The sequence below is a fragment of the Salinisphaera sp. T31B1 genome, assembly GCF_040361275.1.
Lineage (GTDB): Bacteria > Pseudomonadota > Gammaproteobacteria > Nevskiales > Salinisphaeraceae > Salinisphaera.
Window position 1 is genome coordinate 336886 of the sequence record NZ_APNH01000003.1, and the last position, 228318, is coordinate 565203.

The window sequence follows — 228318 nt, forward strand, 5'->3', positions numbered from 1 at the left end:
GCCGACGTCGGCGCCGCAGGTCGGACTCAAACACAGCAGTACGATCGACAGGACCGGCCAGGCGGCACGACCTGCGACAGAGCGCGTCCGGGACATTGGGGCGGCTTCCGGCCAGGGGGTGATGACACGATAGTGCCCGTGGCCCGGATGCCGGGCAACGGACAGCGCCCGAGCGGTCGCCGGACTGGCTGCGCGCTAGACGATGGTCGTAGATGCCGTCGCCTCTTCCGTCGAACCATGTATGCGACACTTATCGGCTGATTTGCCCGGGCCGGATCGCTCCATCGACGGCCCAACCTAACGAGGCGCCATGAACGCTACATCGCTCGATCGCGACCGGCTCGACCGGCTGGTCGAATTCCGCCACGACCTGCATCGCCACCCCGAACTGGGTTTCGAGGAGCGCGAGACCGCGCGCAAGGTCGCCGCGGAACTGGACGCGCTGGGCGTGGAATACGTCGACGGGCTCGGCGGCACCGGCATCGTGGCCTGGATCACCGGCCGCGGTGGCGATAGCGACGCCAGCGTCGGCCTGCGTGCGGATATGGACGCCCTGCCCATCGAGGAGAAAAGCGGCGTCGAGCATGCCTCGACACAGCCCGGGCGCATGCACGCCTGTGGCCACGACGGCCATACCAGCATGCTGCTGGGCGCGGTCGAATCGCTGAAGACGAACGACGATTTCGCCGGCACGGTGTATTTCGTCTTCCAGCCGGCCGAGGAGGGCGTGGGCGGCGCCAAGGCGATGATCGAGGACGGCGTGTTCGAGCGTTTCGACGTGCGCGAGATCTATGCCCTGCACAACTGGCCGGCCCTGCCCATCGGCCAGTACGGGCTGATCGCTGGCCCGATCATGGCCGGCGGCGACCGGGTGGATATCACGATTCACGGCCGCGGCGGCCACGGCGGGCTGAACCCGCACGGCTGTATCGACCCGATCCGGATCGCGGCCGAACTGGTGCACAAGGCGCATACCATCGTCTCGCGCGAGGTCGATCCGCTGCGCCCCGCGGTGTTGAGCATCTGTGCCATGCAGGGCGGCGACCTGAACGGGTTTGCCGTGATTCCCGATGCCGCCCGGCTCTGCGGCACGATCCGCGCGCTGGACGACGCCACCCGCGAGGTTGTGCGCTCGGGCCTGCGCCGGCTGTGCGCGAGCCTGGAGCAGTACTACGACGCGACCATCGAGCTGTCCATCGAGGACAAGTTCGGCGTGACCTACAACGACCCCGGCGCGACCGAAACCGCGCGCGAGGCGATCGCCCGGTGTTTCGGCGCCGATACGCTGGCCGCCGACTACCCGCCGTGCATGGGCGGCGAGGACTTTTCCTACATGCTCGCCGAGCGCCCGGGCGCTTATATCCATGTCGGCTCGGGCGACGGTGAGCACAGCCGCGGTCTGCACCATCCGGAATACGACTTCAACGACCGGATCATGGCCGACGGTATCCGTCTGCTGGCCGAACTGGCACAGGATTCGCTGGCCAAACAGGCCTCAGGCGACACGGAGCGGCGCTCGGCCTGAGCGGCCCGCCGCCATGACATCGGTTTCCAACCCGGGAGAACGCCCATGACCGCCGGACGTACGAGACACGTCACTCGCGCATATGTTCTGTTCGTAGTGGCGATGTTCCTGCTCATGCTCTTTCCGCTCTACGGCATCGCCAATCGCGTGTTTCCGCTCGTGCTCGGCCTGCCGTTCGGGCTGTTCTGGGTCGTGCTGCTGGAAGTGATCGCCTTCGTCGTTCTGTGCGGCTTCTATCGCTATGAATACGGTCAGCGGGGTCGCTCATGAGCAACTGGGAATTCGCACTCGGCGCGATGCTGGTCTATCTCGTGCTCGCCTTCGTGATCGGCCTGATGGCCGGGCGCAAGCGCTCGTTCTGGTCGGTATCCGAATACGCGGTAGCCGACCGCGGGCTCGGGCTGATCGTGATCTGGTTCATGATGGGCGGCACCGTGTTCAGCGCCTTTTCCTTCCTCGGCGGGCCGGGGATGGCGTTTTCCAAGGGCGCGGCGTCGTATTTCGTGCCGGCCTATATCGCTCTCGGCATCCTGCCCTGGTATGTGCTCGGGCCGAAGGTCGGGCGCATCGGGGCACGCAAGAACTTCTTCACCCTCGGCGATTTCCTGGGCGATCGCTACCAGTCGCGCGCGTTGACCGTGCTGGTGGGCGTGATTTCGGTGCTGGCCTTCATCCAGTACCTCACGCTCCAGATCAAGGGCATGGCGTTCATCTTCAATATCCTCACCGACGGCGCGATCCCGTACTGGTTCGGCGCACTGCTGGCCTACGGCATCGTGGTCACCTACGTGGCGACCTCGGGCGTACGCGGCGCGGCCTGGAGTGATGTGCTGCAGGGTGCGCTGATGCTGATCGTGGCCTGGACCGTGGGCTACTACCTGGTCTACACGCTGCAGGGCAGTCCCACCGAAATGTTCACCGCCATCGCCGAGGCCAAACCCGGCTTTCTGACCATCGGCGGCGAGGGCTCGCAGATGTCGGCGATGGCCTATTCGAGCGTGATTCTGGTTTCGGCGCTGGGTTTTCTGATGTGGCCGCATCTGTTCACCAAGTCCTATACGACCACCGAAAAACGCATCAAGATCACCACCATGGCGTTTCCGCTGTTCGGCATCTTTCTGGTGCCGGTACTGTTCGTGGGCTTTGCCGCCATCGGCGTGGTTGCCCCGGACGCGCTGGAAAGCTCCGATCAGATCCTGCCGTATCTGGTGACCCACAATCTGGGCGCGAACGGCTGGCTGTACGGGCTGATCGGCGCAGGCGCGCTGGCCGCGGCGATGTCGTCGTCGGATGCGATCACCCACGGCGGCTCGGTGTCGCTCGGGCGCGACGTGATCCTGCCGTTCAAGCCGGACATGAGCGAACGCAGCCAGGTCTGGATCATGCGGATCGCCGTGGTCGCGATCGGGGCCGCAGCCTACTGGCTGTCGATCTTCGGGGCTGCCGGCATCATCGCGCTGCTGGTCGGTGCCTATGGCTCGATCGCGCAGTTCGTGCCGGCGGTCTATGGCGCGCTGATCTGGCGTCGCGGCACCAAGAGCGGCGCGATCGCCGGCCTGATCGTGGGCATCGGCGTGAACTACTACTACCAGATCGTCGCGTCTTCGACGCCGCTGGATATCAACGCCGGGATCATGGGCCTGCTGTGCAATATCGTGGTGTTCGTGGCGGTCAGCCTGGCGACCCGGCCGGTATCCACTGAACTGGCCGAGGAGTACGCCAACGCCTGAGCCGGCCTCAGAGCCGGCGCAGCGCCGCGACCAACTTGTCCAGCGCAGGGCCCGGGTAGCCGATCAGCACGAGCGCCCGGGTGCTGCGGGCGCGGGCCGCGATCACCCGCAGCCGGCCGCCGGCGACCTGGACCACATGAGAGCCGCCGGGCCGCCCGGCGGCCTCGACCAGGCCCTTGGCCCGGACCAGCGTGGCGGACGCGTTGGTGAGCAGCTCTTCGAGTGCGGCGAGATCCACCGGTCCGGTCAGTTCCACACTTTCGGTGACCAGCCGCCCGCGGGCCGGCCCGGCGGCCGGGGCGGACAGCGCCGGTGAGTCCGGCGCTTCGCCGGGCTCGATCGTTCGGGTGGCGGTGGCATTGAGCCGTTCCAGATGCTGCAGGACCTCGGCACGCGCGGCGTCGTCGAGCCATTCGAGCCGGTTGATCCGCAGATGCCCGACCTCGCGGATCTGGGCACGCACGATATCGGCGATCGCATCGTCGCCGATATGGCGTTCGAAGCCGGCGGCGTCGACCAGCGTCTCCGCGTGTTCGAGCCGGTAGCCGCGTGCCGCGCCGAACAGCTGTATGAGCGGGCGCGGCCGGGCCACGCCGCTGGCTTCCAGCACCAGATGTTCGGGCGGCTGCGGCCAGTCTCGAATCTCGCGCAGCTGGGCGGACAGATCGCCCGCGATGCCGCAACAGGCACAGCCGTTGGACAGCCGCAGGATATGGTCTTCGCGCGATTCGATCAGCTCGGCGTCGATATTGATACGGCCGAAATCGTTGACCAGGAACAGGGCGTTGACGAGTTCGCCGGCGGCGATCAGCGTGTTGATCCGGGTGGTCTTGCCCGCCCCCAGAAACCCGCAGAGCAGGGTGGTGGGAATCATCGTGTCCACGTCCCCGCCCGGATCAGCTGCCGCCGGTGGGCCGGCCGGAGAGCAGCGTGTCGTGGACGCCGATGTCCTTGAGCGGCCTGTCGCTTGTCAGCGGGTCGTCGTCGAGCACGGTGATGTCGGCGAGCTTGCCCGGCTCGAGGCTGCCGATCCGGTCGTCCATGCGCAGGGTATAGGCCGCGCCCAGGGTGATGGCTTCCAGCGCGCGCGCCCGGCTGATCTGTTCGGCCTCGCCCAGCGTCACGCCGCCGGCGGTCTGGCGCGTGGTCGCACACCAGGCGGTGAACAGCGGCGAGATCGGTGTGACCGGCGCATCGCAGTGGATGCCGAAGACGATGCCCAGGCGCTCGGCGCTGGCCGCCGGTTCCAGGCGCTGACAACGATCGAAGCCGAGTGTCTTGGTCAGATGGATATCGCCCCAGTAATAGATATGGTTGGCGAAGATGTTCAGACAGGCGCCCAGGCGTTCTACACGGCGAAGCTGGTCCTGGCGGATGAGCTGGACGTGCTGCAGCGTGTGGCGATGATCCGGGCGTGGCCACATCGCCAGGGCCTCGTCGAGCGCATCCAGGATCACGTTCACGGCTTCGTCGCCGTTGGTATGCACGTGCAGGTGCAGCCCGGCCTGATGATAGTGGCCGACCATGTCGTGAAACGTCTCCGGCGGGGCGTTCCAGACGCCGTTGTCCGGGCCGGTGAGATAGCCTGGCCACTGCAGGCGCGCGGTGAAGTTCTGGATCGCACCGTCGGTGACGAGCTTGACCAGGCCGAACTGCAGGCGCTCGTGATTGTAGGCGAGCGCCTGTTGCACCCGTTCGCTGCCGGCCTGCGGCTCCCAGGCCAGGGCATTCAGCGCCGGCACCAGCCGGACCGGAAAATCCTCGGCGGCGGTGGCTTCGCGCAGGGCCGCGATGGCGGCATCGCTCATCGGGTTGAGCAGGTCGGTGATCGTGGTCACCCCCTCGCGGCGGGCGGCCTGAGCATAGCGATTGAGCGCGCCGGTATCGGACGCACCCTCGAAGATGTCGAATTCGAGTGCATCGAATACCGGATGCATGGCCGCGAATTCCTCGACCACGCCGCTGGGCCGGCCGTCGTCGCCGCGCTTGATGCCTTCCATGTCCAGGTCGTGGAGGTTCGCTCGGGCGATGGTCGCGCTGTTGACGAACATCACGTGCAGGCTGGCATGGATGACGACGATGGGGCGGGTCTCGCTGACCGCATCCAGCAGCCGGCGGTCGATGATCGCGTCATCGAAATAGACCGGGTCCAGCCCCCAGGCGACGAGCGGGGCCTCGCTATCGCCCTGGGAGACGTGTTCTGCAAGCCGGTCCTGGACCGCCTCGGGCGATTTCAGCCCCGGCCATAGCCGGCCTTCCGGGTCGCGGCGATCGAAATAACCCAGATAGAGATGGTTCCAGACCGAGCCTTCCAGCGCATGGCTATGGCCCTCGACGAAACCGGGTACGAGCACCTTGTCGGCATAGCGGTCGTCGATCCGAACGTCGCCGAACCGGCGTATCTCGTCGATCGGTCCCACGCCGAGCACGCGACCGTCGCGCACCGCCACGCATTCGCCGGCCGGCTGCGAGGGGTTCATCGTATGCACGGTACGGGCGGTATAGACGGTGATGGTCATCGCGATCGGACTCTCGGGTCGACGAGTTGGAACATGCCAACATAGTGAGCCGGCGCCGATCGGACAAGCAGGAGTCGCGGTGCACCCGATCGCCTGACCGGGCGGGCGCGATGCCTCGGGTCGGCCGGGTCAGACGTTCAGGCGCGCATCGTCCCAGACCGGGGCTACGCCCGAGGGCAGATCGCGCAGCCGCCCGAGGCCCAGCCAGAATTGTTCGGGGGCATGAAAATCCGAGCCGACCGAGCCGAGCAAGCCATGCTCGCGGGCATGGGCGGCGGCGGTGATTTCCTGGCTGCGTTCGGTGGTGCCGGTACAGATCTCGAGCGCGTGGCCGCCGGCGTCCGCGAAGGCGGCGACCGCGCGCCGGCGCCAGGCTGCGGAAAAGCCATAGCCGAACGGATGGGCCAGCACCGCGATGCCGCCCGCGCCGTGGATCCAGCCGATCGCGTCGTCCAGCCCGGCCCACTGGATGCTGCGATGGCCGGGTTTGCCCGGCCTGAGATAACGCTTGAACGCCTGATTCATATCCTTGCACAAGCCGTCCTCGACCAGCAGGCGTGCGAAATGCGGGCGGGCGATCTGGCCGCCGTCGGCCAGCCGGCAGGCACGCTCGTACCCGTCGTCGAGGCCGAGGCGTGACAGCTTCTGCGCGATCGCGCGGGCGCGATGGTCGCGGGCCTGCTGCAGCTCGGCCAGCCCTGCCGACAGGCCCGGGTCGTCGGCATCGAAACCCAGGCCGACGACATGCAGGGTGCGCTTTTGCCAGGTCACCGAGATCTCGACGCCGGCGATCAGGCGGACGTCCACACGGTCGGCGACGTCGCGGGCCTCGGCCAGGCCGGCCGTGGTGTCGTGGTCGGTCAGCGCCAGGCGTCGTACACCGGCCTGCGCGGCGCGTGCCACGACCTCGCCCGGGCGCAAGCGGCCGTCCGAGGCGGTCGAATGACAGTGCAGGTCGATCACGGTTGCAGGCGCACCGGGCCGCGGGACGATATGCTGTGCTTCATCACGACAGGGTAACGATTTTCCGGGTATGTCGATGGCTCATTTCGGTTTTCTGCCCGCCTGGCTGCTGGGCGCGCACCTCATCGTCGAACTGTTGCTGATTGGGCGCGTGCTGTTGCGCCCGTATCGCGATCCGTCGGCACGGGTGGCGTGGCTGGTGGTGCTGGTCGCTCTGCCGGTGGTAGGGATCGCGCTGTATCTGCTGTTCGGCGAGACGAGCATCGGCCGTCGTTATATCGCCCGCCGGCGCGAGATCCTGTCGCGTCTGCCGGCGCCCGATACGCTCACGCCCACGGTGCGAACCGCGCCGCGCGTGTCCCATCTGTTCGACATGGGAGCCTCGATCAACGGCTATCGGCCCTGTGGCGGCAATGCGTTCGTCTTTCCCGACGGCGCCGATGCCACGATCGATGCGCTGGTCGCCGATATCGATGCCGCGACCGAGCATGTGCATCTGCTGTTCTATATCTGGCTGACCGACCACAACGGCCTGCGCGTGGTCGAGGCGATATGCCGGGCCGCCACACGGGGCGTGACCTGCCGCGTGCTGGTCGATGCGGTCGGCTCGCGCGGGTTGATCAAGTCGCCGCATTGGCAGGCAATGACGCAGGCCGGGGCCCACACCGTGGTCGCGCTGCCGGTGGGCAACCCGGCGTTTCACGTGTTCTTCGGCCGGCTGGACCTGCGCAACCATCGCAAGATCGTGGTCATCGATCACGGCATTACCTACACGGGCAGCCAGAACTGTGCCGACGCCGCGTTCGCGATCAAGGCGCGTTTCGCGCCCTGGGTGGACACCATGATGCGTTTCGAGGGGCCGATCGCGCGGCAGAACCAGCATCTGTTCGTCACCGACTGGATGACCTATTCGGATGAAGATTGTGCCGAACTGCTCGTCGCCCCACCCATACCGACCCCCGGCGGGGTGGTGGCCCAGGCCATCGGCACGGGCCCGACCGAGCGTTATTCGGCGGCACCGGAGCTGATCTGCTGTCCGCTCCATGCGGCACGCCGCCAGCTGATCGTGACCACGCCGTACTTCGTGCCCGACGACGCGCTGCTGCAGTCGCTGTGTTCGGCGGCCTATCGCGGCATCGATATACGCATCGTGTTTCCGGCGCGCAATGATTCCCGCATCGTGGCCGCGGCCAGCCGCAGCTATTACCACGACCTGCTGGTCGCGGGTGTGCGCATATTCGAATACCGCCCCGGGCTGCTGCATGCCAAGACGCTGACCGTCGACGACGACATTACGCTCATCGGCTCGACCAACCTGGACCGCCGCAGCTTCGATCTGAACTATGAGAACAACCTCTTGCTGCACTCGGTACAGGTCACCGCGGCGGTCCGTGAACGCCAGCTGCGATTCATCGCCGATTCGCAGCCGGTGACGCTGGCCGAGGTTGAGTCGGTCGGTCGCGGACGCCGAGCCTGGCGCAACGCACTGGCGATGCTGGGGCCGGTACTCTGAATCGACGGGCCGCGTCTGCGGCCCGTAGAAGCCGGGCGTAGCGGCCGGCTTCGCCGATCAGTCGTCGTGCCAGGCGTGCAGTACGCGATCCGCCTCACCGAAACGATCGCTGGCGTTGTCGTGCTGATGCCAGTACGGGTAGATCAGCTCCGGCCGGCTGACCTTCTCGATCGCCGCGATCTCGTCGGTGCTCAGCGTCAGTTCCGCCGAGGCCAGGTTGTCGGCCAGCTGATCGGCCTTGCGCGCGCCGATCACCGCCGTCGATACGCCCGGGCGATGCGTGATCCAAGCCAGGGCGACCTGGGCGGCGGATACGCCGTGGGCCTCGCCGACCTCCACCAGCGTTTCGATGATGTCGAACAGCCGGGTTTCGTTCGAGATCGGCGGTTCGTTCCAGCCGTCGGCGAACCGGGTGCCTTCGGGCTGCTCCCGATCACGCCGGTACTTGCCCGACAGCAGGCCGCCGGCCAACGGGCTCCAGATCATCGTGCCCAGGCCGGCGTCCACGGCCGCGGGCATGAGTTCGTACTCGGCTTCGCGTGCCTGCGGCGTGTAGTGGATCTGCTGGCTGATCGGCTTGATGAAGCCCTCGCGCTCGCACACCGCCATGACCTTCATCGCATGCCAGGCCGAGAAGTTGGAGATGCCGTAATAGCGGATCTTGCCGTGCCGCACCAGCGTATCGAAGGTCTCGAGCGTCTCCTCGAGCGGCGTCATGCCATCCCACATGTGCATCTGGTAGAGATCGATGTAGTCGGTATCCAGCCGCTTGAGGCTGGCCTCGACCTGCTGGCGGATATGGGCACGCGACAGCCCGCCGTCATTGGCCCCGTCGCCCATGGGGAAACGCACCTTGGTGGCGACCAGCACGTCCCGGCGCTTCTTGCCCAGCGCCTTGCCGAGGATCTTCTCGGAGGCGCCGGCCGAATACATGTTGGCGGTATCGAAGATGTTGACGCCGGCATCGATCGCCTGATCGACCAGCCGGGCGGCGCCCTTGATATCGGTGTTGCCCACCTTCGACATCGCGCCTTCGCCGCCGAAGGTCATGGTGCCGAGCGTGAGTTGCGAGATTCTGAGGCCGGAGCGGCCAAGCGGACGGTACTGCATGGAAGTCGTTCCGTGGTTCGATAGTGACCGAACGATTGGTGCGTTGGCCCGATTGTTCAAACCGTGGATCGGTGACGGCAAACACCCTGGCGCCGTGAATCCATCGACTCGTCTATACTGTCAGTGTTCAATGTCAGAGTCAGGGGAGTTCGAATCGTGTCCGTACCGCTTGCCGAGGCGCGTGTCCAGTTGGGCAGCCATATCGATCGTGCCCGCCGACAGGCCGAGCATGCCCGTCGCCATCTGTTCGATCGCGCGTCGTTGAGCCAGGCCGGTCAGACGCCGTTCGAAACGGTGTGGTCCGATGGCGCCATGCATCTGCGCTACTACCCGCCGCTGGGTGAGGTGACACAGCCGCCGCGCACGCCGCTGGTGCTGGTGCCGCCGCTCGCGGTGAACATGCTCGTCTACGATCTCTTTCCCCACCGCAGCCTGGTGCGCTATCTGCGCACGCGCGGATTCGAACTCTATCTGATCGACTGGGGCCGGCCATCGCGTGCCCAGAACGCACGCAATCTGGCGGGTTATTTTGCTCAGCTGTTGCCGCAGATGCTCGACCGCGTACGGGCGCGCACGGGCTGCAAGCGGTTGAACCTGCATGGCTGGAGCCTGGGCGGGCTGTTCGTGCTGTGCCAGGCCGCACTCGCGGCCGACGATGAAATCGCCAATCTGGTCGTCGTCGGTGCGCCGGTGGATTACCACGACAATGGGGTGCTGGGCGAGCGCTATCGCTGGCTCAGCCGGCATGCCGGACGTCTTCACGAGCTCACGGGCCTGAGCGCAGCGCAGTTGCCGTCCGCCGTGCTGCGTTCACCCGGCTGGGTCAATTCGCTGGCGTTCAAGCTGACCACTCCCATGGCCAGCCTGCGCAGCTATGGGCGGCTGTTGCGCAACCTGCATGACGACGAGTACGTGCGGTCGCATGCCACCCATGCCGCCTTTCTGAACGGTATGGTCGCCTATCCGGGCGGCGTTGTGGCCGACTTCATCGACTATCTGTGGGTGGATAACGTAATGGCCGACGGTCGTCTGCCCATGGCGGATACCCAGGCGACCCTGGCCGACGTGCGGGCGCCGATTCTCAATATCACCGGTCAAGACGATCTCATCGTCACCCCCCGGTGCAGTCAGGCAATGGCCGATCTGGTCGGTGCTGCGGATATCACCTGCAAGGTCGAGCCAGGCGGACATGTGAGTATCGTCTCCGGCGAGCAGGCCGCGCGCCAAAGCTGGCCCGCGATCGCCGACTGGCTGATCGCCCGCGATTGATGCCGGCTCACAGCAGTCCGGCGATGCGTCCAGCCAGGAAATCGAGGAACAGTTCGATCCGCAGCGACAGCGCCGTGTTGCGGTAATAGACGGCATGGATCGCCTGCCGCCGATCTTCGATACGGTCGCTCAGTACCGGCTGCAGCCGGCCGTCGGCGACCAGCTCGCGGGTCACATAGTCGGCCATGCTGGCGATGCCTTCGCCGGCCAGCGCCAGCGCGATCAGGGTGCTCGCACTGGAGGCGGAAACGCTCGGCGTGATCCGCAGATCGCGCCCCTGCGCACCGCGTAGCGGCCAGGCGTTGAGATGCGGCATCTGATTGAAGCCGAGCAGTGAATGCTCGTCCAGATCGGCCGCCGACTGCGGGATGCCGTGGCGGGCCAGGTAGGCCGGGCTCGCGACCAAGCGCAGACGGGTATGACCGAGTGGGCGCGCGTGCAGCGTGGAATCCTCAAGCGTGCCGATCCGGATCGCGACATCGGTATGTTGTTCTAGCAGATCGATGAACCGGTCGTGGGTATCCAGCGCCAAGGTGATCTGCGGGTAGCGGGCACGAAACGCCCCGATCTGCGGCACGATCACCGACTGCATGAACGTCGGCGCCGCGTTGATACGCAGCGTGCCGGCTGGCTGTGCGCGGCGTAGCGCCATGGCCTGTTCGGCATCGTCTGCGGCGTCGAGCAGGGCGCGCGCATGCGGCAGCAGTTCGCGGCCTTCTTCGGTGAGTTTCACCCGGCGGGTCGTGCGGGCGAGCAGGGTGGTGCCCAGCTTGTCTTCCAGCCGGGCGAGCCCTCGGCTGACACCGGATACGGTCTGGCCGAGCCGTTCGGCTGCTGCGGTGATCGAGCCACTGTCGACGACCGCGACGAAGACCTGATGTTCTGCCAGCGTCGTTTTCATTGTTGATTGCCAGTCAATAATGATTTGCAGTTTATCCCGTTTCGAGCAGGGCGCGGACGCGCCAGACTGCGTGTCGTTTCATCCTTCGCACTGTTTTCGAGACCTCTGCCATGAATATCCTTCTGCTCAACGGGCAGCGCCCGTTCGCCCATTCCAGCGGCCGGCTCAACACCACGCTGCACGACACTGCGATCGAGGCACTCACGACCCTCGACCACGATCTGCGTACCACCGATATCGACGCCGGCTACGACGTGGCGGCGGAAGTGGAAAAATTCCTCTGGGCCGATGCAATCGTCTACCAGATGCCCGGCTGGTGGATGGGCACGCCCTGGATCGTCAAGCGTTATCTTGACGAAGTGCTTACCGAAGGCCATGGCAGCCTGTATGCCAGCGACGGCCGCAGCAGCCGCGATCCGGACCGTCATTACGGCACCGGCGGCCTGCTGCAGGGGCGTCGCTACATGCTGTCGCTGACCTGGAACGCGCCTCAGGCCGCCTTCGACCGGCCGGATGAATTCTTCGAGGGCCGCGGCGTGGACGGCGTCTATTTCCCGTTCCACAAGTCGCAGGAATTTCTCGGCCTCGAAGCGATGCCGACCTTTCTGGCCACGGACGTGATGAAGGCGCCGTCGGTCGATGCCCAACGGGCGCGCTATCGCGAGCATCTGGTCAGCGTCTTCGGCCAGGCCGAGACCAACGCCGCCATGTCGGCCTAGCCCAGCCGCTTGTGCTGCACAACGCGCGGTTTTCGGTAGTCGCCCGCAAGTAGCCGCCGCTACACTCGGGCAAACGAAAACAACGCGTGTCGATAGCGCGATGAGGGGCAGGGCATGGTGGAAAAAGCGGACAGTATCGTTGTAGGCGCGGGCCTGGCAGGGTTGGTTGCCGCCGCGGAACTGGCCGATGCGGGCAAGTCGGTGATCATCGTCGAACAGGAAGGCGAGAACTCGGTCGGCGGCCAGGCGTTCTGGTCGCTCGGCGGGTTGTTCATGATCGATACGCCCGAGCAGCGGCGTATGCGTATCAAGGACAGTCCGGAGCTGGCGCTCTCCGACTGGCTCGGTTCGGCCGGTTTCGACCGGCCCGAGGATTACTGGCCGCGCAAGGTCGCCGAGGCCTTCATCGAGTTCTCCGCCGGCGAGATGCGGCCCTGGTTGTACGAGCAGGGCATGCGCTGGTTTCCGGTCGTGGGCTGGGCCGAACGCGGCGGCTCGCTGGCCAGCGGCCACGGCAATTCGGTGCCGCGTTTTCATCTGACCTGGGGCACCGGCCCGGGCACGGTCGCGCCCTTCGAGCGGCGCGTACGCAAGCATATGGACGCCGGGCGGATCACCCTCAAATGCCGGCACCAGGTCAGCCGCCTGGTCATGACCGACGGGGCGGCCACCGGCGTGGCCGGCGAGGTGCTGGCGCCGAGCACGGTCGAACGCGGCCAGCAATCCAGCCGCGATGTGGACGGCGAATTCGAGTTCGCGGCCGGGGCGGTGCTGGTCACGGCCGGCGGCATCGGCGGCAACCACGAGCGCGTGCGTGCGAACTGGCCGTCCGAGCGTCTGGGCGCCGCACCCGCGCACATGATCTCGGGCGTGCCGCATCACGTGGACGGGCGCATGCTCGATATCAGCCATGAGGCCGGTGCTGCGATCATCAACAGCGATCGCATGTGGCACTACACCGAAGGCATCAAGAACTGGCACCCGATCTGGCCGATGCACGGCATCCGCATCATTCCAGGCCCGTCGTCGCTGTGGTTCGATGCCACCGGCCGGCGTCTGCCCGCGCCGTGTCTGCCCGGTTTCGACACGCTCTCGACGCTGCGCGAGATTCTGGCCACGGGCCATGACTACTCCTGGTTCGTGCTCACCCAGAAGATCATCGAAAAGGAATTCGCGCTGTCCGGCTCCGAGCAGAATCCGGACATGACGTCGCAGCAATGGCGGAAGGTGCTCAAGAGCCGGCTGTCCAAGGGCGCACCGCCGCCGGTCGAGGCGTTCAAGCAGCACGGCGAGGATTTCATCGTGGCCGACGATATCGGCGAACTGGTGGCGGGCATGAACCGGCTGGCCGGCAACGAGCTGATCGACCGCGCCGCGCTGGAGACCCAGATCGTGGCCCGCGATGCCCAGATCGACAACGCCTATTCCAAGGACGCCCAAGTCACGGCCATCCACGGTGCGCGGCGCTATATCGGCGACAAGCTGTTCCGCACGGCGTCCCCGCACAAGATGCTCGACCCGGCCAACGGGCCGCTGATCGCGGTCCGGCTGCATATCCTCACCCGCAAGACGCTGGGCGGGCTGCATACCAATCTGGACGGGCAGGTGCTCGACGCCGCCGGCGAGCCCATTGCCGGGCTCTATGCAGCGGGCGAGGTGGCCGGCTTCGGCGGCGGCGGCTACCACGGCTATAACGCGCTGGAAGGCACGTTTCTGGGCGGCTGCATCTTCTCGGGGCGTTGCGCGGGCCGGCACGCGGCCGCCCATCTCTAGCGCGAGCGGATACGCAACTCCACCGGTGCGACGCCGTCGGCCACCATGCCCAGGCGTTCGGCCGCCGCGCGAGACAGATCGATGATCCGGCCGCGGGTATAGGGACCGCGATCGTTGATACGCACGGTCACCCTGCGATCGTTGTCGAGGTTGGTCACCTGCACCCGCGTGCCCAGTGGCAGGGTGCGATGGGCAGCCGTCAGCGCGCGCGAATCGAAGCGTTCGCCGCTGGCCGTGCGGCGGCCATCGAACGAGGCGGCATAGTAGGCCGCCTCGCCGCGCTGATAGACCCGCTCGCCTGACGATGCCGGTCCACCGCTGCCGGGGGCCGCGGCACAGCCGGCGAGAGTCAGTATTAGCAACCACAGGATCAACAAGCGGAAATCGACAGGCATACGAAAGGTCTCGTGAATCGGCGCCGGGCAAAGGCGATGCGTGCCGTCGAATAATCTAAGGCTTTTTCCTGCGACGGCGCGAGCATGGCCTGCACGGGATGGGCCCGGCCGGACGCGCGTACTGATACGGGTCATGGCGGACGCGGTATATCATCCGCACATCACCCCCGGTGGCTGCCCCGGGGTCCAAACCGACGATGCGCGTCCGGCGCTGCGGCGGCCGGCCGCGCCCTGCCGATGGCGAGCGTGCACGATTTTTGCTGTGGTATGCGCAACCGGCCGGGTTCTTGCTTGTCAGGGCTCTGGCAGCAGGCAGCGTCGAAATGCCGCGACAGAACGGCAGGGTTTTCTCCCCGCGCGGGAGATGGTGCAAGGTGCGTATGAGATACAAGGTTCTTCTTTTCGATCTGGATGGCACGCTGACCGATCCGCGTGAGGGCATCACGCGTTGTGTGCAACATGCTTTGGCCTGTCAGCAGATCGATGAGCCGGATCGCTCGAAACTCGACTGCTTCATTGGACCACCGCTCAAGCAGTCGTTCATCGACTGGTATGGCATGGAGGGCAACGCCGCCGATCGGGCGGTGGCGGACTATCGAGAACGTTTCGGGGAGATCGGCATGTTCGAGAACACCCTCTATGCCGGCATCGTCGAACTGCTGACCGGGCTCAAGCGAAGCGGACGCCAGCTGTTCGTGGCGACCTCCAAGCCATGGTTCTACGCCCGCCAGATCATCACTCATTTCGGACTGGACGAGTTCTTCGGCCGGGTCTACGGCAGCGAGCTCGACGGCACACGCGTGGAAAAACACGCACTGATCGCCCATATCCTGCGCGAAGAGCGCATCGAAGCCGGGCATGCGCTGATGATCGGCGATCGCCGCTATGATCTGATCGGCGCGCGCCACAACGGCGTGGCCGCGGCAGCGGTCGGCTACGGCTACGGCAGCCGCGACGAACTGATGGCCGAACAGCCGGATCATTATTTCGCCACTCTGGCCGAACTGGACGAAGCACTACGCGCCTGTCGCGTCTGAGACACTGGTGCCATACGCGGGCGTACTGCGGTAATCTCTATCGCCATCACCCGCCGGCCCGTTATTCGCCATGACCGATTCCGATTCGCGTACACCCCTGTCCGAGCTGCTGGCCTCGATGAGCGCCGACGGCGATGCCGTTCGTGTACATATTCCCGATGACTGGCTGCAGGGCCGTGCGGTCTACGGAGGGCTGTCGGCCGCGTTATGCCTGCAGGCCACGCTCGAGGGGCTCGGCGACGATCTGCCGCCGCTGCGCTCGGTGCAGTTGAGCTTCATCGGCCCGGCCGGCAGCGATGTTCGGCTGTCGCCCGAGATCGTGCGTCAGGGCAAGTCGACCACGTTCGTGACCGTGGACATGAGTAGCGACGACAAGCTCGCCGTACGCGCCACGCTCTGCTTCGCCCGGGCGCGGTCGTCGCATCTGTCGATCGTGGATTGTCCGGCGCCCGTGGTGGCGGGCGTGGCCGACTGTGCCGACTTCTTCCGCGACGCCGAGGGCCGCAACCAGGGCCCGAATTTCGCCCAGCACTTCAACAGCCGGTTTGCCGGCGGCGCGTTGCCTGCCAGCGGCGCGCAAGACCCGTCGTTCACGGTGTGGATGCAGCACAAGGACAGTGCATCACGAGCGTCGCTGGTCGGGCTCGTGGCTTTGGCGGATGCGCTGCCGCCAGCCGCCATGGCCTGTTTCGCCGAACGGGCGCCGATCAGCACCATGACCTGGATGTTCGACGTGCTCGACGACACGCCGCACACCGACGATGGCTGGTGGCTGAGCCGGAGCGTCGCCGAATCGACCGCCGACGGCTATTCCTCGCAGGCGATGACGGTATGGAATAGCGCGGGACAACCGGTCATCGTCGGTCGTCAGAACGTCGCGATCTTCTACTAGAACCCGCCGATATCGGGCGAGAGACGGCCGCAGGGATGCGGCCGGCCGCGCCCGCGGCCCTCGACGCGCGCCGCCGGGGCGTGACGGTGGACAGCGGTGACGACGCCGACCGGCGCACTTGTGGTTGGCGCTGTGCCATGAAATCGAACCGGCCCCGGGCCGGTAGGCCACCACCGCCCGTTGGAACGCGGGTCAGCCCTGCCCAGGCTGACCCACAGGACCGGATGAATCCCCCAGCGGCCGCAGGCAGCCTCTTGTCCGGGGTAAGTCGTCGGCCCGCCGCAACCGAGGTTCAGCCCCACGACCGCTCGCCGTGTTGACGTGCCTGAATATCTAAATGATAATCGTTCGTATTAGCAAAACGATATCGTCTGTGCGTCGGTCGGTTCACCGGCGGCAGACGATGCAACACCAAAAGGGGGCACAGTGGATAGACGGGTTTCTGGGGATGCGCAAACCGAGCGAGCCACCGGCCGGGTGGGCGGCGCGTGGGTGACCGGGCTACTGGTCGCCGCGGGCCTCGGTCATGCAGGGCAGACGCTGGCCCAGGCGGATCAACCCGCGCAGCGTCTGGCGCCGCTGGTAGTCAGCGGCTCTGGTATCGCCGGCGCCGACGAGCCCACCCAGGGCTACGTCGTGGATTCCAGTCAGGGGGCTACCAAGACCGATACCCCACTGATCCGCACGCCGCAGACCGTCGATGTGGTCACGCGCGACCAGATCGAGGACCAGGGCGCGCTGACCGTCAACAACGCGCTGCGGTATACGCCGGGCGTGTTCACGGGGCTCGCCGGATCGTCGTCCCGTCAGACCACGGTGTCGTTGCGCGGCTTTCCCGGTGGCGATGTCAACAACACGTTCCTCGACGGTCTGCGTCTGGCCAACGACGCCGGGGCCTATTCCAATATTCAGATCGATCCCTTCTTTCTTGAACGCATCGACGTCGTCAAGGGCCCCAGCTCCGTGCTTTACGGTCGTGCCCAGCCGGGCGGTCTCGTGAACTTCGTCACCAAGAAACCGCAGGCCGAGCAGCAGGGGCTCGTCCGCTTCTACGGGGGCAGTTTCGATACCTTCGGCGGCGGCTTCGATGTCACCGGCGCGCTGCCCGACGCCGCGCTCGGCAGCTATCGCGTGGTGGCCAGCGCCGAGACCTCCGACACCCAGTACGACGTGGTCAAAAGCGAACGCTATACGATCATGCCCGAGGTCAGCCTCAATCTGGCCGAAGACACGACGCTGCTGCTGCAGGCCTACATACAGCGCGAGCCCGACGGCGGCTTCCACGGCTCGGTGCCCTATGACCTGAGCGTCAGCAGCTCGCGTTTCGGACGGACGGTCGATGATGAATGGGTCGATACCTCGGAAGACTTCGAAAAGTTCGACCGCGATACCGAGATCTTCTCCTATCAGCTCACCCACCAGGTCAGCGACGACGTCACGCTGCGCTCGAAGGCCCAGTACACCGAGGTCGACGTGGACCTGGAGCAGGTCTATCAGAATGGTTTCACCGGCAATGGCGCCGAGCTGCTGCGCTATGCCACGGCGGCCAGAGAACATCTGAAGGGTTTTGCCGTCGACAACAACGCCCGGTTCGATTTCGCGACCGGCGCGATCGACCATACGGTGCTGACAGGCTTCGATTTCCAACGGCGTGAGAACCGTGTCCGCTATGGCGGCGCAGCCGCCACGAACCTGGACCCGTTCAACCCCGATTACGACAACGCGGTCAGCGGTGATGCCGTGTTCGCTCCGGCCGATATCCGCCAGACGCGCCAGATCGGGCTTTATCTGCAGGACCAGCTGGAATGGAATCGCTGGAATCTGGTGCTTGGCGGGCGTCAGGACTATCTCAAGCGTGAATACACCATCGGCGGCAACCAGTCACGGGTACAGCGCAGCGACGATGCCTTCTCCGGCCGTGCGGCATTGCTCTACCAGTCGGCGTTCGGGCTGTCGCCGTATATCTCCTACAGCGAGGCCTTCAATCCGAGCGCGTATTCGCCGGCATCGGGCACCGGGCAGATCTCGGAGCCGGTGGATAGCGATCAGGTCGAGGTCGGTCTCAAGTACCAGCCGCCCGGCCTGGATGCGCTGTTCACGCTCGCGCTCTACGACCTGAACCAGAATAACGTCCAGCAGCGTACCGGCGTCACCCCGGTCGTATTCACCAGCATCGGCGATGTCCAGTCGCAGGGCGTGGAACTCTCCGGCCGGGCCAATCTCACCGACAGGCTGCACGTGATCGCCTCCTACAGCCATAGCGAGGTCGAGTACCAGGACGATGTCACCAGCGACGGGCTGGACGTGCGGGCAGGCAACACCTTCGTGCGCACACCGGACGATCTCGCCTCGGCGTGGGTGTCCTACGACCTGCCACGCGGTATCAACGCCGGCGCGGGCGTGCGCTATGTCGGCAGCAGCTATGCCGACAGCGCCAACACCCGGGAGGTACCCGATTACACCCTCGCCGATGCATCGGTGAGCTTCGAACTCGGCGAATTCGTGAGCGCGCTCGACGACACCACGCTGCGGATCAACGCCAACAATCTGTTCGACAAGGAGTATGTCGAAGCCTGCTTCAGCGAGATCAACTGCTATTACGGCCAGGCGCGCACGATCACCGCGACGGTCGACTACCGCTTCTAGCCGCCGATAGCGGTCCGGTCGCCGGCCGGGCCGGTCACGAGGGGACAGCGCCCGGGCACCTGCGGCACGGGTTCAATCACGCACGCCGACTCGAAGGAGAACACGCGCATGCACGACACCCTCGACCCGCGACCGACCCCATCGGCCGAGCCCGGCGCTCGGCCGGGCCTGTTGTTCGATAGCGCAAGCCTGAATGACTACCGCGCCGCGATGGAGTCGGCCGTTGCCACGGCGAGCCAGGCGATGGCCGCCGCCGAGCGCGTGTTCAGCGGCGTCGCCCCACAGAAGCTGGCACCCACGTTCGCCGGGATCGATCTCGATGACGGCGGCCAGGGCTTAACGGCTGCACTCGCCGAGCTCGGGCCGCTGTATCTCGACCACGCGGTGTATTTCCACCACCGGCGCTATGTTGCGCACCTGAACTGTCCGATCACCACGAGTTCGCTGGCTGCCGAGGCCGTGGCGTCGGCGCTGAACACCTCGATGGATACCTGGGATCAGAGCGGCGGGGCGACGTTCATCGAGCAGACGCTCATCGCCTGGACGGCCACGCGTGCCGGCCTGGGCGAGCGCGCTGACGGCATCTTCACCAGCGGTGGCACGCAATCCAATCTGATGGCCATGCTGCTGGCCCGTGAGCATTGCTGCGCCGCGCGCCATGGCCCCGGTTGGGTACAGCGTCACGGGTTGCCGCCCGAGGCCTCGCGATTCCGAATATTCGCGTCCGAAGTCGGTCACTTCAGCATTCGCAAGGCAGCCGCACTGCTGGGTCTGGGCCACGAAGCCGTGGTCCCGGTGTCCGTCGACGCCGGCTGGCGGATGGATAGCGACGCGCTGGCGGCGGCGATCGACGCCTCACGGGCAGCGGGTGAGTGCCCGATTGCTGTGGTGGCCACCTTCGGCAGTACCGATTTCGGCAGCCTCGATGATGTCCGCGCGACCGCGGCGATCTGTCGGGCCCATGGGTTATGGTTGCATGTCGATGCCGCCTATGGCGGCGGATTGCTGGTCTCACCGAGCCGACGGCATGAATGCCGCGCACTGTCGGAAGCCGACTCGGTCACCGTCGATTACCACAAATCGTTCTTCCAGCCGGTGGCGTGTAGCGCGCTGATCGTGGCCGATGGGCGCGGGCTGGCACATGTGACGCACCATTCGGATTATCTCAACCCGCGCGAAGCCGCCGAGGCCGGTACGCCGGATCAGGTGAACAAGAGCCTGCAGACCACCCGCCGCTTCGATGCGCTCAAGCTCTGGCTGACCCTGCGCGCGGATGGCGCAGACGCGATCGGCCGTGCGTTCGACCAGACCCTGTCGCTGGCGCGGGCGACTTATCGCCTCATGCTCGCCGAGCCGCGCTTCGAGCTGCTGCATCGGCCCGCGCTCGGCACGATCGTGTTTCGTTTCCGGCCGTGGATGACCGTGGCCAGCGAACGGCTGGACGCACTCAACGATGCGATCCGCACCGAGTTGGCCCGTCGGGGCGAAGTGATGATAGCCGCCACCCGTGTCTACGGACGCCGCTATCTGAAATTCACGCTGCTCAACCCGGCCACCGGGCTCGACGACATGGCCGAGATCCTGGCTCTCATCGTCGCGGCCGGCGAGCGCCTGGCCGAGGGCCTGCACGGGCAGACGCCGGCAGGGACATGCCACTCGCCCGTGCTCGCCCAGCCGCCGCAGTCCACCACGGCGCATGGAGAGGGTGGGCGTCGTCATGGCTGAGCCTATCCACGACCTGCTCGGCGTGGGCATCGGCCCGTTCAATCTAGGCCTGGCCTGTCTGGCCGAGCCGCTGGACGATCTGGACACGATCTTCGTCGACGAGAACCCCGCTTTCGATTGGCATCCTGGGCTGCTGATCGAAGGCGCGACATTGCAGACCCCGTTTCTGGCCGATCTCGTGACCTTGGCCGACCCGACCAGCCCCTACAGCTTTCTCAACTATCTCAAGCAGACGGGGCGGCTGTATGCCTTCTATATTCGGGAAAGTTTTTCCATGCTGCGGGCCGAATACAATCGTTATTGCCGCTGGGTCTGCGAGCGATTGCCGTCGTTGGTGTTCGATGCCCGTGTGACCGATATCGAATACGACGGCCGCTTCGGCTGCTACCGGGTGCGCGTCGAACACCCGGTCGGCGGTGGGCGATCACTGTACCGCGCGCGCCGCCTGGTGCTGGGCAGCGGCCCGGCGCGGTCCGTGCCCGAGTGCTGTCGTGGTCTTGACGGGCCGGTATTTCACGCCGCGGATTATCTGTCCCACCGCGACGCGCTCGCCGAGGTGGAATCGATCACCCTCGTCGGCAGCGGCCAGAGTGCCGCCGAGATCTTCCACGACCGGTTGAATCTGGCCGGGCCAGACCAGCGTCTGGACTGGTTCACGCGCTCGCCCCGGTTTTTCGCCATGGCCTACGACAAGCTCACGCTGGAGCTGACCTCGCCGGAGTACATCGATTATTTCCACGGGCTGGACGAACACTCCCGTCGTCGGCTGCGCGACTCTCACAAGTCCCTCTACAAGGGCATTTCCGAGGATCTGTCGAACGCCATCTTCGATCGGCTGTATGAAAAGGATGTCCACGGCACCGCCAACGTTGGCCTGCAGGCCAACGCCGAACTGAGTGCGGCCACGCGTGACCCGGTCAGCGGCTGCTACGAACTGTCGTTCGAGCAGACAGAGCAGCGCCTGCGATTCCGGCATCGCAGCCAGGCGCTGATTCTGGCAACCGGCTTTGCCCAACGCGTGCCCGACTATCTGCGATCGATCGTGGATCGGATCTGCTGGGACGACCGCGGCCGATTCGCGGTCAGCCGCGATTATCGGATCGATCATGGCGCGGCGGCCGTGTTCGTTCAGAACGCTGAACTGCACACGCACGGCTTTTCGGCGTCTGATCTGGGCATGGCCTGCTATCGAAACGCCGTGATCCTGCAGGCCGTGACCGGCGTGGCGCATTACCCGATCGAACGCCGTATCGCCTTTCAGCATTTCGATGCCCATGCACACGTGGCACAACCTGCCAACGGTCGCAGCCGCGCCTGACTGCGGCAGCCGGTACGTTTCATTTCGGAGTTTCAATGACCGAGACGACCCTGCGTTTTCGCCGCGATGTACCAGCGGTCGGCGAATTGTGTATCCGTCCGTTGTGTCTCGCCGCACATGCGGCCTGCGTGCATCACTGGCTTGCGAGCGATCACGCGCGTTTCTGGGGCATGCAAAGCCTGAACGCGGCTGCGGTGGCGTCTTATCTCGCCGATATCGAGACATCGGCCACCCGCGCCGGACTGGTCGGGCTGCACCAGGGCTCGCCCGCGTTTTATATCGAGACCTACGACCCGGCCGCCGAGCCACCGCTGGCCCGTGTTCATGAGGCTGCGCGCGGCGATCGCGGCATGCATATCCTGATTGCGCCGCCGTCACGGCCGATCCACGGCTTCACCTGGGCCGTGTTCGCGCTGACCATGGACTATCTGTTTGCCGATCCCCGCGTCGAGCGTGTGGTCGTGGAGCCGGATATCGCCAACCGCGGCATCCATGCGCTCAATCGACGGGCAGGCTTTGTCTACCATCGGCAGATCGAGCTGCCCGACAAGACGGCATGGCTGGCGACCTGTACGCGCGAGGCCCACGCACGCGCCATGAAGCAACTCGACCCCGCAATGGCACGGCTGGCCGCGCGCCATGAGGCCAGCGCATGACCGGCCTGGCGCAGACTCCGAGCGAACGCGCAGTCGACAGGCTCGATGGCCCGAACTGGGCAGCAGCCAACGCCGCGCTGATCGCCAAGACGCTGTCGGAATTCGCCCACGAACGGCTGATCGTACCCGTACCCGACAGCCACGAAGAGTGTCTCGACGACAACCGATCGCACGCCTGGCGAGTCGTGGCCGACGACCCGGCCGTGGTCTACCGGTTCGTGGCGCGACGCTTCTGGCTGGACCATTGGCATATCGAGCCGGCCACCATCGGCAAGGTGGTCGCCGGCGCACCCGCGCCGCTGGACGCGGCAGCACTGTTCATCGAATGCCGGGCACAGTTGGGGCTGTCCGAGACGGTGCTGGCGCTGTATCTGGAAGAGATCGCCAGCACGCTGTATTCAGCCTGCTACAAGCGCCGCGCCGGGCCGCTCGCGGCCGCGGCGTTCGTGGATGCGGACTTCCAGCAAATCGAGGCCGCGATGACCGAGGGCCATCCGGCGTTCGTGGCCAACAATGGCCGTATCGGCTTCGACAGCATGGACTATCGCGCCTATGCCCCCGAAGCGGCTGCGCCGATCCGGCTGATCTGGATTGCGGTACACACCAGCCGTGCGGCGTTCTCGGTCGGGGCCGGACGCACGGTCGAGAGCCATCTCGACAGCGAGCTCGATGCCGAGACACGGGCCGAGTTCCGCCGCCGCCTGGTCGAGGCGAACCTGGCGCCAGACGATTACCACTTCATGCCGGTGCATCCCTGGCAATGGCACAACAAGCTGGTGTTCGCCTTTGCCGGCGAGATCGCGAGCCGGTATCTGGTGTATCTGGGCTTTGCCCCGGACGGCTATCAGGCCCAGCAATCGATCCGCACGCTGTTCAATCGCGATACGCCGACGCGCTGCTACGTGAAGATGAGCCTGTCGATTCTCAACATGGGCTTCACCCGCGGCTTGTCGCCGTACTACATGGCGGGTACGCCGGCGATCTGCGACTGGGTGGACGGTCTCGTGCGTGGCGATGCCTATCTGTGCCAAACCGGCTTTTCGATCCTGCGGGAAGTCGCGGCCATCGGCTACCGGCATCCGCTGTTCGAGGCCGCCGCCGCCCGCACCGACGGCGCCAACAAGATGCTGTCCGCGCTCTGGCGCGAGTCGCCGCTGGCTGGCCTGGGCAAGGGCGAGCGCCTGATGACCATGGCCGCGCTGCTGCATAGCGACTACGACGGCCGATCGGTGGTCGGTGCGCTCATCGACGCATCGGGCCGCTCGATCGACGACTGGCTGTCGGCCTATCTCGACGCCTATCTGCGCCCGATCCTGCATTGTTTCTATGCGCACGAGCTGGTGTTCATGCCGCACGGGGAGAACCTCATCCTCGTGCTCGACGCTCACGTGCCCGTACGGGCGATCATGAAGGACATCGCCGAGGAGATCGCGGTCATGAACCCGGCGGCGGATCTGCCGCCCGAAGTGGCGCGCATCGCGGTCGAGGTGCCCGAAGAGCTGAAGATACTGAGTCTGTTCACCGATCTGTTCGATCTGATCTTCCGATATCTGGCCGCGATCCTGGCAATCGAGCGCGATTATCCGCAGAACGCTTTCTGGCAACGGGTCGCCGATTGTGTCCATGCCTACCAGGCGGCGCATCCGCAATACGCCGACCGTTTTGCACGCTACGATCTGTTCGCCGAGGATTTCGCTCGCTCCTGTGTGAACCGGCTGCAACTGCGCGACAACCGTCAGATGATCGACCTGTCCGATCCGGCCGGTCATCTTCAGCTGGCCGGACGTCTGATCAACCCGATCGCCGGGCGCTGAGTCGGCTCAGCCAGGCCGGTCGTGCCGGGCTCGGTGCGGGGCAGTGCGCCGCGGCGCCGCCCGCTTGTCTTGTTGGAGCGCGCGGCCCATACGGTTAAGCTTTAGCGTTGTTCGCGCGGCGACGGGCTGCCCCGGTGCCGGTCGAATCCGCAGTCTGCCCATTGAAAATGTGCACACGCCGGTCGGTCGGCGTCAGGATGAAAGCTCATGACACAGCAAGGCCTCGAATATCGTCTGCGCCAGCAATCGCTGGTCTCCGAACTCGGCCTGTATGCCCTCAATAACCGCGACTTCGCCGATCTGGCCCAACAGGCGACGCGGATCGCCGCCGAAGGCGTCTGTTCGGGCATGGCCAAGGTATTGCGCTATCGACCGGACAAGCACGATTTTCTGGTCTTTGCCGGTGTGGGCTGGCGCCAGGGCGTGGTCGGCCATGCCACGGTGGGGGCCGCGCTGGATTCGCCGGCTGGATATGCACTGCAAACCGGCGAGCCGGTGATCAGCAACCATCTGGACGACGAGACACGTTTTCGTACCCCGGATCTGCTCGCCGAACACGGCGTGACGCGTGCCATCAACGTGGTCATTCAGGCCACCGGCGAGCCGTTCGGTGTACTCGAAGCCGACGCGCCATCCGACGGAACCTTCGACAAAGACGACGTCGACTTCCTGCAATCGCTGGCGCATGTGCTTGCCTCCGGCATCGAGCGTGGCCGCGTGGAAGTCGAACTCGAGACCGCCCTCCAGGAGAAAGACCAGCTCATCGGCGAGAAGGAAACACTGCTCGACGAGCTCAATCATCGGGTCAAGAACAACCTGCAGGTGGTCAGCAATCTGCTCGCCATGGAAATCTCGCGCCTCGACGACGTCGAAGCCAAGGCCCGATTCCGTTCCGTGGGTAACCGTGTAGCCACGCTCGGTCGGATCTACAACCACCTTTATCAGGCCGGCGAAGCGCGTGATATCGAGTTCGGTGGCTATCTGCGCGAACTGTGCGCCAATCTGGATATCTTTTATCGCAACGACGACCAGCCGGTGCGCGTGTATGCGGAAGTCGAACCGGTGTTCGTCGATCTCGACCGTGCCATCCCGCTGGCACTCATGATCAACGAGCTCATTGCCAACAGCGCCCGGCACGCATTCCCCGCGCATCGACAGGGCAAGGTTCAGGTCACGCTCGCCAGCGCCGGCGACGATATCGTGGTGACCGTCGCCGACCGCGGGCAGGGGATCGGCCACGATACGGCGCCCGGGGTTGGCCGCGAACTCGTCGATACGCTGGCCGAACAGCTGGGCGCGCGTATCGAAGTCCGCGAGACGGCCGGCACCACATTCGTCATTCGAATTTCCGAACAGGCATTGCAGGCCGAGGCGAGAAAGACGGCCTGAGAGGGGACGCTGCACGGCGCCAGCGCGCGTTGCCGCGCTACGCGGTACGGCGTGTAGGCCGTCGTGGATCGCCCGAACCTCATTCTGTTGCGCCGTAGCGCGGGTCAAAGACCAACGGGCAGCGTCACGCCTGACGCGCGCGGCGGAATTATGACGTCCGACGAGAGTCTAAGTCCAGGTTACCGGCATCGGGCGCGCGAACAGAAACCGCCGCAGTCGCCACCGCTGAACGGTCGATCCCGGTGCAGATCACGGGCTCTTTCGCATTCGGGGCAGCGCGTGTAACGATCGTTTCGAGTTCGTCCACCGCAGGCCTCGCCTGTCTGTGATACACGATGGATAGCGAGGAAGGCGTGCGATGAAGTATCTCTTCGTGGTGGGCTGCCCGCGTAGCGGCACGACCTGGCTGCAGATGTTGCTCGCCCAGCATCCGGCGATCGCCACGGCACAGGAAACCCATTTGTTCAACGGCTATCTGTCGGAGCTGCGTACGCTGTGGGCACGCCATGCCGACGATCCACGCGGTATCGGCCTGCAGGCGGTCTACACCGAGTCGGCTTTCGATGCGCTGTGTGCCGATATCGCCGCACGCGCACTCGACCAGATTGCCGGAATGCGTCCTGAAGCCCAATGCGTACTCGAGAAAACGCCGGCGCATGTACGCCATGTAGGGACCATCGCACAGCTGCTGCCGGGTGCGTACTTCGTTCACCTCGTACGCGATCCACGCGCGGTCACTGCTTCGCTGACCACGGTGGGCCGCTCGTGGGGCGCCCACTGGGCCGCGCCCGACTGTGCCGAGAACGCTCGACGATGGGTGGCCGATGTGGCTGCCGGCCGCGCGATTGCCGGACTGACCGACCGGTGTCTGGAACTGCGCTACGAGGATCTCGCCGGCGCCGACGGCCCACAGGCGCTGGGCCGTATCGTTGATTGGCTCGGGCTCGACCGACCGCCTGGGTTCGAGGCCGACGCATTCGACCGGTGCCGGATCGACCGGCTGCGGGAGGGCAGCGCCGACGTACGTGCACCCCAGGTGATCGCCAACGATCCCGCAGGCTTCTATGGCCCGGGCGCGTCGACCGACGCGGCCAGTCGTCTGACACGGCGCGAACTGCGATCGGTGGAATATATCTGTGGCCCGCTCATGGACGCCCTCGGCTATACGCGCTCCAGCGGAGTGAGCCCCCGCAAGCCGGCGACGCTGCGTCTACAGCGTTATGTCGACGGTCTGGAATGGCGTCTCCAGCATTGGCAGAAGCGGCTTTTCCGATCTTTGCGCCATCGCATACGTCACTAATCGGCCGTTCGTCGTCGCCGTGTCCCTGCGTGTACAGGTATTGGCCGCACAGGGCGGGTTGTATGGCCAAGCCGTGGCGAAAGAGCGGTTCCAGCCGTGCTGGGCGGAACCGCCCGACGCCATCTGATTTCACGATTCCGGCTGGCCAGCACGCCGGTCGAAGGTCATGCCAGATGCCGGCGCCGTTTCATTGCGAGCCGAATCGCCACCAGCCCCGCGCCGAACAGTATGAAGCCGGACGGTTCGGGCACGCCGGTCGACGGCGGTTCCGGATTGGTCACCGAGCCGCCCCCGGAACCAATGCCGACCGCGTTGCCGTTCGAGTTGGTGAACAGGGTCGTCAGCCCGCCAAGGCCGCCGGTCCACGTACCGTGGAACGGGCCGGCGCTCAGATCGCTGTTGGTCAGCCCCGGGAACGCGGATTGGCCGTCCGCAGTCAGGAACAAGCCCTGATCCTGGAAGGTGTTGAAGGTAAGACCCGGTAGCAGGGTGCCGAGCCAGCCGTATTGGCCGCCGGTATCTTCGGCCAAGCTGTGCAGGGCACCGCCGTTGCCCAGGAAGTTGTCGAGAACTGTTGCGTTGGTGTTCACCACCGCCAGTTCGTCGGTCGAAATGCCTCCAGTGACGTTGCTACTGCCGGAATCGATCTGGATGATGCCGGTGTTATTGATGTTATAGGTGCCGGTGCCGTCGAAAAACGCGGCGATGTCTATCGCGCCGTTTATGTTCACCCAGTTCCATCCCATACCTGACAGCCCCGACAGGCTGAAAGATGAGAAGGCCGCGTTATAGGCCTGGGTCGATTGATTGCTACCCAGATTGACTACCGTCATCTGGCTGTTGGTCACGCCCGGTGCCAGAGTTTCCAGCACGCGCTGCATGTAAAGCCAGCCGTCCTGATTCGCCGTGCCGTCGCTGAAGCCGTGATCGTCCGCGTCGGTCAGGTCGAGAATGAAAGGGCCGGCGATGGCCGATTGCGATAGCGCCGCGGCAGCGATGCCCGTGAGAAGAAGCCCTGCCAGATATCTTTTTCTGAGCGACTCGAATTTGAGACTGGTCATGGTCGTTTCCTCGTATCGATGCTTGCATTGTGAAGCCCAAACGCCGTGCTTCGTGATGCGCGGGCGGCGTCGAGGCCTTTCTCAACAAGAAACGGGCCAGCAGAAACCAAGGTGATGAAACAGGTCGATTTTAGCGGTCGCAGTACCATCCAAGGCCGAAAGATTTTAATAAAGTGTAATAAGACTCGACAAATCGTGATTTGTCGACTTCAATGTGGGAAAATTCTACCAAATAGAGGATATCCGTGGCATTTTGGTCGATGCAATCATGTGTTGACTAAATAAATGGGTCGCAGCGTATTTAATGCACAAATTAAGTTCGCGGCATTTATATGGATAACGTAATATCGGGCCGCATTTAATAAACCCCGCGCGGTTCGGATCATTCGCAGCAAACGGTCGGATCGGCCGGCCAACTCTTTGAAGCGCGGAGAAATACCGGGCGTCTGTTTGCGTCGTGATCGCGCGCGTCCAGGTTCGTCTGCCGGGGCCCTGAATACGGTCGGTCGGCCGATGCATCCGGCCGGACGCCTGCCGAGCGTGCGGCGATCGGCAAGCGCGAACATCAGTTATCCGCGCCACCCGGCGCAAATCGAGCGATCCAGGGCTTTGGATGGTCCCGTCCGGGCCGACGCGGACAGTGTTCATTTATCCGACATCCGGTACTGGTTTCTCGACGCCAGGCGGCAGTGCACATGGTCGATGAAACCGAGGTCGCGGCTGTCCAGGGCAAAGGCGTCGTATCGAATCGGCCCGGTCGTTGTGCGGGCCGGTGCTTCCGCTGCCCGTGGTGGCCGCCTCGGCCAGTTTGCCGTGCCGAGAAGCTGTCGGACTCTACGCGCGCGAACCGGCGGTGGCCGTGGCGACCCCCAGCGCAGCCACCACCATGCCGGTTATCTGTAGTGCGTCGAGCGTTTCGTCGAAAAGCAGATATGCGAAAACAGCCACCACCGGCGGCACGAGGTAGAACAGCGAGGCAACACTCGCCACTGAGCCGCGCCGGATCATGAACAGTAGCAGCGAGATCGCGCCAACCGAGAGGCCAAAGACCGACCACAGCAGGCCGACCCACGATTGCCAGACCATCTCGAACCGGCCGGCTTCGGTGGATAGCGCGATGGGAATGGTGATCGCGGCCGCGCCGATGAACTGGGTGGCAGCGCCGGTGCGGATATCGGCGGCGGCGCCAATATGTTTCTGCCAGATGGTGCCCAGGGTGATACCGAGCATCGCCGCGACGCTGGCGACCAGCGGGCCGGCCGACACGGCCAGTGTGCCCATTTGCAGCTGGGGCCCGAGTACCATCAGGGCGCCGGCAAAGCCCAGCACGATGCCGACCCATTTGCGCGATCCCACGGTTTCGCCGAGCAACGGAAAAGCGAGCAGGGCCGTGAGCAGCGGCTGCAGACCCACGATTAGTGCCGCGATACCCGCGGGCAGGCCGTGGCGCACGGACCAGAACACGCCGCCGAGATAGACGCCCTGGAGCAGCACCCCGGCGAGCAGCGCGTTGGCCCAGGCACGAGCGCCCTGCGGCCAGGGTGCACCTTGGCTGATCGCGATCACCATGAACGCGGCCGCGCTCAGAACGTAGCGATAAGACAGGAACGTCAGCGGATCGGCATAGGGCGCGACCAGGCGGGCCGCAATGAAGCCGGTCGACCATAGGCCGACGAAGACCAGCGGGAGCATGCGTTCGAAGTTCATCGCCGCCTCATTGTGCGCGCGCACCGCGCGCGCAGGGGCCGTGTACGAATCAATGAGCGTCTGCGCTGGTGGCCCAGTTGGCCATGAGATCGTTGCTGGGCTGTTCCTTGTCCAGCAGCTTGCGGGCCGTCTCGATACCGGCGATCGGCAGATCGGCGGGGTCGAGCTTGCCAATCTGGACCAGTAGCGAGGCCTGATCCCAATAGATGTGTTCGTTATAGAGCTTGTCGCCGCGAAAGGTCACGATCGCCACGAACGGAATCTCCACGTATCGGCCGGTGGGTTCGATCCCCGGGAGCAGCCAGTCGATCTCGCAGTCGTGGGTGAAACAGAGCACGAATTCGTCGACCATGCGGTCGACGCCGACCGTGCGCGAGATCGGCTTCATCTGAAGATCGGCCGGGTTCTTCGGAATGAAGTGGTGCTTGTAGAAGCGCTTGAGCGCGGTGTAGCCCGTGCCGCCTGTCATGGTCGGCACGTGGTTCACGTAAGGCTCGGCGACCATGGTCTGCATGGTCGCATCCACGTCGCGGGCGGCGAACTCGAGCTCGAAATGGTGATCGGCCAGACCGGCCAGGTCATAGTGCGGGCCAAGCGCGGCGCGCAGCACGGCCAGCGTGCGAGTATGCGCCAGACGGGCTGCGCCCGGGTTGTAATGATCGTTGCCCCAGCGGTTGAAGGCATGATCGGCGTTGTCGTAGACGAACACTTGGACATCGTTGCGATCGGCAAAAACCGACCGGATGCTGTCGATCGTCGCGGGCGGTGAGAATCGATCGAGCCCACCGAAATGAAGCGCCATCGGGCAGCGAACCTGTCCGGCCAGGTCGAGCGCCTCGTCGATGCTCACCCCGTAATAGCCGACGACGGCATCGACGTCGCAACGCGCGGCCGCCAGGTAGGCGAGCTTGCCGCCGAGACAGAAACCGACCACGCCCACGTCGCCTTTGCCTGGCGCGCTGGCGACCTCGGGCAGGGCACGTGCGGCGCGCACGGTTGCGCCGATATCGGCGACCGCTCGCTCGATGTCGAGGCGCTCGAAGTAATCGTAAGCCTGTTCGAAATCCGCCGGCTCGTAGCCCAGTTCGATGCCAGGACCGAACGGATGAAACAGATCCGGCGCGATCGCGACATAGCCTTCCTCGGCATAGAAGTCGCAGACCTCGCGGATATGCCGATTCACGCCGAAGATTTCCTGGAGCACGATCACCGCCGGGCCCGTGCCGGCTGCGGGCAGGGCGCAGTAAGCCGAAAAACGAACGCCGTCGTCGGTCTCGATGGTGATCATGTCGGCGCTCATGTGCAGTCTCTTGGCTTATACAACGGCGTCGCATTATCGGGGGGCGAGCAAGACGGTGCAAAGACGTTTCGCCGGTTGCCCTACGTGCGCGCCCGGTCGATAGAGACAAAATGCTATCATTTGATCGATAAAAATAATAATATGATCATATGAGCAAAACCAACGCGTCTTGTCATGGCCCCACAGACCGCTGAGCAACTGAATCCGCGTCCGGATATTCACGATGCGCAGCTGCGCCAGCGCATGAGCCCCGGCGCGTTGCGGACGTGGTTCGCGATTGCGGTTCAGTGGGGGTTGACCGATATCCAGGCCGCACGGCTGCTCGGCACGCCCACGAGTACCTATCGCCGCTGGAAGCGCGCGCCCGACGTTACTCTCGATGTCGGCCAGATCGAGCGCCTGTCGCTGCTGCTCGGGATCTACAAGAGCCTGGAGATGCTGCTGACGCGCGCGGACGCGGCGGATGGCTGGATCAAGCAGCCGAATTCGAATCCGTTGTTCGGCGGCGCCCGCCCGCTGGATCGCATGCTGGCCGGGCATACCGAGGATCTGGCCGTGGTGCGCCGGCATCTGGACGCCGAGCGCGGCGGCTGGGCGTGAGCGCGCCCGGTGACGCCGTGTTTCCCTTGGCCCGGGTGCGTTGGCGGCCGTCCTATCGCATCGTGCCATCGCGTTTTCCGCCGCGCGGATTGTTCGACCGCGTCGCCGACCCGGCCGATCTGGATGCGGCGCTGGCGGTTGAGTCGTTGACCAACGACCGGTTGCGCGACGAGGCGGGCGATCTGTCGCTGGTGGCGGCCGAAGACCGCATGGCCGGGCCGGGGGCAACGCCGGTGATGGCGGCTTTCACCCATCTCAACCCGGCGGGTTCGCGTTTTTCCGACGGCACGTACGGGGTGTTCTATGCGGCGGCCAGCCAGGCCACGGCAGTACGGGAGACGGTCTATCATCGTGAACGGTTCATGGCCGACAGCGCCCAGCCGCCGATGACGCTGGAGATGCGGGTCTATCACGTGGACGTTGCCGGTGACCTCCGGGATCTGCGCGGCCAGCCCGCGGCAGCCGCGCCCCTGCTGGCCGCCGACAACTATCGCGCCGCGCAGGCTTTCGGTGGTGCCGAACGCGCTGCCGGCGGCAACGGTATCGTCTATCCGAGCGTGCGGGATATCGCCGGCGAATGCGTGGCGGTGTTCCGTCCGCGCGTGCTGTCGCCGGCGCTGCAGGGCCGGCATTTCGGCTACGTGTGGGACGGCGCCCAGATCACCGACGTGGTCACCCTCGGCGAGAGCGGAATCACGCCGCACGCCTGAGACAACGACGAACGCCGCAAGCCTGCGACAATTTGCCCTATCGGCGTAAATACCGGACGCGACTAGAATTTCGGGCACCGCTTGCTTGCCCGTCGTTCGCATGTCCGTTCGTTCGTCCTGCTGCGCGCTGCGCCGCCTCTTGCCGGCCGCTGCCGCGGCCCTGTTCACGGTCGCCGATATGGCGGCCGCCCAGACGGCGCTGGAGCCATCACGCGCTTCGGTTGGCACGCTCGAAGCGCTAACGGTCGAAGGCACGGCGGTCGTGCCCGCGATCGCCGGCGAGACCGAAGTCAGCAACCGGCTGAATCTCGCGCCCGAGGAATCGCCCGCGACCGTGGATACGATCACCCGCGAGACCATCGAACGACGTGGCTTGCGTACGTTCACCGAAGCTGCGCGTACGTTGCCCGGCGTGACTGCGGGCAATATTCCGGGTTCGCCGGCATCGCTGTCGATGCGGGGCTTTCCGCGCGGCAACGTCAGTTATCTGTTCGACGGCATGCGCGCCGCGGATTCGGAGCTGGTCGCCCGCGATTTCGACACCTTCAACTTCGAACGGATCGAAATACTCAAAGGCCCGGCGTCCGTGCTGCACGGCGACGGCGGGCTGGCGGGCTCGGTCAATTTCGTGACCAAAAAGCCGTCGCTGGCGGCCAACAGCGCCGAGGGTCTGGCGAGTATCGGGCGTTTCAACACGCTGCGAGCCGGCATCGGCGGCAACCGTGTGCTCTCGGACCGGGTAGCCGTTCGAGCGGACCTGTCGCACAGCCGCTCCGACGGCTTCATCGACGACAACGATTCGCGCACCACGCAGCTGACCACCGGCGTGCTGTTCGAGGCCAGCGACCGGCTGTCGCTGTCGGCGTCCTACGATTATTTCCGCGACAACTATGCGGCGTCCTATTACGGCGCGCCGCTGGTGGCCCGCGCCGCGGCGCGCGATCCGTCGGGGATTGTGAACGCGCCGGGCGATCGGGTCATCGACGCCGCCGAGCGCCACACCAACTACAACCCGCTGAATGCGGTGATGGAATCGGAAAGCCACTGGCTGCGCACGCGCGCGGCCTACACCATCAGCGACGCCTGGGAGGCGATCAACGAGCTGTCCTACTACACCGCCGATCGCAACTGGGTGGAGACCGACAGCTATACCTACAACGACGCGACCGGTCTGCTGGACCGCTCGACCGGGCGTATCGCTCACAATCAGGACTTCGTCAGCGAACGGGCCTATGCGCATTTCGACGGCGACCTGCTCGGGCTGCGCAATCGTTTCACGGTGGGCGGCGAGTACAAGCACACGACGTTCAGCACGCCGCGGCGTTTCGGCACGGCCACGTCGGTCGCCGTGCACGACCCGGACCGCGGTCATGTGCCAGGCGACAGCGCGGCGAATTTCGCTACCCGGGTCGATTACGACAGTCGGGTCGATACCGTCGGCGCGTTTGTCGAGAACGCGCTCAATCTTACCGATGACGTCATCCTGGTCGCCGGTCTGCGCTACGAGCATATCGATCTGGATCGGCGCATCGACGATCTGGCCGCCGATACCAGCGAGCGCTTTGGCCGCTCGTTCGATCCGGTGTCGTGGCGCGTCGGCGCGGTCTATGAGCTGTCCGACGACGACCAGCTCTATGCGCAGTTCAACCACGCCGTCTCGCCGGTGACCAACTTCGTGCTGTCGAACATGGCGCGTGCGCAATTCGATCTGTCCGAGGGCGACGCAATCGAGATCGGTATGCGCAATCGCTTCTGGGCCAACCGCGCCACGCTGACCACGTCGCTCTATCAGATCAAGCAGAACGATATTTTGACCCGCGACCCGAACGACCCGCAGCAGACCTTGCAGGGCGGGCGCCTGCAATCGCGAGGCGTGGAAGTCGCCCTCGGACTCGATGTCACCGATCGCTGGCGCGTGGATGCCAACCTGGCCGTGCTCGACGCCGAGTACGCCGATCTGGTCGATGGCAACGGGCAGAATCTGTCCGGCAACACGCCGATCAACGTGCCCGAACGGGTGGCGAACCTGGCCACCTACTACACGCTGGCACGGCTGCCGTTCACCCTCGGTGCGGACGTCCAGCACGCCGGCGCGTTCTATACCGACCAGACCAATACCATCGAGGTGGACGGGCATACGATCTTCGGCGCCTCGGTGAGCACACCGGTGGCCGGCGGCACGCTGACCCTGCGCGGGCGCAACCTAGCCAACGAACTTTACGGCGAGTGGTCCGGCTACAGTTCGAGCCAGATCTATATCGGGGCACCGCGCAGCGTGGAGCTGGCCTGGACGGGCGAGTTTTGAGCACGGCCGCCACGCCGGCTCCTGCGCTATCGGCGTCGCCGGCGGCGCGCCCGGCCGGGCGCTGGTATGCCACGGTCTGGCGCTGGCATTTCTATGCCGGCCTTGCGGTCGCGCCGTTTCTGCTGATCCTGGCGGTGACCGGGGCGATTTATCTGTTCAACACCGAGCTCAACGACGCGATCTACCCGGATCTGATGTTCGTCGACAACGCCGGTACCCAGGCGGTGGCGGCCAGCCGCTGGGTGGCCAGCGCCGAAGCCGCCTATCCCGGCGGTCGGGTCACCCGGGTCAACATGCCGAGCGCGCCCGGGCGCAGTGCCATGTTGTTCGTCACCCCGGCCGAGGGCGCACCGCGGCGGGTATTCGTGGATCCGGCGAGCGCCACCGTGCTGGGCTCGTTCGTTTACGAGCGCACGCTGGTTGGCCTGGCCGATACGATCCATGGCTCGCTCATGCTCGGCTGGGTCGGCGATGCCATTGTCGAGATCGCGGCCTGCTGGGCGGTGATTCTGATCGTGACCGGGCTGTATCTGTGGTGGCCGCGCCGTAACGGCCGCGGCGGCGTGTGGTATCCGCGGCTGCGCCTGCGTGGGCGACGCCTGTGGCGCGATATGCACGCGGTGACCGGCCTCTATGTCGCCGCATTCGTGCTGTTTCTGGTGTTCACCGGCCTGCCCTGGGCCGGCGTCTGGGGCGGCCAGCTGCTCGATCCGGCCATCCGTACGTTGGGGCTGGGCTACTCCGGCGCGCGCACGCCGCCGGTCTCGGCGCCGGCCGCGCAGCCCGAAGCCGACCCGCCGGCCACCGCCGCCGAACAGGGCCGGGGCAGCCCCTGGGCACTGGAGAGCGTCGCCCCGCCGGCCTCCGGCGGGCATGCCCATCACGGCATGAGCGCAGGCGCCGCCGATACCGTATTGCCCGCGCCGGATATCGGCGTGGACCGGGCCCGCCGCGTCGTCGCCGAACAGGGCCTGGCGGCCGACTACTGGCTGATGCTGCCGGCCGGCGCACGCGGCGTCTATACCGCCCAGACCTATCCGGACCGACCGCAGGGCCAGCGCACGTTGTATATCGATCGATACAGCGGCGCGGTACTGCGCGATGTGGGTTTTGCCCAGTACGGGCCGGTCGGCCAGGTCGTCGAGCTCGGCGTGGCGCTGCACATGGGCAACTATTTCGGGCTGATCAATCAGCTGGTGATGCTGGCGACCTGTCTGGCGATCGTGATGCTCGTGATCACCGGCATCGTGATGTGGTGGCGCCGACGGCCGGCCGGCGGGCTCGGCGCACCGCCGCGCAAAGCGCCACTGCGTACGCGGTATCTCGGTGCGATCGTGATCGCGATGATCGGGCTGTTTCCGCTGGCCGGCGCCAGCCTGGTATTGGTGTTGATCGCCGATCGGGCGCTATTGCGCTGGCAGGCCTCCTAGGCGGGCCATGCGGATCGCGCCCGGGCCAGCTCCGGGCTATCGGCACCGCGGCCCGCTTCGGCCTGGCGGGCCACGCGATCCATGGCTGCTTGCGCGAGGCTCTGATCGGCGGCTCGGTCGGTTCAGGCCAACGCGGGTCCGAACACGGCAGGTGCCGCAGGCCTTGGCCTAGGACCGGCCGGCGCGTCGGCGTTCGGCAAGCGCGATACCGCCCAGCACGAGGGTCAGCGCCGCGACGTGGAACAGATGCAGTGTTTCGCCCAGCAGGGCGACCGACAGCAGCGTGCCGAAGATCGGGATCAGGTTGATGAACACGCCGGCGCGATTGGCGCCGATGAGCTCGTTGCTGCGGATGAAACAGGTCTGTGCGATCAGCCCCGGCACGAGCGCGGCGAACAGCACGACCGCCCAGCCGCGGATGTCCGGGACGATGGCGGTGCCGGCAGTGAACTCCCAGGCCGCGAGCGGCAGCGAGCCGAGCCAGGCGGCCAGGGAGATCACGGTGATGAAGCTCAGCCAGTGCAGCCGGGGCTTGGCGCGCAACGCTGCCGTATAACCGCCGTAGCACAGGATCGCCACCAGCATGAGCGCATCGCCCCGGTTCAGATCCAGGGCCAGCAGGCGTGCCGGCTGGCCGGCAGAGACGATCAACGCCACGCCGGCCACGGTCAGCAGGAAGCCGAGCATCTGACGGGTGGTCACGCGCTGGCGCAGGACCAGAAAATTGAGCGCGAAGATCACGCCCGGCATGCCGGCCTGTTCAATGACCACGTTGATCGCGCTGGTGTGATTGAGTGCGCTGTAGAGTGCGCCGTTGAACCCGGCGAAACCGATCGCGCCGTAGGCGATCAGCAGCGGGGCGTGACGACGGATCATCGCCGCATCGGCTTTCAGGTGCGGCCAGGCGAACGGCAGCACGGCAAGCCCCGCGATACCCCAGCGCAGATTCGTGAGCAGCAGCGGGCTGATATGGCCGACCGCGAACTTGCCGGCCACCGCGTTCGCACCCCAGGCCAGCGTGGTGGCCAGCAGCAGAACGTAGGCCAGCCAGGCCTTGCCCTGAACCGCCGGCATCACGCGCTCGCCCGCGTGTCGATGTCTTCGGCGAGAAAGCCGCCCGACTGCATGCGCCAGAGACGCGCATATAATCCGTCGGCGGCCAGCAGCGTCTCGTGGCGGCCGGTTTCGACGATGGCTCCGCCATCGATCACCACCAGCCGGTCGAGCGCCGCGATGGTCGACAGCCGGTGCGCGACCGCGATGACCGTCTTGCCGGCCATCAACCGATGCAGGTTTTCGGTGATCGCGGCCTCCACTTCGGAATCCAGCGCGGCCGTCGCCTCGTCCAGCAGCAGGATGGGCGCGTTCTTCAGCATCACCCGTGCCAGCGCGATACGCTGACGCTGGCCACCCGACAACTTGACCCCGCGCTCGCCGACCATGGCCTCGAGACCGCGCCGGCCCTGGGCGTCGACCAGTTCGCTGATGAAGCCGTCGGCATGAGCGGCGGCCAGCGCGGTGCGTACCTCGGCATCGCTCGCATCGGGCCGGCCGTAGCGTACGTTGTCGCCCACCGAGCGGTGCAGCAATGCGCTGTCCTGGGTGACCATGCCGATCGCCGCTCGCAACGACGCCTGGGTGACATCCGCCACGTTCTGGCCGTCGATGACGATACGGCCTGTCTCTAGATCGTGAAAACGCAGCAGCAGGGAAAGCAGGGTCGACTTGCCCGCGCCGGACCGGCCGACGAGTCCGATCTTCTCGCCGGGTTCGATGGTCAGGGAGAAGTCGTCGATCACCCCGTGGCCGCGACCGTAGTGAAAGCCGACCCGCTCGAAAGCGATGGCGCCGGCCGAGACCGCCAGCGGCGCGGCGTGCTCGGCATCGACCAGCGACTGGGTGCGGGCGAACGTGGCCATGCCGTCCCGCAGCGTACCGATGTTCTCGAATAGCTGGGAGACTTCCCACATGATCCATTGCGCCATGCCGTTGATCCGCAGCACGAGGCCGATCGCAGCCGCAATCGCGCCGGCGCTGATCAACGCCGACTGCCATAGCGCGATGCCCAGGCCGGCGACCGCGAGCAGCAGCAGCGAGTTGATCAGATACAGACTGGCGTAGAACGCGTTGATTCGGCGCATCTGGGCATAAACAGTCTTCAGAAAGCTGCGCATGCTCGCGCGGGCATAGTCGCCCTCGCGTTCTGTGTGGGCGAACAGCTTGACCGTGGCGATATGGGTATAGGCATCGACCACACGCCCGGTCATCTCCGCCCGGGCATCGGCCTGGCGCTCGGCGATATGCCCCAGCCGCGGCACGAAGTAGCGCAGCAGGCTGACGTAGGCAGCTAGCCAGGCGATGAACGGCGTCGCCAGGCGCCAGTCCGCGCCGGCGACCAGGACCACGATGCCGGTGAAGTAGACCACCACATAGAGCATGACATCGAGAAACTTCATTACCGTCTCGCGCACGGCCAGCGCGGTCTGCATCAGCTTGGTGGCCACCCGACCGGCGAATTCGTCGGCGAAGAAATCCAGCGACTGGCCGAGCAGCCAGCGATGCGTCGTCCAGCGAAAGCGCATCGGGAAATTGCCCGACAGCGCCTGGAACGTCACCAGCCCCTCGATGAAAACCAGCAGCGGCAGTATCACCAGGACCACCAGCGCCATGCCCGACAGCGCCCAGGCGTTGTCGCTGACGAATGTCTGGCGCGGGCTGTGGGCGAACCAGTCGACGATATGCCCGAGAAAGGCGAACAGGGAGACCTCGATGATCGAGATCGCCGCGGTGAGAATCGCCATGGCCAGCAGCAGTGGCCAGACCGGGCGCGCGTAAAAGACGATGAACCGCCACAGGTTGCCGCGCGGGGGCTCGCGTGGGTCGTCGGGAAACGGCGCAATCAGGCGCTCGAAAAAAGAAAACATCCGGCTTCGGTACGCGTGGGCGAGGCTGTGACGATCAGCGCGCCAGTCTACCGCGATCGCGCCGTGACGACCCATCGGCGACCGACAATGATTACGGTAGCGCCGACCCGACGACGATCTTCAAGCGGGGACGCAGCCTGTGTCTGCAATAGGCCAAGGCCGCGCCCGGCACTGGGGCACGCGTCGTCGTTCGTTGCTGCGTGGGACGTCGGTCGGGCGCCTGCCCGCCACGCGAGCGCGTGTTCAGAAGTCGAAGGCCACCGCGCGCAGCGTATCCAGATATACCCTCGTCGCGGTCGGGCGGGCCCGGACAGCGTCGTACATGCGCACGCCAGCCAGGATGTTCAGCTGGGCCGGACGCCCTGCGGGCAATCCGTGGCCATCGGCATCGGGCGCATCGCCGCGCGTCGCCGACGGCTCGGTGGGGCGGATGGACGCAATGCGAGCGCCGAAGATCGATCGTGAACCGGCCGTCGCGATCCGGCAGGCGCGTATCGACGATCTGCAGGCCGATACGGTCAGCGCGTCGAGGCCGCGGCGCGTCGTTCGCCGGCCTGTCCAAAAGCATAACTGGCGGTCAGGTACACGACGAATGCGGCTACCACCGCATTGATCGGCGGTATGCCGGGCAACAGGTTGGCCGCGGCAAAACCGGCCGCCCAGGCGGCTACGGCGGTCCAGTTGACGTCGCGGAGATCGATCTGATCGAGCGCGCGATAGCGGCCGCGGGCCAGGACGAAGAAATCCGCGATCAGGATCGCGCCGATCGGCGGCAGCGCTGAGCTGAGAAAGCTCAGCCAGCCGACGAAATTGTTGTACAGCCATAACGCGGCCAGGGTGCCGATCGCCCCATTGGCGAGCACGATCCAGTGCTTGGGCCAGCCCGTGATATTGGAAAATCCCAACGACGCGGCATAGAGCGCATTGTCGTTGGTCGTCCAGATGTTGAGCCCGAGCACGACGATTGCGGGAATGATCAATCCCTGGGCGAACATCACCTGGGAAATGTCGGACTCGCTATAGACCAGCGCGCCCACTGCACCAAAAGTGAACATCAGCGAATTGCCCAGAAAAAAGGCGATCAGCGTGGTGGCGACGCCGATCGCGGGTGTCTTGGCAAAACGCACGAAGTCCGGCGTCAGCGTAGCGCCGCTGATGAACGAGCCGATGCAGGTCGTCAGCGCGACCGCCAGCGTGATCGGGTCCGACGGCTGGATCGCCGCGAGTGCGTCGAGCCCGCCGACCTCGCCCACAGCCAGGCCGACCGACAGATTGCCCAGCACGAGGATGGCGGGCACGGCGATGAAGCTCAATACGGCCAGTGCCTTGAAACCGAGATAGGCCGTGGCCGTCATGAGCACGCCGCCGATGCCGATCAGCAGGTAGGTATCGATGCCCGTGGCCACCTGTACGGGCAGGGCGAACATCACCACACCCACGCCGAACCAGCCCACCTGGGTCGCCCCCAACAGGAAAGAGGGCAACCAGGAGCCGCGGACGCCAAAGGCATAGCGGCTGATGAGATGGGTGGACAGCCCCGTGCGGCTGGCGGCCAGGGCCAGACAGGCGGCATACAGGCCCAGCACGAGGTTGCCCGCCAGCACGACCCACACGAATCGGGCCAGCGTCAGCCCTTCGCCGAGCGTGCCGCCGCCCCACATACTGGCCGAAAAGAAGGTGAAGCCCAGCATCACTGCGAACATGGTCCAGAAGCCGCGCCTGGCGTGCGCCGGTACGGCGGTCAATTCGTAATCGTCGGACGTCGTGTGGGTTTCGGACATGGCTCTGCTGTCAGCTGGAAAGCGCGGGCGGTTGCCGCACGGCGGTAAACGGTTTCATGTACAAGGCAATGGGCGTGCCAGACAGGAAACGATCAGCCTTGCACTGGTTCCACGCACGCTGTCGGGAATTCGAGTACGAGCGAATCGATGGCCAGAACGCATAGCCGACGCTGGCCGCTGATATCCGGAAACCCGCTGCCGGGCGGGTTATGATAGCCGCACAGGCGCGCGGCTCGCAGCCGCCCACTTGCGGTCGGTGTTGTGGCATAGCGCTGGCTTTGTGCAGTCTGTAACAGGGTGCGCCAGGCGCGCGGCACCAGCGCCGTACCGATTGGCAACCGCGGCCCCGTCGGTCGGAAGTCGAAGGTGACCGCGGGCCGGCTGGTTCGCTGCACCCGGATGATTTCGCGCCCGCCGATGCACCGGTTATCGAATTCCGCGAGCTTCTTGGGCAGCCCCCAGTGGTGGCGGCCGTTGACGACGCTTTCGCGGGTGGATACCCAGATATGGGTGATCGCCGGCCTTCGGCGTCCGCCCGAAGCGAACCGGCCAGGGCACAGCAGCAGTTCGCGGTACGGGCCGATATCGCTCGCGTGATAATCGACGACCATCAACACACCGAGCCCGCCCAGTGCGCGGCCCGGTGTGCCGGATGCCTCTGTCTGGCAGGCCTGTGCGAACGCACGGCTGCAGTAGAGCCCGATCACATAAGCGTGTCCGGTCAGACGCCATGGTGGGGGCACCAGCCGTGGTCGTGATTGCGCTGTCGTCATCCGGGCTCGGGCCGGTACATGCTCAGGCTATGCCCGATCCGCACCGGCGCCGACTGCAGGTCACGTCCGGCAGCGTGCGGCTTGCGAACGGCCACCGGCGTTGGACCCCGCCCGCGGCCGGTACGGGGACACGGGGCTATTTCTGGACAGCACCGCTCCGTTCGTTCTGCTGGTTATAGCGGTCGATACGGTGACCCAAGCCTTCGGCCTCGGGGTTGCCATAGTCGCCGCTGTTGTCGGCCGCGCCCGGTGGCTGTTGCTCGGGCAATGCCGCGCCACTGCGATCGGGCTCGCTCGACTGGTTGTAGCGATCCACACGTTGTCCCATCGAGGACGCCTGGGACGGATCGGTCATGCCCGTATCAGCGCCGTCGTCGCGCTGCGCGTGGTCGCGATCGTGGGCGATGGCGGGAGACTCATTGTGGCGTTCGTTGTACTTGTTGATCTTGTCGGCCAGCGGTTCAGTCTGATCCGAAGACCGGTCGGCCATTGCCTCGCCCGCGGCCCAGGCCGGTGCAAGCGGACTCAGCGCGGTGACGGCGGCGATAACGGCGGCCGCAACGAAACGATCGAAATGGTGGTCTGTCATGGTCTCCCTCCGGCGCTCATGACGGCGCCTTTATTGTTGTGATCCCCAGCGTAGCTTTTTTTTGTGTCTTGCGCCGCATAAAAAAGCCCCGGCGCCTGTGAGCGACCAGGGCTGCCGGCAGATCGCCTGTTCGCCTAGCGCAGGTTGGACGCCTGACCGTCGAGGATATTGCTGTGCCCGCCGGTCGCGTTGTAGCGCGTGATCTCGCGGCCGAGATCAAGCGCCTCGCGGTGCGGGCCGGACGTGCTCGCTACCGGATGGGTGTCACGGGCGGCGATCGCGCCGGCGACGTCGCGCTGGTTATAGGCATCGACGGCGGCTGCCAGTCGGCCGGCCGCGGGGGCCGGGGCGTCGCCGATAGCCGTCGGCGCGGCATGGCCGTCGGCAATGGCCCCGGGTACGGCACGTGCGTTATACGCATCCAGGGAGGCGGCCAGACGATCGGCGGCGGCATGACCGTTGTCTGCGGCCGGCGCCGGTGTCGCCACAGGATCGGGCTGCAAGGCCTGAAGGGCACCCTGTTGGGCCGAGGCAGTACTTGCGGCACCCAGGGCGAGTAGGGTCGAGACGGCGAGCAACCGGCCGGTCTGCAATATTGAAGACTTCATGAGAACTCCGGAGTCTGGACAAACATCGAAAGCTGTATGCCGAAGATGTTTGGGGCCGTCTCGAAGCGATCAAGTGTTGCAGCGCAAAAAAATACGCCTAAAGTCGTATGTCGTCCCGGGTATTTACGAGATTCGAGTCTGGGCCGATCGGCCGCCGCTAGCTCAGGCCGTAGCCACGAAGCGCATCGCCACCGCGTTCATGCAATAGCGCAGGCCGGTCGGCCGTGGACCGTCGTGAAACACGTGGCCCAGATGCGCATCGCAGCGCCGGCACACGATCTCGGTGCGGCGCATTCCGAAGCTGGTATCGGTGTGTTCGGCGACGTTCTCGGGGGCGATGGGTTGCCAGAAACTCGGCCAGCCGGTGCCGGAATGAAACTGCGTCGCCGCATCGTAGAGCGCGGTATCGCAGCAGATACATCGGTAGATCCCGGGTTGCTCCGGCTTCTCGTAATCTCCGCTGTAGGCGCGCTCGGTGCCGGCCTGACGGGTCACCCGATAGGCGGCGTCCGAAAGCTGTTCGCGCCAGGCGGCGTCGCTTTTGACGACCTTGGCCAACCGGCGTTCGCCGATGCGCTGGCCGTTTTCGTCGAAGACCACGAGCCGGACGGTCGCCGGCTCGGCCGCCCGTGCCACCTGTGCCAGACCGAGGCTGGCCAGTGCCAGCGCGCCACCGCCGACCCCGATCAGCTTGAGCGTGCGTCGGCGGCCCGGGTCGGCGATGGTGTCAGAGGCGTGTGCGTGTCTCGAGGATATTTTCATAGCCCGGCCCACCATTCATAGCCGCGATCCTCCCAGTAGCCACCCTTGCCGCCCTGGATATCGCGGAAGTTGTCGACGAGTTGCAGACGCATCACATACTTGGCGTTCTTGTAGCCGAGCTGGCGTTCGGCCCGCAGACGAATCGGTGCGCCGTTGGCGATCGGCAGATCGGCGCCGTTCAGGCTGTAGGCCAGCAGCGACTGCGGATGATAGGCCTCGACCATATCGAGGCTTTCGTAGTACTTCACCGGGCCGCCGTAGGTGTTGTCTGCGCAATGGAAGACCACGAAACGGGCGCTGTCCTTGGGCCGCACCTGGTCCAGCAGATCGCCCAGCACCGCGCCGGTCCACTGGCCGATGCAGCTCCAGCCCTCGACACAGTCGTGACGGGTGATCTGGGTACGTGACGGCAGTGCCTTGAGCTGTTCAAGCGAAAACTCGCCCGGCCGATCGACCAGGCCGTCGACGGCCAGTCGGTAATCGACGAAGTTGGCCGCGGCCATTCGTTGATAGTCTTCGTTGTCGGGGTTGGTCGTGCCGTTGGGCCGAAAGGTGTCGGCGATCATGGAGGCATCGAATTCGCGAGCCAGCGACTCGCGCGAGGCGACCAGCCGCTGGGCATAGCGTGTCAGCCACTGCGTATTGTCCAGAAACGACTGCACCTGGTCGTTGCGCGACAGGCTGTCGCAGCCGGTCAGCGCGGCCGTGGCACCGAGCGCCCCCAGGCCGGTAATCAGCCGGCGACGTCGCGGATCGGGAACGATGAGCTTGCGCTTAGTCATGGTCGGCGGCTCCCTTGGCGGCCGGCCGGCCGTCGTTCGCATCCTGGGGCAGGCGATAACCGCCGGTGGTCATCGAGCGCAGGTTGTTGAATACGCCCGAGACCAGCACGAGCAGGATATGCACGATGAAAAACGCCACCAGCGAAAAGGCGAAGATGAAATGCAGGGTACGCGCGCTCTGCCGGCCGCCGAAGATATCCAGCAGCCACGGCCAGGCCGCGTTCATGGTCGGCGACATGGTCAAACCGGTGAGAATCATCAGCGGCAGCAGGCAGAACAGCACGAGGATATAAGTCAGCTTCTGCAGCCCGTTGTAATCGCGCGCGTGATCGAACCGAAACCGCATGTGATGCCATATCGTGCGCGGTAGCCCCCGCCATTGGGCTCTGGAAGGAAAGATCATCCGGCGACGGCGCGAGCTGACCACGGTATAGAGCAAATAGACCAGCAGCGACGGGCCGAAAATCCATGCGGCGGTGAAGTGCCAGTTGCGGCCCAGCGCGAGCCACTGCGAGCTCGGCAGCGTCGCCCAGGCCGGAAAGCCGCGCTGGGCCAACTCCCCGTTGGCCTCCGACAGCCCGAATAGCCCGGTGGTATCGAACTGGTGCCCGAGTACGCGGGTCGCGCCCATCGGGTTGCCGTCGGGGCCGCGCATTGCGCCCATGGCCAGCAACGGCGAATCGAAATGCGATGTCTGGCCCCAGTACAGGGCCGGATGCGCGTTGAATATCTGCAGGCCGCTCATCAGCAGGACGAGCAGACAGATTGCGTTGAGCCAATGCCAGGCACGAGTCGCCCAGCCGTGGCGCTTGATGACGGTCGACGACAGCCTGGCTGCAGGTGCGCGCGGCGTGTCGGTGGGACGGGTGGATGTATTCATGATGTACTCGCTGAACAGACAAGCCTGCCGGCCGGTTGGGGCAGCCGGCAGGCCGTGCTCGTCACATCTTGTTGTCGTGGCTCATGCCGTCGTGCGACTCGCCCTTGTCGCCTTTCATGGCGTCGCCGGACATCTTGTCGTCGGGCGACATGCTGTCGCTTTTCATCTTGTTGTCGTGGGACATGCCGTCATCGTGTTTCATGCCCTGGGTATGGCCTTCGGCGGCCTTGTCGTCCTGCATGCCCGTCGTGCTCTGATCGGACATGTGGTCGTCGTCCATCGCGCTGGCCGAGGCGGCCCAGAACAGACAGGTGGAACAGGCCAGCGCTGCGGCGAGGGCGGTGAACTTGGAGGGTTTGGATAGGGACATTGTGCGTCTCCTCTGGATTTTCGAATGATGACACCGGGCCGGCTTGGCCCGAGGTGCTCGCACCGTTGGGTACGATCGCAGTCCATCCTGTGATGCACAACCGGACCAGTCATCACGAATCGGTCACGCCCGCGAGATCACGTTCGTGACGCGATCGTGATGAGGACGGGCGTGGCGAGCGCTAGGATAAGCACGTCACGCGTATCCGCCCGAGCACCGATTCATGGCACAACGCATTCTCTGCGTCGAAGACGACCCGGACATCGGCCGCCTGCTGATGGCGATCCTCGGCGAGGCCGGCTATCCGGCGGACTGGGCACGTACCGGCGAGCAGGCGCTCGCACGTTGGCCGCAGGCTTCGCTCGTGCTGCTCGATCTGATGCTGCCGGATACCGACGGTTTGACGGTTTGCCGGGAAATCCGACGTCGCGACAGTGGCCTGCCGTTGATCATGCTCACGGCCAAGGCCGGCACCTCGGATGTGGTGCGAGGCCTGGAGATCGGCGCTGACGACTACATGACCAAGCCGTTCGAGGCGAGCATTCTGCTGGCGCGCGTTCAGGCGCTGCTGCGTCGTCGCCCGCCCGCGCCTGCCGACGCGCCCGCCGGTGAAGCCACGCCGCATGTGTTCGGCGAGCTCAGCATTGACCGGCAGGCGCACCGGGTCACCCTCTCCGGCACGCCGCTGGCCCTCACCGCGAAGGAGTTCGCGCTGCTGCTGCTGTTCGCGAGTCATCCGGGCCGGGTGTTCTCGCGCGGCGAGCTGCTCGACGCCGTCTGGGGGCCGGAGTTCGACGGCTTCGACCATACGGTCAACACGCATATCAACCGGCTGCGCGGAAAAATCGAGGCCGATGCAGCCAGTCCGCGATATATCCATACGGTCTGGGGGGTGGGGTATCGGTTCGCCGACGCCGTCAGCGAAGCCGCGCATCAGCGCCGAGGACCCGGCGCTTGAGCGTGCGCCGATACGGAGCGGACGCGCTGCGGGCTTTCTGGCACAGCCTGTATGCGCGGATCGCGCTGGTCTACCTGGCGAGTTTGCTGGTGCTGTCGGTAACCGCGGCCTGGATCGCGGTCAGCCAGTTCGATCAGCTCGGCCGCGAATTCCAGCAGCGGATGCAGATCGACCTGGCGGACAATCTGGCCCAGGTCATGCGCGCGCCGCTGGCCGACGGGCCGGCCAGCGCGGCGGCCGCCGAGGCCGCGCGACTGATCCTGTCGATCAACCCTTCGCTGTCGCTGTACGTGCTGGATCACCAGGGCCGGGTCGTCGGCGACTATGGCCGACCCGGTTGTACGCGCCCGTCGCCGGTGGATACGCAGCCGCTCGACCGGCTGCTGGGTGCGGAGCCGATGCTGCCAGTGTTCGCCGTCGCGCCTTGCAGTCGTCAGGCCAGCGTGTTTTCGGTGGCTCAGGTCGAGTACGGTCACCAGGCCACGCCCGGCTATCTGTTCGTGGTGCTGGATGCCGGGCGACGCATGTCGATGTTCGCCATGCTGCGCACCAGCAGCATTACGCGGACGCTGTTGATCGCGGGCGGTCTCGCGCTGCTGCTGTCCGGTATTCTCGGCTTGTTGCTGTTTGCCGTGCTCACACGGCGTTTCACGCGCCTGACCCATGCGGTACAGCGTTTTGCCGAGGGCCACTCGGGCCAGCGTATTACTCCGATACGCAACGACGAGATCGGCCGGCTAGGGCGCGCGTTCAACGACATGGCGGCTACCATTGAGATCCAGCTCAATGCGCTGCGCGAGAACGATCGCCAGCGCCGGGAACTGGTGGCCAATCTGTCGCACGACTTCCGTACGCCTTTGACCTCGCTACAGGGTTATGCAGAGCGGCTGCAGGGCGGCGACACGCTGACGTCGGCGGCCCGCCGCGCACATCTGGATGCGATTCTGGCGAACGCAGCCCGGCTGACCCAGCTCGCCGAGCAGCTGTCCACGCTCGCACGGCTCGATGCACACGAACGGCCCTTGAACGAAGAACCATTTTCTCTGGCCGAGCTGGCCTATGACATCGCCGGCAAATTCCAGCCGCAGGCCGAGGCCGCACAGGTGCGGCTCGAGATACGTCGTATGTCCACCCAGACTCTGGTCCGGGCCGATCTGGCGCTGATCGACCGACTGTTGACCAATTTGATCGACAATGCCTTGCAGGCGACGCCCCCCGGCGGGCTGGTATGGCTGGATGCCGTGGCGACAGGCGATCGCGTACAGGTGTGTGTCGGAGATACCGGCGCAGGGCTGGCCGAGGAAGAGATCGGATTGGTGACTCAGCGGTTCTATCGCACGCGTGCCGGGCGCGAGCGCGGCGAAGGATCGGGATTGGGCCTGTCGATCGTCGAGGACATCTGTAACCGACATGGCACGCGTCTTCAGATCGATAGCCGGCCCGGGGCCGGGGCGCGGATGATGTTCGATCTGCCCAGCAGCTGAATCGCCTCGATGGCCATCGCGTATAGAACGCGGTTTTCACGCCAAAAAAAAGACGGCCCGAGGGCCGTCTTTTTTTCGACTGCGAAACGCGCGCGGCGTTTCGGCGAAGTCTTACTACATGCTGTCGGTGCTGGTTTTATCCGAATCGCCGGGCATGTCCATGTTGGAATTTTCCGGCTGCGACGACGAGTTGTCATCGGTCATGCCTTGTTCGCTGGACATCTGGTCGTGGGTCGACTCGCTGTCCTGGCCGGTTGTGCCGTGGTCCATGCTGTCGTGCTTCATGGTACCGCTGCTCTCACCGCTCGGGGTCATGCTGTCTTCGTGTGTCATGCCGCTATCGGTGGACATGTCGGTGTCGCCCGTGCTGCTGCTTTGGGCAAGCGCGGCAGTACCGAACGTGAGCGCGCCGGCGAATGCCAGCGAGCACATCAATGCGGTGGTGGTGCGTTTGGATGACTGCATATTGGATGCTCCTTGTTTTTTTCGTGGACCGGGCTGCTATGCCCGGTATGGCCGAACGCGGTACGCCGCCGAACGACAAACCGGGTCGCGCCGGCCCTGCGCGACGCTTACATACTACGACATCAGACCGGGAAAACTATCCGAAGTTCTACAGACCGAGCCCCGGCGGCCCCTTGTGCGGGCTGCCGGGAGACTCGGTACACGGCCGTCGAGCGGCCGTGTGCCGGCTGATTCGACTCGCGCGATTACTGCGTGTAGTCCGAGCCCTGGGTCGTACCGGCGTCCTGGTTGGGCTTGGCCGGATCGGCCGGCGCGGCCGACGTGTCGGATTTGGCCCGGTCGTCGGTCTGTTTCCGTGTGGCGTGGTCGTAGCTCATCCGGTCGCCGTTGTCCGAGGGCTCATGCTGCTCGGCACTCGGCGCTTCGGACTGGCCGGCGGCGACGGCCGCGCCGCCACTCAGCACGGCGATGCCGCACAGAGCGCCCGCCGCGATACGGGTCAGTGTGGATCGGTCGTATGACATGGCAATTCCTTGGTTGGGCAGATCGGCGGATCGAATCGAGGCGGCGATCAGAACGCCTTGTTGTTCAGCTGGTCGCCGTCATTGGGCAGCGGATCACGGCGGTTGGACATGCTGTCCACGCTGACATCGCTGCGGTTGTCGCTTCCGTGCTCGGAACGACTGTGGTTCGGCACCTGTGCGGCCTTGGTTTCCGGCGTACCGGTGATGCCGTCTTCCAGATGCGTACCGCCGGCCTCGATGTTGATCGGGGGCTCCTGGTCGGCACGGGCACCGGTGTCGGCAAGGCCAACGCTCGAGGCGCCGAGCAGCAGGGCGGCGGCAACAGCGCTCAGAAGAGGGGTCTTATGGCTCATGGCAAATCTCCATCCGCGCGGGGCGGTCTATGAAATGGAACTATCAAAATCTGCGTTGCGATAGATATAGGGATGATTGCGGGAAAAACAATAGCGCGCGATCGAAATCGACGCGCCGCGCATCTTGGCCGGTCCGGCGGTCGACCGTGCGGGCCGCTATGTAGTAGGCTATATATCGAAATCCGCGCGGACGGCGACCACGTTCCGCGCTCCGATAGGAAATCCGGCATGTTGAATCGCTCTGTCGGCGGCCTCGGTTCCCGGGCCGTCCTGCTGACCCTGTGTCTGCTTGCGATGTTCTACCGGCCGGCCTACGCCGCCGACGATTCATTGCTGGTCTTTGCCGCAGCGAGCCTCAAGAACGCGATGGATGATGTCGCCACGGCGTTTGAAGAAACTCACGGCGGCGACATCAGAATCAGCTATGCCGGCAGTTCGACACTGGCGCGTCAAATCGAGCGCGCCGCGCCGGCCGATATCTATGTCTCGGCGAACCAGGACTGGATGGATCGGGTCGAGACCGACGAGTTCATCGACAACCACAGCCGTATCGATCTGCTGGCCAACGCGCTGGTGCTGGTCGCACCGCGCAACCGCGATACCCGGCTGAAAATCGCCCAGGGGTTTCCGATCGTGAGTGCGCTCGGCGATCGTTATCTGGCCATGGCCAATACCGAGGCCGTGCCGGCAGGGTTGTACGGGCGACAGGCGTTCGAGCACTTGCACGTCTGGGAGGCGCTGCAGGGCCATATCGCCCAGGCCGACGACGTACGCGCGGCGCTGGCGCTGGTAGCACGTGGCGAATCGCCGCTGGGTGTGGTCTACGCCAGCGACGCGGTGGCCGAACCTCACGTGCGCGTGGTCGACACCTTTCCCGCCGACAGCCACGACCCGATCGTCTACCCGGCCGCGATTCTCAAGCACGTCGACAAACCGCTGGCGGACGCGTTCATGAGCTTCCTGCAGGGCAGCCGGGCGACGGCGATCTTCAAGCGCTGGGGGTTCGCGCGGGCCGCGGCGCCGGCGCGTCGCCGCTGAGCACGGGCGATGCTGGATACCGCCCAGGCCGAGGTGCTGTGGCTGAGCCTGAAGGTCGCCACCACCGCCGTGGCCGCGAGCCTGCCGCTCGCGCTCGCCGTGGCGTGGTTTCTGGCGCGTTCGCGCTGGCGCGGCAAGATGGTCGTGGACGCCGTCGTGCATCTGCCGCTGGTGCTGCCGCCCGTGGTGACCGGCTATCTTCTGCTGGTGGCGCTGGGACGCAACAGCCCGGTTGGCGGTTGGCTGGAACACACGTTCGGGCTGGTTTTTGCCTTTCGCTGGACCGGTGCGGCGCTGGCCGGTGCGATCATGGGTTTTCCGTTGATGGTCCGGCCCATCCGGCTGTCGCTGGAGGCCATCGACTCGCGCGTGGAAGATGCAGCGGCCACGCTGGGCGCCTCGCCGATCTGGGTTTGGCTGTCGGTGACGCTGCCCTTGGCGCTGCCGGGGGTCATCGCGGGGCTGGTCCTGGCGTTCGCACGGGCACTGGGCGAGTTCGGCGCCACCATCACCTTTGCCGCCAATATTCCGGGTGAGACCCGTACGCTGCCGCTGGCGATCTATACATTCATCCAGGTGCCGGGCGGCGAACGCCAGGCGGGTTATCTGATCGCGATTTCGGTCGCGGTGTCGCTGGCCGCGCTGATCGCCTCCGAGGTGGTCGCCCGCCATGTCAAACGCATCCAGGCGAGCGGCCGATGATCTCGCTGAATGTGACCCATCAACAGGGTGATTTCATGCTGCGCTGCCGCTTTGCCAGCGACGCACGGATTACCGGCCTGTTCGGCCCGTCGGGCGCCGGCAAGAGCACCTTGCTGCGCATCATTGCCGGGCTCATCGAGCCGGGCGAAGGGCGTGTCGATATCGGTGACCGCTGCGTGTTCGATCAAAGCCGCGGTATCCGGGTGGCCGCCCACCGACGCCGGATCGGCTATGTGTTCCAACAGGCGCGGCTGTTCGCCCACCTGAACGTGGCCCACAACCTGCGCTACGGCGCGTGGTTCGCCGGCCGACGGCGCCGCCGCGCGCACTTCGATCAGGTGGTCGACATGCTGGATATCGGAACGTTGCTCGGGCGCCGCGTCGCCGGACTGTCCGGCGGCGAGCAGCAGCGGATTGCGATCGGCCGCGCGTTGCTATCGGAGCCTGACCTCCTGCTGCTCGACGAACCGCTGGCCTCGCTCGATGCGGCACGCAAGGCCGAAGTGCTGCCTTATATCGAGCGGCTCAGCCGCGACACCGAATTGCCGATCGTGTTCGTGTCTCATCAGCTCGACGAGATGCTGCGCCTTGCCCGTCGTCATGTCGTGGCAATCCGCGACGGCCGAGTGGCTTTTTCCGGGCCGACCGCGGAATTTCTGGCCCGCCCGGACCTGCTGGGGGCGCGGCAGGCGCGCGAGGCCGGCGTCTTGCTACAGGCCCGTATCGACCACCATCTCGGCCCGCACGGGCTGACACGTCTGGACTGCGATGGTCAGCCGTTGTACGTGCCGCAGCTGATGCAGGCCGCAGGCGATCGGGTGACCCTGCATGTACGGGCTCGCGATGTCATGCTCGCGCGTGAGCGGCCGGTCGAAATCAGCGCGCTGAATCTGCTCGCGGCGCGCGTCGAAGCCGTACAGGCCGACGGGGACTATGCCGTCGAAGTCGTGCTCCGCGTCGGCGACCAGCGTCTGGATGCGCGTATTACCCGACGCTCGGCCGACGCCCTCGACCTGGCCGTCGGTCAGCCCGTTCATGCCGTGATCAAGAGTCTGGCGCTGGCCGAACAGGCCTGGGAGCGGTTGGCCGGTCTGTAGCCCGGCTTGCTGATGAGCGCGGTCTGGCCGTTGTACGGCGCGTACGACGGTGCATCGGATGCAGCCGGCGCCGACAAGCCGTCGGGACGCGTCGGCTGCCCGGCGGTCTGGCCGGCTTGCTAGCCGGCATGGCCGGCAAAGCGCTGGCGGATCTCCAACACGTGAATCAGGCTTGGCAACAGTGCGGCCAGCGTCTCCTTCGCGCCCGAGCGGCTGCCCGGAAAAGTCGCCACCAGACTGTCATGGGCAAAGCCGGACACCCCGCGCGAGAGCACTGCATACGGCGTGCGCCGCTGGCCGAAGGCCCGGGCGGCCTCCATGAGACCCGGCATGGGTGTGGTCAGCAGCGGTTCGACGGTCTCGACCACCCGATCCTTCGGACCGATGCCGGTGCCGCCCACGGTGATGATCAGATGCGTTTTGGCGGCCATGGCCGCACGCAGCGCCTCGTCGACGCGCGGCGCGTCGTCGGGCAGCACCTGGTAATCCACGGGCATAAACCCCGCCCCCTCGAGGCCGTCGACGACCTGGCGCCCGGCGGTGTCGAGCTTGTGGCCGTCGGCCACCGGGTCCGAGACCATCAGCACGCAGGCCGACAGCGGTCGCTTGAGAGTGCGCTTGTAGTGACTCTTGCCCCCGGTCTTGTCGAGCAGCCGGGTCTCGCCGATGGCCAGATCGGCCGGCTCGGCATAGGGCTTGAGCATGTCGTAGAGCGTGAGTGCGGCCATGCTGGCGGCGGTGAGTGCTTCCATCTCCACGCCGGTCGGCCCGATCGTGTGAACCTCGGCTTCGATGATCACCCGGTTGTCGGCGAACTCGAAGTGCACCTCGGCGGCATGGATCGGCAGCGGATGGCACAACGGCAGCAGCTCGTCGGTCCGCTTGGCCGCCAGGATACCGGCGATTCGGGCAGTGGCCTGCGGGTCGCCTTTTTCAGTATCGCGGTGGCGGATACGCTCGATACAGTCGGCCGGCGCGTGGAACGTGGCCGTGGCGGTGGCCGAACGCAGCGATTCGGGCTTCATGCCGACGTCTTTCATGATTCGGATTCCTGGTTCTGATCGGCGACCGGACGCTCGGGCCGGGGTACTTCCGTGCCTTCGAGATACGCACTGCTGCCGTCGGCGTAGTATTCGTTCTTCCAGACCGCGACACGGGCCTTGAGCTGTTCCAGCGCATGGCGCGCGGCCTCGAACGCGGCGTCACGGTGGATTGCGCGTACCACGACGTACACGCTGACCTCGCCCAGCGTCAGCCGCCCGGTCCGGTGCTGGAGCCGGCAGCTGTGGATATCAAAGGCGGCAATCGTCTCGCGCTCGATATCGGCCAGCGTGCGTGCGGCAAGCGGGCCGTAGGCCGAGTAGTCCATGGACTCGACGTTGCGGCCGTTGTTGGTCAGGCGCACCGTGCCGCCGAACACCACCAGCGCACCGCAGGCTGGATCGTCGGTCTCGTCGAGCAGCGCGTCCAGATCGAGGACATCGTCGGTCAGGTGCGCCTGTGTGCCGGGATCGCACTGGCCGCCCGAGACCGGCGGGATCAGGGCGATGGTGTCGTGCTCGCGCAGCGGTTCATCGGCGGCAAGCAGTTGGTCGCCGCGCGCGCAGGCGGTGCGCGACAACAGATCGGCGGCGCCGGGGAAATCGCGCTGGGCGGTCTGGATCAGTGCGGCCACGGTATGCGGCGGACCGACGGCAAGCGTCAGCCGTGCATCGCCTAGGCTCGATTCCAGCGCGCCGAAACACTCGACGGTGACGTTGACAAGTTCGCTCATGAGATCTGCAGGTGGGGCGGCGTACCGCAGGGCTGGGCCAAGGCTAGACGGCGATGACGCCCGGCGCAACGGCGTTAGCGCCGGCCGATACCGGGCGATGGATCATCGGCTGCGCTGACGCGGCTCGGTGAACCAGAAAGCCAGGGCGGCGGCCTCCAGCAGCCCCGCCAGCGCCATTGCGCCCGGCCAGCCGGCCGCGTCGATCGCCAACCCGGCCAGCAGCGAACCGAGCGCGCCGCCGATGAAGAATCCGCTCATATAGGCCGTGGTGATCCGGCTGCGGGCGTCCGGTCGGAGGGTGTAAATAGTGCTCTGGTTGAGGATCTGGACGCCCTGAACGCCCAGATCCATCAGCAGAATGCCGATCACCACCGCCGCCAGCGAGTGCGGCAGGACGCCCATGACAACGAACGCAAGCAGGGCGGCGCCGATGAACAGGGCCGTGCCGGCTCGCGTACGTCCGCGATCGTGCAGGCTGCCGGCCAGCGATGCGCCGACCGCGCCGGCCGCGCCCAGCAGGCTGAACAGGCCGATCGTGGTTTCGCTGTAGCCATATGGTGCACGCGCCAACAGGAACGGCAAGGTGGTCCACAGGATCGTGAAGCCCGCAAAGCCCAGTGCGCCGTACACGATACGCCGACGCAGCAATGGCTCGTGGGCAAGCAGGGCGCCGATCGAGCCCAGCATGCGGGCATAGCCCATGCGTTGCTCGCTGGGTGCGGTGTCGGGCAGATAGCGGTAGAGCACGCCGGCGAGCACCAGCATCAGTAGCGCTGCACTGGCGAAGACGGTTCGCCAGCCATAGGCGTCCGCGAGCAGTCCGGCGAAGGCCCGTGCCAGCAGAATACCGATCAGCAGCCCGCTCATCACCCGTCCGACCACAGCACCCCGCTGGGTTTCAGCGGCCAGATGGGCGGCCATGGGGACCATGACCTGGGCGCCGGTACAGCTCAGGCCGATGAAGAAGCTGGCCGCGAGAAAGCCGGCGAAGCCGGGGGCGGCCGCGGCACAGCCCATGGCCGCCGCGGCGGCCAGACTCATGGCCGGCACCAGACGCCGGCGGTTGACGAAATCGCCCAGCGGCACGAGAAACACCAGCCCGCCGACGAAACCGAGCTGAACCACGGTGATGATCGACGCCGCCGCCGCGCCGGATACATCAAAGCTGCGCGCGAGCAGGTCGAGCAACGGCTGGGCGTAGTAGATACCGCCGACCGATAGGCCGCAGGCCACGGCCATGAGCCAGACGAGCGGCATCGACGGAGTCAGTACCGGCGGGTTCGGAGGCGGGGAATGAGTCGGGTTCAAGCGCAGGTCCGCAGAAAAACGGCGCGCAAGCTTAGCGCAGGCACCGGCGTCGGTCACCGGGCCGGCAGCGACCACAAAAAAGCCCGCCGTATGACGGGCGGGCTTTCGTGCTCGACGTGTGTTGCGCCGAGGGCCGGGCAGGCCGGTCTCAATCGTCGTCGCGCTCGCTGCGCAGCACCTCGCCCGAACGCGCGTCGACGGTCAGCTCGACCCGCTGACCGTTGGGGTCGGTGGCGTCGACTTCGTAGCGATCCATCTCTCGGTCGATGCTGTCGATCCGGGTATAGCCCTTGTCTTCCAGCGCGGAGGCGATCTCGCCGATCGACATGCCCGAAGGCATCGTCTGGCTGTTGTCGGTCTGGGCCATAGCGGTGGCGCTGCCGGCCATCAGAGCGGCGGCGGCGGTCAGGGTGATGAGTTTCCGGTTGTGCATGGAGGTCTCCATTGGGTGAGTTCGAGACGAAGACTAGGGGCGGGCCGACGAATCGATCGTGAACATGACGTTCATCGGTAATTCATCGCCGCAGCCGTCCAATCGCGCCATGCACACACGACTATCGGTACCGTTGTGGTCGGTTGCGGCCGCGTTGGGTCTGGCGCTCGCGGCCGGAGTGTCACATGCCGACGACGACGATATGGAGGCGGCGCGCCGCGCTCTGGCCGCCGGCGAAATACGGCCGTTTTCCACCCTGCTGGCCCGTATCGAGCGGGATTGCGACGCCCGCTTTGTGGAAATGGAGCTGGATCGCGACGACGGGCTATGGATCTACGAGATCAAACTCCTGGGCCCGGGTGGCGATGTTGCCGAACTCGAATACGATGCCCGCGATCTGCGGCTGCTGGAGGCCGAAGGCCACCATCTAGCGAAACTGCGCTGCGTGCCCGCCGGCACGCCCGACTGACGTCCGAAGCCGCCGACGATCCCGACGGGTCCGGCGATTTCATTGCCGAGGAAGCACACCGCATGCGATTGCTCATCGTCGAAGACGAACCCACCATCGCCGAACAACTGCTCGAAGCGCTCACCGAAGCCGGCTATGCGGTCGATGTCTCGCACGACGGCGAAGACGCTGCCTACCGCGGGGCCACCGAGCCCTATGATGCGGTGGTGCTGGACCTGGGCCTGCCGCAGCTCGACGGCCTGAGCGTGCTGCGGCGCTGGCGCGCCGAAGGGGTCGATGTACCGGTGCTGGTGCTGACTGCCCGCGGCGAGTGGCACGAGAAGGTCGACGGCATCGACGCCGGCGCGGACGACTACCTGGCCAAGCCCTTTCGCATGGAAGAGCTGCTCGCACGCCTGCGTGCACTGATCCGGCGCGCCAACGGCTCGGCCTCGGCGGTGCTCGAACGCGGCGGTGTCACGCTCGATACCCGCAGCGCCCGGGTGAGCGTCGGCCAGCGGGCAGTCAAGCTCACCGGGCACGAATACCGGGTGTTGTTGTATCTGATGCATCATGCCGACGAAGTGGTCTCACGCAGCGAACTCATCGAACATATCTATGCCCAGGATTACGATCGTGACTCGAACACGATCGAGGTGTTCATTCGCCGGCTGCGCAGCAAACTCGGCGTCGATGCCATCGTCACCGAGCGTGGTTTCGGCTATCGCTTTGCCGATGAGGCAGCTGGGACGGGGAGCGGCGATTGAGCCGTGCCTCGCTCCAACGCCGGCTTTTTGCCGGGGCGCTGGTCTGGATCGTGGTCGCACTGGTGGTCACCGGTCTGGCGCTGTCGCTGCTGTTTCGGGAGCATATCGAACGCGAAATGGGTCGCCGTCTGGAGGCCGATTTTCTACAGCTGGTGTCGCATCTGTCGGTCACCGCGGACGGGCGGCTGAGCGCGGTTCGGCCATTGAGCGATCCGCTCTATGAACGCGCCCTGTCGGGTCGCTACTGGCAGATCAGCGGCCCGGACGGCCAGCCGCTGCTGCGTTCGCGCTCACTGTGGCAGCAGCGGCTGAGTGCCGATCCGTCGGTCGGCGACGGCGCGCAGCGGATCACCGGGGTTCGTGATGCCCCGCTGTTGGCGGTCGCGCGCACCATCACGCTGCCGCGCTATGGCTCACCGTTGACGATCACCGTGGCCGCGACGCTGGCGCCGGTGGACTCGGCGGTGGCGGCATTCCGACGCATCCTTGTGCTCGCGCTCGGGCTGCTCGCAGCCGGGCTGATCGGTGCCGCGGCACTGCAGGTCGGTCTCGGTCTGCGGCCACTGCGCCAGCTGCGCGCCGAACTGTCTGCCATGCGCAGCGCTGGCGCGCGCCGTGTCTCGGGCGACTATCCCGGCGAAGTCGCGCCGCTGGTGGACGACCTGAATACCGTGCTCGACGACAACGACGCGCTGATCGAACGCGCTCGTCAGCAGGCCGCCAATCTTGCACATGCGCTCAAGACACCGCTGTCGGTCATGGCGAACGAGGCGGATCGTCTGTCCCGCGCCGGCGACAGTGCACGTGCCGATCGGCTGCAGGGCCAGGTCGATGCCATGCGCCGCCAGATCGACTGGCATCTGGCGCGTACCCGCATCGCCGGTGCGCGCCGTTCCGGCGTGGTCACCGAGGTCGCGCCGGTGATCGACGGGCTGACACGCACGCTGCAACGGCTGTTCGGCGATGCCGGGCGCGTCATCGATACCGAGTGTGCCCCGGATCTGCTGTTTGCCGGCGAGGCGCAGGACCTGGAACAGATGATGGGAAACCTCATGGAAAATGCGTGCAAGTGGTCGCGCGGCATCGTGGAGGTGCGGGCCGTACCCGGCGATGGCCGGCTGCATATTCGTGTCGACGACGACGGGCCCGGTCTGACCGCCGACCAGCGGCGCGATGCCGTACAGCGCGGGCAGCGTTTCGACGAATCCACCCCGGGTTCGGGCCTGGGGCTGGCGATCGTCAGCGATCTGGCATCGGCTTATGCCGGCCGGCTGTCGCTCGCGCCGGCCGCCCTGGGCGGGCTGTCGGCCCGACTGGAACTGCCGATCCAGCCCCGGCCCGGCGCCGGGCGCGGGCTCATGCGCTCCGGCGGCTGACCTGAACGCCGTCGGGCGTGCCCACGATCAGCACATCGGCCGGGCGTCGCGCGAACAGGCCCACGGTCACCACCCCGGGCAGGGCGTTGATGGCGTCTTCCAGTTCGATCGGGTTGAGGATCTCCAGATTGTGTACATCCAGGATCGGATGGCCGTTGTCGCTGATGAAGCCGGTGCGCAGCTCCGGTTCGCCGCCCAGCTTGACCAGGGCGCGGGCCACGCTCGACCGGGCCATCTCGATGACCTCGACCGGCAGCGGGAAGCGTCCGAGCAGATCCACCTGCTTGGACTCGTCGACCATGCACACGAACGTGCGCGCCGCGCCGGCGATGATCTTCTCGCGGGTGAGTGCGCCGCCGCCGCCCTTGATCAGCTCCAGGTGTTCGTTGGCTTCGTCTGCGCCGTCGATATACACCCCCAGCGCCCCGCTGCTGTTCAGATCGACGACGTCGAAGCCGGCGGCGCGCAGGCGCTCGGTGGTGGCCTTGGAACTGGACACGCAGCCTGAAATCTCCGGCCGGCGCTCGGCCAGCACGTCGATGAAATGGTTGACGGTCGAGCCCGTGCCCACGCCCAGGTACTCGCCGTCGCGTACGTGTTCGTAGGCAGCCTCGGCGGCGGCGCGTTTGAGTTCGTCCTGCTTGTTCATGGCGTGGCTCGCGGCGGGTTTGGCGCGAGTCTAAAGGGTTCGCCGCCGGCTTGGAATCGCGGCGGTCCGAACTGGCCTCAGTCGCGTGCGCCGAAGATGTCGGTGCCCACCCGCACATGCGTGGCCCCCTCCGCGATCGCGGCTTCCAGATCCGCGCTCATGCCCATCGACAGGGTATCGAGGGTATGGCCGCGGTCGTTGAGCTGTTCCATCAGACCACGCAGCGCCGCGAACGGCCGGCGCTGGGCATCCGGGTCGTCGCTGTAGGCGGGAATGCTCATCAGCCCGCGCAGGCGTACGCCGGGCAGCTGGGCAATCTGCTCGGCCAGTTCCGGCGCGTCCGTGGCCGCGATGCCGGCCTTGCTCTGCTCGTCGTCGATATTGATCTGGATACACAGGTTGAGTGGCGGCATATCCTCGGGCCGCTGATCGGACAGTCGGCGCGCGATCTTGTAGCGATCCACCGCATGTACCCAGGCGAACCGGGCGGCGATGTCGCGGGTCTTGTTCGACTGGATATCGCCGATGAAATGCCAGATCGGGTCATGGGTGGCAAGGGCCTCTATCTTGGCCAATGCGTCCTGCAGGTAGTTCTCGCCGAAATCGCGTTGGCCGGCTGCGAGTGCGGCTTCCACCAGCGCAGCGGGCTTGGTCTTGCTCACGGCCACCAGCGCGATATCGCCGATGTCGCGTCCGTGGCGCTCGGCGGCGGTGCGCATGCGTTCGTGGACCCGAGCCAGGCGGGCGGCGATATCGTGCCGGTCGATGGCCGAGCGGTTGGCCGAAGAGTCGTTCATGGGGCGTTTTCCTTAACCGACATTGGGTTAGGATAAGCTCAGGCGGGGACAAACCAAACCCGGAATTTGGGGGCGCATGGATATTTCTCAGTTACTGGCCTTTTCGGTCAAGCAGAACGCATCCGATCTGCATCTGTCGGCCGGGCTGCCGCCCATGATCCGTGTCGATGGCGATATGCGTCGGATCAATCTTCCGGCGATGGAACACAAGGAAGTGTTCGATCTCGTCTACGACATCATGAACGATCGTCAGCGCAAGGAATACGACGAGAATCTGGAGACCGATTTCTCGTTCGAGATTGCCGGGTTGGCCCGTTTCCGTGTCAACGTGTTCTACCAGAATCGCGGGGCGGCCGCGGTATTCCGGACCATTCCCTCGGAGGTGCTCAGCCTCGACGATCTGGATGCGCCGCGCATCTTTCGCGAGATTGCCGCGCTGCCGCGCGGGCTGGTGCTGGTCACCGGCCCGACCGGTTCGGGCAAGTCGACCACACTGGCGGCGATGGTCAACCACAAGAACGAACACGAGCTCGGCCATATCCTGACTGTCGAGGACCCGATCGAGTTCGTGCACGCATCGCGCAAGTGTCTGATCAACCAGCGCGAAGTCTCGCGCGATACGCATTCGTTCTCGGCGGCACTGCGCAGCGCGCTGCGCGAGGACCCGGACACCATCCTGGTCGGCGAACTGCGCGATCTGGAAACCATCCGCCTGGCGCTGACTGCGGCCGAGACCGGCCATCTGGTGTTCGGCACGCTGCATACCTCATCGGCGGCCAAGACCATCGATCGCGTGATCGACGTATTCCCCGGGGCCGAGAAGGACATGGTGCGCGCCATGCTTTCGGAGTCGTTGCGCGCGGTGATCTCGCAGACCCTGCTCAAGAAAAAGGCCGGCGGCCGGATCGCTGCCCACGAGATCATGATCGGCACGCCGGCGATCCGGAACCTGATCCGCGAAGGCAAGGTCGCGCAGATGTATTCCTCGATCCAGACCGGCCAGTCGGCGGGCATGCAGACCCTGGACCAGTGTCTGGCCGACCTGGTTCGGCGCGGCGTGGTAGCGCGTGAGGAAGCCGCTCGCCGCGCGGCCAATCGCGATGCGTTGGCCGGTCACGGCTAGGCGGCTTCGGACATGCGCGACAACCGGCAACTCGGCGTGACCGGTCTTGCTCGAGGCAGAGCCTGCCGCGCCCGCGCGACCAAACGATACGCCGCAGGGAGACCATCGCATGGATAGAGCGCAGGCGACCAAGCTGCTCACGGTGCTGCTGGAGCGGCTGTCGGCCGAGGGCGGTTCGGATCTTTTCATTACCAGCGGCTTTCCGCCGGCGATCAAGAAGGACGGCCAGATCTCGCCGTTGATGGAGCGTCCACTTACCCACGAGCAGTCGGCGCTGATCGTGCGCTCGATCATGAACGATCGTCAGGCGCGCGAGTTCGACGAGTTCAAGGAATGCCAGTTCGCGATCTCGCCGCCGTCCGGGCGCTATCGCGTATCGGCGTTCGTCCAGCAGGGGCGTGTCGGGGCGGTGCTGCGCGTGATCAACACCGAGATTCCGGATTTCGACGTGCTCGGATTGCCGCCGGTGCTCAAGGACGTGGTCATGGCCGAACGCGGGCTGGTGATCTTCGCGGGCGCAACCGGCTCGGGCAAGTCGACCTCGCTGGCTGCGATGCTCGGGTATCGCAACGCCCATTCGGCCGGTCACATCATCAGCATCGAGGATCCGATCGAGTTCGTGCATCCGCACGGCAAGTCGATCGTGACCCAGCGTGAGGTGGGTGTGGACACCCAGTCGTGGGAGAACGCGCTCAAGAACACGCTGCGCCAGGCGCCCAACGTCATCCTCATCGGCGAAGTACGTACGCGCGAAACCATGGAATACGCGATCAACTTCGCCGAGACCGGCCACCTGGTGCTGTGCACGATGCACGCCAACAATGCCAACCAGGCGCTGGATCGCATCATCAACTTCTTCGACGAGTCCCGGCGCGAGCAGCTGCTCATGGATATGTCGCTGAATCTGAACGCGCTGGTCTCCCAACGCCTGGTGCGCCGCGTGGGCGGCGGACGAGCGGCCGCGGTGGAAGTGCTGCTCAACACGCCGCTGGTTTCGGACATGATATTCAAGGGCAAGGTCGGCCAGCTCAAGGAGGCCATGGCTCGGGCCCAGGAGCAGGGCATGAAGACCTTCGACCAGGCGCTGTTCGAACTGTTCGAGTCCGGCGTGATCGACTATGCAGAAGCGCTGCGCAACGCCGATTCCCAGAACGAGCTGCGTCTGAACATCAAGCTCAACAGCGAACGCGGGCGTCAGGATCTGCGTGCCGACCCGCGCGTGCAGACGATGTCGATGCAGGCCGACGACGACGATGACGTGGCAGGCGATCATGGCTGAACCGGACGCGCCGATCGACACGCTCGACCCTTATCTGCAGCTGGCCATGGACAAGCAGGCCTCGGACGTCTACGTGACCACGCATGCACCGGTGATGCTGCGCGTCGAGGGCGAGATCTATCCGGTCAAGGGCCAAGCACGAGAGTTGCTCACCCCGCAGGTGGTCGAATCCCTCGCACTCGGGCTGATGAACGAACACCAGCAGGCCGAGTTCGAACGCGAACAGGAAATCGACTTCGCCGTGCGCTTTGGCGCGCAGGGGCGGTTCCGGGTGAACATCTTTCGCCAGCGCGGCTCGGCGGCGATCGTGTTGCGCAACATCGGCAATGTGCCCAGCTTCGACGATTTCGAGATGCCGGACGTGCTCAAGCGCCTGGCCATGCAGAAACGTGGTCTGGTGATGGTGGTGGGCGCGACGGGGTCGGGCAAGTCGACCACGCTCGCGGCGATGATCAACCACCGCAACGAAAACGCCAGCGGGCATATCCTCACCATCGAGGACCCGATCGAGTTTCTCTATCGTCACAAGCGCTCGATCGTCAACCAGCGCGAGCTGGGCACCGACACCCGTGCATTCGATCGTGCCATCCGCTCGGCGATGCGCGAGGCACCGGACGTGGTCCAGATCGGCGAGATCCGCGATCTGGCCACCGCCGAGGCCTGTCTGCAGCTGGCCGGCACCGGTCATCTGGCGTTGTCGACATTGCACGGCAGCAACGCCTATCAGTGTCTGCAGCGCCTGATCTCGCTATTTCCCGAGGCCGCGCGAGAGGCGTTGTTCATGGATCTGTCGCTCAACTTGCGGGCCATCGTCTCCCAGCGGTTGGTCACCGGGCTGGACGGGCGCCGCGTAGCCGCCTACGAGGTATTGCTGAACACGCCCTATATCGCCGATCTGATCCGCAAGGGCCGGATCGATTCGGTGCGCGAAGCCATGGACGAAGCCGATGCGGCCGACGGCATGGCCACGTTCGACGATTCGCTGCTGGCTCTGGTGCGCGCACGGCGCATTTCCGCCGAGCAGGCGCTGTCCTATGCCGATTCGCGCGATAACCTGCAGAGCCGCCTGGCCTTCGAGAAGATCTGAGCCCAACCAGACCGGGGCCGGGCGGGCTGCATGCTAACCTGAGGTTTTACGGGGGTTGCCGCGATGGCTGACGCGCCGGACAAGACGCTGATCGGCTGGCGTGAATGGGTCGGGCTGCCGGATCTGGGCATCGAGTACATCAAGGCCAAGATCGATACCGGCGCACGAACCTCCGCGCTGCATACCTTTTCGCTGGAGGTGGCACACGAGGCCGGCGAACGTACGGCCCGTTTCGGTGTTCATCCATTCCAGAAGGATGTCGATACGATCGTCTGGTGTCAGGCGCCGGTGGTCGACGAGCGGCGCGTGCGCGATTCCGGCGGGCACCAGGAATGGCGCTTCGTGATCGCCACCGATGTTCGTATGGGACCGCGCCGCTGGCCGATCGAATTGACGTTGACCGCGCGCGATACAATGCTTTTCCGTATGCTGGTGGGGCGCACTGCGATGCGCTCTCTGCGCGTGGATCCTCTTGCGTCCTTCATTACTGGCCGACCGCCGGGAGCCGGAACCCTATGAACATCGTCATCATGTCTCGCAACCGCAACCTGTACTCCACGCGGCGGCTGATCGAGGCCTGCAAGGCGCGCGAGCACGAGGTGTCGGTGGTCGATCCGCTGCGCTGCTACATGAACATCGTGCCGCATGCGCCGGAGATTCACTACAAGGGCAAGAAGCTCGAGAACATCGACGCGGTGATTCCGCGTATCGGCGCCTCGATCACCTTCTATGCCACCGCCGTGCTGCGCCAGTTCGAGATGATCGGCGTCTATCCGCTCAACGAGTCCGTGGCGATCTCGCGCTCGAGAGACAAGCTGCGCTCCATGCAGCTGCTCTCGCGCAAGGGCATCGGCCTGCCGGTGACCGGCTTTGCCCACTCGCCGGACGATACCGACGACTTGCTGGATCTGGTCGGCGGCAACCAGTATGTCATCAAGCTCACCGAGGGGACCCAGGGCAAGGGCGTGGTACTTACCGAGACCCGCGGTGCGGCCGAGTCGGTGATCGATGCCTTCCGCGGCCTGGACGCGCATTTCCTGGTGCAGGAGTTCGTCAAGGAGGCCCGCGGCGCCGATATCCGGTGTTTCGTGATTGGCGACAAGGTCGTGGCCTCGATGAAGCGCCAGGGCAAGGAAGGCGAGTTCCGCTCGAACCTGCACCGGGGCGGCAGCGCCACGGTGATCAAGATCACCCCGGAAGAGCGGTCCACGGCGGTCAGGGCCGCCAAGATCATGGGCCTGAACGTCGCCGGTGTGGATCTGCTGCGTTCCAACCACGGGCCGGTGGTCATGGAGGTGAACTCCTCGCCGGGCCTGGAAGGTATCGAAGGTGCGACCGGCAAGGACATCGCCGGCCAGATCATCGCCTTCATCGAAAACTACTCCAAGCGCGGCAAGACCCGGACTCGCGGCGGCGGCTAGACAGCTGTCGCGCGCGCCCGCGCCTTTGAACACGGTCCTCGCAGGCCGTCGCCGTTTCGCTATTCCGGCGCCCTCCAGCGCCCACGACCGTCATGCCATGAGCCAAACCGCCGATTCCCAGCCGAGCCGGCCTGCCGAGCGGGCGAGCACGGACAAGCCCGAGCCGCTCGTCATCGGCGGCCAGACCATCGAAGCCGGCAGCCGTGCGACCGTGGATATTCCGGTCGCCGATCTGTATACCCACGCCAAACTGACCATGCCCGTCAACGTGGTGCGCGGCCGCCGGCCGGGCCCGGTGCTGTTCGTATCCGCAGCCGTGCACGGCGACGAGCTGAACGGCGTCGAGATCATCCGCCGGGTGCTCAAACTGCGCGGGCTCAAGCAGCTGCGCGGCACGCTCATCGCGGTGCCCATCGTCAACGTGCACGGCTTTCTGCGACATTCGCGTTATCTGCCCGACCGGCGCGATCTCAACCGCTCGTTTCCCGGCAGTGCCAACGGCTCGGTCGCCTCGCGTCTGGCCAAGGTGTTCGTCGACGAGATCGTGATGAAGTCGGATTACGGTATCGACCTGCATACCGGAGCCATCCACCGTTCGAACCTGCCACAGATTCGTGCCGATCTGTCGCAGGCCACGGTCAAGCGCCTGGCCGATGCCTTTGGTTGCCCGTTGTTGATCGACGCCTCGTTGCGTGAAGGCTCGCTGCGTGAATACGCCGATCGCAAGGGCGTGCCGCTGTTGCTCTACGAGGCCGGCGAAGCGCTGCGTTTCGACGAATTCTCGATCCGGGCGGGCGTACGCGGCATATCCAACGTCATGCGGGAACTGGAGATGCTGCCCCGGCGTCGGCGCAGCAAAGTGCCGCCCAAGCCGGTGGTCGCACTCGATTCCAACTGGGAGCGCGCGCCGGAGTCCGGCATTCTGCGTTCGCTGGTCGAACTGGGCGAGTACGTGAGCAAGGATCAGGTGCTGGCCTATGTGGCCGACCCGTTCGGCGAAACCGAGATCGAGGTTCGCTCGGAGCATGCCGGCATCGTGATCGGCCGGTCCTACCTTCCGCTGGCCCATGCGGGGGATGCGCTTTACCACGTCGCCCGCGTCAAGGGCGCTCAGAAGCTGGCCAGTCGCGTCGAGGCGTATCAGTCTGCCCACGAGCCCGACGAGGGCAAGAACTCGACCGGCGAATCCGGCGAGCCGCCGGTGGTGTGACTATCCGCCGGCGGGCTCAGGCCGAGGGCGGCCCGCCGCCGGGCGCACGGTTGCCGGCGATGATCGCCATGACCGCCATGCGTACGGCAATACCGTTGCGCACCTGTTCGAGAATCACCGACTGTTGGCCGTAGGCGATATCGGCGTTGATCTCCACACCCCGGTTGATCGGCCCCGGGTGCATGACCAGCGCGGTGGCCGACGCATGGGCGAGGTTGGCCGCATGCAGGCCGAACTGGCTGTGATAGTCGGCAACGTCTGCCAGCGCATCGCCCTCGATACGTTCGCGCTGAATCCGCAGGCCCATGACTACATCCGCGCCGTTCAGGCCGGCGGCTGTGTCAGTGGTGGCCGAGACCCCGAGGGCGGCCGGGTCGGCCGGCAGGAAATGCCGTGGGCCGACCACGCGGATATCGCGCGTGCCCAGCGTACGCAGAGCATGAATGGTCGAATGAGCCACGCGCGAATGGCGCACGTCGCCGACGATCGCCACGCGCAGGGCATCGAAATCCGGCCGATGACGGCGGATCGTGAATACGTCCAGCAAGCCCTGAGTGGGGTGCGCATGGCTGCCGTCGCCGGCATTGACGATCGCCACGTGGGGTGCGGCATGTGCAGCGAACCGGGCGGCCGCGCCGTTTTCCGGATGCCGGATCGCGAAGATGTCGGCGCCCATGGCCTGCAGCGTATAGAGGGTGTCGAGGTCGTCCTCACCCTTGGACTTGGACGAGTGCGCGACGTCCATGTTGATGACGTCCGCCGACAGACGCTTGGCCGCCAGCTCGAACGTGGTGCGTGTGCGCGTGGAGTTCTCGAAGAACAGGTTGAATACGGTCTTGCCGCGCAGCAGCGGCACCTTCTTGGGTGGCACGCCGGCCTCGGGTACGAATGTCTCGGCGGTGTCGAGAATGCGCTGGATGAGCGCGCGAGGCAGCCCTTCGGTGGTCAGCAGATGGCGCAGGCGCCCGTGGGCGTCGATCTGTAGATCGGTCATGCCGGTGTGGTCCTGGTAGCAGTGGTTTCGCCAGCGATATCGCCGGCCCGTGCGGCGGCCTGTTGCAGGGCGCACAGTTCGGCCATGGCCCGATCGGCGTCGGCTTCGGGCACGAACAGATGGTCATGGTGGATGGCCGCCACCACGTTGCAGGCGATGCCCGCGTCCGCCAGACGCTGGGCCACCGCGGCAGTCAGACCCACGCCGTCGAGCGACGACTCGACGCCGAGCGTGATCCAGCTGGCCGGAAAATCCATCACTCGCGCGCCGGGGGGCACATGCTCGACGGCGACGATCGCCGACAGGCCTTCGGCTTCGCGCATCAGACAGATACACGCCTCGGCGGGGAGTGATACGGGATCCTCGAGGGCGACGAACCGATATCGGCCGGCATGGCGTATCGGCTTCAATCGTGCGAGCAGGCCGCGGGCCGGGTGGTCCGCCGCGACGCCGGTCATCGCATCTCCAGCCGTAGCGGCTCCGGGCCGGTGAGCTTGATCTGGCGGCCGCGTTCGATATCTATGTGCAGGCCGACGGCGTCGGGCGCGAAAGGCAGTTCACGCGCGCCGCGATCCACCAGCACGGCCAGCCGTACCGCGGCCGGCCGGCCGTAGTCGAACAGCTCGTTGAGCGCGGCCCGCACGGTGCGGCCGGTATAGAGCACGTCGTCCACCAGAATCACCGTGCGGCCATCGATCTCGGCCTCGATGCTGGACGGTCCGACGCTCGGGTGCAGGCCCACCGTAGAGAAATCGTCACGATAGAAACTGATGTTGAGCGTGCCCAGCGGCTCGCTCAGCCCCAGATCGGCGTGCAGGCGCTCCGCGATCCAGGCGCCGCCGGTCTCCACGCCGACCATCACGGCGTCGGGCGTGGCCTCAACCAGCGGGGCAAGTTGTCCGCGCAGGGCCGCAAGCGCGGCATCGACATCGTAACTCTGCTGGGAAGGGGTCATGGCGCAGTTCCGTAGGCTGGGGCGTGATGGGGTGTTGAAGGTGCCGGCCTGACGAACGCGCTGCCCGGCATACCCGCCAATGAGGCGCCCCGGGCCACGAAGGGCCGCTCGCGCGCGACCGACGATGAGGCGCAATCCGCGCCACCGCATCTACACGAGCGTTCACCCGGCATCGGGGGCGCTGGCCAGCCAGCCTTCGAGAATGACCTGGGCAGCCATGGCATCCGAATCGCCCTTGGCCAGGCGACGGCCGCGGCTGCCGGTGGCCCGTGCGGTGCGCAATCGTTCCATGGCCTCGATCGTGGAAAAGCGCTCGTCCATGGCATGAACCGGCATATCGAAATGCGCGCCGAGCTGCTCCATGAATGACCGTGCGTGCCGGGTCATCGCCTGCGACGTACCGTCCGCGGCCAACGGCAGGCCGACGACCAGCGCACCCGGGCGCCATTCGGCCACGATACGGGTCAGGCCCTGCCAATCGGGGCCGCCGTTGTCGCTGTGCCGGTTGTGCAGTGTGGTCAGCGCCTGCGCATTGCCGGTGATCGCGTTGCCCACGGCCACGCCGATGCGTTTGGTACCGAAGTCGAAACCCAGCAGAACATCGGCGTTACCGGCCATCGCGGAACTCCGTGCGTTGCGTGCGATCAGGCATGGCCGACCAGCCCCGACAGCTGGTGAGCTTCCAGGCCGAGCAGGCGCGCGGCATCGGCCCAGCGTGCCGCGACCGGCGTATCGAAGATGATCTGCTCGCTGGAGGGCGTGCTCAACCAGCTGTTGGCCAGCATTTCCGACTCCAGCTGGCCGTCGCCCCAGCCGGCATACCCGAGTGTGATCAGATAGGCGCTCGGGCCGAACCCGTTGCCGATGGCTTCGAGGATGTCGCGCGAGGTCGTGATTGCCAGGCCGCCGTCGATCTTGAGAGACGATTCCCATTCGCCTTCGTCGCGATGCAGCACGAAGCCGCGCTCGGGCTGGACCGGCCCGCCCCAGAACACCGGCAGGCCCTTGTCGACATGGGCTTCGATGTCCATGTGGGCGAGCATGTCGCGCACGGCGAGATCGCTGGGTTTGTTGATCACCAGGCCCATCGCGCCGTCGTCGTTGTGTTCGGCGATGAAGGTCACGCTATCGGCGAAGTCGCCGCCCACGCGGCCCGGCATGGCGAGTAGAAACTGGTTGCGGAAGATTCCATGGCTCATGGGTTCATTATCCGCCGGGCCATCGCGCGTGGGCAAATGAATCCGTTCGCGGCCGGGTGCGCGGCCCGCTCAGCCGGCCGGACGCAGGCGGGTGTGCGCCCCGGCTTCGAACAGCCAGTCGTAGGCAAAACTGAGCGTGCCGGCATCGTCGCCGAGCGTTTGTCCGAACGCGGCGAACGGCGCGGCATCCCGCACGATCGACAGCGCGGCGCGATCCAGCGCCGGTTGGCCGGAAGAATGCACCACGCGCAGCGCCAGCAGGCGCCCGTCGGGCGCCAGCCGTACCGCCAGAGTCAGACGGCGTGGCTCGCCCGGCGAGAGCAGCTCGCTCGGGTAGCGCCGGCTGCCAAGGGCTTCGATACGATCCTGCCAGGCCGCCAGATACCGTGCGCGCGGATCGCCCACTGCACTGTGGATGCGGGCGGCGCGCGATACCCGGTCTGGCGCATTCGGCCGGTCCAGCAGGGTTTGCGGGCTGCGCTCGCGGCCCGCCTGTTGGTTTGCCACGACCACGAAGCGTGTGGTCTGGCCGGCGTTCGCGCGCTGGGCGGCGGCCGCTGCGCCGTTCGAAGGTAACCCGGCGAATCGCGCCTGCTGCGAATAGCGTGCGGACCCGCGCTGGTCCTGGGCGGCCACGACGTCGGTCGGCGTCGCCGCGGCCGCCTCGCCGGCCGCCCGTGTCGTTCGCAGCGGCCGGTCGGCAGGTGTGGGGTTGGTGCCCACGGCCCAGCCGAGCAGGGCGACGTGGCAGGCCAGGGCCAGTGCCACGCACAGGATCAGCCGCGTGTGGCGCTCCGACACGGGCGATCGGCCTCAGCCACCCAAGCGCTTGTCGATCGCATCGAACAGATAGGCTGCGATATTGATCCCGAACTGCGTGTCCAGCTCGCGTACGCAGGTCGGGCTGGTGACGTTGATCTCGGTGAGCTTGTCGCCGATCACGTCCAGACCCACGAACAGCAGCCCCTTGTCGCGCAGGTAAGGCCCGATCTCCTCGGCGATGGCGCGATCGGCATCGGTCAGTGGGCGGCCCACGCCGCGGCCGCCGGCGGCCAGATTGCCGCGCAGTTCGCCCTCGGCCGGCACCCGCGCCAGGGCATAGTCGATCGGCTTGCCGTCGACCACGAGGATGCGCTTGTCGCCGTCCTTGATCGCCGGCAGATAGGCCTGGGCCATGGCATAGCGCGTGCCGTGTTCGGTGAGCACTTCCAGCACCACGGAAATATTGTCGTCGCCGGTCTTCACCCGGAAGATGCGCGAACCGCCCATGCCGTCGAGCGGCTTGATCACCGCGTCGCCGTGCTCTTTGATGAAGCGCTTGAAATCGGCGCTGCGGCGGGCCACCAGTGTCGGCGCGGTCAGATGCGCGAAACGGTTGATCGACATCTTCTCGTTGACGTCGCGCAACGCATCGCAGCGATTGACCACCAGCGTGCCCTCGTTCTCGGCGAGTTCGAGGATATAGGTCGCATAGATGTATTCGGTATCGAACGGCGGATCCTTGCGCATGAGGATCGTGTCCAGATCGGCTAGCGGCAGAATCTCGGATTCGCCGGTAAAGCGATACCAGTCGTCGTTGTCGTCGAACACCTCGAGCCGCCGGCCCGTGCCGTAGCCCACGCCATCGCGCACGAACAGATCGGACATCTCGAAGTACACGATCTCGTAACCGCGCCGCATCGCCTCCAATAGCAGTGCGAGCGTGGTGTCTTTATAGGGGGTGATATCCGCGATGGGATCCATCACGACGCCGAGACGGGTGGCCATGCCGGGCTCCTTGAAATCGCACCGCGTATGTCGAACGCGCCGCGACGATTATCGACAAACGCGCATGGTAGCGCAGGCGGGTGGAGCGTCGCGCTCCCGGGTATCCGCAGATTCGAGCGGATCAACGCCAATTTCGTGCAGGCAGCTCGGTTGCGTTCGATCGCTTCAGAGGTGTGCGGCGTGAAAGAGACCCGCTGGCGGCGCGGATCGCGCATGTTTGAGTAATGCCTGCTCTGTTTTTATAGCTGTACTCTTCATTCTTTTCGCGCGTTGAGGCTTAGGGCCTGTTGCTGTTTCACGGGAGACCGCGCCAAGCGCTGTTTTGCGGCAAGACGAGGCGCCAGTACGTGCCGCGTAGTCCTTCCAGGCAAGCGTGCTGCAACACTTTAAATTGCCGCAAAACAGCCTTTGTCCCGAAGGGTTGGGCCTCAAATCGCCTCATACGGCGTTGCAAGTCTTGATCGGGGCGAGCCACGATCGGCGACTCGCGCCTTGCCTGAAACGATTTGAGGTCTCCAACGCGGCGCTCGCACGAAACGGCAGCAGGCCCTAGAGTTTCGACACGAAACCACGCGTAAGGAACCACCGATGGTTATTTTCGAACGCCTCAACCGTCTGTTTCCGGTATGGGCCGTCCTGCTTGCGGTCATTGCGGCCTTCGTACCCCAGCTTTTTACCGGCCTGGCCGGTTATATCAAAATGTTGCTGGTCATCATCATGTTCGCCATGGGCCTGACGCTTTCCAGGGAAGATTTCGCGCAGGTCGTGAAATCGCCGTGGCCGATCGCGGCCGGCGTGTTCCTGCAATTTCTCATCATGCCGATCGCCGCACTGCTGGTATCGCTCGGGTTGGGGCTTTCCCGAGAGCTGACCGTCGGCATGGTTCTGGTCGGTTCGACCGCCGGCGGCACCTCGTCGAACGTGATGACCTGGCTGGCAGGTGGCCACGTCGCGCTGTCGGTTTCCATGACCATGGTATCGACGTTGATATCAGTGGTTGCGACGCCGCTGCTGACTTTGTTGCTGGTCGGCCAGAGCATCGACGTCCCCGTGATCGGCATGTTGCTGAGTATCGCCCAGCTGGTGGTGGCGCCCGTGGTCATCGGCGTGGCGATCCACCATTTCTTCGGGCGTCATCTCGAACGCGTCGAACCCGCGCTGGCCACACTGGCGATGGCGGCCATCGTGTTGATCATCGCGATCGTCGTGGCGCTAAACGCAGGGCGCCTGGCGACGCTGGGGCCAGTGGTCGCATTGGCCGTGATCGCGCATAACGCCATCGGCCTGGCTGGCGGCTACGGGCTGGCGCGCGCAATGCGCTTTGACACCCGCACGGCACGCACCATCGCCTTCGAAGTCGGGCTGCAGAATTCCGGCCTCGCCGTGGCACTGGCGAACCAGTTCTTTACTGCAACGGCGGCGTTACCCGGCGCGCTGTTCTCCATCTGGCACAACGTGTCCGGATCGATACTCGCGGGCTACTGGAAGCGCCGCCCGATAAGCGAGAATACGGATCTGGAATCAAACGTAACGCAAGGGCGATGACGCCAGACTCGCGCGCTTTCTATTCGTCGACCGGGGCTGTCCGCGCTACGCGAAGAATTTATTGATGTGAACTAACCAGACTGATCACCAGTCGGATTTTATCGGCCGTTTTCGACCCTAAGCGGACCTGTTAAAGCAACTGATCTAACCCCCGCACCCCTACTAATGTTGAGCTAATAAAAAATGCGCTAAGAAATCTTTTCTTGCTATTTTGGTTTAAGGAGAGGTTAACGCCGCAGGCGGCCACATGACGTTTCGATTTCGTCGTTCAGTAAAGATCGCCCCTGGTATTCGTTTGAATGCGGGAAAACGTGGTCTCGGGGTTAGTGTCGGCGGCCGAGGCGGCGGTATCAGTTTTGGCCCAAATGGCACACGAGTTCGCGCAGGTATTCCTGGCACCGGTCTGTCCTGGAGCGAACGCATCGGTGGCAAATCGGCCCAAAGCCGTACGCCGGCCCGCCACCGCCCAGCGGATGCGTCCGGGGAAGCTGTACGTATCAAGATCGGCTTGGATCACGAAACCGGGGAACTGGAATTCTATGACGAAAATGGTCAACGGTTACCTGAGCGCGTCGAACGTCAAGCGCGGCGAGAAGGCAAACACGATATTGAAGACCTCCTACGCCGTGGTGCCGACGAGATCAACGGGGAGTTGGCTAAACTCGAATCTATACACCACCGGACCCCTGCGATCACTCAGCAGGCCATCTTCAATCCTAAACCATTCGTTCCAGCGGCTCCGGAACCGCCGCGGCCATGCACATCCACGTTTTGGGAGCGGCTGATTCCTCACCTAAGGCGCAAACGCGAGCGTGAAATGGCGGAACGCAGAACGCGCTATGAAAAAGAGTTAAGCGAATGGACGGCGCGGAAAGCCGCGCACGACACACAACAGCAAGAACGCGCGGAAGTATTTGAGAAGGCTCGACGCGGCGTATCGGATGCGATGGAGCGCGTTCTAGAAGAACGCCTCGAAGGACTAGATTGGCCCTACGAGACGCTAATATCCTTTGATCTGACGGATGCCAATTATCTAGTGCTCGATGTCGATCTCCCCGAGATCGAGGATATCCCGGCCCGGGAGGCATCGGTGGCGGCGCGTGCTAACAAGCTCAATTTGAAAGGCTTGTCACAAAAGCGGCTGCGCTTACTGTATGCCAATCATATACACGGCATTGCCGTGCGGCTGCTTGGGGAATGCTTCTGGACTCTGCCGACTATAAACAGGGTACTTCTGTCCGGCTACTCCCAGCGCGTCGATACCGGTACCGGCCGCGAGCATGACGACTATCTCTATAGCGTGATCGCTGATCGCAAGACTTTTGAGAACATGAATTTCGACAATCTAGCTGGCGTAGACCCAATAGTTACGTTGGAACGTTTCGAACTCCGACGCAACATGACCACGACAGGGATCATCAAAACCATCGAGCCGTTCGGGGTTTGACTGTAGCCGGAGCTAGCGCCCGACCATAGTAACTCCCGATCAAACAACGACGCGGCTGTATGCTACATAAAAAATTCTGAGTCACAGTCATGAGCGTTCGCAGGCCCGCTTTAGGCCAATTGCGACCCAAGGCGGACGCTCGTACGTGATATGCAACAGTTCATTCCCGGTATAGCTTATTCTGTTATTAAATGCTGTTGTACCCGATAGCTGTGTGAGGTGTTTCGTAAGTTCGGATTGACACGACTGGACGTGAATCTTCGTCAATCCGCGATGGAGCGCAGGTGAACGAAGAAACGACAAATAATAACGACGACAGACCTATTCTCTGCTCGAATTGTTTTGCAGACGAGGGGCTGAGAATCGATGCATGGAACCATGGCCTTGATTCTCAGGATAAATGCCCGAACTGCGGGAGATCAGATGGGAGAAAGCTAGCGAAAGCGCACGTCGAGAGTCTTGCGTGGCGCTTCTTCGTTAGTGGCACCACTATCCGCTGCGATTACGGCGCAGCGCCGGTGGTCCAATTCAACGAATATCATTACGGGAAAAGCGATATTTCGCCTTCGCCATGGCTTGAGAGCGATATCAAACTGATTGAAGACGCTGCAAAGGTCGGCTTCTTCCACTATGGTCCACGGCTTTGGATGCTCGGCGAAGTCGAGCCACTCAAAGCGTTGCAGAGGCGCGCGACGCGACCCCAGATCATTAGCCGCGTGTTGAGCGAATACCCAGAGAAAAAACTCGCGAAAAACACGAAGTTCTATCGACTTCGAGTTAGCCCTCAGCATCCTGCGGAACCGCTGGAGTACGACAGCCCGCCGGTTCACCTCGCAGGCAACGGTCGCCTGGATTCAGCCGGTTTTTCGGTGATGTACGGATCACAGGATATCGATGTCTGTATCCATGAGTGCCGCGCCTCCGCTGAAGACGATATTTATGTCGCTACTCTCACCGCACAACGGGATTTGCGTCTTCTCGACCTTACGCATGTACTCGAAGAAGAAGGGACTGAATTCGAAAGTCTTGATATGGCTATCCACATGCTGTTCCTTGCGCGATCTCATTCGTACGAAATTTCACGAGCAATCGCGATGGCAACAAGAGACGCGGGGTTCGACGGCATAATCTATCCGTCATTTTTCAGCTTGATCCGCACGGGTGGTCGTCCATTTGAGACCGCCTATGGTCTTTCTCTACGGCGCTATCTCCCGGAGCGGGATAAATACGCAGAGGCATTTACCATCCGGAACTTTGCTTTATTCGGGCAACCGGTCGCGAGCGGATTAGCGAACGTCAAGTGCATCAACCGCTTAGTTCTTACTCAAGTTGGATATATCGGGCATTTCGGGCCAGTGACCTATTGAGTGCGGTCGCAACGTCCACGGATCGCCTACGCATAAAAGCCCGTGACATGGATAGCTGGCTGTGAAGGCGCAGCGTTGGCCGCCTCGAGCTATAGACTTTTCGCGCACTCTGATATGGCCAGCGCTATTCGACTATTGCTTTCGATCAGGTAAATGAGAACATCGGTTTCGGCTTAACAATCGTGACCGCCTTAAGTTTGGCCGTAGTGGTTTGATCTATTCAGCTTTAGCTAGGGAACGGCGTCTGCAATCGTTCAAACATTTTATACTGGTTTTCGGCGCGCTCACGCTCGCGCCGTAACGCATTTATATAGTGCTGCCCTTTACGCCACGCCTTGGCGTTGCTGGGGTTAACGTTATTCTCAACGGTGTCGATTACCGCCTGAATCTGATTTTTGATTAGATTGATGTCGCGTCGCAGCTTATGCAAGGTTGTCTCCGAATTGGGCTGGCTCATACGGACGAATTGACCGAATGGGAAAAGGACGTAGGTGCCATCGTCCTCGATAGTAAGATCTTTGAATTGCTCAATAACGCACTCGTCGTTACAGCCTAAAACATAGTCAGTAATAGATGCGTCTAATTCGACGTAGGGCGTCCCGCTTTCCTTGTCATCGGTACGGAACGCCGAGACATTGCCCTCAGCCTTATATGCATCTTGAAAAGCAGTCCCTATGAACCGGCTACCGTCGTGGTAGATGTTGCCTCGCCTAATATGGCCGCGACACATGAATCCCTCGATCATTAATCTAAGAACGGCCTTCCAGCAGTGGAAAACTACAGCAAGTGCGCCTGCCGGAGAGAGTTCTGCGGAAACAACTACACAGTCGGATACCTTGGTAATTTGGAAGTCTAAATTCTTCTGAATTTTCTTTGCGTCAGGGCACAACGTCGGGCCGTCGATTTCGATATCACGCTTATCTTTATCTGAACCTAATGCCTCCGCTGCTTTAAGCAAGTCGTTTATCGATAGTTCGTCGTCATGCTCTCGCCACTCCACTTGTTGCGAGAAGCCGAGTATATCCACGAAACCAACAAATTTTTCCTTACTTTTTGGCGTCACCATCGCTTTCTCCTCGTTTAGACATTAGCCATGCTTAGCTCGAACTGTAACGATAGTTCAAGAGCGCGGCGCTAAAGTCCGCTTTTGGCCGGTAGCCGACCAATCACCGAAGTAACGGACGACTACTCGATAGACAAGCGATAGCCGATTGCCGGACGAGAGGCATTAGGTACCGGCCATGGTCCTCCAGCCGGAAAACCGAGGCGCTCAACCGCCCAGATCCCCCCAAAGCGACTGCAATGCAGCGAGTGCCGCCATGCCGGCGGTTTCGGTGCGCAGGATGCGCGGGCCGAGGGTGACGGCTTGCCAGCCGGCCGTGGCGGCGGTATCGATTTCATGATCCGACAGGCCGGATTCGGGGCCGATGAGCAGGGCGATGCGATCGGTGGCGGTGACGCTCTGCAGGCCGCCGGTGGCCGTGGGGGCAAGCATCAGCCGCAGTCGATCGGTGTCCTTTGCGATACAGCGCGACAGGTCGGTGGCGGATTCGAGCGTTGGCCGGATGAGCCGGCCGCTCTGCTCGGCGGCGGATTCGACCACCGCCTGCCAGTGGGCCTGTTTCCTGGCCAGGCGTTCGCCGTCGAGCTTGACCTTGCTGCGCTCGGTGAACACCGGCCGGATGGCGGTCACGCCGAGTTCGACGGCCTTCGCCAAGGCGAAATCCATCCGGTCGCCGCGGGCGATCGCCTGGTAGAGCGTGATCGACAGCGGCGATTCGCGCCGCGGCGAGTGCCGGGCTTCGACGGCGAGCGTCATGTGCTTGCGATCGGTGTGATCGATACGTGCGGCGTATTCATTGCCATCGCCGTTGAACAGGGTGACGGGCGCGCCGGCTTTCAGGCGCAGCACGGTGGCCAGGTGATGACGCTTGGCCTCGGGGAGTTCGACGGTCGCGCCCGCGGCGAGCGGGGCGTCGACGAACACCCGCGGGACGTGCGCGCGCCGGCTCATGCCAGGCGTTTGATCAGTACCGCCGAATTTCGCTGGTAGTTGTAGAGCGCGCGCTTGGCCAGCGGCAGGGCGTCGAGGTCGGCGGGTGCGAAGCCGTGCTCGATGAACCAGTGCGGTGTCTTGGTGGTGAGCACGAAGATGCGTGCCAGACCCTCGCGAGCCGCCCGGCGTTCGACGTCGGCCAGCAGCTGTGCGGCGCGGTCCTGACCGCGATAGGCCGGGTGCACGGCCACACAGGCCAGCTCGCCCACACCTTCGTCGGCGTAGGGCACGAGCACGCAGCAGGCCGTGATCAGGCCGTCGCGTTCCATGACGATATAGCGGCCGATATCCAGTTCCACCTGTTCGCGCGAGCGCGCCACCAGCACGCCGGCGGCGGCCAGCGGTTCGATCAGCGCGAGCACGCCGCCCAGATCCTCGGGCGTAGCGGTGCGGGTGATGTCGTAGTTGTCGGCGGCGATCATGGTGCCGGCGCCGTCGCGCGAGTAAAGCTCGCGCAGCAGTGCGCCGTCGGTATCGAAGCTCACCAGATGCGCGCGTGCGACGCCGGCCTGACAGGCCGCGATGGCGGCCTGCAGACGTGCCCGGTCGGCCGGCTCAAGGGCAGCATCGGCGGTGGCCAGCAGATCGCGGGCAGCCTGCGGGCTGAGTTCGGCGGGTGTGTCGGCAAAGCGCTCGTGCAGGGCCGCGCCCGGGTGCAGCACCACGAACTTGTCGGCGGCGAGCGCGGTGGCGGTGGCAGTGGCCACTTCCTCGGCATACAGATTGAAGATCTCGCCCGAGGGCGAATAGCCAATACATGACAGCAGCACGATCGCGCCGCGCTCGAGATGCGCGTTGATGCTGGCCACGTCCACGCGCCGTACCTCGCCGGTATGGCCATGGTCGACGCCGCCGGCGATACCCACCGGGCGTGCGGTGACCAGGTTGCCGCTGACCGTGGCGATACGCGCGCCACCCATGGGCGTACTCGCAAGGCTCGTCGACAACAGGGCTTCCAGATCCATCTGCAGACTGCCGACTGCCTGTTTCACGCAGGCGAGTGCCGCGGCGTCGGTCACCCGTACGCCGTCGACGAACCGGCTGGCGATGCCGGCCTGTGCGAGCGCGGCATCGATCTGCGGGCGCGCGCCGAACACGATCACCAGCCGTACGCCGAGACTGGCGAGCAGGGCGATGTCGTAGACCAGATCCGCAAACGCCGACGAGGCCGCGGCTTCGCCCGGCAGGTGGATCACGAAAGTACGCTCGCGGTGCGCGTGCACATACGGCGCACTCGCGCGCAGGGCGCGCACGAGCGCGGCCTGATCGGGGTCGGCGTGATCGGCGGCGGACAGGTCGGCGAGATGGCTGCTCATGCGCGCATTATGCGCACCAAGGGCTTATTCGGCGAGGCAAAAGCGCTCGACGAGTCCACGCAGGATGCGCTGCATGGGCGCGATGCGCTCCAGCGCCAGATATTCGTCGGGCTGGTGGGCCTGGGCGATATCGCCGGGGCCGAGGACCACGCTGTCCATGCCCATGGCGTTGTAGAACGCGCCTTCGGTGCCGAAATCCACCGCCGCCGCGGCGTGGCCCGACAACTCTTCGCAGGCGGTTACGATCGGCGACTCGCCCGAGGTTTCGAAAGCCGGCGTGCCGGTGAACAGCTCGCGGAATTCGATCCGGCAGTCGCTGCCGGCAACCGCAGCCCGAGCGCGTTCGTGCAATTCGGCGCGCAGGGCGTCGATGGTCATGCCCGGCAGAAAACGCAGGTCGATATCCAGCCGACAGCGCGCCGGAATGCGGTTGGCGTTGTCGCCGCCCGAAATCGCGCCGAGATTGAGTGTGGCATGGGGCACCGGAAAACCGGCAATACGCTGACGCTCGGCCAAATCGTCCCGCAATGCGCGAATGGCGCCAAGCGCTTGATACATGCCTTCGATCGCGTTGGCACCGAGCGCCGGGTTGCTGGAATGCCCCGAGGCGCCGTGCACCTCGATCGTCTCCATGAAGATGCCCTTGTGCTGGCGGATCGGAACCAGGTTGGTCGGCTCGCCGATCACGCAGAACCGGCCCGGTCGCCGGCCGTGCTCACGATAGGCATCGAGCAACGCACGGGCGCCGTCCATGCCGCATTCCTCGTCGGCGGACACCAGCAGGCTGATGGGCGCGTCCAGATCGCGTTCGGCGTATTCGCTGGCCACGGCTGCGGCGATGGCGATGAAGCCTTTCATGTCGCAACTGCCCAGCCCGAACAGCCGACCGTCGCGCTCGGTCAGGGTAAACGGATCGCTCTGCCAGCCGCGGTCGTCGTAGGGCACGGTATCGATATGGCCGGCGAACACCAGCCCGTGCGCCGCCGCGCGCTCGGCCGGGCCGAGCCGGGCGATGAGATTGACCTTATCCGCGCGCGCGGCCATCGGCGTGATGTCGCAGTTAAAGCCTGCGCCCTCGAGCCGGTCCGCCAGCGCCCCGACCGCTTCGCGGTTGCCGCAGTCCAGCGCGGGATCGCCGCTGCTGACGGTGCGGTGGCCGATCAGGTCGGTAAGCGTGTCGCGCCAGTCGAGAGTCGTCATGAACCGTTCCTGTCGGGTGGCGAGCGGAATGGGGTGGCTTCGGCGTTGCGGTTATCATGATACAACCCGCCGAAACCGGGCACGAAGCGGCGCCGAGCGCGCTTGGCGTTTTCTAAAACGGATGGATACTCGAAGCATGCGTATCAAGATTGCGAGCCTTGCGGCGCTGGGCCTGGTCGGGCTGAGCCTGTACGCGGGCACGACGCTGGCCACTGGCGACACCGGTCAGACGATTTATCTGGACCCGGATACCGGCGACGTGATCGATCAGCCGCCGGCTGCCGGCTCGCCGGCACCGGCTGCACGCCGAGCCGCGCCGGACCAGGGCAAGGGCAAGGCCTGGACCAACGCCGACGGTGCCGACATGTATACCCCGGATCAGACCGATGCGCCGGCGCTGGAAGCCGTGCACTGCGACGATGGCAGTCTGCGCATGGGCCATGCTCGCGCAACGCACGGCCAGGATGCCCGGGAGGCGCTGTGCGAACGCAACAAGCCCTGACCGTGCAAACCGGGCTGCGGCTGTTGCTGGTGGCTGTCGGCACGTTGCTGGCCGGGCCGACCATCGCGGCCACCATGCAACTGGTGATCGACGATGCCCCCGGCGAGGGCTTCAATGACCCGACGCCGGTCAGCCCGGTAGGCGGCAACCAGGGCACCACACTCGGCGCTCAGCGGCGCGTCGCGCTGCAGTACGCCGCGGATATTCTCGGCAGCCGTATAGACAGCGCCGTGCCGATTCGTATCGCGGCGCGATTCGACAATCTGGGCTGTACGCGCAACAGCGCCACGCTCGGTCAGGCCGCGCCGGCGACCTATACCGCCAACTTCGGCGCCTCGGCCGCGCGCGCCGACGTCTACTACCCCGTGGCACTGGCCAATGCGCTGCGCGGTCGCCGCGTGGCAGGTGTGGACAACGATATCCAGGCCACCTTCAACACTGCGCTGGATGCCGGCGACAATGACTGCCTGCGCGGGCGCCGCTGGTATTACGGCCTCGACGGCGCACAGCCGGGTGCCGCCTCACGGTTTGTCAGCACCGCCGTGCACGAACTCACCCACGGGCTGGGATTCGTATCGCTCGTGCGTCTGCAGGATAGCGCCAGTGCGCGTGTCGGCCAGTTTCCGGCCGCCGCATCGAATGGCCGGCGGCTGCCGGATATCTTCAGCAGTTTCATTCAGGATCTGTCGTTCGACGGCCAACCGCTGTGGCCGGACCTGACCGACGAACAACGTGCGGCCTCGTTGACCAACGACCCTTATGTCGTCTGGTCGGCAGCGAACACCAACAGCCAGGCGATGACGGTGTTGAGTGACGGATTTTCACAGGGGCGGCTGCAGTTGTATGCACCGGCGGTGATGCGCCCCGGGAGTTCGATCTCCCACTGGGACACGCGCCTCACGCCGGACCAGATCATGGAGCCGTTCGCCACCGACGAGGACGAAGTCACTGCGGGCATCGGGTTGTCGGCCTGCGTGCTCGAAGATATCGGCTGGTCGCTGATCAACGGCACGCGCTGTCCGGATATCGATGCTCCGGCGATTGCCGGAGCGCCGGCCGATACAACGCGCGAACCGGCCTCGGTCAACGGCGTCGATGCCCAGATCGACGCGGACACGGCGGTTTCCAGCGGCGACGACAGCACAAGCAGCGGCGGCGGCTGTACGCTGGTCGGCGGCCAGCGGGCCGACCCGCTCTGGCTGGCGATGCTCGTGCTGGCCGCACTGAGTATTGGCTATCGGCGCCGGCGAGGCTGAACCCGTCGAGGTCAGGGCGAGGCTGTGGTGCGATCCGCTCTACGGTCTGGCCCTGGCCGCGGCGCTGCCGGCTGTTGCGCTGATTGCCGCCACGCCCGCCGCCCGGCTGGCCCTGCACTGGCCCGGCCTGCAGGCGCTGTGGCTGATGGCAGGGCTCATGCCGGTGCTCGAGGAAGTCGTGTTCCGCTTCGGACTGCACGATTGCCTGGCCGCCCGATGGAGTGCGCGGGTGGGGCCGCTGACGCTGGCCAACGCGATCACGGCGGTCGTGTTCGGTATGTGCCATCTGTGGACTCACCCGCCGGCCTGGGCCTTGGCGACCGTGCTTCCCGCGCTGGTGTTCGGCTGGGCCTACGAACGCCATCGCCGGCTGGCCGCGCCGGTGCTGTTGCATGCCGGCTATAACGCGGTCTATCTGTGTCTGTTGACTGTCGCCTGAGCCGCGCGCGGCGACGCCTTTGTTACCATGCGCCGATTGCAATCGAGACCGCGATGACCCAAGACACCGCCAACCTGTTCGACGCGCTCGCCCACGGTCTGGCTCAGGCCGAATCCGTTCAGACACCGGGCGAGGTGCACGGCACGCTGACCGGCATGCTGTGCATTGATAACGAAGCCAACGGCCGCCGCGCGCTCGAGGATGTCGAAACCGACAGCCTCGATACCGCCATGGATGCGCTGCGCGAGATCACCCTGGAAGGGTTGTTCGACCCCGATCTGAGTTTTCGCCCGTTGTTGCCTGACGACGACGTCGCCCTGGAGAACCGGGTGGGTTCGCTGGCGCGCTGGTGCGCCGGCTTTTTGTACGGGCTGAGCGCAGACAGCGAGTTCGACCTGTCGCGGCTATCGGCCGAGGTGCGCGAAGTGGTGTCCGATCTGACCGAGCTCTCACGCGCCGGGCTGACCGCAGAAGACAGCGACGCCGAATCGGCCGAGGCCGACTACGCCGAGCTGGTCGAATACGTGCGGGTCGGCGTACAGATGATATTTCTGGAGCTGCAGCCCAAGCGGGAAGGCCCGATCAAGCGCGAGTCGCTGCATTGATGAATAACCAGCGTTCGCTCGATCTACCGGATATCTCGCATCTGGCGCATGCCGATCACCAGCCCGATCATGTCGTGCGCCGGCGTCAGCTTGCCCAGATCGTCGGTGAGCGCGGGGTCGCGATCATCGCCGCCACGCCCGAGCGCAACCGCAACAACGATGTCGACTACCCCTACCGTCCGAACAGCGATTTCCGTTATCTGACCGGCTTCTCCGAACCGGAGGCGATCGCCGTGATCGCGCCGGGGTTCGACAAGGGCGACTACCTGCTGTTCTGTCGCGAGCGCGATGCCGAGGCCGAGACCTGGGTCGGCCGACGCGCCGGGCTCGAGGGGGCGATGGCCTGGTACGACGCCGATCATGCCGTGGCCATCGACGATTTTTCGGCCTGGCTGCCGCGCCTGCTTGACGGACGCGAACGGCTGTATCTCACGCTGGGCCAGCATCAGAGCTTCGAGCACGGCGTGCTCCAGGCGTTGGAGCGGCTGCGCAGCCAGGGCCGGCGCGGCACGCCGCCCGAGCAGATCGTCGCTCTCGACAAGATTGTCCATGAGATGCGGCTGCGCAAATCCGATGCCGAGATCGCGCTCATGCGCCAGGCCGCGGCTACTTCGGCGCGCGCGCATGTCGCGGCGATGCAGGCTGCGGCCCCCGGGGTCGCCGAATACCAGCTGGCCGCGGTACTGCACTTCGCCTTCGAAGCCGAGGGCATGACCTGGGCCTATCCGAGCATTGTCGGCGCCGGCGAGAACGGGTGCGTATTGCACTATATCGAGAACGCCGCACGGATCGCCGACGGCGATCTGGTGCTGATCGACGCGGGCGCCGAGTATCGCGGGTATGCCGGCGACATCACCCGTACGTTTCCGGCCAACGGCCGCTTCAGTGCAGCCCAGCGGCGCGTCTACGATATCGTGCTTGCCGCCAACCGTGCCGGTATCGCCGCCGCGCGCGCCGGGGCGCCGGCCAATGCGCCGCACCAGGCGGCGCTGCGGGTGCTGGTCGACGGCATGATCGCGCTCGGCTGGTGCGAGGGCAGCGTCGACGAAGTCATCGAATCGGAAAGCTATCGGCCGTTCTTCATGCACGGAACCAGCCACTGGCTGGGCATGGATGTCCACGATGTCGGGGATTACAAGTCCGACGACGAATGGCGCCCGCTCGAGCCGGGCATGGTACTGACAGTCGAGCCGGGGCTGTATGTCAGGGCGGGCAACGAGCGCGTGGCGCGCGAATACTGGAACATCGGCATCCGCGTCGAGGACGACGTGGTGATCACCGCCGAGGGCAGTGAAGTGCTCACGGCCGGTGTCCCGAAGGACCCCGACGCGATCGAAGCGCTCATGGCCGGACACAGCGCGTGAGCACCGATTACGACATCGTGGTGATCGGCGGCGGCCTGGCCGGTGCGAGCCTGGCCTGCGGGCTGGCCGATAGCGGGCTGCGTATCGCGCTGGTCGAGGCGGTGGCCTTCGATGCGCCCGCCGATGAGCAGATGGCGGCCCGGACCACGGCGATCGCCTGGGGGACGCGGACGCTGTTCGAGCAGCTGGGCCTGTGGTCTGCGATGGCCCGCGATGCCGCGCCTATCCGGCAGCTGCATGTCTCTCAGAAAGGCCATTTCGGTCGGGTGCGTGTGTCCGCGGCCGACTACGATTTGCCGGCACTGGGTTATGTGATACCCAACCTGGCCATGATCGCCGCACTGCGAGAGCGCCTGGATCGTCTCGAGGGTGTGGATGTGATTGCGCCGGCGCGGTTCGAGACGTTGTCGCATGAAGACACCCGTATTCGGGTGGCGTTGTCCGAGCCGGGCGGCGGCAGCCGCGAGATCGGCGCGCGCCTGCTGATCGGCGCCGACGGTGCGCGGTCGTCGGTCCGTGAGGCGCTGGGCATCGGCGCGCGTATCGACGACTATCGGCAACGCGCGTTGATCACCATCGTCGAACCGGAGCGCGCGCATGACGGCTGTGCCTACGAACGCTTCACGCCCGACGGTCCGGTGGCGCTGCTGCCCCGGACCCGCGAAAGTTGTGCGGCAGTCTGGACGCTGCCCAGCGATATCGCCGAACAGATGTGTGCAATCGGCGAGGATGCCTTCGTCGCCGCTCTTCAGGAGGCCTTCGGCCAGCGTCTGGGCAGGCTCGGCCTGGCCGGGCCGCGCGGCAGCTACCCGTTGGCGCGCGTGTTGTGCGACAAGCCGGTATCGCGACGGGCCGCGCTGATCGGCAATGCCGGACACGCGCTGCATCCGGCCGCCGCCCAGGGCTTCAACCTGGCGATCCGCGATGCGCTGGTATTCGCGGCCATGCTGGGCGAGCGGATGCAAGCTGATCCGGGCGCCGACCCGGGCGACGCCGATCTGCTGGCGGCCTGGGCCGAAGCGCGCGCGCCCGACCAGCAGCGGGTGGCCAATTTCACCGACGCCATCGTCCGCGTGTTTTCCAATCGCATACCCGGTCTGGGGCATGCGCGCGGCGCCGGCCTGGCGGGGCTTTCGCTCTGGCCGGCGATCCGTGACGACATGGCCCGCCGCAGCATGGGGCTGGCCGTGGCGCCGCCACTGGATACGGGACACCGAACATGAGTCGCACCCCACGGGCCCAATATGATGTCGCCATCGTCGGCGGCGGGATGGTGGGTGCGGTACTGGCCGTCGCCCTGGAACAGGCCGATTTCTCGGTCGCGCTGGTCGAGGCCCGCCAGCCGACGCGTTTCGATCCCGGCGCCGACTACGATCTGCGTCTGTCGGCCATCGCGCCCGGCCCGCGCCGCGTGCTCGACAACCTCGGCCTGTGGCGTACGGTCGCCGACACGCGCGCCTGTGCGTTCACCGGCATGAAGGTATGGGAAGCCGGCGCGCAGGAGATGCTGTTTCTCGAGCATACGGCGGTGGGCCTGCCGGAACTGGGCCATATCGTGGAGAACGAGCTGGTGGTCGATGCCGCCTGGCAGGCCATGGGGCGGGTGGATGTCTACTGTCCGGCGAAGATGGCCTCGCTGCGCGTCGAGGCCGATCGGGCGAGTCTGCGTCTGGACGACGATCGGGTGATCACGGCCGGGCTGGTGGTCGGCGCCGAAGGGGCGAATTCGCCCGTGCGCGAAGCCGCGGGCATCGGCACCGTCGGCTGGGGGTATGGCCAGCGTTGCACGGTGGGCGCGGTACGGCCGGCGCGGCATCATCGTCATATCGCCTGGCAGCGTTTCACCGAAACCGGGCCGGTGGCGTTCCTGCCGTTGTCCGACGGCCGTTGTTCGCTGGCCTGGCATGCCGACGCCGCGCTGGCCGACGAGCTGGCGGCACTCGATGACGATGCCTTCCGTGCACGACTGACCGAGGCCAGCGGCGGCGTGCTCGGCGATATCGAAGCGATCGATACGCGTGCGGCGTTCCCGTTGAAGCTGCTTCATGCCAAGCGCTATTGCGACGAGCGCGTGGCCCTGGTGGGCGATGCTGCCCATGTGCTGCACCCGATGGCCGGCCAGGGGGTCAACCTCGGTCTGCTGGATGTTGCCGAACTGGTCGGCGCCCTGGAAACCGGGCGACAAGCCGGGCGCGGACCCGGCGAGCAGACCGATCTGTTGCGCTATCAGCGCGCCCGTATGGCCGAGAACCTGATGATGCTCGGTGCCACGGATTTGCTCAAGCGCGCCTACGGCAGCGCGAATCCGCTGGTGCGTCGTCTGCGCCGGCATGCGATCGGCGCCGCGGCCGGTCTGGCCCCGATCCGCCAGCTGATGATCCATCATGCGGTCGGGCTTTCGACCGACGGACCGCGCCTGCTGCGCTGACACGCGCGACCGGACGGAGCGCTCTTGCCGGCCGGCTCGGTCCGGCCGGGATCCGGGCGCCTTGGCGCGAGGCGATCACGTCGGTATAGTCGTGACTCGATCGCCAGTCGTGTGGGAGAGAGCGGGCCAGCCCGCCGCCGAAGGCGCACACCGCCCGGAAACGCTCAGGCAAAAGGACCGCACGGTTGCCCCGCAAGCCAGGGGCAAGATCGACTCTGGAGAGCAACCGCCACATGCGGTTCACCGACGGGGCAAATCTCTCAGGTGCCAGGACAGAGGGGCGACAGGCGAAAGCCGAGGTCGTTTCGTGTCCGTCAACCCGCTGCAGCGAGAGTACCCGCATGGCCCACCGCACGCCCCTGTATGAAGCGCACGTCGCCGCCGGCGCCAAGCTGGTGGACTTCGCCGGCTGGGACATGCCGATCGACTACGGCTCCCAGATCGCCGAGCACAAGGCGGTGCGCGACAACGTGGGCATGTTCGACGTTTCGCACATGGCGGTCGTGGATATTCACGGGCCCGATGCGCGCGCATTCCTGTCGGCCGTGCTCGCCAACGATATCGCCAAGATCGACGATATCGGCCGTGCGCTGTATACCTGCGTACTGAACACGCGCGGCGGCGTCATCGACGATCTGATCGTCTACCACCTGGCCAGCGAGCGCTATCGCGCAGTGGTCAACGCCGCGACGGCCGAAAAGGATCTGGCCTGGTTGCACAGCCAGGCGCGCGGGCGCGATGTCGAGATCACCCACCGCGAGGATCTGGCGATCATCGCCGTCCAGGGCCCGCGTGCCCGCGAACTGGCCGGGCAGGCGATGTCCGACGAGACCGCCGACGCCGCCCGCAAGCTCAAGCCATTTGAAGGATTCGCCACCGACGGGATCTCGATCGGCCGTACCGGCTATACCGGCGAGGATGGCTACGAGATCGTGCTGCCGGGCGACCGGGCGCACGATCTGTGGCGTCGTCTGCAGGATGTTGGGGTCACCCCGGTGGGCCTGGGCGCGCGCGATACGCTGCGCCTGGAGGCCGGGCTGAATCTGTACGGCCAGGATATGGACGAGGACCGAACGCCGCTCGAATCCGGCCTGGGCTGGACGGTGGCCTTCAAGCCCGCCGAACGGCAGTTCGTCGGCCGCGACGCGCTCGAGCACATGCGCCAGCAGGGGGTCAGCCACAAGCTGGTCGGCCTAGTGCTCGAAGGCCGCGGCGTGATTCGCGCGCATGCCGCCGTGCGCGCCGCCGACAGCGACGAAGACGACCCCGATGCCGCCGACGGCGAAGTCACCAGCGGCAGTTTCGCACCGACACTGGGCTGCTCGATCGCGCTGGCGCGCATACCGCGCGACTGGCAGGACACCGTCGAGGTACGGATCCGCGATCGCTGGCAGCCTGCGCGCATCGTCAAACCCCCGTTCGTCCGCCACGGCAAGTCCCTGATCGAACCGGACTGAGCCGCGCCCCAACGCATCGCACGGAACAACCCACAAGGACCCAGCCATGAGCGATATCCCCAAGGATCTGTCGTATACCAAGACCCACGAATGGATCGGTAACGACGGCGACGGCACGATCACCGTCGGCATCACCGACTACGCCCAATCGTCGCTGGGCGATCTGGTATTCGTCGAACTCCCGGAAACCGGCACCAAGGTCGGCGCCGGCGACGGCGTGGCGGTGGTCGAGTCGGTCAAGGCCGCCTCGGACATCTATGCACCGGTCGACGGCGAGATCGCCGAGATCAACGAGCAGCTGGCCGATTCGCCGGAACTGGTCAACGAGGACCCGTTCGGCCAGGGCTGGCTGTTCAAGATGGCGATCGATGACGAGACTGCGCTCGGCGAGCTGCTGGACGCCGACGCCTACAAGGGCGTTGTCGACGACGCCGAAGACTAGCCGCACCGGGCTGGCCCGGGACGCGCTTCAACCTGTGAGGTGTCATGCCGTTTATTCCGCACACTGACGACGATATCCAGGCCATGCTGGAGGCCATCGGGGTATCGACCATCGATGATCTGTTCGACGAGATCGACCCCAGCCTGCGTAACGTTTCGCTCGCCGGTATTCCCGAGGGGGCCGGCGAACAGGCGATCACGCGGCTCATGCACGAGCGGGCCAACCTAGATGCGGCCGGGCTGAACTTCATCGGCGCAGGGGCCTACGAGCACCACGTGCCGGCCGCGGTATGGGAGCTGGCCACGCGCGGAGAGTTCTACAGCGCCTATACGCCGTATCAGCCCGAGGCCAGCCAGGGCACGCTGCAGCTGGTCTACGAGTATCAGACGATGATGTGCGGGCTGACCGGCATGGACGTGGCCAACGCCTCGCTCTACGACGGCGCCTCGGCGCTGGCCGAAGCGGTGCTGATGGCCGTGCGTGCGAATCGGAAGTCGAAATCCAAGCGCGTGCTGATGCCGGCCGGTGTGCACCCGTTCTATCGCGAGGTCGCCCACAACATCTGTGCCAATCAGGGCATTGATTTTCAGCCTGTCGAATACGATCCGGCCACCGGCACGGTCGACCAAGCCGGGCTGGCACGCTGGGCCGGTGAGGACGTCACCGCACTGGTGATCCCGCAGCCGAATTTCTTCGGCGGGCTTGAGGATGTCGACGCCCTGACGGATTGGGCGCACGCCAACGGCGCGCTCGCAATCGGCGTGGTCAACCCCGTATCCCTGGCGGTGCTCAGCGAGCCGGGCGGCTGGGGAAGCGGGGACGGTGCGGACATCGTGGTCGGGGAGGGTCAGCCGCTGGGCGCGCCGTTGGCCAACGGCGGCCCGTATTTCGGCATCCTGTGCTGTCGTCGTGCCCACGTGCGTCAGATGCCCGGGCGCGTGGTCGGTCGAACCCAGGACATGGAAGGCCGCGATGGTTATGTGCTGACCCTGCAACCGCGGGAGCAGCATATCCGCCGTTCCAAGGCGACCTCCAATATCTGTACCAACCAGGGCCTGCTTGTTACGGCGGCGACGATCCATATGAGCCTGATCGGCCCGGAAGGTCTGGCCGCGGTCGCGACCACCTCGATGGCGCGCACCGCCGCGCTGGCCGAGCGTCTCACCGGGATCGAGGGTGTGGAACGCGTCTTCGATGGGCCGTTCTTCCACGAATGCGTGCTGCGTCTGCCGGCCGATGCCGACGCCGTGCTCGCCGCGCTGGCCGAGCGCGATATCTTCGGCGGCCTGGCGCTGGCCGGCTTTTACCCCGAATTGGACAACGCGGTGCTGGTCTGTGCCACCGAAACACGCACAGAGGGCGATATCGAGGCTTATGGCCAGGCCCTGACCGAGGTGCTGGCGCGTATGCCCGACGCGGCCCGGGCCTCGGTTGCCTGATCCCACATTTTTGCAAGGAGCGATCATGACTCAGACCGTCACCCGGCGTGGCACGCCGACCGAGGTCGCCGGGCAGTTGCCGGCCGCTGGCGAGACTCTCGCCGATTTCACCCTCACCACCGACCAGCTGAGCGATGTCCATCTGGCCGACTACGCCGGCAAGCGCAAGATATTCAACATCTTCCCGAGCATGGATACGCCGACCTGCGCGTTGTCGGTCAAACGGTTCAACGCGGCCGTGGATACGGTCGACAACGTCGTGTTGTTCCAGGTCTCGGCTGACCTGCCGTTCGCGCATCGACGGTTCTGTACCGCCGAAGGACTCGCTAACGGCGTGACCCTGTCGATGATGCGGGACAAGCGTTTCGCCGAGGACTACGGGGTGCTGATCACCGATGGCCCGATGGCCGGACTGTGCGCGCGTGCGGTCATCGTAGCCGATGAACACGACACGATCCTGCACAGCGAACTCGTGCCTGAGATCGCCCAGGAACCGAACTACGACGACGCACTGGCCGCGCTCAAGGTCTGAGCGGCCGATCGCCAGCTCGGGCACGCAACGGGCCGGCGCCCGCGAATGAACCCGATATGAGAACTTCTCGAGTGAACCCGTCATGACCGAAAAACTGATCTTCGAATACAGTCGTCCCGGGCGGCGGGCCCGGGCCCAGTCGCCGGCCGGCGTGCCGGCGGCGATCGATTCGGTGCCGAGGGCGTTGAGGCGTCAAACCGAACTCGGCCTGCCGCAGGTTTCCGAGATGGATGTAGTGCGGCATTACACGCGGTTGTCGCAGCTCAATTTCTCGATCGATACGCATTTCTATCCGCTCGGCTCGTGCACGATGAAGCACAACCCGCGTGCCTGTAATACGTTGGCGTCGTTGCCCGGATTTCTCGGGCGCCATCCGCTTGCGCCGGTCAGCCACGGACAGGGCCAGCTGGCGTGTCTGTACGAATTGCAGGACATGCTCAAGACCGTGACCGGCATGGCTGCGGTATCGCTGACCCCGATGGCCGGTGCTCAGGGCGAGTTCGCGGGCGTGGCCATGATCAAGGCCTACCACGAGTCTCGTGGCGATACCGCGCGCACCGAGATTCTCGTACCGGATGCCGCTCATGGCACCAATCCGGCGACGGCGGTGATGTGCGGTTGCACGGTACGCGAGATACCGACCGACGCCGACGGCGATGTCGATGTCGCCGCGCTGCGGGATGCCGTCGGAGACAGGACCGCCGGCATCATGCTCACCAATCCGTCCACGCTGGGTGTGTTCGAGCAGGACATCCTCGAGATCGCACGGATCGTGCACGAATCCGGCGGGTTGCTCTACTACGACGGCGCCAATCTCAACGCGATTCTGGGCAAGGTCCGGCCGGGTGACATGGGCTTCGACGTCATCCACATGAACCTGCACAAGACCTTTTCGACGCCGCATGGCGGTGGCGGTCCGGGTTCGGGCGCGATCGGAGTCGGCGAGCGCCTACGCGATTTCATGCCCATTCCGGTGGTCGGCCGCGAAGGCGAGGGCGATGAGGCCCGCTACCGCTGGCTGACCGAAGCCGACGTGCCTCATACCATCGGACGCCTGTCCACGTTCATGGGCAACGCTGGCGTGCTGCTGCGGGCCTATGTATATGCCCGCCTGCTCGGGGCCGAAGGCATGACCCGGGTCGCCGAATTTGCCACGCTCAATTCGAATTATCTGATGGCGCGCCTGCGCGAACAGGGTTTCGACGTGGCGTTTCCCGATCGTCGGGCCAGCCACGAGTTCATCATCACGCTCAAACGCCAGAAACAGCAGCTGGAGGTCACGGCGACCGATTTCGCCAAGCGCCTGCTCGACTACGGCTATCACGCGCCTACGATCTATTTCCCGTTGCTGGTGCCCGAATGTTTTCTCATCGAGCCGACCGAGAGCGAGTCGCGTGAGACGCTCGACGGGTTCGTGGCTGCCCTGACCGCGATCTGGGCCGAGGCCAAGGACGATCCGGACACGCTGCGCAACGCCCCGTTCGACCTGCCGGTCCGCCGGCTCGACGAGGTCGCCGCCGCCAAGAAGCTCGATCTGCGCGCAGATTCGACGATCGCTGTCGACGCCTAGAAAGTGGCCGACGCTGGGCCGGTCAAGCGTGCGCACATGCCATCAACAGGCCATGGCGTGTGTGGCATCATGCTCGGCTGATCGCGGCCCAGCACATCCGTGCACGAATTTCGCCCGTTTGCTTAGGGAAGGTATATGTCAGCTCTGATTTGTGGCTCTTTTGCCTACGACACCATCATGGTCTACACCGGCCACTTCAAGAACGAAATCCTGCCGGATCGCGTGCACATGCTGAACGTGTCGTTCCTGGTGCCGGAAATGCGGCGTGAATTCGGCGGCTGTGCGGGCAACATCGCCTATAGCCTCAAGCTGCTCGGTGGAGACGGCGTTCCCATGGGTACCGTCGGGCGCGATTTCGACGACTACGCCGAGTGGATGGATCGTCACGAACTCTCGCGGACCTACCTCAAGCAGATCGACGAGGCCTATACCGCCCAGGCCTATATCACCACGGATCTGGATGACAACCAGATCACGGCGTTTCATCCCGGCGCGATGAATCACGCCCATGAGCAGAGCGTGCCGAGTGACGGCAGCATCACTCTGGGCATTGTCTCGCCCGACGGTCGACAGGGCATGATCAATCATGCGGCCCAGTTCGCCGAGGCGGGCATCGACTTCATCTTCGATCCGGGTCAGGGGCTGCCGATGTTCAACGGCGCCGAGCTGCGAACCTTCATCGAGCAGGCCAGTTATGTCGCGGTCAACGACTACGAGTCCGAGATGATGCGCGAACGCACGGGTCTGACGGTCGACGAGATCGCCGCCCAGCTCAAGGCGCTGATCATCACCCGCGGCCCGCGCGGTTCGATCATCCGCGCAGACGGTGCGACCTACGAGATCCCGTCGGCTTCGCCGACGGCACTTGCGGACCCGACCGGATGTGGCGATGCCTATCGCGCCGGGCTGATCTATGGTCTGCAGCAGGGTATGGACTGGGAGACGATCGGACGCGTGGCTTCGCTCATGGGCGCGATCAAGATCGAGCGGCCGGGCACGCAGAATCACCGGTTCTCCATGAGCGACTTCGCCGCTCGCTACCGGCAGGAATTCGAGCGCGAGCTGGGTTAGGGCCGACCGCTGTGATCGTCATGCCCGGGCGCATGCAGACCGCGCGGCTTCTGCTGCGGCCGTTCGAGGCCGACGATACCGAGGCGGTCTTCGCCTATGCCAGCGATCCGGTCGTAACCCGGTTGATGGACTGGCCTCGGCACGAAACACGCCTCGATAGCCAAACGTTCATCGAGGACGTGATGGCCGGCTGGTCCGACGGCGACGATTACTGCTGGGGCGTGGTTCTGCGCGATACCGACGCGCTCATCGGTGCGATCGGCTGTCAGTTCGACGAGCAGGGCATGCATATGGGCTACGTGCTGGCCCGACCGTGGTGGGGTCAGGGGCTGGCTACCGAGGCCGCTCGGACCGTGTTCGAGGCCGGCCGATCGATCGACGACATCTACCGTTTCGATGCGACGTGCGATACCGAGAACCTTGCCTCGGCGCGCGTGCTCGAAAAGATCGGTATGCGCTGCGAGGCGCGCCTGGGCTGCTGGTCTGAGCGGCCCAATCTCGACGAGTCTCGGCGTCCACGAGACGTGTTCATGTACGCCTGGACACGCTAGCAGCCTGTCCACCCCGGGCAGCCGGACGGACGCGATTGTACGGCCAGGCCAAGACGGCACGCCTGCCGTGCCGTCAGCCCGCCGACGCTGCTACAACCGCGTATTGCCGTAAGGCAGCCTCTGCCGGCGATCGGGGGCCGGCCCGGGTGAAATCCGACACGGGCATCCGATGGCGTTGCGAGTCACGGGCGTGGCTGGCCATGCACCCGCGACTCGCGCGGTGCAGACAACAATGCGCGGCGTCGAACGCGACGCTCGCATGAAACGGCAACAGGCCCTAGAATCCGCACCCATGTTCGTACACCCCGATATCGATCCCGTCGCCTTTTCGCTCGGCCCGCTGGCCGTGCACTGGTACGGGCTGATGTATCTGTTGAGTTTTCTCATCGGCTGGGGGCTGGGCATCGTTCGAACCCAGCAGCCGCACGTGCACTGGAAACGCGAGGAAGTCGGCGATTTCCTGTTCTATGTCGTGCTCGGCGTCGTCGTCGGCGGGCGCGTGGGCTATATGCTGTTCTATCAACCGGGCCTGCTGCTGGATAACCCCCTGCAGCTGTTTTATATCTGGCAGGGCGGCATGTCCTTTCACGGCGGCATGCTGGGCGTGTTCGCCGCGGCCGGATGGTTCGCGCGCAGTACGCACCGGCATTTCTTCGATATCACCGATTTCGTCGCGCCCATCGTGCCGGTCGGGCTGTTCTTTGGCCGGATCGCCAACTTCATCAACGGCGAGCTGATCGGGCGGGTCACCGATGTGCCCTGGGCGATGATCTATCCGCATGTGGACATGGCTCCGCGCCATCCGTCCGAGTTGTACGAAGCCGGACTCGAAGGGCTGCTGCTGTTCGCGATCCTGTGGTGGTTTGCACGCCGGCCGCGCCCGCGAATGGCCGTATCGGGGCTGTTTCTGTTGGGCTATGGCTGTTTTCGCTTCACCGCCGAATTCTTCCGCCAGCCGGATGCGTTTCTTGGCTTCGTAGCGTTTAACTGGATGACCATGGGCCAGATTCTGTGTGTGCCGATGATCTTTGGCGGCGTCCTGTTACTGGGCTTGGCCTACGGACGCCGGCCCGCCGCCGCATGAGTATTGTCGAGACACCCTATCTGGCGCTGATGCGCGAAGTGCGTGATCACGGCGTGGACAAATCCGATCGCACCGGTACCGGCACGCGCTCGGTGTTCGGTCGCCAGATGCGCTTCGATCTGGCCGCCGGGTTTCCGGCAGTCACGACCAAGAAACTGCATCTGCGCTCGATCATTCATGAGCTTCTGTGGTTCATCGCCGGTGATACCAATATCGCCTATCTGAAAGCCAACAAGGTCTCGATCTGGGACGAGTGGGCCGATGAGAACGGCGATCTGGGTCCGGTCTACGGCTACCAGTGGCGTAGCTGGCCAGCGCCGGATGGGCAGAGCGTCGATCAGCTGGCGCGTGTTGTCGATTCGATTCGTGACCACCCGGATTCGCGGCGGCATATCGTCTCGGCATGGAATCCGGCTCAGGTCGATGACATGGCGCTGCCGCCGTGTCATGCGTTGTTCCAATTCTATGTGGCGGGCGGGCGTCTGTCGTGCCAGCTGTATCAGCGCAGTGCGGATATCTTTCTCGGCGTGCCGTTCAACATCGCCTCGTATGCGCTGCTCACCCACATGATTGCACAGGTGTGCGGGCTTGCCCCCGGCGAATTCGTGCACACCCTGGGTGATGCACATCTGTATCTGAACCATCTCGAGCAGGCCGATCGCCAGCTGGCCCGTGAGCCTCTGGATGCGCCCACGCTCTGGCTGAACCCGACCGTCGACGACCTGTTCGCTTTCAGTTTCGACGATATTCGTCTCGAGGATTATCGCAGCCACCCCGCGATCCGGGCGCCGATCGCGGTCTAGGCGGGTTCGAGAGAACCGCATCGGTAATGAATATTTCCTAGGCGAGCGTCACGCCTGAATACGATTGGATCGCGGCGTCGCACGCCGCACCAGCTCGGCCGCTACGCTGCGGCGTTGGTTTGGTCGCAGTTCTGGTCAGATTTATTTTCCCAACCGCGCGGCTGCGCGACTTGTGGGTGGTTTTTCGGCTAGACTTGAGAGGATTCAAGTTTACCCACCCGTCCATGGCGCAAATTCGAACCATTCGTGTTCTGATCGTCGACAACGATCCGGAAGATCGGCAATTGATTGCCGAACTGCTGGCTGGGGCGACACGCTGTCGCTACGAGCTGACCATGGTCGACGGCTACGCAGACGGCATGGCGGCGATACGCGCCGGCGGCATCGATATCTGTCTGCTCGATTACGAACTCAATGGTCATACCGGTCTCGATCTGATCCGCAGCCCGGCCGCGGCCGGGCTGGACGCGCCGATCGTGGTCATCAGCGGCCATGACGATTACGAAGTCGACCTGGCGGTCATGGAAGCCGGTGCGGTCGAATTTCTACCCAAGAGCGAATTGACGTCGGCGCTGCTCGAACGCGCGATCCGGTATTCCATCCAGCACCACGAATCGCAGAAGAAATTTACCTATCTGGCGCGACATGACCAGGTTACCGGGCTGTTCAACCGCAGCGTGCTGCTCGAGCGCATCGCGTTCATGCTGGAGCGCCCGGCACGCGAGAGACGCGACTTCGCGGTGATGTATTTCGATCTGGACGGGTTCAAGTCGATCAACGACAGCCTGGGCCACGGCATCGGCGACAAGGCTCTGTATACCGCCGCGCGTCGTCTCAAATCCGAGTGCGGCCCTTATTCACTGCTGGCGCGCCTGGGCGGCGACGAATTCGTGGCCGTCATCGACAGCGGCGATCGTGCCAAGCTCGATGCGATTCTCGAGTCGGTCCTGGAGTCGTTCCGCAAGCCGGTGCTGATCGGCAATCATGCGATCTTCGTGACCACATCGATCGGTATCGCGCTGTATCCGGAGCACGGTGACAATGCCAGCGAGCTGATCAACAACGCCGATGCGGCGATGTATCTGGCCAAGCAGGGCGGGCGTGACACTTACCACTGGTACGACAGCGACAACGATGGCCGACCGGCACGCAGCGTCGGGCTGGAAAACGAACTGCGTGCGGCCATCGAAACCAACGAGCTGCATCTGGTCTACCAGCCGCAGTTCGACCTGGCCAGCGGGCGAATCGTCGGCCTCGAGGCACTCGCGCGCTGGCAGCATCCCCGGCTGGGTCCGATTCCGCCCGAGGAGTTCGTACCGCTGGCCGAGTCACGGGGCTGTATCCGCGCACTGACCTGCTGGGCACTGCATACCGCCTGTCGACAGTATCTGTCGTGGCGCGACGCCGGGCTGCTCGACGATGAAGTGGTGCTCGCGGTGAACGTGTCCTCGCAGCATGCCCGCGACGAGGATTTTCTCCCGATGGTGCGCCAGTTGCTTAAAGAATTGGCCATGCCGGCCGATCTTCTGGAACTGGAGTTCACCGAAAATGCGCTGATGCTCGGACCCGATGATACAAACCCGCTGGTGGGCGAGCTGAAGGGCCTGGGCGTGCAGGTGGTGATCGACGATTTCGGCAAGGGCTATTCCTCGCTGAGCTATCTCACCCGACTGCCGGTGGACTCGCTCAAGATCGATCTGAGCTTTTTGCGCGGCATCAACGACAACGCACGCGATCGCGCCATGGCTCGCGCCATCATCGCACTCGGGGCGAGCCTCGGGCTGCGCGTGGTGGCCGAAGGGGTGGAAAACGATCTGCAGCGCCGTTTCCTGGTTGAGAACAACTGTGAGTTCGGACAGGGATTTTTCTATGCGCCTGGTCTACCGGTTGCCGATTGCACCCGGCTGCTACAGGGCGGTCGCGATGTATTGCCTGCCAGCCACTAGTCGATCGATGTCGCAGCCGGTGGCCTTATGAGTGCTGTCGGCCGTCTTTTTTCCGAGCCTTCCGATGTCCAGGTTCTGGGCAGTGCCGCGCTGGCCTTGCTGCTCGAGCAACTGCCGGGAGCGGCTGTCTGTCTGATCGATGCCGCCGGCGTGATCCAGAGCTGGCACGCGAGCGCCGAAAAGCTGTTGGGACATGTCGCCGGCCAGGTCGAAGGCCATCGTCTGGAAAGTCTGTTCCCTGAAGAGCGGCGTTTCGAGGCTGCGCTCGCCCGCGCGCTGTTCGACGCCAGCGCGCAGGGTCGCTCACGTAGCAACGCGGGCCTGATGACCCGTAACGGCCAGCGCCGCGTGTGCACGCTTGATATTCAACCCTGTGTGAACGCTGCGCAGGACGTTGAGGGCTTCATCGTGCTCATGCGTGCCTCGGGCCCCGTGCGATCGCTCGAGGCGGCGGGTCCGGGTGACGAACTGGTGGTCGCGCATCGCTCGAACCTCGCGCGTGCCCACGAAGAGCCGGCCTGGATCGGGCTGGATCTGTCCATGCGGGTCACTCGTGTGAGCCGTCGCGCGGCCGACTGGATGGCCTGCGACGTGGAGGACCCGCTGGGCCGCCCGCTGAGCGATTGTGTGATGCCGTCCGGACACGCGGAGTGGCCGGTGATCCTGCACCGGGTCGTGCGCAACCGGCGTGCGATCAACGTAGACGTCAGCAGCGTCGAGGAGGGCGGCGGCCAGGCGCGCACCGCCCGGCTGGTCGGATTGAATACCGCGGATGGGCGGCTGGACGGGTTTACCCTGGTTCTCGAGGAAGCGCCCGGCGTGTCGGCGGCAACTATAGACGAGGTGGCGTTGCCCCCGCCGACCCATGGCAACGACGGCCTGCTGGGCGCGGCCCACGACCTGCGCGAGCCGTTGCGCAAGATGCAGCATTACGCCCAGCAACTGCAGACACGCGAAGCCACACGGCTCAGCGACGATGGTCGACGACAACTCGAGAGCATGCAGGCCGCCGCCGAGCGCATGCAGTCCATGGTGGGTGGCATGCTGCGTCTGGCGCGGGTCGATGCCAGCAGCGGGCAGGGTGTCAGCCTGGATCTGCAGACCGCGGTGGACGAAGCGCGCGCCGATCTGGCGGTGCTCATCGAAGAGCACGAGGCCGAGTTCGATATCGGCGCGCTGGGCACGGTGGTTGGAGATAGCGACCAGCTACGGGCCCTGTTCCAGAATCTGATCGATAACAGTATTCGCTATCGCCATGTCGAACGCAGTCCGCGGATACGGATCGCGGTCGTGCCGGCCGTCGACGAGCGCGATCGGGTCCATCTGGAGTATGTGGATAACGGCGCAGGCATCGACGAGCCCGAGCGCGTTTTCTCGCCGTTTGGCCATCGACGCGATGATCGTTCCGGCGGCGGTACCGGTATCGGTCTGTCGCTGTGCCAGCGGATCTGCCGACGCCACCATGGGGACCTGCGGATCGTGGAAACCGGGCCGGATGGGACTCGTTTTCGGATCACGCTCAACGATCTGGACCGCTCGCCGACGCCATAGCGGACGTTGATCGGTCCCACTTGGGCTACCATGCGGTTTTCGAAACCGACCGCGCCAATGAGCTCCTATCGACCCCGAATCACGCTGATCGCCGCGATGGACCGCAACCGGGTCATCGGTGCAAACGGCGGCATGCCATGGCATATTCCAACCGATCTGCGCTGGTTCAAGCAGCAGACACTGGACCGCCCGATTCTCATGGGCCGGCGGACTTACGAATCCATCGGCCGCGCGCTGCCGCGACGGCTCAACCTCGTATTGACCCGCGATACGCGCTTTACAGCGCCCGGCGTAGAGCGTGTGGCCAGCCTGGCCGAGGCCATCGAACGCACGCGCGCGGCCGAGGCCGAGGAACTGGCCGTGATCGGCGGCGCCGAGGTGTATGCATTGGCCCTGCCGCGCGCTGATCGGCTCAAGATCACACGAATCGAGGCCGAATACGATGGCGATACATGGTTTCCGTCTTTCGAGGCGGCCGACTGGCGCTGTATAGATGATCAGGCGGTGGACGCCACCGAAGACACCCCGGCGCATCGGTTCATGACATGGGATCGTGACAGCCCGTAGACTCGATAACAGCCAGCAGGCCGGAACCGGCCATGTTTTGCATCACTCGATAGGAGCCCCTCATGGCAGCAGATCTTTCCGCGGATTTCGAAAAAGCGCAGCAGGACGTACAGACGTTGTCGAAGCGCCCCGACAACAATGATCTTCTGGCGCTGTATGCTCACTACAAACAGGCAACGGTCGGCGATGTGGAAGGCAAGCGTCCGGGTTTTACCGACCTCAAGGGGCGCGCCAAGTACGACGCCTGGGCCAAGCTCGACGGTATGGATACCGACCAGGCCATGCGGGGCTATGTGGAAAAGGTCAACTCGTTGCTCGACGCCGACCGTTGAGGCCCGACAACTGCCATCCATGAAAAAACCCGGCCTGTGCCGGGTTTTTCGTAGGTGCCGAAGGGCGCGCCGTATCAGCCGTTTCCAGCGGCGGCCGGGGCGGGCATGGCCGCGCGCAGTTGGTTGCGCAGCGAATCCATTTCGTCGAGCAGCTGAGACGTCTGGCTGTCCTGCTTCTTCATGGCAGCCAGGGTGTCTTCCTGAAGCTTCTCGCCGGCCGACTTGATCTCGGGCTTCTGGAGGGCGGCATCCCGAGCCTGGACCATCTGCTGGCGCTCGGCCTGGAAGTCCTTCATCAGCGCCTGGCGCTCGGAGTCACTCAGATCGCCGGATTGCAGCTTCTGCGCCATCTCCTGCACGCGCTGCTGGCCCTTGTCCACGTCGTAGCCCTGCTTCTCGACGGCGCTACGAACCTGTTTTTCGAACTTCTCCTGTTCGGCGGCCAGCTTCGGGTTGGCCTGGATCGTCTCCTGGTGAATCTGCTGCAGCTTGGCCGCCTTCTGGCGGTACTGCTGCATCAGCTGCTGCGCCTGCTGCTGATCGGCAGTGGCGCCACTACCTTGGGCGCTGGCCACACCGGTCATCGTGCCGAAGGTCAGGGCGGCGATCGCCAGGGCCAGAATCGAAGTTGCGCGTTTGATCATAGGAAAATCCGTTGTGCGTATGTCGTATGGACAGCTTCAGACCGTTTGACAGCCTAACAGTGCCCGATATTGGGCTCAAAAAGCCCAAATCAATGAAAATTGCGGCCTGACCGTTTCAACATACCGGTCGTTACCCACGATCGGATGCCAGACGGTCGGCGGCCCGCGTCGTAGCGGGCAGCTTGTAGCCGGTCAGTGCGCTCCGCGTCGAGGCGATAGCCGTCTCCAGGCCGATACCATGCCCGCCAGAGATGAAGATCGGCTTAACGCCGACGCGGGATCGCAATACGGCGCCCACGGTCTCACCGCGATCGATCAACGATACCCACGCTCCGTATTCGTCCGGGAGGGGCTCGTGGTGGCCGGTGAGCCGCTTCTTGGCCACGCCGAGCGTCGGCAGCCCGGAAACCAGTCCGAGATGGGTCGCTACGCCCAGGCGACGCGGATGCGCAATGCCATGGCCGTCGACGTGGAGCAGATCCGGCGGATGGGCGAGTTGCGATAACGCGGCCAATGCACCGGGAACCTCACGGAAAGACAGCAACCCCGGGATATACGGCATGCGTGTGGGCACGCGTGCCAATGCTTGATCAACGACCGTCAGGGTCCGGGCGTCGAGTACGACCACCGCCGCGCGTGTAATGCGGCCCTGGTCTTCGAAACCGATATCCACGCCGCCGATCGTGCGTACCGGCCCCAGCCGGTCTTCGAATACGACATGCCGGGTCAATTCCGTCTGCAACGCGCGACAGGCCGGCGCGTCGCGGGGCCAATCGTGTTCGACCCGGACCAGCGCGTCTGCGTCGAATACCTGCAGACCGGACACGATACGCGTCAGCGCGTGTCGTCGTGGGCGTCGGCAAACCGGCGCATGATCTCGATGGTTTCCGCGCTCACATGGTGTTCCACGCCTTCGGCATCCTTGCGGGCGGTTGCCTCGGAAACGCCCAGCGCGCGCAGAAAACGCAGCACAACGATATGGCGCCGCCGCGACTGCTCGGCCATTTCCTTGCCGGCGTCGGTCAGAAAGATCGAACGATAGGGCTCGCTTGTGACCAGTCCGGCCTCGCTGATCCGGCGGATCATCTTGCCGACCGTGGCCTGGGTGACCCCCATGCGCTGAGCCAGCTCGACCGCGCGCGCCTCGCCCTTGGCATCGATCAGGTCGGCGATCAGCTCGACATAATCTTCCACCAGTTCGGTCTCGTGGGCCTTGCGCACGTAGCTGTACTGGCGCGCATGAACCTCCGGGTCGAGCAACTCGCCGGACGTATCGCCGCGCAGCACGTGATCGAGAGGTTGGGCGGGCTTGGTTGCGCTCATGGCCGCATTATACCGCGGCCTACCGGTCGCGGGTCGAGGCCGGTCCGGCACCCGGCCGCAGGGACTGGATCACCGGCGCGGTATCCGGGCGCACGCCGCGCCAGACAAAGAACGACTCGGCGGCCTGTTCGACCAGCATGCCGAAGCCGTCAGAGCAGGGTATATCGCTGTGTTGACCGACCCACTGCATGAATGGCGTGGGCCCGTTGGCATACAGCATGTCGTAGGCACGCCCGGCGCCGTCGAGCAGATGTGTGGGCAAGGCTGGCATCTCGCCGCCCAGACCGGCGGAAATCGCGTTGATGATCAGGTCCCAGCCCGGGCCGACCTCGGCAAGGCTACAGGCCTGGATGGACCCCAGATCAGCGAAGTCGCGTGCGATGCGTTCGGCCTTGTCCGGGCTGCGATTGGCGATCTGCAGGCGGGTGGGCGATTGTCCCATCAGCACGGGCACCACACCGCGCACGGCCCCGCCCGCGCCCAGGATGAGTATGCGCGCGCCCGCGATCGACAGGCCCACGCGCGCGCTCAGATCGTTCAGCAGACCGGCGCCGTCGGTGTTGTCGCCCAGCAGCAGGCCGTCGTCGCGGCGCGCCAGCGTATTCACCGCTCCGGCACGAACCGCGCGTTCGGTCAGGCGATCCGCGAAGGCCGCGGCGTCGCCTTTGAAAGGCAGCGTCACGTTCAGCCCGGCGCCGCCGGCCTCGAAGAAGCCACGGGCGACGGCCACAAAGGCATCCGGCGCCGCCGGCAGCCGGTCATAGCTGAGCCGCTGGCCCGTCTGCCGGGCGAATGCGGCATGAATCTCGGGCGAGCGGCTATGTTCGACGGGGTGGCCGATGACGGCATAACGGTCGGGCATATCGGTCATGACAGCAGGGGAATGGGCGACAGCGCGTACGCTACGCTAGCGCGATCAGCATGCGTAGTGCAGACCAGGGAGATCGGTTGCACCGGCGTCCAGGCAGGCGGTGAGCACATCGACGACACGGATATCCTGCATGCAGCGGTTATGGCCCAGCGGGCAGACACGCGCTCGACAGGGCGAACAGGCCAGGCCGAGCCAGAACCGCGCTTCGGACGGCGCCAGGGGTGGAGCATAGTCGGGGTCGGTCGAACCATAGATCGCCAGCACGCGGGGCGCACACGCGGCGGCGAGATGCATCACTCCGGTATCGTTGCCGACAAATGCCGTGGTCAGCGAGGCCAGATCCGCGATATCGGTCAGCGACGTGCGTTCGCACAGATTCACGCCATGACGCGGCGCCGCTGTGGCCAGACGCTCGGCCAGCGTACGGTCGGCGGCACTGCCGAACACCCAGACCGCAATACCGCGTGCATCGAGCTCGCCGGCCAGGCGGGCGAAATGGTCGGCCGGCCATTGCTTGGCTCCGCCGTAGGCGGCTCCAGGGGCGAAACCTATGACGGGCCGGTCGAGATCCAGGCCGAGGCTTTCGACCAGGCGCTCGCGCTGCGTGGCATCGATCGTCAGGCGAGGCAGCTGCAGTTCTCCGAGCGCATCGCCGTCACTGGCCAAGCCCAACAGGGCGTAGTGTTCGACCTTGCGCGGGTAGCGCTCGGTATCGATATGGCGTACATCGTTGATCAGGCCGAAACGCAGTTCACCGCGCACGCCGGTACGCTGTGGGATGCCGGCCAACCACGGCACGAGTGCAGCCTTGGCGCTGCGCTGTAGCACGATCGCCTGATCGTAGCCAGTCTCGCGCAGCCGGCGTGCCGCAACCCGGCGCCTGCTGAACGCGAACTCGCCATGACCGATATCCATCGTCACAGCCCGATCGACTTCCGGCATGCGTTCGACCAGACGCGCGGTCACCGGTGGCACCAACACATCCAGTCGGCCGTCCGGGAAGCGTTCCCGCAGGCGCATGAAAAGGCTCTGGGCCATGACCATATCGCCGATCCAGCTCGGGCCGACAACGAGAATTTGGGGCGTGGCGGACATTGGGTCGAGGGCGGGATCCAGTCGGAACATGCTCGATGGCGTGGTGGTCGGGCGGCACGGACGGCGCGCTGGGTGCGCCGGCGCGGCCCGGGTACCGTCCCATTAGCCTAACGAAAAACAGCGGCTAGCGAATGTGGAACCCTTCGCTCAGGCGCTGGCCCGCGATGGCGACATGTGCCGATTTCGTGCGGTGACCATGAAATAGTGCGTGGCCAGCAAGGGCAGGATCCAGGTCCAGGAACTGATCGTCTTGCTGTGTTCATGGGTGTAGGTCGCGGGCGTGAACAGCCCGATCCAGTAAAGCGCCAGACAGAACAGGGCGCAATACGCACGGTTGATCGGCTCGCCGTGCGCGTAATGACGAAAAGCGGCGGCCGAGGCGATCGCAACGCCGGCGACAGCGCAAAAGAAGCCGAACTTGCGAGCGGCCTCGAACTGCTCGTTATCGCGGATATGGAGGAACGAGTCGCCCACCGCCAGCGCCATGATCGCTGCCACAGCCATCGCGACGAAGCTCGACGTCCGCACTGACGGCCACCGAAGGTCCAGGGCGGCCAGCGCGGCGAGGAAAAACAGCAGCCAGCCGGAGAGCTCGAGGAACTCTTCGGCGCGACCGAACGTGGTCGCGATCGTGCCTACGACCGTGGCGCCGATATCGCGCTGCAGCAGATTCTCGAGCGCTGCCTGCGCGCTGGCATCGCCGATCGTGCCGGCAAACCCGGCAGCGCAACCAGCCAGTAGCAGACCGATCGCCCAGAATGCGCGTCTGAGCAGCAGTTCAATGCCGAGCCAGACCAACAGCACCATCAAGAATTGGGGTCTGAGGTCGTCCCGCATGAGGTTGTTCTCGCCTAGAAAAGCGACGACGAACAGCAAGAGGAACACGACCGATACCCGCACATGCGTATGTCGGCCGTGCAGATAGGACATCAATGACACCAGAATGCCGGACAGGCACAACACCAGCGAAACCACTTCGCACAACAGAAGCTCGCCGTCGCCGTACGGTGGGAACAGGGTGAAGCCGGGTTGTAGACACCGTGCCGCCCCCCAGCCCGCGCGGCACGCCTGGTCCAGGCCGAGATTGATCGCCACGAGCGCAACGGCAGCGGCGCCGGCGTAGTAGCCATGCCTCGAGACGCTGGAAGTTGAAGATGTCACACACGGCTCCGGGGCAGGCGCGGCGGATTCACAGCCCGTAGAGTGAAGCTCGGCCCGAGCTTGTAAGCGCGCGAGTATCCAAGCGACGATAGGCATGCGGATTCGTCCAATCCGCTGATCTTAACATAATATTAAGCTAAAATTTATAGCGAGTTGTTGCATGAGCCCCGATTCCGATCAGACGCTGGCGTTGACGCACTACGTCAGCCTCAAGGGGTTTGGCGGGGTCGAACAGCAGTTCCGTGCATTCGCGGCGCACGCAGCCCGGCGCGACGATCTGACGCAGAACGTCGTGGTGTCCAGCCGCAGCGTTCATCCACATCATCGGTCGCTGCTTTCCGATATGTCCGGCTGGCACTACGAGAAGGCGGTTCTGCGGCTATCGATACCGCACCGGCCGGCCGCATTGCGCCGGTGGCGCTACCGCTGGGTGGCCCGACACCCACGCGCGGATGTGGCCCTGCTGTGGAATCGGCTTGGCCAGCAGGCGCGGGTGCTGGATGCCGTCGGCGTGCGCCGGTGTCTCTACTGGGAACACGGTTCGGCCTGGCTGGCCGGCGAGTCACGCGAGAAGGCGTCGGTGCTCGAACGCCTGCCGGCCGTGATCTGCAACTCGCATGCCGCCCGACGCATGCTGGAACTGCACTGGGGCTATACCGGCACCGTTCGCGTCTGTCTCAACGGTATGCGCTCGGCCGGCCGTCCCGGCGTTGCGCGAATACGTCGCTTCGACCGGCCGCTGCGCCTGGGCGTTGCCTGTCGCCTGGTGCCTATCAAGGCGACCTGCCTGGCGCTGCATACCCTCGCGATACTGCGTGAGCGCGGCCGCGACGTGCGCTTGTCCATCGCCGGTGACGGGCCACTTAGAGCCTCGCTGAGTGCGCTGGCCAGTGCGCTTGGCGTGGCGGATCACGTCGAGTTCAAGGGGGTGGTTCGGGATATGCCGGCGTTTTTCGCCGAGATCGACGTGCTGCTGCATCCCGCCCTGCGAGAGCCATTCGGCGTGGTGGCTGCCGAGGCCGGCGCGGCCGGCTGTCCGGTGGTCTGCACCGCGGTCGACGGACTGCCGGAAGTCGTCGCTGATGGCAAGACCGGCCGCTGCGTGCCGGCGAGCGGCGATTTGGCGCGCTATCGTGAATTGGGCGGCTCGACTGGCGGCCTGCCGCCCGTTGTGTACGTGCCGGGCTCCGATCGGGTGGAAGCGCCACGCATCTGCGAGCCGGCGGATCTGGCCGAGGCGGTGGCGACAGTGGTCGACGATGCAGACGGTTATGCGCGCATGAGCCAGGCTGCCATCGACCGTGTCGCCAGCCGGTTCGATTTCGATCACCATGTCGATCGGGTGCTCGCAGCCGCCGCCGAGTATGCCGAGACCGGCACGCTGGAAAGCGGCTCGTGACGGGTCGATCGCTGCTGCACTATGTCAGCCTGGATGGCGCGGGCGGCGTGGAGCTGCAGTTCGTTGAGTTCCTACATGCCGCCGCGTGTCTGGCGGACTACCGACATGCCGTGGTCGCCTGCGGCAAGACCGTCCACCCGCTGGTTGCTCGGCAGCTGGCAGAGGCGGGCGTGGCGGTAACGTTCGAGAAATACGCCGGAGCGGTGAAATTGCCGAAATGGCCCGCCGCGCTGCGCGCGGCACGGCAGCGCCACGTGGTGAGCACCCAGCAGCCGCAGGCTGTGATCATATGGAACCGTCTGCGCGACAGCCTTGATACGCTGGCCGCTGCCGGGGCCGAGCGCTGTGTGTACTGGGAGCGTGGGGCGAGTTGGTTTGCCGGTGAATCGCCGGCCAAGCGGCGCTTCATCGCGGAAGTCCAAGCGGTACTCTGCAACAGCCTCGCGGCCAAGCGCATGCTCGAGTTGCGCTGGTCCTACGCCGGTCAGGTGCAGGTGATACCGAACGCGCTGCGTCCGTCGTTGAAGCCGGCCTCGACCAGGCCCCGTGAACTTCCGGACCAGGGCCCTGTGCGGCTCGGCCTGGTCGCGCGCCTGCAGCCGATCAAGGGCGTCGCACTGGCGATTCAAGCCCTGACCGTGCTGCGTGCCCGTGGCTACGATGTCAGCCTGCATATCGCCGGTGACGGGCCCGAGCGCGCCAGGCTTGAAGCCCTTGCTGGCCGGCTGGGTCTGGGTGAACGGGTGCTTTTCGCCGGGCTGGTCGAAGACATGGCCGCGTTCTATCGCGATATCGATCTGCTGGTTCATCCGGCCCTACGCGAGCCGTTCGGCCAGATCGCGGTCGAAGCCAACGCGTACGGCATACCGGCGGTCGTGGCTGCGGTCGATGGGCTGGTGGAGGTGATCACCGATGGCGTGACCGGCCTCTGTGTCCGACCGTCATTGCCGCTGGCCGATTATGCCGGCCTGGGGGGCGGCACCGAAGATCTGCCGCCGTTCGTCTACGACCCGGCCACCGACACGATCGGCCCACCGCGGCTGGTGGACCCGCACGGGCTGGCCGAGGCGATCATGCGCATCCTGGACGACCGGCCGGGTTACCGGGGTATGAGCGCAGCGGCCATTCGCGCCGTGGACGCGCGTTTCGATTTCGATATGCACGTACGGCGCGCCCTGGCCGCGGTGTCGGGATTTGCCGCGACCGGCCGGCTTCCGGTGACCGAAGGCATTCCTGGAGGAGCCGGACATGAGTGAGGCCACACGACGTATTGCCATCGTGTTCCGTGGCATCGGTGATATAGGCGGTACCAACAACACCATTGCCGATCATGCGCGCCATTTTCGGGCGCTGGGATACGAGGTCGATCTGATCGGCGAGAAGGTGGGCAAAGGTGGTGTCACTGCGGATATGGGGCGAGCGGTGCGAATCCCGAGGGTTTTGCTGCTGGGGCGTTACAAGTGGCGCTGGTTCGCCGCGCGGGCCGATCGCGTGGTCGCACGCAACGGCTACGATTTCGTCGCCGGCCACGGCCATCACACACGACAGCAGGTGTTGTCGATGCACAACTGCCTGCACCTGGCCCATGAGATCGTCAACAATACGCCCCTGGTTTCGCGCGGCAGCCTGGTCGAGATACACGATCGCATCCTCGGTGCTGGACGCTTTCATCGCTGTATCTGCAACTCACAACTCATGCAGGCGGATCTGTCACGCCGGTACGCCATCGAAAAGGATCGTTTGCCGGTGGTCTACCCCGGTTATCGGCCCGAGCAGTTCAATCGGGCCGACCGTGAGCGCTATCGGGAGCCGGTCCGGGCCGAACTCGGCGTGGGGGAGAACCTGCTGATCGGTCTGGTGACTTCGGGCGATTACGTCAAGCGCGGGCTGGATTTGCTATTGAACGCATACGCAGGGCTGGAGGCGGGCCTTCGGAATCGGACCCGGCTCCTGGTGCTCGGCAAGCAGGCGGGTGCCAGCGCGTTCGTCGAGCGCGCCCGATCGCTGGGCATTGCCGAACGCATGCATTTCGTGGCCCATACGCGTGCGCCCGAGCGTTATTTTCATGCTCTGGATATTTGTGTTCACCCGGCGCGTGTCGAGGAGTTCGGTCAGAGCGTGCAGGAAGCCATGGCCTGCGGTGTCCCGGTGCTGACCACCCGCCGGGTGGGTGCTGCAGAACTGCTCTCGGCCGACTGGCAGAGCCAGCTCGCGCCCGCACCGACCGTGGAAAATCTGAGCGCCGGCCTACGGCAACTGATCTCGGACCCCGCACGGCGTGCCGCCTCGGCCGAGGCAGGGCTGCGCGCAGTCGCCGGCAACACGGAGGCGGCAAATTTCGCCTCGACCCGGACCATCTACCGACAGGCCGGCCTGCCGGCGGCGCCGGTCAGCTGAAGTCCAGACGCCCTCCGGCATCGCCGATCTCCAGCACGTCTTCAAGATAGTGGCGGAGCCGCTCGTGGCCGAGCATACGATAACGATGGCGCGTGATGTGTACGAAACACGCACGTTGCGCCTGTTCGATCGCCTGCTCGGTCGGGAACAGGATGCCGCCCTCCGGAAAATAGCCAACGTCGTAGGCGTCGGCGATCGTCAACAGGGCTTCCTGATCCTGACGGAAACGTCCGCTGGCCAGCTGACGGCGCCAATCGTGGAACAACGCGCGCGAGCGCTGGCGATCCATCAGGATCAGCCCACCGTGGAAGGGCAGCTTGCGCTCGCCCGGGTCGTGATAGAAGAGCGTGGGCGTATCGGCGTGGCGGGCCATGCTACGGTCGAACCAGGGTTTGATCGGTTCGCCGACGACGATATCGGCATCCACATAGAGGATGCGCGTCCGCGGCACCCAGTCGCACAGAAAGGTCTTGCAGGTCTTGGCGACCATCTGGTGCCGCGTAGGCGCCACCTTGATCGTGGCGACGTTGTCCAGGCCGGCGAACGCCGACGGTTTTTCCGTGACCACGTAGATCGGCCCATGGTACTGGCCGCTGTCGCGCAGGCTCTGGATGAGTACCCGGCTCCAGCGATGGAAACGGCTGCGCAGAGCGATGATGGCAATGGCGAAGTCTTCGAACGCCGGATCGTCGCGACACGGCTCGATGGGATGAAGTGGACGGAGGATGCTCGTCGGCAGACGCCAGCGCCAGTAGCGCTTGCGCTGCTTCATGACTTTCTTGCGAGACAGGACCGGTACGTCGGCCTGGGCATCCGGATCGGGCATCGTCTTTCTCTGATCGGCTATGGGGCGGGCCTACGGCGAACGGCCGTGCCGGGCAACGGTTGCCTATGCTACGTCAGTCCGGGCGGGCGCGTGACCGCTGACGGCGCCACCACGCCTTGAGCCGTTGGCTCGCGCGCCTGCGATCCTGGCCGAGCTCCTTCTTGCGCTCGGATCGCCGATGGCCCAGATGTTCGACCGCGCCGCGTTCCAGGATCGCTGCGTGATAGCCCAGTTCCCAGTAGCGCTTGTTGATCTCGTACTCGTGACCGACGGCGGTGAACGGCTGGATGCGCTGGTAGTCGCTCAGGCGGCGTAGGCCGGGGTTGAATGTGAACCCGTGCCAGTCGAGTTCATCCTCGACCGCGACATTGCGATACATCACGCCTTTGGGTGTGTAGTGAATATCCCGCTCGATGCGATGCTTGTTCGTATCCCACAGCTCGCGTAGCCAGACGGTGATTAAGCTCGGGTCCCGCTCAAGAACGGACAACGACTCTTCGATGAAGCCGCCGCGCAGAAAAAGCCAATCGTCCTCACAGTGGAAGATATAGGGCGTATCCACGTGCGCGTAGGCATGGTCGATACTCGCGATCTGACCTTTCTTGGGGTCATTGCATAGCACCTCGTCGAACATGTCGGCGAAGTCCACCCTGACCCGAGCATATGTATCGGCATCGGCCGAGTCCTCCACCAGGATCGCCTTGCGGATCGGATACCGATTGAAAGCCAGGAAACTGCGCATCGTCTGTTCGAGCAGATCCAGGCGCCCACAGCTGGTGACAACGAGACTGACTTCTGACATGTGCGATTCCGATGGCCGCGCGACCGAATGCCTGAGATATAGCTGCTAGAATTGCCACAATTCTAGAGCAAACGATGAAGGCCGTTCAGCGCGTTTTCCGTTGAACCTGGTCCGAGGAAGAGCTATGGACGCGCAGTCGCCCGGCCTGAATGCGCTGTTGCACTATGGCTACTGCATCAACCCAGCCGGTCGACGCCCGGCACTGCCGTTTGCCGTGGACACGCTCGAAGCCGCCCGCGAACAGCGGCGCGTCTTTGCTACGCTCAGCGAAGATGCGATCTGTCGACAAGGCCTGGCGACCTGGAAACGGGTATGCCGACGCATACTCGAGCGCCGTTCGGGGCCGTTTCTGTTGCCCTTGAGCGCCGGCCTGGATTCCCGAGCCGTGTTGGCGGGCATGGTCGATCAGCAGGCGCCGTCACTGCATACGGTGACTTACGGAATCGCCGGCGCCTTCGATTATGAAATTGCACCGGACATCGCACGACGAGCGGGAGTGGCCAACGACCGGATCGATCTGGCCGAGGTCAGTGTGGGCGCCGAACGCATCGAGGCCATCGCCGACGAACCCGGGCGGCTGTCCTTCGTCATGGACATGTATTTCAACCGGGTGATAACCGACCGCTACGGTCCCGGCTACACTTATCTGAGCGGTTATATCAGCGATGTGCTGGCCGGCAAGTATGCCGGGGCCGAAACCAGCCAGACCTGGGCCCGAGCGCGCGAGCTGTTTGCCGAGCGACATCGGCATTCACGTACCGCCACGCTCACCCACCCGCAGGCCGATCCGGCGCAATCGCTGCCAGGCCAGCCGTGGGTGCCCCCGGAGCTGTTGAACTACGACGATCAGCTCGAATACGCGGTTCGCCAGGAATGCGAGATGCGGCCGATCGTGATGCGCGGTGATTTCGACAGCATCGCGCCGATGCTCGACGAAGAATGGGTCGCATTCACGATGGCGCTGACCGACGAGCAGCGGCGCGGGCGAAGGCTGTACAAGAAGATGTTTCTGACCGGCTTCCCGGATCTGTTCGAGCTGCCGACCGCGGCCACGGCCGGTTTGCCTCTCACCGCCAGCGAATCGGCGCTCGCGTCTCGAACACGCCGGCTCAAGCGGCAACGCCGCTGGCGAGCGAAGTTCCAGCGGTTTCTGCCATGGCTATCGGTACCGCCGGGCAATCGACGCTGGCAGTACATCGACTTCAAGCGCAGCCTGACCGAACGCGAGGACCTGTCCCGCCTGTTCGGCGACTGTATGGCAGGGCTGGACGCCTCGAGGCTGGTTCCCTGGATCAACGCCGGTGAACTGCTGGAGGCGCAGCGGCGCGGCGTGGCCAATCACGAAAAAGCGCTCAATGTGTTGCTCAATCTGGAGGTGGTGCGACGTCGTCGTCCCGATGATCTCGACGACGGTTCGGAATCGGCTTCTTAGCGGCCGCCGACACTCTGGCGAAGGGCCCGCCGGAACAGTGTCCATGAGCCCTTGAGGCTCTGGCTCTTGGCCTTTTCGCGTTGTTGGCGTGCGAAGCGATATTCGAGCGTGCGAGGGTGGACCAGCGATACCGGCGCGAGCTCGGAACACGGACGTGGCAGCGTGAGTTCGGGCACACGGGTACGCGCTGCGAAAAGGACCGCATTCTGTCGATACCAGCGCTGTATGCGCTCATCCGACCATAGCGGCATGCGAAGTACGTCCAGGCCGACATAATCGTGCGACTGGAACCGATCGACCCAATACTCGATCCACTGCTCGTTGACGTGATGCTTGCCGCCCTGGTGGGGAATGGCCGCCGAAAAGAGCACGAAATCCGATTGGTTGGTCAACGAGCGGACGAATGTGTCGGCGCTGTCTGCGGGTAGATGTTCGGCGACTTCCAGCGATATCGCCAGATCGTAGCGTTGATCGGGCCGAGCGATTTCCTTACTCAGATCCCGTCGGGCGAACTGGTCGCGGCGGATTTCGAGCAGTTCGTCGGCCACCCACGGTCCGTCGAAGCCCTGCAGGCGTTCGACGCCCCGATTGGCCAGCACCGAAAGCCAGGTACCCACGCCACAACCGATATCCACGGCAGAGCGAATCGGCGGTACCACCTCGGCGACCAGCGCCAGCATGCGTTCGGCGGCGTAGCCGGTCTGTGCATGGCGATCGTCGTAGAAATCATGAGCGTAACGGGTGGTATCTGTCATGTCAGTTCGAGTAGTTGCCCCGGTTGCGGCCGGGCGCCGGGCGGTAGTCGGTTTGCTCGATGTGCGTACGGCTGAGCAGGCGTTCCTGTATCTCGCCACGACGCAGTTCGTACTTGATGCCGTAGCGGGTGCGCAGCCGGTCGTTCACGAATGGCCCGAGCAGGTAGAAGCGCAGCCCACACCGGATGGTCGACATCCAGAGCCGTAGCGGCACGCCGCGCCAGTGATACCGGTTCGCGGGCTTGTCGCTGGGCAGATAGACCTGACCGCGTCCTTTCTTGTTGGCCCGCGCGAACAGCCACGCCGGAGCGATCTGATCGGGCCGGATCACGTGCTCGACACGAGCGCTGGGCACGTGGATATAGCGCCAACCTTCATGGCGAAGACGGCGCAACAGATGGCCCTCCCCACCCATAGCATAACTGCCTGAACGGGGCCCCAGGTGGGTTGGAAACTGATGGGCGCCAAGTGCCGAACGACGCACGGCGAAACTCGGTCCATAGGGATGGCGTGATACGGGGCCTTCATCGTTGCGTGGCGCGTAACGGGCGAAGGCGGTCGACGCAAAGCGGAAGTTGGCCTGCTGCATCCATTGCGGCGTCCCCGCGGGGAACCGCGGGTCGATACGCGCACCGAAAATTGCCTCGTTCGGCCAGCGCCGGGCTGCCCGGAGATACGCCTGCAGGCAGTCCGGCTCGGGTATGGCATCGTCGTCGGTGAATACGATCAACGCGCCGCGAATGCGTTTGAGCGCCGCATTACGCGCATTGTTCTGCCCCGGTGCGGTCACCACTTGCCAACGCAGTGGCAGATCCGAGGTTGCGGCGAGAATCGCTTGCGACTCGTCCTGACTGTCGTTGTCGACGACCAGCAGCTCCCAATGGATACCAGCGGTGTCGATTCGGCGGTAGGCATCCAGGGTCGCGCGCAGCTGGGCGGCACGATTACAGGTCGCGAACACGACCGTGATGTCGACGGGCTGGGCGATATCGGGATGTCGTCGGCTTGGGCTCATGAGACCGCTTTGAACAGGCTATGCATCGGCGATACGGGCACGCACCTTAAGGCCGTGAACCCACCCATCCGCTGAACGGCACGGTGTATCGTCCATGGGCATTCACGACCGCCGGCCGATGTTCCGGCTGTACCAATCTCGACATCCGGCGCCGCGACGAGAACGATCATTGCAAGATGCAGCAATCATTGAGACCTTTTCAATCATACCGCAGGCGACCGGACAGCGCGCCGGCTGATCTCAGGCGTTGCCGCTCACGCGGGCCTTCCAGCGCGATAGCCGGCTGCCAAGCACCGATTTTCCGGTCTTCTTGACCTCTCGCGTGCCCGGCGCCTTGCGCGCCCAGGCCCAGCTGTCGTCCTGTACTTGAAACCGGCTGTAGTCGGGGTGCTGGGCGACCAGTAGATGGAAAATGGCGGCGACGTTGGGTTCGTCGATCTGGTCCGGCGAGAGATCGCGGGCGCTGACGCCGTCGCTCTGTGTCTTGCCGCGTTCTATGGCATCGGCATAACGCCAGCTGTAGTCATCGAACAGGATCCAGCCGCCGGGTCGCAGCAGCTTGTCGGCCAGGAAGAAGGCCAGGCCGTCGATCGTCCAGTTCTTGCTGCCGTCGATGAACACGAAATCGTAACAGGGGGCGCAGACGTCGTCGGTGGTTTGAGCCTCGATCTGCTTCTTGAGGAACCAGTTGTAGGAGTTCAGCTCACGGCAGACAGTGACCATCGACGCCAGATTCAGGCTGGCCAGCGTCTGCTCGATGGTGGTGTGGAACTCCCGGCTGGCCTCCAGGTCCACGCTGGTGAGATGGCCTTGGCCGTTCGCGGCCAGGGCAGCGGCGACATAACCACTGCTGGCACCGTGGGCGAAGCCCAGTTCCAGACAGTCGACCGGTTTTTCGGCGCGTATGAAGTCGTAGAGTACCCGCGCGGAATGGCGGGAGATATGCGGAATACCGTCGAGGACCTTAGCCGCGTCGTTGAATTTCATCGATGAGTATCCTTGCCTTGGGCCACTTGGCCAGCGCCTGGGCGAGCCGGTCGTAGAACGCGCGCCATTCGTCGGCCTCGATCGCGCCGCGCGCGGTACGAACGAGCAGATCGAGCATCTTAACGAAACCGGCCTTCAGCGTCGGCGGGCCGTCTGTCGCCCGGATATCGTTATCGATCCAGATCAGCGAACGGTCATCGTACAGCCCGAAATTGCCGAAGTGGCCGTCCTTGTGGATCAATCCGTGGCCATGAAGACGGGCGATCTCGTCGGCGAAGCAGTACAGAAACGCCAGGCGGCGGTCGCGGTCGGCTTCGTGACGGATGAAGGTCAGCGCCGAATTGAACGGCCGGATCCATTCCATGACCAGCAGTGATTCGAAGCGGGCCACCGGCGACAGCGATATGCCCCAACCGTAGACCTGCGGTGCGCGCAGGCCGGCTGCGCGAAGTTTGCATGCACTGTCGTACTCGCGGCGGCCTTGGCCAAGAAAGTATTTGCGTACCGAATCCCGGGGGCGGCTACGTGGAACGGCCAGCTTGATCAGCAACGCCGGCGGTCCCGCATGTCGATATACCCGTGAATGCGGTCCGACATGATGGAGCGTGCTGGCCAGGATCAAGTCGGGCAAATCGATGGCGTTGTCGAGCGTCAGATGCCACAACCCGCCACAGCCATCGGTCTGTGGCAGACGCCGGATATGCGAGTTCATGTTCGCCTGCGTCGTCGTCGCGCGCTTGGCCGATCGAGCGCGATCAGTCTCGAAGCCAGCGCGCCGCGTCCTTGGCGAAATAGGTCAGTACGCCGTCACAACCGGCGCGTTTGAAGCTGCCCAGGCACTCGAGTACGGCCTTGCGTTCGTCCAGCCAGCCGTGGTCGATCGCGGCCTTGAGCATCGCGTATTCGCCCGAGACGTGGTATGCGAACGTCGGCACGCCGAACGTCTGTTTCACCCGGTGGATGATATCCAGATACGGCATCCCCGGCTTGACCATCACCATGTCCGCGCCTTCCTTGAGATCGAGCGCGACCTCGCGCAGGGCTTCGTCGGTGTTAGCCGGGTCGACTTGGTAGGTGCGCTTGTCGGCCTTGCCCAGATTGCCCGCCGAACCGACCGCTTCGCGGAACGGGCTGTACAGGCTCGAGGCGAACTTGGCCGCATAGGACATGATCAGCGTGTTGACATGCCCGCGCGTCTCCAGCGCCGTACGCATGGCCTGGATGCGGCCGTCCATCATGTCGGACGGCGAAACGATATCGACCCCGGCCTCGGCGTGCGCCAGCGTCTGGGCGACCAGAATATCGATGGTCGGATCGTTGAGGACATAGCCGGCATCGTCGATGACGCCGTCCTGGCCGTGGCTTGTATACGGGTCGAGCGCGACGTCGGTCATCACGCCCAGTTCAGGGAATTCGCGCTTGATCGCGCGGATCGCATTGGGAATGAGGCCATCGGAGTTGGCGGCTTCGGCGGCATCCGGCGTCTTCTTGTCCGGATCGATGACCGGAAACAGCACCACCGCAGGGATACCGAGATCGACCACGTCGGTGATCTCGCGTAGCAAGTCGTCGAGACTGTGGCGGCGCACGCCTGGCATGGCGGCGACATCCACGGGATCGCCCTCGGTGACGAACAGCGGGTAGATCAGATCGTCCACGCTCAGGCGGGTTTCCTGAGCCAGACGGCGGGAAAACGCATGGGCGCGGCCGCGACGCAGCCGCGTGGCGGGATAATGACCGGGGAAGGTGTGGGGCATGAAAACAGGCTCGACGGCGGTGCGATGCTCGCGAAAATAGGTCGCGTCCGGCAGTAATTCAACACCTGATAGACTCGAATGATCGATTGGACGCAATGGATCAAAGTACATGTTGCCCGCCGTGACGTCGTCGACGCCCACCGATTTTCCATCCATCCGCCGCGATAGGCTGCATACGCTGCAAATGAATCTGGGCTATTTGTGCAATATCGCCTGCAGCCATTGCCATGTCGAAGCCGGGCCCAAACGCACCGAGCTGATGGACTGGACGACGATGGACACCGCGCTTTCGTTCATCCGGGCACAGGGCATTCGCAATCTGGATGTGACCGGCGGCTCGCCCGAGATGAACCCGCTGTTTCGTCCGTTCATGCGTGAGGCGCGCGCGCTGGGCGTGCATCTGATGGATCGCTGTAATCCGACCATCATCGAAGAGCCCGGCTACGACTGGGTGCCGGGGTTTCTTGCCGAGCAGGGGGTGGAGGTCATCGCATCGCTGCCGTGCTATACCGCCGACAATGTCGACGCCCAGCGCGGCCGCGGTGTGTTCGATGCGAGTATCGCCGGCCTGCGCAAGCTCAACGCGCTCGGCTACGGCCAATCCGATAGCGGACTTGCCCTGAACCTGGTCTACAACCCGATCGGGCCGGCGCTGCCGCCGCCGCAGGCCGCACTCGAAGCCGATTATCGCCATTTTCTCTACGACCGATTCGGGCTGGTCTTCAACCAGCTGTTCACGATCGCGAACATGCCGATCAAGCGCTATGCGCACTGGCTCATGCGCGAACAGCGTTTGGGCGAATACATGGCGTTGCTGCGTTCCGCCCATCGACGGGAAAATCTGGCCGAGGTGATGTGCCGAGGCCTGGTGAGCGTGGATTGGCAGGGTTATGTGTACGACTGCGACTTCAACCAGATGCTGGATCTGCCGGTCGGCGGCCAAGGGCCGACTCATCTGAGCGAGCTCATCGATACGGATCTATCCGGTCGCGGCATTGCCGTGGGCGACCACTGCTTCGGCTGTACCGCCGGTCAGGGCAGCAGCTGCGGCGGCGCCCTCAACTGAGTTCTTCATGCGGACGGCGCATTGAGTCGTTGGCCGTTTGCGGCCACACTAGCGGCCATAATCAAGAGCCTTACCCCTCGCATGAGCAACCCTCTCCGATGCGAATGTCCGCGCGGGCCGACCTGCGGTCTAGCGACGCGGTCGCCGGCCACCTATCTTTCGCGGGTCGGCTGAGCCATGGCCGAACGTGAACAACTCGCCGCATGGCTCGCCGCGACCGCTCGGGGCGACCAGCAGGCCTTTCAAAGCCTGTATGCCGCTACGTCGTCGCAACTCTATGCCGTCTTGCTGCGTATTCTGCGTAATCCGGAGCGTGCGCAGGACGCGCTTCAGGACGCCTACGTGCGGGTTTGGCAGAAAGCCGATACCTATGCGCCGGATCGGGGGGCGCCCTTGACCTGGCTGCTGTCGATCGCACGCTACCGCGCCCTGGATATGCTCCGCCGCAAACGCCCGGAAGTGGCAATGCCGGAGGATCCTGATCTGGTGGCAACACTCCTGGAAGACGAACAATCGTTGTCGCCTCTGGCAGAGAACGAGAATCAACAGTCGCTGGATGCGATACGAGTCTGCTTGAAAACCCTGCAACCGCAACAACGCGACAGTGTGCTGCTGGCCTACTATGAAGGGCTCACGCACCAGGAACTCGCCGAGCGGATGGATGCACCGCTGGGCACCGTAAAGAGCTGGATTCGGCGCGGTTTGATGCGGCTGCGCGAATGTCTGGCGGAGCACGCGTGATGGCCGATCTCGAACAGCCGCCGCTGACGATACGCGCCGCCGAGTATGTGCTGGGCACACTTACAAGCGACGAGCGTGCGCGATTCGAGCAGGAATTGGCCGATAGCGAGTCGGCACGCGCTGAGCTCGCTTACTGGGAGCAGCGTCTGGGGGCCATCGGGCTGGCTCTCAGCCCGGTCGAGCCACCGGCTCAGGTGTGGCAGGGGATTCGACAGCGCATCCATGCGAGCGCGGTGAATGAGCCCGTGGTTACGCCCAGTACGGCACCGCCTGAGCGCAGTTCGCGTGGCGGCAACGGCTGGCGTAATCTGGCGGTGGCGGCCTCGGTGGCGGCGCTGGTCATGGCTGGGATGCTCTTTATCGGCTCGACGCGTGCGCCGGGCGACGACGCCGACGCGGCACCGGCTTATGCCAGCATGGTCTACGACGCACCTACCGGCACCAGTTGGCTGGTTACCGCCCACGACGGGAGCCACGAGATGTCGGTGACCGCGTTGGCCAGCTACGACGTGCCGGACGGCAAGGTGCTTCAGGCTTGGTTGGTGCCCGCAGACGGTCAGCCCATGCGTCTGGGCGAATGGCCGCATACGCAGGGCCGCCATCAGATGCCGGTCTCCGATGCCGCCGTGCGCTACATGAAAAAGCGAGCCACGCTGATGGTGTCCATGGAGGACGCCGCCAACGTGGCCGATCTCGACGCGCCGGCTGGCAAGCTCATGTGGACCTCGCCGATCGCCCGACGCACCAGCTGAACTGGCGTCGGCTCGACGGGCCGTAGTATCAGTCGCCCTGTTCGATCACGCGGGCGACCGTGCTCTCGTCGTTGAGTGCCCAGTCGTAGGCGTAGGCATCGATGCGGTCCAGCATGTCCAGCCGGGCGGACAGCGCCGGTGCCGCGAACTGCCGCAGATGGCTGACAACGCTCTGTTCGTCGGAACCGAAGTCCGCGGCGTACCACTCGTACAGGCTCGATACGGTCACCCTGTCGTTGTCGATCGATACGCCTTGAGCGCTGTTGATATAGTCGCGCGCGTTGGCCCGAAGGGCGGCGTTGATATTGGCTCCGGTATAGGCCTCGGCCCGCAGGCTCGGGCAGCTGACCGAGGCGCAGTTGACGCCGTAGTGGGTCATGCCGTCGTTCCATATCGGACGCAGAATCCGGTGTTCGATATCGTTCAGGCTGAGTTTTTCGTCCTCTACCCTCAGGCGCTTTTTCTTCCAGGGGCCCGAGGAGAATAGCCCGCCGCCGATATCGCGAATCGAATCCACGGGGTAGGCATCCAGTACCACTTTCAGCGTGGCGGCGTTGTACAGGTTGATCCAGTACGCACGTTGCTGGTCACGGTTGTAGCGATCGATATCGATCGCCTGCATGGCTTTGAGATAGTCGTCCAGCCGTTCGCGGTCACGATCGCTGACCTGATCGTAGCGAACGCCGTTCGGCGCATGCTCGTGTTCGACCACATAACGCGACAGGAAGGCATCGAAGACACCATGGTCGATGGTGGCGGTGGATTGCGCATCGTGAGCCTGCCAGCGCGACCACAGGTCGGCTTCGGGCGCGGCCTGCACCGCGCTCATCATGACCATTCCGAAAAAGACAATCGCAATTCGACGCATGGCGACTCCTGATGTGAGACCGCCGGTTGACGGCCCGAACCGATCGCCGGCCCGGCCGGCCCGGCGAATCTGGGGCCACCGTAGTCGCACACTCGTCGTGCGGCAACTTGGGCCCGTGTACGGCGACATCGTGGCATGGCCGAGCAGCCCTCACAGCTGGAATCGCCCATGCGAACGGGTGCAAGACCGGCGGGGTGGCGACGCGCGGTTTTTGGCGCGGCCGTCTGCGAACATTCGGTGGTTGGCATGCCTGCCGCGTAAAGCGGTGGTCTCGGTTGTGACCGTTGTCGGCTGGACGCCGACGCCATGGCAAATCCTTGGAACCGGCACGCCAACTAGAGTTCTTGGTGGCGCGCTGTCGGGCCACCGGGCAAGGCTGGCGAGTCCGGTGTCCCAGCGTTACCATGGCGAGCAGCTGCCCCGCGTGTCGCTCTCGGGCGGGCCGCCTGCGGCTTACTTGACTGAGCATTCCGGCCTACGCTTGCGCCGCCTGCGCGGGCTATCCGGGCAAAGGCAGCACGACCGATGACAGATTATTCGCGACCGGGTTTGCCGGCACCTCGTCCATTCAAGCGCCAGCTGCGGCACAGGGTCCGTGCATGGCGCTGGCGGCGTGCGATGGCCGCTGACCCGCGGCTTGGCAAGGCGCTGGGTTCGACCCGTCCGGACCCGGCATTACCGGACCTGGCGGTGGGCGCCGTGGCGATGGGCGAGAAATACGCGGACTGGTGTCTGACGATGCTCACCTCGCTGCGAGAGCGAGGTGCCTATCGCGGACCGATCTATGTGATCACCGATCGGCCCGAGCTGTTTTCCGTACTGGATAACGTGCGCGTCATCACCGTGCCTCCCACCCGTCACAGGCTCATCGCCAAGGCGTGCAAGCAGGTCCTGATGAGCCATGTCGAGGAGCCTCTGTTCGTTTATCTGGATTCGGATCTGGTGATCACTTCGCCGTTCGTCGACTGGGTACGGATGATGCAGCCCGGGCTGGAGGTTTCGCCCATGCTCTGTTACCCCGACGTCAAGCCATGCGAAGGCGCGTTTCATGGCGGAGTCGTGGTCCTCGATACTCGTCGTGGCATGCCCATCGTTCGGCGTTGGGAAAAAGCCGTGGCGACCGGCCGATGGGGCTCCGATCAGGCCTGTCTATACAGCGTGGCGGATAGCGACGGCCCGACACACATGCCGGACAAAGGCATGAGTTTCATCACTCAAGCGATGGAAGCCGAACAGCCAGACTGTATCGTGCATATCACCAACGGCGGAATCCGGAACCAGCCGCGCGCGGCATTGCTGCGTTTTCTCAAGGAGCAATTGGGTGTAAGCCGCCTGCCGCGCGAATTCGGCTGAATTAAGGCGCACCTGCTGCGCGGGCGCTCACAAAAAAACCGGCATGACGCCGGTTTTTTTGGTGCAGTTCGTAGGCGCCGGTCTACAGCAGATGCGCTACCGCTTCCCGCTCCTCGCGCAGTTCGGCCTCGGTGGCCTTCATGCGATCGCGGGCGAAATCGCTGATCTCCAGATCCTGGACGATCTCGTAATCGCCATTGCGGCAGATCACCGGATACGAATACATGATCCCTTCGGCGATATCGTAGCTGCCGTCCGAGGGAATGCCCATGGAAACGATGCCGTTGGAGCCTGCCACCCAGTCGCGCACGTGGTCGATGGCAGCGCTGGCAGCCGAGGCCGCACTCGAGGCGCCGCGTGCCTCGATGATGGCTGCGCCGCGCTTCTGGACGGTCGGGATGAAATCGTTCTCGTACCAGTTCTGATCGACCAGATCGGTCGCCGCTTTGCCGTTGACGGTGCAATGGGACAGGTCCGGGAACTGAGTCGAACTGTGGTTGCCCCAGACCATCATCTTGTCGATGTCGGTGACCTGGCTATCGGTCTTGCCGGCCAGCTGCGACAGGGCGCGGTTATGGTCCAGCCGCATCATGGCAGTGAACTGGCGGTTGTCCAGATCCGGTGCGTTGGCCGCCGCGATCAGGGCGTTGGTGTTGGCCGGGTTGCCGACCACCAGTACCTTGACGTCCTTGGAGGCGTGGTCATTGAGCGCCTTGCCCTGGACCGAGAAGATCTCGCCGTTGGCCTTGAGCAGGTCCGAGCGCTCCATGCCCTTGCCGCGCGGCTTGGAGCCCACGAGCAGGGCGATGTCGACGTCCTTGAATGCTTCTTCCGGCTTGTCGCTGCCGGAGATGCCGTGCACCAGCGGGAACGCGCAGTCGTTGATCTCCATAATGACGCCCTTGAGAGCGTCCATGGCGGGCGGAATCTCGAGCAGCTGGAGAATCACCGGTTGGTCGGGGCCCAGCATATCGCCGGCGGCAATACGAAAGATGAGCGAATAGCTGATATTGCCGGCACCGCCGGTAATGGCCACACGTACGGGTTGTTTCATGGCTGCTCCTTGAATGAACGGTGAATCGGGTCGCAGGCACCCAGGTCGGTCGTCGGCCCGATTTTGTATAGACTCGACGGCCGAGCGGAACGGGCGGAATGGTGTCTGCGACTTTCAAAGCCGGGCCAAAGCATAGCCCAAACCGGAAAACGGGTAAAAAGCATCCGCCAACGGCCTGTTTTCGTAATCACCTAGGCGCGGCCCGCGCCCCACTTCGAATCACGGGGGAACCATGGAAAAGATTGCCGTTGTCGGCAGCGGTATCGCCGGGCTGGGCGTGGCCTGGCTGCTGCGCGAGCGCGCCTCGGTGACCGTGTTCGAGGCCGAGGACCGGCCCGGCGGGCATGCGAATACGGTCATGGCCGGCGACCAGCCGGTCGATACCGGTTTCATCGTGCTCAACGACCGCAATTATCCGTATTTCGAGTCGCTGCTGGATGAGTTGTCGATCGAAACGATCGACAGTGACATGTCGTTCGCGGTCACCATCGGCCATGGCGCCATCGAATGGGCCGGCGATAACTGGCGGACGTTGTTCGCGCAGAAATCGCTGATCGCCGACCGGGCCCACTGGCGCATGATCGCCGATATCCTGCGCTTCAATCGACAGGCCAAGCGACTGCTGGCGCATGATCGGGTGCCCGACTGTTCACTCGGCGAGTTTCTGGATAACAACTCGTACAGTGAGGCGTTCGCGGCCCGCTATCTGCTACCCATGGCGGCGGCGATCTGGTCCACGCCCACGGCCGGTATGCGCGCGTTTCCTGTGGGCGCGTTTCTGCGGTTTTTCGACAATCACGGCCTGCTCGAATTGGCCAACCGGCCCCAGTGGCGCACCGTCGCCGGCGGCAGCCGCCGGTATGTTCGGGCGATCGCCGATGTGCTCGGCGAACGGCTCAGACTTTCGAGTCCGGTCGGCGGCGTGCGACGCGACACGCAGAGCGTCACGGTGACGCTGGAGGACGGTCGCTCGGAGGCCTTCGATCAGGTGGTCTTCGCCTGTCATGCCGATCAGACGCGTCGGATCCTGGGCGACGCCTCGCCGCCCGAAGCTCGGGTGCTCTCGGCATTCGGCTTCCAGCCCAATCGCGCCCTGCTGCACAGCGATGCCGCGTTGATGCCTCGCCGGCGTGCGGTATGGGCGTCGTGGAATTATGCCGCGGATCGGGCGACCGTCGATGATCAGCGGGTATCGGTGACCTACTGGATGAACCGGCTGCAGTCGATCCAGGGCCCGACCGATTACTTCGTGAGTCTCAATCCGCTGGTCGAGCCCGCACCGGACAAGCTCATCCGGGAAATCGAATACGACCATCCCATCTTCGATGCGGGCGCTATCGCCGCTCAACGGCAGCTCGCGGACATCCAGGGCATCGATCGCGCGTGGTTCTGTGGAGCCTGGTGCGGCTACGGCTTCCACGAAGACGGCTTGGCGGCAGCGACGCGTGTCGCAAAAGGCCTGGGCGTGACCGCCCCCTGGGCCGGCTAGCATGAGCCGGCCTGGATATCTGTATCGATGTCACGTGATGCATCGGCGCCCGGGGGCGCCGCGGTATCGCTTCGTCTATCGCAGCTACTACCTGCTGCTGGATATCGATGCGATCGATGACGCCTGTGCTGCCTCGCCGCTTTTGTCGCGTAACCGATTCAATCTGTTGTCGTTTCATGACGCCGAGCACGGCGCGCATCGTGACGGTGCGTCGCTGCGCGACTGGGTCGACAAACGGCTGGCCGAACGTGACATCCGTCTCGGTGCGGGGCGCGTGCGGCTGCTGACCATGCCACGCGTACTGGGTTACGGATTCCACCCGATCAGCGTGTTCTATTGTCAGGACGAGGCAGACCATCTGCGCGCAATCATCGTCGAAGTGCACAACACCTTCGGTGAGCACCATGTCTATGTGCTCGACGACGAAGGCCGCCCGATGACGTGGGGCGGAGCCGCCTACAAGGCCAAGCGCTTCCACGTGTCGCCGTTCTTCGATCGCAGCGGCGGCTATCGTTTTCATTTCGCCGAACCCGGGCCGCGGCTTGGCGTGGGCATCCGCTTGTACGATGACAGCGGCCAGACGCTGCGTCTGGCGACGACGCTGACCGGCGAATGCCGGGCCTTGAACAGTGCCGAAATTCTGCGCGCGGGCCTGGCCGTACCCTTGCTGACGCTCAAGGTCAGCGCGGCCATTCACTGGCAGGCCCTCAAGATCTGGGCCAGGGGCGCGATATTTCATCGTAAGCCCGAGCAAGAACGGCCGCCCATATCCTAATGGAATCTCATGTATTCGATCTATCACGCAACCAAGCAGCAGGGTGTGCCGCAGACTTGGCGCGAGCGCCAGGTCGTCAAGCGTCTGGACCGGGTTCATACGGGCCGGCTGGAGGTGGTCTTGCCCAACGGTTCGCTGGCGATCTTCCAAGGGCATCGGCCCGGCCCGTCGGCGTCGTTGACGATCCGCTCGCCGGCCATGGTCACGCGTTTGTTCAAGGCGGGCTCGGTCGGGTTTGCCGAAGGCTACATGAACGGCGAATGGGACTGCCCGGACCTGGCGGGACTGATCTATCTGCTGCACCTCAACGAAGATTCGCTCGAACCCGATTTTTCCCGGCTGCAACACGTATACACGGTACTCAGCGCGATTCGCCACCGGCTGCGACGCAATTCGCGGCGTGGCTCTCGTCGCAACATCGCCTATCACTACGATCTCGGCAACGATTTCTATGCCGACTGGCTCGACGAGACCTGGACCTACTCGGCCGCCCTGTTCGATCACCCTGATGAGGATCTGGCGGCCGCCCAGCGGCGCAAATATCAACGATTGCTGGAACGGCTCGATACACGGCCGGGCCAGCACGTACTCGAGATCGGCTGCGGCTGGGGGGGCTTTGCACGCTACGCGGCGCGTCATGCCGGTGTGTCGGTCACCGGGCTGACGCTGTCCACCGAGCAGCTGGACTATGCGCGGCGTCGAACACGCGACGAAGGTCTAGCGGATGCCGTGGACTTCGAGCTGCGCGACTATCGCGATGTACACAGGCAATACGACCATGTCGTGTCGATCGAGATGTACGAAGCGGTAGGCGAGGCCTACTGGCCGGCGTATTTCCGTGCCATTCATGATGCCCTGCGGCCCGGCGGACGGGCGGCGATCCAGGCGATCACGATCGAACACGCACGGTTTGCCTACTACCGTGCCAACGTGGACTTCATCCAGGAATACATCTTTCCGGGGGGCATGCTGGCCTCGCCGGAGATCTTCGCCGATCAGGCGCGTAGGCAGGGGCTGACCACCCGCGAGAGCGATTTCTACCGGCGTGACTATGCCCGTACGCTGATGCGCTGGGACAAAGCGGTCGTCGCCGCGCGCGATACGATCGTGGCCACCCGGGGGGCGCCTTTCTATCGCATGTGGCGCTACTACCTGGCTTACTGTGCAGCCGGTTTCACCTCCGGAAACATCGATCTGATGCAGACCTGTCTCGAGCGGCCGGCCGATTCGGTGGGCACGCGGTGAGCCGGCATCGGTATCCGCTTGGCCAACTGATCCCTTACGGTCTGCTCGGTCTGCCGCTGGCCGCGCTGGGCCTGCCACTGACCGTGTTTCTGCCGCCGTTCTACTCTCAGATGCCCGGGCTCAACACGGGCATCGTCGGCGTGATGATCTTTGCGGCCCGACTGTTCGACGTGCTCACCGACCCGGCGATCGGTACGCTGTCGGATCGCACCGGCTTGTCGATCGGGCGGCGCCGGCCGTATATCGCGCTGGGCACGCCGATCCTGATGATCGCGGCTTGGTTTCTGTTCGTGCCCGGTGACAGCGCGAGTGCGCTCTATCTGCTGCTGTGGAGCATGCTGGCCTATCTGGGCTGGACGCTGATTTATCTGCCGTATACGACCATGGGCGCCGAGATGTCGTCGGACTACGACGAACGCACGCGTATCACCGCCTGGCGTGAAGGCTTTTTTGTTCTTGGCACCATGGTCGCCATCATGCTGCCGGCGGGAATTAGTCGAGTGGCCGGCGGTCAGGCGGCCGGCCTCGAAGCCATCGCATTCTTCCTGCTCGTCGCACTCCCGGTGACCGCCGGTCTGTTTCTCTGGCGCGTGCCCGAACCCCGCGGCGATCGGTCGCGCGTCAAGTGGGCCGAAAGCGTACGGCTGCTGGCGGCGAACGCGCCGTTTCGACGGCTTCTGATCGCCTATTTGCTCAACGGCGCGGCCAACGGGCTGCCGGCCGCCCTGTTCCTGTTTTTCGTGACCGGCATACTTGGGGCCAGTCAGGCCACGGCCGGTATCTTCCTGGCGATCTATTTTCTGTCGGCCGTGCTCGGCCTGCCGGTGTGGTTTCGGATCGGCCGGCACTGGAGCAAGCATCGGCTGTGGTGTGCGTCGATGCTCTGGGTCGCTTTCGTCTTCGTGTTCACGGTGACGCTTTCCAGCAATACCTACAGTCTCGTGGCCTACACGCTGATCTGCATTCTGGGCGGGTCTTGTCTGGGTGTGGACCAGGCAACAGCCGCCTCCATTCAGGCCGATGTGATCGACGAGGATACGGCCGCCGGCGGCGATGGGCGGGCCGGCTTGTATTTCGGCCTGTGGGGCATGGCCACCAAGCTGGCCTTCGCGGTGGCGCTGGGGATCGCCTATCCGCTGCTTTGGCTGGCCGGCTTCGACGCCGGGGCAGACAACGACCCGGGTGCGCTGTGGACGCTGGCTGCGCTCTACGGCCTGCTGCCGGTCGCAATCAAGCTGGGGGTGGTCGCTTTCATGTGGAACTTCCCGCTGGATCGCCAGCGCCACGCGGCACTGCGCCAGACCATCGAGCGCGGACAGGGTTGAGTTTCAACGCCTACACGCCCACGCGCAGCCCCCGGCCAAGATCAGCCGTTGGCTTTGGGTGGGGCGTCGTCGAGATGATCCATGAGCGTATTCAGGTCTTTGGTCAGCGCGTCCACGCTTTCGTTCTGATTGACCAGCAGTCGTGCCCGGCCCTGGGGGTCGAACACAAAGATCGCGCTGCTGTGCGAGACCAGATAGAAGCCGTTGTCGTTTGGCTCGCCGTAGCCGTAGGTGACCCGATAACGCTTGGCCAGTTGCTTGAGTTGATCCTGGCTGCCGGTGGCGCCGGTGAAGTCCGGGCCGAAGCTTGATGTGAAACGCTGGATACGTTCGGGTGTGTCCCGCTCCGGGTCAACGCTGACGAACAGTACCTTGATACGCTTGCGCGCGGCGTCGTCCAGCCCGCCCAGCGCGGCACGAATACGCGCCATTGTGGCGGGGCAGATATCCGGGCAGTTGGTATAGCCGAAAAACAGCAGGGTAGTGTCGCCCTGAAAATCCTCGGCATCGATCGGTGCACCGGATTCGCTGACCAGGTCCAGCGCCAGATCGGGCATCACCCCCTGAATATCGTGCGCATTGTAATCGGGGGCATCGCTGCCGCAGCCGGCAGTCAACAATGTCAGAACCAGCGCCAGCCAGGCCAGCGAGCAACGGATTGAAGGCTTTCGGGTCATATGGACAGGCTCTCGGAGGCAACCACCGCGGGTTTACGTCGATCCGGGCCGGCCCGATGCTCGGGTTCGCGCTCGTGGCGAAAGCCGAAGCGCAACAGGACCAGGGTGGCAACGACGCTCATCATCGCCGCGGGAATCCAGGTGATCAAACCGCCGAGCTGCTGATCGACGATCGGAGAGATCGGAAAGGCCCGTCCACAGACCGCGTAGACGTCGTAGACCGTGTGGTCGGCGAGCGCAATATAAGCGCCAAGTGCGATCTGAGGGGGCATCACCGCCCAGAGCACGATGATACGCAGGCCGACCGAATAGGTGGTGGCAGTGGTGCCGGGCCGGCGCGGGTCGAGCATGAACCACCAGAAAAGCAGGCCGTCGACTGCCATGGACAGGTTCATCACCCAGTAGTCGCGCGCCGAGAGCATCGCGGTGAAATGTACCGCCGGCCATAGCCAGAAATAGATCAGGCCCACGAACAACACGGCACTGATCACCGGATGCTGGACGATACGGTAGGCCAGAGCGATCGGCGGCAGTTCAGCGACCCAGCGCAGGCCGCCGGCCAGCCACCGCGGGGCGCCCGCGGCCAGCACGGCCGTCGGCATCGACAGAGCGATCAGGAACGGGCCGAGATGGTGCAGGATCAGATGCTGCCCGCGGTGTATGAAGAACATGTACTGGGCGTAGTAGTCGACATACGTCTGCATGACGATATACATGGATGCCAGCCCAACGAAGAACGCGATCGCCGGCAGGATATCGCGTGCCCGCCGCCGACGGGCCAGCCCGCGCCCGTAGCAGGCAGCGGTCAGCGCGAATACGCCGATCAGCCAGGGTAGTGGCTCCCAGGGCGTGATCCAGAGCAGGATTTCGGAAAGCGACATGAGCCGGGCGAGGCGGACGACGGGATGACAGCTATTGTCGCCGGTGTCGGGGCTGGCGACAAAAGCGTCTGTGTTCGACAGGCATCGGCGCTATCTATTTCTTGCCCCAGTCGTCCTTTTCGCGCTCTTCCTCGGCCCAGGCGTCGTGATCCATGTCCTTGAGCTTGCTGCGATCGACGTGCTTGAGATCCTCGCGGCTGGCCGCGATCTGGCGGCGGGCCCATTGCAGCAGGCCGAACGCGGCGACGACGACCACGATGGCGACGATGATCCAGATGACACTGTTCATGAATTGCGACCTGCGATGCGCTGGATGAGCGGGAAATAGGCGGCATAGGGCAGCCGCTGCAACACCTTGAGCATATACGACAGGCGCCGCGGAAACGTGATTTCGAACCGGCGCGCGGCAAGGCCGCGCCGTATGCGGCGCGCCGCTTCGTCCGGCTCGATGATAAACGGCATGGGGAAGCGATTCTTGGCGGTCAGCGGTGTGGCCACGAATCCGGGTGTGATGACGCTGATATCGATCCCGCGCGCGGCCAGGTCGGGCCTGAGGCTTTCGGCGAGGGCGATCATCGCCGCTTTGGACGCACAGTAGGGGGCGGCACCCGGCATGCCACGAAATCCCGCCACGCTCGCCGTCAGCGCGATATGGCCCGCGCGACGCGAGCGCATGCTCGCCAGTACCGCATCGATGCCGTTGACCGCGCCCCCGTAGTTGATCTGCATGCGCGAGAAGACATCCTCGGCGTCGAACCGATCGACAGAAAAAGCGCTGCCGACGCCGGCGTTGAATACCGCGAGATCGATCGGCCCGAGTCGTGACTCGATCGCGGCAACCACGGACCGGTTGGCGGCGCGGTCCGTGACGTCCAGCGGAAAGGCGTGGATCGCTGCGGGAAGGTGCTCACAAACGCTTGCCAGACGCGCCCGATCGCGGCCGGAAGCTGCGACCTGCCAGCCATGGTCGGCCATCTCGCGGGCCAGTGCGGCGCCGATGCCGGAGCTGGCACCGGTAATCCAGACCACGCGATGAGTGCTCATCCGGACGACTCGATCTGCGAAAACCGGGTGGCGGATTGTGACGGATCCTGAAGTGCGGCGACTTCGATATCCTTTTCGGCCCACACGTCTTCCAGCCAGCGCTTGAAACGAGCGCGGTATTCGGGATCGCCCATGTAGTCGCCCTCGAGCAGATCGCCGGGAATATCCAGCCGGCGTACCCGGATCATCACCCGTTCGATGCGTCCGCACAGCAGGTCCCAGAACGTCGGTTCCGGCGTGTTCACATAGGCCACGGTCATGTCGAGTACGCCATCGAGCACATCGTGCATGGCATTGATCGTGAATGCGGTGCCGCCGGCCTTGGGCGGCAGGAGTGCACGATAGGGCGAATTCGCCGCGGCACGCTTGGCCGCCGTCGACCGGGTGCCTTCGGCGTAGTTGACGATCGATACGGGCCAGTCGCGAAAGACCTCGCAGGAGCGGCGTACGGTATCCATGTCGCGGGTACGCAGCGACGGATCCTTCTCGATTTCCGCCCGACTATGTCGTTTCATGAACGGAAAATCCAACGCCCAGCAGGCCAGGCCCACCACCGGTAGCCAGCGCAGCGGCTCCTTGATGAAATACCGGGGAAAGGGTAGCTGCGGCTCGACCACATGGCAGAGCAGCATGACGTCGGCCCAGCACTGATGATTGGAAATCAGTACATAGCGCCCGTCGGGATTGTCCGGCACCTGTTGGTCGTAGATCACGTGCGTTTGGCTGGCCGCCAGTATCACGCCGTTGACGCCGCGGGCCCACCAGCGCGCCACCCAGAGTACGACCCGGGTCGCCGGGTCGCGAAGCCAGGGCCACGGCGCCGCCAGCTTGACCAGGCTGGCCGGCAGCAGCGGAATGAACCCGATCAGCGTCACGGCGATCATGCCAATTACGGCAAAACCGCCGCGCAGGTTGGCCAGCAGAGTCTTCATTAAGCAAGTCGCAAGTCGTGTACGGGGCGAAAAGACGATGGACGCAATGTAGCGTGTGCCTTGAGCCACGCCAACCTTCGTCGATCGAACTCAGCGCGCCGACAGGCTATGCACGGCTTCAACCAGCGCGGCGACGTGTTCGGGATCGACCTGAGGCGTGACCCCATGGCCGAGGTTGAATACGTGACCGGGATGATCGCCGAATCGTCTGAGTACATCGGCCACGTGTTCGCGGATCACTTCGGGCCGGGCGTAGAGCATGGCCGGGTCCAGATTGCCTTGGAGGGCAACGCGGTCGCCGACGCGTTGTCGAGCCTCGTCGATTTCGATCGTCCAGTCCAGACCCAGTGCATGACAGCCGGTATCGGCCATCGCTTCCAGCCAGGGGCCGCCGCCCTTGGTGAACAGAATCGTCGGCACATCGCTGCCGTCCGGCGCGGCATCGAGCTGATCGACGATGCGTTGCATGTAGGCCAGCGAGAATTCGCGATACGCACCGGGCGTCAGCACGCCGCCCCAGGTGTCGAAAATCTGAACGGCCTGGGCGCCGGCGGCGATCTGGGCGTTGAGATAGGCGGCCACCGAGCGGGCAAGCACGTCGAGCAGGCGGTGCAGAGCTGCTGGCTCGTTGTACATGAGCGCCTTGACGTGCTGATAGGTCTTGGACGGCCCCCCCTCGACCATATAGGTCGCCAGCGTCCACGGACTGCCGGCGAAGCCGATCAGCGGCGTTTTGCCGTCGAGTTCACGGCGGATCAGCTTGACCGCCGCCGGCACATAGCCCAGGTCGTCGGCCATGTCGGGAACGCCGAGCCGGTCGATCGCCTCCGGTGTGCGTACCGGGTGCTCGAAATGCGGGCCTTCACCGGCCTTGAAGTACAGCCCCAATCCCATGGCCTCGGGAATGGTGAGGATATCGGAAAACAGAATCGCCCCGTCCAGGGGAAACCGCCGCAACGGCTGGAGGGTGACCTCGCAGGCAAGCTCCGGGTTCTGACACAGATCGAGAAAGCTTCCTGCCTTTTCACGCAGGGCGCGGTACTCGGGCAGGTAGCGTCCGGCCTGGCGCATCAGCCAGACGGGCGTGGCATCGACAGGCTGACGACGAAGCGCGCGCAGAAGACGGTCGTGAGACATGAATCGCTCGAACGGCGGCGGCTGGTATCAGCCCACCGGAAAATGGAATCTGGGCGCAGTTTACCGGCTCGGGCGCGGCCACGGATACCGCTGGCCAGCGGCGGTGCGGGCGGCGCTACGCGGGCTGGTGTGGCGTCAGTGCCTGCGCAATCTCGGCCTGGATGGCCGCGGCGGCCGCGCCCGGGTCGTCGGCATCGCGTATCGGACGCCCGACCACCAGATAGTCGGCGCCGGCGGTGATCGCCTGGGTCGGCGTCATCACGCGTTTCTGATCGTCCGGCGGGCGTTCGTCATTGTGCACCGGCCGGATGCCGGGCGTGACGGTAATCAGCTTGTCGGGCGCATGGGCCCGTAGCCGGGCGATCTCCATGCCCGACGACACCACGCCGTCGCAGCCGGCGGCCAGCGCGCGGCGGGCGCGCGAGAGCACCAGCGTTTCGATGTCGCAGGCAAAGCCCATGTCGTCGAGATCGCCCTGATCCAGACTGGTCAGCGCGGTTACTGCCAGGATACGCGCGCTGCCCGACCGCGCGCCGGCGGCCGCTTCCATGACAGCCTGATTGCCGTGCACGGTGATGAAATCCACGTCGCGCGCGCTCAACCGCCTGACCGCGGCGGCCACGGTGGCCGGCACGTCGAACAGCTTCACATCCACGAAAACCTTCTTGCCGCGTGTCTTGAGCCAGTCAACGAGTTCGAAATAGCCCGGGGCCATGGCCAACTCCAGGCCGACCTTGTAGAAGGTCACCGTATCGTCCAGACGCTCGACCAGCTGGCGAGCCTGTGCGGCGTCTGGCACGTCCAGGGCGAAGATCAGGCGATCCGAGGGGGCGATATCGGCCATGGGACGCTGGCTCCCGGTGGGTCTAGACTTCGAGATAGTCGAGGATTCCCTTGGCTGCTTCACGGCCTTCGAACACGGCCGTGACGACCAGATCCGAGCCGCGGACCATGTCGCCACCGGCGAAGATCTTCGGATTGGTGGTCTGGTATTTGAAGCGGCCTTTTTCCGGTGCGATCACGCGCCCGCCGTCGTCGATGTCGATATGGTGCGGATCGAACCAGTCCTGCGGGTTGGGGCGGAACCCGAAAGCGATGATCACCGCATCGGCGTCGATGACTTCCTCGGTGCCGGGCACCGGCTCGGGGCGCTGGCGTCCGCGTTCGTCGGGCGCGCCGAGCTTGGTGGTCACCACCTTGATGCCTTCGACATGGGTGTCGCCCACGATCTCTACAGGCTGGCGATTGAACAGGAACTGTACGCCTTCTTCCTTGGCGTTCTGCACTTCCCGTGCCGAACCGGGCATGTTGCCTTCGTCGCGACGATAGGCGCAGACGACTTCCTTGGCACCGTGGCGGATCGAGGTCCGGTTGCAATCCATGGCGGTGTCGCCGCCGCCGAGCACCACCACGCGCTTGCCCTTCATGTTGATGAAGTCGTGGGGGCTGACTTCCAGCCCCAACTCGCGATTGATGTTGGCGACCAGGAAGGGCAGGGCTTCGTGCACGCCCTTGAGGTCCTCGCCGGGAAAGCCGCCCTTCATGTAGGTGTAGGTGCCCATGCCCAGGAATACGGCATCGTATTCGTCCATCAGGTCATCGATCTGGACATCCTTGCCCACTTCGACGCCGAGACGGAACTCCACGCCCATGCCTTCCATGACTTCGCGACGGGTCTCGACGACGTCCTTTTCAAGTTTGAAGGGCGGAATGCCGAAGGTCAGCAGGCCGCCGATACGCGGATACTTGTCGAACACCACGGCCTTGACGCCGTTGCGAACCAGGATGTCGGCGGCCCCCAGACCCGCCGGGCCCGCGCCGATGACCGCGACCTTGCGGTCGGTCCAGACCACGTTCGAGACGTCCGGTCGCCAGCCCTGCTTGAAGGCTTCGTCGGTGATGTATTTTTCCACCGAGCCGATGGTGATGGCACCGAAGCCGTCGTTCATGGTGCATGCGCCTTCACACAGGCGATCCTGCGGACAGATCCGGCCGCAGATCTCGGGCAGCGTGTTGGTCTGATGCGATAGCTCGGCGGCCTCGAACAGATTGCCCTCGTTGACCAGTTTCAACCAGTTCGGAATGTAGTTGTGGACCGGGCATTTCCATTCGCAGTAGGGATTGCCACAGGAAATACAGCGGCCGGACTGCTGGGCGGCCGTCTCCTTGTCGAACTGGCCGTAGATTTCGGCGAACTCGTGGATACGCACCGGCACCTCGACCTTTTTCGGGTCTTGGCGCGGCATATCGAGGAACTGCAGATGATTCTTTGCCATCGGTAACCTTTAACTTTAGAACGCGGCTCGCGACAACGCCGCGCAGCGATCGCTGGCGCGGCGTCGCCGTCCCCCTGGTGGCGGCGTGTGGTCGATCAGAGTTCGATCACGCCGCGCGATTGAGCGTATCCAGAATCGTCTCCACACTCTCGGCCTTCGGCTTGACCAGCCAGAACTGGCCGACATAGTCGCGGAAGTCCTCGAGGATGGTCGCGCCCCAGGCGCTGTCTGTCTCGGCGACGTAGGCCTCGATCATCTCACGCAGATAGTTGCGGTGCGCCTCCATGTTCTCGGAGACCACGCGATGAATATCGATCAGCTCATGATTGTAGCGGTCGACGAACTCGCGCTTTTCGTCAAGCACGTACGCCAGACCGCCGGTCATGCCGGCGCCGAAATTCACGCCGGTATGGCCCAGGACCACGACACAGCCACCGGTCATGTATTCGCAGCCGTGATCGCCGATACCTTCCACGACAGCCGTGGCGCCCGAGTTACGCACGCCGAAGCGCTCGCCGGCCATGCCCGCCGCATACAGGGTGCCGCCGGTGGCACCGTACAGACAGGTGTTGCCGATGATGGTCGCCTCGCGCGCGACGTACCGGGTTCTGGAGGACGGACGAATGACGATACGGCCGCCGGCCATGCCCTTGCCGACATAGTCGTTGGCGTCACCCTCGAGATACATATGCAGACCGCCGGCATTGAATACGCCGAAGCTCTGACCGGCGGTGCCGGTGAGCTTGAGCGTGATCGGCGCATCCGACATATCCAGATTGCCATGGCGCCGGGCAATCTCGCCCGACAGCCGTGCGCCCAGCGAACGGTTGTTGTTGTGAACGGTGTACTCGAACGTGCCACCGGCCTTGTTCTCGATGGCCTCGAGCGTGTCGGCGACCATCTGTTCGGCGAGTTCGCCTTTGTCAAACGGCTCGTTATGCGGATTCACGCAGTACATCGGCACATCGCTGGCCAGCCCGCCGTCGGAGAGAATCGGCGACAGATCCAGGCCCTGCTGTTTGGGCGTCTCGCCGGGCAGCAGCTCAAGCAGATCGGTGCGGCCGATGAGTTCTTCGAGCGAGGCCACCCCGATGGAGGCCATCAGTTCACGCGTATCGCGGGCGATGAAACCGAAGAAGTTTTGCACCATCTCCGGGATGCCGATGAAATAGCGATCTCGCAGAATCTCGTTCTGGGTGGCCACGCCCGTGGCGCAGTTGTTGAGATGGCAGACCCGCAGGTACTTGCAGCCCAGGGCGACCATCGGGCCGGTGCCGAAGCCGAACGACTCGGCGCCCAGGATCGCCGCCTTGATGACATCCAGGCCGGTCTTGAGGCCGCCGTCGGTCTGTACGCGCACCTTGCCGCGTAACTCGTTGGCCCGCAGGGTCTGGTGGGTTTCCGACAGGCCGAGCTCCCAGGGCGTGCCGGCATAGCGCACGGACGTCAGCGGACTTGCGCCGGTACCGCCGTCGTAGCCGGAGATGGTGATCAGATCGGCATAGGCCTTGGCGACGCCGGCGGCGATCGTACCCACACCGGGCCCGGAGACGAGCTTGACCGACACCAGAGCCTGCGGGTTGACTTGCTTGAGATCGAAGATCAGCTGCGCAAGATCCTCGATGGAGTAGATATCGTGATGGGGCGGGGGGCTGATCAGGGCCACGCCCGGCTTGGAATAGCGCAGGCGCGCGATCATCGCGTTGACCTTGTGGCCGGGCAGCTGGCCACCTTCGCCCGGCTTGGCGCCCTGGGCGATCTTGATCTGCAGCACCTCGGCGTTGACCAGATAATGCGGCGTCACGCCAAAGCGGCCGGAGGCGACCTGCTTGATCTTGGACATCTTGTCGGTGCCGTAGCGGGCGGCGTCTTCGCCGCCCTCGCCCGAGTTCGAGCGGCCGCCCATACGATTCATGCCCTGCGCCAGGGCTTCGTGGGCCTCTGGCGAGAGTGCGCCAAGGCTCATGCCGGCCGAGTCGAAACGCTGGGTGATGGCCTCGATCGGCTCGACTTCGTCCAGCGCGATCGGGGTGATGTCGTCGCGTAGCTTGAACAGATCGCGCAGTACGGCCACCGGGCGGCTCTGCACGATGTCGGCATATTCACGGTATTTGTCGTATTCGCCGGACGAGACGGCCTCGTGCAGCGTGGCGATCACGTCCGGGTTATAGCAGTGATATTCCTGGCCATGGACGAACTTGAGCAGCCCGCCCTGATCGATGGCCACCCGTGGATTCCACGCGTCGCGGGCCAGCCGCGCGACATCGGCCTGCAGATGGGCGAAACCGGCGCCGGCCACACGACTGACCGTGCCGGCAAAGCACAGGTCGACCACGTCGTCGGCCAGGCCGACGATTTCGAACAGCTGGGCGCCACGGTAGCTGGTGACCGTGGAGATGCCCATCTTCGACATGATCTTGTACAGGCCCTTGTTGATGCCCTTGCGGTAGGTCGCACACAGATCGTCGACGTCGTGGCCTTCGACCTGGCCTACACGCACGAGATCGTTAAGGCATTCATAGGCCAGATACGGATGGATTGCCGTAGCGCCGTAGCCGATCAGGCACGCATACTGATGTGCATCGCGGGCGGTGGCCGTATCGATCACCAGATTGGCGTCACAGCGGAGGTTTTCCGCGGTCAGCCGGTGATGAACCGCGCCGGTGGCCAGCAGTGCCTGGAGCGGCAGCTTGCCCTCGACGATCTCGCGGTCGGAGAGAACGATCACTGTCGTGCCGTCGCGCACGGCGGCGACGGCCTGCTCGCAGATCGACTCGATGGCCGAACGCAGGTCCGTGCCGGCATCGTAGTTCAGATCGATGATCGTATGCGCATAGTCCGCATCGTCCAGCGACAGCAGGCGCCGGAACTTGCCGGTGGACAGCACCGGCGAATCCACCACCAAGCGCTTGGCACGGGCTTCGTTTTCGTCGAAGACGTTGCGTTCGCGGCCGAAGCAGGTCTCCAGCGACATGACGATGCGTTCGCGCAGACTGTCGATCGGCGGGTTGGTCACCTGTGCGAACTGCTGGCGGAAATAGTCCGACAACACCCGGTCCACGCGCGACAGGACAGGGAAGGGGGTATCGTCGCCCATCGAGCCGGTCGCTTCCTGACCGGCTTCGGCGATCGGGCGCAACACCTGATCGCGTTCCTCGAACGACACGTGGAAAAGCTTCTCATAGACCTTGACGGTCCAGCGCTCCATCCAGGCTTCGTCGCGGACATCGGCCAGGCGGGACTCGAGCATGCGCGCGTGCTTTTTGAGCCACTGCTTGTAGGGCGCTCTAGAGGCCAGCCGTTCGTCGATCTCGCGCGGGTGGATCAGCTCGCCGGTCTGAGTGTCCACGGCCAGCATGTCGCCGGGCTTGAGACGCCCCTTGGCCACAATCTGTTCCGGCTCGTAGTCCCAGACGCCGATTTCGGAGGCCAGCGTGATATGCCGGTCTTCGGTGATCACGTAACGTGCCGGGCGCAGGCCGTTGCGGTCCAGACAGCACGCGGCATATCGACCGTCGGTCAGTACGATGCCCGCCGGTCCGTCCCAGGGCTCCATATGCATGGAATTGTATTCGTAGAACGCTCGAAGATCGGCGCTCATGTAATCCACGTTCTGCCAGGCCGGCGGCATCAGCAGGCGCATGGCATAAAAGATGTCCATGCCGCCGGCCAGTAGGATCTCCAGCATGTTGTCGAGACTCTGAGAGTCCGACCCGGTCATCGACACCAGCGGCAGAATGGATTCCAGCTCCGGCAGCTTGTCGGACGCGAACTTGGCCGCCCGCGCGGTCGACCAGTTGCGGTTGCCGGTCACGGTGTTGATCTCACCGTTGTGAGCCAGATAACGGAACGGCTGGGCCAGCCGCCACTGCGGCAGCGTATTCGTGGAAAAGCGTTGATGAAACACGCACAGTGAGGTTTCCAGCCGCTCGTCCGCCAGGTCCTTGTAGAACACGGGCAGATAGCTGGGCATCACCATGCCCTTATACGACAGCACATGCGCCGACAGCGACGGAATATAGAACACGTCGTCGTCGGTCAGCGCGTTCTCGGTGCGACGACGAGCGAAGACCAGCCGGGACTCGAATGCCGCGTTGTCCATATCGGCCGGAGCGTTCACGAACACCTGCTCCAGATGCGGCAACGTGTTGAGCGCTTCTTCGCCGCACGCGGTCTCGGCATCGATCGGGACTTCGCGCCAGCCGGCAACGGCCAGCCCCTCGGCGTCCAGCTGGCGGGCCAGTTCGCTCTTGGCCGCGTCGGTCTTGTCCGTATCGGATTGGAGAAAAACGATGCCGCTGGCGTAATGATCGGCCAGTTCGATGCCGGCCTCGTCGGCCAGCAGGCGCAAAAAGGCGTCCGGCTTCTTCATGAGGATGCCGCAGCCGTCGCCGGTCTTGCCATCGGCAGCCACCGCGCCGCGATGGGTCAGGCGCTCGAGTGCGCCAATCGTGGTCTCGACCAGCCAGTGGCTCGGTTTGTCGTCCATATTGGCGATCAGGCCGAAGCCGCAGGCGTCTTTTTCGAACTCCGGAGAATAGAGTCCGCCGTTCAACTGATGCATTGTCGTTTTCCTCGCCTCGGGTCTGATTCGGCCCCACGCGATGGCGATGCCGGGGGACCGAACGCCATGTTCGGTTCGTACGCCACGGGGATAGTCACTCTAATACGCAGGAACTGCGTCGTCGTGATGCGGCGACCGGATCGGACGCCGGGGGCGTTCTGACAGTATTCCGGAGTATAAAAGCCGGCCGGTGCGCAATCAATCGGCACGCATGAAACACGCCATGCCGAGCGGGCACGGCCGGCGTGTTCTCAACCGGACAGGTACCCGGCCAGGGTAGCGTCCAGTGCGTCGCCGTAGTCGGCGGTCACCACCGCATCGCCGATCGAGCGCATCAGGACTAGACGGAGTCGCCCGGCCTGGACTTTCTTGTCCCGACCCATCAACGCGTGGATCCGGGACGCCGAGAGCTCACACGGCGGCGCGATGGGCAGATGAGCCGCGGCGATGACCGTCTCGATACGCCGGCAATCGCGCGTGTCCAGCCAGCCCAATCGTCGGGCGGTATCGGCTGCCATGCACATGCCGGCGGCCACCGCCTCTCCGTGCAGCCACTGGCCATAGCCCAGTTCGGCCTCCAGCGCATGGCCGTAGGTATGGCCCAGGTTGAGCAGTGCGCGTTGGCCCGATTCACGCTCGTCCGCGGCCACGACTTCAGCCTTGTTGGCACAGGATCGGCGCACGATCTCGGCCAGCAGGGCCGGATCGCGGGCGTTGATGGCATCCATGCGCGCTTCCAGCCAGTCGAAGAACGATGCGTCGCGAATCAGCCCGTATTTGATCACCTCGGCCAGGCCAGCGGCGAATTCGCGTGGCGGGAGCGTCTCCAGTACGTCGATATCGACAAGCACACGGGTGGGTTGGTGGAAAGCGCCGATCATGTTCTTGCCGAGCGCATGATTGACCCCGGTCTTGCCACCCACCGACGAATCCACCTGTGCCAGCAGGGTGGTCGGCAGTTGCACGAAATCCACGCCCCTCTGATAGCTGGCAGCGGCAAAGCCGGCGATATCGCCGACCACGCCGCCGCCCAGTGCAATCAGCGTGCTGTCACGGCCGTGATTGGCCTCGAGTAGTCGGTCGTAGATCCGGTTCAGGGTGCTCAGATTCTTGTAGGCTTCACCGTCGGGCAGCGCCAGCACGTCGACTTCGTGCTCGTCGGCGAGCGCTGTGGTCACGGTCTGCGCATACAACGGGCCAACGGTGTCGTTGGTAACCACCAGCACGCGAGACCCGCGTATTGCGCCTTGATAGGCCGCCGGGTCACCGAGCAGCCCGCGCCCGATACGGATGTCGTAGCTGCGTGTGCCCAGATCGACCGAAAGGCCGGCCTGTTCGGATGGCGGGTGTGTCATGTCGATGGACCGTTGTGGGTGGAGCCGCGCGGAGTGGACGTCGGATCGCCTTCGAAATGGGCATGCGCCTCGACGCGTGCACGATCGCGCACCACCACCGTGCCGGCCAGCTTGTCGTGCCAGCCCTGCTTACGCCGATCGATTCCAACCCAGATCAGGCCCAGGCCCAGTGGAAAGGTCGACACGAAATACCCTAGATAGCGAATGACCATACGGCCAGCCCCGGGTTTGGCGCCGGTCGACGCATCCACGATGCGTGCGCCGATGGCCATCTTGCCCGGCGTGGCCGATCGCGCGATCCAGAACAGCACGACCGCGACGGCCGGCAACACCCAGAACAACAGCACGTGCATCGGGCCGGGCATGCTTGCAGCCAGCAGTTGGTAATCGATACGACCGTAGCGATCGGCCAGCGCTACCGAGCCGTTCATGGTCGTGTAGGCACCCGGCAGAAGACTGGCCAGCGGATACAAAACCACCATTACCAGCACGGTATCGATGATCGAGGCCCAGACCCGGATCCAGAAGCCCGCGTATACCAGCCGCTGCGAGGCCACAGGCCGATCGCCGGCCATCACGCCGTACCGATCGCCTCGAGTTGCTCGACGATTTCGCGGGCCAGCCGGCGAGCCTGCTGCTCGCCGGTGGCGACGACGATATCGGCGATCGAGCGATACAGTGGGTCGCGTTCTTCCATGAGCTGGGTGAGCGTCGCCTCGACGTCGTCGCTGCCCTCGAGGATCGGCCGGTTATTGGCTTTTCGCGTACGGGCCAGTTGCTGCTCGAGCGATGTTTCCAGATAGACCACCACGCCCCGTGCAGACAGCAGGTCGCGCGTATCCGCATCCAGAATCGCACCGCCACCCGTGGCCATAACCGTATTGGGCTGCTCCGACAGCTCCGCGATCATTTCGCGCTCACGCTTGCGGAAACCTTCCTCGCCTTCCATGTCGAAGATGAACGAGATATCGACGCCGGTCCGTCGTTCGACCTCATGATCGGAGTCGACGAACGACATCCCCTTGATCTCGGCGATGCGTCGGCCGATGGTCGTTTTGCCGGCGCCCATCGGGCCGACGAGATAGATGTTTGGGTTTGCTGCCATGAAATATTTGAACTGTTCGTTGAACTCTGGGCCTAGGGCTCTTCGCCGGTATCCGGATCGAACGTCGTCGTACAGTCGCCGTCCATCCCGAACGGGCTGGTTTGGCCAGGGGGCGCCGTATTGTCGTTTCCCACCTGGTGATCGTCGATACCCATTGGAAGCACGAAGAACGCGTTCTGCGTGCTTTCGCTTCCCTGGACGGTCGCTGTCGCGCGTAATCTTACTTTAACCCAACCCGAGAAGTTTTTCGGGTAGGTAATGCCAAACTCGGCCGCTCCCGTATCGTCCAGGTCGACGGTACGGGGTACGCTAGCCACGTTGCCGGGCTCCAGGATGCCGTTGCCGTTACGATCCTCGCCTGTGTCCAGAATACCGTTTGCATTGACGTCCTCGTTGGGACAGCCGAAGTCCGATGCACTCTCGTCGGTAACTGCATACCGCGGCACGTACGTATCCGCCGTGTCGTCGTCGTCCGTGTCGGTAGCGACCTTATTGCCTTCCTGGAACGCCAGTGATTGTACGCGTAGCTGGAAGTCAGCGTCGGAAACCGCGTTGCCGGCGGCGTCAGTCACCAGTGCGACATAGGGTAGCGTATAAGTCGTGGTCTGACTTGCCAGTTCGCCGCCCGTACCCAGAGTGATCCGCAGCGCCTGTCCACCGACGGTTACCGATACGGTATCGCGGGCCGACTCGACACCCACTACGCGTGCAGTGATGACGGCCGGATCGCCCGCGGAGCTGCTGCCGGCCGTGTAGGTTGCCGTGGCTCGTCCGGCATTGTTGGTGGTCTGCTGGCTGGGCTCGATCCGCCCCCCGCTGGTGTCCCGAAGATTAAACTCGACGTCCGCACCGCTGACGAGGTTGTTGTTGGCATCGCGAACGGTAGCGCTGATCGTGCTGCTCTGGCCGGCGTTGAGCGTGGCCGGATCGGCCTGCGCGATCAGCGAAGCGGCATCCTGGGCGACGAACTGAATCGACAGCGAGGTGCTTTGGCCGGAGCCACCGCTGGCGGTGATGATGGCCGGACCGGCGTCCGCCGACGCCAGGGTCGTCGTGGCCGTGCCGGCGCTGTCAGTGGCGACGGTTTGATCGGTGAAGCGGCCGCGCGAGCTCGAAAAGCGAATCGACTCGCCGACGACGGGGCCGTTGGCTGCGCGCCAGGTGAGTGTGATCGGCAGTGATTCATTAATGGGGGCCGTGGTGCCGTCGTCCGGGGCCGAGAACGCGAAACTGGCGCCACCGACTGCCAACGCGGCGCGGGCGGTCGCGCCCAGAGCGCTCGCTGTGATGGTGTCCTGGCCGTTTTCCTTGCCGGTGACCGTGAATCTCACGACCCCTTGGGTGTTGGTATCGATCGAGGCGGCACTAAGCGTGTTGCCTTGGTCGGAACGCAAGGTCACGGCCCGGTTGGCAATGGCGTTGTCGCTGGAATCCAGCAGCGTTGCGGTGAAGTCGGCCTGATTGCCCTGCGCGATCGACTGAGGGCCGCTAAGCGCCAGGGTGGTGCCCACGACAGGGATATCGATCGTATCGCTTTCAGAGCCGGCATTGGCGGTGACTGTAATCGTGCGGTTGGCCGGGTTGCCGCCCGTGTAAAGGATGGCAGACGCTGTGCCATTGGCCTGGGTACTGTCGTCGACTCTTTCGATGACGCCGCTCGATGCGGCGAAGCGTACCGCCTGGCCCTCGACCACATTGTTATTCGCATCGCGAACGATCGCGGTCAGCGTCGTGCCGTCGGCGGCCGACGAGGCGGCCGAAGGCAGCGACGGCGTGGACGACAACAGGGTGATACCCGCCGCGACGGGGGCCGTGGGATCGCCCGGATCCGGGTCGGAATCGTTATCACTGTCGCTGCCGGACGTTGACCCGCCACAGGCGGACAGTGATACGGAGAGTGCCAGGAGCAGCATGGCAAGATAAGGTTTGTTGTTCATTTGATCCCCCAATCGATGCCGACCGCTTGCGGTCGTGCGATCTGCAAAAACAGTGTTGTGAGCGGCTACTTCAAGCTCAGTTGCTCTCTCAGAATCTTCGGCGTGACGAAGATCAGCAGTTCGCGCTTGTCGCGTTGACGCTGGGTGCCGCGGAAGAGCACGCCCAGCAGCGGGATTTCGCTCAGGATCGGCACGCGATCGCTGATATCCCGATTTTCCTGTTCGTAGATGCCGCCGAGTACCACGGTCTCGCCATCGTCGACCAGCACCTGTGTGGTGAGGCTACGGGTGTTGATGGATGGCACGCTGCCGCCGCCCTGTACGTTGATCGTATCGCCCTGGGTGTCTTGGGTGACGAACAGATCCATGATTACGCGGCTGTCGGGCGTGATCTGAGGCGTAACGGTCAGTCCGAGCACGGCCTCCTTGAATTCCACGGTGGCCGCGCCGCTCGACGCGGCTTCAAGATACGGTATTTCCACGCCTTGTTCGATCTTGGCTTCCTTGGCGTTGGCGGTAATCACGCGCGGTGCCGAGATGATCTCGCCGCGGTTTTCCGACTCCAGTGCCGACAGGGCCAGGTCCAGATTGAACGTATCGCCGATGATCGACGTGCTGATCGTGCCCGCGGGGTTGGCCACCGGCAGGTTGACCGTATAGCCGGAGTTGGCCAGATAGTTACCGCCGGAGGGTGATTCGAACGCGGCGTTGTCGGTCACGCCCTGGGTCACGCCCAGATTGCGCGAGAACTCGCGGTTGGCGACCACGATACGGGACTCGATCAACACCTGGCGGACAGGAATGTCCAGACGGTTGATCACGCGCCGGATTTCTTCGAGCTTTTCCGCGGTTTCGTTGATGAGCAGGCTGTTGGTCCGCTCGTCCACGGTCACCTGGCCTCGAGCGGACAGCAGCGACAGGTCGTCGTTGACCGGGCGCACGCCGGGCTGGCCGACCGGGCCGGCCAGAGCGGACGCCGAGCTGCCCGAGCGCAGCAGGCTGGCGATATCGGCAGCGCGTGCGTAGTTGATCTGAATGATCTCCGATCGCAGGGGCGCGAGGTTTGTCGTGGCCTGCTGTGCGACCAGCTCGGCCTGCTCGCGCGCGGCGATCTCGGCCAGCGGGGCGATGGTGATCACGTTGTTCTCGCGCCGCATGCCCAGGCCCTTAGCATTCATGATGATATCCAGGGCCTGGTCCCAGGCGACGTCCTCCAGGCGAAGCGCCATGTTGCCGGTGACGCTGTCAGAGACAACCATATTCACATCGGCCACATCGGCGATGATCTGCAGGACTGCGCGCACGTCGACGTTCTGGAACGACAGCGAGATCTTCTCGCCGGTATAGCGGGGGTTGTCGCGGTCGCGCTGGGCTTTTTCGGCTTGGGTGAGCGGTTGCAGCTCGATGAAGAACTGGTCGCCGGTCTGGTAGGCGATCTGCTCGTAGTCGGCACCGGCCACCGGGGTGACCACGATCCGTGTGCCGCCCTCCCGTGCAAGCGCATCGATGGATTTGACCGGGGTTGCGAAGTCGAGCACGTCCAGCCGCTTGCGCAACGAGGCCGGCAGGGCCACGCCGGGCAACTGCGCCACGACCTGTCCGTCCTGCTCGGTGACGTCCACCGGGCCGATGTTGCCTGCCAGAGATATCTCCACTCGGCCGGCACCCTTTTCACCGCGCCGAAAATCGATATCGCGAACGCTCGGCCCGCCGGAGGCGGGCAGCGACGAACGGGTAGGCACACTCGGGGAAACCGTCGTCGGCGTCTGTGCCGTCGGTCGTTTGTCGACGGCCGGCACGGCACGGGCCGGCGCTGTACTGCCCCCGATGGTCACCAGAATCTCATTACCCTGGCGATTGATGCGGTAGTCCACCATGTCGGTTAATTCGATCACCACCCGCGTTCGTTCGTCGCTGGTGGCCATGGCGATTGCCCGAACAGGGCCTTCGTCGATCCGTTGGTACTGCTGGGCCACGGCGAGCTCGGTGCCCGGAAGATCGATAGACAGCCGGGCGGGTTCGTTGACGGTGAACACCGACGGCACCGGTGCCGCGGAATCCAGCGACAGTCGGATATTGATGCCGTTGTCGCTGGTGGCCACTGCATCCACGCCGGTCAGGCGGTGGGTGGCCGCGGTGGCGTTACCGGCCACTAGCAGGCCGATGCACAGCGCGGTCCGGGCCAAGCGAGAGGGCGTGATACGAGACAGGCGGAAGACGATCGATAGGCTCATGTCGGTTCTCTATTCACCGCGAAGGGGCGATGGTGGCCGGACGTTTGACGTAGCCGCCCATGCCGTCGGGCACGATTTCGGTCAGCACGATGCCGTTGTCGGAGATCGCGTCGATCTCGCCGTAGTTCTGGCCGAGGTGGTCGCCGCGCCGCACGCGATGGATAACGTTGTCGGGCGCGCCCACCAGCGCATAGGTCGTGGCACCGCGGGTGATGGTCCCCACCATGCGCAGCGCATCCAGCGGAAACGCTTCGAGCGCTTCGCGGGGGCGGTCGATATCCGGTGCCACGCCCGAATTGCTGCGTGTGTCACGTTCCGGCGTGGTGGGCGTGAAGGGCGCACGGCGGCCGTCTGCACGATAGGTGTAGGGGGTATAGGGCGCGATTTCGGGAATCGGTTCGATCGGTGCGGCCGGGCGCGCCTTGACCTGCTCGACATAAGTCTGCAGATCGGACGGCTGGTTGCCACAGGCCGCTACCAGCGCGCACAGCACGCCCATGCCGGCAAGGCGCGTGGTACTCATCGGGTGCCGGCCTGTGCGGGCTGGGACACGCTGACGTCCTCGTCCAGATAACGGTAGGTGTTCGCGCTCATACTCATGCGCAGCTTGCCGCTGTCTGCGTCGGTACCGCGGATGGGTTCGATCTTGACGTCCTGGATGGTCACGATCCGCGACAGCGCGGCCACGCCGGAGACGAAGCGGCCGAACTCGTGGTAATCGCCGATCACGATGAGGTCGTTGGGCAGTACGGCATAGAAATCGCGCATCTGCTCTTCGCGCGGTTTGAAAAGCTCTTCCTCCAGCCCGCTGGCCAGCCGGGTCTGGGAAATATCGTTGAGCAGGCTCGGGACTTCGGTCTTGCTGGGCAGCTGCTGGAGCAGGGCGCCGAACTGCGCCTGCATGGTCTTGAGTTGTTCGCGATAGGCATCGAGATTCGCCACCAGCCGCTGCTTGACCTCGAAGGTCTGCTTGAGCTCGATCTCCTGAGCCTTGGCGCGAGCCAGTTCCTCCTGTTTGGGCAGCACGAAGTACCAGGTGCCGATCGCCAGGATGGTCAGCGAGACCAGCCCAATGGCCAACGCGTAGGCCCAGATCGGCCAGCTGCCGATATTGTTCTGGTCGAGACTGCGCAGCTCGTCGAGATAGGCGCTGAGTTTCTTCATGGCGATTTGGCCGTCGCGCCGGGCGCCGTGGTCTGGGACGTATCTTCGGCCGGCGCGTTGGGGTTGGTGCTCGTGACGGTCAGCGTGAAATCGGCAAAGCGCTGGGGACCGTTCTCGCTCGACTTGATGACGATCAATCGCGGGTCGGCGAACCAGGGGGAGTCGTCGAGATTGACCATGTAATCGGATACTCGCGCGTTCGACTGCGCCACGCCGTCAAGCGTGGTGGTATCGCCCTGCTGGGTCAGTCCGGTGAGATAGACCCCGTCGGGCAGCGTGGCCACGAGCTGATCGAAGTAGTGCACGATCGACGAGCGCGACTGCTGCAGCTGCTCGATGATACGCATCCGGTTGATCAGACCCTCGCGGGTCTTCTGCAGTGCACGGATCTCGACCAGCTGCTTGTCGGCAGTGGCGATCTGGTCCTGCAGAAAACGATTCCGGCTCTGCTGGGCGTCGATCAGGTGGTTGTAATAGAGCATGGGCAGAATGCCCACGATGAACACGCTGACCAGCGCGGCGAGCACCAGGAGCGTGAGAAAGCGTTTGCGCTTGGCTTCGCGTGCGGCGGCGCGCCAGTCCAGCAGGTTGATACGAACCAGATGACTCACCGAAGCGACCTCAGCGCCAAGCCGGAGGCCACCATCAGTGCCGGGCCTTCCTGATCGACGTGATTGCGGCGTGCGGCACTGCTGGCGAGCATGCCGGCCAGCGGATTGCCCACGCTGATCGGCCGGTCGATGCGCTGGCCCAGCGCAGCCTCCAGACCGGGGAACAGCGTCGCACCACCGACCAGCAGAATCTGGTCGATGGCCTCATCGCGCGAGGCGGCGGAAATATAAAACTGAAGGGCGCGTTCGATCTGGCCGGCCAGGCGATCGGCGAATTCGCGGATATCGTCGGCGATCGTCGCTGCGTCGAGCTCGTTCGTGCGCAGGCGTGCGCGCAGCTGGTCCATATCCTTGAGCTCGTGCCGATCGACAAGCCGTGTAGCCAGCGCATGCCCGCCAAAGGCCAACTCGCGCGAATAGACGCTGCGTCCGCGATGCTGGACGCTCAGGCGGGTCTGGTGCGCGCCGACATCGAACACCGCCACGCTGCTCGTCTGGGTTGCCAGTGCCGGATTCTGCTCGATAAGCAGCGAGCAGGCGTTCTGCAGTGCGTACTCCTCGACGTCGACGACCCGCACGGTCACGCCGGCCATGTCCAGTGCGCCGATCCGAGTCTCGATGTTCTCCCGTCGGCAGGCAACCAGCAGCACCCGATTGACGCTCGGGTTGTTCGGATCGCGCTCCAGTACGTGAAAATCGAGGTTGACCTCGTCGATGGCATGCGGGATGTACTGTTCGGCATCGAAGCCGATCTGCTGCTCCATCTCGGCGTCGTCCAGGTCGGCCGGCATGTCGATGACCTTGCTGATCACCGATGGCCCGGAGACCGCAATCGCCGCATCGCGGGTTCGCGTGCCGGCACGCTCGAGCGCGCGCCGCATCGCAGCCGCGACGGCATCCGGGTCGGTGATCTGGTCATTGGCCACCGCTTCGGGCGGCAGCGCCTCGCTGGCATAGCTGAGCACGCGGTAGGCGCCGGGGCGGCCGTCCAGTTCGAGCAACTTGATACGTGTGGCGCTGATATCCACGCCCATGAAAGGACGTGTGCCCGGTCTGAAGAATTGCTCGAAAAACCCCATCCGATTCCCCCTGATCGGCCGACCCTCGTCTGCAGGCGGGAGTTAGCACGCGGCGTGCCATTTTAGGCACGCGAGCCCCCCGGCGTGCCCTCCAATGTGTCGTTCCGCGGCATACGAGCGGCAACTATAACCCAGATGCGCGTCTTGGCAATCGGAAGAGCCCGGTTTAAGCGGTTGAATACGCGCGTCAATTGGCACATTGTGACGTAAGGCGTCACAAACCGACGTCCGGCAAAAAATCGCGCGGGCCGTTATCATGTCCCGGGTTTTTCCTCTAGCGGCTCGCCAGCCGTGCCTTGCCGATGAAAGCGATGCCGCGTGCGTTGAAGTTTCTTGTCGTGTTGGTTGCCGGTCTGCTCTCAGCGGCCACGCTGGCCGTCTGTGTCGTCGGGGGGGTATATCTTTACTTCGGACCCCAGTTGCCCCAGGCCGGGGATATCGGCGAGCCGGAGCTCAACGAGCCTTTGCGGGTGTACACCGCCGATCGCAAGCTCATCGGCGAGTTCGGCCTGGAGCGGCGTCTGCCGCGTACCTACGATCAGATTCCGCCGGCCATGGTCCAGGCTTTCGTGGCCGCCGAGGACGACCGTTTCTTCGAGCACCCCGGGGTGGATTACCAGGGCATCATCCGTGCGGCGGTCAATCTCGTGGAGACCGGGCGCAAGACACAGGGTGGCTCGACCATCACGATGCAGCTGGCGCGCAATCTGTATCTCAGCAACGACCGTACCTATGTGCGCAAGATCAAGGAGATCATTCTCGCACTGCGTATCGAGTCAGAGCTGACCAAGGAGCAGATCCTCGAGATCTATCTCAATAAAATTTATCTGGGCAATCGCGCCTACGGGGTAGGTGCGGCCTCGGAGGTGTACTACCACAAGCCGCTCGATGAGCTCACGCTCGCCCAGATGGCGATGATCGCCGGGTTGCCCAAGGCGCCGTCCCGCTACAATCCGTTGGCCAATCCCGAGCGCGCCAAGGAACGTCGGAACTACGTGCTGAGCCGCATGCACGCGCTCGGCGAGATCGACGATAACGCGTTCGAGCAGGCAACGGCCGCGCCGGTGACCGCCGGCTCGGGCAGCAGCAAGGCGGCCGACGATCGCTACGAGGCCGACTACGTGGCTGAAATGGTGCGTCAGGATATTGTGGCGCGCTATGGAGACGAGGCCTATACCCAGGGTTTCGATGTCACCACGACGCTCGACAGTACACGTCAGCGCGCCGCCAACCGGGCGCTTCGGCGGGCGCTGCTGGGCTACGACGAGCGCCACAAGTGGCATGGGCCCGAAGACACACTCGATGCAGCCACACTCGACGATGCCGCCGCGCTCAAGAACGCGCTAGAGCAGTTCAGCGTCGAGGGCGGGCTGGTGCCGGCGGTGGTCATGAACGTGGGCAAGCGCTCGATTACGCTGACCACCGAGCAGTATGGTCAGATCGAACTCGAGGCCGGCCAGATTCCCTGGTTGGGCAAGAACGATACCGCCGGCGCGCTGGTTTCCCGGGGCGACGTGGTTCGGCTGGCCTATACCGGCAGCAAGGACGACAGCAAGGCCTGGACGCTGGCCGAGGTTCCGGACGTGCAGGGCGCTATCGTCGCGTTGAACCCGGACAACGGGGGCATTCAGGCGCTGGCCGGCGGCTTCGATTTTTCGTTGTCCAAGTACAACCGCGCGGTACAGGCCCGTCGTCAGCCGGGGTCGTCGTTCAAGCCGTTCCTGTATTCGGCTGCGTTGGCCAACGGCTTCACCACGGCCTCGGTGATCAACGACGCGCCGGTGGTCTACGACAGCCCGGGGCTGGATAATTCGTGGCGCCCGCAGAACTACAGCGGTCGTGTCTATGGCCCTACCCGGCTACGCGAGGGGCTGGTGCATTCGCGCAATCTGGTATCGATCCGGCTGTTGCGCAGCGTCGGAATCAATACCGCGATCAAACACATCAGCCAGTTCGGTCTGCCGGCCAATCAGATGCCGCGGGATCTGTCGATGGCGCTGGGCAGCGCCTCGTTCTCGCCGCTGCAGATGGCCCAGGGGTATGCGGTGTTCGCCAACGGCGGGTTCCGCGTCAAACCCTATTACATTCAGAAGATCACCGACGGCCGCGGCAAGACGCGCTTCGAGGCCGACCCGCAGGTCGCCTGTGAGAGCGTGGCCGGCTGTCCGTTTTTGAATGGCAGTACCGATGCATCGCGTCTGGCGCCGCGTGCCATCACCGCTGACAATGCCTATCTTGTAGGCGACATGATGCGCGATGTCATCAAGCGCGGTACGGGTCGGCGCGCGCTCACGCTCGGGCGCTCCGATCTGTCGGGCAAAACGGGCACTACCAACGACCAGATCGATGCCTGGTTCGTCGGCTTCAACGCCGATCTCGTAGCGATCAGCTGGGTGGGTTTCGATCAGCTCAAGCCGATGGGACATAGCGAGACCGGCGCGCACGCGGCATTGCCGATGTGGATCGATTTCATGCGTACGGCGCTCAAGGGCAAGCCGGAGGATCCGCCGGCGCGCCCGAGTGATCTGGTGACCGTGCAGATCGACCCGGAGACTGGCCAGCGGGCGATCTACGGCGGCGGGATGCCGGAGATATTCGCTCCGGGCACGGCGCCGACCGAGGAGGAGGCACGCCATTCCGGCCGGAACGCGCCCTCCCACGAGGTCGAACAGTTGTTCTGAGCCCCCAGGGTTGGCTTCATAGCGCGGAGAGATCGACATGGCCAGCGCACGCAAGCAGCAAGCGCAACGACAGCATATGGCGCAGCTGGCGGCACGTCTGATGTCCGAACAGGGCATTCGTGATTTTCGTATCGCCAAGCAGAAGGCCGCGCAGCACCTTGGCATCGATGTGCGCAACAGCATCCTGCCCAAGAACAGTGAGATCGAGACGGCGCTGGCTGAACATCAGCGCCTGTTTGCCGGCGGCTCGCAGCCGGCCCGCCTGCGCGCGATGCGCGAGGCTGCATTGCAGGCGATGAAGCTGTTTGCCGATTTCCGCCCGCGTCTGGTTGGAGACGTTCTGTCGGGCTTGGCCGACGACCACTCCGATATCCAGCTGCACGTCTTCGCCGAGCAGTCGGAGGCCTTCGATCTGTTTCTTCAGGGTCAGGGCATTCCCTTCGAAATCGTCGAGCGACGTTATCGTGTCGGGCGCGATGCGCATCGCTTCTATCCGGCCTTCCGATTCGCCGCAGGCGAACACGGCTTCGAGGCCACGCTCTTCGCGGCCGGCGAAATTCGCGAAGCACCACGCAGCCTGGTCGACGGGGCGCCGATGAAACGCGCGAGCGCGGGTCAGCTCGAACAACTCATTGCCGATGACGACATCCGCGAACGACTCGCCGGCCTCTAGGCTCGCGCCCGGTCGACCGGCCCGAAAATGGCCGGTGACCGTCACCGTGATCATGGGCACGGTCGCGGTGGTGCTCAACGCGACCGTCGTCAACGTCGCCATCCCGCCGATCATGGCCGATTTCGGCATGAGTCAGCTGGCCGCCCAATGGCTGGCTACGGGCTTCATGGCGGCGATGACCGCGACCATGCTTGCCAGCGCCCGCATCATGGAACGCTTGGGCCAGCGGCGTACTTTCGAGATCTCGATCTGGCTGTTTCTAGTCGCCTGTCTGATTGCCGCGGCCAGTCCCACCAGCGGCGTGATGATCGCCGCCCGGATACTTCAGGGGGCGACCGCCGGCATCATTCAGCCACTAGCCCTCGTACTGATTTTCGACGTCTTCGAGGACAACGAACGCGGCAAGGCGCTCGGGCTCTACGGCATGGGCGTGGTGCTGGCGCCCGCGCTCGGTCCAGCGGTCGGCGGTGTGCTGATCGACTGGCTGTCGTGGCGCGCGATCTATCTGCCGGGCATTCCTTTCGGCCTGATGGCGCTCTGGGGCGCGAGACGTTATCTGTCGGATGACCGGCCGGCGCGAGTCGTGCCCTTCGACTGGCTGGGCCTGGCGTTGTTGTGCGCAAGTCTGGCGCTGCTGCTGATCGGCTTGTCGGAGCTCACCGAGGCAACACGGGTCGCCGCGGGGCTGATGGGCACCGGGCTCGTGGTACTAGTCGCCTTCATCGCGCGGATGGCTCGTGCCAAGTCGCCATTGATCGATCTGGCGGTGCTGGCCTATCCACGGTTTGCCCTGGCCAGCGTGCTGGCGATGGTCTATGGCGCCGGACTGTATGGTTCGACTTATCTGGTGCCGTTGCTGGCTCAAAGCGTGCAGCAGTTCTCGCCGAGCCTGACTGGTCTGGTGATGATGCCGGCCGGGCTTGCGCTGATGCTGATCTTCCCGATATCCGGCCGACTGGCCGATCGTATGCCGGCGCACCGGTTGATTCTGCTGGGTTGTGCCGGGTTTGCGCTGGGCATCGCCGGAGTGGCGACCAGCGGCCCGGCCACCGGCTTCGTTGTCCTGGCCGGCTGGATCGCCTTCGGCCGCATGGCGCTGGGCATCATGATGCCCGCCTTGAATATCGGCGGGCTCCGCAGTCTGCCCGATTCGCTCACTCACCAGGGCTCGGGCATGATCAACTTCACCCGTCAATTGGGAGGCGCGTTCGGGGTGAACCTGTTTGCCTTGCTACTCCAATGGCGGGTCGGCGCGGGTCTGGAAGGGCATGTCGATCTGCAGCGGCTGTTTGCAGGCGCGGCGAATACGCCCGATACGCTGAAGGCCTTGACAATCGGCTTCCGCGAGACCCTCATAGTGTTGTCGCTATTGTTTGTTCTGGCGATGGTATTGGCAGTGGCGATGGGGAGACTGCATGCAAAATTTCGAACGAATTCTTCTGGCCTATGACGGCAGCGAGCAGGGGCGGGTGGCGCTCAGACGTACGCTGCCGCTACTGGGCGCCGGCGAAGTCGAGGTGCACCTGCTGGCCGTGGTGCCGCTGACCGGTGCGGTTGCCGCCGCCGAGGGTTTTTATACCGAGAGCATGTACGAGGCCGAGCGCGAGCGGATCGAAAAGATCCTTGCTGAAGGTGTGAGCCTGCTCGAGCAGCGCGGCATCGACGCACAGGGCCATCTGCGGGCAGGCGAGCCGGCTCATCAGATCGCCAAGCTCGCCGAGGAACTCCGGGTGAATCTGGTGGTGGTCGGCCACCAGCGCCGCGGCGTATTGGCACGTTGGTGGCAGGGTTCGGTCGGCGCCTCCCTGCTCGATCGGCTCGACTGCAGCCTGCTGGTCGCCCAGGCCTGTGAGGCGGATCAGCCGTCGAGCTGACCGCGACGGCTCAGTCCGGCACGTATCCAAGCCAATCGTGTTCGGTATCGCCGAACGCGATGAACCACTCGTTGAGCAGACTATCGGTGACGTTGTAGCGCAGCGTCTCGCCCTGCGTATCGGTCACCCGCCCGCCCGCGGCGGCGAGCACGGCATGGCCGGCGGCGGTATCCCACTCGCTGGTCGGACCCAGTCTTGGATAGAAGTCGGCGGCCCCTTCGGCGATCACGCAGAACTTCAGCGACGAACCCATGGTCACGGGTTCGTAGTCGGGCATGCGCGCCAGCAGTTCGTCGATCTCGGGCGAGCGATGCGAGCGTGATACCAGCACGCGTGGGCGGGCGGCGTTGGCGGGCACGACTCGAATCGCCTGCGGTGCGGCGTCGCCGATCTGGCGGAACGCGCCGAGACCGCGGCCCGCGAACCAGACCGTGTCGAGTACCGGTGCGTACACCGCGCCCAGCACCGGCTCGTGATCGCGTATGAGCGCGATGTTGATGGTGAACTGATCGTTTTTCTTGACGAACTCGCGGGTGCCGTCGAGCGGGTCGATCAGCCAGTATTCCGGCCACTGAGAGCGCGTATCGAACGCGATGCTCGCGCCTTCCTCGGACAGCTGGGGTGTGTCGGGGGTCAAACGCTCGAGCGCTGCCTTGATGCTGCGATGGGCTGCCAGATCGGCCTGGGTCAGCGGGCTGTCGTCGTCCTTGGTCTGGACATCGAAGTCGCTGTGGTAGATCGGCAATGTCTTCTGGCCGGCGGCAACGGCGATATCGCAGATCTCGTCGAGCAGGTCGCGCGTGATTTCCATGGCATTTTGCGGTAAGCGAACACGATCGCGCATCATACCTGTCGCGCGTTCGCGGCCCAATTGCGGCGTATCGTGATTGCCGTGATGCCCGCATGCCGATCCGCGCGCCCGTCGTGCTGTGCCGAGTGGCTAATCGAGCGCGCCGCGCCGAACCAGTTGATAACAATTGGCGGACGCACGGACGCACGGACGCACGGACGCCGCTGCCGAGCTCGCCGCGGGCGACGAGCGGATATCGCTGACGAAGCGCTGTATCGTCGAATGAATGGCACTCGACGGCCGTCGGCACGCGCAGTGCGAAGGCGGTCTGCTAGCGGCCGAATTCGTCAATCTGCCAGCTTCGGCCGCCGATGACGCAGCCGGCCCCGGTGTCGGCGGCCAGCTGCCTCGGTTGTTTTTCGACCGCGGGCCGCGAGCCAAGCTCGAAGATATCATCCAGCGATGCGCATTCTCAGGCGGCCACGGCGCATGCTTTCCACGCGTTCAGGCGCGGCGAGAGCGTGGGCGTCTCGATCCGCCGTTGCGCGACCCGCCGCGGCGTTTGCGGGGACGGCGGGCCGGTACGGTCACGTCGTCGGCGAAGGCATCGGCGGTCGGCATCTCGGCCTCGATCTTGTGCTCTATGTAGGCTTCGATATCCGGCAGCGAGTACACGTACTCCTCGCAGGCGAACGATATGGCACTACCGGTGTTGCCGGCACGTGCGGTGCGGCCAATCCGGTGTACATAGTCCTGGGCATCCTGGGGCAGATCGTAGTTGATCACATGCGTGACGTCGGGAATGTGCAGCCCGCGTGCCGCCACGTCGGTGGCCACCATGATCGGCAGTTCGCCGGTCTTGAACTGTTCGAGTAGCCGCAGCCGCTTGTTCTGAGCGACATCGCCGGACAGCGTGGCGGCATCGAAGCCGTTGGCGTTGAGCCCGTCCTCGATGAACTCGGCGGTACGTTTGGTATTGATGAAAATCAGCGTGCGGCCGTTGTCGATCTGGCGCAGCGTGCCGATCAGCAACGCGAGTTTGTCGTCCTTGGAGACGTGATAAAGCTGCTGCGTGATCGCGCCGATATTGACGGTCTCGGTATCGGTGCGGATCAGCGTCGGGCTGTTCATGTGCTCGTAGGCCAACTCGAGCACCCGATGGCTCAGGGTCGCCGAGAACAGCAGGTTCTGGCGGCGCTCCGGGGCAGGCATCTTGCGGAACAGATAACGGATGTCGTTGATGAAGCCCAGATCGAACATGCGGTCGGCCTCGTCGAGTACCGCCACCTCGATCGCTTTGAGCGTATAGATCTTCTGCTTGTAGTAGTCGATCAGACGCCCCGGTGTGCCGATGAGCACGTCCACGCCGTCGGCGATGGCCTGGCGCTGCTCTTCGTACCCGGTGCCGCCGTAGCAGACCACGCACTTGAGGCCGGTGTCCGCGGCCAGCGGCAGGGCGTCCTTATAGATCTGGTCGGCGAGTTCGCGCGTGGGTGCCAGTATCAGCGCGCGCGGCTGACTGGCCCGGGCGGGCGCGTCGTCGCTGGGCTGGGGCTCGTCGCGCAGCAGCCGGTGCAGGGTGGCCAGCAGAAACGCGGCCGTCTTGCCGGTGCCGGTATGGGCCTGGCCGGCGATATCGGTACCCTTGATCGCCAGCGGCAGCGTTTCGGCCTGGATCGGCGTGGCGTGGGTGAACCCTCGCGCGTCGAGCCCGGAGACGATGGTCGGGTGCAGTCCGAGGCTGTCGAGCCGCGTGTCGGTGAGCAGCTTTTTCTGTTCGGTCGCCGCTGGGGAGGATGTCTGGGTCATATTGGCCTTTTCGAGACGGGTGGGGTCAGGTGTCGCACACGAAACCACACAGGGGTTGAAAAACGTGCCGAGATAGGCTCCAATAGCCTTCACCGTTGCGAAGACGACATTTCGCTGCACTGTTCGAGTCGTCTCGACTCGTAATCCGGCACGGTTTTTCCAGCAATCCGCACTATAACAGCTTGTGATCTCCACGGTTGTCGGATGCTCGGTCGGAGCGCGCCCGTGGCTGCAGCTTGCAAACATTCGTTCGTGCCCTTAATTATTTGACCGTATGCGCATCTGCCGCATTGCCGGCACGACGTGACAGCCCATTTGTCCTTTCTCATTCTTCGAGGACGTTCATGAGTGAAAACATCGTAAAAGTCAGTGACGACAGTTTCGATAAAGACGTGTTGTCAGCCTCCGGCCCCGTACTGGTCGACTACTGGGCCGAGTGGTGCGGCCCATGCAAGATGATCGCGCCGGTCCTCGACGAGATCGCCGACGAGTACGAAGGCAAGCTCACGGTCGCCAAGCTCAATATTGACGACAACCCCAACACGCCGCCGCGCTACGGCATTCGTGGTATTCCCACGCTGATGCTGTTCAAGGACGGTGAGGTAGCCGGCACCAAGGTTGGCTCCGTGTCCAAGACCCAGCTGGCCGAGTTTGTCGATCAGCACATCTAGACCGTATCGGGCCACCGGCAGCCGTCGGTGGCCCTTTCGATCGCATCCGCCGGATGCGATCCGCATGAAGCGATTCCCGCGACCTGCATTTTTCCAAGCGGAGCACCCAATGTTTCGCTGCAACCCGTAGATAGCCGTGTCCGAAGAAACACTCGACGAACGCCAGACCAAGGATTCCAATAACAATGGCGGAAACGGTGGCGGCAACAACCGCCGCGGCCGACGCCGTAAGAATCCCAATAGCGGTGGTGGCGGAGGCGGGGGCAACAACAAGCCCCGCAACAATAATGGCAATCGCGGGCGCGGTGGCCCCAACAAGGGGGGCAACAACCCGCCCAACGAGGATATCGACGAGGCCGAATTCGAGGCCTACGCCGGTGTGGCCGGTGACGGCCCGATCCTCAACCTGAGCGAGCTCAAGCGCAAGACCGCTGCCGAGCTCATGGAAATGGCTCAGGAGATGGACGTCGAGAACCTTTCGCGGATGCGCAAACAGGATCTGATCTTCGCCATGCTCAAAGCGCATGCGAAGTCGGGTGAGCGAATCTACGGCGACGGCGTGCTCGAGATCCTGTCCGACGGCTTCGGTTTTCTGCGCTCGTCGGAATCGTCTTACATGGCCGGGCCCGATGACATCTATGTCTCGCCGAGCCAGATCAGACGTTTCTCGTTGCGTACCGGTGACAGTATCGAAGGCCGTATTCGGCCGCCCAAGGAGTCCGAGCGCTACTTCGCGCTGCTCAAGGTCGACCAGATCAACGAGGACCCGCCCGAGAAATCCAAGGGCAAGGTCCTGTTCGAAAATCTCACGCCGCTGTTCCCGACAGAACGGCTGATCATGGAACTGGGCAACGGTTCCACCGAGGACATCACCGCGCGCACGATCGACCTGGTCGCGCCCTTCGGCAAGGGCCAGCGCGGCCTGATCGTCTCGCCGCCCAAGGCCGGCAAGACGATGATGATGCAGAACATCGCCCAGTCGATCGCTCAGAACAGTCCGGACTGCCACCTCATCGTGCTCCTGATCGATGAGCGGCCCGAAGAAGTCACCGAAATGGAGCGTTCGGTGCGCGGTGAAGTGGTGTCATCGACGTTCGACGAACCCGCCTCGCGCCATGTCCAGGTCGCCGACATGGTGATCGAGAAGGCCAAGCGGCTGGTCGAGCACAAGAAGGATGTGGTCATTCTGCTCGATTCGCTCACGCGTCTGGCACGTGCCTACAACACGGTTGCACCGTCCTCCGGCAAGGTGCTCACCGGTGGCGTGGACGCCAACGCGCTTCAGCGGCCCAAACGTTTCTTTGGCGCCGCGCGTAATGTCGAAGAGGGCGGCAGCCTGACCATCATCGCGACTGCGCTGATCGAAACCGGCTCCAAGATGGACGAGGTCATCTACGAGGAGTTCAAGGGCACCGGCAACATGGAGGTCCACATGGACCGCCGTATTGCCGAGAAGCGCATCTACCCGGCGATTCACGTCAACCGCTCCGGCACGCGTCGCGAGGAGAAGCTGGTCCCGCAGGACGAACTGTCGCGCATGTGGGTGCTACGTAAGCTGCTTCACAGCATGGACGACCTGGCGGCGATGGAGCTGCTCATCGACCGCATGAAGCAGACCAAGACCAACGCCGAATTCTTCGACTCGATGAAGCGCTGAAGGCGCACGGCGAAACGACAGGCGGGCTGCGGCCCGCCTTTTTTTGTGCGTACCACGCCCGTCGGCCGGCGCAGGCTCCGGCCGCCATGTCGCTTCGGCGTGTCGTGGGCTGCCGGGCGAAATCGTTGTAGAGCACGTGCTCGGGTTAGAGCGCCGAACGCCGATCAGCGGGCGGCCGGCTCGTCGAGGATCGGCTCCACTACGCCAGCCATGTCGTCGGCGGTCTGGCGCCATCCGCGTGACAGGCTGTCGACCAAGGCATCGTAACCGTCGCTGGATAATGGAATGCGGCGTTCGAAGCGCCGGCCCGCGGCAGTCTGACCGTCCGGGCCGACGAGTGCCCAACGTCCACCGATATGCGCCTGGCCGTCGTAATGGCCCATGAACTGGTCGACATGCGTGGTCAGGTGCCATGCCTGCGCAGAACTCGCATGTCCGCCACGCTGGACCGATACATCGTCGAGCCGCGCGACCAGCGCATTGTATAGCCCGCCGGTGAGCTGGCCGGCCAACGGCGAGGCCCAGCGGTTGTTGTTGGCCATGACCACACGATGCGGCCCGGTCTGGTAGACGATACCGTTTTCATCCAGGAACGATGCGACGGTCACCGGATCGACGATCAACACGGGCGCGGCGATTCGCTGGGCGCCGGCGCCGGCATCGCCGCTGTCGAGCAGGAACATCGACGGCGTGTTCGCGCTGCCGGCGCAGCCGGTCAGCGCGAGTAGCCCCGCAAGCAGAATCCATCGAAGACAAGTCATCGGGCGGCCTTTGGAATGGGGTCGTCGCCGTCGGGCGGACCGAAGATGAGCGCATTCGGGGCGTTGCGCAGTGTCCGGGTCAACGGCGCGGCATCGTCGAGTACGCGGTTCAGCCGGTCCATCGTGCGGTTGAATTCGCGATAGGCGGGCGCGCCCTGCTGGAAGCTCTGGAGCGTGTTCTGCATCTCGGCCAGCGATTGCCGGACTTCGCCGGGCAGTGCCCGCGTGTCGGAATCCGAGAGCAGGCGATTGATGCTCTGGGTCGCGGTATGCATTTCGTCCAGCGTGGCGTTGGTGGTGTCCAATGTGTGTTTGAGATCATCCACGATCGGGCGGACATCGATGGCATTGAGGCGGTCCATCAGGCTCGATAGCTGCTGCTGAATGCTGGTGATGCTGCTGGGCACGCTCGGGAACACCGGGTACTGGCCAATCGTGCTGGCCTGGTAGGTGGCGTTCTTTTCGAACTGGGTGTCGATGAACGTCGATCCAGTGAGTAGGTTGCCGGACTTGATCGTCGCGCGCAGGCCGTTGTTGAAGAATTTCTGCAGGTTGTCGCGCCACTGTCGGTCGGTCCAGTCGGCCCAGGCATTGGCCGGGCGCTGGGGCTCGATCGCGACGAGTACCGGTATCTTGAAGTTCGAAAAGCGCTTGAAATCGAAGTCTTCACGAAAATACGGGACTTCCTCGACCGTACCGATGCGCAGGCCGCGATATTCAACCGGGGCGCCTGCCGACAGGCCACGGACCGAGTCGTCCAGCAGGATCACGTATTCGATCTTGTGATCGTAGCGATCCTGCGTCGCGGCATTGCGGGTAGCATAGAGTTCGTAGCGGTCGCCGTTGCTGGCCTGACTGCCAGGCGTGACGTCGTCGGGTGTGCCGAAGGTCACGCCGCCGGCGAGCACGCTCTGGATCGAGCCGAGCTGGACATCGACGCCGTCCGAGCCGAGATGAAAGTCGACGCCCGAGCGCAGCCAGAACTGGGTGGTATGGGTGACGAGCGTGGAGAACGGCTCGCGGATGAAGATATGGTAGTCCATGCGCTTGGCATCGACATTGAAGTCGGCGGACTCGATCTGGCCGACGGTCTGGCCCTGGTAGATGATCGGGTCGCCCACGGCCAGCGAGTTGTCGTTATTGCTGGTCAGCTGCAGCGACAGCCCGGGTTCGTCCGTGGATATCGCCGGTGCACTGTCGCGTACCGTAAAGCGGCGCTTCTCGGTATCGCTGCTGCCCGGCTGGAGCTGGATATAGGCGCCGGACAGAATGGTGCCTAGCCCGCTGATGCCCTGGCGACCAACCCGCGGTTTCACGATCCAGAAGCGGCTGTCGTCGACCAGCAGCGGGCCGGTGTCTGGATCCATCTGCACGGTCACCACGGCGCCCTGGTAGTCGTCGGCCAGATGCACATCGGTGACGTGGCCAACCTCGACGCTGCGAACCTTGACCAGCGTGCTGCCGGCTTCCATGCCTTCGGCGGTATCGACCGACAGCGTGATTTGCGGGCCCTTGGAAATCACGTTCTGATATATCAGCCAGGCGCCGATCAGCGCCGCACCGAGCGGGATCAGCCAGACCGGGGAAATGCGCCAGCGCCGCGGGCGACTGATGACCGCCTGGTGGGCCGTATCGGTGCCCTCTCGCGTGGGCTGGTTGTCGGCATCGTCGGTCATGCGTGGTCCAGGGCTTTTCGTGGCTCATCCGCGTTCTGCCAGAGCAATCGCGTGTCGAAGGTCAGCGCCGCAATCATGGTGATGACCACGACCGCGGCGAACGACAATGCGGCGGGGCCGGGGTGGATGGCCATCAACGCGCCAGCCTGAACCAGTGAGCCGAGGATCGCGACCACGAACACATCGATCATCGACCAGCGTCCGATCTTCTCGGTAACCCGATAGAGCCGCGTACGCTCGAGCGCGTTGCGTTGACGTCCGCGCCGCGCGGCCACGCACAGCCAGGCCAGGGCAATGATCTTGCTGATAGGAACCACGACGCTGGCGACAAAGATGACCAGAGCGATGGGCCATGATCCGGCTGCGGCCAGATGTACCACGCCGCCGATGATCGTCTGCGGCTCACTTTCGCCCAAAGTCACGGTCGATAGAATCGGATAGACATTGGCCGGAATGTACAGGATCACCGCCGTGGCTAATAGCGCCCAAGTCAATTGCGTGCGATCGACGCCGTGTGCCAGGTGACGTTTGCCGCAGCGCGGGCAGCGATGGGCCGGATTGATGGCAAACGGCGTGTCGCAGGCATGACAGACCATCAACTGCTGGCTGCGCCCGCTGCGATGAAAATCCAGCGCACGGCCGAAATCGCTCGCCAGCACCGGATGCGGGGCGATGGCATCCCACAGGGTGACCCAGTCGACGAGGCTGAATGTGCGGATGAGCAGTAACGAATAGATACAGAAAGCCACGAAGGACGGCCCGATCTGGATATCGGCCAGTGACACGATCTTGATCAGGGCCACGAGCACGCCCACGATGAACACGTCCGACATCAGCCAGGGCTCGAGCGGCCGCAGCAGGCGGGCGAGCGCGATCGCCCCCGGCAATCGTCGGTCCGGGCGCGCGCCGGCACATAGATAGATCAGGGCCGCCAGGTACAGTCCGGGCAGCCCGACCGTCGTTGCCAGCAGCAGCGCGGCCAGGGACGGGTAGTCATACCCCAGCAGCGATCGCGCCGCATCGATGAACGACATCGTATGACCGATGCCGCGCGTCGAGAAACTGAGGAAATCGAAACAGAAGACCAGACCGAGCATGAGCGCGGCTGCGATTGCCCATGAAAGCGTGATCTGCACATCGCGTTGTGCCGCGGCCGCGACATGATGATGGCAGCGATGGCAGTGCGCCGACTCACCGGGGGCACGCGCCGGGAGAATCATCAGCTGGTCGCATTGTCGACACAGCACCACGCGACCCCTACCGCTGGCATTGGCTATGCTCATGGTCGAGGTCCCTCCGAAACGCGGCGATAGGCCGGGCCGGTAGCTTCCGGCCCGGCGCGGCGTCGGCTAGCGCTTGTCGATATTGACGTAATCGCGCAGTTCGTAGCCCGTATAGACCTGACGCGGACGCGCGATACGCATGCCGGGATCGGCCATCATCTCGGACCAGTGGGCGGCCCAGCCGACGGTACGCGCGATGGCGAACATCGGCGTGAACATGTTGATCGGTATGCCCAGCGCCTGGTAGATGATGCCCGAGTAGAAATCCACGTTCGGGTAGAGCTTGCGCTCGACGAAATAGTCGTCTTCCAGGGCGATACGCTCGAGCTCCAGGGCCATTTCGAACAGCTGGTTGTTCTGCATGCCGAAGTGCTCGAGGATTTCATGGCAGTAGCCACGAATGATCGTCGCACGCGGATCGAAGTTCTTGTAGACGCGGTGGCCGAAGCCCATCAGGCGGAACGGATCGTCCTTGTCCTTGGCCTTCTCGACATACTTGCCGACCTGCGAGATGTCGCCCACCTCGTTGAGCATGTTCAGCACGGCCTCGTTGGCACCACCGTGTGCCGGCCCCCACAGAGCCGCAATGCCCGTGGAGATGGCCGCGTACGGATTGGCACCGGTCGATCCAGCCATGCGCACCGTCGACGTCGAAGCATTCTGCTCGTGGTCGGCGTGCAGGATGAACAGCACGTCCAGCGCCTTGGCGGCGACCGGGTCGACTTCGTACTCCTCGGCCGGCACGGCGAAGCACATGCGCAGGAAGTTCGAGGCGTAGTCGAGATGGTTCTTCGGCCCGATCTTGGGCTGGCCGATCGAATGCTTGTAGGCGGCCGCCGCGATCGTGGGCATCTTGGCGATCATGCGCCGGGCGAAGATTTCGCGATGCTCCGGATTCCGGATGTCGGTGGTGTCGTGATAGAACGCCGACAACGAACCGACGATGCCGGTGAGCATGGCCATCGGATGGGCGTCGTAGTGGAAGCCGTCGAAGAACTTGACCAGCGATTCGTTGAGCATCGTGTGATGCGTGATCGCATGCCGGAACTCGTCCATCTCCGGTGCGGTCGGCAGTTCGCCGTTGAGCAGCAGGTAGCAGACTTCCAGGAAGCTCGACTTCTCGGCCAGCTGATCGACCGGGTAGCCGCGATACATCAGGATGCCGTTCTCGCCGTCGATGAACGTGATGTCGGACTTGCAGCTGCAGGTGGCCGTGAACGCCGGATCGTAGGTGAACACGCCCTGCTTGGTGTTGAGTCCGCGCACATCCACGCCCGGCGTGCCGAGACTGCCCTCGATCACCGGTAGTTCGGTGCTCTGGTCGTTGCTCGGATTACTCAGCGTAAAGGCTTTTTCGGTCATCTACGATCTCCCGGTTATTTTCCCGCAGTGGACTGGTCTTCAGTCCGTTTGGGTGTCGACCACCGGCTGCGGATAATGCGAAGGGTATTCGGTACGCGCCACGCCGGTATCGATCGCGGCCTGCGCGACGGCGGACGGTATGAAGTCGATCAGGCGCGGATCGAACGGGCTCGGAATGATGTAATCCGCGCCGAACGACATCTGCTCCTGGTCGTGGGCTTCCAGCACGCTGTTGGGCACCGGTTGGCGGGCGAGTTCGCCCATGGCCTTGGCAGCAGCCACGCACATCTGCATGTTGATGCGTCGCGCGCGCACGTCGAGCGCGCCGCGAAAGATGTAGGGGAAGCCAAGGACATTATTGACCTGGTTCGGGTAATCGCTGCGGCCGGTTGCCATGATCAGGTCGTCGCGCACGCTCTTGGCGTCCTCGGGGCTGATCTCGGGGTTCGGGTTCGACAGCGCGAAGATCACCGGCCGGGCGGGCATGGAGCCGATCTGCTCCTTGGAGACCGTATCCGGGCCCGACAGACCGATGAACACATCGGCGATCTTCATCACATCGTCGACCGTGCGTAGATCGGTCTTGCTGGCAAACCGTGCTTTCTGTTCGGACAGGTCGTCGCGATCGCTGTGAATCACGCCCTTGCTGTCGCACATGTAGACGTTGTCCAGCGTCGCGCCCATCTCCAGCAGCAGGTTCATCGAAGCCACGCCGGCCGCGCCTGCGCCCATGCACACGATCTTCGCATCCGCGAGCGTCTTGTCCTGCAGCTCGAGCGCGTTGATCAGTCCGGCGGCCACGATAATCGCGGTGCCGTGCTGGTCGTCATGGAAGACCGGAATATCCAGGCGTTCGATCAGGGCCGCCTCGATCTCGAAACAGTGCGGCGCGGCGATGTCCTCGAGATTGATGCCGCCGAAGGTCGGCGCGATACGCACGACCGTGTCGATGAAGTCCTTCGGATCCTCGGCATCGAGTTCGATATCGAAAACGTTGACGTCGGCGAATTTCTTGAACAGAACGGCCTTGCCTTCCATGACCGGTTTGCTGGCCAGCGCGCCGGTGTTGCCCAGGCCCAGCGTCGCGGTGCCGTTGGAGATCACCGCGACCAGATTGCCCTTGGACGTATAGAGGAACGCATCCTCTGGATTATCGCGGATCGCCTTGACGGGTTCGGCCACACCCGGCGTATAGGCCAGGGACAACTCGCCATAGGTCGTGAAGGGCTTGGTGACCGAAATCGCCAGCTTCCCGGGCTTGGGCTTGGCGTGGTAGTCCAAGGCTTCCTGTTTGCGCGAGTATTCGGCCATGCGGCGTCTGTCGTGTCCTGCGGGTCGGCGCTGCGGTGCAACAACGTGCGCCCCAAGCCGTATTGAACGAATCAGCGAGTATACCGACGCGGTGGCCTCGCGACTAGCGAAGCCACGGCCGCTCAGCCGTTTTCCGCCTGAGCCCGGATTTCGGCCAGACGACCGTCGGCGGCGACTTCGATGATCAGCTCGATCGGCTGGCAACAGACGAAGCAATCCTCGATATAACGCTGCGAGCCGGCCGAACAATCGACCACGACGGTGATTGTTTCGCCGCAGTAGGGACAGGCGATTTCGGGTTCTTCGAGCACGTCGAGCCTCTCAGTCGGCAGAATCGGGGACGAGTTCGGCCAGAATGCTGTCCAGGTAATACCAGCCGCGGTCGGAGGCGGCCAGCCGGGCGTCATCGGCGTCGATCAACCCGTTGGAGCGTGCGCCGCCGAGATTATCCAGCAGCTCTGCCCAGGAAAGCCCGGTCCGGTATTCGTAGTCGTCACGGCTCAGGCCCTGGCGTCGACGCAGCGCGCCCAGAAGACACTCGAAGCGTGCATCGGCCTCAGTCAGGACCCGGGTTTCGGTAATCGAAACCGGTCGGCCGGCGGCCTGCATGTAGCCGGTTGGCCAGCGCTGGCGCGCGGTGCGCACGATCCGGCCGTCCTCGGCCGTGCATTTGCCGTGGGCGCCGGCGCCAATGCCCAGATAATCGCCGAATCGCCAGTAGTTGTCGTTGTGTCGACAGCCATGACCGGGTCGTGTCCACGCCGAAACCTCGTATTGATCGTAGCCCGCGGCGGCGAGGCGTTCGGTCGCGGCGTCGAATATGTCGGCCACGACATCGTCGCCCGGCAGCGGCGGCGGCCGTTTGTAGAACGGGGTGTTCGGTTCGAGCGTCAACTGGTAGTAGGACAGATGGCCCGGATCGCAGGCCAGCACGGTCTCGAGATCGTGCATGGCGCGCGCCAGCGTCTGTCCGGGCAGGCCGAACATCAGATCGCAGTTGAGGCGCTCGAAGCCCGCGGCGCCGGCACTGTCGATCGCGGCCAATGCTTCGTCGGCGTCGTGGATCCGCCCGAGTGCGGCCAGGCATGCGTTGTCCAGGCTCTGAATGCCCAATGACAATCGGTTGACGCCGGCGGCGCGAAGATCGGCGAAGCGCGAATGCTCGGTGGCCCCGGGATTGGCTTCCAGGGTGATCTCGCAGGCATCGGCCAGGCCGGGTCCGCGGTCCAGCGCGGCGAGGATGCGCTCGATGGACTCCGCGGTGAACAGGCTGGGCGTGCCGCCACCGAAGAACACGGTATCGATCGGACGCGGATCATCCTGTCGCGCCAGCTGCCAGTCCGCCAGTAATGCATCCACATATGCCTGCTCGGGAAGCGTATCCGGCAGACGATGCGAATTGAAGTCGCAATAGGGACACTTGCGTACACACCAGGGCAGGTGCACATACACCGATAACGGGATGTGCCGACGCTGGGCGAGCGCGTGACTCTCGGCGGCGGGCCGGGTCGGCGTTTCAGCCACGATCCGACAGCTGTTCGATCAGCCGGTGCATGGCCCGCGCCCGATGACTGATCTGATTCTTGCGCTCGGCGCTCATTTGACCGGCGCTGGCCTGCTCGTCTTCGACCCAGAACAACGGGTCGTAGCCGAATCCGCCGGTGCCGGCCGGCCGCTCCAGTATCAGGCCGTGCCAGACGCCATGGGCGATGATCGGTGCGGGGTCTTCGGCGCTCCGGGTGGCTACCAGACAGCAGTGGAAGGCCGCACCGCGGTCGTGGCGCGCTACGCCGGCCAGATTGGCGACCAGCAGCCGGTTATTGGCTGTATCGTCGCCGTGCGTGCCGGCATAACGGGCAGAATAGACCCCCGGCGCCCCGTCGAGCGCATCCACCGCCAGCCCCGAGTCGTCGGCGATCGCCGGCAGGCCGGTATGGGCCGCGGCATGCCGGGCCTTGATGAGCGCATTGTCGACGAAGCCGATACCGGTTTCTTCTGCGTCCGTCACATCGAACTCGCGCTGAGAGACCAGCTCCATCGACAGCGGGGCGAGCAGCGCGCGCATCTCGGCCAGCTTGCCGGCATTGCCCGAGGCCAGGACCCACCGGGGTGGGCGTGTGGTCGATGCAGCCATGATTCAGCCCCGTGCGGCGCGCTGAATAGCTAGCAGTTCATTCACGCCTTTTTCGGCATGGCCGAGCAGGGCGTCGAGCTCGCTGCGCTGGAAGGCATGGCCTTCGGCGGTGCCCTGAATCTCGATGAACGCGCCGGCTTCGTTCATGACCACGTTCATGTCGGTTTCGGCCTGGGAATCCTCGGCATAATCCAGATCCAGCACCGCAGCCCCGTCGAAGATGCCGACCGACACCGCGGCGATCTGGCCGTGAATGGGGTTGGTCTTGAGTTTGCCGGCCGCCGTGAGCGATTCCATGGCATCGAGCAGGGCAACATAGCCGCCGGTGATCGATGCGGTCCGGGTGCCGCCGTCGGCCTGAATGACATCGCAATCCACGGTGACCGTGCGTGCGCCCAGTGCGTTCATGTCCACGACCGCCCGCAGGCTCCGGCCGATCAGTCGCTGGATCTCCACGGTACGGCCGCCTTGTTTGCCGCGTGCGGCCTCACGGCCGTTGCGACTGCCGGTCGCGCCGGGCAGCATGCCGTATTCGGCGGTCAGCCAACCGGTATTCTGGCCGCGTAGCCACGGCGGCACGCGCTCTTCGACGCTGGCCGTGCAGATCACCCGGGTATCGCCGAAGCTCACCAGTACAGAACCGGCCGCATGTTTGGTGAAATGGCGCTCGATACGGATGTCGCGCAGTTCGTCGGCGGCTCGGCCGCTGGGTCGCTGGGTCAAGATAAGTCCTAGAATCGTGGGTGTGGCTCGGCACCGATTGTAACAGCGCCGCCGGTCGGCCCGCGGCGAGCGAAACCGCCCGTGGGGTGTATGCGCAGGCTGTGCGATACTGCGCCGCCAGCCCGACCGCCCAATCGATCAAGGCAGGCCCATGACCCGCAGCATGACCGGATTCGCACGCAGCCAGACCCAGGGCGCCTGGGGAGAACTGGTTTGGGAAGTGCGTAGCGTCAATCACCGTTATCTGGATATTCATCTGCGACTGCCCGAGGCGTTGCGTTCGCTGGAACCGGCGATCCGCGATGCGGTCGGCCGTCATCTGTCGCGTGGCAAGATCGATATCGGCGCGAAGCTGGCCGGCGCCGATACCGCCCAGGCGATCGAGCTCGATCACGACCGGCTCGACGCCTTGGCCCGCGCGCTGGACGAAGTGCGCGCGCGAGTGGTGGACTGCCAGGCGCCAGACGCCCTGCGCATGCTCGGTTATCCCGGCGTGCAGCGCGAGCCCGAGCCCGATACCCAGGCTCTCGAGCGCGACGCGTTGCGCGGCCTCGAGGACGCACTCGGCCAGCTGCAGCGCATGCGGTCCGAGGAGGGCGAGCGTCTGGCCGGGCTTCTGCGGGAGCGCGCCGCGGCGATCGCCGAACGGGCGACGGCGGCCGCCGAACGTCTGCCCCGGGTTCGCCAGGCCTGGTACGACAAGCTTCGTGCGCGTCTGGACGAACTCGACACCGAGACCGATCCTGCCCGGCTCGAGCAGGAACTGATTCTCGTCGCCCAGAAGATGGACGTGGCCGAAGAACTCGATCGTCTGCACAGCCACGTCACCGCGCTGGAGAATGCGTTGGCCAAGAGCGAGCCCGTTGGCCGCCGGCTGGACTTTCTCATGCAGGAGTTCAACCGCGAGGCGAACACGCTCGGCTCGAAGTCGCAGGACGCCGAACTGACCGCTCATGCGGTCGAGATGAAGGTGCTCATCGAGCAGATGCGCGAACAAGTACAGAACATCGAGTGATGGTGGAGCAGACGTTGCAACCCCGCGGCCAGCTTTATGTGATCTCGGCGCCCTCGGGTGCCGGCAAGACGAGCCTGACCCATGCATTGATCGAACGCCTGGCCGCCCGTGGCCGGATCGCCCGGTTTTCGGTGTCCTATACCACTCGCGATGCACGCCCGGGCGAAGTTGATGGCGTGGACTATCACTTCGTGTCCACCGCGGATTTCCAGGCGATGATCGCCGCTGGGGCGTTCCTGGAATATGCCCAGGTCTTCGACCGCTATTACGGCACCTCCGCGGCAGAGACCGAGCGCTGGCTGGCGCACGGCCAGGATGTGGTGCTGGATATCGACTGGCAGGGCGCCCGGCAGGTACGCGAACGCGCACCCGAAACGGTCAGTATCTTCATTCGGCCGCCGTCTCGCGTCGAGCTGGAGCGTCGTCTGCGCGACCGGGCCTCCGACGACGACGCCGCCATCGCCCGGCGCCTGGCCGAGGCCGACGACGAAATGGCCCGCGCCGACGAATACGATCACCAGATTGTCAACGATCATTTCGAGGATGCGCTTGCGCAGCTGGAACGGCTGTTCGTCGAACGCGCGCGCTCGACTTCGTAATCGGGCTGGTCACGTTCGGTCCGGCTTGGCGATGCGCGGGGCCTGAGTTCGCCGAGTCGATCGGCGGCCAGACGGATTCAGGGACTGTCGGGTCACCCGTTCATTCCGCCCGGTGGCCGGCGGCGGCAAGACCGGCCGGTATGAGTTCGTAGCCGTCACCGTGCCTGTTGCTGTGGCCTCGAGCGTCGGGGCTGGCGGTGAGCGATCGGTGTCGTTACAATACGCGGTTTACCACGTCCCGAGCGAAGGCTGAGCATGGCACGAGTCACCGTCGAAGATTGTCTTGAACATGTGAACAACAAGTTCGAGCTGGCCACGATCGCGGCCAAGCGCGCTCGCCAGCTGGCCCGCGGCGCCAATGCCCATCTGCCCTGGGAGGACGACAAGCCCACGGTGATGGCGCTGCGTGAAATCGCGGAAGGCTATGTGACCGTAGCCATTCTCGACGAGCCGGATCTGCCGCCGCTGACCACCGGCATGGATACGCCGCGGCCGGCCGAGGCCGCCGAGGAAGAAAGTGAGGGCGATACTCTCAAGAAGGAAAAGCCCGCCGAAGACGCCGACGACTAGCCTGGTTCCCGGGTCGGCCCGTAACTGCTGATCGCATGAAGGCCGCTGTCCGCAGCGGCCTTTTTCGTTGCAGCAATGGTCGCTGTGCACATCCTGGGCACGCATAGTCGTCAAGCGCGCGTTTTCCCCGTAATCTGATGGGATGGAACTGACCGGCGGCCTTACCCGTATACAGAGTCGACTGCGCACATCGCGCATGTCACGAGAGTACGGTATCGACACCCTGGCCGAGCACCTGGAGAGTTATCTGCCGGAGCCGGTGATCGCGCGCGTGCGTGCAGCCTACGAGTTCGGCGAGCGCCAGCACCGGGGCCAATTTCGCAAGACCGGCGAACCCTATATCTATCACCCGCTCGCCGTGGCACGCATTCTGGCCGACATGCGGCTGGATGCGACCACTCTGATCGCGGCGATCCTCCATGACGTCATCGAGGACACCGACGCCGCGCGCGACGAGGTCGCCGAACGGTTCGGCAAGGAAGTCGCGCATCTCGTGGACGGCGTCTCCAAACTCGACAAGGCTCAGTTCCACAGCCGCGAGCAGGCCACTGCCGAGAGTTTCCGCAAGCTCATGCTGGCGATGACGCACGATCTGCGCGTGATTCTGGTCAAGCTGGCCGATCGGCTGCACAACATGCGCACGCTTGAAGGCATGACCGTGCGCAAGCGTGCCCAGATCGCGCGCGAGACATTGGATATCTACGCGCCGATCGCCCGCCGTCTGGGTATCAACAGCATGCGTGTCGAGCTCGAGGAGCTGGGTTTCGCCAATCTCTATCCCAAGCGCTATGAAGTGCTCCAGCGGGCCAGCCGGTCGGTGACCGGCGATCGGCGTAGTCTGTTGCGCGAGATAGAAGAGACGTTGTCACGCGGGCTGGCCGCCGAAGGTATCGGAGCCAACGTCAAGGGCCGTAGAAAGAACCTCTACAGCATCTACCGCAAGATGCGCGAAAAACACCGTCGCTTCCTCGACGTGTTCGATCTGTATGGCGTCCGGGTGATCGTCGACGCGGTCGACGAGTGCTACCGCGCGCTGGGTATCGTGCATCATCAGTATCGGCCGATCACCGAGCAGTTCAACGATTTCATCGCCAATCCCAAGCTCAACGGTTATCAATCGCTCCACACCACGGTCATGGCGCGTGGCGGGATCAAGTTCGAGGTTCAGATCCGGACCCGCGAGATGGATCAGATCGCCGAATCCGGCATAGCCGCGCACTGGCAGTACAAGCTCGGCGAGCGGGTCGGCAAGCTGGGCAATCTCGACGCCGAAGAGTGGCTGAGCCATCTGAGCGAGATGAACGCCGGCGAGACCGACTCGCTGACCTTTGTCGACGACCTGCGCATGGACCTGTTCCCCGACGAGGTCTACGTGTTCACGCCCAAGGGCAAGATCATGCGCCTGGCGCGCGGGGCGACCTGCGTGGATTTCGCCTATGCCGTACATACCGAACTGGGCGATCGCTGCGTGGCTGCCCGCGTCGATGGCCATCTGGCGCCATTGAACAGTCAGCTCGAATCGGGCCAGACGGTCGAGATCATCACCGCCAAGCATGCGCGGCCCAACGCGGCATGGCTGCATTTCCTCAAGACCGCCAAGGCCCGCAACGGGGTACGCAACTTTCTCAAGAATCAGCGTGCAGACAAGGCGGAGCGCCTGGGCCAGCGCTTGCTGGACAAGGCGCTGGGCGATCTCGGGCTGTCGTTGCGACGGCTTTCGCGTACCGATATCGACCGGGGGCTGGCCGAGATGGACGAACCGAGCCTGCCGGCGCTCTATGCCGCGATCGGGCTCGGACGCCGGTTGGCGCCGCTGGTGGCACGCCATTTCCTGGCGGCCGATACGCCGGTGGCCAAGGGCCGCCGGGCCAAGCCGCTGGCGGTCGAAGGCACCGAAGGTCTGGTCGTGGAATTCGCCAAGTGTTGTCACCCGGTGCCGGGCGACGCTATTCATGGCCAGGCGAGTGTGGGGCGCGGGCTGGTCGTTCACCGTTTCGGCTGTGACTACTCCAAGCGCAAGGGGGCATCTGCGGATCGGGTGGAGCTGACCTGGGCGGACAATGTCACCGGCGAGTACGATGTCGAGCTGCGGGTGACCGCGTCCAACAAGCGCGGGCTGTTGGCCACGCTGACCGCCAAGTTCGCCGACTCGGACTGCAATATCGAGAACATCACCTTCCCCGAGCGCGGCGGGGCGTTGATCACGATCCGGTTTCTCATCGGCGTACGCGACCGCCATCATCTGGCCAGTATCATCCGGCGGCTGCGCCGGGTCGCCGCAGTCGAACGCGTCGAGCGCAGCTGAGCGGCCCCGAGCGAGGCGCCGCCTGCGACACGCCCTCGCCGATTCCAACGGCAACGCGACCGCGCCTGGTCGCTGCAATGTCCTCACCCAGTACGGGCGGCGTCCGATCTGCACAGTCCGTAAAGCCCGGGTCGGCCGCGAAATCGATATCGATGCTGACGACGGTGCGATCCGCAAGCCAGTGCGCGCCATCAACGCGCAGAGGTTCGGCTGCGTGCGCGCGGGTAGCGATCCGGCCGCGTGACCGTTCTAGGCCCCGGTCGTCGATTGACATGCGCAGCAGGCGCCGTTCCATGCTGTGGCCGCGGTGGCGGTGCCGCCTCGGGGCAGCTGTGCGTCGGATCAGCTCGACCGCGTGGACGAGCGGACGTGTTTGAGCTACGAATGGAGCTGGCGGCCGGCCGGCTGCCTCGACCGCAGTACGCCGCGCAGCCGATCGGGCGTCGGCGGATTTCCGTGGCGGGGCCCATGGCTGTTGCCCTGCCGGGCTCGGATACCCTTGCGGCTTCGCTCGTTCCGGTCGGCAAGGCGCCATCGCTGTGGGACAATCGCCGGATCAGTCACTCGATTGCTCATGTCATGACTCGACCGGATACTCACCAGATCATCGAAACACAGAGCGCGCCCGCTGCCATCGGCGCGTACTCGCAGGCCGTGCGCGCCGGCCAGACCGTCTATATATCGGGCCAGATTCCGCTCGACCCGGCCACCGGTCAGCTCGTCGAAGGCGGTATCGAGACACAGATAGCGCAGGTATTCGATAACCTGGCAGCGGTCGCCACAGCCGCCGGCGCCACGCTCGGGCACGCGGTCAAGCTCACGATCTACCTGACCGATATGGACGATTTCGGCGCGGTCAACAAGGTCATGGAAGCGAAGTTGGGTACGCCATACCCGGCCCGTGCGGCCGTCGGCGTAGCCGCGTTGCCCAAGGGCGCACGCGTCGAGGCCGATGCCGTCCTCGTCCTCGGTTGAACCGACCGCTGCCCGGGCAGGGGCCCGGCTGCGTGCCGCGGATTCGTGTCGCCGGCTGAACGGAATCGGGCCGAAGCTGGCCGTCCGGCTCGCCGCGCTCGGGATCGAACGTATCGGCGACGTGCTCCTGCACCGCCCGTCGCGCTACGAGGATCGCACCCGGATCACGCCGGTGTGCGAACTGGCAACGGCTGGGGGCCCTGCGCTGGCGGTAGTTCGCGTCGATGCAGCCGAGGTTCGTCACGGTCGCAGGCGCAGCTTGCTCGTGTCGGCCAGCGACGGGCAGGCGCGGCTGTGGCTGCGGTTTTTTCACTTCGCGCCCGCACAGCAGGCACAGATGAGTCCGGGCACATGGCTGCGTGTGTTTGGCGAGCCCCGGCCCGGTGTCTACGGCCTGGAAATGGTTCACCCCGAGTATCAGATCGTGGCCGACCAGTCAGCGGGCCACGATATCGTGGCCGAACTGCGTGCGATCTACCCGACGACGAGCGGAGTCACCCAGCCGCGTCTGCGTGACCTGGTCGGTCAGGCGCTGACCTTGCTGGACGATCCGGACTTCTGGCCCTCGGGCCTTCCGGCTGATGTAAGCGCCGAACTGGTGGCTGCCGGGCTGCCGGCCCGGACCGGCTCGGCCCTCGAACGGATCCACCGGCCGCCGCCGGATACGGATCTGGCTGCTCTGGTCGAGGGCCGTGATCCGGCTGTGGCCCGTCTGGCCTTCGAGGAGTTGCTCGGTCATCAGCTCGGGCTGCGCACGCGCCGTCGGCGGATCAAGACCGAGTTGGCCCCCCAGCTGGGCGATGCCGGGCGGGGCCTTGCGCCGCTGTTCGAGCAGCTCGGCTTTGCGCCCACTGGCGCCCAGCGACGCGTGATCGGCGAGATTCTGGCGGATATGGCCACGTCTGCGCCGATGCTGCGCCTGATCCAGGGCGACGTCGGCTCCGGCAAAACCGTGGTGGCCGCTGCCGCCGTGCTCACCGCGGTCGAGAACGGCTGGCAGGCGGCATTCATGGCGCCGACCGAACTGCTGGCCGAGCAGCACTACGCCAGTCTGGCCCGCTGGCTGGCGCCGCTTGGGATCAATGTGTGGCTGATCACTGGCCGCCGCCGGCGCGACGACACGGAGCTGGCCGAGATCGCGGCCGGTGCACCCGGGGTGGCCGTGGGCACCCACGCGCTTTTCCAGCAGGCGCTGTCCTTCGGGCGCCTGGGGTTGTGCGTGATCGATGAACAGCACCGGTTCGGGGTCGATCAGCGGCTGGCCTTGCGCAACAAGGTCAGCGAGCGCGGCCTGACCGCGCATCAACTGATCATGACCGCGACCCCGATTCCACGCACGCTGGCGATGTCGGCCTATGCGGACCTGGATACTTCGATCATCGACGAACTGCCGCCCGGGCGAACGCCGGTGGTGACCGTAGCGGTGCCCAACACGCGGCGCGACGAGGTCGTGGCGCGTATCGGTCGCGCGGTAGCCGAGGGCCGTCAGGTCTATTGGGTGTGTACGCTCATCGAAACCAGCGACAAGCTGGAGGCGCAGGCGGCCGAAGCCGCGGCCGAGGCTCTTTCGGTAGCGCTGGACCGTGTACGGGTCACGCTCGTGCACGGGCGCATGAAGGCCGCCGAGAAGGCCCGGGCGATGAATGCCTTCAAGTCCGGCGCGATCGATGTGCTGGTAGCCACCACGGTGATCGAAGTCGGCGTGGACGTGCCCAATGCCTCGCTGATGATCATCGAGAACGCTGAGCGGCTGGGCCTGGCGCAGCTGCATCAGTTGCGTGGACGGGTGGGGCGCGGCTCGGTGGAAAGCCACTGCGTGCTACTTTATCAGCCGCCGCTGTCCGATACCGCGCGGCGTCGGTTGTCGGTGCTCCGCGAGACTGGCGACGGTTTCGCGATTGCACGTGCCGATCTGGAACTGCGAGGTCCCGGCGAGGTGCTGGGCACGCGCCAGACCGGCGCGGCGACGTTCCGTATCGCCGATCTCGTGCGCGACGGCGCGTGGGTCGAACGTGCGCTGGCGTTGGCCGACGATCTGCTGGCCTATCATCCGCGCGAGGCCGATATCCTCATCGATCGCTGGGCCGGCGCTGGCGGCGCCTACGCCCGCGTATGACGTGCCGACGGCGCGTACGAGCGACCCAACGACAACCGCAAGGCTGGCCATGAGTCTGATCACACGTATCCGCCATCTGGCCCAGTTCCGACTGGAACAGTTCATTCTCCGCGGCGTGGTGTCGCGGCTCATGGTGATCGCGCTGGCGATGGTACTGATCGCCGCCGGCGCCGGGCTGTTCGTCTATGCCATGGCGCCGTTGCCCTCGGAGACCTATCCCGATGCGGGCTCGGCCATCTGGTGGGCGTTTCTGCGCCTGACCGACTCGGGCTATCTCGGTGACGACGAGGGTGCGCTGTTACGCAGCGTCTCCACTGCGTTGACGATCACGGGCGTGGTGCTGTTCGTCGGCGCGCTGATCGCGACCATGACCCAGTGGCTCAACGATACGATCGAAACGCTCGAGGCCGGCTACACCCCCATCGCACAGAACAATCATGTGCTAATTCTGGGCTGGAACAACCGTACCGCAGCCATGGTCGAGGATCTGGTGCAGTCCGAGGGGCGGGTCGCCCGGTTTCTGGACCGGCACGGCGGCGGGCGGCTGCATATCGTGATTCTGGCCGAGCGTGTATCGCCGGCGCTGATGCAGGAGATCAAGGATCGGCTCGGCCGTCGTTTCGATTTCCGTCGGATCACGCTGCGCTCCGGCACGCCTCTGCGCCTGGATCACCTCAAGCGGGTCGACTATCTGCATGCCGGCGTGATCCTGCTGCCGACCCGTGAATTCGCTGCTGACAACTCGCCCGACGAACTCACCATCAAGACGCTCATGAGCGCTGCGCATTCCGACGACGATGTTCCGGCCGAGCAGCTGCCGCTGGTGGTCGCAGAGATCTTCGACGCCGATCGGCTGGAAACCGCGCGTCGCGCCTACCCCGGGCCGGCGGAGTTCATCGGCACGCCGCTGATCATCAGCCGGTTGCTGGTACAGAATGCGCGCCATACCGGTCTGTCCTGGATATACAACGAGCTGCTGGCCAGCCACGACGAGCCTGGCTGCAATCAGATCTTTGTACGGCGCTGTCCGGAGCTGGCCGGTCAGCGTCTGGTGGATGTCGCCGGTCGTTTCGACAAGGCAGTGCTGGTGGGCATCGCACGCGATGGCCAGCTGATCGCGTTGTTCGCCGACGCCGAGGACCGGGTGACCGCCGATGATCCGCTGGCTTTCATCGCGCGTGAGTTCGATCATTGCCGACCCGATCGCGACGTGCCGCCGGAGTCGACTGAACTGCGTCTGCCGTCGGCGCGTGACAATCGGGTCAGCGGTACGCGTCGTGTGCTCGTGCTGGGCTGGAATCAGAAGCTGCCATCGTTGCTGGCCGAGTTCGATGCCCATAACCGTGAGCCGGTGGACGTGGACGTGCTGTCGCTGCTGGATACCGCCGAGCGCCAGACGATCCTGCATCGCAAGGGCGTGCGCCTATCGCATGCCCGCGTGCGCCAGCTCGAAGGCGATCTGACCTCCCACTACGAAGTCGAGCAGCTGAATGTCGCCGGCTACGACAACCTCATTCTGGTGGCCAGCGACTGGCTTGGCTCGGCGGACGCCGCGGATGCGCGCATGCTGCTGGGGTATCTCGTGCTCTCGCGGGTACTCGAAGACGTCGCCAATCCGCCGCGCATGGTGGTCGAGACCTTGTCCAACGACAACGAAAAACTGTTCGACGTCGCCAACGTCGAGCGCCTGGTTTCGCCGGACCTGCAGGCCAGCGTACTCACTCAGGTTGCCCTGCGCCGCGAACTGCACTGGGTGATCGAGGAGCTGTTCGGCGCCGGCGGCGCCGAGATCGAATTCCGCGATGCCGAGGCGCTGGGTCTGGCGGGCCGTCAGCCGTGCTTCGATACGCTACGCGCCGAGCGCGCCCGTCACGGTGAAGTGCTGATCGGTGTGCTGGGCGGCCCGAACCGTCCGGCGCCGCGATTGCGGCTCAATCTGGCCGACAAGCAGGCGCCGATTCCATTGGCCGCTGGCGACGAACTGGTCGTGATCGCGGTTGGCTGAGGCCTTGACGAGCCGGGCACGCGCACGGCCGCGACGGCGAGGCTAGATCCATTTGCGACGCCGGAAATAGATCAGCATGCCGATGACCAGTATCGCCATCACAGCAATGACGGCCGGGTAGCCGTATCGCCAGCCCAGTTCAGGCATGTTCCAGGGGCTGCGCGTGTTGAAGTTCATGCCATAGACGCCGGCGATGAACGACAATGGCATGAAGATCGTGGCGATCAGCGTGAGCATGCGCATGATTTCGTTGAGCCGCGTGGAGGCCAGCGACAGATGGGTGTCCAGCAGCGAACCGGCGGTCTCGTAGTAGCCCTCGGTCAGATCCAGTACGCGCCGGGCGTGGTCTTCGACATCGCGGAAGTAGGGCCGGTTGTCGACGTGGATCAGCCCGTGATCCAGCCCGACCCAGCGCAACAGCATTTCGGACTGGCTGCGCAGGATTTTCTTCATGCCGATCAGGCGCCGTCGAAGGTCGTGAATGACGCCGATCAGATCGCGACCGTTACGGTCGAAAATCTCGTCCTCGACTGTTTCCAGATGGTCGTTGTAGGCCGACAGGACCTCAAAGCTGGTATCGACCACGACATCCGCCAGGCAATACGCGAGATAGTCCGACTCGGCCTGGGCGATCCGGCCCTGGGCCTCGTGGATTCGCTGGCGAACCGGTGCGAACACGTCGTGGCTGCCGGCATGAAAGCTCAGCACGAAATCCTCGCCGACGAACAGGCTGACCTGCTGAAACACCGGCTCGTCGTCGATGGTGACCGGCAGGGCCAGACAGGCGAATACGCTGTAGCGATACGCATCGAGCTTGGGCCGCTGGCCGGTATTGATGACGTCTTCAAGCGCTAGCGGATGCAGATGAAAAACGCGACCCAGGCGCTCCAGATCGGCTGCGGCCATGTCGCCTTCGAAATGCAGCCAGCTCAGTCGGTGGTTGTGGCCGGCCGGGGAGGCCAGCGCTTCGTCGAGCGAGCAGTTGGCTCGTTCCACGGTCTCGTGTTCGCCGCCGAAATCCATGCGATGGATCGTCAGGGGCCAGCGTGTAGTCGGGCGATCGGGCGCGTCGCTCAGAGCGCCGGGGCGAGTGCCGGGGCGGGGGCGGTGGCTGAGAAAATAATGCAGCATCAACGAAACGGGTGAGCAAACCAACGGAGCGGCGAGTAAAGCGCAGGCACCCGCTTGCTGGCAAGTCGAGCGGCCTAGGCGCGCGCCACGCAGTAGATATCAACACGCGTGGCGCCGGCCGCACGCAGACAACGATCGAGTGCAGCGACGGTATGGCCGGTGGTCATGACATCGTCGACGATCGCCACATGGCGTGCACGCAACGTGCCGCGGCATACGAACGCGTCGCGCATGTTCGCGGCACGACGCTCTGCGGCCAGCGTACTTTGACGCTCGGTCGCACGGCCGCGTTCGACCATTCGCGGTTCGACCGGGCATGCCAGTTGCCCACCGAGCCGCCGGGCCAGGCGCTCGGCCTGATTGAAGCCCCGCTGTCGATAACCGCTGCGATGCAGCGGCACCGGTATGAGCTGTTCGGGCAGCACGTCGCCGTGCTCGTCCAGCCGCTCGCGGATGTGCGCCGCCAGCAGATCGCCGAGCAGTCGGGCGTAGGTCAGCTGACCATCGAATTTAAGCCGGGCGATCATCCAGCGGATCGGCTGTTCGTACACAAAGCCGGGGACCACATGGTCGAAGCGGGGACGTTGCCGGCAGTCGCGACAGGTCGTGCTGCTCGCGGTCGGCGTCAAGGGCATGCCGCAGTGGTGACAGGCATGGACGAGCCAGGGCAGCTCCGTGGCGCAGTCGTGGCACAGATTCCGATCGAGGTCGGCCGGTGCTCGACAAAGCGCACAGGATGTACCGAGCAACATTTGTTGAGCAATTTTTATCCAATCGTCAAGAAATGACATGTTTTTAAGTTGACAGAGGTTCGATGCTGACAAAAGCTGGTGTCTGAAATCCACCGTTCGATCTTGCCATGTCCGACGCCCCTGTCTCCTCTGTGCCGCGCCACGACTGGACGCATGCCGAAGTCGTAGCGCTGTTCGCGCTGCCGTTCGCCGATCTGATCTATCGCGCACAAACCGCGCACCGGGCTTGTTTCGATGCCAACGCGGTCCAGCTGTCGACGCTGATGTCGATCAAGACCGGCGCCTGTCCCGAGGACTGTGCCTATTGTCCCCAGAGCGTACGCTTCGATACGGGCCTGGAACGGGAGGCGCTGTTGCCGCTGGAACAGGTACGCGATGCCGCTCAGCGTGCCCGTGCAGCCGGTGCAACGCGGTTTTGCATGGGCGCGGCCTGGCGTAGCCCCAAGGATCGGGATCTGGACAAGGTCATTGATATGGTGCGCGCAGTGCGCGACGAGGGGCTCGAGACCTGCGTGACACTCGGGATGCTCCAGGCTGAGCAGGCTCGACGCCTCAAGGAGGCCGGGCTGGACTACTACAACCACAATCTCGATACCTCGCCCGAATATTACGAGGACATCATCACCACGCGCACCTACGACGACCGTCTGGATACGCTCGGGCACGTACGCGATGCCGGGCTCAAGGTCTGCTGTGGCGGCATCGTCGGCATGGGCGAGTCGCCAATGGATCGCGCCGAGCTGCTGCGTCAGCTCGCCAATCTGCCTGAACATCCGCAGAGTGTGCCGATCAACAATCTCGTACAGGTCGAGGGCACACCATTGCACGGCGTCGACCCGATCGACGAGTTGGATTTCGTGCGCACCATCGCGGTTGCAAAGATCATGATGCCGAGCGCCTATGTGCGCTTGTCGGCCGGTCGCGAGCAGATGTCCGAAGCCGTGCAGACGCTATGCTTTCTGGCCGGTGCGAACTCGATCTTCTACGGCGATCAGCTGCTGACCACCTCCAACCCCGCTCACCTCAAGGATTTGGCCCTGCTGGACAAGCTTGGCATGGCGCCCGAGGCGACGCCCAAATACAGTGATGTGGCACCGGCGAGCCCACCGAGTGCGGCGCGTGCGCCGCAGCGGCGATCCACGCCCGCCGCCGCGAGCTAGTCCATGCGGCTGAACGACTTCTGTCGCCAGCGTCTGGCCGATATCGACGCGGCCGGGCGCCGTCGCCGCCGTCGGGTCATCGACGGGGCGCATACGCCGTCGATGACGGCAGACGGTCGCCGGTGTCTGAACTTCTGCAGCAACGATTATCTGGGGCTGGCCGGCGATCCGATCCTGAGCCACGCGCTGTCCGAGGCGGCCGGCCGGGTGGGGGTCGGCAGCGCGGCTTCACAGCTGGTCACCGGCCACAACGCCGAGCACGCGGCGCTGGAGGCCGAGTTGGCCGCCTGGGTCGGCCGTGAACGGGCCCTGGTGTTCTCTACTGGCTATGCGGCGAATCTCGGGGTGGTCAGTGCCTTGGCCGGCAAGCGCGATCATGTCGTGGCCGATGCGCTCAATCATGCGTCGTTGATCGATGGCGCACGGCTGTCCGGCGCCCGCAAGCATGTGTATGCCCATGGCAACGTGGATGCGGCCGCGCACGCGCTGTCGTCGACCGGGCCCGGCCAGCGGCTGCTGGTCACCGACAGCGTGTTTTCCATGGACGGCGACACCGCGCCACTGGCCGATCTGGCCGATCTGGCCGCGCGACACGATGCATGGTTCGTCGTCGACGATGCGCACGGGTTGGGAGTGTTCGGACCCGGCGGGGCGGGGGCAGTCGCTCAAGCCGGTCTAAATAGCGCTCAGGTGCCGATCCTGCTGGGTACGCTCGGCAAGGCAGCCGGAGCGGCCGGAGCCTTCGTGGCCGGCGACGATCTGACCATCGAAATGTTGCTGCAGACCGCGCGTTCGCTGATTTTCTCGACGGCCATGCCGCCCGCGGTGGCTGCTGCTGCTCGCCAGGGTGTGGCGATGGCACGGGCCGGCGAAGCCCGACGCGCGCATCTGCATGCGTTGATCGCGCGGTTCCGAGCGGGTGCAACTGCTCGCGGACTCGTGCTCGAACAGTCCGATAGCCCCATTCAGCCGCTGGTGCTTGGCGATGAGCGACACGCGGTGGCGGTCAGCCAAGCGCTGCTGGCGCGCGGCTATCTGGTCGGCGCCATCCGGCCGCCGACGGTGGCGCCGGGCACCTCAAGATTGCGGATCACGCTCACCGCAGGTCACGACGAAGCCCAGGTCGATGGGCTGCTGGATGCGCTCGGTGCGGTGATTCGTACGGGCGTCGATCGGTCGGCGTCGGCATGAATCTGCATATCGTCAGCCAGGGCACCGCGCGCGCGGACCAGCATGAGCTGGTCTTCATACACGGCTGGGGGCTGTCCGGGCGGATCTGGCAGTCCTTGATCGATCGTCTGTCGCCTCGCTTTCGTTGTCATGCGGTGGACCTGCCCGGCCATGGGGCCAGCAAGCCGGGCCCGGTAGGCCTGAACAATTGGGCCGACTCGCTGGCCGATACGCTCGCCGAGTCGGTGCAGAAGCCGACGGTGTGTGTCGGCTGGTCGCTGGGCGGGCTCGTCACATTGAGTCTGGCACGTCGGCATCCCGAGCGGCTGGCGGCTGCGGTGCTGGTGGCCAGCCTGCCACGCATGGTGCGCAGCCGGGATTGGGCCTGGGGGCTGGCCCCGGCAGCGATCGAACAGACCCGGCAGGGTTTGGCAGGCGATTACGCGACCACGGTCAGCGAATTTCTCATGCAGCAAGTGTTGGGCGAGCCCGGTGCCGCACGGGCTGTTCGCAGTCTACGCAGCGACCTGATCGATCAGCCGCCCAGCCGGGCCGGCCTGGAGCGCGGCCTGGACATCCTGCACGACACCGATCTTCGAACCGCTCTTGCCGCGCTGTCGCTGCCCACGCTCTGGGTCGCCGGCGCGCGTGATCGTATGGCGCACCCGGCGGGCATGGACTGGGCGGCTCGGCAGATGACCGGTGCCGGCTATTGGCCGGTCGAGCGGGCGGCCCACGCGCCGTTCGTCTCGCACGAGCGACGCTTTGCCGAGCGCGTAACGGCGTTCGTCGACGAGCTGGCGCGATCGCGCCCCCAACCGGCCGGCGAGATCCGCCCATGACCGCGCGCACGATATTCGTCACCGGCACCGATACCGAAGTCGGCAAGACCCTGGTGAGTACCGCTTTATTGCGCGGCCTGCGGTCGGCGGGCCATCGCGCGGTCGGTTACAAGCCGGTGGCCAGTGGCTGCGCGCGCACGCCGACCGGGTTGCGCAACGATGATGCGCTGGCCCTGCAGGCAGCGGGCACGCCGGGATGGCGCTACGACGCGATCAATCCCTATGCGTTTGCCGAACCGATCGCGCCGCACGTCGCGGCCGCGGATGCCGGCGTCACCGTGCTGCCCGATCGACTCGACACCGGCCACGCCAGGCTGGCGGCCGCCAGCGATTGGGTGGTCGTCGAAGGCGCGGGCGGCTGGCACGTACCGCTCAACGCCGAGTGCGATTTTGCCGATTGGGTCGTTGGTGCCCGCTGGCCGGTACTGCTCGTGGTCGGGATGCGTCTGGGCTGTATCAACCATGCCGTGCTCAGTGCCCGCGCGATCCGGAACGCCGGCGCACCGCTGGTTGGCTGGGTGGCCAATCTGATGCCGCCGCTTCAGCCCCGTGTGGAGGACAATCTCGCCTGTCTGGCGCAGGTGCTCGGCGTGCCGCCGCTAGCCCGTATTCCGCCGATGCCGGACGCCGAACTGGCGCTGAATCCCGAGCCCTGGCTGGCACGTATATAGAGGCTGCAGCGGGAAGTGTCGGACGCGATTGCTGTTTGCCAGCGCAACAGTGCTTCGCATAAACTCTCCGACCGGAGGACACGGTGGGATGTCTAGCCGAATCGAATCCAACGAACACGTGCGACGGCTGGTGATCGCGCCCAATGCTTCGCTGAGCAAGGCGCAGGCCCAGTGGTTCTTTGTCGGTATGTGTGCCGTGTCGTTCGGTATCGCCGGATTTCTGACAGTCTTCGGGCTGTGGCTGATCTGGCCTTTTGCGGGGCTGGAAATGGCCGCACTGGGCGCAGGGCTCTATGTCAGCCTGCGCGACAATGGTTATCGCGAGGTCGTCACCGTGTACGACGACCGTATAGAAGTCGAAGCGGGTCTGAACGAGCCGCAGAGAAGGTGGGAGTTTCCGCGTTTGCTTACACAGGTCCGTCTGAGTCCGGGCGTGTATAACAACAGCCCGTCACGGTTGTTGGTCACACGTCACGGCCACGGCTGCGAACTCGGACGCTGCCTGACCGATGAGGAACGCGGCGAAGTGGCCGAGCGGCTCAAGGCGTGGGTGACCGCGCCGCAGCTGACGTGAGCCGGCATCGCGGGCCTGATTCGTGTTTTACAGAGAGTGACTATGAATAAAATCAGCATTCTGTCCCGGTCGGGCCTGGCGGCCCTGGGCGCGCTGGCGATGGCGCCGGCGCACGCCGCCTGGACTCTCAACATGAATGAGGGCGTGACCGACCTGACCAAGGAAGTCTTTGGTCTGCACATGCTGATTTTCTGGATCTGCGTGGTCATCGGCATCGGCGTGTTCGGCGTGATGCTCTACTCGGTGATCGTGCATCGCAAGTCGCGCGGCTTCGAGGCCGCTCATTTTCATGAGTCCACCGGTGTCGAGATCGCCTGGACGATCATCCCGTTTCTGATTCTCATCGCCGTGGCCATTCCGACCGCAGGCACCCTGCTCAAGGTCGAGGACAGCAGCAATCCGGACATGACCATCCGGGTCACCGGCCATCAGTGGCTGTGGGAATACGACTATGTCGATCAGGGCGTGCATTTCTTCAGTCGTCTGGATCGCGCCAGCGACAAAGCGCGCCAGCAGAATTCCGGTATCGACCCCAATTCGGTCGAGCATTATCTGCGCAACGTTGACAACGCCATGGTCGTGCCTGTCGACAAGAAGGTACGCCTGCTGCTGACCTCGGGTGACGTCATCCATTCATGGTGGGTGCCCGATCTGGGCGGCAAGAAAGACGCGATTCCCGGCTACATCAACGACATGTGGTTCAAGGCCAACGAAACCGGCACCTATCGGGGCCAGTGTGCCGAGCTGTGTGGTCGCGGCCATGCGTTCATGCCGATCGTGGTCAAGGTGGTCTCGCAATCCGACTACGACCGTTGGGTTACCGATCAGGGTGGCAACGCCGGCGGCGATTCGGAGCTGGCTACCGGCCAGCCGAGCACCGACGATGCCAACGCCGATGCTCAGACGTCGGCTGATTCCAGCCCGACCGCGGGCGACGCGACCAAGGGACGGACCGAGGACGGCAACACCGAGGATCCACAGGCGGCCAAGGACAGCATTGTCGGCGTGGGTGAAAAGGACAACCAAGGTGCGTCGTCCGAGCAGTCGGGCGAACAGCAGCGGGAGATCGATTCGGCCCAGGCTTCACCGGATCGCGGCTCGCCGAAGGTCGATTCGCCCGAGACAAACGCCGAGGGCAACCAGTCCTCCGATTCACAACAGGGCGAGGGTGCCGGCGGCGAACAGGGCAACGCGCAGCAGGGCTCGTCTTCGAATGCCGATCAGGGCCAGGACGGAGACGAATCCGACCTGTCCAAAGACGACCTGATGGCCCAGGGCAAGCAGGTTTACGGCAATATGTGCGTAGCCTGCCACCAGGCCGACGGCAGCGGCATGCCTGCGGCCGGTTTCCCGGCGCTCAAGGGCGGTGCGATCACCACCGGCCCGGTGCCGGCACATATCGCCCAGGTTCTCAACGGCAAGGGCGCGATGCCCCCCTACAAGGGTTCGCTCAGCGATGAGCAGATTGCGGCCGTGGTGACCTACGAGCGCAATGCCCTCGGTAACAGCACCGGCGACGTGGTCCAGCCTTCCCAAGTGGCCGAGCAGCGATAATACAAGCCCCTTCGCGGCGGCTTAGGAGTTTTGCGATGAGCACTGTCAATCCGACTGACACCCACCACGATCACCACGATCATCACCACGGCCCGGTGACTCTGGCCGACGGTGTCTGGCCCTGGATGAAACGCTGGATCGGGACGACCAACCACAAGGATCTGGGTACGCTGTACCTGATCTTTTCTTTCACGATGCTGTTCATCGGCGGCCTGATGTCGCTGGTGATTCGTGCCGAGCTGTTCGCGCCCGGCATCCAGTTCGTCGACCCCGGTTTCTACAACGAGATGATCACGCTGCACGCGCTGGTGATGATCTTCGGCGGGGTGATGCCGGCGTTCGTGGGCCTGGCCAACTGGATGGTGCCGATGATGATCGGCTGCTCCGATCTGGCATTGCCGCGCGTTAACAACTGGGGCTTCTGGATCCTGCCGTTCGCGTTCTCGATGCTGCTCGGAACGCTGTTCGTGTCGGGCGGCGCGCCGGCGTCTGGCTGGACCATGTACCCGCCATTGGTGATGCAGACGGGTAACGCCCTGCCGTTGATGGTGTTCGCCATCCATATGGCGGGTATTTCGTCGATCACGGGCGCAATCAACGTCGTGGTCACCATTCTCAACATGCGTGCGCCGGACATGCCGCTGCTCAAGATGCCGCTGTTCGTCTGGACATGGCTGATCACTGCCTACCTGCTGATCGCGGTGATGCCGGTGCTGGCCGGTGCGGTGACCATGCTGCTGACCGACCACTTCTTCGGCACGACCTTCTTCGACGCCGCCGGCGGCGGTGATCCGGTGCTGTTCCAGCATATCTTCTGGTTCTTCGGGCATCCCGAGGTCTACATCATGATTCTGCCGGCCTTCGGCATCGTGTCGACCATCATCCCGACGTTCGCCCGCAAGAAGCTGTTCGGCCACGATTCCATGGTGTACGCCGTGGCGTCGATCGCCTTCCTGTCGTTCATCGTGTGGGCCCACCACATGTTCACGGTGGGCATGCCTGTGTCGGCCGAGCTGTTCTTCATGTTCGCGACCATGCTCATCGCCGTGCCGACGGGCGTTAAGGTGTTCAACTGGGTCGCGACAATGTGGCGCGGCTCGATGACCTTCGAAACGCCCATGCTGTTCGCGATTGGTTTTGTCGTGCTGTTCACGATCGGCGGGTTTTCCGGCCTGATGCTCGCGCTCACGCCGGTCGACTTCCAGTATCACGACTCCTACTTCGTGGTCGCCCACTTTCATTACGTGCTGGTGCCCGGGGCGATCTTCTCGATCATCGCGGCCATCTACTACTGGATTCCCAAGTGGACGGGCGTGATGTACAACGAGAAGCTCGGCCAGTTCCATTTCTGGTGGAGTGCGGTCTGGATCAACGTACTGTTCTTCCCGCAGCACTTCCTGGGGCTGGCCGGCATGCCGCGCCGGATTCCGGATTACGCGACTCAGTTCACCGACTTCAACATGATTTCCTCGGTCGGTGCCCTGATGTTCTTCCTCGGCCAGTTCGTGTTTATCTACAATATGATCATGTGCATGCGGCGTTCGGGCAAGAAAGCCACCGGCCGGGTGTGGGAAGGTGCCCGCGGGCTCGAGTGGACCGTCGCCTCGCCGGCGCCGTACCACACCTTCGAGCAGCCGCCCAAGATCGACCCGCGCGAGCTGGCCTGAGGGCACGGGTCGTACTGGATCATGTCGCCGAAGAGAAAGAACGCGCTGCTCGCACTCGCCCTGGGCGGTGTGGCGGTCGGTATCTATATCGCCTTCTTCTTCGAGATGGCGGCACGCTAGGCGTGTGGCGGCTCCGGCCGCCACACGGGCGCCGCGCATGCGGCACGACGGATGGGACGGACCGGCGCGTCATGGCCGTTCCGCTTAACTGAGTTAGAGAAGGGATCAAGCGCTATGGCCACGCACACCAGCGAGCAGCACAAATACTACGTACCCGAGCCGTCGCCATGGCCGTTCATGCTCACGGTCGCACTCGTGCTCACACTCGGCGGTGCCGGATTCTGGTTGAATGGCCATGTGGTCATCGCGCCGTACATCGCCGCGCTGGGCCTGGCCTGTCTGCTGGTGATGGTTTTCATCTGGTTTCGCGATGTCGTTCACGAAAACCGGACCGGGGTGTATGGCCACCAGGAGGACATGACCTATCGCTGGGCGATGAGTTGGTTCATCTTCTCCGAGGTCATGTTCTTTGCCGCCTTCTTCGGCGCGCTTTTCTATAGCCGCATGATTGCGCTGCCCTGGCTCAACGGTGAAGGCGAGAAATTCTTCACCAACGTCTATCTCTGGCCGCAGTTCGAAGGTGTCTGGCCCAGCAACGGGCCCGGCAATATCGGCGGCGATTTCGAGACCGTCAATGCCTGGCACCTGCCGCTGATCAACACGATACTGCTGCTGACTTCATCGGTGACCATCACCTGGGCGCACTGGGGCCTCAAGGAAGACAACCGCTGGAAGCTGTGTCTCGGCCTAGCGGCGACGGCGGCCCTGGGTGCGACATTCCTGTATTTCCAGGGCGTTGAATATCTCGAGGCCTACGAGCATCTCGGATTGACGCTGGGCTCGGGAATCTATGGCTCGACGTTCTTCCTGCTCACCGGTTTCCATGGCATGCACGTCACCCTGGGTACGATCATGCTGACCGTGATTCTTCTGCGCTGTCTAAAGGGTCACTTCAGCTCGCATGACCATTTCGGCTTCGAAGCCGTCGCCTGGTATTGGCACTTCGTGGACGTGGTCTGGCTGGGCCTGTTCGTGTTCGTCTATATTCTGTAATCGCCGCGCCAGCCTGCCCGTCGGGCCGAACTTTCGGCCCGAGCCGCCTGTCCAACCGATCAGCCGCTGCGTGTACGCGTGGCGGCCAGTCAGCGGCCGAGGTTGTGCGGATGCACGATGCCGGCCAGGTAGCCGGCGAACAGCAGGCCGATCAATACGACAGACAGCACGATCCGCCACGTGAGTGCCTTGACCACGCGCCGCGTGTCGCCGGTATCCCGTACTAGGAACACCAGCCCCGATCCGAGGGCCGCGAGTATGGCGATCAGGAAGGCGACGATGAAAAGTTTGATCATATGCGAATAGGGCGCTTTCGCTTCGCGCCGCCTTGGTGGGGAGGGCTAATTTTCGTGCTCGTATTCGCCGCGCTGTGCGGGCTCGGTATCTGGCAGATCGACCGTGGCGAGCAGAAGGAGCAGATGCTAGCGCAGCAAGCCGTGGCGATCAAAAATGCGCCACGGTCTTTCAACCGCGCCGCCGCCTCAGACAGCAACCCGGCTTATGGTTCTCGATACACCGTCGACGGGCGGATGGATGCGTCGCAGCAGATACTGCTCGACAACCAGGCGTTCGATGGCCGGATCGGCTACCGGGTATGGACACCCGTGGTGATGGCTGACGGGCGCCGAGTGCTGGTGGATCGCGGTTGGGTTCCACTGGGCGCGGGCGGGCGATCGGACATACCTTCACCCGCCGGGCCGGATGGCCCGGTCCGGATGACAGGGCGCTGGCGTGATCTGCCGGAACCGGGCATGCGTCTGGGCGGGGCGCCCGACTGCACGGCTCGCGGCTGGCCGCGGGTGCTCAACTATCCGACTATATCCTCGGTACGCTGTCAGTACGACGGCCCGGTGGTCGACGGGCTGCTGCTACTCGACGAAAGCGACGACCGCGGTTTTGCCCGCGACTGGCAGGCTGCGCTGGTGCAGATGCCGCCGGTACGCCATTTCGGCTATGCGGCTCAATGGTTCGCAATGGCCATCGCGGTCGCGGCCATCTTTCTTTTCGTCAATCTCAAGCGAATTCGATGAACCGACAAACCCTCGCCCGTCTCAAACTGCTCGGCGTGTTCCTGATATTTCTCGGGCCGTTGGCGTTGGCTTATCTGATGTACTACGGACTGTCCTATGGTGGCAGTGGTCTGGGTACCAACGGCGGCACGCTCATCAGTCCGGCTCGGCCGTTGCCGGATATCCGGCTGACCGAGGCCGGCGGCGAACCGGTGCAGAGTGGGGCCGTACTCGAACAGGAATGGACCATCCTTCAGTTGGCGCCCGCCGGCTGCGATGCGACCTGTCTGGAAAGCCTCGACGAGACCCGGCAGATTCGTGCGCTGCTGCATCGCCGTGCCGCGCGCGTGCAGCGGGTGCTGCTGGCCGGAGGCGATGTGACGCTGCCCGACCTGGGCCAACAACCCGATCTATCTATCTATCGCGGCGACCTCGCGCCTTTCCTGGATACGATGGAAGACAAGGCGGGCGCGCGCGACTCCGGCGTGGTGTACCTGATCGATCCACTGGGCAACTGGATGCTCTACTATCCGCCCGGCGGCGACGGTGAGGCGCTGTTCAAGGACATCAAGCACCTGCTCAAGCTTTCTCATATCGGCTGAGGATTTCGTCGTGTCGCGCTTTCAACTGAATCTGGCTACGTTGTGTCTGGCCTTTGTCGTCATCACCCTGGGTGCGTTCGTACGTCTGTCTGATGCCGGGCTGGGTTGTCCCGACTGGCCCGGCTGTTACGGGCATCTGGACGTGCCGACCGCTCAGGCCGATGTGGCGCGCGCCAACGAGCGCTTCGCCCACCGCCCCGTTGAGGCGCCCAAGGCATGGAAGGAGATGATCCACCGCTATGCGGCCGGGACCCTGGGCCTGTTGATTCTCGCAATGGCACTGGCCGCTCTTCGGCGCAGCGACAATCCTCATCAGCAACGTGCCTTGCCATGGGTGCTGGTGGCGCTGGTGATATTCCAGGCGCTGCTCGGAATGTGGACGGTTACGCTGCTGCTCAAGCCGCTGATCGTGACCGGTCACCTGCTGGGCGGCATGGCGACGTTCGCCCTGCTCGGGTGGTGTCTCTATCGGCAGGGCAATCTGTTTTCCGGCTGGCGAGCGCGCAGCGTAGGGACCCTGCGCGTTGCGGCCGGTGTGGCGCTGGCACTGCTCGTCGGACAGATCTTCCTCGGCGCATGGACCTCGACCAACTATGCCGCGCTGGCGTGTCCGGATTTTCCGACCTGTCAGACCTACTGGTGGCCGCCGACCGACTATCCGGCGGCCTTTACCCTGTGGCACGGCCTGGGTATCAACTACGAATACGGCATCCTCGACAGTATTCCGCGGGCGACGATCCACTGGACCCATAGATTGGGTGCCGTGCTGATCGTCGCCGTGCTGGTGGCGCTGGCCGGCCTGCTGTTCCGCCAGGGCGTGTTCGAACGCCGCTGGCGCGGCATGGGCCTGACGTTGCTGGCTGCACTGGCGTTGCAGGTGGGTCTGGGCATCTCCACGGTGGTATTCCACCTGCCGCTGCCCGTGGCCGTTGCCCACAACGGGGGGGCGGCCCTGTTACTATTGACACTTGTCGCGATCAATCATGCCGCATGGAGAGCGCGCGATCATGTCTAGCCCGAGCAGCAGCGCCACAGTCGAACAGCCGACATTGAGTCAGCGGCTGAACGATTACTACGAGCTGTGCAAACCGCGCGTGGTGCTTCTGATCGTGTTCACGGCCATGGTCGGCATGTTTCTGGCGACGCCGGGCATGGTCCCGGTCGATGCGCTGGTCTTCGGTACGCTCGGCATCACCCTGATGGCCGCCTCGGCCGCCGCCGTCAATCAGATGCTCGATATAAAGGCCGATGGGCGCATGGCGCGTACACGCAAACGCCCGTTGGTCACCGGTCATCTGGACATGGGACAGTCGGCACGCTTTGCCGTGGCCATCGGCGTAGCCGGCATGCTGGTGCTGATGTGTCTGGTCAATGCGCTGACCGCCTGGCTGACCCTGTTCACCCTGATCGGCTATGCCGGGGTCTATACGGTCTATCTCAAGCGCGCCACCCCGCAGAACATCGTTATCGGCGGTGCCGCGGGCGCAGCGCCGCCGATACTGGGCTGGGCCGCGGTGACCGGTACGGTCGATGCCCACGCACTGATTCTGTTTCTGATTATCTTCATCTGGACACCGCCGCATTTCTGGGCCCTGGCCATCGAACGGCACAAGGAATACGCCGAGGTGGATATTCCCATGCTGCCGGTCACGCACGGCCTCGAATACACGCGTACGCAGGTATTGCTGTATACCGTGCTGCTGTTGCTGGTGTCGTTACTACCGTTCGTCGCCGGGCTGAGCGGTCCGCTCTATCTGGTCAGCGCGGTCATTCTGTCTGGCTGGTTCCTCGTCTACGCGGTCCGCCTGAAGTACGCGCCCAAACCGGGCCTGGCGATGCGCACCTTTGGCTATTCGATCGTCTATCTGATGGCGATCTTCACCGCCTTGCTCGTGGATCACTACGTGCCTGTCGTCTTCGGCTGATCCACTTCCGATGGCAGGCCGCGGTCAGCGGCCGTCGATCAGGCGATCGAATCTCTGCAGGCACTCGACCAGTCGGTCCTTGCCGAACCGCTCGTCCAGACTCTCCTCGGCGAGCGGCGCAATCGCGCTCGCAGCGGGCAGACGGGCGTCGGCTTCAATCAGCGCCCGCATGCGCGGCAGGAACACGAACTGAAGCCACTGTGTGAACGACAGGGTGTCGGCACAGAATGGGGTCCGGCTGGCCATGGCCGCGGGCGCGGGCACCTCGTCATGCCAGTAGCCGGCCTCGCGCATGGCCTGTTCGATCGCCAGCACACTATCGGCGATCCGGTGGACGGGCGGGGCGGAATCCTGCGGTCGGGTCATGCGGAGTTCACTCGAACATCGGGTTTGTCGGGCCGACTCAGAACGGCCACCACCAATGGCCGGGGTTTTCCAGATCGGCACGGCAACCCTGTAACTGGGCGGCGTAGCGTCCGGCACGGGCGTCGACCCGGCCTGCGGTACGCATCAGCCACGGCTTGTTCTTGTAAGTACCACGGCGATAGCCTGCCTGACCCTCGTGATAGGCCAAGTACTGGCTGTAGGCATCCCATTTGGAGATTCCGAGCATCGCGCTGCTCTTGGCCATGTACCAACCAACGAAATCGGTCGCGTCGCCGAAGTCGTCTCGGTCGGCCCAGCCGTTACCACTATCGCGCTTGTACCAGTTCCAGGTGCTGTCGAGCGCCTGGGTATAGCCATAGGCCGAGGTGATATGAGTCCACGGGATGATCCATAGCAGACGCTTGCGCGGCGGACGTGCATCCCCCACGAATCGTGATTCCTGATAGATGATCGCCATCTGCACCTGAATCGGCGCACCCCACCGATCAAATGCGGCATCGGCATCATCGTACCAGCCACTTTTGTCGTAGAAGATGTCACAGACATTCGCGGTCGACCGCGGAGGCGCGGTCACGCAGCCGGCCAGCGCGAGCGTGAGCAGGAACAGAAGATAACGATGCATGGCCGAAAGCCTAGCAAAAGCAGCCCCGTCCGGGGTGGATAATGGGTGCGTTACAATATCGCCGCTCGCGATGCGCGGTGCCCTGATCACGTCGTTCGTCATTACCTAGCGTTATAAGAAAATAAAGAAATAGACGTTTTCATGCGGACGATCGCCCGTTAACCTGCGCCGTCCCGTGCCGTATCCGCTTTTTTCGCACCCAGCCCGGACCGTCGATGAAGTCAGCTCCCATCCAAGATCACACCAGCCCGCTCAACGCCGAGCAGGCCCAGCAGCTCACCGCGCTGATCGAAACGCTCACGCCCATGCAGGTGACCTGGATTAGTGGCTATCTGTCGGGTATCAATGCCTCGACCGTCGCCGGCGAAGTCGCCGCGCCGGCCGCGCCGGCCGCCCAGTCGAGTGTCAGCGAGACGCTGACCATCCTGTACGGCTCGCAGACCGGCAACGCCGAAGACATCGCCGAGCAGCTCAAGGCTCGTGCGGACACCGCCGGGCTGAATGCGGTGGTGATCGACATGCTCGATTACAAGCCCAAGGATCTGAAAAAGGAGCAGAATCTTATCGTTTGCGTGTCCACGCACGGTGAGGGTGATCCGCCGGACAACGCCGAGGAACTGCACGAATTCCTGTTCGGCAAGAAGGCGCCCAAGCTTGACGGGTTGAAGTTCTCCGTGCTGGCGTTCGGCGATACCAGCTACGAGCATTTCTGCCAGACGGGCAAGGATTTCGATGCTCAGCTGGAAAAACTCGGCGGCCGACGCATGGCCGACCGCGTGGATCTGGACGTGGACTTCGACGATGCGGCCGAGGCATGGATCGAGCACGTGGTGTCGACCTTCGCGGACGATATCGGAGGCGATACCGCGCATCCGACCGTGACCGCGATGCCCGGTGCGCAGGCTGCGACCCCCGAGTCGAACTATTCGCGCAAAAACCCGTTCGGCGCCGAGGTGGTAGGCAACGTAGTGCTCAACGGGCGTGGCTCCGATAAGGAAGTCCACCATATCGAGCTCGATACCGAAGACTCCGGCCTGGTCTGGGAGCCCGGCGATTCCCTTGGCATCATTCCGGAGAACAGTCCGGACGCCGTGGCCGAGCTCATCGCGGCGCTGGGGGTCTCCGGCAAGGACACGGTGACCGGTATCGACGGCGAAGTAAGCCTCGAACACGCGCTGACTCACCAATACGAGATCACAACGCTGACTCGGCCGCTGATCGAGAAATATGCCACTCAGGCTCAGTCGGAAGCCCTCGATGCGCTGCTCGCCGAGGACCAGCGCGAAGCGCTGGCCGAGTACATGGACGGCCGGTTCGTCGTCGACCTGGTCGAGGATTACCCGATTGCCGGTCTGACCGGGGCCGATTTCGTGCGCCTGCTGCGCAAGTTGCCGCCGCGCTTGTACTCGATTGCCTCGAGCCATGCTGCCAACCCCGACGAGCTGCATCTGACGGTGGCGGCCGTGCGCTACGAGACCCACGGTCGAGCCCGACACGGCGTGGCCTCGATTCAGCTGGCCGATCGCAGCGAAGAGTCGAAGCTGCCGGTCTATATAGATAGCAACAAGAACTTCAAGCTGCCGGGCGACGATGTGCCGATTATCATGATCGGGCCGGGCACCGGCGTGGCGCCGTTCCGCGCATTCATGGAAGAACGCGAGGAGCGCGGGGCCGACGGCGACAACTGGCTGTTTTTCGGCGCCCAGCACTTCCTCACCGATTTCTACTATCAGACCGACTGGCTGCGCTGGCGCAAGGATGGCCTGCTGACCCGCATGGATGTTGCGTTCTCCCGCGACCAAGCCGAAAAGATCTATGTCCAGGACAAGATCCGTGCCGCGGGTGCCCAGGTGTATGCCTGGATCGAGCGCGGCGCGACGATCTATGTCTGTGGCGATGCCAATGCCATGGCGCATGATGTCCACGAGGCTTTGCTGGCGCTGATCGGCGAACACGGAGGTCTGGACGCCGAGGCCGCGGCCGCCCACCTCAAGCAGATGCAGAAGGACAAGCGCTACCAGCGCGATGTCTACTGATCCGGCGTGATTCTCACTATTTCGAGCAGAGCATGAGCGACAACGAACTCTCCCCCGTCGAACACATCAAGATCGCGAGCAACTATCTGCGTGGGACCATCGCCGATGGTTTGGCCGACGAGCTCACCGGGTCGATCGCCGAAGACGATACCCAGCTCACCAAGTTCTACGGCTTTTACCAGCAGGACGATCGCGACCTGCGATCCGAGCGCAAGGCCTCGAAGCTGGAGCCGCATTATCAGTTCATGCTGCGCCTGCGCCTACCGGCCGGTGTAGTCACCGGCGAACAGTATCTGGCCATCGACGAGCTGGCCCACAAGTACGCTAACGGCACGCTGCGGTTGACCACGCGTCAGACCTTTCAGTACCACGGCGTACTCAAGAAGCACCTGCGCCCGCTGCTGCAGGCGGCATACAAAGTCGGTATCGATGCGCGCGGCGCCTGTGGCGACGTCAATCGCAACGTCATGGCTTCGGCGAACCCGCATTTGTCGGCGCTGCATCGGGACGTTCACGACTGGTCGACGAAAATCTCCGAACACCTGGCGTGGAAGTCACGTGCCTATGAAGAAATCTTTCTCGAACAGGCGCCGCAGGGCGAGGACCACGAGCCGATCTACGGGAAGACTTATCTGCCGCGCAAATTCAAGATCGCCATCGCTGTGCCCCCCGAAAACGATGTGGATGTCTTCGCCAACGATATCGGCCTGATTGCGATCGCCGAAGGCGATACGCTGGTCGGTTTCAATATCGCCATCGGCGGCGGCATGGGTTCGACGCACGGCGACGAAGCCACCTATCCGCGCCTGGGCAGTGTGATCGGCTTCGCGACACTCGAGCAGACGCTCGAAGCCGTGCAGACGCTGGTCGAGATACAGCGCGATCACGGCGACCGCAGCAACCGCAAGCACGCGCGGTTCAAGTACACGATCGACGACCACGGCATCGACTGGATCCACGACCAGATGGAAGAGCGTGTCGGCTGGCGTCTGGCCGAGCCTCGTGACTATGAGTTCGCGCGTAACGGCGACCCGCTGGGCTGGGCCGAGGACGATGCCGGCAACTGGCATCTGACCCTGTTCATCGAGAACGGCCGTATCGCCGACTTCGACGCCGAGGGTACTGCTCACTACGGGCAGTATCACGGCGAGCCGGGTTACAAGCTCATGACCGGCCTGCGCGAACTGGCCAAGATCCACCAGGGCACGATCCGTCTGACGGGCAACCATAATCTGATCGTGGCCGGGGTATCGCCCGACAACAAGCCCGCCATCGAGGCGTTGGTCGCCCACTACGGCCTGGACGACGGTAGCCGCGGGTCGACTCTGCGCCATTCGGCGATGGCTTGTGTGGCGTTTCCCACCTGCGGGCTGGCTATGGCCGAGTCAGAGCGGTATCTGCCGGCGCTGGTCACCGAGCTGGAAAAGATCGTCGATGATGCCGGGCTGACCGATCAGCCGATCGTCATCCGCATGACCGGATGTCCCAACGGCTGTGCGCGTCCTTTTCTGGGCGAGATCGGTTTCGTAGGCAAGGCTCCGGGCAAGTACAACCTGTATCTGGGCGCCGGCCACGACGGGGCCCGCCTGAACAAGCTGTATCGCGAGAACATCGGCGAAGACGAGATCCTCGCCGAGCTGACACCGATGATCGAGCAGTTTGCCGCTGAGCGCGAAGAGGGCGAACCGTTCGGCGATTTCGTCATTCGAGCAGGTATCATTGCCGAAACCACCGAAGGGCGATATTTCCATGACAACGTCGGTTCACCGCAGGCAGCGTAGTCGGTTTGTCGGGTTCGCGGCGGGGCTGATTTTGGCCCTGTTGCTGGCGGGACAAAGCGCACTCGCGCAATCCGGCGGTGGGCCGGCCGATGACACAACGGCCTCGAAAGACGCGCTCATCCGCGAGCTGGTCAATCTTACCGACGCAAGCCAGCTGGAGGCGGTCTTTTCACGCCAGTTCATCGACCGCGTGGCCAACGCCGTGGCGTTCGTCCAGCCGAATCTGGACCCGGCGACCATGGCGGTGATCCGGCAGGAAGCGACATCGGTGGTGCGCGAGCGAATCGAATCGGGAGATGCGCTGTACTCAGTGCTTTACCCGGTCTACGAAAAGCACTTCAATATTTTTGAGCTTAATCAGCTGGTGACGTTCTACGAGTCGCCGCTGGGCCAGAGGCTGGTGCGCGTATCGCCGCAGCTGCTTACCGAGTCGCTGTCGCTGGGTCGTGAATGGGGTTTGTCACTGGTGCCCGAGATCATCGACCGGGTTCAGACACGTCTGTCGAATTCCAACTGAGCCGCAGTCGTGTGAACCGGGCGCACAGGCTCAGGACGGCGGCCGTGTACCAGCCGGGGCAGGGCGGCTCTCCCAGCGACCGATGCCCATGAAGATCAGGCGCAGCTGTTTCTCCGCGCGCAGCATCAACGCGCTGTCTTCGGCGTTGTCCGGATCGACGTCGAGGATGCGTTCGGCCAGCGAGATCACGGTATTGACCACCAGATCGGCAAGCATTCGCAAGTCACTCCGCGAGATGTGCGAGAACTCGTCGAAGCGGGAAAAATCGTCGGCCAGGGCGTTGATCAGCAGCCGAATCTCGTCGTGGATTGCAGCCCGCATGGCGACCGTACCGGAAAACCGTTCCTTGACGACGAACTGGAACAACAGCTGGTTGTCGCGGACGTGGTGGGCGAACAGCTCGACCGAGTAGCGAACCAACCCCTTGAGCGGCAGCGATGACAGCTGCGCTTGTTGGAGTATGGCGCGCAGCGCCTTGAACGTCTGTTCGACCAGACTCAGCCCGAGTGCATCCAAATCCTCGAAGTGCCGGTAGAACGCCGTCGGCACCACGCCCGCTTCGCGTGCAATTCGACGCAGCGAAATCGCCGAGAAATTGGCTTCGGTCGCCACCAGTTCCAAGGCGGCCTGCATGAGTGCATCGCGCGCCTCGCCGCGACGGGGCGCACGTCGGCGGGATTTGGTCGTCGTCTGTTCGGCCGTTCGGGTCATGGGCGTTTGCGTGGCGGTCATGGCGATCTCGAAGGGCAGTCAGGCACGATAACCGCTCCGGTGTCCGCCTGGAATGGCGAGGACGGGCGGCCGAGTCGCGTCACGGGTGTCGAATGTGAACAAGTGTTGACTTGGGATTGCCCCATAGCTAAAGTGTACACATGTTCACATTCACTAGGAAGCGGATATGAGACCCCTGGTCAAGAAAGTGCTGAGCAGCTCGCTGGTCGGCGCCATGGCCAGCCCGCTCTCCGTCGACGATTATCTGTCTCTTATCGATCGCCGGCTCTCGCTGTCCGAACCGCGCGGCCGTGTGGTCGGCGTGGCACGTCAGACTGCCGATAGCGTCACGCTGTCGATCGAGCCCAACGATAACTGGGCCGGTCATCTCAGCGGCCAGCATGTGTTGCTGGGCGTTGACTTAAACGGCACACGGCACAGCCGCTGTTTTTCCATCGTCAGCGTGCCAGGTGAGCCGCTCATCGAAATCACCGTCAAGCGCAACGGCGACGGCCGTGTGAGCAATTTTCTGGTCGATCACGCCGCGCGGGGGCAACTCGTCTATCTGAGCGCGGCCCAGGGCACGTTCGTGCCCGAAGGCCCGCTGCCGGCCCGTGCGCTGCTGCTCAGCGCCGGTAGTGGCATCACACCGGTGATGGGATGGCTGCGCGACTGGGTCGCGCGCGGCGCGTGCGGCGAGGTGGTCTTCGTGCACTACGCGCGCAGCCGCGACGAGATGATCTACGCGGACGAGCTCGAAGATCTGGCTGCGCGCCATTCCGGGCTGTCGCTGAAGACTGTCTTCACCGCTGCTGACGGCCAGCGTCTGGATGCGCAGGCGCTAGAGGCCATGGTGCCGGATATCGACCAGCGCACCGCATGGGTCTGCGGCCCGACCGGGTTCATGGACGTCGCCGAAGCGGCGATCGGCGCGCGAAGCCGGGCGCCGCTTTATCGAGAGCAGTTTGCGGCCACCCGCCGTGAGGTTGCGCATGGCGAGGGCGCCGTACGCTTTATCCGGTCTGATATCGCCGCCTCCGGCGAGCAGGGCTCCCTGCTCGAAGTCGCCGAGGGGGCAGGCTTGAAGCCGGCCTACGGTTGCCGCATGGGTGTCTGTCACGCATGCAAATGTCGCGTGGCCGAAGGCCGGGTACGTGACTTGCGGACCAACCGGACCCGAGACGTACGCGACACCGATATTCAGTTGTGTATTCACGCCGCCGCCGGCGACGTGACGGTCGAACTCTGATCCGGCCGTATTTCATACCTACCGACAACGCCCCGCGCGTTGAGGACACGATGCCATGAGCAAACCCACCCACCTGACCGACGCCGATGTCGAAGCCTTCGGCGCAGAATTCGACGCAATTCGCGACGAGGTCATGAACGATCTCGGCGAACGGGATGCCCGCTATATCCACGGCGTGCTGCGCACCCAGCGCTCCAGCGAAGTCGCCGGACGCGCCTTACTGATGGCCGGCATTCTGCCGCCGGCGTGGCTGGCCGGTACGGCGCTGCTGTCGTTGTCCAAGATTCTAGAGAACATGGAAATCGGGCATAACGTCATGCACGGCCAGTGGGACTGGATGAACGATCCGGCGCTGGATTCGGCCACTTATGAGTGGGACAACACCTGCCCATCGAACCAGTGGAAGCATTCACACAACTATGTGCACCACACATTCACCAATATCGTGGACCTCGACCGCGATCTGGGGTACTCGGTGCTGCGCATGAGTGAAGACCAGGCCTGGGAGCCGCGCTTCATCGTGCAGCCGGGCATTGCCCTGGTCCTGGCCGCCTATTTCCAGTGGGGCGTGGCCCTTCACGACCTGGAATGGGAACGGATCGGCCGCGACAAGAGCTGGTCGGAGGTCGGCAGCCAGGCCAGCCAGATCTGGGCCAAGGTCCGCGGCCAGCTGCTCAAGGACTATGTACTGTTTCCGGTGATCGCCGGCCCGATGGCACCTTTCGTGCTTACCGGCAACTACACCGCGAATCTGACCCGCAACGTCTGGTCGTTCCTGATCATCTTCTGTGGCCATTTCACGGACGAAGTGGAAATGTTCGACCAGGCTGAGGCCAGCAACGAAACGCGCGGGCAGTGGTATCTGCGTCAGTTGCTGGGCTCTTCGAATCTGAGTGGAAGCGTGCCGTTTCATATCCTGTCGGGGCATCTGAGCTACCAGATCGAGCACCACCTGTTTCCGGACATGCCCTCGCATCGCTATCGCGAGATTGCGCCCCGTGTACAGGCGATCTGCGAGCGCTACGGCCTGAACTACAATACCGGGCCCCTGAGCCGGCAGTTCGGCGGCGTCGTGCGACGCATTCTGCGCATGTCGTTGCCGCATCGCCGTAAACGCACTACGCTGAGTCACGAGTCTTCCGTGCATGCACCCGTCTATGCTGAAGCTGCTTGAAACCTTCAAGGACTCGGCGGAGTCGACGCTCGATTCGGCGGCTTCGCGCGTCGAGAACGTTCATCGGCTGATCGGCGGTTATGTCGGTGAGCGGGCGCGGCGATTGACCGGTCGCCCGCGTGCCGATGACGCGACTGCGCCTGGCTCACGGGCGAACATTTATGACGTGATTCGAGGGGTCAACCGCGAGATCGGGGAATTCGGTACCGACGTGTTCGAGATCATCGACGACGCCCGGGCACGTCGCGACGCTGAAAAACGCGCTGCCGACGATCACGACTGACCGGCCGCTGCTCGCTCGTGGGGCCGGCACTCGTTTGGCGGGCCAGCGGGTGGTTCGCGCGCTCTTCCCGTGCACGCTAGAATCGGCGCGCTAGCGCTTCGGTCTTAGGAATCATGTGTCGTCGATAAGGTCTCAGCGTCTTCGAATCATTGACCGGCGCCCGGGCATCGCTCTGATAGCCTGTCTCTGGCTGGCGCTGATCGTGCTGTGTACGCCCGCGCTTGCCCAGGTCGGCGGGGGTCAGGCCGGCGATCTCGGCGACCGAATCAGCCAGCTACAGGATCGCGTCAACGCGCTCGGCTCGCGTGACGATGTCGAATCGGCGGTACGTGAACACGCCACCCAGATCTACCAGCAGGCCATCTCTGCGCTCGAGGCGGCCAAGAGCGACGAGTCGCAGACCCAGGCACTGCGCGAACAGTCCAGCGACGCGCCGGGCGATCTGCGCCGGATCAAGGCCGAAATTGCAGGACTGGAGCCGCCACCCAGCCCGGAATCGCTCGACGGTGTATCTTCGTCCTCACTCGCCGAGCGGGCCGATACCCTGAGTTCGCAGCTGGCCGATACCCAGGCCAGTCTCTCGGATGTGCGCGATCAGCTCACACGCCTGGCGCAGCGGCCCGAGGCGGCCCGCCAGGAATTGCTGGATGCACGCGACGCCCTGCAGTCACTCGACAGTGCGGCATCGGCCGACAGTGATCAGCCAAGTGTTGTATCCGAAGCGCGGCGGGCGCTGCTGTCGGCACGGCGTGAAGCACTTACGGCCGAAATCGAGCGACTGCAACAGGAACTCAGCGGGCTGGACAGCCGAGAGCGGCTGCTCGAGGCTCGCCGAGGCCTGGCTGAAGCGCGACTCGGTCGCGATAACGAAGCCTTGGCAACGGTACAGGTAGCGCTGGGCTCGCGTCAGAACGAGTCCGCCAAGGCTCTGGAACAGCAAAGCCACGACAAGCTCAGCGAACTGCGTACCGCCGTCGAGCCGATCGCCGATGCCGCTCAGCGCAATGTCGAATTGACCGGCGAACTCTCGACGCTGACTGATCGCACCGAAGCCCTGGCCCAGCGGCAACTGCGCGAACGCGAGCGGGTCGAAGAGATCCAGCGCCGACTGAATCTGGTCCAGCGTCAGCTGGAGATCGGCGGCGGCTCGATCGCTCTGGGCGATGTACTGCGTGCCCAGCGTCGCGATCTGGCCAAACCGTCGCTGGTTTCGGGCCTGGGTAGCGGCAGCAGCGATCCGGACATCGCCGCGGCCGAGTTACAGCGCTTTCAGCTGCAGCAGTCGCGGGTCGCGCTGGACGATCCGCGCGAGACCGCGCGCCGCATGCTCCAGGAATCCGGTGTCAAGGCTGACGACGGCGAACTGGCATCGCTGACATCGCTGATCGACAGTCGCCGCCAGATCATCGATCTGCTGACTGATTCGCAGGGTCGCTATATCGATATCGGTCGCGATCTGCGTTCGTTGTCGAAGCAGTACAACGATACGTTGGTCTCGTTCAACCGCCTGCTCGACGAACGATTGTTCTGGCTGCCGTCGTTCGATCACATCGACCTGGGCTGGCCGGGGCGAGTGCTGGGCGATCTGCCCTGGGTATTGAACCCGCTGTCCTGGAAGGCCGCGCTGGGCGGGCTTGCCATAGGCGTAGGCAAGCGGCCGTTCGTGACTGCCATCGCCGCCGTGCTGCTGGCGATGCTGGTCTGGGTACGCCGTCCGTTGCGAGAACGGCTCAGCCACCTGGCCGAGCCGGTGGGCAACGTCCGGCGCGATACCTTCTGGCTCACGCTGCGGGCGCTGCTGATCACCATTCTGCTGTCCACGCCGGTCGTGGCCGTCCTGCTGCTGGCCGGTTATCTGGTCGGCCAGGCCAGCGACACCAGCGCCTTTACCCGAGCCGTGGCAGCGGTGCTGGTACAACTGGGTATTCTGACGCTGTTCATCGAGCCCTTCGCTCAGGTCTGTCGCAAGTACGGTCTGGCCGAGAGTCATTTCCAATGGGGACATGAGGCCCGTCGCGGGCTGCATAGACTGCTGCGCTGGGTGCTCGCCATGCTGGTGCTTCCCACCCTGTTGGTGACGTTCACCGAGGCCTTCGACGACGATGCCAAGCGGGAGACCATCGGGCGCGGCGCCTTCATGCTGTTCTCATTGATTATCACCGGGTTTTTCTGGCGCTTGCTGCATCCGGTCCGTGGGGTGCTGTCGCACGTGCTGGGCAGCGACGACAGTTCTCACTGGCGGTTGGGGTATCTTTGGCTGCCGCTGGCGGTGGGGGCGCCCATCGTGCTCGCCGGCATGGCGGCGTTCGGCTATTACTACACCGCGTTGCAGCTGCAGAGCCGTTTTTTCTACTCGGCCGGGCTGCTCGGCGGCTGCATGATCCTGTACAGCCTGATCGTGCGCTGGCTGACCGTCGCCGAGCGACGGCTGGCCTTTGCACGCGCGCTGCGCAAGCGTGAGGAGGCCCGCGAAGCCCGAGCCAGCCGTGAGGCGGCGGCCGCGGCCGGCGAGGGCGCGCCGGACAACTTGGATACGCTGGAAATCGATCTGGTCCAGATCAGCGAACAGACCCGCGGTCTGATCAAGGTCGTGATCGCGCTGCTGATCGGAGCCGGTCTGTGGCTGATCTGGTCGGACACGCTGCCGGCGTTGCAGTTGCTGGACAACGTCACCCTCTGGCAGCACACCGACGAAATCGATGGCAAGACCCAGCTGACCAGCGTGACCCTGGGCGCCGTATTGCTGGCACTGGCCGTGGGTGTGGTCACCGCGCTGGCCGGACGCAATCTGCCCGGGTTTCTGGAGATCACGGTCCTTCGGCGCTTTTCCATGGACTCGGGCAGTCGTTATGCCATGGCCACGCTGTTCCAGTATGCAATCGTGATCGTGGGCCTGTTGATCTCGGTGAATCTGATCGGGCTCCGCTGGGGCTCGATCCAGTGGCTGGTGGCTGCCGTGGGTGTCGGTCTGGGTTTCGGCCTGCAGGAGATCTTCGCCAATTTCGTCTCGGGTATCGTGATCCTGTTCGAACGCCCGGTCCGGGTGGGCGATACGGTCACAGTGGGCACGCTCACGGGCACGGTGTCACGCATTCGTATCCGTGCGACCACGGTCACCGACTGGGACAACAAAGAAGTGGTGATTCCGAACAAGACGTTCATCACCGAAACCGTGATCAACTGGACGCTGACCGACGACATCACGCGTCTGATCGTCAAGGTTCACCTGGCGCTGGATACCGACACGGAACTCGCCGAAAAGCTGATCATGGATGTGATCCGCGCCGAGCCGGTCGCTCTGGAGACGCCGGCGCCTTCGGTGTTCTTCGTCGGTTATGACGACAGCGCGATTCTCTACGAAGCCCGCGTTTTCTATCACGACCTGTATAACCTGCTGCCGCTACAGCATGCCCTGTACAAGGGCATACATGCCGCGTTCTCCCGTAACGACGTGGTGGTGTCGTTCCCGCAGCGGGATCTGCACCTGCGTTCGGTCGACGACAGTCTGGGACGGTTCGTGGGCGATCGTGACGCCCGCGCAGATACGACCGACGAACGGCCGTCGCCCGGCTAGGCGTCGTGGCCCGGCAAGGGCTCGGGAAAGTAGGCGTAGGTCCAGGTTTCGGTCAGGGTGGTGCCGTCGTGCGCGATATAACAGCGTAGTTCTACCGGCTGATCGTCGGCCGGGGCTGATCCGGTCCAGTCGAAGAACGCATGCCAGCGCGTGCTGTCGGTGATCTTCGACAGATACGGATTGACAATACGGCCGTGACTGGCCTCGACATGGATAGACGGTTTGGCCTCGGCCTGCAGACGCCCCAGGGCACCGCCGTCGAACTCGACCACGAACTTGCGTGCCGTCGGCGCCTGCTGATCATAGGTGCCCGGCTCGCCGGCGCGTCCTGTGCGCGTTGCCACCGCGCGTGCCATGCCGGCCGGGAAGGGGGCCCGGTCGGTCCATAGCAGGCGATAGTCGAACTGCCAGGCGGTACCCGCCGATTCGCTCCCGTTGGGGACCCAAAAGGCATTGACGTTGTCGTAGATCTCTTCGTTGGTCGGTAGCTCGAGCAGGCCGATATGGCCCTTGCCCCAGTCGCCGTTGGGCTCCACCCAGAGACTGGGCCGTCGTTCGAAGCCGACATCGGGATCCTGATAATGATCGAACATGCGATCCCGCTGGATCAGTCCGAAGCCACGGGGGCCCTGGTCGCTGAATGCGCTGTAGTGCGTACGCGGCGGGTTGGCCAACGCACGCCAGATACGCTGGCCCTTACCGGTATGAATGGCAAGCCCGTCGCTGTCGTGCACTTCAGGCCGCCAGTCGGTGCCCACCCGCGCGTTGGTCTCCGAGAACCAGAACATGCTCGTCAACGGGGCCACGCCCAATCGGCGCACCGGCGTGCGCTGGAACAGATGCGCCTGGATATCCATGATCACTTCGCCGGGGCGGCTGCAGACCATACGGTAGGCGCCGGTGATGTTTTCGCCAGTCAGAAGGGCATAGAGCGTGATTGACTCGTCGCCCGCCTCGGGTTTGACCAGCCAGTAGTCGCTGAAACGCGGAAACTGTTCGCCGTCGCCATAGCCGGTGTCGATGGCGATACCGCGCGCCGACAGGCCATACTGGTTGAGAGAGCCCGGACTGCGAAAATAACTTGCGCCCTTGAAGGCGAGCCATTCGAGGCCGTCGCTCCGCTGATCGATCAGCCGGAATCCGGCGAAGCCGAGATCCTCGGGCAGCCGCTCCTTCACACCGGGATCGTCGTAGCGGAACAGCGACGGTTGGTATCGCACGCGGCGCGATCGGCCGTTGGCCACGACGTGGATGTTCACCGCGTCGCGTGCGTTCTGGTCGAGATGAAAGAATTCCACCGCGAAGGGCTGCTTTTCGCCGGCCCAGAGCGCCTGCGATGTGCGGCTGTGAATGCCCATGAACGCGTCGTAACCGAGTTCGTCGAGCAGCTTGGTGTGACGCGGCTCGGGCTTGTCGTATGGCCGTGTCGCCGCTTTTCGGGCGCGATCGATGATCTGATCGAAATCGAAGGCCTCGCTGGCGTCGGTCAGGCGCGCGGCGCAGGCCAGCGGCGGCCAGGACGCAAACGCAGAAACGCCCGCCAGTGCCGTTGTCGACACAAGCAGGCGTCGTCTACCGCGATCGATCGTCATGGCTTGAACGTCGGCCGGAGTTCAAGCCGGCCAGCAGTTCGTCAGGCAGCTACCATTGCCCCGCGCAATTTCTTGATCGCCGCGACTTCCAGCTGACGGATCCGCTCGGCGGATACGCTGTACTTGTCGCCCAACTCCTGCAGCCCGATCTTGCCGTCTTCACGAAGCCAGCGGGATTCGAGAATATCCCGGCTGCGATCATCCAGGCCGGTCATAGCGCGCGTCAGATTGGCATGCTGATAGGTCTGCCAATCGCCATTTTCGATATCGTTGGCGGGATCGTAGCCGTCCTCGGCCGACAGGTAATCCTCCGGCGCGTAGCTGTCTTCGTCGGATGCGCCGGGCAGGGCGTTGTACGAGGTGTCGCCGCCCGACAGCCGGCGCTCCATTTGGAGCACAGTCTCGGGCTTGACGCCCAGATCACCGGCAACAGTCTCGACCTCCTTGTTGTTCATCCAGCCCAGACGTTTTTTCGAGCTGCGCAGGTTGAAGAACAGCTTGCGCTGCGCCTTGGTCGTGGCGACCTTGACGATCCGCCAGTTGCGCAGGATGAACTCGTGGATTTCGGCCCGGATCCAGTGAACCGCGAACGAGATCAGGCGTACGCCGACATCCGGATCGAATCGCTTGACGGCCTTCATCAAGCCGATATTGCCTTCCTGGACCAGATCGGCCAGGGGTAGACCGTAGCCTGAATAACCGCGTGCCACGTGCACGACAAAGCGGAGATTGGACAGAATGAGCTTCTGGGCCGCCTGAATGTCGTCTTCATCGCGCAGCTTGCGGGCCAGCGTCTGCTCGGCATCCACGTCCAGCACCGGAATGCTGGATACTGCCTGCAGATAGGATTCGATGCTGCCCGATGCGAGGTTGGGCAGATTCATCCGAGCCGGTGACAGAGAAATATCGTTAGCCATGTCGCAAAGCCTCCTTGGGACTTTTGCCTAATGCCCCCATTCTAACAAATATCGGGGGTCCGGGCGTTCGCTCGATAGCGATGCTTGTAGGACACAGTAGAACACGACAAGTTCCGACTATCGATGTCGCGGCCGTTGATTTGTGCGTATCGACAGTTTAGGCAGGGGCTATTTCGGTTCGATATCGGCCAGACGGCGGTTGACGGTGATCACGCACCCGATCCATCCCAGCCCGATACCGACGGCCAGCACGCTCAGTACGCCGAGAAATCCCAGCCCGTGGATGCTCAGTGCGCCATCATAGGAGCGGACCAGCTCGGATAGCGGGCCAGTCAGGCCGATGAAGCAGCCGGCCAGCAGGATCAGGGCGAACACGGCACCGATCAGTCCATACCAGAAGCCGGAATAGAGAAACGGCCGCCGGATGAACGCATCGCTGGCGCCCAGCAGCTTCATCACTTCGATTTCCTCGCGCCGGTTCTCGATATCCAGACGGATGGTATTGCCGACGATGAACAGCACGGCCGCCGAGAGCAGCAGCCCGATCACCCAGGCTGCCCGCTGAATGAGCGACACGATCGCATACAGACGTGAAAGCCAGGCCTGGTCGAGCTCTGCCCGTGCCACCATCGAATCGTGGCCCAGGCGTTCGACGAGTTCGCTCACGGCGGCCTTGGGCAGTCCCGGGCGAGGCGTGATCACGATCACGGCAGGCAACGGGTTATCGGCCAGTGCATCGAGTGCGGTGCCAAAGCCTGAGGCCTGACGGAAATCGGCGAGTCCCTCGTCTGCGGATACGAAGCGCGTGGACTCGACGTCGTCCTGGGCCGCGATACGATCGGCCAGGGCGCGCCCGTCAGCGGTGCTCGTGCCGTCGGCCAGGTACAGCGACGCCTGGGCCGCGCGTTGCCAGCCATCGGACAACGACTGCAGGTTGTCGACCAGAACATACAGGCCCGTGGGCAAAGCCAGCGCGATGCCGATCACCAGCGCGGTCAGCAGGCTGGCAAGCCACCGCCGATGCAGCCGCCCGAGACTTTCGATCAGGCAGCGTGCATGCGAGCCGAGCCAGTTCTGTGCCGAGACCGCGCGTGGCTTGTCGGCCGCCCGGACGGACCCGGTGCCCGCTGTATTGCTGCGGGCACGGTCGGTCCGGGCGGCGTGCGACTGACGGCTCGCCCGCACCTTGCCACGTTCGGATCGACGCTCTGGCGGTCGGGCCGGCATCAGCGCAGCTGGCCGTGATCGAGTGCGATCCGGCGATGGCCCATGCGCTCGACCAGATCGATGGCATGAGTGGAGATCATCACGCTCGTGCCGGCCTCGTTAAGGCGTGTGAACAGGCGCATGATGTCGGCCGACAGGGCCGGATCGAGATTGCCCGTCGGCTCGTCGGCGAGAATCAGATAGGGGCGATCGACGACCGCCCGCGCGATACCCACGCGTTGTTGTTCTCCGCCCGACAACGTGATCGGGAACTTGCGCTCGTGCGACAGCAGACCGACCGTATCCAGCGCGGCGCGTACGCGCCGCGCGATGTCACTATGGCCGACCCCGCGGATAACCAATGGCAGGGCGACGTTATCGAATACGGTCCGGTCGAACAGCAGGTTGTAGTTCTGGAAGATCAGACCCAGCCGCTGTCGATAGCGCGGGATCTGACGTCGTTTGACCTGGGCGAGGTTGGTGCCGTTGATGATCACCTGGCCGCGTGTCGGGCGTTCGATCAGGCCGATGAGCTTCATCAGCGTCGACTTGCCGGCACCGGAGTGGCCGGTAAGGAACGCCATCTCGCCGCGTGCCAGGCGCAACGAGACGCCTTCCAGGGCGATCTTGCCCCCCGGGTAGCGCTTGACGACGTCCTTGAACGCGACGATATCGCTGGTCGGCTGGCTCATCCGTCAGCCGCGCTTGAACAATGCATCCATAAAGTTCTCTGCCTCGAACACGCCGAGGTCTTCGACCGACTCGCCCACGCCAATGAAGCGCAACGGCAACCCCAGGGTCTTGGCGATAGCGAACACGATGCCCCCGGCCGCCGTGCCGTCGAGCTTGGTGACCGTGATGCCGGTCACGCCGACGGCCTCGTTGAAGGCCACCGCCTGCTGCAGCGCGTTGCCGCCGGTGGTCGCATCGACCACCAGCATGATCTCGTGCGGCGCCGTGTCATCCTGTTTGCCCAGCACCCGCTTGATCTTCTTGAGTTCGTCCATCAGATGGCCCTGGGTATGCAGCCGGCCGGCGGTATCGGCGATCAGTACATCGATACCGCGGGCCTTGGCCCGGGCAAATGCATCGAAGACCACCGAAGCCGAATCCGCACCGCTGCCCTGGGCAACGACGGGCACATGGTTGCGCTCACCCCACCCCTGCAACTGCTCGACCGCAGCTGCGCGGAACGTATCGCCGGCAGCCAGCATCACCGACTGACCGGCATCCTGAAACTTCTTGGCGAGCTTGCCGATAGTCGTGGTCTTGCCCACGCCGTTGACGCCGACCATGAGGATCACGAACGGCGTATCGCGTTCAGGAATATCGAGCGGCTGTTCGCACGGCGCCAGAATATCGCCCAGATGCTCGCGCAGGGCGCGGCCCAGATCCTTGTTCGTGCGCAGCCGGCCGCCGTCGAACATGATCTGGAGACGGTTCATCACCTGGCCTGTGGCCTCGACCCCGACGTCGGCCAGCAGCAGCTGGGTTTCGAGTTCGTCGAGGGCGTCCTGGTCGACGGTTTCGCCAGGCAGCAGGTTGCGCAGATCGTAGGTCAGCCAGGAGTCGCCCTTGTTGAGGCTGGCCCGCATGCGGGTGAAAAAACCCGGTTGCTTGAGCTTGGAGGGCTTGCGCGAGCTGCCGCGCTCTGGATTATCGACCTTGGCCATGGCGGTGGAGTGCTGCGGTTGGAAAAAGACATCTGGCGGCGCGCTCGGCGGCGCCGGCCGCGGCGATCGCCGCGACGGCTCGGCTGGCGTCGCTCAGTCGGGCGCTACTTTAGCATCGACGTCCTCGCGCGGGGGCCAGAACAGCAGGCGCTGTACGCCGTCGTGGTCGACCACGCGCTGGCCGCCCGGCCCACTGGCCAGCGTCGCCGACAATCGCCGCGCCCCGTCGCCGTAGCGACGCGCATCCGCGGCGGTGGTCAGCAGGTGCAGCCGATGATGGACGATCTGAGCATCGGCGATACCGACCCACAGCGGCAAGTTGCGACGCGCGGTGACCTTGTCGGTCGACCAGAGCCGTACCACCCAGCGCTCATTGGTAGCCTGGCCGTCGTGCACGAGTGTGATCGCAGCCGGCCGCCCGTCGTGGACGCGCGGCAACACGGCCAGCACGGCGATCGGGCTGTCCGGCACAAGCCAGCGCAGCGGCTGGCCCGCTCCCAGCGCCGGCGGCACCCGCCAGCCGGCCTCGGCCAGCAGCCGGCGCAGCGCATCGGCCGAACCCGCGGCCTGCAGGTTCAGCGGTGCGCCGTTGCGGCCGGCGATGTCCTTGATGCGTTGATCGAGCTGCCGATAGCCGCCTTCGGCCCAGTCGACCACTGGCTGCGTGGTACTGCTCTGGCGCGCCGTTGGCATCGGTCTGGGTGCCTGGTCCGGACGCAGCGTCATCAGCAGGGCGATCACCATGCAGCCGGCCAGCACCACCAGTACAGGCTTGCCGCGGACCGGTCGTGGATGCTGGCGTCGATAACTGAGCACCAGCATGTTCAGCCAGATGAAGGCACTGCTCAGTCCGATGATCAGGTCGCTGGCCCAGTCCAGCCCGAGATAAAGACGCGCCAGCGCGATCAGCACCACGCCCGCCACCGTTGCAGAATAATAGTAGGGGCGGACGCCGCTGGGACGGCGCGAGGCAAGAATCACGCCGGCCAGGCCGTACACGGTGGCGCAGAGGATGAGATCCTGGCCGCCGCCGGCCAGGAATAACGGGTCGGCCGCCGTGCCGCTGAAGAAAGCCAGCGGCGGCGGAATCGCCAGCCACGCGCGCAGGATCAACGTGACCAGCGACGAGAAGACGACGGCGGCGACCCAGTGGCCGGCCGCCCGCCGATTCCCCATGATGGCCAGCAGGGCGGCGATTACGCCCGCGAACGGCAGATAGATCAGCGGCGAGCCGAGTTCGGCCAGGACTCGGGCCACACCGTCGGACAGCGGGGTGTGCAGCCCCTGGCTCAGGTAGAAGGTCAACGCGTCGAAGCGCAGCGGGAACACCGGCGCGCGCCACCCCCAGACCAGCAGATAGGCCAGTCCGGTCAGGCTCATCAGCAGCATCGCCGCCACGGCCAGCGCGGGCAGCTCGGGCTGGCGCGGGTCGGCCAGTGCCGGCCCGAGCAGCCCCAGCCGGCGGTGGCGCCGGCTCCACACGAGCAGCCGTTCGGCGTGACGGCGAGCAAACACGCGCCCGGCCGCCAGGGCATAGCGAGCCGCAATCGTGGTCAGCCACACGATGGCCACCACGATGATCAGCAGCACCGCCAGCCGGGTGGCGACCTGGGCTGCCAGATCCAGTGATGCGCCGAACACCACGCCGGGCAGGATGTAGCAGGGCGCCCAGATCGCGGTCGCGAGAATATCCATCAACGCAAAGCGCATCGGTGACAGGCCCGCCGCGCCGGCGACGGTCGGCACGATCGGCCGCAGCGCCCCGATCAGTCGACCGAGCACGATGGCCTTGCCGCCGTGGCGGGCCAGAAAGCTCTCGCCGCGCGCGACCAGCTGGGGCGCACGGGAAAACCCTGGCAGCGCCTGCAGCCGACCGCGATAGCGCCGCCCCAGCAGATAGCTGGTGGTATCGCCGAGCAGTGTGCCCGCGATGGCCACGACGAAGGTTCCCGCCAGGGGAAGGGCGTCGGCGCCGATGAGGGCGCCGAAGGCGAACATGAACAGCGCGCCGGGCACAAGCAGGCCGAATATGAACAGCGATTCGCCCACGGCGACGGCGAACACCAGGGCGAGCGCGGCCCAGGGGTGGGCGCCGACCCAGTTCAGCAGGAGGTCGAGCAGGTTATGCCCCATTGGCCAGGTCGGTCGGGGCAGGGCGGTGGGCAGTCACGATCGATCGACCAACGTACGCGTGCCCGGCTCGCTCAGCGGCGAGCCAGGGCGGCGAACGCCGAGTCGGCGGCATCCAGCGTGCGCTGGATCGCGGTATCGTCATGGGCGCGCGAGATGAACGCGGCCTCGAAGGCCGACGGCGCCAGATATACACCGTGATCGAGCATGTGGTGGAAGAAGTCGCTGAAGGCAGCAGTGTCGCAGGCTGCGACCTCGTCGAACCGGCTCACGCGATCGGCTGTCGTGAAGAACATGCCGAACATCGCCCCCACACGCTGGGTCATGAACGGAATGCCATGGCGCTGGGCGCGTTCGTCGAGCCCGGCCAGCAGGGCGTCCAGCTGCGGTTCGATCTGTGCATGAACGCGGCCGTCGCGGAGCTGGCCTAGCGTGGCGATGCCGGCGGCCATGCCCAGTGGATGACCGGACAACGTGCCAGCCTGATATACCGGACCGGTCGGGGCCAGCGTCTCCATGACATTGCGCGCACCGCCGACCGCGCCGACCGGCATCCCGCCGCCCACGATCTTGCCCAGCGCGGTTACGTCGGGACGCACATCGTAATGTGCCTGCGCACAACCCGGATGAACGCGAAAGCCGGTCATCACCTCGTCGAAGATCAGCAGCGCACCGTAGCGATCGCACAGATCGCGAAGGCCCTGCAGGAAGCCGTCGACGGGCGGCACGCAGTTCATGTTACCGGCGACCGGCTCGACCATGACACAGGCGACCTCATCGCCGTGCGCTTCGAACGCCTCGGCGACCGAGTCCAGATCGTTGTAGGTGGCTACCAGCGTATCGGCGACGACCGCTTCCGGCACCCCGGGGGAGCCGGGAATGCCGAGCGTGAGCGTGCCGGAGCCGGCGTTGACCAGCAGCGCATCGACATGGCCGTGATAGTTGCCGCCGAATTTGATCACTTTCTTGCGGCCGGTATAACCGCGCGCCAGGCGCAGGGCGGTCATCGCCGCTTCGGTACCGGAGTTGACCATGCGGATCGACTCGATCGAGTCCACCATGTCGCATACGATTTCGGCGAGTTCGGTCTCAAGGCCGGTGGGCGCGCCGAAGGACAGGCCCTTGGCCGCCTGCTTCTGCACGGCCTCGACCACGGCCGGATCCGCGTGGCCTAGGATCATCGGCCCGAACGAGCCGACATAGTCGACGTATTCGTTGCCATCTACATCATATATATAGGCCCCGCGTGCGTGGTCGATGAACGCCGGCGTGCCACCGACCCCGTTGAACGCGCGCACCGGCGAATTGACGCCGCCGGGGATGGTCCGGGCGGCGCGCGCAAACCATTCGGCCGACTTGGGGCCGGGACGCTGGTGTGGGCTGCGGTCGGATGCGCTCATTGAAGACTCCTGAAAACGGATGAAACCTGGTTTATCGCCCGGCGCGCGAGCCGTGTTCGGCACAGAGCGCGACCAGTGCGCGGGCGGCCTGTGCACTATCGCGAACGCCGAACAGGCCGCCGGCGATGGCGAGTCGATCGGCACCGGCTGCGATGATCTGCCCGGCATTATGGATATCGATTCCGCCGATGGCGACCACGGGCACGCCCAGGGCATTCGCACGGGCGAGCACGTCGAGCTCGGCCGGCGGTGCATTCGGTTTGGTGGCCGAGACGAAAAACCGTCCGAAGCTGACATGATCGGCACCGGCGGCGATCGCCCGGCGTGCCCGGTCGATATCGTTGCCACAGGTTGCACCGATCAACCGGTCGGGGCCGAGCGCTGCGCGTGCGTCGGCGATCGATCCATCGGTGGCGCCCAGATGCACACCGACGCCCAGTTCGGCGGCTAGGCGCCAGTCGTCGTTGATGATCAGCCGCGCGTCGTAGGCACGACAGCGCTCGGAAAGGCGCAGGGCCAGCGCTCGATCCGGCCCCTGCCCGCGCTTGTCGCGATACTGGATCCAGTCGATACCGGCGGCGAGTACGGCCTCGACAGTGTCCAGGCCGTCGTCGTTGTGCGTGGATCGATCGTAGATCGCATAGATATGCGGCGTGCTCATCGCGCTGGCAGCACTCGCTCGTCGAGCCGGGCCGGGATCCGCTGACCGCGGCCGGCAGTGAAAGCGTGTTCGAGGGTATGCCAGGTATAGGCCTGCGCAGCCTCGAGCGCATCGTCGAGCTCCTGACCGCGGGCAAGCTGCGCCGCAATCGCGCTGGCCAGCGTGCACCCGGAGCCATGAAACACGCCTGCCAACCGGGGCCAGCGCATGGTACGCATCGGCTGGCCGCGCACATACAGCCGATTGACCACCTCCGAGTCGTCTTCGTCGCCTCCGGTAATCAACACGGCGCGGGCGAGATCGGACAGCTGCCGTCCACAGGCATCGATATCCGCTTGTCCATCACACAGCAGACGGGCCTCCGCGGCATTCGGGGTGATCACCCATGCGCGCTCGAACAGCTGGTCGATCAGAGCCCGGGCGACCGCATCATCGGCGAGCCGGCCGCCGCCAGCAGCGCGCAGGACCGGATCGACGACCAACGCGATGTCCGGCAGGTCCTGCGTCAGCCGCGCGATACGCGCTACCTGGTCCGCATCGGCCAGCGCGCCGATCTTGATCGCGCCGAAGCGCATATCCGCGCACACGCAGTCCAGCGAGCGGGAAAAGAAATCGGCATCCACCGCCTGCACGTCGTACACGTTCGTGGTGTCTTGGCAGGTGAGCAGGGTGGGCACGACCGCCGCATGCGCGCCGTTCGCTGCCGCCGATTCGATATCGGCCTGCAGGCCGGCGCCGCCGCTCGGATCGTGGCCCGAGAGCACGAGAATATTGGGTCGATTCATACGCGCGAGTCTAACATTCGCAACGAGCGCTCAGCGGCTTATGCACAACAAAAACAACGACTCGCGAATCGCGCCGAAATTTTTTTCGGCGCCGGTGTCGACACGCCGCGATCATATCGCAAACGATTGATTATGAACGTTTGTGTCGAGCTGGTTACAAAATCGCCGGTTTGTCTAAATGACTGAGATTACGCGCCATCAGGGCTGTCAACCGCAAGCTTTCCACAAAGTTATCCACAGCTATTGTGGGTTTCTTTTCTTTTGCTTTTAGCGTCAGCGCGTTAGCCGGAATTGCTGAGAACGAGTCTGCAGCGGGTGCCGGGTTATACACAGTGTCAACCCGGTTGCTGCCTATAAAAGACTTTGATATGCCGCTGTGCGTCACTTTGAGCATTCGCAAAATCACTGGCTTGTCAATAGGATAAGCTGACATTAATGGCTGCACGCCTGATGCGCGCGTGCGCTTTCCCGAACTGACCTATAAGGTCACTTAGCTATCCCCAGAGTTATCCACAGCCGACGTCGGCTGCGGATACGCGAACCACGCGGCTCACCGGTGCGCCGTGCATCGGCAGATCGATGACGCGATAACCGGGTGGGCGGTCGCGATCTTCGGCGAACGCCGCGGCGCCGGGCAGGAACTGACGCATTGTCGAAGGTGTTGTCCAGATCGTGAGCGGCCCCCATCGAGACGTGCTGGCCTGGTGTGCATGGCCCGAGAGCACGCCTCGGACATGGGGGTGACGGGCGAGCAGGGTGAGCAGTTCGGCTCCGTCTGCCAGGCCGATGGAATCGATCCATGCGCTGTTCAAGGCGACCGGCGGGTGATGGACACAGATCAATGACGGGCGACGAACGCGTGCCAGCGATGCATCGAGTGACGCGAGCGCGTCGGCTCCGATACGGCCGTCCGCGTGGCCGGTCCGGTGGCTGTTCAGGCCATAGAGATACCCGCCGTCGACTTGCAGCGATCGGTGCACGTGGGCTTGGCTCAGGCATTGCTGCATTCGATCCGGGTCGTCGTGGTTGCCGGCCACGGCCAATACCGGGAGATCGATTCCGGCCAGCCGCCGATCGAGCCATGTATAGCCTGCGGCCGATTCATCGTCGACCAGATCGCCCCCGAGAACCAGCGCATCGATACCGGCGGTATGGGCCAACGCGTGGCACAGAACACGCTCGAAACAGTCGGCCACGGGCCATCCGTGCAGGCGGGCGCACGGATCGGCCAGCAGGTGAGGGTCGGTGATATGCAGAATGCGCACGCGGTCGTCGGATTTCAGCGGAACGGCCGCTCATGCTGCCATTTCTATCGCGGCTGCGTGCTAGTCTCCAAGCCATGATCGATCGCACGCTGCTGAGCTATCTGCGCGACGTGAGTCTGCATGAGACCGACGTCATGCGCGCCAATCGCCGCACCACCGAAGCCGGCGACAGCGCCCACCTGCAGATCGATCCGGAACAAGGTCAGCTGATGGCGCTGCTGGTTCGCATGCTGGGTGCGCGCCGCGGTATCGAGATCGGCGTGTTCGCCGGCTATTCGAGTCTGTGGTTGGCTGCAGCGATGGGCGAGGATGGGCACTTGCTGGCCTGCGATATCGATGAGCAGATCACCCGTCGTGCCCGAGCCGATTGGCAGGCCGAAGGCCTCTCCGAGCGTATCGAACTGGTGCTGGCGCCGGCCAGGGAGACCCTCGATGCCGAACTTGCGGTGGGTCGACACGAACAGTACGACTTCGTGTTCATCGATGCGGACAAGGCCGGTTATATCGACTACTACGAGCGCGCGTTGGCGCTGTTGCGCAGCGGCGGCCTGGTGATGGCCGACAACACGCTATGGTATGGCCGGGTCGCCGACGAAACCGATCAGGATGCAGATACGCTGGCCATTCGTGCCTTCAACCGGCATCTATACGCCGATGAGCGCGTAGAGATGAGTCTGGTTCCCATAGGTGACGGGCTGACCGTCGCCCGCAAGCGATGAGCACTCATATCGACGACCGCAGCGCCGCACAGCGCAACAAGGGCCCGATCTTCGCTGCGCTCAAGCCCTGGTTGGCAGACGCAGCCGAAGTCCTCGAAGTCGGCGCTGGCGATGCCACGCACGCACGGCACGCCGTCGAATGCATGCCGGGCGTGCGTTGGCAGACGAGCGAGGCGCCGGCCCATCATCGGCGCCTGGTGGCCGCAATCACGGATGCCGCAGATATCGGCTTGCCGGCGCCTCTGGCACTGGATGTACGCGGCGAATGGCCGGACCGGTCATTCGATGCGGTCTACGGCGCGAACGTGGCGCATATTATGGACTGGGCTGCGGTACAGGCGCTGTTTGCCGGCGCGGCCGCTCACCTGACCGATCGCGGGGTGCTGTGTCTGTACGGGCCTTTCCTGATCGCAGATGAGGCACCGGCGGCCGGCAACGCGGCCTTCGATGCGGCATTGCGGGCGCGCGATGCAGGCATGGGTCTGCGCGAAGTGGGTGCGCTCGACGATCTAGCCGATGCGCAGGAGCTCAGCCGGGTTGCTGATATCCCCATGCCCAGCGATAACCGCCTGCTGATCTGGTCGTCGACACCGCTGCGCAGCACGATCGGCTGAGCGCCACGTCGAAGGACCGGTCGAACACCCGCCTTACTCAGTTGACGCGGTTCGGGGTCTCGCCTCGGCCGAAGGCAGCGATATTGGCGGCCACGCCCTCAAGCATGCGTTGTCTTGCGCCGCGACTGCCCCATGCACTGTGTGGCGTTACGATCAGGTTGGGAATGTCCGGTTGCGTCAGCGGATGATCCGCCGGCGGCGGCTCGGCGTCCAGGACGTCCAGCGCCGCGCCGCCGATACGTCCGGCTCTCAGGGCCGCGATCAACGCCTGGCTGTCGATGAGCCCGCCCCGCGCGGTGTTGATCAAAAACGCGGTCGATTTCATCCGTGCCAGCGCCGTGTCATCAATCACATGCCGCGTATCTTCGGTCAGCGGGCAGTGCAGGCTGAGCATGTCGGCTCGCTCCAGCACCTCGGGCAATGCAATACGCCCGTTGCGAATCTGACGAGCATTCGGCCGTTCGGCGATCAGCACGTGCATGCCGAACGCTTCGGCGAGCCGCCCGACCGCCTGACCCAGCTCGCCGTGGCCGACCAGGCCCAGGGTCTGCCCGGCGAGCTCTTCAATCGGGTAGTCGAGTAGACAGAAGAATTCGCCCGCGGCCCAGTCCCCACGCTTGACCGCGGCGTCGTAGCTGGCCCAGCGCGTGGCGTGGGCCAGCATCAGTGCCAGCACGTGCTGGGACACGGCCGGCGTGGCGTAGCCGGTGACGTTGACCACGGGAATCCCGCGTTCGGCCGCTGCATCGGTATCGACGTTGTTGACCCCGGTGGCCGCGACACAGATCAGGCGCAACGCCTTCGCCTTGGCCAGGGTGTCGGCGTCCAGCACGACCTTGTTGGTCACGGCGATCTCCACGTCGCTCAACCGCTCGTCAAGCTGCCCGGCATCGCTGTTGTGATGCCATCGCCAGTCGTCGAGGGCGGTTTCGAGCGGAGCCCAGTCCAGCGATCCGCCCATGGATCCGGCGTCGAGAAAGCAGCCCCGCATTTTTGCTCCTTAATTTTCTATACAATTGGATCGCTATAGCGTTAGCAACTATAAACGAACAGTCGAAGCCGGGTGAACTCATCCGGCTTTCACGAGTCGAAGAAGTTAACATCACGTTGAAATTGTTTTTCGCAAATTTCATGTAGGATGCAGGTGTACGCCGTACAGGGGGCGGAACCGTATTCCGGGTCAACAACCAAGGCTACGAACACCACATGATTCGCAGAACAGCACAGCAGGATCCATCACTGGGCAACCATCTACCGCCGACTTGTCCGTCGGTGGAAGCACTCGAATATGAATTGGCGTTTCTCGTGCGCCGACTCGAAGCCGCCCGTCGGAAATTCAACTTCGGGCTCGAGCGGGCTCATTATCTTTTGCTGATCCTTCTTGAGCGCAACGATCGGCAGTCGGTCGGCGCGCTGGCCGACCAGGTGAATCTGGACGCGTCCACGGTTACTCGTCAGGTGGCCGCCATGAAGCAGGCCGGACTGGTCGACAAGCAGGACAATCCCGACGACCGACGCGGCGGGTTCGTCACCATTACCGAAGCTGGCCGGGAGGCCGCCGCGACCGTGCGCGATCGCCGCTTGGATCGTGTGGAGCGGGCGTTCCACGATTGGACCGAGGAGGACCGCAAGGCGTTTGCGCGTCTGACTGCGCGCTACAACGACGCCATGCGCGACGCGCTCAACGAAGAGTAGTCGGTATCCGGCGCCACGTGGTTTCGTGGCGCCGGTTGTCAGGCTTTGCCGGCTCGGCGGGCCGCGGGGGTCGGAAGGCCCAGTTCATGCCATAGCCAACGCACCGGCTCGGTCCTGTTCAAGCTGTAGAAGTGCAGCCCGGGGGCGCCGCCGGCCAGCAACTGCTGGCACAGGCGGGCCACGACCTCTCGGCCGAAGTCCCTTATCGCCTGCGCATCGTCGCCGAAGCCTTCCATTTTCTGGCGAATCCAGCGCGGGATATCGGCGCCGCACATGGCCGAAAAACGCGAGATCTGCTCGAAGTTCGTGATCGGCATGATACCCGGCACCACCGGGACATCGATGCCACGCGCCGTGATCTCTTCCATGAAGTTGAAGTACGCATCGGCGGTGTAGAAATACTGGGTCATCGCCGAATCGGCGCCGGCCTCGATCTTGCGCACGAAGTTGTCGATGTCGGCCGACGCCGACGCGGCTTGCGGATGAAACTCCGGATAGGCGGCGACTTCCAGGTGGAAGTCGCGACCGTGTCGTGCCTTGATGAAGGCCACCAGCTCGTTGGCATAGCGGAATACGTCCGGCCGCTCCATGCCATCGGGCAGGTCGCCGCGAAGTGCGACGATACGGTTCACGCCGGCGGCCTTGTATTCATCGAGCAACTCGGATACCGAGGCCTCGGTGCCTTCGATACACGACAGATGCGGCGCGGCCTGGATACCGGTGCGCTGTTTGATGCGGCGCACGGTCTCCAGCGTACCCGAGCGGGTCGTGCCCCCGGCACCGAAAGTCACGGAGAAGAACGCCGGCCCGAGCTCGCCCAGCTCGTCCATCGTGCGGTCCAGCCGCACTTGGCCTTTCGGCCCCTTGGGCGGAAAGAACTCGATCGAGAAAGCGGTGTGCGATACGTGAGTCATGGCGATCTGTATGGCGGTGCCGGCCGAGGCCCCCGGCCGACAATAAAAACCCGGCCCGCGCGGTCAGTCACGGGCCGGGTCCGGGGCTGCGGCACCTGCACGATGACGTGCAGAGGCATTCAACCTCCTGGTGGCCTAGTAGCGGTAGTGGTCCGGCTTGTAGGGGCCTTCCACCGGTACACCGATATAGTCCGCCTGCTCGGGCGTGAGTTCGGTCAGGCGCGCGCCGAGCTTGCCCAGGTGCAGACGGGCAACCTTCTCGTCGAGGAATTTCGGCAACACGTAGACTTTGTTCTCGTAGTTGTCGGGACGCTGCCAGAGCTCGATCTGGGCCAGAACCTGGTTGGTGAACGAGGCCGACATCACGAAGCTGGGATGGCCAGTGGCACAGCCCAGATTCACCAGACGTCCGGCAGCCAGCAGGATGATCTTCTTGCCATCGGGGAACGTGATGTGATCCACCTGCGGCTTGATCTCTTCCCACTCGTACTGCTCGAGTGACGCCACGTCGATCTCGTTGTCGAAATGGCCGATGTTGCACACGATCGCCTGGTTCTTCATGCGTTCCAGATGACGGTGCTCGATGACATGGAAGTTGCCGGTGGCGGTGACGAATATGTCGGCCATCTCGACCGTACCCGGGTCATCCAGGTTGACCACACGGTAGCCTTCCATCGTCGCCTGCAGGGCGTTGATGGGATCCACTTCGGCCACGCATACGGTTGCGCCCAGGCCCTTTAGAGACTGAACCGAGCCTTTGCCGGTATCGCCATAGCCGACCACGATCGCGGTCTTGCCGGCGATCATGACGTCGGTGGCACGCTTGATGCCGTCGACCAGCGACTCACGACAGCCATACAGGTTGTCGAACTTCGACTTGGTGACCGAGTCGTTGACGTTGATCGCCGGGAAGGTGAGCGTGCCGTTCTTTTCCATCTGGTAGAGACGCAGCACCCCGGTGGTGGTCTCTTCGGTCACGCCGCCCATGGCATCCAGGCGCGTCTGGTAATAACCCGGTTGGCTGTCCAGGCGCTGTTTAATCGAAGAGAACAGGGCGCGTTCTTCGGCGCTGCCAGGGTTGTCGAGCACCGTGGCGTCGGCTTCGGCCTTGGCGCCGAGGGAGATGAGCATCGTGGCATCGCCGCCGTCGTCCAGAATCCGGTTCGGCACGCTGCCGTCCGGCCATTCGAGGATACGGTGGCAGTATTCCCAGTATTCGGCCTGCGATTCGCCTTTGTAGGCGAATACCGGGACGCCGCGTTCGGCGATGGCGGCTGCGGCATGATCCTGCGTGGAGTAGATATTGCAGGAGGCCCAGCGTACATCCGCGCCGAGCTCGATCAGGGTTTCGATCAGCACCGCGGTCTGAATGGTCATGTGCAGCGAACCCGCGATCTTCGCCCCCGCCAGTGGTTGCGAATCGGCGAACTCTTCGCGCAGGGCCATCAACCCCGGCATCTCGGTTTCGGCGATGGCAATCTCGCGTCGACCCCAACCGGCCAGATTGATATCGGCGACGAGGTAGTCCTGGTTCATCTGCTCTGCTGGTGCGCTCATGGCGTACTCCTGGGAAAGTCGGTCGAGATACGGCGCGCCGTCCGGCGCGCCGCGGCCGCTCGAGTTGCGGCGAATAGCGGGTGTCGGGAAACGATCAGGCGGCCGCGATACCGGCGGCGTCGGCCAGTGCGTTGGCTCGATCGGTCGCCTCCCACGGCAGGTCCACGTCGTCCCGGCCGAAGTGCCCGTAGGCCGCCGTGGCGCGATAGATCGGCTTGGCCAGATCGAGCATCTTCAGAATGCCGTACGGGCGCAGGTCGAAGTGTTCGCGGATCAGGTGCGTGAGCTTGTCGTCGGTCACTTTGCCGGTGCCGAACGTTTCGACCGAGATCGAGGTCGGCTCGGCCACGCCAATGGCATAGGACACCTGAACCTCGCACTTGTCGGCCAGACCGGCCGCGACCACGTTCTTGGCCACATAACGCGCGGCGTAGGCTGCCGAGCGATCGACCTTGGACGGGTCCTTGCCCGAGAACGCGCCGCCGCCATGGCGCGCCATGCCACCGTAGGTATCGACGATGATCTTGCGGCCGGTCAGGCCGGCATCGCCCAGCGGTCCGCCGGTAACGAATCGTCCGGTCGGGTTGATATGGACGACCGGATCGTCCGAGAGCCAGTCGCCGAGCACCGGCTTGATGATGGATTCCATCACGGCTTCCTGCAGATCGCTCTGTGCGATCTCAGGCGCGTGCTGCGTGGACAGCACAACGGCGTCGATCGCGACCGGCTTACCGTTCTCGTAGGCAAAGGTGACCTGCGATTTGGCGTCCGGGCGCAGCCAGGCCAGCTCGCCCGACTTGAACAACTCCGCCTGCTTGCGCACCAGGCGATGCGCATAGGTGATCGGGGCCGGCATGAGGACATCGGTTTCGTTGCAGGCATAGCCGAACATCAAACCCTGATCGCCTGCGCCCTGTTCTTCGGGGTGGGTGCGGTCGACGCCCTGGTTGATATCCGAGCTCTGCTGGCCGAGCGCGTCGAGCACCGCACAGGTGTCGGCGTCGAAGCCCATGGCCGAGTCGGTATAGCCGATATCGCGCACGACCTGGCGCACCAGCGCTTCGGTATTGAGCTGGGCGTTGGAGGTGATTTCGCCGAATACCATGACCATTCCGGTCTTGGTGGCGGTTTCACAGGCTACGCGAGCCATCGGGTCCTGTTGCAGATGCGCATCCAGAACGGCATCCGAAACCTGGTCACACAGCTTGTCTGGATGACCCGCGGAGACCGATTCGGAGGTGAACAAATAGCGACTCATAATCAATATCCCTCTATCCGGATACGCGGATGATAGTACATGCATCGGTCGAGCCGCAAAAAAGGCTGCACGCCTACGCATCGACCCCGGAAAGCCCCTCTGCTGTCAGGGAATGCTTGCCAATCGATTGTGACTTTGCGTAATGTGACATCCGTGAATGTAATCGAAATAGCTCGGATGAGTGCAATCACTCGGATGAATGCAATAACAGGAGTCGCTCATGCCCAAAACCCGATTGTCCCGACAGGCCGCGGCCGTGATCACCGGGGCCGGCAGCGGCATCGGACGCGCGTTCGCTCTGGAACTCGCTGCACGCGGGGGGCGGGTCGTGTGTTCGGATATCGACATCGGCCAGGCCGAAGCGACGGTGGAGCTCATCGAATGCGCCGGGCACGGCAAAGCCAGGTCGATCGGCTGTGACGTGACCCGGCTGGAAGATGTAGAGCGGCTGGCGGGCGCCGCCGAAGCCTGGTTCGGTGGCCCTGCGGATCTCGTCATCAACAATGCGGGTGTCGGGGCCGGGGGCGACCGGATCGGCGAGTTGTCGATGGCCGACTGGCAATGGGTGATGGATATCAATTTCTGGGGCGTGGTGCACGGTTGCCATGTGTTCGCGCCGCGTCTGCGTGCTGCCGGGCGAGGCGGAATGATCAACGTCGCCTCGACGGCGAGCTTCGCGGCGGCCCCGCGCATGGCCGTCTACAACGCCAGCAAAGCCGCCGTGCTGGCTCTGACCGAGACGCTGGCCGCCGAGCTGGCAGACACGCCGGTCCGGGTGACAGCGCTGTGCCCGACCTTCGTACAGACCAACATCATGCGTTCGGGGCGCATCAGCGCGTCGTCGTCGAAGTTGGCCGACAACCTGATGCGCTGGACCGGTGTGCCGGCCGAGCGCGTGGTTCAAAGCGCGCTGGCCGGGCTGGATCGCGGCCAGCTCTATGTGTTGCCTCAGGCCGATGCACGCCTGGTGTGGCGTCTGAAACGGCTGTTGCCCAGCAGCTACACGCGTGGCGCCGGTCTTCTCGACCGATTCGCTCGCCGCAACGCCGCACCGGCCGATCTGGCCTCCACCACCCCGGAATAGGAGCGCAGTATGGATATCGATCTCGAGAAGATGTTGGCCAAGGTCAAGGCCAGCCAGTGGGCATTGGCGGATATCGACTGGGATGCCCCGGGCGCGGAACGGATCACCGATGAGCAATGGCCGCAGCTCAAGGCCTTCATGTCGGACCTGATGTGGATCGAGCATGTCGGGGCGCGCGGATTCGCTGCCATGGCGCGCAAGGCCGAGGATCCGGTGCTCAAGGAGATGTACAGCTACTTTCATGCCGAGGAGCAGCGTCATGCGAACGCCGAAATGGCGTTGATGCGGCGCTGGGGCATGCTCGAGGACGACGAGCTTCCGTTGCCCAACATCAATCTGCGTCTGGTCATCGACTGGCTGGATACGCAGGCCGACCGCATGCCGCTGGAAGTCCTCGGCTCGGTGATTCCCATGCTGGAGGTTGCGCTCGACGGTGCGCTGTGCACGTTCTTGCTGGAGCAGGTCGACGACCCGGTCTGTCATGACGCCTTCCGACGCATCAACGATGACGAGGCGCGGCATCTGGGCGTGGGTTTTCATGTTCTGGAGATGCAGGGTCATGGTCAGGCCTATCGACTGCTGCTCAATTTCCTCGGTACCGTGCTCAACCCGCGCTTGATCGTGGGTATTGCGACCTATCTGCCGCTGCTCAGTCGCATGCGCGACAATGTCGCGGCCATGGGCTTGCCCGAGGAAAAGCTCTACCGCGCCATGAAGAAATACGAGCGTATTGGCGGGCGCACCGCCGACGGTCGGCGCAATCCGTGGTTCCAGTTGATCAGCCGCCACGGCCGACTGGTGGTCGATCGCCGCAACCGTGTCTATCACGCGCCGGTCGATGTGCTGGTCCGGCTCACCGACTACTATCCGCGCGCGCTGCTACGGCCGATTCCGAGCTGGGTACGCGAGCTGACCTACCGGCCTGCGGCATGAGCCGCGCCCAGCTGCAAGTCACATCGGCCGGCCACACGGACGCAGACGTTGCTCGACCGGGCACGGCCGAGCGGGTGCACGAGGTAGCCGTCATCGGAGCGGGCCTCGCGGGCCTGGGCACCGCTGTCCGGTTGTGCCAGCACGGGATCGACGATCTCGTCGTACTCGAACGGACCGACGCTCCGGGCGGTCAATGGCCCACCGAGCGCAGTGGGCCGCCTGCGAAGCTGTACCGTTTTTCTTTCGCGCCCGGGCCCGAAGCATGGCAGTCACATCGGGCACAGGAGTGGGTTTCGGCATATGTGGATCACTTGATCGCCACCCACGCTCTGGCATCACGGATGCGATTCCGCCAGCACGTCACGGCCGTACGATTCGACATGGCACGGGGGCGGTGGACGATCAACGTGGCGGGCAAGCGCAACGTACACGCACGCTGTGTGGTGGTGGCCACCGGCGGCGCGGGGGCGCGGGCCCTGCCCGAGATCGCCGGGATCGACTCATTCCAGGGGAGTGTCTTGCACTGTGCCGATTGGAATCGTGGTCACGAGCTGGACGGTCGTCGTATCGCACTGATCGGCAGCCACCCCGATGCGATAGGCCGGGTGCCGGCGCTGGCCGCTGGGGCGGAGTGTCTGAAAGTCTTTCAGCGACGTCCGAACTGGATCGTTCCGCGACTGAATGGCGCGGCCGGCCGCTGGATAAAACGGCTGCTCGATCCGCTTCCGGACAGCCTTCATCGAAAGGCACTGCTCGAAGGGCATGCAGTGATCACCGGCGAGCGGCCGGGCGGCCGGGTGCTGGAATCGATTGCCCGCGCCCATCTCGCCCATCAGGTGCCCGACCGCTGGCTGCGCCGCCAGCTCACCCCCGAGACCGGGATCGGCACCACGCCCGTGGTGATGTCCAACGACTATTACCCGACGCTGCGGCGAGATAACGTCAAGCTCTATACCTGGCCGATCGATCGGTTATGCGCTCGCGGTATTCGAAGCGTGGAGGGCATAGAGCATCGGGTAGACACGATCGTGTTCGCCCCCGAAACGCCGGCGGTCGGCCACGTCTGTCCGTTTCCAGTGGTCGGGCTGGATGGGCGACAGCTCGACGATGACTGGGCGGCAGGCGTTCGTGCTTACAAGGGCGTGAATATTGCGGGCTATCCGAACCTGTTCTTCGGCCCGGCCTCGGCGGCGGACACGGCAAGGGTGCCTGCGGCGATGACGCCCCAGATCGACTATATAGTCCAGGGCGTCGCAACGATCCTCGAATACGACCTGAGAATGCTCGATGTCCGAGCCGACACCGGCACTGCGCGTGCCGGAGTGGGTAGGCTGCCAGGCGTGGTCTGTCGGAAAGACATGACACGGTTCATCCATGCCGACTACCGGGCCTTCCAGCGCGGGAGGGCTTCGATCCGGGTGGTGCGCGACCGATCCGAGGCGCCGAGGGGCGCCGAACGTTCTGCTTGACGACAGACCGGGCATGCGAACATCGCGTGCCCCGTTCGACCGGCGGCGTCCCGGATCGGCCGCGGCGGCGTTTGCGTGCGCTAAAGGTCACGCCGACCAGGCGGGGTGCGAACCGGGCGAACGAACCCGGCGTCGCGTACCGGCTTCAACGGTGCGCGGCCGGCGTTGCCCAACCGATACAGCCTTGTTGAAGCCGCTGCCCCGGTGCATGAATCCGCTGCCGCCGCTCGAGAACGCGGTCAGGCCCTCGCCCGGGCGCACCCGCTCGGACTGTCGTACAGATAATTGTCACTGAGCGAGTCGGGCCACGACGATTGGCCGGCGAATGCATGCTGTGCGTCGTGTACTGTCGCCAGCTGTTCAACCCATGTGCGTATGCACTAGTCGAATGTCCGGACCATTTGGGCTATACCGTACAGATGCGACTTGATGGGGACCGAACGCTAGGTGCTGTCAACGCTCAGTAATATCGTTCGGCAATCGCATTCGCGCCGGCGACCGGGTCTGGCTGACCGTTGATCAGGTCCACGAGCGATTCGACACGTGCGTCGTTGTTCGTATCTATATACAGCGCGTCCAGCAGTCCGACGAACGTCCGGTTGGTTCGCGCCTGGCCTTTGGCTGCAGCCGAGCGCAATTCATCGTAGACCACCACCACGTAGCGTTCGATCTGCTGGCGGCTGTTCAACAGGCCGGCCGACTCCTTCGGCGTCAAGGTGATGAAATACTGGTCGGGACTGTATTCGTATACGGCACCGGAGGCCAAATCGGTGGTCGACCCGAACAGCCCGCCGCTGAGCAGGTTGCCGAAGAACCACGGCTCGGTCTTGGTCACGAGCTCTCTGGAGACGGTTTTGTAACCGCTCAATTCGAAGGTTGCGAGCTGGTTGTCGGCCTTGTCCAGTCGTGCGCTGACCGGGGTCGTGCCGATGGCCCGACCATTGATGCGAACTGTCGCGCCGCTGGGTTCGGACTCGAACGACACGGTTTGCGTGGTGTCGGCAACCAGAGTGGCGCAGCCTGCAACGAAGAGGCTCGACAGCATGATGAGCAGGCAGCTCAAGCGTGAATAAATCATGATCTTTCCCGGTGTCCGGCGCTCGTCTTGAGGCGAGCTTGGTTGGGATACGGCCCGTCGGGTGGGCCGCTCGTCCGGGTTGTATCGGCCACTCAGGACTTGCGTTGAGCACGAATCCGTTCGTGTCGGCAGCGCCGCGGCGGGCCCGACTAGTCCGAATCGCCTGCCGGCTGGAACAGACGTGATCTGGCCAATGGGCGCAGTGGATCGGGCGGCCGCTGACGTCGCGCGGCCTCGCGCTCGATCTCGCAGACATGCGACCAGAGGCTGTCTGCACTGGCGATATCGGTATCGAAGACGACCGCAACATCGGTCGGGCCGGATCCGGCTCGATGATAGATGCGTCTTATCTGGCCGGCCCGACTGAGACGCTCGCCGTTGGGGAACGCGATCTGCAGGCGGCAGGCCCGCGTAGGCGAGCCCACAAGACGGCCAGTGCGTGCCGGTAGCCGGATCAGACCGCCGCCAACAGAGAGATTGCACAGGCGTCCAAGCAGATCGGGCGCATCCGCCGTTACCAGGGTGGCGCGGGCCAACATGCCCTGATCCAGAGCAGCACGGAAATCGTGTCGGCGTCGCGCCAGCGTCAAGGTCTCGGGCAGCGGGCAACGCAGTCGGATCTGATCGGCCCGGTACGGCTCGATGCTCAGTGCATGCATGGCCTCGGTACCGAGTTCGCCGTCGAGCTGCCGGGCATGCAGAGCAAAATACTGGCCCCGAGCCAGGATCGTCTGGATATCGGCGAGTGCAAGCAGAGACAACGCGCAGCGCCCGAGAGCGCGATCCACCGATATGACGTCGACCGGGTAGCGCACCGCCTGGGTCGGGAACTGCAGGGTGATCTGGTCGACACGGCGCGTCATGTGCACAAAGGCATCTGCGATCGCCTGCCGGTCGGTGATTCGTGTCTGTCGTTCGCCGTTCATGTCGCGCTGCCCGGTGTCACACACCGGCCCGTGTGCGTGCCGGCTTGGTCTAACGGCGGGCCAGCGGTATGACTTGAACCAGGGGAGGCCCGTCCATTGCCTCGTTGCGCCGCTCAATCGCTGTTCGTGTCCGGCTTGGCGATGGCCCGCCAGAGCATTTCGAACAATATGTTCACCTGGCTCGTCAGCGGCGGCTGGCTGGCACGGAGCGACTGCATCTGTATCAGCCGCGCCAGAACCCCGTAGAAATAATCGAGCAGGATCGCTTCGCTGACTTGGTCATTGAGCACGCCACGCTCCCGGCCTTCGGCCAGGACATCCATGAACAAATGAGTCAGGCGTCGCTGTTCGTCTGTAATGTCGTGGCGCATGGCCGCCGGATATACCGAGCCGAGCATCATGCGGGCGACCTTCGGGTACTGCTCGAAGAAATCCAGCACCACCCAGAACACCTTGCGCAGGCGATCCTTGTAGGTCTCGATACCGGCCAGATGGTCGGTCATGCGTGCAGCCAGTTCGTTGGCCCAGTGGAGCACGCAGGCGTCGAGCAGTGCCTGTTTATCGCCGTAGTAGCGATAGATCGTCTGTAACGAGGCACGTGCTGCGCGTGCGATCTCGTCCAGACGAACCTCGTGCATCGGGCGCTCGGCAAACAGATCGAGTGCCGCGCTCTCGATTCGGTCGCGGGTCTCCGGAGCCAACGCGCTGATCGGCCGCGGCGCGGCAGGAATTTGCTTTGACATGACGAAGCTACCTGCAGTGTACGCTGAATTACGGTTTGATCGAGAAAATCATCGATTCGCTGGTTAAGATTGACATCGGACAATGACAAGAACTAACAATAGGGGCCTATACACCGCATCCGGCGCAGCCTATAAGTGTAGATAAAATTACACTTATAGGCTGCCGCTTGGTGCCATACAGAGTGCTTCATGGCGACCGGTCCGAAAGTTCGTTCATCATCG

Annotated in this window: 216 protein-coding genes and 2 riboswitches (2 of these 218 cut by a window edge); of the genes, 107 read left to right on the forward strand and 109 right to left on the reverse strand. The window is 64.5% G+C overall.

Annotated features, from left to right (window positions below; genetic code table 11):
- Positions 1 to 96: the 5' end (the start) of a hypothetical protein gene (locus T31B1_RS13020; RefSeq protein WP_353249941.1), read on the reverse strand. 681 nt of this gene lie to the left of the window's left edge; only the first 96 of its 777 coding nucleotides appear in the window; its start codon is at positions 94 to 96; its stop codon lies off the left edge, out of view.
- Positions 97 to 310: 214 nt separating this feature from the next.
- On the opposite strand from T31B1_RS13020, the gene T31B1_RS13025 reads away from it, so the two are divergent.
- From T31B1_RS13025 to T31B1_RS13035, 3 genes are read left to right on the forward strand one after another with little or no spacing between them, the layout of a single operon-like run.
- The gene (locus T31B1_RS13025; protein ID WP_353249942.1) at positions 311 to 1525 is read left to right on the forward strand and encodes an amidohydrolase; all 1215 of its coding nucleotides are present in this window, start codon (positions 311 to 313) and stop codon (positions 1523 to 1525) included.
- Positions 1526 to 1570: 45 nt separating this feature from the next.
- The gene (locus T31B1_RS13030) at positions 1571 to 1795 is read left to right on the forward strand and encodes a hypothetical protein (RefSeq protein WP_353249943.1); all 225 of its coding nucleotides are present in this window, start codon (positions 1571 to 1573) and stop codon (positions 1793 to 1795) included.
- Positions 1792 to 3255, forward strand: a complete 1464-nt coding sequence (locus tag T31B1_RS13035) for a sodium:solute symporter family protein (protein ID WP_353249944.1) — start codon at positions 1792 to 1794, stop codon at positions 3253 to 3255. Before T31B1_RS13030 ends, T31B1_RS13035 begins: the two co-directional genes overlap by 4 nt.
- Before the next feature lie 7 nt (positions 3256 to 3262).
- On the opposite strand, the gene T31B1_RS13040 is transcribed toward T31B1_RS13035, so the two are convergent.
- From T31B1_RS13040 to T31B1_RS13050, 3 genes are all read right to left on the reverse strand, one after another.
- Positions 3263 to 4129: a CobW family GTP-binding protein gene (locus tag T31B1_RS13040; protein ID WP_353249945.1), complete on the reverse strand. Its 867-nt coding sequence runs from the start codon at positions 4127 to 4129 to the stop codon at positions 3263 to 3265.
- A gap of 22 nt (positions 4130 to 4151) precedes the next feature.
- On the reverse strand, positions 4152 to 5774 hold the full coding sequence (locus T31B1_RS13045) for an amidohydrolase (RefSeq protein ID WP_353249946.1): 1623 nt from the start codon (positions 5772 to 5774) through the stop codon (positions 4152 to 4154).
- Between the two features lie 129 nt (positions 5775 to 5903).
- Positions 5904 to 6737, reverse strand: a complete 834-nt coding sequence (locus T31B1_RS13050) for a PHP domain-containing protein (RefSeq protein ID WP_353249947.1) — start codon at positions 6735 to 6737, stop codon at positions 5904 to 5906.
- 76 nt (positions 6738 to 6813) lie between these two features.
- Between T31B1_RS13050 and cls the strand changes: the two genes are divergently transcribed.
- Positions 6814 to 8250 (forward strand): cardiolipin synthase, encoded by a 1437-nt coding sequence (gene cls / locus T31B1_RS13055; protein ID WP_502950992.1) that lies wholly within the window; start codon positions 6814 to 6816, stop codon positions 8248 to 8250.
- A gap of 57 nt (positions 8251 to 8307) precedes the next feature.
- Here the strand turns inward: cls and T31B1_RS13060 are convergent, their stop codons facing one another.
- Positions 8308 to 9360: an aldo/keto reductase gene (locus tag T31B1_RS13060; RefSeq protein WP_353249949.1), complete on the reverse strand. Its 1053-nt coding sequence runs from the start codon at positions 9358 to 9360 to the stop codon at positions 8308 to 8310.
- 156 nt (positions 9361 to 9516) lie between these two features.
- On the opposite strand from T31B1_RS13060, the gene T31B1_RS13065 reads away from it, so the two are divergent.
- Positions 9517 to 10629 (forward strand): alpha/beta fold hydrolase, encoded by a 1113-nt coding sequence (locus T31B1_RS13065; RefSeq protein WP_353249950.1) that lies wholly within the window; start codon positions 9517 to 9519, stop codon positions 10627 to 10629.
- Positions 10630 to 10636: 7 nt separating this feature from the next.
- Here T31B1_RS13065 and T31B1_RS13070 read toward each other — a convergent pair whose 3' ends face one another.
- Positions 10637 to 11530 (reverse strand): LysR substrate-binding domain-containing protein, encoded by an 894-nt coding sequence (locus T31B1_RS13070; protein WP_353249951.1) that lies wholly within the window; start codon positions 11528 to 11530, stop codon positions 10637 to 10639.
- Between the two features lie 110 nt (positions 11531 to 11640).
- Here T31B1_RS13070 and T31B1_RS13075 point away from each other — a divergent pair, with 110 nt between their 5' ends.
- Together T31B1_RS13075 and T31B1_RS13080 are read left to right on the forward strand one after the other, a co-directional pair.
- Positions 11641 to 12249 carry an NAD(P)H-dependent oxidoreductase gene (locus T31B1_RS13075; RefSeq protein ID WP_353249952.1) on the forward strand — a complete coding sequence of 203 codons (609 nt, stop codon included), beginning with the start codon at positions 11641 to 11643 and terminating at the stop codon, positions 12247 to 12249.
- A 114-nt stretch (positions 12250 to 12363) separates the two neighbouring features.
- A complete protein-coding gene (locus tag T31B1_RS13080; protein ID WP_353249953.1) occupies positions 12364 to 14022 on the forward strand; it encodes an FAD-binding dehydrogenase in 1659 nt (552 codons plus the stop codon).
- Here the strand turns inward: T31B1_RS13080 and T31B1_RS13085 are convergent.
- Positions 14019 to 14417, reverse strand: coding sequence for a septal ring lytic transglycosylase RlpA family protein (locus T31B1_RS13085; protein WP_353249954.1), 399 nt, complete (start codon positions 14415 to 14417; stop codon positions 14019 to 14021). The genes T31B1_RS13080 and T31B1_RS13085 overlap by 4 nt on opposite strands.
- Positions 14418 to 14797: 380 nt before the next feature.
- Here T31B1_RS13085 and T31B1_RS13090 point away from each other — a divergent pair, with 380 nt between their 5' ends.
- The 9 genes from T31B1_RS13090 (at position 14798) to T31B1_RS13130 (ending at position 27194) form a co-directional block, all read left to right on the forward strand.
- Positions 14798 to 15454 (forward strand): HAD hydrolase-like protein, encoded by a 657-nt coding sequence (locus tag T31B1_RS13090; protein ID WP_353249955.1) that lies wholly within the window; start codon positions 14798 to 14800, stop codon positions 15452 to 15454.
- A gap of 70 nt (positions 15455 to 15524) precedes the next feature.
- On the forward strand, positions 15525 to 16346 hold the full coding sequence (locus T31B1_RS13095; RefSeq protein WP_353249956.1) for a thioesterase family protein: 822 nt from the start codon (positions 15525 to 15527) through the stop codon (positions 16344 to 16346).
- A gap of 426 nt (positions 16347 to 16772) precedes the next feature.
- On the forward strand, positions 16773 to 18992 hold the full coding sequence (locus T31B1_RS13100) for a TonB-dependent siderophore receptor (RefSeq protein ID WP_353249957.1): 2220 nt from the start codon (positions 16773 to 16775) through the stop codon (positions 18990 to 18992).
- Positions 18993 to 19100: 108 nt separating this feature from the next.
- Positions 19101 to 20717, forward strand: coding sequence for a pyridoxal phosphate-dependent decarboxylase family protein (locus T31B1_RS13105; protein ID WP_353249958.1), 1617 nt, complete (start codon positions 19101 to 19103; stop codon positions 20715 to 20717).
- Positions 20710 to 22035, forward strand: a complete 1326-nt coding sequence (locus T31B1_RS13110) for a lysine N(6)-hydroxylase/L-ornithine N(5)-oxygenase family protein (RefSeq protein ID WP_353249959.1) — start codon at positions 20710 to 20712, stop codon at positions 22033 to 22035. The genes T31B1_RS13105 and T31B1_RS13110 overlap by 8 nt, the downstream gene beginning before the upstream one ends.
- A 35-nt stretch (positions 22036 to 22070) precedes the next feature.
- Positions 22071 to 22691 carry a GNAT family N-acetyltransferase gene (locus tag T31B1_RS13115; RefSeq protein WP_353249960.1) on the forward strand — a complete coding sequence of 207 codons (621 nt, stop codon included), beginning with the start codon at positions 22071 to 22073 and terminating at the stop codon, positions 22689 to 22691.
- Positions 22688 to 24505, forward strand: coding sequence for an IucA/IucC family protein (locus T31B1_RS13120; protein ID WP_353249961.1), 1818 nt, complete (start codon positions 22688 to 22690; stop codon positions 24503 to 24505). Before T31B1_RS13115 ends, T31B1_RS13120 begins: the two co-directional genes overlap by 4 nt.
- 207 nt (positions 24506 to 24712) lie before the next feature.
- Positions 24713 to 25894 (forward strand): sensor histidine kinase, encoded by a 1182-nt coding sequence (locus T31B1_RS13125; RefSeq protein ID WP_353249962.1) that lies wholly within the window; start codon positions 24713 to 24715, stop codon positions 25892 to 25894.
- Positions 25895 to 26252: 358 nt separating this feature from the next.
- Positions 26253 to 27194 carry a sulfotransferase family protein gene (locus T31B1_RS13130; protein ID WP_353249963.1) on the forward strand — a complete coding sequence of 314 codons (942 nt, stop codon included), beginning with the start codon at positions 26253 to 26255 and terminating at the stop codon, positions 27192 to 27194.
- A 164-nt stretch (positions 27195 to 27358) separates the two neighbouring features.
- Here the strand turns inward: T31B1_RS13130 and T31B1_RS13135 are convergent, their stop codons facing one another.
- The 3 genes from T31B1_RS13135 to T31B1_RS13145 all read right to left on the reverse strand — a co-directional run bounded on the left by T31B1_RS13135 (position 27359) and on the right by T31B1_RS13145 (position 31262).
- On the reverse strand, positions 27359 to 28075 hold the full coding sequence (locus T31B1_RS13135; protein ID WP_353249964.1) for a PEP-CTERM sorting domain-containing protein: 717 nt from the start codon (positions 28073 to 28075) through the stop codon (positions 27359 to 27361).
- A gap of 1014 nt (positions 28076 to 29089) precedes the next feature.
- A complete protein-coding gene (locus T31B1_RS13140; protein ID WP_353249965.1) occupies positions 29090 to 29962 on the reverse strand; it encodes a DMT family transporter in 873 nt (290 codons plus the stop codon).
- 49 nt (positions 29963 to 30011) lie between these two features.
- A complete protein-coding gene (locus T31B1_RS13145; RefSeq protein WP_353249966.1) occupies positions 30012 to 31262 on the reverse strand; it encodes a dienelactone hydrolase family protein in 1251 nt (416 codons plus the stop codon).
- A gap of 174 nt (positions 31263 to 31436) precedes the next feature.
- On the opposite strand from T31B1_RS13145, the gene T31B1_RS13150 reads away from it, so the two are divergent.
- The 4 genes from T31B1_RS13150 to T31B1_RS13165 all read left to right on the forward strand — a co-directional run bounded on the left by T31B1_RS13150 (position 31437) and on the right by T31B1_RS13165 (position 36307).
- Positions 31437 to 31862, forward strand: a complete 426-nt coding sequence (locus tag T31B1_RS13150) for an antitoxin Xre-like helix-turn-helix domain-containing protein (RefSeq protein ID WP_353249967.1) — start codon at positions 31437 to 31439, stop codon at positions 31860 to 31862.
- A complete protein-coding gene (locus tag T31B1_RS13155) occupies positions 31859 to 32572 on the forward strand; it encodes an RES family NAD+ phosphorylase (RefSeq protein WP_353249968.1) in 714 nt (237 codons plus the stop codon). Before T31B1_RS13150 ends, T31B1_RS13155 begins: the two co-directional genes overlap by 4 nt.
- A gap of 100 nt (positions 32573 to 32672) precedes the next feature.
- A complete protein-coding gene (locus T31B1_RS13160) occupies positions 32673 to 34877 on the forward strand; it encodes a TonB-dependent receptor (RefSeq protein ID WP_353249969.1) in 2205 nt (734 codons plus the stop codon).
- Positions 34874 to 36307, forward strand: a complete 1434-nt coding sequence (locus T31B1_RS13165; RefSeq protein ID WP_353249970.1) for a PepSY-associated TM helix domain-containing protein — start codon at positions 34874 to 34876, stop codon at positions 36305 to 36307. The genes T31B1_RS13160 and T31B1_RS13165 overlap by 4 nt, the downstream gene beginning before the upstream one ends.
- Before the next feature lie 168 nt (positions 36308 to 36475).
- Here the strand turns inward: T31B1_RS13165 and T31B1_RS13170 are convergent, their stop codons facing one another.
- The 10 genes from T31B1_RS13170 to T31B1_RS13215 form a co-directional block, all read right to left on the reverse strand.
- Positions 36476 to 37381, reverse strand: a complete 906-nt coding sequence (locus T31B1_RS13170) for a DMT family transporter (protein ID WP_353249971.1) — start codon at positions 37379 to 37381, stop codon at positions 36476 to 36478.
- A complete protein-coding gene (locus T31B1_RS13175; protein ID WP_353249972.1) occupies positions 37381 to 39231 on the reverse strand; it encodes an ABC transporter ATP-binding protein in 1851 nt (616 codons plus the stop codon). The genes T31B1_RS13170 and T31B1_RS13175 overlap by 1 nt, the downstream gene beginning before the upstream one ends.
- Positions 39232 to 39749: 518 nt before the next feature.
- Positions 39750 to 41012 (reverse strand): cytosine permease, encoded by a 1263-nt coding sequence (gene codB / locus T31B1_RS13180; protein WP_353249973.1) that lies wholly within the window; start codon positions 41010 to 41012, stop codon positions 39750 to 39752.
- A 92-nt stretch (positions 41013 to 41104) separates the two neighbouring features.
- Positions 41105 to 41785 (reverse strand): acetoacetate decarboxylase family protein, encoded by a 681-nt coding sequence (locus T31B1_RS13185; RefSeq protein WP_353249974.1) that lies wholly within the window; start codon positions 41783 to 41785, stop codon positions 41105 to 41107.
- 136 nt (positions 41786 to 41921) lie between these two features.
- The gene (locus T31B1_RS13190) at positions 41922 to 42374 is read right to left on the reverse strand and encodes a hypothetical protein (protein ID WP_353249975.1); all 453 of its coding nucleotides are present in this window, start codon (positions 42372 to 42374) and stop codon (positions 41922 to 41924) included.
- Between the two features lie 134 nt (positions 42375 to 42508).
- Entirely contained in the window at positions 42509 to 42982 is a 474-nt protein-coding gene (locus T31B1_RS13195) for a hypothetical protein (RefSeq protein WP_353249976.1), read from the reverse strand.
- Between the two features lie 162 nt (positions 42983 to 43144).
- Positions 43145 to 43744, reverse strand: a complete 600-nt coding sequence (gene msrB, locus T31B1_RS13200) for a peptide-methionine (R)-S-oxide reductase MsrB (protein ID WP_353249977.1) — start codon at positions 43742 to 43744, stop codon at positions 43145 to 43147.
- Positions 43741 to 44526 (reverse strand): molybdopterin-binding protein, encoded by a 786-nt coding sequence (locus T31B1_RS13205; protein WP_353249978.1) that lies wholly within the window; start codon positions 44524 to 44526, stop codon positions 43741 to 43743. Before T31B1_RS13205 ends, msrB begins: the two co-directional genes overlap by 4 nt.
- Positions 44519 to 45406 carry a cytochrome b/b6 domain-containing protein gene (locus tag T31B1_RS13210; RefSeq protein ID WP_353249979.1) on the reverse strand — a complete coding sequence of 296 codons (888 nt, stop codon included), beginning with the start codon at positions 45404 to 45406 and terminating at the stop codon, positions 44519 to 44521. The genes T31B1_RS13205 and T31B1_RS13210 overlap by 8 nt, the downstream gene beginning before the upstream one ends.
- Positions 45407 to 45467: 61 nt before the next feature.
- Entirely contained in the window at positions 45468 to 45776 is a 309-nt protein-coding gene (locus T31B1_RS13215) for a hypothetical protein (RefSeq protein ID WP_353249980.1), read from the reverse strand.
- Positions 45777 to 45999: 223 nt separating this feature from the next.
- On the opposite strand from T31B1_RS13215, the gene T31B1_RS13220 reads away from it, so the two are divergent.
- Together T31B1_RS13220 and T31B1_RS13225 are read left to right on the forward strand one after the other, a co-directional pair.
- On the forward strand, positions 46000 to 46734 hold the full coding sequence (locus T31B1_RS13220) for a response regulator transcription factor (protein ID WP_353249981.1): 735 nt from the start codon (positions 46000 to 46002) through the stop codon (positions 46732 to 46734).
- A 2-nt stretch (positions 46735 to 46736) separates the two neighbouring features.
- On the forward strand, positions 46737 to 48218 hold the full coding sequence (locus T31B1_RS13225; protein ID WP_353250281.1) for a sensor histidine kinase: 1482 nt from the start codon (positions 46737 to 46739) through the stop codon (positions 48216 to 48218).
- Positions 48219 to 48332: 114 nt separating this feature from the next.
- Here the strand turns inward: T31B1_RS13225 and T31B1_RS13230 are convergent, their stop codons facing one another.
- From T31B1_RS13230 to T31B1_RS13240, 3 genes are all read right to left on the reverse strand, one after another.
- Positions 48333 to 48683, reverse strand: a complete 351-nt coding sequence (locus T31B1_RS13230) for a hypothetical protein (protein ID WP_353249982.1) — start codon at positions 48681 to 48683, stop codon at positions 48333 to 48335.
- Positions 48684 to 48928: 245 nt separating this feature from the next.
- The gene (locus T31B1_RS13235) at positions 48929 to 49207 is read right to left on the reverse strand and encodes a hypothetical protein (RefSeq protein WP_353249983.1); all 279 of its coding nucleotides are present in this window, start codon (positions 49205 to 49207) and stop codon (positions 48929 to 48931) included.
- Positions 49208 to 49254: 47 nt separating this feature from the next.
- Positions 49255 to 49560, reverse strand: a complete 306-nt coding sequence (locus T31B1_RS13240) for a hypothetical protein (RefSeq protein WP_353249984.1) — start codon at positions 49558 to 49560, stop codon at positions 49255 to 49257.
- Positions 49561 to 49788: 228 nt separating this feature from the next.
- Here T31B1_RS13240 and modA point away from each other — a divergent pair, with 228 nt between their 5' ends.
- From modA to modC, 3 genes are read left to right on the forward strand one after another with little or no spacing between them, the layout of a single operon-like run.
- Positions 49789 to 50598 (forward strand): molybdate ABC transporter substrate-binding protein, encoded by an 810-nt coding sequence (modA, locus tag T31B1_RS13245; protein WP_353249985.1) that lies wholly within the window; start codon positions 49789 to 49791, stop codon positions 50596 to 50598.
- 9 nt (positions 50599 to 50607) lie between these two features.
- Complete coding sequence (gene modB, locus T31B1_RS13250) at positions 50608 to 51300, forward strand: molybdate ABC transporter permease subunit (RefSeq protein ID WP_353249986.1); 693 nt, start codon at positions 50608 to 50610, stop codon at positions 51298 to 51300.
- Complete coding sequence (modC, locus tag T31B1_RS13255) at positions 51297 to 52397, forward strand: molybdenum ABC transporter ATP-binding protein (protein WP_353249987.1); 1101 nt, start codon at positions 51297 to 51299, stop codon at positions 52395 to 52397. Before modB ends, modC begins: the two co-directional genes overlap by 4 nt.
- A gap of 119 nt (positions 52398 to 52516) precedes the next feature.
- On the opposite strand, the gene moaCB is transcribed toward modC, so the two are convergent.
- The 4 genes from moaCB to T31B1_RS13275 form a co-directional block, all read right to left on the reverse strand.
- Complete coding sequence (moaCB, locus tag T31B1_RS13260) at positions 52517 to 53437, reverse strand: bifunctional molybdenum cofactor biosynthesis protein MoaC/MoaB (protein WP_353249988.1); 921 nt, start codon at positions 53435 to 53437, stop codon at positions 52517 to 52519.
- Positions 53434 to 54171 carry a molybdenum cofactor biosynthesis protein gene (locus T31B1_RS13265; RefSeq protein ID WP_353249989.1) on the reverse strand — a complete coding sequence of 246 codons (738 nt, stop codon included), beginning with the start codon at positions 54169 to 54171 and terminating at the stop codon, positions 53434 to 53436. The genes moaCB and T31B1_RS13265 overlap by 4 nt, the downstream gene beginning before the upstream one ends.
- A gap of 102 nt (positions 54172 to 54273) precedes the next feature.
- Complete coding sequence (locus T31B1_RS13270) at positions 54274 to 55428, reverse strand: MFS transporter (RefSeq protein ID WP_353249990.1); 1155 nt, start codon at positions 55426 to 55428, stop codon at positions 54274 to 54276.
- A 199-nt stretch (positions 55429 to 55627) separates the two neighbouring features.
- The gene (locus T31B1_RS13275) at positions 55628 to 55912 is read right to left on the reverse strand and encodes a PepSY domain-containing protein (protein ID WP_353249991.1); all 285 of its coding nucleotides are present in this window, start codon (positions 55910 to 55912) and stop codon (positions 55628 to 55630) included.
- A gap of 64 nt (positions 55913 to 55976) precedes the next feature.
- On the opposite strand from T31B1_RS13275, the gene T31B1_RS13280 reads away from it, so the two are divergent.
- From T31B1_RS13280 to T31B1_RS13290, 3 genes are all read left to right on the forward strand, one after another.
- On the forward strand, positions 55977 to 56381 hold the full coding sequence (locus tag T31B1_RS13280; protein ID WP_353250282.1) for a PepSY domain-containing protein: 405 nt from the start codon (positions 55977 to 55979) through the stop codon (positions 56379 to 56381).
- A gap of 62 nt (positions 56382 to 56443) precedes the next feature.
- A complete protein-coding gene (locus T31B1_RS13285) occupies positions 56444 to 57127 on the forward strand; it encodes a response regulator transcription factor (RefSeq protein ID WP_353249992.1) in 684 nt (227 codons plus the stop codon).
- On the forward strand, positions 57124 to 58503 hold the full coding sequence (locus T31B1_RS13290) for a sensor histidine kinase (RefSeq protein WP_353249993.1): 1380 nt from the start codon (positions 57124 to 57126) through the stop codon (positions 58501 to 58503). The genes T31B1_RS13285 and T31B1_RS13290 overlap by 4 nt, the downstream gene beginning before the upstream one ends.
- On the opposite strand, the gene rpiA is transcribed toward T31B1_RS13290, so the two are convergent.
- Entirely contained in the window at positions 58484 to 59152 is a 669-nt protein-coding gene (rpiA, locus tag T31B1_RS13295; protein WP_353249994.1) for a ribose-5-phosphate isomerase RpiA, read from the reverse strand. The two genes, T31B1_RS13290 and rpiA, sit on opposite strands and share 20 nt — an antisense overlap.
- 77 nt (positions 59153 to 59229) lie before the next feature.
- Positions 59230 to 59949: a YggS family pyridoxal phosphate-dependent enzyme gene (locus T31B1_RS13300; protein ID WP_353249995.1), complete on the reverse strand. Its 720-nt coding sequence runs from the start codon at positions 59947 to 59949 to the stop codon at positions 59230 to 59232.
- Positions 59950 to 60025: 76 nt separating this feature from the next.
- Here T31B1_RS13300 and T31B1_RS13305 point away from each other — a divergent pair, with 76 nt between their 5' ends.
- The 6 genes from T31B1_RS13305 to T31B1_RS13330 all read left to right on the forward strand — a co-directional run bounded on the left by T31B1_RS13305 (position 60026) and on the right by T31B1_RS13330 (position 66069).
- Positions 60026 to 61072: a type IV pilus twitching motility protein PilT gene (locus T31B1_RS13305; protein WP_353249996.1), complete on the forward strand. Its 1047-nt coding sequence runs from the start codon at positions 60026 to 60028 to the stop codon at positions 61070 to 61072.
- 109 nt (positions 61073 to 61181) lie between these two features.
- Positions 61182 to 62351 carry a PilT/PilU family type 4a pilus ATPase gene (locus tag T31B1_RS13310; protein WP_353249997.1) on the forward strand — a complete coding sequence of 390 codons (1170 nt, stop codon included), beginning with the start codon at positions 61182 to 61184 and terminating at the stop codon, positions 62349 to 62351.
- Positions 62344 to 63438 carry a PilT/PilU family type 4a pilus ATPase gene (locus T31B1_RS13315; protein ID WP_353249998.1) on the forward strand — a complete coding sequence of 365 codons (1095 nt, stop codon included), beginning with the start codon at positions 62344 to 62346 and terminating at the stop codon, positions 63436 to 63438. Before T31B1_RS13310 ends, T31B1_RS13315 begins: the two co-directional genes overlap by 8 nt.
- Before the next feature lie 63 nt (positions 63439 to 63501).
- Complete coding sequence (locus T31B1_RS13320; RefSeq protein ID WP_353249999.1) at positions 63502 to 63957, forward strand: ATP-dependent zinc protease family protein; 456 nt, start codon at positions 63502 to 63504, stop codon at positions 63955 to 63957.
- Entirely contained in the window at positions 63954 to 64859 is a 906-nt protein-coding gene (rimK, locus tag T31B1_RS13325; protein WP_353250000.1) for a 30S ribosomal protein S6--L-glutamate ligase, read from the forward strand. Before T31B1_RS13320 ends, rimK begins: the two co-directional genes overlap by 4 nt.
- Before the next feature lie 97 nt (positions 64860 to 64956).
- On the forward strand, positions 64957 to 66069 hold the full coding sequence (locus T31B1_RS13330) for a succinylglutamate desuccinylase/aspartoacylase family protein (protein WP_353250001.1): 1113 nt from the start codon (positions 64957 to 64959) through the stop codon (positions 66067 to 66069).
- 16 nt (positions 66070 to 66085) lie between these two features.
- Here the strand turns inward: T31B1_RS13330 and T31B1_RS13335 are convergent, their stop codons facing one another.
- The 7 genes from T31B1_RS13335 to gshB all read right to left on the reverse strand — a co-directional run bounded on the left by T31B1_RS13335 (position 66086) and on the right by gshB (position 70984).
- A complete protein-coding gene (locus T31B1_RS13335) occupies positions 66086 to 67063 on the reverse strand; it encodes an aspartate carbamoyltransferase catalytic subunit (RefSeq protein WP_353250002.1) in 978 nt (325 codons plus the stop codon).
- Positions 67060 to 67521 carry an ACT domain-containing protein gene (locus tag T31B1_RS13340; protein WP_353250003.1) on the reverse strand — a complete coding sequence of 154 codons (462 nt, stop codon included), beginning with the start codon at positions 67519 to 67521 and terminating at the stop codon, positions 67060 to 67062. The genes T31B1_RS13335 and T31B1_RS13340 overlap by 4 nt, the downstream gene beginning before the upstream one ends.
- On the reverse strand, positions 67518 to 68018 hold the full coding sequence (pyrR, locus tag T31B1_RS13345; RefSeq protein WP_353250004.1) for a bifunctional pyr operon transcriptional regulator/uracil phosphoribosyltransferase PyrR: 501 nt from the start codon (positions 68016 to 68018) through the stop codon (positions 67518 to 67520). The genes T31B1_RS13340 and pyrR overlap by 4 nt, the downstream gene beginning before the upstream one ends.
- 162 nt (positions 68019 to 68180) lie before the next feature.
- Positions 68181 to 68636: a Holliday junction resolvase RuvX gene (ruvX, locus tag T31B1_RS13350; RefSeq protein WP_353250005.1), complete on the reverse strand. Its 456-nt coding sequence runs from the start codon at positions 68634 to 68636 to the stop codon at positions 68181 to 68183.
- Between the two features lie 26 nt (positions 68637 to 68662).
- Positions 68663 to 69217: a YqgE/AlgH family protein gene (locus T31B1_RS13355; RefSeq protein WP_353250006.1), complete on the reverse strand. Its 555-nt coding sequence runs from the start codon at positions 69215 to 69217 to the stop codon at positions 68663 to 68665.
- A 69-nt stretch (positions 69218 to 69286) separates the two neighbouring features.
- Positions 69287 to 70018 carry an energy transducer TonB gene (locus tag T31B1_RS13360; RefSeq protein ID WP_353250007.1) on the reverse strand — a complete coding sequence of 244 codons (732 nt, stop codon included), beginning with the start codon at positions 70016 to 70018 and terminating at the stop codon, positions 69287 to 69289.
- A 12-nt stretch (positions 70019 to 70030) separates the two neighbouring features.
- Positions 70031 to 70984, reverse strand: a complete 954-nt coding sequence (gene gshB / locus T31B1_RS13365) for a glutathione synthase (protein WP_353250008.1) — start codon at positions 70982 to 70984, stop codon at positions 70031 to 70033.
- A gap of 588 nt (positions 70985 to 71572) precedes the next feature.
- On the opposite strand from gshB, the gene T31B1_RS13370 reads away from it, so the two are divergent.
- From T31B1_RS13370 to T31B1_RS13380, 3 genes are all read left to right on the forward strand, one after another.
- Positions 71573 to 72529: a bile acid:sodium symporter family protein gene (locus T31B1_RS13370; protein ID WP_353250009.1), complete on the forward strand. Its 957-nt coding sequence runs from the start codon at positions 71573 to 71575 to the stop codon at positions 72527 to 72529.
- Between the two features lie 247 nt (positions 72530 to 72776).
- Positions 72777 to 73976, forward strand: a complete 1200-nt coding sequence (locus tag T31B1_RS13375) for a DUF4236 domain-containing protein (protein ID WP_353250010.1) — start codon at positions 72777 to 72779, stop codon at positions 73974 to 73976.
- A 284-nt stretch (positions 73977 to 74260) separates the two neighbouring features.
- Positions 74261 to 75343 carry an RES family NAD+ phosphorylase gene (locus tag T31B1_RS13380; RefSeq protein ID WP_353250011.1) on the forward strand — a complete coding sequence of 361 codons (1083 nt, stop codon included), beginning with the start codon at positions 74261 to 74263 and terminating at the stop codon, positions 75341 to 75343.
- A gap of 226 nt (positions 75344 to 75569) precedes the next feature.
- Here T31B1_RS13380 and T31B1_RS13385 read toward each other — a convergent pair whose 3' ends face one another.
- From T31B1_RS13385 to argE, 4 genes are all read right to left on the reverse strand, one after another.
- Positions 75570 to 76409 (reverse strand): hypothetical protein, encoded by an 840-nt coding sequence (locus tag T31B1_RS13385; protein ID WP_353250012.1) that lies wholly within the window; start codon positions 76407 to 76409, stop codon positions 75570 to 75572.
- Positions 76410 to 76613: 204 nt separating this feature from the next.
- Complete coding sequence (locus T31B1_RS13390; protein ID WP_353250013.1) at positions 76614 to 77357, reverse strand: 16S rRNA (uracil(1498)-N(3))-methyltransferase; 744 nt, start codon at positions 77355 to 77357, stop codon at positions 76614 to 76616.
- Positions 77354 to 78715 carry an amino-acid N-acetyltransferase gene (argA, locus tag T31B1_RS13395; RefSeq protein WP_353250014.1) on the reverse strand — a complete coding sequence of 454 codons (1362 nt, stop codon included), beginning with the start codon at positions 78713 to 78715 and terminating at the stop codon, positions 77354 to 77356. The genes T31B1_RS13390 and argA overlap by 4 nt, the downstream gene beginning before the upstream one ends.
- Before the next feature lie 24 nt (positions 78716 to 78739).
- Positions 78740 to 79915: an acetylornithine deacetylase gene (argE, locus tag T31B1_RS13400; RefSeq protein ID WP_353250015.1), complete on the reverse strand. Its 1176-nt coding sequence runs from the start codon at positions 79913 to 79915 to the stop codon at positions 78740 to 78742.
- Positions 79916 to 80051: 136 nt separating this feature from the next.
- On the opposite strand from argE, the gene T31B1_RS13405 reads away from it, so the two are divergent.
- The 20 genes from T31B1_RS13405 to T31B1_RS13500 all read left to right on the forward strand — a co-directional run bounded on the left by T31B1_RS13405 (position 80052) and on the right by T31B1_RS13500 (position 99854).
- Complete coding sequence (locus T31B1_RS13405) at positions 80052 to 80417, forward strand: hypothetical protein (protein WP_353250016.1); 366 nt, start codon at positions 80052 to 80054, stop codon at positions 80415 to 80417.
- Positions 80396 to 81673 (forward strand): JDVT-CTERM domain-containing protein, encoded by a 1278-nt coding sequence (locus T31B1_RS13410; protein ID WP_353250017.1) that lies wholly within the window; start codon positions 80396 to 80398, stop codon positions 81671 to 81673. The genes T31B1_RS13405 and T31B1_RS13410 overlap by 22 nt, the downstream gene beginning before the upstream one ends.
- Positions 81648 to 82112 carry a JDVT-CTERM system glutamic-type intramembrane protease MrtJ gene (mrtJ, locus tag T31B1_RS13415; RefSeq protein WP_353250018.1) on the forward strand — a complete coding sequence of 155 codons (465 nt, stop codon included), beginning with the start codon at positions 81648 to 81650 and terminating at the stop codon, positions 82110 to 82112. Before T31B1_RS13410 ends, mrtJ begins: the two co-directional genes overlap by 26 nt.
- Before the next feature lie 53 nt (positions 82113 to 82165).
- On the forward strand, positions 82166 to 82717 hold the full coding sequence (locus T31B1_RS13420; RefSeq protein WP_353250019.1) for a UPF0149 family protein: 552 nt from the start codon (positions 82166 to 82168) through the stop codon (positions 82715 to 82717).
- Positions 82717 to 84081 (forward strand): Xaa-Pro aminopeptidase, encoded by a 1365-nt coding sequence (gene pepP / locus T31B1_RS13425; protein ID WP_353250020.1) that lies wholly within the window; start codon positions 82717 to 82719, stop codon positions 84079 to 84081. Before T31B1_RS13420 ends, pepP begins: the two co-directional genes overlap by 1 nt.
- Complete coding sequence (gene ubiH, locus T31B1_RS13430; protein ID WP_353250021.1) at positions 84078 to 85304, forward strand: 2-octaprenyl-6-methoxyphenyl hydroxylase; 1227 nt, start codon at positions 84078 to 84080, stop codon at positions 85302 to 85304. Before pepP ends, ubiH begins: the two co-directional genes overlap by 4 nt.
- Complete coding sequence (locus T31B1_RS13435; RefSeq protein ID WP_353250022.1) at positions 85301 to 86509, forward strand: UbiH/UbiF/VisC/COQ6 family ubiquinone biosynthesis hydroxylase; 1209 nt, start codon at positions 85301 to 85303, stop codon at positions 86507 to 86509. The genes ubiH and T31B1_RS13435 overlap by 4 nt, the downstream gene beginning before the upstream one ends.
- Before the next feature lie 102 nt (positions 86510 to 86611).
- Positions 86612 to 86699, forward strand: a riboswitch (glycine riboswitch).
- A gap of 15 nt (positions 86700 to 86714) precedes the next feature.
- Positions 86715 to 86795, forward strand: a riboswitch (glycine riboswitch).
- A 55-nt stretch (positions 86796 to 86850) separates the two neighbouring features.
- On the forward strand, positions 86851 to 87966 hold the full coding sequence (gene gcvT, locus T31B1_RS13440) for a glycine cleavage system aminomethyltransferase GcvT (RefSeq protein WP_353250023.1): 1116 nt from the start codon (positions 86851 to 86853) through the stop codon (positions 87964 to 87966).
- Between the two features lie 46 nt (positions 87967 to 88012).
- The gene (gene gcvH, locus T31B1_RS13445) at positions 88013 to 88408 is read left to right on the forward strand and encodes a glycine cleavage system protein GcvH (RefSeq protein ID WP_353250024.1); all 396 of its coding nucleotides are present in this window, start codon (positions 88013 to 88015) and stop codon (positions 88406 to 88408) included.
- A 44-nt stretch (positions 88409 to 88452) separates the two neighbouring features.
- Complete coding sequence (gcvPA, locus tag T31B1_RS13450; RefSeq protein ID WP_353250025.1) at positions 88453 to 89847, forward strand: aminomethyl-transferring glycine dehydrogenase subunit GcvPA; 1395 nt, start codon at positions 88453 to 88455, stop codon at positions 89845 to 89847.
- Positions 89848 to 89872: 25 nt separating this feature from the next.
- Positions 89873 to 90379 (forward strand): thiol peroxidase, encoded by a 507-nt coding sequence (gene tpx / locus T31B1_RS13455; protein WP_353250026.1) that lies wholly within the window; start codon positions 89873 to 89875, stop codon positions 90377 to 90379.
- Positions 90380 to 90461: 82 nt separating this feature from the next.
- The gene (gene gcvPB / locus T31B1_RS13460) at positions 90462 to 91949 is read left to right on the forward strand and encodes an aminomethyl-transferring glycine dehydrogenase subunit GcvPB (RefSeq protein WP_353250027.1); all 1488 of its coding nucleotides are present in this window, start codon (positions 90462 to 90464) and stop codon (positions 91947 to 91949) included.
- A 135-nt stretch (positions 91950 to 92084) separates the two neighbouring features.
- Positions 92085 to 93020, forward strand: coding sequence for a carbohydrate kinase family protein (locus T31B1_RS13465; protein ID WP_353250028.1), 936 nt, complete (start codon positions 92085 to 92087; stop codon positions 93018 to 93020).
- Positions 93021 to 93040: 20 nt separating this feature from the next.
- The gene (locus T31B1_RS13470; RefSeq protein ID WP_353250283.1) at positions 93041 to 93571 is read left to right on the forward strand and encodes a GNAT family N-acetyltransferase; all 531 of its coding nucleotides are present in this window, start codon (positions 93041 to 93043) and stop codon (positions 93569 to 93571) included.
- A gap of 292 nt (positions 93572 to 93863) precedes the next feature.
- Positions 93864 to 94655 (forward strand): prolipoprotein diacylglyceryl transferase, encoded by a 792-nt coding sequence (gene lgt / locus T31B1_RS13475; RefSeq protein ID WP_353250284.1) that lies wholly within the window; start codon positions 93864 to 93866, stop codon positions 94653 to 94655.
- Positions 94652 to 95458, forward strand: a complete 807-nt coding sequence (locus tag T31B1_RS13480; protein WP_353250029.1) for a thymidylate synthase — start codon at positions 94652 to 94654, stop codon at positions 95456 to 95458. The genes lgt and T31B1_RS13480 overlap by 4 nt, the downstream gene beginning before the upstream one ends.
- 224 nt (positions 95459 to 95682) lie before the next feature.
- On the forward strand, positions 95683 to 97404 hold the full coding sequence (locus T31B1_RS13485; RefSeq protein WP_353250030.1) for a putative bifunctional diguanylate cyclase/phosphodiesterase: 1722 nt from the start codon (positions 95683 to 95685) through the stop codon (positions 97402 to 97404).
- 27 nt (positions 97405 to 97431) lie between these two features.
- Positions 97432 to 98955: an ATP-binding protein gene (locus T31B1_RS13490; protein ID WP_353250031.1), complete on the forward strand. Its 1524-nt coding sequence runs from the start codon at positions 97432 to 97434 to the stop codon at positions 98953 to 98955.
- Positions 98956 to 99012: 57 nt separating this feature from the next.
- Positions 99013 to 99522, forward strand: coding sequence for a dihydrofolate reductase (locus T31B1_RS13495; protein ID WP_353250032.1), 510 nt, complete (start codon positions 99013 to 99015; stop codon positions 99520 to 99522).
- 62 nt (positions 99523 to 99584) lie between these two features.
- Positions 99585 to 99854, forward strand: coding sequence for an acyl-CoA-binding protein (locus T31B1_RS13500; RefSeq protein ID WP_353250033.1), 270 nt, complete (start codon positions 99585 to 99587; stop codon positions 99852 to 99854).
- 74 nt (positions 99855 to 99928) lie between these two features.
- Here the strand turns inward: T31B1_RS13500 and T31B1_RS13505 are convergent, their stop codons facing one another.
- The 6 genes from T31B1_RS13505 to T31B1_RS13530 form a co-directional block, all read right to left on the reverse strand.
- On the reverse strand, positions 99929 to 100498 hold the full coding sequence (locus tag T31B1_RS13505; protein ID WP_353250034.1) for a hypothetical protein: 570 nt from the start codon (positions 100496 to 100498) through the stop codon (positions 99929 to 99931).
- A gap of 130 nt (positions 100499 to 100628) precedes the next feature.
- On the reverse strand, positions 100629 to 101324 hold the full coding sequence (gene nfi, locus T31B1_RS13510) for a deoxyribonuclease V (protein ID WP_353250035.1): 696 nt from the start codon (positions 101322 to 101324) through the stop codon (positions 100629 to 100631).
- An 8-nt stretch (positions 101325 to 101332) separates the two neighbouring features.
- A complete protein-coding gene (mntR, locus tag T31B1_RS13515; protein ID WP_353250036.1) occupies positions 101333 to 101821 on the reverse strand; it encodes a manganese-binding transcriptional regulator MntR in 489 nt (162 codons plus the stop codon).
- A gap of 19 nt (positions 101822 to 101840) precedes the next feature.
- On the reverse strand, positions 101841 to 102683 hold the full coding sequence (aroE, locus tag T31B1_RS13520) for a shikimate dehydrogenase (RefSeq protein WP_502950994.1): 843 nt from the start codon (positions 102681 to 102683) through the stop codon (positions 101841 to 101843).
- 54 nt (positions 102684 to 102737) lie between these two features.
- Complete coding sequence (waaF, locus tag T31B1_RS13525; RefSeq protein ID WP_353250038.1) at positions 102738 to 103817, reverse strand: lipopolysaccharide heptosyltransferase II; 1080 nt, start codon at positions 103815 to 103817, stop codon at positions 102738 to 102740.
- Between the two features lie 117 nt (positions 103818 to 103934).
- Positions 103935 to 104948 carry a hypothetical protein gene (locus T31B1_RS13530; RefSeq protein ID WP_353250039.1) on the reverse strand — a complete coding sequence of 338 codons (1014 nt, stop codon included), beginning with the start codon at positions 104946 to 104948 and terminating at the stop codon, positions 103935 to 103937.
- 160 nt (positions 104949 to 105108) lie between these two features.
- Between T31B1_RS13530 and T31B1_RS13535 the strand changes: the two genes are divergently transcribed.
- The 3 genes from T31B1_RS13535 to T31B1_RS13545 are packed head-to-tail and all read left to right on the forward strand — an operon-like array spanning position 105109 to position 108744.
- Positions 105109 to 106347, forward strand: a complete 1239-nt coding sequence (locus tag T31B1_RS13535; protein ID WP_353250040.1) for a glycosyltransferase family 4 protein — start codon at positions 105109 to 105111, stop codon at positions 106345 to 106347.
- The gene (locus tag T31B1_RS13540; protein ID WP_353250041.1) at positions 106344 to 107603 is read left to right on the forward strand and encodes a glycosyltransferase; all 1260 of its coding nucleotides are present in this window, start codon (positions 106344 to 106346) and stop codon (positions 107601 to 107603) included. The genes T31B1_RS13535 and T31B1_RS13540 overlap by 4 nt, the downstream gene beginning before the upstream one ends.
- Positions 107596 to 108744, forward strand: a complete 1149-nt coding sequence (locus T31B1_RS13545; protein ID WP_353250042.1) for a glycosyltransferase family 4 protein — start codon at positions 107596 to 107598, stop codon at positions 108742 to 108744. Before T31B1_RS13540 ends, T31B1_RS13545 begins: the two co-directional genes overlap by 8 nt.
- On the opposite strand, the gene T31B1_RS13550 is transcribed toward T31B1_RS13545, so the two are convergent.
- Together T31B1_RS13550 and T31B1_RS13555 are read right to left on the reverse strand one after the other, a co-directional pair.
- Positions 108737 to 109570 (reverse strand): hypothetical protein, encoded by an 834-nt coding sequence (locus T31B1_RS13550; protein ID WP_353250043.1) that lies wholly within the window; start codon positions 109568 to 109570, stop codon positions 108737 to 108739. The genes T31B1_RS13545 and T31B1_RS13550 overlap by 8 nt on opposite strands.
- 73 nt (positions 109571 to 109643) lie before the next feature.
- Complete coding sequence (locus T31B1_RS13555) at positions 109644 to 110372, reverse strand: glycosyltransferase family protein (RefSeq protein WP_353250044.1); 729 nt, start codon at positions 110370 to 110372, stop codon at positions 109644 to 109646.
- 124 nt (positions 110373 to 110496) lie between these two features.
- Between T31B1_RS13555 and T31B1_RS13560 the strand changes: the two genes are divergently transcribed.
- Positions 110497 to 111804 carry an asparagine synthase-related protein gene (locus tag T31B1_RS13560; protein ID WP_353250045.1) on the forward strand — a complete coding sequence of 436 codons (1308 nt, stop codon included), beginning with the start codon at positions 110497 to 110499 and terminating at the stop codon, positions 111802 to 111804.
- On the opposite strand, the gene T31B1_RS13565 is transcribed toward T31B1_RS13560, so the two are convergent.
- The 5 genes from T31B1_RS13565 to hemB form a co-directional block, all read right to left on the reverse strand.
- Positions 111801 to 112559 (reverse strand): class I SAM-dependent methyltransferase, encoded by a 759-nt coding sequence (locus T31B1_RS13565; protein WP_353250046.1) that lies wholly within the window; start codon positions 112557 to 112559, stop codon positions 111801 to 111803. The genes T31B1_RS13560 and T31B1_RS13565 overlap by 4 nt on opposite strands.
- Before the next feature lies 1 nt (position 112560).
- Positions 112561 to 113574 carry a glycosyltransferase family 2 protein gene (locus T31B1_RS13570; RefSeq protein WP_353250047.1) on the reverse strand — a complete coding sequence of 338 codons (1014 nt, stop codon included), beginning with the start codon at positions 113572 to 113574 and terminating at the stop codon, positions 112561 to 112563.
- Positions 113575 to 113814: 240 nt separating this feature from the next.
- Positions 113815 to 114561 (reverse strand): class I SAM-dependent methyltransferase, encoded by a 747-nt coding sequence (locus T31B1_RS13575; RefSeq protein WP_353250048.1) that lies wholly within the window; start codon positions 114559 to 114561, stop codon positions 113815 to 113817.
- Complete coding sequence (locus T31B1_RS13580; protein WP_353250049.1) at positions 114539 to 115273, reverse strand: BUD32 family EKC/KEOPS complex subunit; 735 nt, start codon at positions 115271 to 115273, stop codon at positions 114539 to 114541. Before T31B1_RS13580 ends, T31B1_RS13575 begins: the two co-directional genes overlap by 23 nt.
- Positions 115274 to 115316: 43 nt before the next feature.
- Entirely contained in the window at positions 115317 to 116318 is a 1002-nt protein-coding gene (hemB, locus tag T31B1_RS13585) for a porphobilinogen synthase (RefSeq protein WP_353250050.1), read from the reverse strand.
- Positions 116319 to 116427: 109 nt separating this feature from the next.
- Between hemB and arsS the strand changes: the two genes are divergently transcribed.
- The 3 genes from arsS to T31B1_RS13600 all read left to right on the forward strand — a co-directional run bounded on the left by arsS (position 116428) and on the right by T31B1_RS13600 (position 118877).
- Complete coding sequence (gene arsS / locus T31B1_RS13590) at positions 116428 to 117384, forward strand: arsenosugar biosynthesis radical SAM (seleno)protein ArsS (RefSeq protein WP_353250051.1); 957 nt, start codon at positions 116428 to 116430, stop codon at positions 117382 to 117384.
- Between the two features lie 177 nt (positions 117385 to 117561).
- Complete coding sequence (locus T31B1_RS13595; protein WP_353250052.1) at positions 117562 to 118125, forward strand: sigma-70 family RNA polymerase sigma factor; 564 nt, start codon at positions 117562 to 117564, stop codon at positions 118123 to 118125.
- Positions 118125 to 118877, forward strand: a complete 753-nt coding sequence (locus T31B1_RS13600) for an anti-sigma factor (protein WP_353250053.1) — start codon at positions 118125 to 118127, stop codon at positions 118875 to 118877. Before T31B1_RS13595 ends, T31B1_RS13600 begins: the two co-directional genes overlap by 1 nt.
- Before the next feature lie 28 nt (positions 118878 to 118905).
- Here T31B1_RS13600 and T31B1_RS13605 read toward each other — a convergent pair whose 3' ends face one another.
- Positions 118906 to 119745 carry a DUF547 domain-containing protein gene (locus T31B1_RS13605; RefSeq protein ID WP_353250054.1) on the reverse strand — a complete coding sequence of 280 codons (840 nt, stop codon included), beginning with the start codon at positions 119743 to 119745 and terminating at the stop codon, positions 118906 to 118908.
- 618 nt (positions 119746 to 120363) lie between these two features.
- Here T31B1_RS13605 and T31B1_RS13610 point away from each other — a divergent pair.
- Positions 120364 to 121098: a hypothetical protein gene (locus T31B1_RS13610; RefSeq protein ID WP_353250055.1), complete on the forward strand. Its 735-nt coding sequence runs from the start codon at positions 120364 to 120366 to the stop codon at positions 121096 to 121098.
- Between the two features lie 82 nt (positions 121099 to 121180).
- Here T31B1_RS13610 and T31B1_RS13615 read toward each other — a convergent pair whose 3' ends face one another.
- A complete protein-coding gene (locus tag T31B1_RS13615; protein ID WP_353250056.1) occupies positions 121181 to 122152 on the reverse strand; it encodes a malate dehydrogenase in 972 nt (323 codons plus the stop codon).
- 232 nt (positions 122153 to 122384) lie between these two features.
- Here T31B1_RS13615 and T31B1_RS13620 point away from each other — a divergent pair, with 232 nt between their 5' ends.
- Genes T31B1_RS13620 through T31B1_RS13635 form a run of 4 tightly spaced genes read left to right on the forward strand, consistent with a single transcriptional unit; the run spans position 122385 to position 126986 of the window.
- Complete coding sequence (locus tag T31B1_RS13620) at positions 122385 to 123641, forward strand: NAD(P)/FAD-dependent oxidoreductase (RefSeq protein ID WP_353250057.1); 1257 nt, start codon at positions 122385 to 122387, stop codon at positions 123639 to 123641.
- Position 123642: 1 nt separating this feature from the next.
- Positions 123643 to 124416 (forward strand): DUF1365 domain-containing protein, encoded by a 774-nt coding sequence (locus tag T31B1_RS13625; protein ID WP_353250058.1) that lies wholly within the window; start codon positions 123643 to 123645, stop codon positions 124414 to 124416.
- 9 nt (positions 124417 to 124425) lie between these two features.
- Positions 124426 to 125661 carry a class I SAM-dependent methyltransferase gene (locus T31B1_RS13630; RefSeq protein WP_353250059.1) on the forward strand — a complete coding sequence of 412 codons (1236 nt, stop codon included), beginning with the start codon at positions 124426 to 124428 and terminating at the stop codon, positions 125659 to 125661.
- Positions 125658 to 126986, forward strand: a complete 1329-nt coding sequence (locus T31B1_RS13635; protein ID WP_353250060.1) for an MFS transporter — start codon at positions 125658 to 125660, stop codon at positions 126984 to 126986. The genes T31B1_RS13630 and T31B1_RS13635 overlap by 4 nt, the downstream gene beginning before the upstream one ends.
- Positions 126987 to 127027: 41 nt before the next feature.
- On the opposite strand, the gene T31B1_RS13640 is transcribed toward T31B1_RS13635, so the two are convergent.
- From T31B1_RS13640 to pilM, 18 genes are all read right to left on the reverse strand, one after another.
- Complete coding sequence (locus tag T31B1_RS13640) at positions 127028 to 127663, reverse strand: SCO family protein (protein WP_353250061.1); 636 nt, start codon at positions 127661 to 127663, stop codon at positions 127028 to 127030.
- Positions 127660 to 128544 carry a cytochrome c oxidase assembly protein gene (locus T31B1_RS13645; protein ID WP_353250062.1) on the reverse strand — a complete coding sequence of 295 codons (885 nt, stop codon included), beginning with the start codon at positions 128542 to 128544 and terminating at the stop codon, positions 127660 to 127662. Before T31B1_RS13645 ends, T31B1_RS13640 begins: the two co-directional genes overlap by 4 nt.
- A gap of 94 nt (positions 128545 to 128638) precedes the next feature.
- On the reverse strand, positions 128639 to 128833 hold the full coding sequence (locus T31B1_RS13650) for a hypothetical protein (protein ID WP_353250063.1): 195 nt from the start codon (positions 128831 to 128833) through the stop codon (positions 128639 to 128641).
- Positions 128830 to 129588, reverse strand: a complete 759-nt coding sequence (locus T31B1_RS13655) for an SDR family NAD(P)-dependent oxidoreductase (RefSeq protein WP_353250064.1) — start codon at positions 129586 to 129588, stop codon at positions 128830 to 128832. The genes T31B1_RS13650 and T31B1_RS13655 overlap by 4 nt, the downstream gene beginning before the upstream one ends.
- Positions 129585 to 130520: a 1-acylglycerol-3-phosphate O-acyltransferase, YihG family gene (yihG, locus tag T31B1_RS13660; protein ID WP_353250065.1), complete on the reverse strand. Its 936-nt coding sequence runs from the start codon at positions 130518 to 130520 to the stop codon at positions 129585 to 129587. The genes T31B1_RS13655 and yihG overlap by 4 nt, the downstream gene beginning before the upstream one ends.
- A gap of 90 nt (positions 130521 to 130610) precedes the next feature.
- Complete coding sequence (gene hemE, locus T31B1_RS13665; protein ID WP_353250066.1) at positions 130611 to 131657, reverse strand: uroporphyrinogen decarboxylase; 1047 nt, start codon at positions 131655 to 131657, stop codon at positions 130611 to 130613.
- Between the two features lie 115 nt (positions 131658 to 131772).
- A complete protein-coding gene (gene pyrF / locus T31B1_RS13670; protein ID WP_353250067.1) occupies positions 131773 to 132501 on the reverse strand; it encodes an orotidine-5'-phosphate decarboxylase in 729 nt (242 codons plus the stop codon).
- 22 nt (positions 132502 to 132523) lie between these two features.
- A complete protein-coding gene (locus tag T31B1_RS13675; RefSeq protein ID WP_353250068.1) occupies positions 132524 to 133933 on the reverse strand; it encodes a glutamate synthase small subunit GltD family protein in 1410 nt (469 codons plus the stop codon).
- 106 nt (positions 133934 to 134039) lie between these two features.
- Entirely contained in the window at positions 134040 to 138497 is a 4458-nt protein-coding gene (gene gltB / locus T31B1_RS13680) for a glutamate synthase large subunit (protein WP_353250069.1), read from the reverse strand.
- Positions 138498 to 138748: 251 nt separating this feature from the next.
- Positions 138749 to 139852, reverse strand: a complete 1104-nt coding sequence (gene aroB, locus T31B1_RS13685; protein ID WP_353250070.1) for a 3-dehydroquinate synthase — start codon at positions 139850 to 139852, stop codon at positions 138749 to 138751.
- Complete coding sequence (locus tag T31B1_RS13690; protein WP_353250071.1) at positions 139849 to 140427, reverse strand: RDD family protein; 579 nt, start codon at positions 140425 to 140427, stop codon at positions 139849 to 139851. The genes aroB and T31B1_RS13690 overlap by 4 nt, the downstream gene beginning before the upstream one ends.
- Entirely contained in the window at positions 140427 to 140957 is a 531-nt protein-coding gene (gene aroK / locus T31B1_RS13695) for a shikimate kinase AroK (RefSeq protein ID WP_353250072.1), read from the reverse strand. The genes T31B1_RS13690 and aroK overlap by 1 nt, the downstream gene beginning before the upstream one ends.
- Positions 140958 to 140989: 32 nt before the next feature.
- Positions 140990 to 142894, reverse strand: coding sequence for an Ig-like domain-containing protein (locus T31B1_RS13700; protein ID WP_353250073.1), 1905 nt, complete (start codon positions 142892 to 142894; stop codon positions 140990 to 140992).
- A 65-nt stretch (positions 142895 to 142959) separates the two neighbouring features.
- Positions 142960 to 145128: a type IV pilus secretin PilQ gene (locus T31B1_RS13705; RefSeq protein WP_353250074.1), complete on the reverse strand. Its 2169-nt coding sequence runs from the start codon at positions 145126 to 145128 to the stop codon at positions 142960 to 142962.
- A gap of 13 nt (positions 145129 to 145141) precedes the next feature.
- Positions 145142 to 145651 (reverse strand): pilus assembly protein PilP, encoded by a 510-nt coding sequence (locus T31B1_RS13710; RefSeq protein WP_353250075.1) that lies wholly within the window; start codon positions 145649 to 145651, stop codon positions 145142 to 145144.
- Complete coding sequence (locus T31B1_RS13715) at positions 145648 to 146292, reverse strand: type IV pilus inner membrane component PilO (RefSeq protein ID WP_353250076.1); 645 nt, start codon at positions 146290 to 146292, stop codon at positions 145648 to 145650. Before T31B1_RS13715 ends, T31B1_RS13710 begins: the two co-directional genes overlap by 4 nt.
- Positions 146289 to 146903, reverse strand: a complete 615-nt coding sequence (locus tag T31B1_RS13720; protein WP_353250077.1) for a PilN domain-containing protein — start codon at positions 146901 to 146903, stop codon at positions 146289 to 146291. Before T31B1_RS13720 ends, T31B1_RS13715 begins: the two co-directional genes overlap by 4 nt.
- Complete coding sequence (pilM, locus tag T31B1_RS13725; RefSeq protein ID WP_353250078.1) at positions 146900 to 147982, reverse strand: type IV pilus assembly protein PilM; 1083 nt, start codon at positions 147980 to 147982, stop codon at positions 146900 to 146902. Before pilM ends, T31B1_RS13720 begins: the two co-directional genes overlap by 4 nt.
- A 302-nt stretch (positions 147983 to 148284) precedes the next feature.
- On the opposite strand from pilM, the gene T31B1_RS13730 reads away from it, so the two are divergent.
- The gene (locus tag T31B1_RS13730) at positions 148285 to 150663 is read left to right on the forward strand and encodes a penicillin-binding protein 1A (protein WP_353250079.1); all 2379 of its coding nucleotides are present in this window, start codon (positions 148285 to 148287) and stop codon (positions 150661 to 150663) included.
- A gap of 16 nt (positions 150664 to 150679) precedes the next feature.
- Here T31B1_RS13730 and T31B1_RS13735 read toward each other — a convergent pair whose 3' ends face one another.
- A complete protein-coding gene (locus tag T31B1_RS13735) occupies positions 150680 to 151390 on the reverse strand; it encodes a hypothetical protein (protein WP_353250080.1) in 711 nt (236 codons plus the stop codon).
- Here T31B1_RS13735 and T31B1_RS13740 point away from each other — a divergent pair.
- Positions 151371 to 152786 carry a DHA2 family efflux MFS transporter permease subunit gene (locus T31B1_RS13740; RefSeq protein ID WP_353250081.1) on the forward strand — a complete coding sequence of 472 codons (1416 nt, stop codon included), beginning with the start codon at positions 151371 to 151373 and terminating at the stop codon, positions 152784 to 152786. The two genes, T31B1_RS13735 and T31B1_RS13740, sit on opposite strands and share 20 nt — an antisense overlap.
- Positions 152752 to 153210 carry a universal stress protein gene (locus T31B1_RS13745; RefSeq protein ID WP_353250082.1) on the forward strand — a complete coding sequence of 153 codons (459 nt, stop codon included), beginning with the start codon at positions 152752 to 152754 and terminating at the stop codon, positions 153208 to 153210. Before T31B1_RS13740 ends, T31B1_RS13745 begins: the two co-directional genes overlap by 35 nt.
- 10 nt (positions 153211 to 153220) lie before the next feature.
- On the opposite strand, the gene cysQ is transcribed toward T31B1_RS13745, so the two are convergent.
- Positions 153221 to 154021: a 3'(2'),5'-bisphosphate nucleotidase CysQ gene (cysQ, locus tag T31B1_RS13750; RefSeq protein WP_353250083.1), complete on the reverse strand. Its 801-nt coding sequence runs from the start codon at positions 154019 to 154021 to the stop codon at positions 153221 to 153223.
- Positions 154022 to 154504: 483 nt separating this feature from the next.
- Positions 154505 to 155809, reverse strand: coding sequence for a DEAD/DEAH box helicase (locus T31B1_RS13755; RefSeq protein ID WP_353250084.1), 1305 nt, complete (start codon positions 155807 to 155809; stop codon positions 154505 to 154507).
- Between the two features lie 344 nt (positions 155810 to 156153).
- On the opposite strand from T31B1_RS13755, the gene trxA reads away from it, so the two are divergent.
- Together trxA and rho are read left to right on the forward strand one after the other, a co-directional pair.
- The gene (gene trxA, locus T31B1_RS13760) at positions 156154 to 156480 is read left to right on the forward strand and encodes a thioredoxin TrxA (protein WP_353250085.1); all 327 of its coding nucleotides are present in this window, start codon (positions 156154 to 156156) and stop codon (positions 156478 to 156480) included.
- 397 nt (positions 156481 to 156877) lie between these two features.
- A complete protein-coding gene (gene rho, locus T31B1_RS13765; RefSeq protein ID WP_502950996.1) occupies positions 156878 to 158137 on the forward strand; it encodes a transcription termination factor Rho in 1260 nt (419 codons plus the stop codon).
- Positions 158138 to 158301: 164 nt separating this feature from the next.
- Here the strand turns inward: rho and T31B1_RS13770 are convergent, their stop codons facing one another.
- The 9 genes from T31B1_RS13770 to rph all read right to left on the reverse strand — a co-directional run bounded on the left by T31B1_RS13770 (position 158302) and on the right by rph (position 167390).
- The gene (locus tag T31B1_RS13770; RefSeq protein WP_353250086.1) at positions 158302 to 158898 is read right to left on the reverse strand and encodes a PqiC family protein; all 597 of its coding nucleotides are present in this window, start codon (positions 158896 to 158898) and stop codon (positions 158302 to 158304) included.
- Entirely contained in the window at positions 158895 to 160574 is a 1680-nt protein-coding gene (gene pqiB / locus T31B1_RS13775; RefSeq protein ID WP_353250087.1) for an intermembrane transport protein PqiB, read from the reverse strand. Before pqiB ends, T31B1_RS13770 begins: the two co-directional genes overlap by 4 nt.
- Positions 160571 to 161857: a PqiA/YebS family transporter subunit gene (locus T31B1_RS13780; protein ID WP_353250088.1), complete on the reverse strand. Its 1287-nt coding sequence runs from the start codon at positions 161855 to 161857 to the stop codon at positions 160571 to 160573. Before T31B1_RS13780 ends, pqiB begins: the two co-directional genes overlap by 4 nt.
- Before the next feature lie 66 nt (positions 161858 to 161923).
- Positions 161924 to 163219, reverse strand: a complete 1296-nt coding sequence (locus T31B1_RS13785; protein WP_353250089.1) for a citrate synthase — start codon at positions 163217 to 163219, stop codon at positions 161924 to 161926.
- A 39-nt stretch (positions 163220 to 163258) separates the two neighbouring features.
- The gene (locus T31B1_RS13790; RefSeq protein ID WP_353250090.1) at positions 163259 to 164530 is read right to left on the reverse strand and encodes a malic enzyme-like NAD(P)-binding protein; all 1272 of its coding nucleotides are present in this window, start codon (positions 164528 to 164530) and stop codon (positions 163259 to 163261) included.
- Between the two features lie 122 nt (positions 164531 to 164652).
- Positions 164653 to 164841, reverse strand: coding sequence for a CPXCG motif-containing cysteine-rich protein (locus tag T31B1_RS13795; protein ID WP_353250091.1), 189 nt, complete (start codon positions 164839 to 164841; stop codon positions 164653 to 164655).
- 10 nt (positions 164842 to 164851) lie between these two features.
- Entirely contained in the window at positions 164852 to 166054 is a 1203-nt protein-coding gene (gene hemW, locus T31B1_RS13800) for a radical SAM family heme chaperone HemW (protein WP_353250092.1), read from the reverse strand.
- Positions 166047 to 166664, reverse strand: a complete 618-nt coding sequence (gene rdgB, locus T31B1_RS13805; RefSeq protein ID WP_353250093.1) for an RdgB/HAM1 family non-canonical purine NTP pyrophosphatase — start codon at positions 166662 to 166664, stop codon at positions 166047 to 166049. Before rdgB ends, hemW begins: the two co-directional genes overlap by 8 nt.
- Before the next feature lie 3 nt (positions 166665 to 166667).
- Positions 166668 to 167390 carry a ribonuclease PH gene (gene rph, locus T31B1_RS13810; protein WP_353250286.1) on the reverse strand — a complete coding sequence of 241 codons (723 nt, stop codon included), beginning with the start codon at positions 167388 to 167390 and terminating at the stop codon, positions 166668 to 166670.
- A gap of 148 nt (positions 167391 to 167538) precedes the next feature.
- Here rph and T31B1_RS13815 point away from each other — a divergent pair, with 148 nt between their 5' ends.
- The 7 genes from T31B1_RS13815 (at position 167539) to T31B1_RS13845 (ending at position 176972) form a co-directional block, all read left to right on the forward strand.
- Positions 167539 to 168402: a YicC/YloC family endoribonuclease gene (locus T31B1_RS13815; protein ID WP_353250094.1), complete on the forward strand. Its 864-nt coding sequence runs from the start codon at positions 167539 to 167541 to the stop codon at positions 168400 to 168402.
- Complete coding sequence (gmk, locus tag T31B1_RS13820; protein WP_353250095.1) at positions 168402 to 169001, forward strand: guanylate kinase; 600 nt, start codon at positions 168402 to 168404, stop codon at positions 168999 to 169001. Before T31B1_RS13815 ends, gmk begins: the two co-directional genes overlap by 1 nt.
- A 255-nt stretch (positions 169002 to 169256) precedes the next feature.
- On the forward strand, positions 169257 to 169571 hold the full coding sequence (gene rpoZ / locus T31B1_RS13825) for a DNA-directed RNA polymerase subunit omega (protein ID WP_353250096.1): 315 nt from the start codon (positions 169257 to 169259) through the stop codon (positions 169569 to 169571).
- 142 nt (positions 169572 to 169713) lie between these two features.
- Positions 169714 to 171876 carry a RelA/SpoT family protein gene (locus T31B1_RS13830; RefSeq protein WP_502950981.1) on the forward strand — a complete coding sequence of 721 codons (2163 nt, stop codon included), beginning with the start codon at positions 169714 to 169716 and terminating at the stop codon, positions 171874 to 171876.
- A 579-nt stretch (positions 171877 to 172455) separates the two neighbouring features.
- Positions 172456 to 172851, forward strand: coding sequence for a Rid family detoxifying hydrolase (locus T31B1_RS13835; RefSeq protein ID WP_353250287.1), 396 nt, complete (start codon positions 172456 to 172458; stop codon positions 172849 to 172851).
- Positions 172829 to 174967, forward strand: coding sequence for an ATP-dependent DNA helicase RecG (gene recG, locus T31B1_RS13840; protein WP_353250098.1), 2139 nt, complete (start codon positions 172829 to 172831; stop codon positions 174965 to 174967). The genes T31B1_RS13835 and recG overlap by 23 nt, the downstream gene beginning before the upstream one ends.
- A gap of 49 nt (positions 174968 to 175016) precedes the next feature.
- Positions 175017 to 176972, forward strand: coding sequence for a CASTOR/POLLUX-related putative ion channel (locus T31B1_RS13845; RefSeq protein ID WP_353250099.1), 1956 nt, complete (start codon positions 175017 to 175019; stop codon positions 176970 to 176972).
- A gap of 42 nt (positions 176973 to 177014) precedes the next feature.
- On the opposite strand, the gene corA is transcribed toward T31B1_RS13845, so the two are convergent.
- Together corA and T31B1_RS13855 are read right to left on the reverse strand one after the other, a co-directional pair.
- Complete coding sequence (corA, locus tag T31B1_RS13850; protein ID WP_353250100.1) at positions 177015 to 177995, reverse strand: magnesium/cobalt transporter CorA; 981 nt, start codon at positions 177993 to 177995, stop codon at positions 177015 to 177017.
- 182 nt (positions 177996 to 178177) lie between these two features.
- A complete protein-coding gene (locus T31B1_RS13855) occupies positions 178178 to 178894 on the reverse strand; it encodes a ComFC family protein (RefSeq protein ID WP_353250101.1) in 717 nt (238 codons plus the stop codon).
- Positions 178895 to 178962: 68 nt separating this feature from the next.
- On the opposite strand from T31B1_RS13855, the gene bioB reads away from it, so the two are divergent.
- The 8 genes from bioB (at position 178963) to T31B1_RS13895 (ending at position 187606) form a co-directional block, all read left to right on the forward strand.
- On the forward strand, positions 178963 to 180015 hold the full coding sequence (gene bioB, locus T31B1_RS13860; RefSeq protein WP_353250102.1) for a biotin synthase BioB: 1053 nt from the start codon (positions 178963 to 178965) through the stop codon (positions 180013 to 180015).
- 9 nt (positions 180016 to 180024) lie between these two features.
- Positions 180025 to 181206 carry an 8-amino-7-oxononanoate synthase gene (gene bioF / locus T31B1_RS13865; protein WP_502950997.1) on the forward strand — a complete coding sequence of 394 codons (1182 nt, stop codon included), beginning with the start codon at positions 180025 to 180027 and terminating at the stop codon, positions 181204 to 181206.
- Positions 181203 to 182027, forward strand: coding sequence for an alpha/beta fold hydrolase (locus T31B1_RS13870; RefSeq protein ID WP_353250104.1), 825 nt, complete (start codon positions 181203 to 181205; stop codon positions 182025 to 182027). The genes bioF and T31B1_RS13870 overlap by 4 nt, the downstream gene beginning before the upstream one ends.
- Complete coding sequence (gene bioD / locus T31B1_RS13875) at positions 182024 to 182698, forward strand: dethiobiotin synthase (RefSeq protein ID WP_353250105.1); 675 nt, start codon at positions 182024 to 182026, stop codon at positions 182696 to 182698. The genes T31B1_RS13870 and bioD overlap by 4 nt, the downstream gene beginning before the upstream one ends.
- Positions 182699 to 182786: 88 nt before the next feature.
- Positions 182787 to 183272, forward strand: coding sequence for a DUF2244 domain-containing protein (locus T31B1_RS13880; RefSeq protein ID WP_353250106.1), 486 nt, complete (start codon positions 182787 to 182789; stop codon positions 183270 to 183272).
- A 42-nt stretch (positions 183273 to 183314) separates the two neighbouring features.
- Entirely contained in the window at positions 183315 to 184826 is a 1512-nt protein-coding gene (coxB, locus tag T31B1_RS13885) for a cytochrome c oxidase subunit II (RefSeq protein ID WP_353250107.1), read from the forward strand.
- A 35-nt stretch (positions 184827 to 184861) separates the two neighbouring features.
- Positions 184862 to 186493, forward strand: a complete 1632-nt coding sequence (gene ctaD, locus T31B1_RS13890) for a cytochrome c oxidase subunit I (protein WP_353250108.1) — start codon at positions 184862 to 184864, stop codon at positions 186491 to 186493.
- Between the two features lie 234 nt (positions 186494 to 186727).
- Positions 186728 to 187606, forward strand: a complete 879-nt coding sequence (locus T31B1_RS13895) for a cytochrome c oxidase subunit 3 (RefSeq protein WP_353250109.1) — start codon at positions 186728 to 186730, stop codon at positions 187604 to 187606.
- An 89-nt stretch (positions 187607 to 187695) separates the two neighbouring features.
- Here the strand turns inward: T31B1_RS13895 and T31B1_RS13900 are convergent, their stop codons facing one another.
- On the reverse strand, positions 187696 to 187902 hold the full coding sequence (locus tag T31B1_RS13900; protein WP_353250110.1) for a twin transmembrane helix small protein: 207 nt from the start codon (positions 187900 to 187902) through the stop codon (positions 187696 to 187698).
- Positions 187903 to 187956: 54 nt separating this feature from the next.
- Between T31B1_RS13900 and T31B1_RS13905 the strand changes: the two genes are divergently transcribed.
- The 4 genes from T31B1_RS13905 to cyoE are packed head-to-tail and all read left to right on the forward strand — an operon-like array spanning position 187957 to position 191143.
- Positions 187957 to 188637: an SURF1 family protein gene (locus tag T31B1_RS13905; RefSeq protein ID WP_353250111.1), complete on the forward strand. Its 681-nt coding sequence runs from the start codon at positions 187957 to 187959 to the stop codon at positions 188635 to 188637.
- Positions 188634 to 189218, forward strand: coding sequence for a redox-active disulfide-containing membrane protein (locus T31B1_RS13910; RefSeq protein ID WP_353250112.1), 585 nt, complete (start codon positions 188634 to 188636; stop codon positions 189216 to 189218). The genes T31B1_RS13905 and T31B1_RS13910 overlap by 4 nt, the downstream gene beginning before the upstream one ends.
- 10 nt (positions 189219 to 189228) lie before the next feature.
- On the forward strand, positions 189229 to 190233 hold the full coding sequence (locus T31B1_RS13915) for a COX15/CtaA family protein (protein ID WP_353250113.1): 1005 nt from the start codon (positions 189229 to 189231) through the stop codon (positions 190231 to 190233).
- Positions 190226 to 191143, forward strand: a complete 918-nt coding sequence (gene cyoE, locus T31B1_RS13920; protein ID WP_353250114.1) for a heme o synthase — start codon at positions 190226 to 190228, stop codon at positions 191141 to 191143. The genes T31B1_RS13915 and cyoE overlap by 8 nt, the downstream gene beginning before the upstream one ends.
- 24 nt (positions 191144 to 191167) lie before the next feature.
- Here cyoE and T31B1_RS13925 read toward each other — a convergent pair whose 3' ends face one another.
- Positions 191168 to 191509, reverse strand: coding sequence for a YqcC family protein (locus tag T31B1_RS13925; protein ID WP_353250115.1), 342 nt, complete (start codon positions 191507 to 191509; stop codon positions 191168 to 191170).
- 37 nt (positions 191510 to 191546) lie between these two features.
- Positions 191547 to 192152: a transglycosylase SLT domain-containing protein gene (locus tag T31B1_RS13930; protein ID WP_353250116.1), complete on the reverse strand. Its 606-nt coding sequence runs from the start codon at positions 192150 to 192152 to the stop codon at positions 191547 to 191549.
- Positions 192153 to 192367: 215 nt separating this feature from the next.
- Here T31B1_RS13930 and T31B1_RS13935 point away from each other — a divergent pair, with 215 nt between their 5' ends.
- From T31B1_RS13935 to T31B1_RS13945, 3 genes are read left to right on the forward strand one after another with little or no spacing between them, the layout of a single operon-like run.
- Entirely contained in the window at positions 192368 to 194188 is a 1821-nt protein-coding gene (locus T31B1_RS13935) for an assimilatory sulfite reductase (NADPH) flavoprotein subunit (protein WP_353250117.1), read from the forward strand.
- A 32-nt stretch (positions 194189 to 194220) separates the two neighbouring features.
- The gene (cysI, locus tag T31B1_RS13940) at positions 194221 to 195969 is read left to right on the forward strand and encodes an assimilatory sulfite reductase (NADPH) hemoprotein subunit (protein WP_353250118.1); all 1749 of its coding nucleotides are present in this window, start codon (positions 194221 to 194223) and stop codon (positions 195967 to 195969) included.
- Between the two features lie 31 nt (positions 195970 to 196000).
- Positions 196001 to 196486 carry a DUF2059 domain-containing protein gene (locus T31B1_RS13945; RefSeq protein WP_353250119.1) on the forward strand — a complete coding sequence of 162 codons (486 nt, stop codon included), beginning with the start codon at positions 196001 to 196003 and terminating at the stop codon, positions 196484 to 196486.
- Positions 196487 to 196516: 30 nt separating this feature from the next.
- Here T31B1_RS13945 and T31B1_RS13950 read toward each other — a convergent pair whose 3' ends face one another.
- Positions 196517 to 197218, reverse strand: coding sequence for a TetR family transcriptional regulator (locus T31B1_RS13950; protein WP_353250120.1), 702 nt, complete (start codon positions 197216 to 197218; stop codon positions 196517 to 196519).
- 166 nt (positions 197219 to 197384) lie between these two features.
- Here T31B1_RS13950 and T31B1_RS13955 point away from each other — a divergent pair, with 166 nt between their 5' ends.
- From T31B1_RS13955 to T31B1_RS13970, 4 genes are all read left to right on the forward strand, one after another.
- Positions 197385 to 198446, forward strand: coding sequence for a ferredoxin reductase (locus tag T31B1_RS13955; RefSeq protein ID WP_353250121.1), 1062 nt, complete (start codon positions 197385 to 197387; stop codon positions 198444 to 198446).
- Between the two features lie 55 nt (positions 198447 to 198501).
- Entirely contained in the window at positions 198502 to 199620 is a 1119-nt protein-coding gene (locus T31B1_RS13960) for a fatty acid desaturase family protein (RefSeq protein ID WP_353250122.1), read from the forward strand.
- Positions 199604 to 199903, forward strand: coding sequence for a hypothetical protein (locus T31B1_RS13965; RefSeq protein WP_353250123.1), 300 nt, complete (start codon positions 199604 to 199606; stop codon positions 199901 to 199903). The genes T31B1_RS13960 and T31B1_RS13965 overlap by 17 nt, the downstream gene beginning before the upstream one ends.
- A gap of 115 nt (positions 199904 to 200018) precedes the next feature.
- Complete coding sequence (locus T31B1_RS13970; RefSeq protein WP_353250124.1) at positions 200019 to 203477, forward strand: mechanosensitive ion channel domain-containing protein; 3459 nt, start codon at positions 200019 to 200021, stop codon at positions 203475 to 203477.
- On the opposite strand, the gene T31B1_RS13975 is transcribed toward T31B1_RS13970, so the two are convergent.
- From T31B1_RS13975 to T31B1_RS14025, 11 genes are all read right to left on the reverse strand, one after another.
- Positions 203474 to 205069 (reverse strand): OpgD/OpgG family glucan biosynthesis protein, encoded by a 1596-nt coding sequence (locus T31B1_RS13975; protein WP_353250125.1) that lies wholly within the window; start codon positions 205067 to 205069, stop codon positions 203474 to 203476. The two genes, T31B1_RS13970 and T31B1_RS13975, sit on opposite strands and share 4 nt — an antisense overlap.
- 41 nt (positions 205070 to 205110) lie before the next feature.
- Positions 205111 to 205986: an RNA polymerase sigma factor RpoH gene (gene rpoH, locus T31B1_RS13980; protein ID WP_353250126.1), complete on the reverse strand. Its 876-nt coding sequence runs from the start codon at positions 205984 to 205986 to the stop codon at positions 205111 to 205113.
- A gap of 168 nt (positions 205987 to 206154) precedes the next feature.
- Complete coding sequence (gene ftsX, locus T31B1_RS13985) at positions 206155 to 207171, reverse strand: permease-like cell division protein FtsX (protein WP_353250127.1); 1017 nt, start codon at positions 207169 to 207171, stop codon at positions 206155 to 206157.
- 41 nt (positions 207172 to 207212) lie between these two features.
- Complete coding sequence (gene ftsE / locus T31B1_RS13990) at positions 207213 to 207884, reverse strand: cell division ATP-binding protein FtsE (protein ID WP_353250128.1); 672 nt, start codon at positions 207882 to 207884, stop codon at positions 207213 to 207215.
- 3 nt (positions 207885 to 207887) lie between these two features.
- Complete coding sequence (ftsY, locus tag T31B1_RS13995) at positions 207888 to 208865, reverse strand: signal recognition particle-docking protein FtsY (RefSeq protein WP_353250129.1); 978 nt, start codon at positions 208863 to 208865, stop codon at positions 207888 to 207890.
- Between the two features lie 93 nt (positions 208866 to 208958).
- Positions 208959 to 210998: a VTT domain-containing protein gene (locus T31B1_RS14000; protein ID WP_353250130.1), complete on the reverse strand. Its 2040-nt coding sequence runs from the start codon at positions 210996 to 210998 to the stop codon at positions 208959 to 208961.
- 71 nt (positions 210999 to 211069) lie between these two features.
- On the reverse strand, positions 211070 to 212395 hold the full coding sequence (hemL, locus tag T31B1_RS14005) for a glutamate-1-semialdehyde 2,1-aminomutase (RefSeq protein WP_353250131.1): 1326 nt from the start codon (positions 212393 to 212395) through the stop codon (positions 211070 to 211072).
- A gap of 31 nt (positions 212396 to 212426) precedes the next feature.
- Positions 212427 to 213056: a thiamine phosphate synthase gene (gene thiE / locus T31B1_RS14010; RefSeq protein WP_353250132.1), complete on the reverse strand. Its 630-nt coding sequence runs from the start codon at positions 213054 to 213056 to the stop codon at positions 212427 to 212429.
- Positions 213053 to 213841, reverse strand: a complete 789-nt coding sequence (gene thiD / locus T31B1_RS14015) for a bifunctional hydroxymethylpyrimidine kinase/phosphomethylpyrimidine kinase (RefSeq protein WP_353250133.1) — start codon at positions 213839 to 213841, stop codon at positions 213053 to 213055. The genes thiE and thiD overlap by 4 nt, the downstream gene beginning before the upstream one ends.
- Before the next feature lie 154 nt (positions 213842 to 213995).
- On the reverse strand, positions 213996 to 214274 hold the full coding sequence (locus tag T31B1_RS14020) for a hypothetical protein (protein ID WP_353250134.1): 279 nt from the start codon (positions 214272 to 214274) through the stop codon (positions 213996 to 213998).
- A 73-nt stretch (positions 214275 to 214347) separates the two neighbouring features.
- Positions 214348 to 215106 carry a metallophosphoesterase gene (locus tag T31B1_RS14025; protein WP_353250135.1) on the reverse strand — a complete coding sequence of 253 codons (759 nt, stop codon included), beginning with the start codon at positions 215104 to 215106 and terminating at the stop codon, positions 214348 to 214350.
- A gap of 32 nt (positions 215107 to 215138) precedes the next feature.
- Between T31B1_RS14025 and T31B1_RS14030 the strand changes: the two genes are divergently transcribed.
- Entirely contained in the window at positions 215139 to 215825 is a 687-nt protein-coding gene (locus tag T31B1_RS14030; protein WP_353250136.1) for an O-methyltransferase, read from the forward strand.
- A complete protein-coding gene (locus tag T31B1_RS14035; protein WP_353250137.1) occupies positions 215822 to 216439 on the forward strand; it encodes a DUF938 domain-containing protein in 618 nt (205 codons plus the stop codon). The genes T31B1_RS14030 and T31B1_RS14035 overlap by 4 nt, the downstream gene beginning before the upstream one ends.
- A gap of 37 nt (positions 216440 to 216476) precedes the next feature.
- Here T31B1_RS14035 and T31B1_RS14040 read toward each other — a convergent pair whose 3' ends face one another.
- On the reverse strand, positions 216477 to 217430 hold the full coding sequence (locus T31B1_RS14040; RefSeq protein WP_353250138.1) for a 2-hydroxyacid dehydrogenase: 954 nt from the start codon (positions 217428 to 217430) through the stop codon (positions 216477 to 216479).
- A 215-nt stretch (positions 217431 to 217645) separates the two neighbouring features.
- Between T31B1_RS14040 and T31B1_RS14045 the strand changes: the two genes are divergently transcribed.
- Positions 217646 to 218134 carry a MarR family winged helix-turn-helix transcriptional regulator gene (locus T31B1_RS14045; protein WP_353250139.1) on the forward strand — a complete coding sequence of 163 codons (489 nt, stop codon included), beginning with the start codon at positions 217646 to 217648 and terminating at the stop codon, positions 218132 to 218134.
- Between the two features lie 38 nt (positions 218135 to 218172).
- Here the strand turns inward: T31B1_RS14045 and metF are convergent, their stop codons facing one another.
- From metF to metK, 3 genes are all read right to left on the reverse strand, one after another.
- Positions 218173 to 219048 carry a methylenetetrahydrofolate reductase [NAD(P)H] gene (metF, locus tag T31B1_RS14050; RefSeq protein WP_353250140.1) on the reverse strand — a complete coding sequence of 292 codons (876 nt, stop codon included), beginning with the start codon at positions 219046 to 219048 and terminating at the stop codon, positions 218173 to 218175.
- Between the two features lie 135 nt (positions 219049 to 219183).
- Positions 219184 to 220605: an adenosylhomocysteinase gene (gene ahcY, locus T31B1_RS14055; protein ID WP_353250141.1), complete on the reverse strand. Its 1422-nt coding sequence runs from the start codon at positions 220603 to 220605 to the stop codon at positions 219184 to 219186.
- A gap of 94 nt (positions 220606 to 220699) precedes the next feature.
- Positions 220700 to 221863 (reverse strand): methionine adenosyltransferase, encoded by a 1164-nt coding sequence (gene metK, locus T31B1_RS14060; RefSeq protein WP_353250142.1) that lies wholly within the window; start codon positions 221861 to 221863, stop codon positions 220700 to 220702.
- Between the two features lie 220 nt (positions 221864 to 222083).
- On the opposite strand from metK, the gene T31B1_RS14065 reads away from it, so the two are divergent.
- From T31B1_RS14065 to T31B1_RS14075, 3 genes are read left to right on the forward strand one after another with little or no spacing between them, the layout of a single operon-like run.
- A complete protein-coding gene (locus T31B1_RS14065; protein WP_353250143.1) occupies positions 222084 to 222947 on the forward strand; it encodes an SDR family NAD(P)-dependent oxidoreductase in 864 nt (287 codons plus the stop codon).
- A 9-nt stretch (positions 222948 to 222956) separates the two neighbouring features.
- Positions 222957 to 223880: a ferritin-like domain-containing protein gene (locus tag T31B1_RS14070; protein ID WP_353250144.1), complete on the forward strand. Its 924-nt coding sequence runs from the start codon at positions 222957 to 222959 to the stop codon at positions 223878 to 223880.
- Positions 223877 to 225349 carry a flavin-containing monooxygenase gene (locus T31B1_RS14075; RefSeq protein ID WP_353250145.1) on the forward strand — a complete coding sequence of 491 codons (1473 nt, stop codon included), beginning with the start codon at positions 223877 to 223879 and terminating at the stop codon, positions 225347 to 225349. Before T31B1_RS14070 ends, T31B1_RS14075 begins: the two co-directional genes overlap by 4 nt.
- Before the next feature lie 460 nt (positions 225350 to 225809).
- Here the strand turns inward: T31B1_RS14075 and T31B1_RS14080 are convergent, their stop codons facing one another.
- The 3 genes from T31B1_RS14080 to T31B1_RS14090 all read right to left on the reverse strand — a co-directional run bounded on the left by T31B1_RS14080 (position 225810) and on the right by T31B1_RS14090 (position 228096).
- Positions 225810 to 226427 (reverse strand): PEGA domain-containing protein, encoded by a 618-nt coding sequence (locus tag T31B1_RS14080; RefSeq protein WP_353250146.1) that lies wholly within the window; start codon positions 226425 to 226427, stop codon positions 225810 to 225812.
- A gap of 149 nt (positions 226428 to 226576) precedes the next feature.
- On the reverse strand, positions 226577 to 227353 hold the full coding sequence (locus T31B1_RS14085) for a PilZ domain-containing protein (RefSeq protein WP_353250147.1): 777 nt from the start codon (positions 227351 to 227353) through the stop codon (positions 226577 to 226579).
- A 113-nt stretch (positions 227354 to 227466) separates the two neighbouring features.
- Positions 227467 to 228096: a TetR/AcrR family transcriptional regulator gene (locus T31B1_RS14090; protein ID WP_353250148.1), complete on the reverse strand. Its 630-nt coding sequence runs from the start codon at positions 228094 to 228096 to the stop codon at positions 227467 to 227469.
- A 189-nt stretch (positions 228097 to 228285) separates the two neighbouring features.
- Here T31B1_RS14090 and fadI point away from each other — a divergent pair, with 189 nt between their 5' ends.
- Positions 228286 to 228318, forward strand: partial view of an acetyl-CoA C-acyltransferase FadI gene (fadI, locus tag T31B1_RS14095; protein ID WP_353250149.1) — the 5' end (the start) only. The gene runs 1314 nt beyond the window's last position; 33 of the gene's 1347 nt are visible here — the first part of the coding sequence; it begins with the start codon at positions 228286 to 228288; the stop codon falls past the right edge of the window.

Bases quoted from the DNA above. Each gene is read 5' to 3' on its own strand.
- T31B1_RS13025 (WP_353249942.1), top strand. From the start codon at position 311: ATGAACGCTACATCGCTCGATCGCGACCGGCTCGACCGGCTGGTCGAA.
- T31B1_RS13030 (WP_353249943.1), top strand. From the start codon at position 1,571: ATGACCGCCGGACGTACGAGACACGTCACTCGCGCATATGTTCTGTTC.
- T31B1_RS13035 (WP_353249944.1), top strand. From the start codon at position 1,792: ATGAGCAACTGGGAATTCGCACTCGGCGCGATGCTGGTCTATCTCGTG.
- T31B1_RS13040 (WP_353249945.1), bottom strand. From the start codon at position 4,129: ATGATTCCCACCACCCTGCTCTGCGGGTTTCTGGGGGCGGGCAAGACC.
- T31B1_RS13045 (WP_353249946.1), bottom strand. From the start codon at position 5,774: ATGACCATCACCGTCTATACCGCCCGTACCGTGCATACGATGAACCCC.
- cls (WP_502950992.1), top strand. From the start codon at position 6,814: ATGGCTCATTTCGGTTTTCTGCCCGCCTGGCTGCTGGGCGCGCACCTC.
- T31B1_RS13060 (WP_353249949.1), bottom strand. From the start codon at position 9,360: ATGCAGTACCGTCCGCTTGGCCGCTCCGGCCTCAGAATCTCGCAACTC.
- T31B1_RS13070 (WP_353249951.1), bottom strand. From the start codon at position 11,530: ATGAAAACGACGCTGGCAGAACATCAGGTCTTCGTCGCGGTCGTCGAC.
- T31B1_RS13075 (WP_353249952.1), top strand. From the start codon at position 11,641: ATGAATATCCTTCTGCTCAACGGGCAGCGCCCGTTCGCCCATTCCAGC.
- T31B1_RS13080 (WP_353249953.1), top strand. From the start codon at position 12,364: ATGGTGGAAAAAGCGGACAGTATCGTTGTAGGCGCGGGCCTGGCAGGG.
- T31B1_RS13085 (WP_353249954.1), bottom strand. From the start codon at position 14,417: ATGCCTGTCGATTTCCGCTTGTTGATCCTGTGGTTGCTAATACTGACT.
- T31B1_RS13090 (WP_353249955.1), top strand. From the start codon at position 14,798: ATGAGATACAAGGTTCTTCTTTTCGATCTGGATGGCACGCTGACCGAT.
- T31B1_RS13095 (WP_353249956.1), top strand. From the start codon at position 15,525: ATGACCGATTCCGATTCGCGTACACCCCTGTCCGAGCTGCTGGCCTCG.
- T31B1_RS13105 (WP_353249958.1), top strand. From the start codon at position 19,101: ATGCACGACACCCTCGACCCGCGACCGACCCCATCGGCCGAGCCCGGC.
- T31B1_RS13110 (WP_353249959.1), top strand. From the start codon at position 20,710: ATGGCTGAGCCTATCCACGACCTGCTCGGCGTGGGCATCGGCCCGTTC.
- T31B1_RS13115 (WP_353249960.1), top strand. From the start codon at position 22,071: ATGACCGAGACGACCCTGCGTTTTCGCCGCGATGTACCAGCGGTCGGC.
- T31B1_RS13120 (WP_353249961.1), top strand. From the start codon at position 22,688: ATGACCGGCCTGGCGCAGACTCCGAGCGAACGCGCAGTCGACAGGCTC.
- T31B1_RS13125 (WP_353249962.1), top strand. From the start codon at position 24,713: ATGACACAGCAAGGCCTCGAATATCGTCTGCGCCAGCAATCGCTGGTC.
- T31B1_RS13130 (WP_353249963.1), top strand. From the start codon at position 26,253: ATGAAGTATCTCTTCGTGGTGGGCTGCCCGCGTAGCGGCACGACCTGG.
- T31B1_RS13135 (WP_353249964.1), bottom strand. From the start codon at position 28,075: ATGCAGCGCGTGCTGGAAACTCTGGCACCGGGCGTGACCAACAGCCAG.
- T31B1_RS13140 (WP_353249965.1), bottom strand. From the start codon at position 29,962: ATGAACTTCGAACGCATGCTCCCGCTGGTCTTCGTCGGCCTATGGTCG.
- T31B1_RS13145 (WP_353249966.1), bottom strand. From the start codon at position 31,262: ATGAGCGCCGACATGATCACCATCGAGACCGACGACGGCGTTCGTTTT.
- T31B1_RS13150 (WP_353249967.1), top strand. From the start codon at position 31,437: ATGGCCCCACAGACCGCTGAGCAACTGAATCCGCGTCCGGATATTCAC.
- T31B1_RS13160 (WP_353249969.1), top strand. From the start codon at position 32,673: ATGTCCGTTCGTTCGTCCTGCTGCGCGCTGCGCCGCCTCTTGCCGGCC.
- T31B1_RS13170 (WP_353249971.1), bottom strand. From the start codon at position 37,381: ATGCCGGCGGTTCAGGGCAAGGCCTGGCTGGCCTACGTTCTGCTGCTG.
- T31B1_RS13175 (WP_353249972.1), bottom strand. From the start codon at position 39,231: ATGTTTTCTTTTTTCGAGCGCCTGATTGCGCCGTTTCCCGACGACCCA.
- codB (WP_353249973.1), bottom strand. From the start codon at position 41,012: ATGTCCGAAACCCACACGACGTCCGACGATTACGAATTGACCGCCGTA.
- T31B1_RS13185 (WP_353249974.1), bottom strand. From the start codon at position 41,785: ATGACGACAGCGCAATCACGACCACGGCTGGTGCCCCCACCATGGCGT.
- T31B1_RS13190 (WP_353249975.1), bottom strand. From the start codon at position 42,374: ATGACAGACCACCATTTCGATCGTTTCGTTGCGGCCGCCGTTATCGCC.
- T31B1_RS13195 (WP_353249976.1), bottom strand. From the start codon at position 42,982: ATGAAGTCTTCAATATTGCAGACCGGCCGGTTGCTCGCCGTCTCGACC.
- msrB (WP_353249977.1), bottom strand. From the start codon at position 43,744: ATGAAAATATCCTCGAGACACGCACACGCCTCTGACACCATCGCCGAC.
- T31B1_RS13205 (WP_353249978.1), bottom strand. From the start codon at position 44,526: ATGACTAAGCGCAAGCTCATCGTTCCCGATCCGCGACGTCGCCGGCTG.
- T31B1_RS13210 (WP_353249979.1), bottom strand. From the start codon at position 45,406: ATGAATACATCCACCCGTCCCACCGACACGCCGCGCGCACCTGCAGCC.
- T31B1_RS13215 (WP_353249980.1), bottom strand. From the start codon at position 45,776: ATGTCCCTATCCAAACCCTCCAAGTTCACCGCCCTCGCCGCAGCGCTG.
- T31B1_RS13220 (WP_353249981.1), top strand. From the start codon at position 46,000: ATGGCACAACGCATTCTCTGCGTCGAAGACGACCCGGACATCGGCCGC.
- T31B1_RS13230 (WP_353249982.1), bottom strand. From the start codon at position 48,683: ATGCAGTCATCCAAACGCACCACCACCGCATTGATGTGCTCGCTGGCA.
- T31B1_RS13235 (WP_353249983.1), bottom strand. From the start codon at position 49,207: ATGTCATACGACCGATCCACACTGACCCGTATCGCGGCGGGCGCTCTG.
- T31B1_RS13240 (WP_353249984.1), bottom strand. From the start codon at position 49,560: ATGAGCCATAAGACCCCTCTTCTGAGCGCTGTTGCCGCCGCCCTGCTG.
- modA (WP_353249985.1), top strand. From the start codon at position 49,789: ATGTTGAATCGCTCTGTCGGCGGCCTCGGTTCCCGGGCCGTCCTGCTG.
- modB (WP_353249986.1), top strand. From the start codon at position 50,608: ATGCTGGATACCGCCCAGGCCGAGGTGCTGTGGCTGAGCCTGAAGGTC.
- modC (WP_353249987.1), top strand. From the start codon at position 51,297: ATGATCTCGCTGAATGTGACCCATCAACAGGGTGATTTCATGCTGCGC.
- moaCB (WP_353249988.1), bottom strand. From the start codon at position 53,437: ATGAAAGACGTCGGCATGAAGCCCGAATCGCTGCGTTCGGCCACCGCC.
- T31B1_RS13265 (WP_353249989.1), bottom strand. From the start codon at position 54,171: ATGAGCGAACTTGTCAACGTCACCGTCGAGTGTTTCGGCGCGCTGGAA.
- T31B1_RS13270 (WP_353249990.1), bottom strand. From the start codon at position 55,428: ATGCCGCTCGTCTGGCTCATGGCCGTGGCCTGCGGCCTATCGGTCGGC.
- T31B1_RS13275 (WP_353249991.1), bottom strand. From the start codon at position 55,912: ATGCACAACCGGAAACTCATCACCCTGACCGCCGCCGCCGCTCTGATG.
- T31B1_RS13280 (WP_353250282.1), top strand. From the start codon at position 55,977: ATGACGTTCATCGGTAATTCATCGCCGCAGCCGTCCAATCGCGCCATG.
- T31B1_RS13285 (WP_353249992.1), top strand. From the start codon at position 56,444: ATGCGATTGCTCATCGTCGAAGACGAACCCACCATCGCCGAACAACTG.
- rpiA (WP_353249994.1), bottom strand. From the start codon at position 59,152: ATGAACAAGCAGGACGAACTCAAACGCGCCGCCGCCGAGGCTGCCTAC.
- T31B1_RS13300 (WP_353249995.1), bottom strand. From the start codon at position 59,949: ATGAACGACTCTTCGGCCAACCGCTCGGCCATCGACCGGCACGATATC.
- T31B1_RS13305 (WP_353249996.1), top strand. From the start codon at position 60,026: ATGGATATTTCTCAGTTACTGGCCTTTTCGGTCAAGCAGAACGCATCC.
- T31B1_RS13310 (WP_353249997.1), top strand. From the start codon at position 61,182: ATGGATAGAGCGCAGGCGACCAAGCTGCTCACGGTGCTGCTGGAGCGG.
- T31B1_RS13315 (WP_353249998.1), top strand. From the start codon at position 62,344: ATGGCTGAACCGGACGCGCCGATCGACACGCTCGACCCTTATCTGCAG.
- T31B1_RS13320 (WP_353249999.1), top strand. From the start codon at position 63,502: ATGGCTGACGCGCCGGACAAGACGCTGATCGGCTGGCGTGAATGGGTC.
- rimK (WP_353250000.1), top strand. From the start codon at position 63,954: ATGAACATCGTCATCATGTCTCGCAACCGCAACCTGTACTCCACGCGG.
- T31B1_RS13330 (WP_353250001.1), top strand. From the start codon at position 64,957: ATGAGCCAAACCGCCGATTCCCAGCCGAGCCGGCCTGCCGAGCGGGCG.
- T31B1_RS13335 (WP_353250002.1), bottom strand. From the start codon at position 67,063: ATGACCGATCTACAGATCGACGCCCACGGGCGCCTGCGCCATCTGCTG.
- T31B1_RS13340 (WP_353250003.1), bottom strand. From the start codon at position 67,521: ATGACCGGCGTCGCGGCGGACCACCCGGCCCGCGGCCTGCTCGCACGA.
- pyrR (WP_353250004.1), bottom strand. From the start codon at position 68,018: ATGACCCCTTCCCAGCAGAGTTACGATGTCGATGCCGCGCTTGCGGCC.
- ruvX (WP_353250005.1), bottom strand. From the start codon at position 68,636: ATGGCCGGTAACGCCGATGTTCTGCTGGGTTTCGACTTCGGTACCAAA.
- T31B1_RS13355 (WP_353250006.1), bottom strand. From the start codon at position 69,217: ATGAGCCATGGAATCTTCCGCAACCAGTTTCTACTCGCCATGCCGGGC.
- gshB (WP_353250008.1), bottom strand. From the start codon at position 70,984: ATGGCCACCCGTCTCGGCGTCGTGATGGATCCCATCGCGGATATCACC.
- T31B1_RS13370 (WP_353250009.1), top strand. From the start codon at position 71,573: ATGGTTATTTTCGAACGCCTCAACCGTCTGTTTCCGGTATGGGCCGTC.
- T31B1_RS13375 (WP_353250010.1), top strand. From the start codon at position 72,777: ATGACGTTTCGATTTCGTCGTTCAGTAAAGATCGCCCCTGGTATTCGT.
- T31B1_RS13385 (WP_353250012.1), bottom strand. From the start codon at position 76,409: ATGGTGACGCCAAAAAGTAAGGAAAAATTTGTTGGTTTCGTGGATATA.
- T31B1_RS13390 (WP_353250013.1), bottom strand. From the start codon at position 77,357: ATGAGCCGGCGCGCGCACGTCCCGCGGGTGTTCGTCGACGCCCCGCTC.
- argA (WP_353250014.1), bottom strand. From the start codon at position 78,715: ATGAGCAGCCATCTCGCCGACCTGTCCGCCGCCGATCACGCCGACCCC.
- argE (WP_353250015.1), bottom strand. From the start codon at position 79,915: ATGACGACTCTCGACTGGCGCGACACGCTTACCGACCTGATCGGCCAC.
- T31B1_RS13405 (WP_353250016.1), top strand. From the start codon at position 80,052: ATGCGTATCAAGATTGCGAGCCTTGCGGCGCTGGGCCTGGTCGGGCTG.
- T31B1_RS13420 (WP_353250019.1), top strand. From the start codon at position 82,166: ATGACCCAAGACACCGCCAACCTGTTCGACGCGCTCGCCCACGGTCTG.
- pepP (WP_353250020.1), top strand. From the start codon at position 82,717: ATGAATAACCAGCGTTCGCTCGATCTACCGGATATCTCGCATCTGGCG.
- T31B1_RS13435 (WP_353250022.1), top strand. From the start codon at position 85,301: ATGAGTCGCACCCCACGGGCCCAATATGATGTCGCCATCGTCGGCGGC.
- gcvT (WP_353250023.1), top strand. From the start codon at position 86,851: ATGGCCCACCGCACGCCCCTGTATGAAGCGCACGTCGCCGCCGGCGCC.
- gcvH (WP_353250024.1), top strand. From the start codon at position 88,013: ATGAGCGATATCCCCAAGGATCTGTCGTATACCAAGACCCACGAATGG.
- gcvPA (WP_353250025.1), top strand. From the start codon at position 88,453: ATGCCGTTTATTCCGCACACTGACGACGATATCCAGGCCATGCTGGAG.
- tpx (WP_353250026.1), top strand. From the start codon at position 89,873: ATGACTCAGACCGTCACCCGGCGTGGCACGCCGACCGAGGTCGCCGGG.
- gcvPB (WP_353250027.1), top strand. From the start codon at position 90,462: ATGACCGAAAAACTGATCTTCGAATACAGTCGTCCCGGGCGGCGGGCC.
- T31B1_RS13465 (WP_353250028.1), top strand. From the start codon at position 92,085: ATGTCAGCTCTGATTTGTGGCTCTTTTGCCTACGACACCATCATGGTC.
- T31B1_RS13470 (WP_353250283.1), top strand. From the start codon at position 93,041: ATGCCCGGGCGCATGCAGACCGCGCGGCTTCTGCTGCGGCCGTTCGAG.
- lgt (WP_353250284.1), top strand. From the start codon at position 93,864: ATGTTCGTACACCCCGATATCGATCCCGTCGCCTTTTCGCTCGGCCCG.
- T31B1_RS13480 (WP_353250029.1), top strand. From the start codon at position 94,652: ATGAGTATTGTCGAGACACCCTATCTGGCGCTGATGCGCGAAGTGCGT.
- T31B1_RS13485 (WP_353250030.1), top strand. From the start codon at position 95,683: ATGGCGCAAATTCGAACCATTCGTGTTCTGATCGTCGACAACGATCCG.
- T31B1_RS13490 (WP_353250031.1), top strand. From the start codon at position 97,432: ATGAGTGCTGTCGGCCGTCTTTTTTCCGAGCCTTCCGATGTCCAGGTT.
- T31B1_RS13495 (WP_353250032.1), top strand. From the start codon at position 99,013: ATGAGCTCCTATCGACCCCGAATCACGCTGATCGCCGCGATGGACCGC.
- T31B1_RS13500 (WP_353250033.1), top strand. From the start codon at position 99,585: ATGGCAGCAGATCTTTCCGCGGATTTCGAAAAAGCGCAGCAGGACGTA.
- T31B1_RS13505 (WP_353250034.1), bottom strand. From the start codon at position 100,498: ATGATCAAACGCGCAACTTCGATTCTGGCCCTGGCGATCGCCGCCCTG.
- mntR (WP_353250036.1), bottom strand. From the start codon at position 101,821: ATGAGCGCAACCAAGCCCGCCCAACCTCTCGATCACGTGCTGCGCGGC.
- aroE (WP_502950994.1), bottom strand. From the start codon at position 102,683: ATGCCCGACCGTTATGCCGTCATCGGCCACCCCGTCGAACATAGCCGC.
- waaF (WP_353250038.1), bottom strand. From the start codon at position 103,817: ATGTTCCGACTGGATCCCGCCCTCGACCCAATGTCCGCCACGCCCCAA.
- T31B1_RS13535 (WP_353250040.1), top strand. From the start codon at position 105,109: ATGAGCCCCGATTCCGATCAGACGCTGGCGTTGACGCACTACGTCAGC.
- T31B1_RS13545 (WP_353250042.1), top strand. From the start codon at position 107,596: ATGAGTGAGGCCACACGACGTATTGCCATCGTGTTCCGTGGCATCGGT.
- T31B1_RS13550 (WP_353250043.1), bottom strand. From the start codon at position 109,570: ATGCCCGATCCGGATGCCCAGGCCGACGTACCGGTCCTGTCTCGCAAG.
- T31B1_RS13555 (WP_353250044.1), bottom strand. From the start codon at position 110,372: ATGTCAGAAGTCAGTCTCGTTGTCACCAGCTGTGGGCGCCTGGATCTG.
- T31B1_RS13560 (WP_353250045.1), top strand. From the start codon at position 110,497: ATGGACGCGCAGTCGCCCGGCCTGAATGCGCTGTTGCACTATGGCTAC.
- T31B1_RS13565 (WP_353250046.1), bottom strand. From the start codon at position 112,559: ATGACAGATACCACCCGTTACGCTCATGATTTCTACGACGATCGCCAT.
- T31B1_RS13570 (WP_353250047.1), bottom strand. From the start codon at position 113,574: ATGAGCCCAAGCCGACGACATCCCGATATCGCCCAGCCCGTCGACATC.
- T31B1_RS13575 (WP_353250048.1), bottom strand. From the start codon at position 114,561: ATGAAATTCAACGACGCGGCTAAGGTCCTCGACGGTATTCCGCATATC.
- T31B1_RS13580 (WP_353250049.1), bottom strand. From the start codon at position 115,273: ATGAACTCGCATATCCGGCGTCTGCCACAGACCGATGGCTGTGGCGGG.
- hemB (WP_353250050.1), bottom strand. From the start codon at position 116,318: ATGCCCCACACCTTCCCCGGTCATTATCCCGCCACGCGGCTGCGTCGC.
- arsS (WP_353250051.1), top strand. From the start codon at position 116,428: ATGTTGCCCGCCGTGACGTCGTCGACGCCCACCGATTTTCCATCCATC.
- T31B1_RS13595 (WP_353250052.1), top strand. From the start codon at position 117,562: ATGGCCGAACGTGAACAACTCGCCGCATGGCTCGCCGCGACCGCTCGG.
- T31B1_RS13600 (WP_353250053.1), top strand. From the start codon at position 118,125: ATGGCCGATCTCGAACAGCCGCCGCTGACGATACGCGCCGCCGAGTAT.
- T31B1_RS13605 (WP_353250054.1), bottom strand. From the start codon at position 119,745: ATGCGTCGAATTGCGATTGTCTTTTTCGGAATGGTCATGATGAGCGCG.
- T31B1_RS13610 (WP_353250055.1), top strand. From the start codon at position 120,364: ATGGCCGCTGACCCGCGGCTTGGCAAGGCGCTGGGTTCGACCCGTCCG.
- T31B1_RS13615 (WP_353250056.1), bottom strand. From the start codon at position 122,152: ATGAAACAACCCGTACGTGTGGCCATTACCGGCGGTGCCGGCAATATC.
- T31B1_RS13620 (WP_353250057.1), top strand. From the start codon at position 122,385: ATGGAAAAGATTGCCGTTGTCGGCAGCGGTATCGCCGGGCTGGGCGTG.
- T31B1_RS13625 (WP_353250058.1), top strand. From the start codon at position 123,643: ATGAGCCGGCCTGGATATCTGTATCGATGTCACGTGATGCATCGGCGC.
- T31B1_RS13630 (WP_353250059.1), top strand. From the start codon at position 124,426: ATGTATTCGATCTATCACGCAACCAAGCAGCAGGGTGTGCCGCAGACT.
- T31B1_RS13640 (WP_353250061.1), bottom strand. From the start codon at position 127,663: ATGACCCGAAAGCCTTCAATCCGTTGCTCGCTGGCCTGGCTGGCGCTG.
- T31B1_RS13645 (WP_353250062.1), bottom strand. From the start codon at position 128,544: ATGTCGCTTTCCGAAATCCTGCTCTGGATCACGCCCTGGGAGCCACTA.
- T31B1_RS13650 (WP_353250063.1), bottom strand. From the start codon at position 128,833: ATGAACAGTGTCATCTGGATCATCGTCGCCATCGTGGTCGTCGTCGCC.
- T31B1_RS13655 (WP_353250064.1), bottom strand. From the start codon at position 129,588: ATGAGCACTCATCGCGTGGTCTGGATTACCGGTGCCAGCTCCGGCATC.
- yihG (WP_353250065.1), bottom strand. From the start codon at position 130,520: ATGAAGACTCTGCTGGCCAACCTGCGCGGCGGTTTTGCCGTAATTGGC.
- hemE (WP_353250066.1), bottom strand. From the start codon at position 131,657: ATGTCTCACGACCGTCTTCTGCGCGCGCTTCGTCGTCAGCCTGTCGAT.
- pyrF (WP_353250067.1), bottom strand. From the start codon at position 132,501: ATGGCCGATATCGCCCCCTCGGATCGCCTGATCTTCGCCCTGGACGTG.
- T31B1_RS13675 (WP_353250068.1), bottom strand. From the start codon at position 133,933: ATGGCAAAGAATCATCTGCAGTTCCTCGATATGCCGCGCCAAGACCCG.
- gltB (WP_353250069.1), bottom strand. From the start codon at position 138,497: ATGCATCAGTTGAACGGCGGACTCTATTCTCCGGAGTTCGAAAAAGAC.
- aroB (WP_353250070.1), bottom strand. From the start codon at position 139,852: ATGACACACCCGCCATCCGAACAGGCCGGCCTTTCGGTCGATCTGGGC.
- T31B1_RS13690 (WP_353250071.1), bottom strand. From the start codon at position 140,427: ATGGCCGGCGATCGGCCTGTGGCCTCGCAGCGGCTGGTATACGCGGGC.
- aroK (WP_353250072.1), bottom strand. From the start codon at position 140,957: ATGGCAGCAAACCCAAACATCTATCTCGTCGGCCCGATGGGCGCCGGC.
- T31B1_RS13700 (WP_353250073.1), bottom strand. From the start codon at position 142,894: ATGAACAACAAACCTTATCTTGCCATGCTGCTCCTGGCACTCTCCGTA.
- T31B1_RS13705 (WP_353250074.1), bottom strand. From the start codon at position 145,128: ATGAGCCTATCGATCGTCTTCCGCCTGTCTCGTATCACGCCCTCTCGC.
- T31B1_RS13710 (WP_353250075.1), bottom strand. From the start codon at position 145,651: ATGAGTACCACGCGCCTTGCCGGCATGGGCGTGCTGTGCGCGCTGGTA.
- T31B1_RS13715 (WP_353250076.1), bottom strand. From the start codon at position 146,292: ATGAAGAAACTCAGCGCCTATCTCGACGAGCTGCGCAGTCTCGACCAG.
- pilM (WP_353250078.1), bottom strand. From the start codon at position 147,982: ATGGGGTTTTTCGAGCAATTCTTCAGACCGGGCACACGTCCTTTCATG.
- T31B1_RS13730 (WP_353250079.1), top strand. From the start codon at position 148,285: ATGAAAGCGATGCCGCGTGCGTTGAAGTTTCTTGTCGTGTTGGTTGCC.
- T31B1_RS13735 (WP_353250080.1), bottom strand. From the start codon at position 151,390: ATGATCACGGTGACGGTCACCGGCCATTTTCGGGCCGGTCGACCGGGC.
- T31B1_RS13745 (WP_353250082.1), top strand. From the start codon at position 152,752: ATGCAAAATTTCGAACGAATTCTTCTGGCCTATGACGGCAGCGAGCAG.
- cysQ (WP_353250083.1), bottom strand. From the start codon at position 154,021: ATGGAAATCACGCGCGACCTGCTCGACGAGATCTGCGATATCGCCGTT.
- T31B1_RS13755 (WP_353250084.1), bottom strand. From the start codon at position 155,809: ATGACCCAGACATCCTCCCCAGCGGCGACCGAACAGAAAAAGCTGCTC.
- trxA (WP_353250085.1), top strand. From the start codon at position 156,154: ATGAGTGAAAACATCGTAAAAGTCAGTGACGACAGTTTCGATAAAGAC.
- T31B1_RS13770 (WP_353250086.1), bottom strand. From the start codon at position 158,898: ATGACTTGTCTTCGATGGATTCTGCTTGCGGGGCTACTCGCGCTGACC.
- pqiB (WP_353250087.1), bottom strand. From the start codon at position 160,574: ATGACCGACGATGCCGACAACCAGCCCACGCGAGAGGGCACCGATACG.
- T31B1_RS13780 (WP_353250088.1), bottom strand. From the start codon at position 161,857: ATGAGCATAGCCAATGCCAGCGGTAGGGGTCGCGTGGTGCTGTGTCGA.
- T31B1_RS13785 (WP_353250089.1), bottom strand. From the start codon at position 163,219: ATGACCGAAAAAGCCTTTACGCTGAGTAATCCGAGCAACGACCAGAGC.
- T31B1_RS13790 (WP_353250090.1), bottom strand. From the start codon at position 164,530: ATGGCCGAATACTCGCGCAAACAGGAAGCCTTGGACTACCACGCCAAG.
- rdgB (WP_353250093.1), bottom strand. From the start codon at position 166,664: ATGGCTGCATCGACCACACGCCCACCCCGGTGGGTCCTGGCCTCGGGC.
- T31B1_RS13815 (WP_353250094.1), top strand. From the start codon at position 167,539: ATGACCCGCAGCATGACCGGATTCGCACGCAGCCAGACCCAGGGCGCC.
- gmk (WP_353250095.1), top strand. From the start codon at position 168,402: ATGGTGGAGCAGACGTTGCAACCCCGCGGCCAGCTTTATGTGATCTCG.
- rpoZ (WP_353250096.1), top strand. From the start codon at position 169,257: ATGGCACGAGTCACCGTCGAAGATTGTCTTGAACATGTGAACAACAAG.
- T31B1_RS13830 (WP_502950981.1), top strand. From the start codon at position 169,714: ATGGAACTGACCGGCGGCCTTACCCGTATACAGAGTCGACTGCGCACA.
- T31B1_RS13835 (WP_353250287.1), top strand. From the start codon at position 172,456: ATGACTCGACCGGATACTCACCAGATCATCGAAACACAGAGCGCGCCC.
- recG (WP_353250098.1), top strand. From the start codon at position 172,829: ATGCCGTCCTCGTCCTCGGTTGAACCGACCGCTGCCCGGGCAGGGGCC.
- T31B1_RS13845 (WP_353250099.1), top strand. From the start codon at position 175,017: ATGAGTCTGATCACACGTATCCGCCATCTGGCCCAGTTCCGACTGGAA.
- corA (WP_353250100.1), bottom strand. From the start codon at position 177,995: ATGGATTTCGGCGGCGAACACGAGACCGTGGAACGAGCCAACTGCTCG.
- T31B1_RS13855 (WP_353250101.1), bottom strand. From the start codon at position 178,894: ATGTCATTTCTTGACGATTGGATAAAAATTGCTCAACAAATGTTGCTC.
- bioB (WP_353250102.1), top strand. From the start codon at position 178,963: ATGTCCGACGCCCCTGTCTCCTCTGTGCCGCGCCACGACTGGACGCAT.
- T31B1_RS13870 (WP_353250104.1), top strand. From the start codon at position 181,203: ATGAATCTGCATATCGTCAGCCAGGGCACCGCGCGCGCGGACCAGCAT.
- bioD (WP_353250105.1), top strand. From the start codon at position 182,024: ATGACCGCGCGCACGATATTCGTCACCGGCACCGATACCGAAGTCGGC.
- T31B1_RS13880 (WP_353250106.1), top strand. From the start codon at position 182,787: ATGTCTAGCCGAATCGAATCCAACGAACACGTGCGACGGCTGGTGATC.
- coxB (WP_353250107.1), top strand. From the start codon at position 183,315: ATGAATAAAATCAGCATTCTGTCCCGGTCGGGCCTGGCGGCCCTGGGC.
- ctaD (WP_353250108.1), top strand. From the start codon at position 184,862: ATGAGCACTGTCAATCCGACTGACACCCACCACGATCACCACGATCAT.
- T31B1_RS13895 (WP_353250109.1), top strand. From the start codon at position 186,728: ATGGCCACGCACACCAGCGAGCAGCACAAATACTACGTACCCGAGCCG.
- T31B1_RS13900 (WP_353250110.1), bottom strand. From the start codon at position 187,902: ATGATCAAACTTTTCATCGTCGCCTTCCTGATCGCCATACTCGCGGCC.
- T31B1_RS13910 (WP_353250112.1), top strand. From the start codon at position 188,634: ATGAACCGACAAACCCTCGCCCGTCTCAAACTGCTCGGCGTGTTCCTG.
- cyoE (WP_353250114.1), top strand. From the start codon at position 190,226: ATGTCTAGCCCGAGCAGCAGCGCCACAGTCGAACAGCCGACATTGAGT.
- T31B1_RS13925 (WP_353250115.1), bottom strand. From the start codon at position 191,509: ATGACCCGACCGCAGGATTCCGCCCCGCCCGTCCACCGGATCGCCGAT.
- T31B1_RS13930 (WP_353250116.1), bottom strand. From the start codon at position 192,152: ATGCATCGTTATCTTCTGTTCCTGCTCACGCTCGCGCTGGCCGGCTGC.
- T31B1_RS13935 (WP_353250117.1), top strand. From the start codon at position 192,368: ATGAAGTCAGCTCCCATCCAAGATCACACCAGCCCGCTCAACGCCGAG.
- cysI (WP_353250118.1), top strand. From the start codon at position 194,221: ATGAGCGACAACGAACTCTCCCCCGTCGAACACATCAAGATCGCGAGC.
- T31B1_RS13950 (WP_353250120.1), bottom strand. From the start codon at position 197,218: ATGACCGCCACGCAAACGCCCATGACCCGAACGGCCGAACAGACGACG.
- T31B1_RS13955 (WP_353250121.1), top strand. From the start codon at position 197,385: ATGAGACCCCTGGTCAAGAAAGTGCTGAGCAGCTCGCTGGTCGGCGCC.
- T31B1_RS13960 (WP_353250122.1), top strand. From the start codon at position 198,502: ATGAGCAAACCCACCCACCTGACCGACGCCGATGTCGAAGCCTTCGGC.
- T31B1_RS13965 (WP_353250123.1), top strand. From the start codon at position 199,604: ATGCTGAAGCTGCTTGAAACCTTCAAGGACTCGGCGGAGTCGACGCTC.
- T31B1_RS13975 (WP_353250125.1), bottom strand. From the start codon at position 205,069: ATGACGATCGATCGCGGTAGACGACGCCTGCTTGTGTCGACAACGGCA.
- rpoH (WP_353250126.1), bottom strand. From the start codon at position 205,986: ATGGCTAACGATATTTCTCTGTCACCGGCTCGGATGAATCTGCCCAAC.
- ftsE (WP_353250128.1), bottom strand. From the start codon at position 207,884: ATGAGCCAGCCGACCAGCGATATCGTCGCGTTCAAGGACGTCGTCAAG.
- ftsY (WP_353250129.1), bottom strand. From the start codon at position 208,865: ATGGCCAAGGTCGATAATCCAGAGCGCGGCAGCTCGCGCAAGCCCTCC.
- T31B1_RS14000 (WP_353250130.1), bottom strand. From the start codon at position 210,998: ATGGGGCATAACCTGCTCGACCTCCTGCTGAACTGGGTCGGCGCCCAC.
- hemL (WP_353250131.1), bottom strand. From the start codon at position 212,395: ATGAGCGCATCCGACCGCAGCCCACACCAGCGTCCCGGCCCCAAGTCG.
- thiE (WP_353250132.1), bottom strand. From the start codon at position 213,056: ATGAGCACGCCGCATATCTATGCGATCTACGATCGATCCACGCACAAC.
- thiD (WP_353250133.1), bottom strand. From the start codon at position 213,841: ATGAATCGACCCAATATTCTCGTGCTCTCGGGCCACGATCCGAGCGGC.
- T31B1_RS14020 (WP_353250134.1), bottom strand. From the start codon at position 214,274: ATGTCAGCTTATCCTATTGACAAGCCAGTGATTTTGCGAATGCTCAAA.
- T31B1_RS14030 (WP_353250136.1), top strand. From the start codon at position 215,139: ATGCTGCCATTTCTATCGCGGCTGCGTGCTAGTCTCCAAGCCATGATC.
- T31B1_RS14035 (WP_353250137.1), top strand. From the start codon at position 215,822: ATGAGCACTCATATCGACGACCGCAGCGCCGCACAGCGCAACAAGGGC.
- T31B1_RS14040 (WP_353250138.1), bottom strand. From the start codon at position 217,430: ATGCGGGGCTGCTTTCTCGACGCCGGATCCATGGGCGGATCGCTGGAC.
- T31B1_RS14045 (WP_353250139.1), top strand. From the start codon at position 217,646: ATGATTCGCAGAACAGCACAGCAGGATCCATCACTGGGCAACCATCTA.
- metF (WP_353250140.1), bottom strand. From the start codon at position 219,048: ATGACTCACGTATCGCACACCGCTTTCTCGATCGAGTTCTTTCCGCCC.
- ahcY (WP_353250141.1), bottom strand. From the start codon at position 220,605: ATGAGCGCACCAGCAGAGCAGATGAACCAGGACTACCTCGTCGCCGAT.
- metK (WP_353250142.1), bottom strand. From the start codon at position 221,863: ATGAGTCGCTATTTGTTCACCTCCGAATCGGTCTCCGCGGGTCATCCA.
- T31B1_RS14065 (WP_353250143.1), top strand. From the start codon at position 222,084: ATGCCCAAAACCCGATTGTCCCGACAGGCCGCGGCCGTGATCACCGGG.
- T31B1_RS14070 (WP_353250144.1), top strand. From the start codon at position 222,957: ATGGATATCGATCTCGAGAAGATGTTGGCCAAGGTCAAGGCCAGCCAG.
- T31B1_RS14075 (WP_353250145.1), top strand. From the start codon at position 223,877: ATGAGCCGCGCCCAGCTGCAAGTCACATCGGCCGGCCACACGGACGCA.
- T31B1_RS14080 (WP_353250146.1), bottom strand. From the start codon at position 226,427: ATGATTTATTCACGCTTGAGCTGCCTGCTCATCATGCTGTCGAGCCTC.
- T31B1_RS14085 (WP_353250147.1), bottom strand. From the start codon at position 227,353: ATGAACGGCGAACGACAGACACGAATCACCGACCGGCAGGCGATCGCA.
- T31B1_RS14090 (WP_353250148.1), bottom strand. From the start codon at position 228,096: ATGTCAAAGCAAATTCCTGCCGCGCCGCGGCCGATCAGCGCGTTGGCT.